Source organism: Natrinema saccharevitans (assembly GCF_001953745.1).
Classification (GTDB): domain Archaea; phylum Halobacteriota; class Halobacteria; order Halobacteriales; family Natrialbaceae; genus Natrinema; species Natrinema saccharevitans.
The window spans coordinates 2226506-2447765 of the sequence record NZ_LWLN01000001.1 but is presented as its reverse complement, the minus strand read 5'-3'; the positions used below and the strand labels follow the sequence as shown (position 1 = coordinate 2447765).

Here is a 221260-nt window from a genome sequence, read left to right as displayed (position 1 = left end):
CTCGATCCAGACGACCACCGACGGCGTCCCCTCGGTCCGAGCCGCGGAGACGCCCGAGGCAGATACGACGGTGACGCGAATCGCGATCGCCGAGAACGGGGCTGCACGCTGGTCGGTAACGGTTCGCACGCGGCTCGAAAACGACTCGGACGTCGATAATTACGAGGCCTTTCAGGGGCAGTTCCGAAGCGACCGGGACTCCTACGTCGAGGAGTTCGAGCGCCGCATGACTGGCGTCGTTTCCAGCGCGTCGGAGTCGACCGGTCGATCGATGAACGCGTCCGGGTTCCGGGCCGAGACCTCTATTCAGGAGGTCCCCCGACGGTGGGGAACGGTCACGTACTCGTTCCGGTGGTCAAACTTCGCCGCGGTCGACGGGAACGGGATGATCGTCGGAGACGTGTTCGAGGGCGGCCTCTATCTCGGCGAGGACGACCGGCTTCGAATCGTCCCACCGACTGGATACGCGCCGGTTGAAACCTCGCCACCGCCGGACGAGGTCGACGGCACGACCGTCGTCTGGGGAGGACCGAAGGAGTTCGCCGACCGACAGCCGACGGTCCGCTTCGACGGGTCCGACTCGGCGGCCGAGAGCGATACCGACGGAACGGCAGGGAGTCCTCGGCTTTCGTTCCTGCTCGGTGGAACACTCGTTATCCTCGCGATCCTCGGCGTCGTCGTGGCCGCGTTCGGCCGCGATGAGGTCACTCGAGCCCTCTCGTGGCCCCGGTTCGGGAGTGACTCGGTCTCCGAACCGACCGGATCGCCGGACGACGGTTCGGACGACACCACGAAACAGCCCGCCGCGAACGAGCCTCGAGCCGAGAGCGGGACATCTTCGGTATCATCGACCGCCGCGTCGTCAGTGCCCGCCGACCTCGCGACGGACGAGGATCGCGTCCGCGCGCTTCTCGAGCGAAACGGCGGTCGGATGCGCCAGGCCGCGATCGCCGAGGAACTCGAGTGGTCGGCCTCGAAGACGTCGCGAGTCGTCTCGGGCATGGCGGCGGAAAACGACGTCGAAAAGCTACGGATCGGCCGTGAGAACGTGATCGACCTGCTCGAGGACGCAACTGACGAGACGGGATAGCGACCGGCGCTGTCCGCCAGTCGTTACGCTTTACCCCCACCAGCCCGAATCGAGGCCTAATGACTGCCCAGACCGTCCAGCAGGGCGACCTCGTGACCGTCATCGGGCTCGAGGTCCACGTCCAGCTGGAGACCGACACGAAGATCTTCTGTGGCTGTTCGACCGAGCCGACCGACGAGCCCAACGAGAACGTCTGCCCGGTCTGTCTCGGCCTGCCGGGGTCGCTGCCGGTGCTGAACGAGGGCGCCGTCGAAGCCGCGGTCAAGATCGGAAAGGCGATCGACGCCGACATTCCCGAGGAGACCCGGTTCCACCGGAAGAACTACTACTACCCCGACCTCCCCAAGAACTTCCAGATTACCCAGTACGACGAGCCGATCTGTCAGGCGGGCGAACTCGAGATCGCCGTCGAGGGCCAGCGCCGGACCGTCGCGATCGAGCGCGCCCACCTGGAGGAGGACCCGGGCAGCCTCCAGCACGTCGGCGGCGGTGGCGGCATCGACTCCGCGGAGTACACCCTCGTCGACTACAACCGCGCCGGAACGCCGCTGATGGAGATCGTCACCGCGCCGGACTTTCGCAGCCCCGGCGAGGTCCGGGCGTTCCTCGCGGAACTCGAGGAAGTACTGGAGTACCTGGGCGTCTTCGACGCCGACCGCGACGGTAGCCTGCGGATCGACGCCAACCTCTCGATCATCCCCGCCGCGGAGATCGACGGCGACGACACCGACGAGATCGACACGGCGGTCCTCGAGTCGGCCAACCGTACCGAGGTCAAGAACATCTCGAGTCACAAGGGCGCGGAGAAGGCCCTGGCCTACGAGGAGACCCGCCAGAAAAACGCCATCCAGCGCGGTCGCGCGGTCGAGCAGGAGACCCGCCACTGGGACGAGAGTCGGGGCATCACGGTCTCGATGCGCTCGAAGGAAGAAGAGAAGGACTACCGCTACTTCGAGGAGTCCGACCTGCCGCCGCTGCGGGTCTCGGGCTGGAAAGACGAAATCGAGATTCCCGAACTCCCCTCGGCCCGCCGCGAGCGGTTCCAGGACGAGTACGGCCTGAGCGAGGAAGCGGCGTCCAAACTCACCTCCACGAAACAGGTCGCGGACTTCTACGAGGACGTCGCCGGCGAGTTCGATCCCGACCTCGCCGCGACGTGGGTCGCGGACAACCTGCTGGGCGAACTCAACTACCGCGACATCGAGATCACCGAGATCGAGGGCCGCCTCGAGGAGATCACGCGGCTGGTCGAACTCGTCGCCGAGGACGAGATCACGGCCAAAAACGCCCGCGAGACCGTCCTTCGATCGATGCTCGACGACGGGAACGCGCCCGACGAGATCGTCGAGGCGGAAGGACTGGGCAAGACCGGCGAGGACGAGGTCGAGCGGGCCGTCGTCGAGGCGATCGACGAGAATCCCGACGCCGTCGACGACTACGAGAGCGGCGACGAGGGCGCGATCAACTTCCTGGTCGGACAGGTGATGCAGAAGACGGGTGGGAGTGCGGATCCGGGCGACGTGAACCAGCTGCTGCGGGCGGAGTTGGACGGGTAATTACCGGCCGCGAGCGACGCACGGCGCATCGCGCCGCGGAGAGACGAACGGGCAGTGCCCGTGAGTCAGTGAGCGGTCGGCTTTTTGATCTCTTGCCGAGTGCAACGAGGCAAGGTCAGCGAGAGTACGACTCTCGTCGGACGGATTTTTCTCGAGCGGTTGCGAGCGGAGCGAAAAACTCGACGAGAAAAAGGCGGGCGAACTGACGGGTAGGCGTGCGGATCCGGGCGACGTGAACCAGTTACGTCGGGTCGAACTCGAGGGGAAGGTTCCGCGCTACTTCTCGTCGTCCGTTCCGCTACCGTCGGACTGGAGCCGCTTCGTCGTCTGGACGAGCGGATGTCGCGCGTAGTCGACGGCCTCGATGTCGTCGATCCGCTCTAGGTTCTCTTTCTCGGCCGTCCGTGCCATCCCCAGATCGATCTCGTGATCGATGACGATGACGTAGGCGTCCATCTCGTCGATTCCCAGTCGGTCGGCCGCCAGCACGCGGTGGTGGCCGTCGGCCAGCAAGAGCGTGCCGTCGTTGTCGATGACTACCAGCGGCTCGGCCAGCCCCCGCTCGAGTTCGTATCGGCGGCCTTCGAGTTCGTCGGCGTAGACCCGACCCTGCGTGGGGGTGAGGTCGGCGAGGGCGACGGTCCGGCGTTCCTCCGTGAGCTCGATCTCGTGGATCTGCTCGAGCGTGCGTTTGAGTTTGCCGACCTTCTCGGGGGTCGCCCGCTCGATCTGGCTGCGGATCACGTCGGCGTTGGAGATGATTCCGACGAGATTGCCCGCGTCGTCGACGACGGGGAGCTTCTGAATGCCCGACCGGAGGATGACCCGGGCGGCGTCGGTCACCTTCATGTCGGGATGGGCAACCAGCAGATCGGTCGCCATCACGGTAAAGATCGGATCGCTGTCGTCGGCCAGCAACAGGTCGCGGGCGCTGATGAAGCCCTCGACGCGGCGGCGCTCACAGACCGGAAAGCCGCTGTGTTCCTCGCTCTCCGCGATCCGGGTCGACACCTCGCCGACGGTTTCGTCCGGCGACACCGTCGCGACGTCGCGCGTCATGTAGTCTTTGACCTTGGGCTTCGTTCGGTCCGACACGACCTCCATACGCGAACGGACGGCGGCCGCGCGCAAAAGTACTGTCACTGACGCCCCGTCGCAGCCGCCCCCGTCACGCGCTCACGCCGACTCGCCGCCGTCCGGTTTGCCGCGCTTCGTGAACAGCCATTCGCTTGTCTGGGTGTAGGCCCCGACCGGGACCCCCGGCCGCGTCTCGATCGCCTCGAAGAAGCGGTTCGCGATCACCTCTTCGACGACGCTGACGATCGACTCGATCTCCGCTTCGTCGTCGGCGCTGCCCAGAATACCGATCTCGAGTTGTGCGCCGGCCATGTCGGCGTGGCCGCCGGCGCTGCCGATCCGGTCGAACGCGTCCCGAAGCGTCTCGCCGAGGTCGACGTCGGCGGCCCGCGACCGGGCCGAGACGTAGACCATCTCGTCGTTGAAGCCGAAGACGAGCGTCGTCTCGACGCCCTCCATCGCGAGCAGTTGGTCGGCGGCTTGGGGCAGCGCGTCCCGATCGCCGATCCGGCCGACGCTTGCCACCACGACCGAGTCGCGCTGGACCCGGTTCTTGATCGCCCGCGCGATCGTGTCGAGGGTGTCGCCCTCGAGCGACGGCTGTTCGATCTGGCGCAGGACCGACGCGTCCGCGTGGGGCGACAGCACCGACGCGGCCCGGAAGTCTGCGGGGGAGACTTCGCGGGTGAAGTCGTTCGTATCGACCCGGATGCCGTACAAAAGCGCCGTCGCAGTCGACGGGTCGAACTCGAGATCGAACCGCTCGACGTACTCGGTCAGGACGGTACTGGTCGCGCCCGCGCCCTGACGGAGGTCGACGAAATCGCCGGGAACCGGTCCGCGCGGCGGGTGGTGGTCGATGACGATGTCGACGTGCAACTCCGTCGGGAGCTGGTCGTTGACCCCCGGCCGGGAGTGGTCGACCAGCGCGAACGCGGCGTACTCCTCGAGCGACTCCGCCGACCCGAGGTTCCGCAGATCCAACTCGAGGAGGTTGACCATCGCGCGGTTCTCCTGGTGGGAGATGTCGCCGAAGTAGCAGGCGTCGGCCGGAACGCCGACGGACTCGGCGATGTCGACCAGCGCGGTCGCGCTGGCGATCGCGTCGGGATCGGGGTTGTCGTGGGCGATCACCGCGAGTCGGCCGTCGATCCCAGCGAGCCGGTCCCGGAGTTCGATCGCCGACTCGGCCGACCGGCTCGCCGTCTCCGCGAGGACCCGATCGGACAGTGCGCCCGCGGGGTCGACGACCGTGTCTGCGAGATCGTCGAAGCGCTCGCGGTCCGCGGCCGTCGCGTTGCCGCCCAGATAGGCCACGACCGCAGCCCCGGGGAACCGATCGCGCGCTGCCTCGAGTGCGGCCCGGTTGACGTCGGTGCGGTCGCTACCGACGAAGATCACGTCCGGCCGATCGACGCTCGCGACGGTCGCGGGATCGCTCGGATCGCCGTTGCGTGCCGGGACGCTCTCGTCACGCAGCGTCTCGACGATTCCCTCGTCGTCGGTGATGACGAGCAGTCGACCGTCGCGCTCGGAGAGGCGGTCGATGACCCCCCGACAGACGGAGCCGCAGCCGAGCACGAGCCGGAAACCCATTTGTCGCGGCTTGCGACCCCGTCGGGTAAAAGCTACCGGGTGCGGCTCAGCCGACGACCGTCGCGGCAGCCTCGGTCGCGACGTCGGTGATCGGACCGAAGGCCGCGAGGATGACCGCGGTCACGACGGCGGCGGCGACGATCGCCGCGTAGAGGCCGGTCGGTTTCGCGAGCGCGTCCCGCTCGCGGAGCGGCTCCTCGATCCACAGCGCCTTGACGAGCCGGGAGTAGTAGTACAGCGAGAGCGTGCTGTTGATCACGAGCGCCGCGGCGGCGGCGAGCAGCGCGGTGTTCTCGGCCGCCGCCTCGATCGTGTGAATGAACAGGAGGTACTTGCTCCCGAACCCGCCGAAGGGCGGGATACCCGCGAGGCTGAACATGAAGACGGCCATCGCGGCGCAGGCGACCGGTGCCTGGGTCGCGAGCCCGTTGTAGTCCTCGAAGGTGCGGCCGACGCCCCAGTGTTCGGCCAGCCCCACGAACAGGAACGCGCCCGTGTTCATGAAGCCGTAGACGAACAGGTGGATCATGGCCGCACCCATGACGAGGTCGCCCGACGGCGTCGAAAGCGCCGCCAGCCCGATCAGCACGTAGCCGGCGTGGCCGATCGAGGAGTAGGCGAGCATCCGCTTGACGTTCTCCTGGGTCGCCGCCGCGAAGTTGCCGAGCGTCATCGTGACGATCGCCAGGATGACGAACGCCCACGTCCAGTCGACGCCGATGACCGCCGTCGTCGCCTCGAGCGGGAACGCGGTCGTGAACACGCGAAACGCCAGCACGAAGCCGGCAGCCTTCGAGGCCGAGGAGAGGAACGCGGAGACCGGCGCGGGCGCACCCTCGTAGGCCTCCGGGGCCCAGAAGTGGAACGGGACGCTGGCGGTCTTGAACGCGACGCCGCCGATCAGCATCAGGATGCCCAGACCGAGTAGCCCGCCCAGTTCGCCGGCCGCGCCGAGGTTCGCCGCGATCGACTCGAGTTGCAGGGAGCCGGTTGCGCCGTAGACCAGGCTGACGCCGTAGACGAAGATCGCCGACGACAGCGCGCCGATCAGGAAGTACTTCAGGCCGGCCTCGACGCTGCCGCGGTTGTCCTTGAGGATCGCGACCAGCGCGTACGACGGCAGGCTCGTCAGCTCGAGTGCGATAAAGGCCGTCACGAGGCTGTTCGAGGCGGCCATCATCGACATTCCGGTCGCCGCGAGGACGATTAGCGAGTAGTACTCGGCCTGGTAGGCGTGGTCCCGTAGGTAGTCGTGGCTCGCGACCGCGACCAAGGCGGTGACGATCGCCACGACGATCATGAAGAACAGCGCCAGCTGGTCGACGACGAACTGGCCGCCCATGATGTCGATGACGCCGTAGTTCTCGATTCCCGTCGCGCCGACGCCGGCGGCGGCGTACCAGACGGCGACGGCCAGCGAGGCCAGCGCGCCGATCACGGTCGTCCCGGAGAGGACGGTCCGGTTCGTCGAGCCGGGGTTGATGCTATCGAACGCGAACAGGACGAGCGCCGTCACGGCGAGTATCAGCGCCGGTGCCAGCGCCAGCCACTGGGGCAGGTCGACGACCGCCATCAGAGGTCACCTCCCTGAACGATCGGATCGATTGCGTCGGTTATCATGTCGAAGATCAGGTCGGGGGCCACGCCCAGCAGGACGACGAGTCCGAGCAACACGATCAGCGACGCGACGTCGTGAGCCGGTGCGCGGCCGACCTCGTAGTCGGTTTCGAGTCGATACGGACCGAAGACGGTCCGCTGGAGCGCGAACAGGAGATAGCCCGCGACGATGACGATGCCGAACATCGCCAGCGATGTGAACAGCGCCGAGTACGACAGCATCTCCGAGCCGAAGGAGCCGAAGAAGATGAAGTACTCGGCGGCGAAGCCGCTCATCAGCGGCAGCCCCATGTAGCCGAACGCGCCGGCGATCAGCACGCCGACGGCGATCGGCATCCGGTCTGCCAGCCCGGACATGTCGGTGACCATCCGCGTGTGGGTCGCGTTGTAGATGACGCCGACGGCCATGAACATCAGCCCGGAGATCAGGCCGTGGGAGATCATCTGGAAGGTCGCCCCGCCGACCCCGAACTGGGTGTACGCGACCAGCCCGAGGATGACGTAGCCCATCGACGAGACCGACGAGTAGGCGACGATCCGCTTTAAGTCGGTCTGGGCAAGCGCCAGCATCGCGCCGTAGATGACGCTGATGACGGCGATCGCCGCGATCGGCACCGCGTAGGTCTCGACCTGGTCGGGAAACATCGTGAAGTTGAACCGCAGCAGGGCGTAGGTCCCCATCTTCAGCAGGACGCCGGCCAGCAGGATCGAGGCCGGCGTCGGGGCCTCGACGTGGGCGTCGGGCAGCCACGTGTGGAACGGGACGATCGGCACCTTCACCGCGAAGCCGAGGAACAGCCCGATGAACACGACCGACGCGAGGGTCGTCCCGCTGAGCCCGAAGAGGCCGTTGGGGCCGCCCTCCAGCATCGCGGTCGCGACCTCCGGTAGCGCGAAGGAGGTCACGTCGCCCAGCCCGAAGACCAGGGCGACGAACGAGCCGAACATCACCAGCGACGCCACGTTCGTATAGACGAAGAACTTGATCGCGGCGTACTTCCGGCGCGGGCCGCCCCAGATCCCGATCAGCAGGTACATCGGGATCAGGACCGCCTCCCAGAAGACGAACCAGAGGAAGAAATCCAGCGCCGAGAAGACGCCGATCAGCATCGCTTCGATGAAGAGGATCAGCCCGTAGAACTGCGACTGGCGCTCGTCGATCGGGGTCCAGGAGCTGACGATCGCGAGCGTACAGAGGATCGTCGTCAGGACCACCAGCGGGAGGCTGATCCCGTCGAGGCCGACGAACCACGAGATCGAGTAGTCGCCGATCTCGAGCCACGCCGCCTGCGATTCGAAGGCCAGTTCGCCGCTCCGGAGGGCGTTGCCGCTGCCGTCGAAGGCCGCGAACAGCCACAGCGACAGGGCCGCCGGCACGAGACTGATGGCGAAGGCGAGCTTGCCGGCGATGCGATTCGGCGCGACGAAGGTCACGAGCGCGCCGATCAGTGCGACCGCGATCAGTGCTTCGATCATCATGCGAACCACCCTCCGAGATAGCCGAGGACGAGCAGTAAGGCGATGAACCCGCCCACCAACAGCGCCGCGTAGTTAGTCACGATTCCCGTCTGGATCCGTTTCACCCAGTCGCTTCCGAACAGGCTGATCGTCGACGTGCCGTTGACCACCCCGTCGATGACGGTCTGGTCGAACCGGTCGGCCGCCCGCGCCAGCGGCAGCGTCAGGCCCTCCGCGAGCCAGACCTGGTACTCATCCTGGTAGTAGTTGCGCTTCAGGACGCCGTAGACGCCGCCGAGTTTCGTCGTGTGGCGGTCCGGGTCGGGCACGTTGTACAGCGTGTGCGCCGTGACCGCGCCGGCGAGCGCGAGCCCGAGAGAGAGACCCGCGCTCAGGAGCATCGTCGTCGTCTCGGAGCCGATGTAGCTCTCCTCGAAGGCCATCTCGGCGACCGTCTCGTGGTACGCGTGATAGGTCAGTCCCTCGACGGAGCCGTACTCGCCGTCGAGCCAGAACTCGAGGAACGTGATGTCGATCCCCGCGAGCTTCGCGATCGGGGCCATGTTCACGAGGCCGGCGACGGCGGCGAGGGTTCCGAGCGCGAGCAGCGGGAGCTTGACCGCCCACCCGACCGGGTGGGGGTCCTCGGCGGTGTCGGACCGGGGTTCACCGTGGAAAGTCAGGAAGACCATCCGGAACGTGTAGAAGCCGGTGAAGAACACGGCCCCCAGCCCCATCGCGTAGGCCGCGAGGATGACCGGCTCGGAGAGGCCGACCGCCAGCGCGTCGAACAGCACCTCGTCCTTCGACCAGAAGCCGGAGAAGGGGACGATCCCCGCGAGCGCGAGCGCGCCGGCAAGGAAGGTGTAGTAGACGACGGGCGCTTTGTCCTTCAGACCGCCCATCTTCCACATGTCCTGTTCGTGGTGCATGAGGATGATGACGGCACCGGCACCGAGGAACAGGAGGGCCTTGAAGAAGGCGTGGTTCATCAGGTGGAAGACGCCGGCGACGTAGCCGCCGACGCCCAGCCCGAGCATCATGTAGCCGTACTGGCTGATCGTTGAGTAGGCAAGCACCTGCTTGATGTCGTCTTTGACGACGGCCATCGTCGCCGCGAACAGGGCGGTGAAGCCGCCGACGAAGGCGATGATCGCGAGCGCGGTCGGCGAGAGAGCGTAGTAGCCGAACATCCGGGCGACCAGATAGACCCCGGCTGCGACCATCGTCGCCGCGTGAATGAGCGCGGAGACGGTGGTCGGCCCCTCCATGGCGTCGGGCAGCCACGTGTGGAAGGGGAACTGCGCGGACTTGCCGAGCACCCCGCCCAGCACGAGCAGTCCGGTGATCGTCACCCACGTCTGGGCGTCGAAGCCGAACAGCGTCGTCCCGTCCTCGATCGCCGTCTCGGCGGCCGTGACGAACGAGCCCTCGCCGGCGAAGCCGACAGTGCCGAACGTCGCCGCGATGGCGACGACCCCGATCAGGAAGAAGTAGTCACCGAAGCGGGTGACCAGAAACGCTTTCTTCGCGGCCGAGGGGGCCGATTCCGTGCGGAACCAGAACCCGATCAGCAGGTACGAACAGAGGCCGACGAGCTCGAAGAACATAAACGCCATCAGCAGGTTGTCCGCGAAGACGAACGCGAGCATGCTGAAGGTAAAGAGTCCGAGTTCGGCGTAGTATCGCGGCAGTCCGGTCTCGCCTTCGGCGTTCATGTAGCCGAGGCTGAACACGTGGACGAGCAGGGCGACCAGCGAGACGATCACCAGCATGAGCGCCGAGAGCGGATCGATCAGGATCCCGAACGTAAAGGCGACCGTCTCCGCGCCGGTTGCGCTCGCCGCTGCGCCGGCCGTCCACTCGTACAGCTGTGCGTGATGTTCGCCGCCGCCCGCGACGGCCGCTGCCATCACCAGCGAGACGACGAGCGACCCACCGGTCGCGATGATGCCCGGCAGCGCGCCCTTCTTCGGCAAGTGCCGACCGAACAGGAGCGTGATCACGAACGCCACGAGCGGGAACACTGCGATCGCCGGTGCGAATCCGAACGGATCTGATGCCATTGCCATCTTACCACCTCATCGTCGTCGGTACCGTGACGTCGACGTCACGGAAGTTGCGGTACAGCACCAGGATGATCCCGAGTCCGACGGCCACCTCGGCGGCCGCAAGCGCCATCGTAAACAGCGCGAACAGTTGGCCGGTGAGGTTGCCGTGATAGAACGCGAACGCGATCAGATTGATGTTGGCCGCGTTCAGCATCAACTCGACGGACATCAGGAACAACAGTGCGTTACGGCGCGTCAGGACGCCGAAGAGACCGATACAGAACACCGCCATCGACAACAGCACGTAGTACTGCACGTCGACGGTCATCGACCGTCACCTCCGGTCTCCGTGCCTCCGTCGGCGACGGCCGTCTCCGGCCCCTCGCTCGAGGCCTCGTCCGTACTCGAGAGGGCGGAAACGGGTTCGCCTCCGTCCTCGCGTTTCGCGAGGACGAGCGAGGCGTCGAGCGCGGCGTCTAACGCGACGGCGACGAGCAAGACGGCGGCGAGGAACGGTTCGGTCCCGCCGACCGTTTGCAGTTCGTCGTAGCCAAAGAGCGCGTAGCCGAGTTCGGCCGTGACCGAGATCCCCTCGGGGAACCCGGTCATACCGCCGAACGAGGCGTTGAAGGTGATCAACGCCATCACGGCGAACAGTCCGACGGCGAGCAGTCCCGGGACTAGCGTCTTGCCGAGTCGGAGTTTCGGGCCGGTCGTCATGCCTGTACCACCTCGTCCGTATCGGCGTCGTCGCGCTGGGTCAGCATGACGGCGAACGTGATGAGGACGAGGACCCCGCCGACGTAGACGAGGACCTGCATCATGGCGACGAACTCGGCCGCCAGCATCACGTAGTGGACCGCCACGCTGAGCAGCGCCACGCCCAGCAGGAGCGCCGAATGCCACGGGTCCTGCATGAGCACGACACCCACCGCGCTGGAAAGCGTCACGACGGCAAACAGCGCGAACGCGATCAGCTCGTAGTTCATGGTTGTGTTGATAGTGCCCGTTTACGGGACGGGCGGACCCGTTACTGGTAGTCGACCTCCCCCTCGCCTTCACCGACCCACGCGCCGCGATCGGGTTCGCGGGAGGCGAGCGGGTCGATGTCCTTGTACCACGGTACCGCTTTCAACTGCTCTTTGTTGTAGACGAAGTCGTGTTTCGTGTCCGCGGTGAACTCGAAGTTCTCCGTCAGGAGGATGGCGTCGACGGGACAGACCTCCTCGCACAATCGGCAGTAAATACACTGTCCGATGTGGAGGTTGTACTGTTCGCCGTTTCGCTGGTCGTCCATCACGATCTGAATCGTGTCGTTCGGACAGACGTTCTCACACTGGCGACACCAGATACACCGCTCCTGACTGAACTTGTGGACGCCCCTGAACCGGGGCGAGACGTCGGGTGCGGTCTCAGGATACTCCACGGTGAAGGTGGAGCCGTCCAGTGCGTGTTTCATCGTCGTTGCCATCGATTTGAGTATCCCGATCATGCTATCAGCCCCACGATCGCCGCGGTCAGCACGAGATTGGCGAAGGCCAACACGAGCAGGCCCTTCCAGCCGATCTCGATCAGTTGGTCGATTCGAACGCGTGGCACCGCCGAGCGCAGCCACTGGGTCGCGAAGAACACCGCCCAGATCTTGATGATGAACCAGACGATGCCCGGCAGGACGGGGCCGGCCGGGCCGCCGAGGAAGATCGTCGCGATGATCGCGCCGCCGAGGAAGATGTGGAGGAACTCCCCGAGGTAGATCAACACGAAGTAGACCGAGGAGTACTCGGTCTGATAGCCGGCGACGATCTCGGTCGGTGCCTCCGGCGTGTCGAAGGGGTTGCGACCGACCTCCGCGAAGTTCGCCACCAGAAAGAGGACGAACGCGAAGGGGTTAATCAGCGCGTACCACGTCGGGATGTCGATCCCGGCGATCGTCACGAGCGTGTCGTGTTGCTCGGCGACGATCGTTCCCATCTGCAGCGACCCCGAGAAAATCACGACCGACATTCCGGTGATGACCAGCGGGATCTCGTAGGCGATGTTCTGTGCCACCGCGCGGAGGCCGCCGAGCATCGAGTACTTGTTCGCCGAGGCGTAGCCGGCCATCACCAGACCCAGACTCGCGATCCCCGAGACCGCGAAGACGTACGCCAGCCCGACTTCGGGGTCCGCGAGGTGGATCCCGTTCCCCATCGGGATGACGGCAAAGCCCAAAAGCGCCGACGACGCGACGACGATCGGCGCGAGGTCGTAGGCCGGGCGGTCGGCGTTCTCCGGGATCACCAGCTCCTTCGACAGGAGCCGGACTGCGTCCGCGACGATGATGAAGAGGCCGGCCGGTCCGAGCCGGTTGACGGCGATCCGGTCCGTGAAAGCCGCGGTGATCTTTCGCTTCGCCCACGGCCCCGCGACGCCGGTCATCGCCAGCATCAGGTTCCCGATGAGGAAGGCCGCGAGGAAGGCCGCGAGCAACTCGCCGCCGAGCCCGAATCCGTCGAGGCCGGTCAGCTCGCCGATCCGCTCGGGGAGCAAGACCGTGTCCTGCAGCGGCAGCGCCGGCGTCGCGGTCGCTGTCTGTGCGCCGGACATACTAGCGGTCCACCTCCCCGAGAACGATGTCGAGGCTGCCAAGCGAGGCGATCAGGTCCGGGATGTACTCGCCTTCGGACATCTCGGGCAGTGCCGAGAGGTTGTGGAAACACGGGCTCCGGATCTTGAACCGACCCGGCTTGTCGGTGCCGTCCGAGCGGATGTAGATCCCGAGTTCGCCCTTCGCACCTTCGACGGCGCGATAGATCTCGGTGTCGGCGTCCGGCTTCAGCGTCCGCGGCACGTTGCTCTGGACGGTGCGTTCGTCCTCGGGCCAGTCCTCGAGCAGGTCGAGACACTGCTCGATGATCTTCGCGGACTCCTCGACTTCCTGCATGCGCACGAGGACCCGAGAGTAGTTGTCACAGCCGTCCTCGGTGACGACATCCCACTCGAGGTTGTCGTAGTAGCCGTAGGGGTCGTCACGACGGAGGTCGTAGTCGATGCCGGAACCGCGGGCGACGGGGCCGGTACAGCCGTACTGTTTGGCCACTTCCGGTTCCAGGATTCCGGTGTCGTGGGTCCGGATCTGGAAGATCTCGTTGCCGGTCAGCAGGTCGTGGTACTCGTCGACCTTGGCTGGCAGCCCGTCGAGGAAGTCGCGGGTCTTCTCGACGAACTCCTCGCGGGGCTCGGGCAGGTCCCAGGCGACCCCGCCCAGCCGGAAGTAGTTGAACATAAGTCGCTGGCCGGTCAGGTCCTCTAAGATGTCCTGGACGACCTCGCGGTCGCGCATGCCGTACTGGAAGATGGCGGTGAAGTCGCCGTAGACGTCCAGCGCGAAGGTCGCGAGTGCGAGCATGTGCGAGGCGATCCGGCACAGCTCCGCGCCCATCGTCCGGATGACCTGCGCGTACTCGGGGACTTCGATGTCCGCGAGGTCCTCGGCCGTGCGCGCGTAGGCCCACTCGTTGAGGAGGCCGGCCGAGACGTAGTCCCAGCGGTCGGGGTAGGGCATGATCTGGTGTCGGTAGGTCCCCTGCTGGCACATCTGCTCCTCACAGCGGTGCAGGTAGCCGATGTCGGGGTCGACGTCGACGACCGTCTCGCCGTCCAGGACCGTCTCGATGTGGAGGACGCCGTGGGTCGCCGGGTGGTGGGGACCGATGTTGAGAAACATCGTGTCCGACTCGTCGTCGTGGTGGTCCGGCTGGACCGGGTTGGCGTGTTCGCTCAGGGTCACCAACTGCGGCTTCTCCTGGTTGTAGTCCCGGGAGAGCGGATGGCCCTGCCACGTCTCGGGCAGGAGGATCCGTCGCGGATCGGGGTGGCCCTCGTAGTCGATCCCGACGAGGTCGAATGCCTCCCGCTCGTGCCAGTCGGCGGTGCGAAAGACCGGTTCGGCGGTCTGGCTGACCGGGTCGTCGGTGGTCGTCGGCACGACGACCGACACCTCCTGGGTCGGGTCGGCGTACTTCCGGAGGTGGTAGATCGACTCGTACCGGTCGGCGTACTGCTGTGCGGTGAGGTTCGCGAGGTGGTCGAAGCCGGCCTCGTCGCGCAGGTCCGAGAGGACCGATTGGACGTCGTCCGGCCGGACGACGAACCCCGGCGCGTTCAGATGATCGTCGCGCGCGAGCGCGCGATCACCGATCAGCGCCTCGAGGTCGTCTTCCGATACTTCGGTCGCCGGGTCGCGCTCGAGTCCCGTACTCATGGCGAATCAGCCCAGTTGTAGCGCATGACCAGATCTTCTTCGTCGATGTCGTCGGCGAGCTTCTGGACGAGTTCGTCCCGTGGCAGGTCGCCGAACTCCTCGAGTTCGTAGGGCTTGACCACGACGGGCGAGGACTCGCCGTTGCGGATCCGTTCCTGGAGCTTCGCGATGCCGTAGACGAGCGCCTCCGGCCGGGGCGGGCAGCCGGGGACGTGGATATCGATGGGGATGATCTCCTCGGCTCCCTTGACGACGTTGTACCCCTCCTGGAAGGGGCCGCCGGAGATGGTACACGAGCCCATGCCGACGACGAACTTGGGTTCGGGCATCTGGTCGTAGACCCGCTTCATTCGGGGGCCGAACTTCGAGACGATCGTCCCCGGAACGATCATCACGTCGGCCTGTCGGGGCGAGGCCCGCGGCACGCCGGCTCCGAAGCGGTCCAGGTCGTGTTTGATCGCGTAGGTGTGCATCATCTCGATGCTGCAACACGCGATCCCGAACTGGAGCATGAACATGGAGTTGCCCCGCACCCAGTTCATGAACTTGTCGAACTTCGTGAGGATAAAGGGCGTGGAGCCGAAGGCCTCCCGAAGCGTGGAGTTGAAGCGGTCGTCGGCACCCTCGCCGATCCGCGAGTCGCGGGTGTCCGTCGACGGTGCGGTGCTGTCGTAGATCGACTGGCGTGGTTGGTCGCTGCTCATTGTCTGTCAGCCTCCAGTTGGTCGGCCGTTCGGGCCCACTGTACTGCTCCTGTGCGCCACGCCCACGCGAGTCCGACCAGCAGGATACCGACGAACAACAGCATCGGCCCGAGCGCGCGGACGAGCGAGATCTCCGGCGACTCGAGGGCATCCTGGTAGGCGACCGCCCACGGGAACAACAGGACGGTCTCGATATCGAAGACGACGAACAGAAGCGCAACCATGTAGTACTGAATATTGAACCGGATGCGCGTGCCGCCGGTCGGAACCTCGCCACTCTCGTAGGTGGCGCGTTTGCTCGTTTCGGGCACGGTGGGTCGCAGGAGAGACGATACCGACATCATCCCGAGCGGTATCAGTACCCCGACGAGTGCCAGCGCCCCGATGGCGATCCAATCATTCATCTCCGTAACGTTCGGGGCTTCAAACCGCACGCACATAAGGGTTGATTCTTTGTTTTTCGGGGAAACACGGGCCGAGACGCGACTTCAGCGAACGCGGACCTTCGTGAATAATCACTGGATACTATATATAGCTCCTTGAACAGTGAACGGATCGGTAAGCATTCGTTACGGATGTCCCAAATCTGCCGATACACGGCGACAGCAGTGCGTACATTTCCCATCCGAACGTATTCGGCTGACCGAACGGTCACGGCGGTCGAGCGCGAACGTCCGGGCCGGAACCGACTGCTGTGTTTCGGGCAGTTACTCCTCTCGGTTCCGGAACGCCGGCGTTCCCCGATCGTGTAGCTCCTGCGAGACGTCGCCGACGCCCGCCCGCAGACCCTCGTGATAGTCGACGAGGCGGTCACGCACCGCCTCGTGCTGGCGGGCGAGGATCTGGGCGGCCGAGAGCGCGGCGTTGAACGACTTCCCGGCGTCGACCGCGACCAGCGGCGCGCCCGTCGGCATCCCGATGACGCTGTCGACGGACTTCTCCTGGACCGGAACGCCGATTACCGGCAGCGGATAGGCGATCGAGGCGGTCATGTTCGGCAGGTCCGCCGACTTCCCGCCGGCACCGGCGACGATCACCTCGAGCCCGCGCTCCTCGGCCGTCTCGGCGTAAGCCGTCATTAAGTCCGGCGTGCGGTGGGCCGAGGTGACGTAGGTCTCGAACGTAAACCGTTCCGCGGGCGGGTTCTCGAACTCGGTCTGCTCGGCGAAGCCGAGTTCTTCGACGAAGGCATCGTAGGCCCCGCGGCGCTTCCCGCCGGTCATCATCGTCTCGAGGTCGGAGTCACTGCCCATGACGATCCCGACGTCCGGGGTTTCGGCGGGCGGTCGGTCCCGTGTGGCCTCGTCGTGGAGCCGGTCGATCAGGTCGCTGACGCTGTCGCTCATGGAGGACGGTCGGCGGGGGAAGGACTTGAAACGATGGCAAACGGACCGAGGGGGTCGACGGACGCTACGAGCGGAACGTGACCGCGCTCTCTAACTCGCGCGCGGTCTCGAGCAGGTCCTCGACCGCGGCGTCTTCGTCGGCGGCCGACAGCGTCACGTGGCCCAGCTTTCGCAACGGCCGCGCGTCCCGTTTGCCGTACCAGTGCAGCGAGGCGGCGGGCGTCTCGAGGATGTCGTCGATGTCGCTCAGTTGCGCGGGCCGTTCCTCGCCCACGTCGCCGAGCAGATTCGTCATCACGGTCGGCGAGCGCAGGGTAGTCGAGCCCAGCGGCCAGCCCAGCACGGCCCGGACGTGTTGTTCGAACTGCGAGGTCTGTGCGCCCTCGATCGTCCAGTGGCCGGAGTTGTGCGGGCGCGGCGCGATCTCGTTGAGGAGTATCTCGCCCTCGATCGTCTCGAACAGTTCGATCCCGTAGACGCCCCGCCCGTCCATTACGTCAAGTACGTCGCGCGCGACCGCGTGGGCGCGCTCGGTGACGGCCTCGCTCGAGCGCGCCGGAACGACGGTCTCCCGCAGGATTTCGTCCTCGTGGATGTTTTCCCCGATCGGGAAGGTCGCGACCTCGTCGTCGCCTTTGACCGCGATGACCGAGACCTCGCGCTCGAAGTCGACGAACGACTCGACCATCGCGGGGCCGGCGACCGACTCGAGGGCGTCCTCGGCGTCGGCTTTCGACTCGACGGGGACGTTCCCCCGGCCGTCGTAGCCGCCGGTCCGTGCTTTGAGCATCACCGGTGCGCCGTAGTCGTCGATCGCGGCCCGAATATCGTCGGCGTCTTCGACCGCGCGAAACGGCGGGACCGGAATGCCGGCGGCCTCGAGTTCCCGCTTCTGGACGAGCTTGTCGTGGATCGTCTCGAGGGTCGCGGGATCGGGGTGGACCGGCGTTCCCGTCTCCTCGCTCACCCGGTCCAGCACGTTCTGGTCGGCCAGTTCGATTTCGAACGTGAGGACGTCGGCCCGCGTCGCGAGGTCGTGGATCGCCGCCTCGTCGTCGAACGCGGCGACGATCTGGTCGCGGGCCACGGGCGACGCCGGACAGTCCGGCGTCGGATCGAGGACGAGCACCTCGACGCCCAGCGGCGCGGCCGCCTCGGCGAGCATTCGTCCGAGCTGTCCCCCGCCGACTACGCCGATCGTCGGTCCCGGCGTCCGTAACGTCGTCATTGCGCGCCGGTTGTCCGCGCCCGCGCTTAAGAATTCGCAAACGCCCTCGCTCGAAGCGCCCGTTCTCCTATAAAAACTCTCGGGAAGGACACCCGGGTCGGAAACCCGAAGCGAGTATATATGGAGCTGGCAACGCACGAACACGAGTATGCAACGTCACGTCTCACGACGCCGGGTCCTCGCCGGGGGGAGCCTCGGCGCGCTCGCGTCGCTGGCGGGCTGTCTCGCGACCGGGAGGGGGGAAACGGAGACCGTCACCGAAACGTTCGATACCGAAGGGGTGAGCGAGTTCTCGCTCGCGGCTCGTAACGGCTCGGTCACCGTCGACGGGGGTACCGACGTGACCGCGATCGAGGTCCGCGGCCACAAGGCCGCCCCGACGGAGGCGTCCCTCGAATCGCTGACCCTCGAGACCGACCGGAGCGACGGCCGGCTCACGGTCGAAACCGACAGCGAGGACGTCCCGTTCCTGATCGGTCCCGACCCGAAACTGGACCTCGAGGCGACGGTACCGGCGGGAGTGGGCGCGATCCGCGGGGAGACGACCAACGGCGACGTCACCGTCCGGGACGCGAGCGGCGAGTTGCTCGCGGAGACGACCAACGGAGATATCGACGTCGCGGGGGTCGACGGCGATCTGACCGCCGAGAACACCAACGGCTCGATCACGGTGGCCGAGGTCAGCGGCGACGTTCGAACGGAGACGACTAACGGAAGCATCGACGCGACCCTCGCGGCGGACGGCGGGGACCTGACCGCCGACAACACCAACGGCTCGATCACCGTCCGTGTCCTGCCGACGATCGACGCGACCGTCACCGCATCGGTGGACAACGGCGAGGTCTCGTTCGAGGGGTTCGACGACGTGAGCGGCGACGGCGAGGACGACCCGACGGTGACGCTCGGCGACGGCAACCGGCGGATCCGCCTCGAGACGACGAACGGGAGCGTGACGGTACGACGCGAGCGCGAGGAGTAGTCGCGTCCGCCGCGTCGCGGCCGCTCCGTTCGCCGCCGGGCGGCCCCGTCGACCGCCGGAGAACGGTACCTCTTTTACCCGCCCTCCCTACCGCTCGCGTATGTCCACGCTCGGACTGGTGGTCGCGCAGTTCAACCGCCCGATCACCGAGCAGATGGAGCAGGAGGCCCTCGAGGCGGCTACCGCCGCCGGCGCAGAGGTGTACGAGACGGTCCAGGTCCCCGGCGCGTACGACGCGCCGCTTGCAGCCGACCGGCTCGCGCGCCGCGACGCCGTCGACGCCGTCGCCGTCGTCGGCACCGTCATCACCGGCGACACGGACCACGACCAGGTGATCACCGACGCCACCGCCCAGCGGCTCTCCGACGTGAGTCTCGAGCGTGACACGCCCGTGACCCTCGGCGTGACCGGCCCCGGCATGTCCGCCGCGGAGGCCCGCGAACGCGTCGAGAACGCGGCGAAAGCCGTCGAGGGGGCACTCGATCTCGTCGACGAACTGCCGGATCCCGATTCCCAACAATGACGATGGAATTCACCGATCGCGTCTCCCGAGTCGAACCGTCCGCAACGCTTGCCATCTCCGCGCTCGCGACCGAACTCGAGAACGAGGGCGAAGACGTCGTCGACCTCTCGGTCGGCGAACCCGACTTCCCCACGCCCGAGAACATCGTCGAGGCGGGCAAGGCGGCGATGGACGCCGGCCACACCGGCTACACCACCTCCGCCGGCATCCTCGAGTTGCGCGAAGCGATCGCCGACAAACTGGCCGACGACGGCCTCGAGCATACGACCGACGAGATCATCGTCACGCCCGGCGCGAAGCAGGCGCTGTACGAGATCGTCCAGGCGCTCGTCGAGGACGGCGACGAGGTCGTCCTGTTAGACCCCGCGTGGGTCTCCTACGAGGCCATGGTGAAGATGGCCGGCGGCGACCTGACCCGCGTCGACCTCGCCGCGACCGACTTCCAGCTCGAGCCCGCGCTCGAGGACCTCGAAGCCGCCGTCTCCGACGAGACCGAACTGCTCGTCGTCAACTCCCCCTCGAACCCCACCGGCGCGGTCTACTCCGACGCCGCGCTCGAGGGCGTCCGCGATCTGGCCGTCGAACACGATATCACCGTCATCTCCGACGAGATCTACAAGGAGATTACCTACGGCGTCGAGCCGACGAGTCTGGGCACCCTCGAGGGAATGGCCGACCGCACCGTCACCGTCAACGGCTTCTCGAAGGCTTACTCGATGACCGGCTGGCGGCTGGGCTACTTCGCCGGCCCCGAGGACCTGATCGACCAGGCCGGCAAACTCCACAGCCACTCGGTCTCCTCGGCCGTGAACTTCGTCCAGCACGCCGGCCTCGAGGCCCTCGAGACCGAGGAACCGGTCGCCGAGATGGTCGACGCCTTCGAGGATCGCCGGGACCTCGTCGTCGACCTGCTCGACGACCACGGCGTCGACGTCGCCGAACCCGAGGGCGCGTTCTACATGATGGTGCCGGTAGATGACGACGACCAGGCCTGGTGTGAGGGCGCGATCGAGGACGCCCACGTCGCGACCGTCCCCGGCAGCGCCTTCGGCACGCCCGGCTACGCGCGGATCTCGTATGCGGCGAGCGAGGAGCGACTCGAGGAGGGGATCGAGCGTCTGGCCGAGGAAGGCTACCTCTAGCGGCTTCTGGACCCGATACTACGACCGCCTTTTCTGTCAACCACGATTGGCCGCGGGTTTATATACGAAGCCGCGGCCACGCTCCGCATGGAGTGTCCGACGTGTGGGAAATCGCCGTCCACCGAACGAGGGATGCGCCAGCACCACACGAAGGTACACGGCGATCCGCTTCCGAACCGGACGTGTAGCGGCTGCGGGCTCGAGTTCTACGATCCAAAAGCGCGTCGCGAGTACTGCGACGACTGCGATCCGAACGTCGGCGAACACAACGGGAACTGGCGCGACGCGACGGAACGGACCGACTGCGAGCGCTGCGGGTCGACGGTCGAGTACTATCCGTCCGACAAGCCGGGCGTCTACTGTTCGGACTGCGTCGACGCCGCCGAGGGGCTGCTCCCGGACAACCCGTCGGTGAAAGGGGAGCGAGTAACGGTCTCCTGTCGGTCCTGTGGCGACGACCTCGAGGTGCGACCGGCGCGGATCGACGAGCAAGAGCGGGGGTTCTTCTGTACGCTCGCGTGCTACGGCGACTGGCTGTCGGCGAACGTCGTCGGCCCGGCCCACCACCAGTGGGAGGGCGGGCCGATCGAATACGGTCGGTCGTGGTGGCGGGTTCGACGACGGGCGCTCGAGCGAGACGACTACGAGTGCCAACACTGCGGCGTCGGGAGAGACGAACTCGAGCGAAATCCGGACGTCCATCACCTCGAGCCCGTCCGGTCGTTCGAGGACCCTGAGGACGCACACGTACTGGAGAACGTGGTGACGCTCTGTCGGAGCTGTCATCGACGCGCCGAGGAAGGTCAAATAGCCGTTTCGTCCGCCGACGAAAAGTAACACTATTGTGCGGCGGTTTCGTATGCGGGAGTGAAGTCCCGTGGTGGTGAGCAAATCCGATGGATTTGCGAACGACACGGGACGACGAGTGAAACGAGGAGTCCCGTGGTGTAGTGGCCAATCATATGGGCCTTTGGACGTGTTCGGTTCGTTCCGTCACGGAAGCAAGCCCATGACGGCAGTTCGAATCTGCCCGGGACTATATAATTTATTTTGTAATTTTAGGGAGGCCTCGACTCGAGCCCCGGTGGCCGAGTCGCCGGCACCGGTCGGCTGTCGCTACCCGGTGTCGACGTTCTCGTCCGATTCCTCGAGCGAGTCGTCGACGAGTTCGAAGTCGGCCGAGCCGCAGGAACAGCCCTCTTGCCCGATGATCTTGATTTCGCCGTCCGGCCACTGTCGCGCGGCGTAGACGGAGTCACAGGCGGTACACGCTGCGAGTGCCCGCGTTACGTCGTCTCTGTGTGCCATCCCCAGCGTGGGGTTGTTAGAACTCCTGAATTAACCTTTCTACTCGAGAAATAGCCCGACGACGGCGACCTGACGACGCGGTCGCGGCGGACGATATCGCCCCGCGTCTCGAGTGCCACGATCATGGCTCGGGGACCGGTATCATCGACTCGCTCGAGTCGTCGGACGGTCACGGCGAGTAACGCCTATTCGTTGAGGTGGGATCGATACCCTTTGGGTTCGAACCCGCGCCGGCAGATCACGCGCTTGCGACCGACGGTGATCGCGCTGATCTGGTCGTCGTCTTCCATCCGATCGATGACGTCCTCGAGGCGGTCCTGTGTCCACCCGGTCTCCTCGCGGACGGTCGATTGGTCGACGCGGCCGCCGCGTTTGACGAGCAGTCTGAGGATTTTGTCTTCGTCGGGGAGTTCTCCTTCGTCGACGCCGTACTCGATCTCTTCGGCGTAGCTCAACGTTTCGTCGTCGGGGTCGTCGTCCGGTTCCTCGGTCGCCGCTGCGGACTCGTCCGATTGGGCCTCGTCGGCCGAACCGCTCCAGAGAGAGGAGAGCCGCGTCCAGAGTGTATTGAATACCATGTGTTGATCACGCTCCGCTGGGACTACCACAGCTTGAACGCCCACCTACCTTGATTTTATGTTTTTTATGTGACATTGGTGTGTACGGTCGGTTACGGTATGACTATCGTGACGTGACCGTCGGCGAATAGCGACGGCCTTGCGACCCGCAAGTCAGTTATCACTTTCAGCGACCGACAGGCTCGCCGACTAACGCGAACGGATCCCGGACACGCCCCAGTCGGCTGAGGGGGAGTATAGTAACAACTGAAACGATTCACGAACCGATCGCACAGCCGTCGTGCGATCGGGTGTGCATTGACGTTCAGTGGCTACTATCGTTCGCCCTTTCACCGCGCCCTCGAGTCGGAAGCGGATTCGAAACCGCGGGACCGTTCTCAGTGGTCGGTCGAACCGACGGTCTCGAGGTACGTCTCGGCGAGCGCGTCGAGCGCCTCGTGGGCGTTCGTCGAGTGAGGTGCCGTCAGCGGCGAGACGCTGATGCGGCCCTCGACGACGGCCCGGCGGTCGGTCCCCTCGGGGTCCGGAAGCGACTCGGGGTTCATATTCTCCCAGACGCGGTCTTTGAGCGTCACGTGTGCGCCGTTTCGTTCGGCGTCCATCTCGTAGCGCTTCGAGGGGCGGGTGATCTCGAGGGGGGCGGGCTCGCCGTCGGCAACCGGAACGTTGACGTTGAGGTACGCGGCGTGATCGAAGACGCCGGCTCCGAGGGCGTGGTCGACCAGGTAGCTCGTCACGCGGGTCGCCTCGGCGTAATCGGCAGCGGTCAGGTCGGTGTCGGCCAGCGAGGTGCCGTCGGCGGGGACGTACATCGAGGTGGCGATCGCCGGGACGTCGAAGAACGCGGCCTCGACGGCGGCGCTGATGGTCCCCGATCGGCCGAGGACGTACTCGCCGAGGTTCGCGCCCTTGTTACAGCCCGCGACGACCAGATCGGGGAACGGACCGAGTTCGGCCAGCCCCGCGACGACGCAGTCGGCTGGCGTCCCGTGGACCGCATACCCTAACTCGCGCTCGTCGACCTCGACCTCGTGGGAGAGTGAGCGACCGCAGGCGCTGCGGTCGTCGGCCGGGGCGACGACGGTTACGTTGGCGCGTTCCGAGAGGGCATCGTACAACGCCCTGATGCCGGTGCTATCGATCCCGTCGTCGTTCGTCAACAGGATCTCGAGGTCGTCGCTCATATCGGCCTCGTCGGACGGCGACGCGAAAAGACCACCGCTTCTGCAATCGCCGATCGTGACCGATCAGGCAACCCGGTCGACGATCGTCTCCTCGTCGACGACCAGGTTGTACGCACCCTCGTCGTCGTTCCAGAGCGCGAGGGCACCCTCGAACGAGCAGATCTCGCCGTAGTCGGCCTCGAGCAGGTCCCGATTGAGGGCCGTCTCTCTGGTGACGACGGCGTAGTGGTCGGTGTCCTCGCTGCCGTCGCTGATCTTGAACAGGGGGTTCGACCGCCCGCCGCCGCGACCGGTCGCCCCCTCGTCCGACAGCGACCGGCTGAGTTTCGCCGCCATCAGATCGATCCGCTCGGTGACGTGGCGTTCCATCTCGGCCATCTTCGCCCACTTGCCGGTGTTTAACGCCATCTCGATCCGCCGGCGACCGTCGACGCGCAACAGCGAGTAGGAGAACTGGACGTCGACGTTCTCGAACTCGCCGGGGGCGTGGTCGGCGTCGTCGGCCGGCGTCGCCTCGTCGAGTCGGCGCTGGAACGACGGCGTCTCCAGGGCGGGGCGGACGTCGAACGACCAGCCGCGGTCCGACGGCGTCTCGCCGGGCCAGAGGCGAACGGTGGGACCGTAGACCGTCACCGCGCCGCGCCGGTATTTCGCCGGGTCGTCGTCGTTCTCGTCCTCGTCGTCCGTGTCCACTGGGACCTCGTCGCGATCCCACAGCCGCTCGCCCTCGAGGTCGCGTTCGACCTCGCGCAGACCGACGCTCGTGTTCTTATCCGCGGGGGCCATCGCGAGGAGAGTCCCCGCTGGCGCGAGCGTCTCGAGGGCCGATCGCGCGACTGCGACGGGGTCCTCGAGTTCGCTCAGGACGTTACAGGCCAGCACGAGGTCGAACCCGTCGTCGGGCGCGGTCGGGTCGAATCCGGCCGATCCCTCGCCGTCGGCGGCTTCCGCGGGGTCGAACGCCTCGGCGGTCGTCCGGTGGATCGTCGGGTGAACGTTCCGGCCGGTCTCCGCGAGCAGTTCCTCTAGAACGTCCGCGGCGGCGCTGGGTTCGACCGCGCGATAGTCGACCAGGGCGTCCTCGGGCAGGTAGTCACAGAGTCCGAGTGCGGGGCCGCCGACCCCCGCGCCAATGTCGAGGACGCGGAGGTCCCGCCCCAGCAGCCCCCGGTCGGCGAGGTCGTCGAGCGCGTACTGCACCGCCGCGTAGTAGGCCGGCAGGTGATAGATCGCGTAGCCGGCCGCCACGTCGTCGTCGTACTCGACCGACCGGCCCTCGAGGTAATCCGCCTTGAACCGCCGGATCGTCGACCGCAGCAGGTCGCCCGAGACCCCCTCGAACCAGTTCGGTCCGTAGCGGTCTGCCAACAGGTCCTCGAGGCGGCGCTCGTACTCGCTGGGAAATTGCTCGACCGGGCCGCGGCGGGGCCGGACGGGGTCGTCCTCGACCGGGACGAACGTGCCGTCGTCGCGCTCGACCAGCCCGAGGTCGGCGGCCTCCTCCCGGAGGAGTTGCCGGACCACCGCGGGATGTGGATTGCCCGCCACGTACTCGCAGATCTCCTCGGGGTCGATCGGTCGGACGTTGCGCAGGTACTTCGCGTTCGATCGGACGGCTTCGCGTTGGTCACTCATTCTCGGACTCGTTCCGGGTGTCGTGCTCTCCGTGCCAGTTCGCCGCCGCCTCCCGGTAGAGCGCGGCGAGTTCGTCGGCGTCGGCGTCGGCGACCGCGGCGGCGGCGTCGGCGACCGCGTCCGCGCCGTCGAACGTCGCCTGAATGTCGGCGTAGACCCGCGGCGTGCCCGCGGTCACCTGCCGGGCCAACGTCCCCAACTCCTCGTAGATGGGAGTCTCGAACCCGTCGGGAACCGACTCCGCCGCGAGCGCGAACGACAGTACCGCGGCGTGGGTCGCCGCCTGGACCGTCTCCATGGCCTCGTCGTGTTCCGTCGCCGTCGTCTCGACCAGGTCGTTGCCCCGCGTCTCGAGTTCGGCCAGCAACTCGTCGGTGACCGGCCCCGCCCGCTCGCGGACGACGGCGATCGAGCCGGGGGCGCGTTCGGGAGCGAAGAGGGGGTGCAGGCTCGCTCGCTCGAGATCGGCTGCGTACCGTCCCATCGCCTCGAGTGCGGGCGTCATCACGCCCGAAACGTCGACGATCGCCCGCTCGGCCCGGGCGGCCTGAGCCGCGATCGCGTCGGCGACCGCCGTCATCGGAACCGCGAGACAGACCGCCTCGTAGGTCCGGTTCCCCTCGAGGTCGGCGACCTCGCCCCCGACCGTCTCGGCCGCGGCCGCCGCGGCGTCGTCGTCGACGTCGGCGAACGCGATCCGGGCGTCGATCGCGTCCCCGAACCACGACCCCATCGACCCCGCGCCGACGATCAGTACGTCCATCGCCCGCTCCTACCTCCCGACGTTGCAAAAGCCGTTCGATCCGTTCGATCCCGAGATTGCCCGCGACTGGCGGTCTCCCTCGGAACGGACTCGCCGTGGCGAACCGACCCTGGCAGGCGGCGATCGACGGTGACAGGCGATCGGTCCGGTTGTCGTTGTTTGGGCAGGGCTACTTGAGGTAGCGCCACCGAGGAACGGGCATGAAACGGATCGGAATCGTCGGTGCAGGTGCCGGCACAGCGGCCGCGGCCTACGGGCTCGAGGAAACGGTGCCGGACGCCGACGTAACGGTACTCGAGAAGTCCCGCGGCGTCTGCGGACGGGCCGCGACCAGACGACGCGACGGCGCGGTCTACGACTACGGCGCGAACTACGTCAAGTCCGACGACGAGCGGGTCGTCGACCTGCTGACCGAAGTCCTCGACACCGACGGGCTGGTCGATATCGCGGAGCCGGTCTGGACCTTCGACGCCGACGGCGAGGTGTCGCCGGGCGAGGACCGCGACGAGTCCAAGTGGACCTACCGGCGGGGGCTGACCCAGATCGCGAAGCGGTTGTTCGCTCGCACCGACGCGACGGTCCACCGGGAGACGCGGGTCGAACGGGTGATTCGGGACGACGACGGCGGTATCGGAGGGGACGGCGAGCCGGCGGGGGTCTGGCACCTCGAGGATACCGACGGCCAGCGGTGGGGGCCGTTCGACGTCCTCCTGTTGAACCCGCCGGCACCACAGACCGCCGACCTGTTGCGCTCGGCCGACTGGGAGAGCGACGTTCGGGACCGCCTCGTCGACGCCGTCGACGCCGTCCCCTTCCGGACGATCTGGACCGGAATCCTCCACTACCCGTTCGAACTCGAGACGCCCTACTACGCGCTGGTCAACGCGGACAAGGCCCACGAGGTGGGCTGGATCGCTCGCGAGGAGTGCAAGCCCGGCCACGTCCCCGACGGCGAGTCGCTGCTGGTGGTTCAGGCCAACCACGAGTGGTCGGTCGACCGCTACGACGAGCCGCCCGCGGAGAACCTGACGGAACTGGCGGCCCTGACCGCCGACCTGCTCGACGACGAGCGCCTGCGAGAGCCCGACTGGACCGACCATCAGGGGTGGCGATACGCCCTCCCCGAGGACGGCGTCGCCCGCGACCCACTCCAGTTGGCCGAGGCCGACGGGCTCTACTGTCTCGGCGACTGGGTCGCCGGCGAGTCCCGACTCCACGCGGCGTTGCACAACGGCCTCGAGGTCGCCGAGCGCGTCACTGCTCGCCTGTAGCCATCACACCGCGTCCGTGACCGCGTCCAGTACGGCGGTGTCGACGAACAGGACCACGTGATCGCCGCCTTCGACGACCGTCTCTCCCCGAGGCGTGATCAACTCGCCCGCGCGGCTGATCGCGCCGACGACGACACCCTCGGGGAGGTCGGCCATTGCCGACTGAATCGAACGCTCGAAGAGCACGCTGTCGGCGTCGATTTCGATCTCGAGGACCTCCGCACGGTCGGATTCGAGCATGGCGACGTTTTCGGTCCGCCGTCTGCGCGTAAAGCGGGTGATCTCCTCGGCCGTGACCAGCCGGGGATTGACCGCGACATCGATCCCGACCGTCTCGAAGAGGTCGACGTACTCGCCGAACTCGACGACGCCGATCGTCCGCTCGACGCCGATCCGCTTGGCCAGCAGGGAGACGAGCAGGTTCTTCTCGTCGCTTTCCAGCGCGGCGATCACGATGTCCGACTCGGCGACGTGTTCCCGGACGAGGAAGTCGATGTCCGTCGCGTCGCTCTCCAGCACGAGCGTCCCCGGCAGGCGCTCGGCCAGTTCGCGCGCCCGTTCGTGGTCGCGTTCGATCAGTCGGGATTCGAACCCCTCGGCCTCGAGCAGTCGGGCGGTCTGGACGCCGATCTTCGTCCCGCCGACGATGACGACCTCGTTGGCGTCCTCGAGGGCCGGTGCCGGCGTCAGGGCGCTCGCGAACGCCCGGACGCTGGCTTCGGAGCCGATCACGACCGCCGCGTCGCCGGCCCTGATCACCGTCTCGCCCCGCGGCACGACGACCGCGTCCTCGCGCAACAGGGCCGCGAACGTCAGCGATTCGAACCGGTCGGCCGCCGAGACGGTCTCGCCGGCGATCGGACTCTCCGGCCCGATCTCGAACTCGGCCATCCGGACGAGACCGTCCGCGAACGTCTCGACGTCGTGTGCGCCCGGCAGTCCGGCGATCCGAACGATCGTCTCGGCGGTCTGGAGGTCCGTACAGACCATGAAGTCGACGCCGAAAGCCCCCGTCGATCTCTCCCAGGTCCGAAGCAGGGTCGTCTGCCTGACGCGGGCGATCGTGAACGGATCGCCGACCGCTTTGGCGGCCCCGCAGACGACGATGTTCGTCTCGTCGATGTCGGTGCTGGCGATGACCAGGTCCGCGTCCGCGATGTTCGCCTCCCGGAGCGTCCCGATCGCGGTCCCGTCGCCACGGATCGCCAACACGTCCCGGGAGTAGGTGAGCTCCTCGACCCGGTCGCCGTCCGTATCGACGACCGCGACGTGGTGGTCCGACTCGAGACTCGCCGCGATGTTCGAGCCCACTTCGCCCGCGCCGACGACGATCACGCGCACCGACGCCTCACCCCCCGCGGACTCGAGCCGGTGCTGCTGGCGCTCATGGTCGGGGCTGTCGCCGTCGAACGGGAAGACGGTTCGGCCTGCACCTCGCGGCGAGGCAGCGGTCGACGAGCGACTCGAGCGGGCGAAGTCGGCGGGTTGGCCGCTGCCGGCGGTCCGAACCCCTCACCGGATTCGTTCGGTTCAGGGCATTTCGTGGACGGTCAGTTCGACGTCCCGCCGTCGGCCCTCGATGTCCGCGACCAGCCGCTCGACGACCGTTCGTGCCTCCTCGAGCAGTTTCGGCTCGACCTTCCGGACGACCCAGTCCAGCGAGACGAGCCCGGGCAGCGAGATGGCGTCCGCGCTCGCCGAGTAGGGATCGTAGACGGCCTCGAAGTAGATCCGGCTGGCCGTCTCGGCGTCCGGCGGTGCCGACTCCGGCTCGGGTTCGACGCGCCACTCCCCGCGGGCGTCGAGGTGGTTGACGAGCCGCCACGTGAGCGACGTCGGGGCCGAGATGTCGGTCACCCGCGAGCGGGCCGTGTAGCTGAGCTTCCACCACGCCAACTCGAGTTCGTAGACGGAGCCGACGCCGCCGTCCCCGTCGACGCGGACCTCCTTCAGGTGGTCCGTGTACCGCGGGTAGTCGGTAAAGGAGCGGACGTACGGAAAGACCTCCTCGGGCGACCGATGAGCGAGCGTGCTGAGGAGAATTCGGTCCACGGCGGCCGTACGACGGGTTCGAAAGTAAGGATTGTCATCCGATCGACGGGGCGACGCGACCGTGCGGCCTGCCCTCAGCCACTCGATGCCGTCTCGCCCCCGCGGGCGTCGTCGATCGCATCGATCCCGTCACTGACCGCCTCGATTCGGTCCCCGATCGGCGGGTGATGGGTCGCCAGACTGTAGAACAGCCCCGCCTCGCGGCGCGTGTCGTTCGCGTCCGCGAGGCGTTCGAGGGCCGCGACCGTCGCCTCGCGGCCCGCCCGTCGGGCGGCGTAGGCGTCGGCCCGGAACTCCTGCCAGCGCGCCAGCCCGCCCAGCAGGACGACGTGGTAGACAGCGTAGAGCCCCATGAACGGCAGGAAAAAGCCGAGGAAGCCGACCGCCTCCTCGAGCGCGCCGAAGCCGACGAACTCGGCACCGACGATCCAGCCGCCGAAGACGGCGACGGTCAGGAGGCCGCGCTGCCAGAGGTGCCGGCCCGCGACGTGACCGAACTCGTGGGCGAGGATCGCGCGCAGTTCGTCGTCGTCGCACTCGGTGAGCAGGTAGTCGGTCAGGAAGACGTACCGCAGGCCGGGAACGGTGCCCGCGACGAGGGCGTTTGCGGTCTTGGTCGACTCGCCCTCGAGCAGGGAGAGCCCGCGGGGGCGATAGCCCAGGTCCGCACAGAGCCGTTCGACCCGTTCGCGGTGCCGGCCCTCGAGCGGGACCCGGTCCTGAAAGATCACGATCAGGTACGGCGAGAGGCCGAAGCCGACGAAGACGACGGCCCCGAGCCCCCCGATCAGGACCGGCAGCGACGATCCGAAGACCGACCGAATCGCGAAAAAGCCCGCCAGTGCGACCCCGACGGAGACGGCGGTGATCCCCATCACCGCGAGGACTCCCTTGACGACCCGCCACGGCGACGCCGACGTGTCCCGGAGCGAACGCACCGTCGGGTAGGAGCCGAGCGCCATCCCCACGAGCGGCAGCGTGACGATCCCGAACGAGACCAGCACGATCGCGCCGAACTCGAGGACGGCGAGGCCGCCGAGCTCGGGACCGCCCGTCCCGACCGCGGCGAGCGCTCGGTCGATCACCTCGAGCGTGTACAGCCCGATGATCGCCACGATCGGGAGGGCGAAGCCGCCGACCTGCTGGGCGCGGTTGAGGCGGTGGAGTCGGTCTTCGACCGGTTCGTCCAGCCCTTCGACCCGGACGGCGTACGCGCGAAAGCCGAGGAACGGAACGACCGCGAGCGCGATCACGAACGCGGTGGCGACGTACATACTCGATCGTTCACCGGTTCGATTCAAAATACTGTCGGGGAAGACACACTATCTGTCTCGGATTCCGGTGCCCCAATCCCGACGCGACTCGCGTCGAGGCGGGCTCGAGCGCGGTCCCGGCCGTCGCCGCGGTCGACGGAAACCTTCTATACACCGTCCGGTCAACGGACGGTCATGCGAGACGTCTGTATCGTCGGCGGGGGCGTCGCCGGCCTCGCCGCCTCGATCTTCACCGCCCGCGCGGGACTGGACACCCTCGTCATCGACGGGGGCGAATCCATTCTGGCGCGCAACGCCAGCCTCGAGAACTACCCCGGCTTCCCCGACGGGGTCGACGCCCGCCGCTACCTGCGACTGAGCCGCGAGCAGGCTCGCAACGCCGGTTCCGCGTTCGAACTCGGGCGTGTAACGCGCTCGGAACTAATCGATACGAACGATCTCGAGTCCGGGTTCCGCCTCGAGACCGAGGGCGGCGAGCCGCTCGAGGCCCGCCGGGTGATCGCCGCCTCGTGGTCGGACAGCGACTACCTCGTGCCGCTGGACGTGGGTCGCATCCAGCGGGGGAGCAAGCACTTCGTCAGCACCGACGCGGCCGGGCGAACGGCCGTCGACGGCGTCTACGCCGCGGGCCGACTGGCCGAGGAACCCCACCAGGCGATCGTCGCGGCCGGCCACGGCGCGAAGGTCGGCCTCGCCGTCGTCCACGATTCCGACGCGAACTTCTACCACGACTGGGTCGCCCCGGCGGGCTACTTCACCGGCCGCGGCCGCGACGTGCCGCCGGGCTGCGAGGAGATCGACGACAATGAACGGCACCGACGGGACGAACGGGCGCGGGCACAGCTGCTCGAGGCGTTCGACGAACCGTTAGACGAAGCGCCGACGATGCACCCGAGCGTCGAACGGGATTGATCTTCTCGGAGCGGCTTCAGCACCCGTTTACCGTGTTTGCGGTGATGTCGCCGTTGATCTCTGAATTATCCTTGCACTCAACCGTCTCCCCGGTGACGTCGCCCTTGATCACGCCACTATCGCCTTTGAGCGTCACGTCGTTGTCGTCAGCGTGGACATCACCATCGACAGTCGCGTCTTCGACCTCGACACTGCGGCCCGAACCTGTCAGGGAGATCTCTCCGTCAATGATGGCGTCTTGATCTATTAACACATCTTCGTCAGCAACGATCGACCCACTGACTTCGCTATCTTTGAACACGTCGACGCTTTTCGTCGCTTTGATAGTGCCATCGACGACGCTTCCGTCTTTGACATCGACGCCCTTCTGCGTAGTGATATCACCGGCGATCTCGTTTGTCCCGCTTGTCGTGAGTTCCACGGTTTTGGTGACGTTGACCTCGCCCATTAGCGTGGTTCCCTCGTCGATCTGTAGCCCGTTATCTAGTCGATCACCGCCGTCCGTCATTTCACAGGAGATCGAATCGCCGCTGTCAAGTTCGATCGTGGATCCGTCGTCGAAATCGTCGCTGTCGATTACTTCACACCCGTGATCGGCAAACCGCCCACGTAACTCGTAGGTATCGACCAGCGTCTCCGAGCCGATTATTTGTAACACGTCTCCTCTCTCGAGATCATCTGGACAGTCGTTCCCGTCGACAGTCGTCACGTCCCCCTTCTCGAGATTTCCACTCCCGTCCCACGTACCGCAACTTCCCTCGCCCTCGAGTTTGATCTCCGTGCCGTCGGCGGTCAGCCGCTGGACGTCGGTCAGACCGATCGCGACGGTGCCGCTACTGTCTTCCTGATACACCAGATCCGCTCGAGGGGGGCTGTCGACGAAGTCAGTACTCAGCACGGCCGCACCGAGAATTGCCATCGACATCGTGACCATCCCGACCAGGAGGACGGTCCCGATGACGACCGAGACGCCCCGGTCGTCACGAGACGATCGACGCAAATTCATTGGGTGGACTTACTATCACAGTCACTAACTGTTTTCGGTGGCGGCCGCCGGTTGGACCGACGCACGATCGCGGGACGACGGTACGCCTAAAGGGACCCCCTCCGAAGTACCCGGCATGCTCGAGGGAGTCAACGTCGCGCTCGGGGTGACGGGATCGATCGCGGCCGTCAAGACGGTCGAACTCGCCCACGAGTTGCGACGCCGGGGGGCGACGGTTCGCGGTGTGATGACCGACAGCGCGCGGGGGATCGTCCACCCCTGGGCCGTCGAGTTCGCCACCGAGAACGACGTCGTCACCGAGATCACGGGCGGCGTCGAACACGTCGACCTCTGTGGCTACGACGGCTGGGCAGACGTGTTCCTGATCGCGCCCGCCACCGCGAACACCGTCGGCAAGATCGCGGGGGCCGTCGACGACACTCCGGTTACGACCTGTGCGACGACCGCGCTCGGGGCCGACACGCCGGTCGTGATCGCGCCGGCGATGCACGAACCGATGTACGACCACCCCGGCGTCCTCGAGGCCATCGATACCGTCTCGGAGTGGGGCGTCGACTTCGTCGATCCGCGCCTCGAGGAGGGGAAGGCCAAGATCGCCAGCGAGGAGGCGATCGTCTGCGACGTCGCCCGCGCGGCCGGCGATCGCCCCCTCGAAGGCGAGTCGGTCGTCGTCACCAGCGGCGCGACCAGCGAGTCGATCGATCCCGTTCGGATCATCACGAACCGCTCGTCGGGCAAGATGGGGCGGGCGGTCGCGAGGGCCTGTTACGTTCGCGGCGCGGACGTGACGCTGGTGCAGGACGGGTCCGAGGTCCCGTACGCCGACGTCCGCGACGTCGAGAGCGCCCGGGAGATGCTCGCGGCGACGCGGACGGCCTGCGACGACGCCGACGCGCTGGTGTCGGCGGCCGCGATCGGGGACTACACCGTCGCGGAGAGCGCGGAGAAGATCCGTTCGGGCCAGGAGTTGACCCTCGATCTCGAGCCGACGCCGAAACTCATCGACGAGGTCCGCGCCGACTACCCGGACCTGCCGATCGTCGGCTTCAAAACGGAGACTTCCGGCGACGAGGACGCGATGATCGAGCAGGCCCGACAGACCTTAGAGCGGGCGGGACTGGCCTTCGTCGTCGCCAACGACGCGAGCGTGATGGGCGAGGACCGGACGAAGGCGCTGCTGGTTCACGCCGGCGACGCCGCCCGCTACGAGGGGACGAAGGCCGGACTGGGCGGCGAGATCGCCGACTCGATCGCGGCGGTCCTGGGCACGGACGCGACGTCGAAGTAATCGGACAGGTCGGTTCAGGAGAATTATATAGGTGCAGTTCATCGCCCGAACCGATGGGAATACGATCGGGTACGGAACCACACGCGCTGCCGGCCGGGGCCGGCAGCGCGAGGTGATCGCGGTGGCCCAACAACAGCGTCCGCCGGACGCCGACGAGGACGACGGCAGCGAGAGCGACGACAGTGACGAGGTCGACGACCGACTCACCAAGGGGGAGATCTTCGAAGTGCTGCGCAATCAACGGCGGCGGTACGTCCTCCAGTTTCTCAAGCAGGACGACCGCCCCGTTGAACTCGGCGACCTCGCCCAGCAGATCGCCGCCTGGGAGTACGAGACGACCCTCGAGGGCGTCACGCCCGAACAGCGAAAGCGGGTCTATACGACGCTTCAGCAGACGCACCTCCCGAAGATGGACACGTCGGGCATCCTCGAGTTCGACTCCGATCGGGGCGTCATCGAGCCGACCGAGCGAACGCGGGACATCAGCGTCTACCTCGAGATCGTTCCCGGCCGGGAGTTCGCCTGGCGGGAACTGTACCTCTCGCTCGGTGCGATCAGCTGTGCGCTGGTCGCCGCGCTGTGGCTGGAGATCTATCCGCTGACGACGGTCTCGAACCTCGGCTGGACGGCGATCATCGCGGTGACGGTGACGGTCACCGCCGTCGCACACATCTACCACGAACGCAACATGCGGCTCGGTCACGGCGAACAGCCGCCCGAACTCAGCTACGGCGAGCGGTAAGGGGGCCCGAGACCTGCGGAGACGGGGCAAGACGGGGAAGCGATCGGCGTCCGATGCCTGCGATCTCGTTCGCGCGTATCGTCAAGTTTTACTCCGCTACCGTCCCACCGACGACATGGATCAACTCAAGCAGTCCCTGCTCGAGGCCCCGATCATCGAGAAGAACGGCTATCACTACTTCGTCCATCCGATCAGTGACGGACTCCCCAAGCTCGACCCGACCTTGCTACGCGAGATCGTCATCCGGATCATCCGGAAGGCCCAGCTCGAGGAAGTCGACCGGATCGTCACCCCGGCGGCGATGGGCATTCACATCTCCACCGCGGTCTCGCTGATGACCGACATCCCGCTGACCGTAATTCGCAAGCGACAGTACGGCCTCGACGACGAGGTCGCGATTTCCCAGAAGACCGGTTACTCGGAGAACGAGATGTACATCAACGACGTCCGGGAGGGTGAGCGGGTGCTGGTTCTCGACGACGTTCTCTCGACTGGCGGGACCCTCGCGGCGGTGCTGGACGCCCTCGACGAGATCGGGGCGGAGGTCATCGACACGGTCGCGGTCATCAAGAAGGTCGGCGGCGAGAACAAGGTCGACGACGCGGGCTACGACGTCAAGACGCTAATCAACGTCGACGTCGTCGACGGCGAAGTCGTCATTATCGACGAAGAAGGCGACGACTGAGACGTCTCGATACGTCGCGTTAGCCTTACGAGAACCGGCCCGGACTCGAGTCGATGTACCGCCAAATTCCCGTTTTCACCTCTAGAACGATCTCTTCTGTGCATTTGTGTGTCGATCGGTCCGATAAACACCATTTCAACCCCTACTCGTTGTCGACAAGTTTATAATGATTGTATTGGTAACCCATGTTTATGTCCGACATACCGGATGTACCGAATGTAGATCGATCGCGACGGCAAATGCTTGCTCTGCTCGGCGGCAGCGCATCGGTCGGACTCGCTGGGTGTTCGGCCCTCCTCAGCGAGGACGAGGAAGAAGAAGAGGAAACTGACTTCGAGACGACTGAACACGCCGAGAAAGCACAGGACGCCTGGGAGCGTATCGTAGACAACCCGGGTCCCGACGCGGAAGACACGCGTACCGAGGCGTACATCGAGATCGAAGAAGCCGCCCGGGACGACATGGTCATGCTCCCGATGTACCACAGCAAGGGCGAGTTCTTCTGGTACGACAACGTCGACCTCCCCCGGGTCGGTGCCCTCGGTCGCCACCACGTCAAACACAACCGGACCGAAGTCGAGGGCGATTCGGAACTGAACCTGATCAGCGCTTCCTTCGACGAACTGGACCCGATCATGTCGACGGACACCGCGTCCGGCGAGGTCATCGTCCAGCTCTACGACACGCTGACCAACTATCCGGCCGGCGTCGCCGAGGTCGAGAACCAGCTGCTCGAGTCCTTCGAGACGTCCGACGACGGGCAGACGTGGACCTTCACGCTCAAAGACGGCATCCAGTTCCACGACGGGACGGACCTGACCGCCGACGACGTCAAGTACTCGTTCCGCCGGCTCGCCGAATCCGAATTCAGCGAACGGTCGAACTTCGTTACCAGTTCGACGAGCGGCCTCGGTATCGACCACGAGACGACCGACGACGGTGGTATCGTCCCCGACTCGTTGGCGATCGACGTCGTCGACGAGCTCACGGTCGAGATCACCCTTCAAGAGCCGAACCCGGCCGTCCTAGACGTTCTCACTCACACTGGATTCTCCATCGTTCCGGAGGGCATCGTCGGCGATGTCGAAGGGTACGACGGCGAGGTCAGTCACGACGAGTTCCGGACCGAGATGGCCAACGGGACCGGTCCGTTCGAGTACGACGAGTTCAGCCCCGGCGAAAGTGTACGGCTCGTCCGCAACGACGACTTCTACGGGACCGTCGCGAGCGTCGAATCCATCCACTGGGAGATCAACGAGGACCCCGAATCGAAGTTCACCTACGCGATGGAGAAGAACGCCGACTTCTTCGAGATTCCGACCTCGTACTACGACGCCGACCTCATCGACGCCGAGACCGACGACAACGGCCGGGAGTTCGGTACGTACGGGGAGTTCGAGAACGGCGAGACCACGAACTACCTCGCGGTCCCCGAACTCGGCACGTACTATTTCGCGTTCAACGTCACGAACGTCCCCGCACCAGTCCGTAAGGCCGTCGCGTACGTCACGAACCACGAGGAGTTCGTCAACGACATCCTCCAGAACCGCGGCTTCGAGGCATTTAGCTTCACGCCGCCGGCGATGTGGCCGACCGGACGGGACGGCTATCAGGACTGGGTCGACGAGTGGCCCTACGGCGTCAACGAGATGGACCGCGACGGAGCGACGGAGGTCCTCGAGGAGGCCGGCTTCACCGAGGACGACCCGTTCGAGATGGAAGCGACCGTCTACAAGACGAGTCCGGCGTTCCAGGACATGGCCGACGAACTCGCGCGCAGGCTCTCCGGGGTCGGCATCGAACTCGATACCACGACGACGGAGTTCTCGACGCTCCAGGACCGCGGTGAGGACGGCGACCTCGAGATGTACTCGCTCGGCTGGATCTGGAGTTGGCCGGACGTCGCGTACGGCCACTTCGGCTTCGAGCCGAAGAACACCGACACGTCGAAGATGCCGAACGAAGCGACCGGCTACTACCTCGACTGGCAGGCGAACCTGGAAGACGAGTCCTAACGGCGACTCGACCCCGCATCCGGCACCCGTTCTTAAAACAATGAGAAGCGAAATATTTAGATGCGTGTGGAAAAGTCAAATCGGTGTACACGTATGAAAAATTGTTCGAAAAACGACCACCGAACCGTTCGTGAGCGCTTATGAGTCGGTGGAGATACTTCTTCAAACGGCTGCTGCTCTCAGTGCCGGTCCTCTTTCTCGTAATGACGTTCATATTCGTCCTCCTACGGATGGGACCGGTCGACCCCGTGGCCGCTCGACTCGGTCCCGAGGCGTCGGGAGCCGAGGCCGAACGAATGCGCGAACGGCTCGGGCTCAACGACCCCCTCTGGGAACAGTACCTAGACTTCGTGACGAACTTCCTGACCCTCGATCTCGGCAAGTCATGGGTTATTTACGGCGACATGGAGGTGACCCGAGTCATCTCGTTTGCGGGCCCGCCGACGCTCTGGCTGGGATTTTGGGCGATCCTACTCCCGCTGTTTATTGGCATCCCGCTCGGGTTCTACGCCGGGCTGCGGCCCAACAGCGGGGGCGACTACATCGCCTCCGTGGGCGGTATCCTCTGGCAGGCGATGCCGAACTTCTGGCTGAGTATCATCCTCCTCGCCACCCTCCGCAAGACCAAAGGCGGCGGCTGGTTCGGGTTCGACTGGTACACGTTCGGACCGGACATCAGAAGCATCACGGGAACGCCCGAGCTGGCGTTCGTCACGGCTAACGGCATCGACTGGGGGACTCTCGCCAGCGACATCAAACTCATTCTCCCGCCGGCGCTGGTCCTCGGATCGGCCTCGATGGCCGCGGAACTTCGTATCGGACGGACCGCCATCCTCGAGACCATCAACTCGAACTACGTCGAGACGGCCAAAGCGAAGGGGCTGACGAACCGCGTCATCATCTGGAAACACGTCTTCAGAAACGCACTGATTCCGCTGGTGCCGGTCATCACGAACGAGGCGTTCCTGCTGATCGGTGGCTCGGTCATCGTCGAATATCTGTTCAACATCAACGGACTCGGGAAGATCTTCTTCCAGGCGACGGTCCAGGGAGACCTGCCGCTTGCCGGAGCGCTGCTGTTTATCTTCACGGTCGTCATTATCCTGTTGAACATCCTTCAGGACCTCCTGTACACGATTATCGATCCACGAGTGGGGTACGAACGATGAGTGTGAGTGAGTCATTCGAACCGAACGAGACGACAGACGAATCGAGGTCCCTCCGCGAACGCGTCGCCGACAATCCCGGGCCGGCGCGGTTCTGGCTGCTCGGTACCGTCGTATTGGTCGCCCTCGAGTTCGGCCGATACATGGGCTGGGCCCAGCAGCTCGTGGGGGCAATCAAGTACGTCATCGGTCTGGTAGGGTTGATACCCAGCTGGATCGGCGACTCGGTCGGCGAGGCGACCGTTCCGATACTCAGCTACTTCGTGAGCGACGCGATCACGCTGCTCTTGTTGTTCGGAATCTCCGTTCTCCTCACCAGATTCACGTCCCGGTCCGCCGCGGACCGGCTCGATGTCGGTTTGAGCGATCGTCTCGTCCGATTCCTCGAGCGGGCCGTCCTGACCGCCGTCCTGGCCACGATCGCGGTTCTGTTTGCGTTCACGCCGGTCGGCGGACTCGTCAACGGCGCGATCGACGGCGTGTTCAACACCCTGTCGTCGATTCCGACGCTCACGAGCCGCGAAGTCATCTCCAATCAGGGCCACAGAACGCCCGGCGGCGGCTGGGGCGGGACGTTCCTCGGCCTCTCGCCGGCAGTGGCGTGGGGGATTCGGACGTTGCTCGTCTACGCCTACGCTCTCACCGTGATCGTCTGGACCTGGAAAGGGTACACGCTCTTTCGGGATCACTACCGGCAGGCGGACTGGACGCCGCGCGACGACACGCTCCGTCGATTCCGAACCCACTACTGGGGACTGTTCGGGCTGATCGTCGTACTCATGTTCATCGTCACGGCGTTGTGGGCACCGGCCGTCAGCCCCACCACGGCGGACCAGAACATCGCCTCTCCCTACGAGTACGAGATCGAGTACCTCAACGACGACGGCGAAGTCGCGACGACCACGCCCGGGCAGGCGAACCTCAACAGCCAATCGAACGGGCAAAACACTATCGGTCCGATGAGTTACGACGACTACGACCGCTGGGCACCGTTGGGAACGACATCGTCCGGACAGAACCTGCTCACCCATATCGCCTACGGCGCGCAGACGTCGCTGGTGATCGGGCTGCTCGCGATCGGTCTCGGTGGACTGATCGCGGTCACGATGTCGATGCTGACCGCCTACTACAAGGGGATCGTCGACGTCCTGACAGTGATCACGAGCGACACGATCATCTCGATCCCGGCATTTCTGCTCGTGATGATGTTATCGGTCATCTTCAATCAGGGGAACCATCCGATCGCGGAACCGCTCAACGGCGGGCTTCTCCTCGGGCTGATCTTCGCGTTCGTCTACTGGCCGGGGATGTGGCGGACGATCCGCGGCCCGTCGTTACAGGTCGCCGAAGAGGAGTGGGTCGACGCCGCACGGAGCTACGGACAGTCACCGGTGAACACAATGCGTAAACACATGGCCCCGTACATTGCAGGGTATATAATGATCTACGGCTCTCTCCTGCTCGGTGGAATCATCATCTCCACGGCCGCGCTCTCGTTCCTCGGTCTGGGTATCGAAGGATCGACTCCCGAGTGGGGACGACTCATCAACGACGGGCGATCGTTCGTCGGCACGTCGTCGTGGCACGTCGCGACCATCCCGGGACTGATGATCGTCCTCGTGGTCACCGCGTTTAACGCGCTAGGTGACGGTCTCCGGGACGCGATCGATCCGGAGGCTGATACCGGCGGGACCGACGACACCGGTACCGCGGCCGCCGGAGGTGGTGGATAATGTCGGCGGAGACGTCGGCCGAACCCATCCTCGACGTTCGGAACCTCCAGACGGCGTTTTTCACCGACAAGGAGACGATCCGAGCGGTCGACGGGGTCTCGTTCGACATCCGACGGGGCGAAACCGTCGGCATCGTCGGCGAGAGCGGATCGGGCAAGAGCGTGACCGCCCGGTCGGTCATGGGTCTCGTCGACTCGCCGGGACGAACCCTCCAGGGCAGTAGCGTCCGCTTCAACCACCTCGAGACGGTTCGAGAGTACGCCTCGAAGTTCCCGGATCGTACCGTCGACCTCGAGGCGGTGGCGGCCGACTACGACCCGGTTGCCCTGTTCGACCGCGAGACGGTCGATATCACGCCGGCGGCGTTCGGCTACGAGAGCGCCGCTGACGTGCCGCTTGCGGACGTCGTCGCCGCCGGCTACGGCGACGAACTCGGTCTCGTCGACGAGGACGACTGCGTGTTCGTCACGGACGGAAATCCCGATACGCCGACGGAGATCGCCGACGGGTTCGTCGAGATCACGCGTCTCAGCGGCGAACCGCGGCGACTCATGCGCGGCGGACGGATCGCGATGGTGTTCCAGGACCCGCTGACGAGTCTCAATCCCGTCTACACGGTCGGCAACCAGATCAAGGAGTCGGTCCGGCTCCACCAGGGACTGCGGGGCGAGGCGGCGACGCAGGAAGCGATCGAGCTGCTCGAGGCCGTCGGCATCCCCGACGCTCGTCGCCGCATCAACGAGTATCCACACCAGTTCTCCGGCGGGATGCGTCAGCGAGCCGTGATCGCGATGGCACTGGCCTGCGAACCGGAGTTGCTGATCTGCGACGAGCCGACGACGGCACTCGACGTGACGATTCAGGCCCAGATCCTCGACCTGCTCGCCGAGCTACAGGCAGAGCGGGACCTCTCGATGATGTTTATCACCCACGACATGGGTGTGATCGCGGAGATCACCGATAGAGTAAACGTCATGTACGCCGGGGAAATCGTCGAAACGGCCGGCGTAAACGAACTGTTCGCGGATCCGAGGCATCCGTACACGCGTGGCCTGCTCCAGTCGATCCCGGGACAACAATCCGGTGACCGGCTCCAGACGATCGAAGGGAACGTCCCGACACCCAACGAACCGGCGACGTCCTGTCGGTTCGCACCGCGGTGTCCGAAGGCGTTCGACGAGTGCGACGCCGTTCATCCCGTCCCGGTTTCGGTCGAGGAGGGGACCGACGATCACACCGCGGCGTGTTTGCTCTGCCCCGGCGACCGCTCGACGAACGAGGCGGTCGACCAGCATCGACGACGAAACGCGAGACGGACCGGAGGCGATACCGAATGAGTCACGAACTGAGCCAGGAGCCGATAGCGACCGAGACCGACGTACCGACCGACAGCGACGGCGACGTGATGATCGAAGTCGAGGGGCTGAAGACCTACTACGAGGACGGCGGCCTCCTCGGTGGAACGCCGGTCAAGGCCGTCGACGGTGTCTCGTTCGATATCCACCGTGGCGAGACGCTCGGTCTCGTCGGTGAGTCCGGATGTGGCAAGACGACGCTGGGGCGAACGCTCCTCCAACTCGAGGACGCGACCGACGGCGAGATCCGGTTCGACGGCGTCGATATCACGACCCTCGAGGGCGACGATCTCCACGAGTGGCGGCGAAACGCCCAGATGGTGTTTCAGGACCCCGACTCGAGCCTCAACGACCGAATGACGATCGGCGAAATCGTCCGTGAGCCGCTGGACGTTCACGAGTGGGAGACGCCGCAAGCGCGTCGCCAGCGCGTCAAAGAGTTGCTCGATACCGTTGGCCTCCAGCGCGAACACTACTACCGCTATCCCCACCAGTTCTCCGGCGGCCAGCGCCAGCGGATCAGTATCGCCCGCACGCTGGCTCTCGAGCCGGATTTCGTCGTCCTCGACGAACCGGTCTCGGCGCTCGACGTCTCGGTGCAGGCCGAAATCATCAACCTGCTCGAGGATCTGCAAAACGAGTTCGGGCTGACCTACCTGTTTATCGCACACGACCTCTCCGTCGTTCGCCACCTCTGTGATCGGGTCGCGGTGATGTACCTCGGGAACATCATGGAGATCGGGCCGACCGAGGACCTGTTCACCGATCCGGCGAACCCGTATACGCACGCGCTGTTGTCGGCGATCCCGGAACCGGATCCGACCGTCGAGCGCGACCGTATCACGCTCCACGGAACGCCGCCGAATCCCCGATACCCGCCCGCCGGCTGTCCGTTCAGCACGCGCTGTCCGGCACGAATCCGCCCGGCGGAGTATCGCGACCTCGACGACGAACTCTGGAATCGGCTCAACACGCTCCGCGACCTGCTCAGCGAGCGCCAGCGCGCGGACCGCTCGGTTCGCGATCGACTCCGCGCGGCAGTCGGGAAAGACACGCGCTTCGGGACGGTCGAGGAGACCTACGACGAACTGTTCGGGGATCAGGAGGTGCCGGCACGCGTCCAGTCGGTTCTGGACGAAATCGCGACTCTCGCTCGAGACCACGACGAGGGAGAGGCGATCGCCGTCTTCAACGAGGCGTTCGGCAGCGTCTGTGACGACGAACCGCCGGCGTATCACGACACGAGCGACGGCGGGCACCAGAGCTACTGTCACCGCCATTCCGACGAGTATCGGTCCCCGGACGCCGTCATCGAGAACCGCCACGGGTGACGATGCCACCGACCGACGCAGTCCGTGACCGACTTCGAATGTTCGGGCGCGTCGGACTGGACGCGATTACGTACGCGATCACCGTCGCGGCACTCACTGGTATCGGTGCCCTGATTATCGGAATCGCGACCGGTGGGGGGATCGTCCGTGCGAAATCCCTGCTGTTCGTCGCCGGATGGCTCCTCCTCGCGTACGCGACGGTACGGTTGTGGCCGACGTCCCCCGACGACGTAGGACCGCCGTCGAACCGTGGCGTCACCGGATCGATACCCGCAGCCCACGATTCGACGCGGTTTCAGTCGTTCGTCCGGACGCTGCCGCCGCTGCGGTGGATCCAACTGCCGCCGTCCGAAAAGCGGCTCACGCCGCCGGGCAAACTCCTGCTCGGCAGCCTCCTGGTGCTGTTGTTGTCGTTTCTCATGGAGACCGCATTCGGGGTCGGCTGAGGTGCCACCTCCGGAAAGAGTTAACCGACTCCTTTGCTGACAGTGGTGTATGCACGACGATATCGGCGCTGCCGATCCCGGTTCGCTCCGACGTCGGGATCCGCAGGGTATCCAGACGGACGCTTGGAAGCAGACGCTCGAGGACGCGGAAGCGATCGCTCAGGAGCGTCGCGACGAGGGTTGGGAGGTCGTCACCATCGTGGCCGCACATACCGATACCGTAAGCCGCGATATGGGTGGCGACGATCGATTCGGGCTCGTCCACGTGATTCCGAACAACTACGTCGAGACCTTTACCGACGTCTTCGACAGCGACGAGTTCACCGAGTATCTGGTGTACGGGACCGAAATCGACGGGTTCATGTTCGTCGTTACGGAGCTGATCGACCCGGAGACCGAGCGATCGATTCTGATTCCCAGTCGATACGATCTCGCCCGCGCCGACGGTATGATCACGTCCGCCGAGGACGAAGATGCCCTCTACACTCACGTCAAGACGATCGACGGGACGATCCTCGGGTCGTTCGAACACGACGAGTACGAACTGTTCGTCGCCAGGAACGCGTAACCGTCGGGTCCGCCGTTCTCGTGGCACTCACCGTACGTACTCGAGGGGTGGAGCGACCGGATCGCTGCAGTCTTCGCTCCGGTCGCAGCCAGTTCGGAACTTTCGCGCTCGGGTCCGCGCGCGAGCGAATCGTTCTCAAAACGACGCGACACGGCGACTCCTTTCCCGTGTACCCTCTACTGACGGCCTGCTCGCTTCGGTTCCCCCGGCTCGGCCGCGACCGGCAGGAGGCCGTCTGAACCGGAACCGACACGATCACTGCCGAAATCCGGGCCGGTGACCGAACCCGCGTGGGTCACGAGGGCAGTTCGTTTCGTCTCTCGTCACGGATTCGCTTCTGATCCCGTGGGTGTCCGCTCGGACATAGTGGGTCAGTATCATACTACTCTATGTGGGTAGGGAACAACAGACATAGCATGGCACCGACCGAACTGGCCAGCGAGGAGTGGTGGAACGAGTACCGGGACGTCGTGAACGCGGACCCGGAGATGACCCAGCACGGTCGCGACGCCTTCGACGAGAACTTCGTCGTCGGCATCGGCGACGACCACTTTCTGCTGGAGATGCAAGACGGCGAGGTGCGAGACGTCCGGCCGCCGGGCCTGGACGACGCGTGGTCGTTCGGCGTCGTCGGGCCGCGCGAGGCGTGGGACGAGTTCGTCAGCGAGGTTCCGGCGGCCCACCACAACGAGGTGTTCGCCTCCTTCTACCGGACCGCGGTCAAGGGCGAAGAGGGATATTTCGACCTCGTCGGCAATCACAAGACGATCTTCCAGAACTTCCGGTCGGTCCAGCGCGCGCTCGAGTTGATGCGGACGACCCACAACGGCGGCGAACCACGCACCGAGGGGTCACATCGACCGCAGGAACCGACGGACGAGCCGATTACGGGTCAGTACGTCACCGTCGACCTCGACGGCGTCGACCACCGCATCTACTACGAGGCGGCCGGGCCGGAAGACGGCATTCCACTGCTCTGTCAGCATACGGCCGGCTGTAACAACCAGCAGTGGCGCCACGTGCTGACCGATTCGGAGATCACCGACCACTTCCGAGTGATCGCGTACGACTTGCCGCGCCACGGGAAGTCGGTCCCGCCGTCGAGCGAATCGTGGTGGGCCGACCAGTACGACCTCACCGCCGAGCGGTTCACCGACACCATCGTCACCATCGCCGACGCGCTGGAACTCGAGGAGCCCGTCTTCATCGGCTCGAGCATGGGCGGCACGGTCACGCTCGAACTCGCGGACTGGTACCCCGAGCGGTTCCGGGCGCTGATCGGCCTCGAGGTAGGCCTGATCACGCCCGGGTTCTACATCCAGTGGCTCGATCACCCACACGTCAACGCGAACGACGTCAACTCCCACGCGACGTGGGGGCTAATGGCTCCCCACGGCCCCGAGTGGGCGCGCCGTGAGACGCTCTACCTGTACGAACAGGGGGCCAACGGCGTCCTCAAAGGCGACCTTCACTACTACTCCATGGATCACGACTACAGCGAGTCCGCCGCCGAGATCGACGCCACGCAGGTCCGGCTGTACCTCATGAACGGCGAGTACGACTACCTGACCAACCCCGCCGACGCCCGCGAGGCCGCCGACGCCATCGGCGAGGGAGCGACCGCCCACGAGATGAAAGCGACCGGTCACTTCCCGATGAGCGAGCGCCCGGCGCTGTTCCGGGCCTACCTCAAGCCCGTTCTCGACGACATCCGCGGCGTCCGCGAGGAGCCCGTCCCCGAGGTCTTCACACCCGAGGACGCAGGCGTCGACGCCAACAGGTGAACGCATGACCGACCACGACTCCCCCTCCGGAATTCCCGAGGGAACGACCGTTTCGCCGCCACAGCTCATCAAGAACGCGCGGATGCTCATCGTCGGCTACGAGGCCGACCCCGAGGTCCTCGAGGCGGCGCTGCCGCCCGGCCTCGAGCCCCACCCGGACGGGCTCGTCCAGATGAACATGTATCGAGTGCCGTCGGCCGAACAGACCGCACACCTCGATCCGTACTCGCTGACCTATCTGACGGTGGAAGTCGCCGATCACGACAGTCACGCGGTCAGTGACGCGCAGGGCGAACTGCCGGTTCCCGGCCGGTTCTGGGTCGGGTACTGGACAGATTCGCCCCAGATGCAGGCGTATACCCGAGAGAACGCCGGTATACCGAGCCTTCCCGGCTCGTGTGCGTGGGCGGAAGACGACGGCGAACTCGTCTCGACGCTCTCGGTCGACGGCGATCCCGTCATCGAGGCCGAAGCGAGCGTCGGTGACGACCAAATCGACACGCTCACCGGCCACCTCCACTACTACGCCCACCGGCAGCTCCCGGACCCGACGGGGGGCCGCGCACAGATCGACGAACTCCTCGAGTTCCCGATTCCCTTCGTCAGCGAACTGTACGAGGCCGACGTCGACCGCATCGACTTCGATTTCCCCGCGGAGTCGGGGTTCCAGCGGTTCGCTCCCGTCGACCCCCTCTCGACGCCGTCGGTCCTCCACGGGACGGTCACGTTCACCTACCCGCAGGGTCGCCGGCTCCGCGATTACCTCGCCGAGGACTCGTAGATCCCGCCTCTCGACTGTCTCGAGCGGAGACGGGACATCGACCGCGGCCTCGAGCCGCCATCGCGGGAGCGGTTCGAACCGTGGTCGGACCGACGCTTTCGATGTCGAGCGCTCGTCCTGTGATTCCCGTCGCTCGCGGATTCGTTCACAGCAACATTTTCACGGGAGAGAATTCAACCACGCCAGCACGCTCGCTTTGCTCGAGTGCTGTCTGGTTCAAACTACCGCCGTGCTATACTCGACGCTCGCGGACTTGCTCGCGTCAGAATATAGCGGGAGGTAGATTTGAACTACGCGAAGACGTACTCGCTCACTTCGTTCGCTGCGTGCGTCTTCTCTTGTTCAAATCTACTCGTCGTATTGTCCGGGATTCAGGACTCACTCCTCGCCATGCTCGTCGTTCGTCGTTGAATCCCTGAAAAGTAGCGGGAGGTAGATTTGAACTACCGATCTGCGGGTTATGAGCCCGCCGGAATCTCCTGGCTATCCCATCCCGCTACCAGTTCATACCCGAGTGTGCTAGTTAAGGGTTGTGATTCGGTTGCCGTATGTGGGTTTCTACCGTCAGTCCTGATGGACCTGCCAGGTGTAGAGACTCTCACAGGTGTAGTTGACGAAGAAGCCGACGCCGATGCCGACCACGTTCGCCATGACGTACCAAATCGCGTAGCGACGGACTAAAAGCGTCAACACGGCGAGCGTCACGAGAAAGCCGCCAAAGCGGACGACGTTCGAGCGCAGGAACCGCCTCGCCAGCGGCCCCAGCCCGACCTCCCCGTACTCCGAGAAGGTCCATCGCTCGTTGATCGCGAAGATGACCGCGATCCCGAGTTCCCACGACAGCACCTTCGCGACGACCGGCCCGAGGAACGTGGCCTCGACCAGCAGGATCAGCACGACGTTGTCGACGGTCGCACCGACCGCCCCGACCCCGACGAACTGCCCGAACCGCGCGGTCGAGAGCAGGGCACGAGCCCGCGTTCGGACGGCCTCTGCGAGGGAATCACTCATCGTGGACTCTCGAGCGTACTCTCCAGTGGCGACGGCGACGGTTTCCCTTTTGCGATCGAGCCACAAAACTGACAGCCACCGGAGACAACTCGAGTGCACCCCGATTCCGTCGAACGGATCGACACGATCCGCGGACGCGTTCGTCCGATCCGATCAGACCGCCAGGTCGCTTTTCGCCCGGACCACCTCGACGTCGTCGGCGTCGACGTGGTCGACGTCGAGGAAATGCGGCGTGAAGTTTCGCTTCTCGTAGTCCTCGTACTCGTCCTCCTTGCCGACGGTACACCAGAGCTGGACCCGATCGGGACCGTGGTACTCGCCGTTGCGGTTGATCCCGAAACAGACCACCTCGGACTCCCCGTCGTCCCCCTCGTACCGAACGATGGCCCCGTTGCGAATGCCGGGATCGCCGTGGATGATGAGCTGTTTCATACGCGAGCGTTCACAGGAGAGACGATTAAACGCTTCGGAGCGGTGGTGTCGGCCCTGATCGAGGCCGTCCCGACGGCGACCGGCCGCGGAACCGCCGGCCGGCGACGACGGAGACGAACCAAACGGGTTTTAAACAGCGGTGTCTTAGCCCACGCCAAGTGAGATAACCATGCAGATGCCACGCCGCTTCAATACGTACTGTCCGCACTGCAACGAACACCACGAACACGAGGTCGAGAAGTCCCGAACCGGCCGTTCCTCGGGGATGAAATGGGACGCTCGCCGCACCCGGCGTAACTCCTCGTCGATCGGGAACTCCGGTCGCTTCTCGAAGGTGCCCGCCGGCGAAAAGCCCACGAAGAAAACCGACCTCAAGTACCGCTGCAGCGAGTGCGGCAAGGCCCACCTCCGCGAGGGATGGCGCGCGGGCCGACTCGAGTTCCAGGAGTGATACCAATGGCAGGAAATTTCTACAGCGTCCGATGCAGTGACTGCGAGAACGAACAGACCGTCTTCGGCAAGGCCTCCACGGAGGTCGCCTGTGCCGTCTGTGGCACGACGCTCGCCCGACCGACCGGCGGCAACGCCGAGATCGACCACGAGATCGTCGAGACAGTCGAGTCACGATGAAATACAGCGGCTGGCCCGACCCCGGCGAACTCGTCGTCGGCAAGATCGACGAGATCGAGGACTTTGGCGTCTTCGTCGATCTCGAGGAGTACGAGGAGAAACGCGGACTGATCCACATCTCCGAGGTCGCCAGCGGCTGGATCAAGAACGTCCGCGATCACGTCCGCGAGGGACAGATCGTCGTCTGTAAGGTCTTAGACGTCGACGAGGGCTCCCAGCAGATCGACCTCTCGCTGAAAGACGTCAACGATCACCAACGCTCCGATAAGATTCAGGAGTGGAAAAACGAGCAGAAGGCCGACAACTGGATGGAGCTGGCCTTCGGCGAGGAGATCGACGACGAGGTCTACACCGGGATCGCGAACGAACTGATCGCGGCCCACGGCGGCCTCTACGACGGCTTCAAACAGGCCGCCATCCACGGCGAGGAGGCCCTCGAGGACACCGACCTCGACGACGACGAGATCGAGGCGATCGTCGACACGGCTCGCGAGAACGTCTCGGTGCCGTACGTCAACGTTACCGGCTATGTCGACCTCGAGAACCCGTCGCCGTCCGGCGTCGACGGGATCCGCGAGGCGCTGGAGGCCGCCGAGGGCAACGGCGAGGTGCCCGAAGAGGTCGACCTCGAAGTGAGCTACGTCGGCGCGCCCGAGTACCGCATCGAGGTGCAAGCGCCCAACTACAAGACCGCCGAGTCCCAGCTCGAGGAGAGCGCTGACCGGGCGATCGCCGCGATCGAGGGCGAGGGCGGCGCGGGCGAGTACCACCGCGAACGACGCACCGAGGACGAATGAAATCGGACATCCGGGTGTGTTCGGCGTGGCAAGACGTCCACGATCGCCCGGTGTATACGCTTTCTGCGACCTGTCCGGAGTGCGGTGCCGACGCCGAAAACAGCGCGCCGGCACCGCTCGACCCTGCAGACCCCCATGGCGAGTACCGACGCTCTCTTAAACGTCGCAACCGCTGAGTAGGGTATGGACGAACTCGAGATCGACGCGGTCGCCGAGGTCGAACTGGACGACCCCGTTCTCGTCGAGGGGTTGCCCGGGGTCGGACACGTCGGCACGCTGGCTGTCGAACACGTACTCGAGGAACTCGAGGGCGAGAGTACGCTCGTCCGACGGATCTACTCCCGCGAGTTCCCGCCCCAGGTCAGCGTCGAGGACGGCGTCTCGGAACTGACCTGTGCCGAGATCCACGCCGTCGAGGTCCCCGACGGCCGTGATCTCCTGCTTCTAACCGGCGATCACCAGGCCCAGAGCAACGCGGGCCACTACACGCTGACCGACGCCTTCCTCGACGTCGCCGAGGCGTTCGGCGCGACCGAAGTCTACGCGTTAGGCGGCGTGCCGACCGGCGAACTCATCGAGGAGTACGCCGTCGTCGGGGCCGTCAGCGACGAGTCGTTGCTCGAGGCCCACGAGGACGCTGGCGTCGAGTTCCGCGACGACGAGCCGGCCGGGGGCATCGTCGGCGTCTCCGGACTCCTGCTCGGGCTGGGCGAACGTCGGGGCTTCGAGGCCACCTGTCTGATGGGCGAGACCAGCGGCTACCTCGTCGATCCCAAAAGCGCACGGGCGCTCCTCGAGGTCCTCGAGGACGTCCTCGGCTTCGAACTCGACTACGAGTCCCTGGACGAGCGGGCCGACGAGATGGAGGACGTTATCGGGAAGATCCAGGAAATGGAACAGCAACAGGGGATGGACGTGCCGACCGACGACGACCTGCGTTACATCGGCTAGGCGACTGCGACGCGTCCCGATCGATTTCTACGACTACTGGCGAACGGGCACCACCAGTCGGTACTGTCGATCGGCGTTCGCGAGTGCGTCGACCACGTCGGACGACTCCAGCCCGTTTGAGTATCCTCTCGCGAGACGGAACGTTACCGACCGCCGTTAGTGAGGGCGGAGACGGATCGGGAACGACTGTGGACGGCGACTATGCCTCGAGGACTTCGTAGGAGACGTCGGCGTCGCGAAGCGCGTCGGTGACTCGGCCGACCTCGTTGGTCGTGGCGACGGCGGTCACCTCGAGGCCGCGCTTGGCCCCGTCGGCGGCCACGGCACCGGCCGCGAACGTGACCGTCGGATCGGCCCCGGCCTCCCGAGAGGCGACGATCGCCTCGACCCCGGCGGCGACGACGAGGTCGGCGTCGGCACAGCGGTCGGCGACGATGTCGGACTCGATCGCGCGGCTCCCGCCGGCCCGGACGCCGGGCACCTGCAGGACGGTCACCGAACCGGGCTCTAGGTCCATGACGCCCTCGAAGCTGGTGACGCCGACGTCGGTGCCGGCCGCGGCGTCCGTGGTCGCGACGCCGGTCGCCGGCCCCTCGTCGCCGGGCGTCGCGTGGAGCAGGCCGTTCTCGACCGACAGCGAGACGGTGTCTCCCTCCTCGATGTCGTCGGTCGCGATGTAGGCGGCCTCGCTCATCGCCCCGAGGATGTCGCCGGTCACGTGGTCCGCGAACCGGCGGATGTCGTCGGCGGTCCGGAACAGCCAGTCGACGCCTTCGTTGGTGACGCGATACCGCGACCGGCCTTCCTTCTCGACGAGGCCGTCGTCGACGAGTTCGCGGATATACTCGCTGACGGCTTGACTCGTCACGCCGACTTCCCCGGCGATCTCCCCCTGACTGACCGCGGGCTGGCGTTCCGCGATCTGGACGAGGATCCGAAACCGCGTCGCGACTCGCTTGTTATCGAGGACGTCGACCATATGTCGATGCTTAGCGGGAGCGATGCAAAAAGGTACGCGGTCGCGCCGTCGGTCGGCCGCCGTGTCTCGCCCGAGTATGGTGTGATCGCGACCGCGAGGCGTCAAGTTGATAGCGGGAGAGTCCCTCGGGATTACGTGACTATGTCGGCCCTCTCAGTGACGACCGCGGCCCCCGGTGCGGTCGTCGACCCCCTGACGGGACCCGCGGCGTTACTCTCGATGAGTGTCGGGTCAGTACCCCTGTCGGACGCCCTCGCCTGGACCGCGATCGGCGCGTTCGTCGTCGCGGCGGTCCTCCAGTGGTCCGGTGCCGTCGACCCCGCTCGATACCTCGCCGCGGGTGCCTGGGTCGTCTTCGGCGTCTTCTGGCTGACGCTTGCCCCCCACTACTACCTCGAGGTCAAGAGCCCGATCGAGACGCTACTGGCGGTGGCGGCGCTGCCGCTGTGTGTCTATACCGGCTACCTGTTGGTTCGGGGTCGGGGGTCTCTACTCTTGCTCTCGAAGGCCGTCGCGTTCATGGGTCTGATCTACCTGCCCGTCGAGACGATTCCGGTCGTCAAGACGTGGCTCATCGAGACGACCGCTTCCCAGACCCACTTCGGGATGGAACTGCTCGGCCACAGCCCCGGTCTCGAGGAGGGAGCCAACGGCTATCAGAGCCGTTTCGCCTTCGATCCCGAGGAGACGGTAACCGGCCGGACGACCTACATCATCACGGCCTGTACGGGCATCGGGAGCATGGCCATCTTCGGTGGCCTCATCGCCGCCGTCAAAGCGCCGCTTCGCCGGAAGGTACCCGCCTTGGCGCTGGCGGTCGGGGTTATCTGGTTTCTCAACCTCGTCCGGAACGTCTTCATCGGGCTGGCCTCGCCGTGGGGCTGGTTCCAGCAGGATTTCTTCGTCACGATCGCGACGGAGTTCATGGGCGCACCCGCCGACCGCACCTCCTACATCGTGGCCCACAACTTCATCGCCCAGTCGCTGTCGATCGTCGCTTTGCTGGGTATCACGTACCTCGTCCTCCGCATCCTCCCCGAGGTCCTCGAGCCCCTGGAAGACGTCCTCTACATCCTGACCGGCACGGAGTACGATCTCGCGGACGCGCTCGGCCAGGAGCTGCGGGCCGACGGCGGTGAGCGCCGCTCCGACGGCGACCCGGACCGATGACCGCACCCGACGTCGAGATCGACGTTCCGTTCGCCGTCCACGATCGGGCGATCTTCCTCCCGGCGACTGCAACGCTCGTCCTCGCGGACGTCCATCTGGGAAAGGCCGCCGACTCGAGCGTCGACGCGCCGATCGACGACGGGGCCGACGTTCGCGACCGGCTCGCAACGGCACTCGAGACGACCGCGCCGGAGACGGTCGTCGTCGCGGGCGATCTCCTCCACTCGTTCTCGCGGCTGCCCCGCGGACTCGAGCGCGACCTCGGGGCGGTCGTCGAGACGGTCGCGGACGCCGGGGCGGAGCTGGTCGTCACGCCGGGCAACCACGACGCGATGCTCGGCGAGGTCTTCTCGGGGACGACGACCCCCGACTACCGGACCGCGGACGGCGAGACGGTGATCTGTCACGGCCACGAACGCCCCGAGGAAAGCGCCGAGCGGTACGTCGTCGGCCACGACCACCCCGCGCTGTCGGTCGAGGGGCGCAAGCTTCCCTGCGTCCTCTATGGACCGAACTGTTACGAGGGCGCGGACGTGATCGTCCTCCCGGCGTTTACCCGGCTCGCGGCCGGTGCGACCGTCAACGGAATGCGCGGTCGGGACTTTCAGTCGCCGCTGGTCCGGGACCCCGACGCCTTCCACCCCGCCGTCAGGGACGACGCGACGGACGAGGTGCTGTGGTTCCCGCCGCTCGGGCGGTGCCGACGACTCCTGTAGTCACCCCATTCGTTTCGAGACGGCCGCTCGAGTCGACCGGGCCGCGGGGACGACGACGGCCGCCTGAACGGTGACCACGAGGTTTCTGAAGAAGTCGCTAAACGCGATCAATAGCACGGCGGCCAGCACGATCAAGAGGAGAAAGCTAAAGAAGATGATCGCCGCCTGTCGTCCGGTGAGTTCGGCTCCCTCGAGGAGTTCGTCGATGGCCATGGATGCCTGTCGACGGAGACGACGCCGAGCGCCGTAGTCGTTGGGCCGTCGAGTGACTGTCCCCCGAGAGGACAGGCCGGACGGTCGGCGGGCGCTCGGCCGCGGTAGCTTCGCCGGCGCTCGAGTCGACCGACGGATCAACCCGACAGATCGTCGATGACTGCTTTGGCCGCCCGTCGACCACTCTCCATCGCGCCCTGAATCGAGGACCACTGCGTGTAGTCGCCGGCCAGATAGACCGGTCCCGCGGGGTCGCGAGCGTCGGGGAGTCGGTCGTGGATTCCCGGCGGCTGATCGAACTGCGCGAACGGGATCCGCTCGGTGTGCAGCGTCTCGAGATCGTCGAACCCGCGTGCGGGAGACCACGACTCGAGAGAGCGCCGGGTCCGTTCGGCCAGTTCGTCGTCGCTCGCCGTCTGCTCTCCGAGGTAGGTCGCGCTGATCAGCGTCGCGTCGTCGGGCGCGTACTCGGGGGCGACCGCGCTGTGAGGGACCACGTGGTTCGGCCCCCGACCGGTCGCGTTCAACAGGAGTCGCCGGTCGGTCCCCAGGTCGGTCCCCGCCGGCAGCGCGTAGTACTGGGTGACACAGCCCCGCGCCTCGACAGGGATCGACTCGACCCCCGTCAGTTCCCGCGCCGTCGGCGGATCGGTCGCGACGACGACCGCGTCGGCCTCGAGTGGTTCCGCGTCGGTTTCGACCGCGACGGAACTCGCGGGATCGCCAGCGTCTCCGCCGCCGGCCGCGACCGACTCGACCGTGACGTCCGTTCGGATCGTTCCGCCGGCCTCGCGGACCCGGGCGGCCAGTTGCGAGGGGATCGCTTCCATGCCGGCGGCCGGGACCACCGTCTCGCCCGCCGCGAGGGTCCGGAACGTGTACTCGAAGACGCGCCGCGAGGTCGAAAGCGAGCGGTCGAGCGTGATTCCGCCGTAGAACGGCGCGACGAAGCCCTCGATGAACCGCTCGGAGAACCCCCGACTACGGAGGAAGTCGTCGATCCGCTCGTCGTCTCGGTCGAAGATGTCGTCCGGATCGGTCCGCCGGAGCCGAAGCCAGAGTCGGGCCACCCGGAGCGCGTCGCCGACCGAGACGTACGGATTCGACAGCGTCGCCGGAATCGTCTTCGGTTCCCGGAGCGGGTCCGCGAGCGTCGACAGCCCGTCGGGGCCGGCGATCGTCGCTCCCGGCGCGAACCGACGGAGCGCCAGTTCCCCGCAATCGAGTTCGCGTCGGACGGCGGGATAGGCGGTAAAGCAGACCTGAAAGCCCCGGTCGAACCGAAAGCCGTCCCGCTCGAGGGTTCGGACGCGACCCCCGGTCGTCTCGCGGCGTTCGAACAGCGTCACGTCCGCGCCGGCGGCGGCGAGATGACGGGCGGCGACGAGCCCGGCCAGCCCACCGCCGGCGACGGCTACCTGCGGAGTCGAGCGCATGGCCGATACTCGATCGCCGATCAATAAAATAATCGACCCAACAGTGCAGGCGATCGGGCCGCCGGCGAGCGTCCAGCGCGCACCGCTTGTCACTTGTCCGTCAGCAATCGAAGCGCGAGCCCGATGGCGATGACGGCGACCCCGCCGAAGGCGCTGGCGATCGGCGGAATCGGGAAGACGAGCAGCACCGCGCCGGCGAGGACGACGAGCGTCGAGAGCTTGACCATGTGTCGGATACGGCGCCCCGACGGATAGGCAATCGGCACGCATTCACAGCGGGGCGCGAGCGGCCCTCGAGTCGGGTTCCGACCCCGGACGACGGTGTTCGTCACCGCTTCCCACACGAATATGAGTCGGGCGGTCGTGTCGTCGCCATGGTCGACGCGACGCTGACGCCGATCGATCGCGGGACAGTCACCAGCGATGTCAACAACGCTGTGGAGGGTTACGTCCGGGGGACCGCGAACGACCCCGATCCCGAGACGATGATGGGCGAGGGCCCGGTCTACAACGTCATTATCGAGCATCCCGAGGGGACGATCCTCTGGGACACCGGCTCCCATCCCGCGGCCGCCGACGGCCACTGGCCCGACGACCTCTATGCGACCTTCGAACACACCGGGCTGCGGCCGCTCGAGGACGACCTCGCCGACGCCGGCTACGCGGTCGACGACGTCGATTACGTGATCCAGACCCACCTCCATCTGGACCACGCCGGCGGCCTCTACGCCTTCGAGGGGACCGACACCCCGATCGTCGCTCACGAGGACGAACTGAAACACGCTTACTACAGCGTCACGACCGACGAGGGCGACGACGCCTACGTCCGCGGCGACTTCGATCGGGACCTCGCGTGGGAGATCGTCCACCGCGACCGGCGGCAGCTCTTCGACGGCCTCGAATTGCTCCACCTGCCGGGCCACACGCCCGGCCTCCTCGGAGTCAAACTCGACCTCGACGACACTGGCACGGTGATCCTCGCCGGCGATCAGGCCTACACGCGGGCCAACTACGAGTACGGACTCCCCATGGGCGGCTACCTCCTCTGGAGCAAGCGCGACTGGCTCGAGAGCCTGCGGACGCTCGAGGACCTCGAACGACGCCACGACGCGCGGATCGTCTGTGGCCACGCGGCCGAGGACCTCGAGGCGATGCGGGAGGGACTGTAACGGGCTCGCGATCCCCGCCTGTGGCACTTTGCCGTGGCCGGTACGGTTTTGCCCGTCGCGGCGGCGTTGCCGGTATGGGAGCAAACGACACGGAGACCGAAGAGCGAGCGGCGGACGGCCCCGCGTTCCAGTCGGTCTTCGAGAACCGCGTTCGGTTCGCCGAGACCGACCAGCAGGGAATCGTCTTCTACGGGGAGTACTTCACGTTTCAGGACGAGGCCGTCTCCGCGTTCTTCCGCGCGATCGACTACGGCTACGAGCAAATGCGTGCGGACGGCTGGCAGATCCACGTCGTCAACACCGAGTTGAACTACCGAGCCGGCGCGGAGTTCGAGGACGTCATCGTCAACGAACTCCGGGTCGCCGACATCGGGACCTCGAGTCTCGAGTACGAGTACCGGGCGAAACGGGAACGCGACGACGCGGTCCTGGTCGACGGCACCGTCACGCAGGTCGCCGTCGACACCGAGACCGAGGAGCCGACCCGGATCCCCGACGACTTTCGCGACGCCGTCGCGGCACTTCAGGGTGGCCTCGAGACCGACGGGCAGCGCTAGCGCTTTCCGTCGAGCCGGCTGAAAAATTCGAACCGAACCGCTCGGTCAGTGGATGCCGACGGACGCCTCGCGGACGTATCGTAGCCGCTGAACGTCATTGCACACCTGATCGCACGACAGCGTTGCGATCGGTGTGTGAATCGTTTCACCGGCTACTATACTCGTCGTTCAGGCCGGAGAGTTCGATCTCGCCGGATTCCAGGAGGTTGCGGTTACGTGAAACCGACCGAAGAGTTCGGATCAGACGATCGGTTCGGTGGCGTCCGGCTCCCGCTCGAGCCGGTACTTCCCGTCCTCGAACGCGACGATCCCCTCGTGGCGGAGGTGATCGAGGTGGGCGTAGGCCTCGCCGGGGCCGTGGAGGATGTGGATCCCCTCGAGGTCGCCGAACAGGTGAGAACTGACCGTCCAGGCGTCGGCCGGGCCGTGGTCGGCCAGGAACTCGACGATCGTCGCCGCCCGCTCGCGGTGGTGCTCGAGGATGGTCTCGGCGCGGGCGGTCGGGTCGTCGATGGGGTCGCGGTGGCCGGGCCAGGCCCGGTCGTAGTCGCGGTCGACGAGTCGTTCCAGCGTCCCGACGTACTTCTCGAGGGGGCGGTCGACCCGGACGTCCGCACCGCCGACGTTGGGTGTGTACACCGGCAGCAGGGCGTCGCCGACGAAGGCCTCGTCGCCGTCGTCGATCTCGAAACAGCACAGCCCCGCCGCGTGGCCCGGCGCGTGGACCGTCTCGAGGCGGTGGCCGCCGACCGCGAGGATGTCGCCGTCCTCGACGGGCGTCGTCTCGGCCGGCGGGCCCTCGATCTCGGCCGACTCGAAGAACGCGAGCAGTGCCCGCCGGGCGTCCTCGGGGACGCCCCACTCCGCGAGCAGTTCGCGGCGACGATCCTCGACGGCCGCGACGGCGTCTTCTTCACCGGCGACGAGTGGGGCGTCAGCCTCGTGGACGTAGACCGTGGCCCCGCTCTCGGCCTGAATCTCGCCGGCCAGGCCGGCGTGGTCGGCGTGGAAGTGCGTGAGGACGATGGCGTCGATGTCGGCGGTCTCGTAGCCGCGGTTGGCCAGCCCGTCGCGGAGGTCCGTCCGGACCGGATCGACCGCGATCCCGGTGTCGACGAGCGCGAGTTCGCCCGCGGCGTCGTCGGCGAGAACGTAGGCGTTGTTCCGACCCTCGAACTCGTCGTTGCCGAGCGAAATTCGATCCATGTCGGCTACCCACATGTTCCCAGTTAATAATTGACGCGATAGCGGACCGGGGGACCGCGACGGCGGTTCGACCGGCCGACCGACTCGATCCGACCGACGATCCCGACTGCGAGGTTCGCGACCTGTTCTCGCTGCCGAACGAGGCGACCGGCTGCGGTCGCGGCGTCTCCCGGCGTCTCGCACTCGGCGGAGACAGTCACGCCCGCCGACCGCTGCTGAGCGTTTTCCGTGTCGGTCCAGTAACTGACTCGATGACCGACTCACAGCCACTCGACCGCGTCCTCGTCGCCGGTGCCAGCGGGGCCACCGGCGAGGAACTGCTGTCCGTCCTCCGCCCGACCGATCTCACCGTCCGTGCGACCACGCGCTCCTACGGAAACGTCGACGCGCTCGGGCGCCACGGGGCCGACGAGGTGGTCGTCGCCGACTTTTTCGACTCGGGCGACGCCGTCGCGGCCGTCGAGGACTGTGACCTCGTCTGCTGTGCGCTCGGAACGCCGCCGAGCCTGCGCCACACGATCGGCACCAAACTGGTCGATCGGACCGGCGTCATCAACCTCGTCACCGCCGCCGTCGCCGCGGAGGTTTCGTACTTCGTCTTCGAGAGCGCGATCGGGGTCGGCGACTCGAAGGCGGGGTTGTCGCTCCCGGCCCGGCTCTTGCTCCGAGGGTCACTCCGGGCCAAACGGGACGCCGAGACCGCGTTGCGCCGATCGGGGCTTGGGTACACGATCGTGCGTCCGGGACGGCTCACGGACGACCCGCCGAGCGGCGACGTCATCGTCGGGCAGGGCGGGGACTCCGTCGCCGGTTCGATCCCCCGGGCGGACGTCGCACGGGTCATGGCGGCCGCACCGTTTACCCCCGACGCCCGGAACCGGACGTTCGAGATCGTCAGCCGCGACGGGCTCTCGGGAACGCCCCGTCACCGCGTCGACGTCGACTGGGCCGACGATATTCTCACTGCTCGACGCGATCATCGACACGCCTAATTTCGCCTCCGTGCCCGAACGGCGGCGTTCTCAGCGCGGTCCGTCGCCCCGAACCTTCATTGACGGTGGCGGCAAATATTACGAGCATGTACGACGACGAGGACCTCGAGGCGATCCGCGAGGCGGCCGACGAGTGGGAGCGGGAGACGCTCGCGCCCACCCTCGAGCGCCGCGGTGAGCGAAAGGAGCGGTTCGCGACGGTGTCGAATCACGAGGTCGATCGACTCTACACGCCCGACGACGTCTCGGATCTCGACTACCGCGAGGACCTGGGATTCCCGGGCGAGGAACCGTACACCCGCGGGCCGTATCCGACGATGTATCGCGGACGGACCTGGACGATGCGGCAGTTCGCCGGCTTCGGAACCGCCGAGGAGACCAACGAGCGGTTTCACTACCTGATCGACGAGGGCCAGACCGGCCTCTCGGTGGCGTTCGACATGCCCTCGCTGATGGGGCTGGACTCGGACGACCCCATGAGCGAGGGCGAGATCGGCAAGGAAGGCGTCGCCGTCGACACGCTGCGGGACATGGAGATCCTCTTCGAGGGGATCGATCTCGCGGCAATCTCGACTTCGTTCACGATCAACCCCTCCGCGCCGGTGATCTACGCGATGTACGTCGCGCTGGCCGACCGGCGCGGCGTCGACCGCCAGCAGCTGCGGGGCACCCTCCAGAACGACATGTTCAAGGAGTTCATCGCCCAGAAGGAGTGGGTGATCCCGCCCGAGCCGTCGCTCGATCTCGTCACCGACGTCGTCGAGTTCAGCACGGCCGAGACGCCGAAGTTCCACCCGATCTCGGTCTCGGGCTATCACATCCGCGAGGCGGGCTCGACGGCGGCCCAGGAGTTGGCCTTCACCCTCGCGGACGGCTTCGGCTACGTCGAGGACGCCGTCGAACGCGGCCTCGATGTCGACGAGTTCGCTCCACGACTGTCCTTTTTCTTCAACTGTCACAACTCCTTCTTCGAGGAGATTGCGAAGTTCCGGGCGGCGCGACGGATCTACGCCCGGGTGATGGACGACTGGTACGACGCCGCGGCCGACGAATCCAAGCGGCTGAAATTCCACACGCAGACGGCGGGCCAGTCGCTGACCGCCCAGCAGCCGCTGAACAACGTCGCCCGGGTGACGATTCAGGCGCTGGCCGGCGTCCTCGGGGGCACCCAGTCGCTGCATACCAACAGCTTCGACGAGGCGCTGGCCCTGCCCGGCGAGAAGGCCGTCCGGGTCGCCCTGCGAACCCAGCAGATCATCGCCGAGGAGTCCGGCGCGGCCGACATCGTCGACCCCATGGGCGGCTCCTTCGCCGTCGAGGCGCTCACCGACGAGATCGAGGCGACGGCGATGGCCTACATCGAGGAGATCCGCGAGATGGGCAACGGGTCGGTCCGGGACGGGATCCTCAACGGCATCGGGGACGGCTACTTCCTCCGGGAGATTCAGGAGGCCTCCTACGAGTACCAGGAACGCGTCGAGCGCGGCGGGGAGATCGTCGTCGGCGTCAACGAGTACACACTGGAGGAAGACACTAGCCCCGACATCCTACAGATCGACGAGGCGACCGCCGAGCGCCAACTCGAGCGCCTCGAGTCGGTCAAGGCAGACCGGGACGACGCGGCCGTCGAGGACGCGCTCGAGGCGCTCGACGAGGCCTGCGAGCGCGGCGAGAACACGATGCCGTACATCGTCGACGCGGTGAAGGCCTACGCGACGATGGGCGAGATCATGGCCGTCTTCGAGGAGCGGTACGGGGCCTACAGCGAGGAGATCGGGCTGGCCTGAGGGGCGCGAAATCGGGACCGACCACGACCGTGACGGTGGAGGCGATTACACCGGCCCGGGAAACGCTCTTTTGGGGCCGCGGTGTAGCCGCCGTGAGGATGGCTTCGGACGAGATCGACGACGGGACCGCTCGGGGCGCTCGAGGCCGACTCGCGGAGAAGGAACTGTTCTTACTCCTCTTGGTCGGCATCGCCGTCCTGATGGCGATCACCGGGTTCGTGTTGGTGATCAACTGACCGCCGGTCAGGAGTCGCCCGCGTCGTGGCGGGTCCGGTCGTCGGTTTCGATCGCCCGCGCGGCCAGATAGGTCGCGACCGCGAGCGCGCCCATCGTCGCGAACAGGATCGAAAACTGGAGCGCCGACTGGAGCGGGTCGACCCCCCACGGGTTGAACACGGCGAAGACGCCGACGAAAAACGCCATGATCAGGAACGGCAGCAGGTTCACCGCGAGATCGAGCGTGACTTCGGCGTCGAAGGCGCGTCTGCTCATTGTGTGTTCTCGAGTGAGTCAGTGTCTATCGGTCGGGACGCTCGTCCGCCGGTCGCCGCGTCCACAGCAGGCCAGCGCCGACGAGCGTCGCGATCCCGGCGACGAGCAGCGCAACGCCCCTGCTCGCGAGCCCCGTAAGGGGCTCGAGGAGGGCGATCGATACCGTTCCGGTCCCGTGGGCGGCCAGTATCGCGCCGACGGCCACGAACGCCGCGCCCGTTTTTGCCGCGAACGGAAGCGGCCGATCGACGTAGCCGGCGTCAACCAGGATTCCGGCGAGGCTGGCGGCAAAGACCACGAGGCCGGCGACGGCGACGGGACCGAGGCCGACGACGATGCCGACCTCGGAGCCGGCGAGGCCGAGGGCCACGAAGAGCGGCCACGGCTTCGTCCCGTCGCCCCGCTCGGGCTCGAGTCGCTGCGTGTGGTCGCTCACAGGCGACCGTCCACGTCGAGGGAGTAGTATCTGGCCCTACTCCTCGGCGGTCGTGACGGTCGCGAGAACCGATCGAACGGGACTTGGGGCCGTCGCCTACAGCGCCGAGAAGACGAGCCACGGTACGATGAACATGGCCAGCGTCAGTACGACGAGGATCAGCGCGTACCCGAGGCCGGTCCCCGCCACGGTGAGCCACGACGGATGATCGAATTGGCCGAGATCGACTGCCATACCGTTGGTATCCGGCGACGAACGCATAAACGTACCGGAACGCGCGACTCGCGGCGGCGCGTTTCCGCCGTGTGGAGTGGGCGGCCGACATCTCGATACCGTTCGCGGTACTCCCGCAGAGCGAGGCGGGTCCTGCAGACGAGAGGACTCGCGAGAGCGCGTTCCGGACCGCTTTTATCGGGTCGTCCGCTACGGACACCCAATGACGAAGATCGTCGTGGTGGACAACCACGGACAGTTCACCCACCTCGAGGGCCGGGCGCTTCGCGACCTCGGCGTCGACACGGAGATCGTAGACAACGACACGCCTCCCGAGGAGGTCGACGCCGACGGCGTCGTCCTCTCGGGCGGCCCCGATATGGACCGGATCGGGAAGTCCGCCGCGTATCTCGAGGCGGACGTGCCGGTACTCGGTATCTGTCTGGGGATGCAACTGATCGCCGCGGAACTGGGCGGCAGCGTCGGCAGCGGCGAGTACGGCGGCTACGCGGACGTGACGGTCGACATCGTCGACGACGACGACCCGCTGACCGGCTCCTTGCACCCCGAGACCCGCGTCTGGGCGAGCCACGCCGACGAGGTCACCGAACTGCCCGCGGGGTTCGAGCTGACCGCGCGAAGCGACGTCTGTGACGTCGAGGCGATGAGCGACACCGACCGCGACCTCTACGGCGTCCAGTGGCATCCCGAGGTCGCCCACACCGAGGAGGGCGAGGAGATCTTCGAGAACTTCCTGGCGATCTGCGAGTCGCGGTAGGCGTCGTCGACCCCGATCACCTCGTCTCGAGGCCGCGACCGGTTGGACCCGCTCCCTCGAGGGACCGTTCAAAAACCGCGTTCCGGCCGCTCGGACTCCCTTTTCAGGTCTGCCAGGCGATCGAGAGCGTCGTGTCGGATTCGAGCCAGGCCGCATCGTTTTCCGTATCGAAGATGCGAACGGTGCCATCGTCGGTTTCCTGTTCGGCGACTCCGTTGGAACCGCGCGTCTTGTCCGGCATAGCGGGTGTTACGTGAGAACTAGACACGGACAATAAAGCTCTTGCGTCTCACGCACCCGTCGATCGGTCCGCTCGAAAAGCCGAGACGGAGCCGCAACGCGATTCGATTGCCCGGAGAAGTGAGCCGCTAGTCGGTCTCCGTCTCCCGGGCCGGCCCCTTCTGGTGGAGTTCGATCCCGACGTCGTCGGGTTCGAGGACGTCCGGAAGCTCGTCGTCTCGGTCACCGGTGACGTCGGCGAGGACCTCGCGAACGTAGGCGTTGAACAGCTCCGGGTGTTCGCTCATCGGGAAGTGACCGATCTCGGCGAACTCGATCGCGGTCGCGCCCTCGCCGATCCCTTCGGCGGTCTGGCGGCCGTCCTCCGGCGTGGTCAGATAGTCGTACTCCCCGTTGGCGATGTAGAGGGGGCACTCGTCGGCGTTGACCTCTTCGAGCTTGTCGCGGTAGTCATGGTCGACGGAGTAGTAGTAGAGGTCGCCCTTGAACACGCCCGTCGCACCCTGCTCGTAGAGGTACATCGTCTCGCGTTTCGTTTGCTCGGGGCTCTGGGGAGCCATCAGCCCCCAGCAGGCGTAGGCGTTGACCTCCGTCGTGTTTACCTCGGGGTGATCGAGCCAATCGATGTAAAAGCCCGGGCTGTGGGCACCGCACTCGAGGCCGATCAGCGCCCGGAACCGCTCGGGATACCAGTCGGCCAACTCGAGCGCGATGTTGCCGCCCATGCTCGAGCCCATGTAGATCGGATCCTCGAGGTCGAGCGCGTCGGCAAGGTTGACGAGCGTCTCGGTGAACTTCTCGGCCGTCATCGTGTAGTCCTCGGTCCACCAGTCCTGGGTGGTCGGCGGAACCGATTTCCCGTGGTAGGGCAAGTCGTGGGCGATGACGCGGAACTCCTCGGTTATCTCGTCGTCGGTCAGGAGGTGGCGCCACTCCTGACAGTTATTGCCGGCGGTGTGCTGACAGAGCAGCGGAATCCCGTCTTCGGGGCCGTTCTCCTCGAAATAGATCCGGTGGTCGACGCCCTCCACTTCCACGTGGACGTACGAGCCGCTGATCGGTTCGACGTCGCCCGGCTGGTAGCTTCCCGCCATACTCAGCTCCCCCCGTCGTTGTGTGCGACTCGCATCAGATCGAGCGTCCGCTGGAACGCGCGGAGGTGCTGGAAGATCCTCTTGTTGTCGCCGGTCAACTGCAGGTGGCCATCTTCGTTACGGACCGCACTCCGGTAATGCGAGGCGATGATCTCGTGGTTGAACGCGGGCGGCGTCTCTTGAATGAACTCTTCCCACGCCTCTCGGTCGCCTTCGACGCCGAACGACCATTGATGGTTCATCGTCGGGTTCGGAACGAGGTTCTCGATCTCGCCACCGCTCATCTCGAGGAGCACGCGCTCGTCGCCGATCTCCACGTAGAAGTTCTCGGAAAACTCGTCGTGTCCCCTGACGTCCAGTTCCGGATCGCCGTTTACCGTCTCCTTGTACGACTCCCACCACTCGTGGGTGCCGAGTTGTGTATCACTCATGGGAACTACACCACACCTTTTCCGAACGGGTGGAAGTAGCTCACACAATGGAACTCGATAGATCGCGAGTAAATCCAACGGTACTGCGCTTGAACCGACGGCCCCGACAAATCGGACGACACCGGTCCGACCGTCACGCTCTTGCCGGTCCGCCCGGATGTGGGAACCAATGACAGTCGACACTGTCGGTCGGTTCGAACGCGCACTCGAGGGACTCGAGGTGGGACTCGAGCGCGTGTCGGCCGCCGACGCGGGCGAGCGGATCGAACGGACGATCGACGAACCGGCAGTCGGCGCGCCGCTGCCGTTCGAGGGCGTTTCGCTCCCCGAGGGCGTGACCACCGAGCCGACCGCGGGGGAACTCGAGGCGGCCCGGACCGGCGTCACGCCGGTCGGGTTCGCCGTCGCGGAGTACGGCACCGTCGCGATCGAGTCGACGCCAGACGGGGCGGAGCCGATCAGCCTCTATCCGGACCGCCACGTCGCGGTCGTCGCCGAGAGCGACGTCGTCCCGGATCTGAGCGCCGGCTTCGAGCGCCTCGCCGAGGGCTTCGACGCGGGCCGGGACAGCGTCGTCTTCGCGACCGGCCGAAGCGCGACCGCCGACATGGGTAACCTCGTCCACGGGGTCCACGGCCCCGGCGACGTCGACGTGATCGTACTGGAGGATCGATAACATGGCCCAACGATCGCGCGCGCAAACGGCCGATCACATCCGTCACCTGCTCGAGACGGAGGGCGAGGCCATCCACGAACACGCCAGCGCCTCGAACGAGCGCCGCGGCGCGACCTACGCGGCGACCGACGACATCGAGGCGCTGCGAACGGAGGCCAGAGCGATCAAAGAGGACGCCATCGACCGGCTGCCGGACCTGATCGAGACGGTCCGCGAGGCCGTCGAGGCGAACGGCGGCACGGTCTACGTCGCCGACGACGCCGCGGACGCGAACGCCTACGTGGCCGACGTGGTCGAGACCCGGACCGAGGAAAACGGGGTGGCCGGGGAGACCGACACGCCGTCGGTCGTCAAATCGAAGTCCATGACGACCGAGGAGATCGACCTCAACGACGCGCTCGCGGCCGAGGGGATCGACATCACGGAGACCGACCTCGGCGAGTGGGTGCTGCAGGTGGCCGACGACACGCCCTCGCACATCGTCGGCCCGGCGATGCACATCTCCCGCGCGGAGATCGCCGACCTGTTCAACGAGCGGTTCGACCCCGACGAGCCGTTCGAGACCGCCGAGGAACTCACGCAGTTCGCCCGGGACCACCTCGGCGAGCGCATCACAGAGGCCGATGTCGGGATCACCGGCGCGAACTTCGTCGTCGCCGACAGCGGGACGATCGCGCTCGTGACCAACGAGGGCAACGCCCGCAAGTGCGCGGTCACGCCCGACACCCACGTCGCGGTCGCCGGCGTCGAGAAACTGATTCCGACGCTGTCGGACCTCGAGCCGTTCGTCGACATCATCGCCAAGAGCGCGACCGGCCAGCCGATCTCCCAGTACGTGACGATGCTGTCGCCGCCGACGGACTCGCCGACGCTCGATTTCGACTCGCCCGAGGAACCGATCACGGGCGGCGACGGCGCGGAAACGACCGACGGGACCGGCGATCCGGACCGGGACTTCCACCTCGTCTTGCTGGACAACGGCCGGATGGACATGCGCGAGGACGATCAGCTCCGGGAGACGCTGTACTGCATCCGCTGTGGCGCGTGTTCGAACTCGTGTGCCAACTTCCAGTCCGTCGGGGGCCACGGCTTCGGCGGCGAGACCTACTCGGGCGGGATCGCAACCGGCTGGGAGGCCGGCGTCCACGGTCAGGACTCGGCGGCCGAGTTCAACGACCTCTGTACCGGCTGTACGAACTGCGTCGACGCCTGCCCGGTGAAGATCGACATCCCGTGGATCAACACCGTCGTCCGGGACCGCGTGAACCGCAGCAGCGAGCCCGAGTCTTACGACTTCCTCGTCGACGGCCTCACGCCCGACGCGGAGGAAGGCGGACTCGACCCCGGCAAGCGCTTCTTCGGCAACATCGGCACCGTCGCGAAAGCCGCCAGCGCGACCGCCCCCGTCTCGAACTGGCTCGCCGACGCCGGCCCCGTCCGCTCGGCGCTCGAGCGCACCCTCGGGATCGACCGCCGGCGCGACCTCCCGACGTTCCAGCGGGAGTCGCTCGTCGACTGGTTCGAGAAGCGAGGTGGCGTCGCCGCCTCGAGCCGGCGAACGGATCAGGCCGCGGCTCGGGGCAGCGGGGCCGACCTCGACCGCGAGGTCGTCTGCTACCCCGACGTCTACACGAACTACGTCGACGTCGACCGCGGGAAGGCGGCCGTCCGGACCCTCGAGGCGCTCGGCGTGCCGGTCCGCGTGCCGGACTTACCCGAGAGCGGGCGGGCCGCGCTCTCCCAGGGGATGATCGCGACGGCCGACGAGCAGGCCAGCGAACTCTACGCCGCCGTCGCCGAAGACCTCGATGCCGGCCGGGACGTGGTCGTGATCGAACCCTCCGATCTGGCGGCCATGCACCGCGAGTACGAACGCCTGCTGCCCGAAGCCTCGTTCGAGCGACTCCGCGAGAACAGCTACGAGATCTGCGAGTACGTCTACGGCCTGCTCGAGAACGGGGCCGACCCGTCGGCGCTGTCGACCGGCGACGGGGCGGAGCCGATCGCGTACCACTCCCACTGCCAGCAGCGGACCCTCGACCTCGAGGCCCCCACCGTGGCCGTCCTCGAGCAGTGCGGGTACGCGCCCGCGACCTCCGACGCCGAGTGCTGTGGCATGGCCGGCTCGTTCGGCTACAAGCGGGAGTACTACGAACTCAGTACGGACGTCGGCGAGCGACTGCAGACGCAGGTCGAGGACGCCGACACGGTCGTCGCGTCGGGGACCTCCTGTGGCGACCAGCTCGAGACGCTGCTCGAGCGGGACGTGCCACATCCCATCGAGTTGCTCGCGCCCGGCGGACGGCGACCGTAGCGGACGCTCGGGCCCGTCGACGACCGGGGCCCGGACGCGGCGACCGTCGGGTACCTCGAGTATCGACCGTCAAACCGGACGGTACGGTCGGAGAACGTATATGTCATGACGTATCATGGCACAGTTATGGCTTCCGTAGACAGGGACGTACTTCGGGACCGGATCGCGGACAGGCGCGAGGACCTCGTCGATCTCCTCGGGGAGCTCATCGCTCAGGAGTCCGTGACCGGCAACGAGAAACCCGCACAAGAGGTCGTCGTGTCGCGGCTGGAGTCGCTCGGCCTCGAGATCGACACGTGGGACCCCGACGTCGAGGAACTGCGGGACCACCCCGGATTCTTCGAGACGTCGTCGTACGCGGACTACGGGTACGAGGACCGCCCGAACGTCGCGGCGACGAGACCGGGGACCGGCGACGGACGGTCGCTGACGCTGAGCGGCCACGTCGACGTCGTACCGGTCAACGAGGGCGAGTGGCGCTACGACCCGTGGGACGCCACGATCGAGGACGGCCGCCTCTACGGCCGCGGCAGCAACGACATGCTCGGCGGCGTCGCGTCCATGCTCGTCGCCGTCGAGACGCTCGAGGACCTCGGCGTCGAACTGGCCGGCGACCTCACGGTTCAGACGACCGTCGAGGAAGAAGACGGCGGCCCCGGCGGCGTCCTCTCCGCGCTCGAGCGGGGCTACCAACCGGACGCGGCGATCATCACCGAACCCTCCGGCCTCCCGAACGTCGGGATGGCGAGCGCCGGCGTCATGTACTTCCGCGTTCGCGTGCCGGGGAAATCGGCCCACGCCGCGCAGGGATACGCCGGCGTCAACGCCATCGGGAAGGCGACGAAACTCTATCGGGCGCTCGACGACCTGGACCGCGAGCGGAAGGCCCGAATCTCGTACGAACCGGCCTTCCGAGAGAACCCGAAACTCGAGGGCCACGAGACCAACCTGAACGTCGGGACGATCGCGGGCGGCGACTGGCCCTCGACGGTGCCCTCCGAGGCGGTCCTCGAGGGGCGGATCGGCTGGCCGCCCGGGGAGACGCGCGAGGAGGTCCGGGCCGACGTCGAGGCGGCCGTGCGGGACGCCGCGGAGAGCGACGAGTGGCTGTCGGACCACCCGCCCGGGATCGAGTGGTTCGGCTGGAACGCCGCGCCCCACGAACTCGATACCGACGCGGAGATCGTCCGGCTCGCCCGGGCGAACGCGGAGGCGATCACCGGCGGCGAGACGACGTTCACCGGCGGGAGCGCCGGCAACGACGAGCGATTCTACAACCGCTACTACGACATCCCCTGTCCGTCGGTCGGCCCGCGCGGCGACAACATCCACGGCGCCGACGAGTACGTGGAGATCGATTCGCTGGTCGAGACGGCACAGACGCTCGCGCTGACGGCCGTCGACTGGTGTCGCACCGCGGAGTGACGCCGGCCGCTCGGCGGCCTCGATCCGCCCCGTTTACGTCGGCTCGGTAACTTCCCATCGGCAAATGGATTCGCTCTCGATGCGCGATCACGTCAGGCCGACCGACGGCGACTATCCGGGCGGGATCTACCGCGTCGTCGGCACGGGCGACGACACTGTCACCCTGCTTCGGGTCGGGGATGCCGACGGCCGCCGGGTCAACACCGGGGAGGTCGTGACCGTCGACGAGGACGATCTCGCGACGTTCGAACCGGCCGACAACCCGGACGAGAACCGGCCGCTCGGGCCGACCGTCGCCTCGGGCCTCGAGATGATCTACTGGCGGTTCCGGGCCTTCGGACAGCAACTGGCGGCACACCCGATCCCGGCCACCGTCGCAGGGGCGCTCGTCGCGGTCGGGTACGTCGGTGACTCCGTCGGCCCGCTCTCGGAGTCCGTCGCGAGCGTGGTGCTGTTCGTCGGCGCCATCGGACTCGCGTTCGTCGGCAGCGGCTCGCTGGACCGGTGAGCCGAGAGAAGGGACGCTTCCGACCGCTACGTTGAGCCGAGCCGCTACGCCTCGAACAGGTCGTCGACGGCCCGTCGCGCGGTGAGCGCGGCGTCGTCGGCGACCCGTTCGGGGTCGGGTTCGTCCTCGCCATCCGGCGCGTTGAGATAGACGTCGACTTCCAAGACGCCGTCCTCGAAGACGACGGTGACGTCGTAATCGCGCACGTCGGACTGTTTGTACTGTGAAAAGATGACGCCCTCTGCGGCGTCGGCGGCCGTCCGAACGACGGTCTCGTCGGACGGCTCGTCAGGTGACATTTACGCGCCGCCAGCGCCCGGGCCGCCGGGGCCGGCCGGACCGCCGCCCATGCCGCCGAGCATGTCCTCGAGTTCCTCCTGCAGGCTCTCGAACTGGTCCTGGACGCGCTCTTCTTGCTTCTCGAGGGTCTCGAGGCGGATCTCGAGCGAGTCGACTTTCTCGTCGAGGTCCTCCTCGGCCTGCTCGTAGTCGGTCTCGACGAGGAGTTCGCCGACGTTGCGGTACATCGTCGTTCCTTCGTCGATGTTCTCGAGCTCGTCGAGGGCGTTCTTGGCCTCGGTGAGGTTCGATTCGGCTTCCTGCTTCTGGACGGCGACTTCCTGTGCCGTCTCCTGCAGGTCCTGGAGCTGCTCGATTTTCTCCTGGGCTTCAGGAGGCAGATTTCCTTGCATGTCTCGACCGTCGCCCTCCGGACTGATAAAGGCCAGCTTTGTCTTCCGGTCCGATCGCAACCGGTCGACGCACGCCGGGTCGCGTTACTCTGGGCCACACCCGTCGGCCGGGGCCGGCGGGCCAGACGTGGTGGAGCCCGAGCAGTTGGTGGTCGACGAGGTTGAACGCGTCCCAGCCCATGATCGACGCGCCGAGCAGCGTTCGCCCGGACGCGGAGACCGACGGCAACCGCCACGCCCGAAACAGAAGGACCACGCCCGTGATGGTGAAGGTGTAGGTCGCGAGGTGGAAGATCCCGTCGGCCATCACGTTGAGTTCCAGATCGGTCGCGACGCTCGCGTCCGGATAGGACGAGAGCATGTTGTGGATCTGGTGGAGCTGGTGGAAGACGATCCCGTCGAAGAACCCGCCGAGTCCGACACCGAGCGCGAGGCCGGCGATCACAAGCGGCTTGGCGGCGGCGTCGAGCCCGAGCCGCGTTCCGTTCCGGTCGGCCATACGGCCGGTTCGAAACCGACGAGGAAGTCCCCGTTGCCTGCCGGTACAGGGGGACGGACCTACCGGGGCTCGAGGACTGCCTCGCCGACATCGGCGGTCCGTTCCGCGACGTCGATCAGCGAGAACCAGGTGTTCAACGCCGCGCGAAGGGCGACGACGTCGTCCGCGTCGATCTCGACGAGAACGCGCGAGTCCGTCCGTTCGAGGGTCGTCCGCGAGCGGTCGTCGTCGATCTCGCCGATCTCGCGGGCGACCGATTCGGCGACGAGGGCGGCCCGCGACGGCCGATCGTATTCGAACTCGAGGGTCGCCTCGTGGGCGGCCACGTTACTGAACGTCGACTTCCTTGACGTCGCGGCTGCGTTCCTTCAGGAGGACGCGGTGGCCGCAGTAGGGACAGCGGACGCCGCCGTACTCGTCGAGTTGGACGTCGCGTTTACAGCGGGAGCATTTGTAACTCATACTGAGTACCGAAAGGGGTTATTCGTCGTCGTCCTCTGCGAGGGCAGCGCGGATCGAGCGCTGGGCGGTGCGGCCGGCGGGGGTCTCGGGGCGGTACGCGCCGCCGGTAAAGACCTTGCCGGTCTCCTCGTTCTTCCAGATGCCGGTCCCGACGCGGGTGACGTCGTCACCGTCGACCTCGGCGTTTTCCATGTCGTCTTCGATCTCGCTGACGCGGCGTCGCGCGACGCGACCGTAGCGGGCACCGAAGCGGCCGGCGCTACCGACGCTTCCTTTCTTGGCCATAGTGGTCGTCTCTATCGGCAGCGGATTCTTAAACCTGTTGAGTCGCATCGGTCGCTGCGCCCGCCGTGTCGGCGATCACGAGCCGCCGACCCGTTCGGCGACCGGCCACGCGAGCAGCTCCAGAACGACGACGGCGAGCGCGGCGAGGTAGCCGGCTACGGCCAGCGGTGCAGTGACCAGCCCCGCCCCGACGGCCGGGGCCGCAAGCAGCGTCCGAATCCCGAGGCCGCCGACCGCGAGCAGGGGGATCAGCGTCAGGACCGCGTCCGGTCGCTCGAGCATTCTAATTATATCTAATTACCGCGACCCCGTTAAGGCCCCGACAACCAGCAGGAACTGACACCTCCATCGATCCGGGACAGAAATTGCCCCGAGAGGGTCACGGTCGGACGACCGACGGCGGGCCGGACCGGCGAGTTACCGAAACTCCGCGTCCGCGAGGACGTCGTTCAGATCATCGCGGATGCGCTCGCCCATCTCGCGGTCGCGGGCGGTCGTGACGACGCGGTTCTCCTGGACGCTCGAGCCGTCCCGGAGTAGCATGCGAACGTTGCCGCCGTCGTCGGCCCGGGTCACCTTCGCGCGCATGCCCGACTGGGAGCCCTTGCCGCCGGCGTCGATGGGGCCGGGAATCACCTTCTTGACGTGGGGGTGGCCGGCGACGGTCTGGATGGCGCTCATCCCCGTTCGGCCGCCGATCAGCGTCGAGTGGCTGCCGCCGATCTTCTCGGCCGGCGGGGTCTCGACGACGTCGAGCGCGCGATTGCCCCGACGCTCGAGGACCGCCTGCACCGGGTCGTCGTCGTCGACGCGGTAGAAGGGGTGGTGGACGTCCTCGCGAACGGCGCGGATCACCGCCCGCTCCCCGCCGGCGTAGACCTCTTCGGGGCGCTTGCGACGGATCTCGTCGCCGATCAGCCCCGCGAAGTTCCGGAGTTCGATCGGCTCGTTCTCGCCGTCTTCCGGCGTCGTCGTGATCGTCGTCTCGCCCAGCACCTGTTCCTCTCGGTCGCGGTCGGCCCCTCGCCCGCCCGGTTCGTCGGGTTCGCCGGCGAGCATCGTGATCGTCGCCCTGTCGCGCGCCGCCTCGAGGACGATCGCCTCCGTGTTCGCCTCCCGGCAGACCAGACAGAAGTCCCCGGGTTTCTCGAGGGGCGACGCGCAGTGACGACACTCCATATCGCCGTTTTGGAGACGAACCTAAAACAGGCTTGCGTTCGGCGGTCAGCCGCTGACGGTCCGCTCGTCGCTCGCGGCGTCCGAGTTGGCACCTTCCTCTAGCGCGTCGTCAGCGCCGGCGACAGTGTCGACGCCGCTCTCGAGGTCCGAGTCCGGGCCGACGCCGCTGGGCGGGCTCGCGAGGATTTCGCTTCGGTCCCCGGTCTCCTGTCGGGTGGTTGCCGTCCGGCATCGATGAACGGCGTCGCCCTCGTGACCGAACCACCTACCCCGTCACGGGCGATGAACGTCCGGCGACCGCGACCGTCACCGGCTACAGGATGTCGGCGAGGACGTTCCAAACCGGTTCCGTGTCGACGACCTCGTAGGGAACCCGCAGCGGCGAGACCGACACCTCGTTCTCGAGGACGGCGTGGCGGTCGGTGTCCTCGCCGTCGGGGATGTCCCGGTTTGCCATCTGCTGCCAGAGCCGGTTGGTCAGTTGGAACCGGCCGTTCTCGAAGGCGGCGTCCATCTCGTAGACTTCGGTCGGTCGGGTCAGCGCGTGGCCGTTGGGCTCCCGATCGGGGCGCGGGACGTTGACGTTCAGGTAATCCACGCGATCGAAGAGGCCGGTCCCGGGCGCGCCGGCCACGAGGTCGGCGGTGATCTCGCCCGCCCGCTCGAAGGCCGCCGGCTCGAGGTCGTCGTCGTAGCCGAGCGTGTCCAGCGAGACGGCGATCGACGGCGTCCCGAGGAACGCGGCTTCCATGGCGGCGCTGACGGTCCCCGACCGGGAGAAGACGTACGCGCCGAGGTTCGCCCCTTCGTTACAGCCCGAGACGACGATATCGGGGGCCGGATCGAGCCCCTTCGTACCGACGATGGCACAGTCACAGGGGGTGCCGTCGACGGCGTAGCCGAGTTCGTGATCGCTGTGGGGGACCAGCGAGGTGAAGGAGTCGGCCTCGAGGTCCAGCTCGAGGTCGCCGCCGCTCGAGGAGTCCGTTCGGCCGTAGGACAGCGACCGGCCGACGGCGCTCCGGTTCCGGTCCGGCGCGACGACGGTCACCTCGCCGACCGCCGAGAGCGCGTCGTGAAGCGCCCGGATGCCGGGCGCGTCGATCCCGTCGTCGTTCGTCAGGAGGATGTGCGGGTCCGAGTCCAGTTCCATTGGCTGGTGGATTGGGGGCGAGCTACGTAGCTGTTCGGTTCAGCGAAGCCGATCTCCGCGGGGCGGCCGCGAGCGAGCGACCGCTCGTCGGCGACTCGTGCGATCCAAAACGATACTAAAGTTATACTCTTCTGAAAGTGTACCAGATATGTCTGAATTCGACGGACCGACCCTTCCAGTCGTGGTGATCACGCAGGTCGATCCCGGGATCAACGTCGGGATCACCGATAATGTCCTCGCGAGTGCGATCGTGTCGCCCTGACGACGCTCGTCGTCGGCGTACTCCTCGTCGCGGTCGCGTCCGACTACACGGCCCGGATGATGGAAGACGTTCGCGCGGCCCCGTTCAAGACGTTCAGCTACGGCATCGCGTTGTTGCTCGGGATCGGCCTCTTGATCCTGATCCGTCTCGACACGACCGTCGGGGCCGTCGTGGCGATCCCGCTGTTCCTGCTGGCGTCTCTCGTCTGGGTGATCGGCGGCACGATCGCGTATCTCGCCATCGCCGATCGACTGGTCGGGCGCAACGACGGGTGGGCAAAGCGACTGGAGGTCGCCGCGGCGATCGGCGCCGCGTTCGCCGTCACCGGCATCGGGATCGTCCTCGCGATCTGCATCGGTGCCGCCGGCTTCGGCGCGGTACTGCGGAGCGCGCTCGAGTGAGGCGTCGTCTCCCGCTCAGTGCAGGCGCGTCCGCGCCCGCTCGAGGATGGGGCTCCCCGAGGCGCCGATCGATCGGTACAGCCAGCCCTGCACGAGGATCGAGACGAGGAGTCCGAGGGAGAGAAGCGTCGGATACCACGCCGTCGGGAGACCGTGCAGCCACACCCACGACGCGCTGGCGATGCCGGCAACGAGGAACACGACCGAACTGCCGAGATGCACGCTCGCGGCCGGTCGTGCGCGCGATCGCTGGTCGCCGGTGAGGACGCGCTGATCGGCCAGTCCCAGCAGGCCCTGCACGACGTACAGCGCCGAGGTAAACAGCGAGAACGGCTCGAGCATACGAACGACATTTAGTGACAGACTAATAACTCTTCTGTCGATCGACGCCGCCGGTGGCTCGAAGGCGGTCGAAACGGCCGGACTCGTCACCACGGCAGATAACGACGCAGCCGGTCGACCACCGATCGCTCGCGGCGGACCCGCAGCGTCGTGCCGTCGGCGTCGAAGGCGGCCTCGGTCGCGGGGATCCGTTCGCCGTCGGGCAGTTCGAAGTACTGCTCGCCGGCCGGGACCGTCCCGCCGCTGCCCGCGCCGAACAGCGTCTTCGAGCGGCCCGTCGGCTCCGGGACGGGCTCGCTGTACTCGATGACGTACACCGTCTGTCCGTCCTCGGTCGTCTTCTCCCAGTCGACGATCTCGCGGCGCTCGCTCGTGCCGATCACGCGCGGGGCTCACCTCGGTTCGATTCCTGCTCGAGTGCGGGGGCCATTCCCTCGAGTCTATTCGTGACTGCGTGCTAAAGGCTTCGCCGCGGTCAGTCGGCCGGTGCCGGCCGCCGCGAGCGGGCGGGCCCCTTCGAGCCGCCGTCACCCGAGGTCGAGCGGATCGACCTTCAGGTACTCCCGGGAGACGACGGTCGCGTACGACCCCTTCGGCAGCGCGAACTCGAGGGTCAGCGGGTCGCGGTCGAGACTCAGATCGGTCCGGAGGAGGATCGCCCGCCGGGTGCCGGTCGAGCCGAACTCGCCGGGCAGGTCGAAGTCCGCCGGCTCGAGGCCGAGGTCCGCGAGGATGGCGCGTTCGATCTCGCCCTGTTCGCCGTCGGCGAGTTCGGTCTCGGTGCCGACCAGCGGCGCGGTGACGAACGCCCGACCGCGCTCGCAGTGGCGGGTCACCGAGTCGACCCGGCGCTCGTCGACCCGCTGGAGCCGGTCGGTGTCGGGCAGTGCGAGCCCGTCGGGCGCGTCGGTGTCCGAAAAGCAGACCACGTCGCCCTCGACCGGCCGGTCGAAGGGCAGCCCGCGCTCGAGCCGCTTCGAGAGCATCAGGTTGAACGCGTAGGACTGGGCCGCGTGGACGAACAGCCGCTGGAGGTTCGAAGGCACCCGCTCGAGGGCGTCCCTGTACTGGTCGGGCCCGGGCTCGCCCTCGCACTCGGCGAGCGCGTGGATCATCGAGCGCTCGTAGCGCAACCGGTGCGGAACGCGTTCGAGGGCCGCCTGCCAGTCCCGCGTTTCCTCGACGAACGCTCGGGCCTCCTGCGTTCCCTCCAGTTCGGCGTCGGTCGGGTTCCCGAGGTAGGCCATCACCGCGCCCTCCCAGTCGCCGCGGGCGATCGCGAGGCCGACCTCGTGGGTGACCGGCCGCCGACTGCCGAATCGCTGCTGGCCGAAGAAGTTGGGGACGCCGATCGAGGTCCCCACCTCGCTCGAGTCCTGCTGGTCGGTCTCGAGTCCGCCGAACTCGGCCAACGCCGCCGTGATCGCGTCGGCACTGTCCGGTCGGTCGGGATCGGTGACGACGAGTTCGAACGCGTTGCCCGCCAGATCGCCGAACTCGAGGTTCCGTCCGGCCCGCCCCAGGACCTCGATCTCGACGCCGTCGATTTCCGGTAGCTCCTCGGGGTCGGCACCGTAGACCGAGAACAGCTGGGTGGTCACGGCGTACTTGTCCTTCGTGCCGGCCCAGTTGACCCGCTCGCGGGAGATACCGAGCGCGTCCGAGAGCCGCGCGGCGAAGTCGTTGGTGTCCCACCCTCGCAGCGTCGCCCGGAAGACGAGGTGGGGGTAGGCGTCGGTCGGCGCGTCGGCGGGTTCGGTGTCGAACCGCTCGAGTTCGCGGACCCGGAAGTCGGCGTCGTCCGCGCGGAGGCGGCCGCCGACGCCATCGGTGTCGCTGACGTAGTACTCCATCCCGACGGTCGCCTCTCTGGGGTGGCTCGAGCGCATGTCGGCCGGCGGTTCGAGCGCCGCGCGTAAATCGGTTCGTTCTCGCGGCGAACGGCGGGTCGGGGGTTCGCCCGTTCGGCCCCGTCTCAGTCCGTCCGTGGGATCGACCGCGCGCCCAGCGCGAACGCGAGGGCCGCGAGGACCGCGAGGATCCCGAGGTTCGCGAGCGCGGGATCGACGCCGGCGACGGCCGCCGTCTCCGCGCCCGAGTAGGTCGCCGCCCGCACGCCCCGCGCGAAGTACGTCAGCGGCGAGAGGTTCACCAGCGGGCCGAACCAACCGGGGAGGAGGTCGGGCGAGACGAACGTCTCCGAGAGGAAAAGCAGGGGGAGCCCGATTCCATTGCTGGCGGCGACCGCGCCGTCCTGGGAGTCGGTGTAGCTGCCCAGCATCGCGCCGACGCCACAGAAGCAGACGACACCGACGAGGACGTAGGGGACCAAAAGCGGCGAGAACGCGATGTCCGCGCCGGTCAGGACGACGACCAGTCCGAGGATGAGCAGGCTCGCCAGCCCGATGATCGCGGCGTTGACCGCAGTCTGGGCGAACAGCCACTCAGCGCGCGTGAGAGGCGTCGTCGCGAGCTTCTCGAAGCGACTCCCCTCGCGGTGGCGGGCCACCTCGCTGCCCATCCGCGACAGCGGGGTAAAGAGGACGACGACGGCCAGATAGCCGGGGACGTAGTAGGCCGGCGGCTCCGTGAACAGCCCGCCGCCCGCGGGGTCGGTGCGGACGAGCGCCCCGAAGATGACGATCAGGATCACCGGGAAAAAGAACGTGAAAAAGACTGCCGTCCGCCGGCGGACGAACGACCGCCAGCCGGCGCTGGTCTCGGCCCCGACCCGTCCCAGCCGGCTCATGCGGTCTCACCCGCCTGCGCGAGGTCGGAGTCGTCTGCCGCGGCGTCCCCGCTCTCGCCTCCCCCCTCGAGCCGGCGCGTCCGCTCCCGTTCCGTGGGTTCGGCCAGCGAGAGGTAGACGTCCTCGAGGTCGGGTTCGGCCCACGAGAGCCCGGTGTAGGCGATGTCGCGGTCCTCGAGGTAGTCGACCACGCCCTCGATCGCGGCGGGGTCTATCTCCCGGACGACGACCGCTTCCTCGGGAGTACGGTTACGGCCCCGCTGCGGGCGTTCGACGGGGTACTCGAGGTCCGCGAAGGAATCGGGGTCGGCGGTCGTCTCGACGGTCAGCCGGCTCGAGCCGCCGTACTCGCGGACGAGGTCGGCGGGCGGGCCCTGCGCGACGAGCGAGCCGTCGGCGAGCAGGCCGACGCGGTCGGCGAGGTGTTCGGCCTCGGCCATGTCGTGGGTGGTCAGGACGACGGTCGTTCCGGCGTCGGCGAGGTCCTCGATCAGCCGCCAGACGGTGCGGCGGCCGGCGGGGTCGATACCGGTCGTCGGCTCGTCGAGAAAGAGCAGGTCGGGGTCGTTGACCAGCGCGGAGCCGACACAGACTCGCCGTCGCTGGCCGCCAGAGAGGTTCTCGTACCAGGTGTCGCCGGCGTCGACGAGGCCGACGTCGGCGAGGACGTCGGCGGGGTCGCGCGGGTCGTCGTAGAGCCCGGCGTAGTACGCGAGCAGTTCGCGGGCGCTGAGTCGTGCCGGCGGCGAGAACTCCTGCGGGAGGACGCCGAGGCGGTCGCGGTCGACGGCCGACGGCGACGCGCCGAGAATCGTCGCGGTCCCGCCGTCGGGTTCGACCGTTCCCGTCAGGGCCCGGACGAGCGTCGTTTTCCCGGCCCCGTTCGGGCCGATCAGCGCGAACACCTCCCCCTGCGCGACCGACAGCGAGGCCCCCGACAGGGCGACGGTCTCGCCGTAGGTCTTCTCGAGGTCCGTCGCGTCGACTACGGCTTCCATACGGGCCGGTTCCGGCCCGTCGGGGGTAAGGAGTTCGGTTTTCGTATCTTTGCCGCGGTTTCCGCTCTGCTCGCGTGTCGATTCCTGCTGGCGTCGCGCTCACGGCGCTTCGCGCCGTTCGCATCGCGGTTCTCGCTCGCTCCGAACCGCGTTGCCCTCGCAGGTGCAACCGTTACCCGCCGGTCCGTGGTAGCGGGCCGGGAATGACGCAACTCGGGTACACCCTCTCGAGCGAGGAGTTCGGGCCGACGGAACTGGTCGACATCGCGCGTCGGGCGGAGGAAGCCGGCTTCGACTTTCTCTCCATATCGGACCACTTCCACCCGTGGGTGTCGGCACAGGGCGAGTCGCCGTTCGTCTGGTCGACGCTGGGGGCGATCGCGGAGGCGACCGACAAGATCGAGGTCGGCGTCGGCGTCACCTGTCCGACGATCCGGATTCACCCGGTCAACGTCGCCCACGCCGTCGCGACGGTCGACGAGTTGCTCGGCGACCGCTTTACCTTCGGCGTCGGCACCGGCGAGAACCTCAACGAACACGTCACCGGGGAGCGCTGGCCCGAACACGACGTTCGCCTCGAGATGGTGGACGAAGCGCTCGCGGTGATGCGTTCGCTGTGGACCGGCGAGACGACGAGCCACCACGGCGAGTACTACGCGGTCGAAAACGCGCGCCTCTACACCTGTCCCGACGAGCAGCCGACGACGATCGGGAGCGCGTTCGGCCCCCGGACCGCGCAGTGGGTGGCCGAGAACGCGGACGGGCTCTGGTGTTCCGGGCCGAAATCCGAGCCTGTCCAGGCCTACGAGGACGCCGGCGGCGACGGTCCCAAGTACACCCAACTGCACGGCTGCTACGCCGACACCGAGGCGGAGGCGATCGAGACGATCCACGAACAGTGGCCCAACGGCTCGCTCCCGGGCGAACTGGGCCAGGAGCTCCCGACGCCGGCCCACTTCGAGCAGGCGGTCGAGATGGTCGGGAAAGAGGATATCGCCGAGGCCGGAACCACGACCGAACCCGACGCGGAGGCCCACATCGACAGCATCGAGGCGGCGATCGACGCGGGCTACGACCACGTCTACTACCACCAGATCGGGCCGGAACAGGAGCGGGCCATCGAGTTCTACGAGGCCGAAGTCCTGCCGTCGTTCGAGTGAGTCTTCGACGGGGAGTCGAGGCGATCGTCCGTCTCGGCACGCGAACGAGACGAACCGATCGACCGCTTCGTCGCTCCGCGCTTGACACCGCTCCACGGAGGATTTTTGTACTTTGTGTACGTACACGTACACGGAAATGGGGACGAAAACCATCTCACTGGCAGACGACGCCTACGAGCGCCTCCGTGCCGAAAAGCGCGAGAACGAGAGTTTCAGTGACGTCGTTCGACGACTGACCGACGGCGTGTCGCTCGAGGAGTACTACGGCGCGTTGAGCGATGACACGGCCGACGAACTCGAGGAAATCGTCTCACGTCGACGAGAAGAGCGGACGAACGAGCACCGGAAGCGAGTCGAGCGGATCGCGGACGCGTTCGAATGATCCTCGATACCTCCTTTCTCGTGGACGTATTGCGCGGTGAGAGTACGGTCGAAGAAGCGGTTCGAACGGTCGACGAGACCGGCACAGCATACGCGAGTTCGGTGACAGTGATGGAACTCTGGGAGGGAATTCGTCTCGCGGACTCGTCCGACCGTGAACGAACGGTGACGGAAAACCTGCTCACCGACGTGCGGGAACTCCCGTTCGATCGGGACTGTGCGACGACGGCCGGAGAGATCAACGCGACACTGCACCGAGACGGGACACCGATCGAAACCGCCGACGTGATGATCGCTGCGACCGCTCTCGTCCACGACGTTCCGGTCGTGACGGACAACACGGACCACTTCGGACGGATCGACGACCTGGAGATCCTTACGTACTGATCGAGGCGACCGCTCGCCGCTTCCCAATCCGTTTTGCACGCCCGCGGTGAAGCGGGCCCATGGAGTACACCACGCTCGGCGACACGGGCACCACGGTATCGCGACTCTGCTTTGGCACCTGGCGCTTCGGGAAGGAGAGCGACGGCACCGTCGAAACGGACCGCGAGGAGGCCCACGAGTTGCTCGACGCCTGCTGGGACCACGGGATCAACTTCGTCGATACGGCCAACGTCTACGGCGACCCCAACGGGACGAGCGAACGCTGGATCGGCGAGTGGCTCGCGGACCGCGAGGACATCGACCGCGAGGACCTCGTGATCGCCTCGAAGGTCTACTTCCCCTTCGACGGCCGGGGCGAACCGGGGCCGAACGACTCCGGCCTCGGACGCAAACACATCCGGGCCCAGATCGAGGGCACCCTCGAGCGACTGGGGACCGACTACCTCGACCTGTACTACATCCACCGCTGGGACGACGACACCCCGATCGAGGAGACGATGCGGACCCTGACCGAACTCGTCCGCGAGGGCAAGGTCCACTACCTGGGGGCCTCGAGCATGGCCGCCTGGAAGCTCACGAAGGCGCTGTGGACGAGCGACGCCGGGGGGCTCGAGCGGTTCGACGTGACCCAGCCGATGTTCAACGCCGCCGACACGGACGACGTGGGCGACTATCTCGACGTCTGTGCGGACCAGAACCTCGCGGTCTGTCCGTACTCGCCGCTGGCCGGCGGCTTCCTCACCGGAAAGTACGAGCGGGCCGACGACGGCACCGTGATCGCGCCCGACGGCGCTCGCGGGAGCCTGACGGACCTGTTCGAGGATCGGTATACGAGCGAGACCGCGTGGGCGGTCCTCGAGGCCGTCGAGGCCGTCGCCGACGAGACCGACGCCACGCCGGCACAGGTGTCGCTGCGCTGGCTGATGGAACAGGACCGCTTTTCCTGCGTCCCGATCGTCGGCGCGCGGACGCCCGCCCAACTCGCGGAGAACGTCGGCGCGGTCGACATCGAACTGTCCGACGCGCAGTTCGAGCGGATCGCCGCGGCTCGCGGACCCGAGGACGACGGCTATCGCTGAGTTCGGAGGCCGTCGGACGGCAACATTCCCAGTTGACCGGATTCTCCAAGACACTTATTGCTGCTGCGTACCAAATTTCTTTGATGACACGAGATGGGGCTATGTCCCGGCGGCGGATGCTCGGGCTGACAGGTGTCGCAGCATCGACGGCGTTTATCGCCGGCTGTGGTGGCAACGGCAACGGTAACGGCAACGGTAACGGCGGCGGGGGTGGCGGTATCGAGATCGATCCCGGCGCACAGATCGAGTTCGACGGGCAGACGCCCGGCTGGGTCGGCATCGCCCCCGACGCGATCGCGGACGAGGAGAACCCGACGCTGATCCTTCAGGAGGGGGAAACCTACGAGATGGGATGGACGACCGGCGACGGCGCCGAACACAACATCGCGATCTACGACGAGAACGACGAGGTCGTCGACGACCTCGTGACCGAGCGGGTCACCGAACCCGGTGACGGTCAGTGGCTGGAGTTCGAGGCCAGCAGCGAGATGGTCACGTACATCTGCGAGGTCCACCCGACGACGATGGTCGCCGACATTCAGGTCGAATAGCAGTAAGGCGACGACGCGGTCGAATACCACCCGCGATTCGGAGTCACTCATTTTTGTCGACGAAGACGCTCCCGTACTCGCCGGTGTCCGTCGATCACCGACCGTCGGTCCCGCGCTCTCGCTCGCGACTGCCGGCCTCCGTGCGACATCGCCGGACCGCTCGGGGGGCTCTCGATCCTCCGTGCGACGTCACTCCCGGATGTCGGCCGTCGGCTCGAGCCCGATCCGATACTCCGTCAGGTTCTCGTAGCCGTCAGCGGTGACGACGACGAGGTCCTCGATGCGGACGCCGCCGACAGCGGGGTCGTAGATCCCGGGTTCGATCGAGATCACGTGGCCGGGCTCGAGGTCGCCGCCCGAGGGCGAGACGCTCGGCTGTTCGTGGATGTCCAGCCCGACGCCGTGGCCGGTGCTGTGGATGAAGCCGGTGTCGGTGTTGGGGTCGCTGCGCAGCGTCTCGTAGCCGGCGTCCTCGATCACGTCGCAGGCCGCCCCGTGGACGTCGGCTCCCGTCACACCGGCTTCGACGGCCTCGAGGGCGGCCTCGTAGGCCTCGCGGGTGACCTCGTAGCGCCGGCGAGCCTCCTCGCCGGGCTCGCCGCGGGCGAAGGTGCGGGTCATGTCCGCGAAGTAGCCCGTCTCCTTGTCCCGGGGGAAGATGTCGATCACGATCAACTCGTCGGCCCCGAGCGGGCCGCTGCCCCGGTCGTGGGGATCCGCGCCGTCTGCCCCGCAGGCGACGATCGTCTCGTCGAGGGCACAGCCGTGGCGCAACAGGGTGATCTCGATCTCCTCCGTGACTCGCTCGCTGGTCAGGGGTTCGCCGTCGTGGACGAGCGTCCCGTCCTCGACGTCGGCGGTGGCGATCAGCTCCTCGGCTCGCGCCATCGCGGCCTCGTTGGCCCGCTGGCTCGCCCGGATCTGCTCGACCTCCCACTCCGTCTTCGTCGCGCGGATCCCCGTCACGATCCCCTCGGGTTCGACGGTCACCGCGATCCCCCGCTCGCGCAGGCCGTCCGCGGTCCCCGTGGGGAAGTTTCGGGGGACCGCGAGGGAGTCGACGCCGTGGTCCTCGAGGAAGGCGGCGAGCGTCCGCAGCGTGCCCTCGTACTGGCCGTGTTCGGCCACCAGCCGCTGGTAGTCGTAGGCGGCGCGGCGACTGACCGAGTCCGCGCTCGCCTCGGCGGCGGCGCGTCCGTACTCGAGCCCGGAGACGAGCAGGTGGACGCCGTCGGTGGTGACGAGCGTCTGGTAGGGATCCGGGGCGGTAAAGCCCGAGACGTACCGCTGGTCAGCGTCCGATGCGTCGTCGTCTATCAGGTAGCCGTCGGCTCCTTCGGCGGCGAGGTACTCGCGCAGCGGGGCGAGATTGACGTCGACGTTCATGGCCGAACATGTGACAGCGGGGCACATAATCCCGCGGATCGGGATCGGAGAGCGTTTCGAATCCGCAAACTTATGCCTAAACGTGGTAATTCCCCGCGTATGAACCGCCGTCGGATCCTGGCGGCAGGGGCCGGGATTGCACTCGCCGGCTGTATCAGCTATCCGAGCAGCGACGCGTCCCCGTCCGGCGCGGAAATCGTTCGGGACGCGATCGACGCGCGTCGCCACATGTCGACTCTCCGGGCCCGTCGGTCGGTGACGATCGAGACGCCGGACGAAACCGACACGCGGACGGAACGGTTCGCCAGCGAACCGCCGGCCAAACAGCGCATCGAGGTCCTCGAGTCGACCGACGACGACGTGCCCGCCGGCTCGGTCAGCGTGACCAACCGGGCGCAGACCTGGGAGTACAACCCGTCGACGGGGATCGTGGAACTCCAGTTTCACGGGACCAAGACCGACACCGATCGGACGCTACAGGTGTTCGAAGCTCTGCTCGAGAAATATCGACTCGGCTACGCCGGGACGGAAACGGTCGGCGGGCGGGAGGCACACGTCATCGAGACGCGACCGCCACTCGAGGACGAGGGGACCGCCATCGACCTCGTCGTCGGGGACACGACCTACAGCGTTCCGTTGAGCGCCGACAAACTCGAGGAGTTGGACGTTTCTCGGACGCTCTTGATCGACGACGAGACGCGGCACCCGATCAGGGAACGCAACGAGGTCAGCGACGACGGCGAGACGCTGTACGCCCAGACGGTCACGTACGAGGACCTCGCGATCGACGACGGCGTCGACCCGGAGACGTTCACCTACCAGCCCCCGGACGACGCCGAGGTCGTCAGCGACGGCGCGAAACCGGCGGGAATCTTCCGCTCCCGCGACGCGGCCGCCGACACCGTTCCCTACGATCTTCCCGATCCCGATCTCCCGGGGTCGTACGTGCTGGATCGGATCACGGTCGTCGAACGGAAAGAACGGTACGGCGGCGTCACGACGACGCTGTGGTACGACGATCCGAACGTCGTCGCCCGCGAACTCTTCGTCGTCGTCCGCGAGCAAGGGCGGTTCGATCCGACGCTCGACAGCCTCGAGCCAATCGACGTCGACGGGCAGACGACCTACTACCGGGACGGCGGAGTGAAGAGTTTCTTCTGGAACTGCGACGACGTGAGCTACGAGGTCTCGAGTTTGGTCACGGACGACCCGCTGCGCGAAATTACGGCCTCGATCGGCTGTTCGTGAGATCGGTATCGGTAAGACGGGGCCACGCCACAGGGTGACCATGAACGTCACAATCTCTCCCTCGAGCGTCTCCGGCACGGCGCGGGCACCGCCCTCGAAGAGCTACACCCACCGGGCGATCCTCGCGGCGGGGTACGCCGACGGCGCGACCGTCCGCAACGCGCTCTGGAGCGCCGACACGCGGGCGACCGCCCGCGCGGTCGGTCTGTTCGGCGGCGACGTAGAACGGGGCGACGACGGCCGTCTCGAGATCGACGGCTTCGACGGTCGTCCCGACGTGCCGGCCGACGTCGTCGACTGCGCGAACAGCGGGACGACGATGCGACTCGTCACCGCGGCCGCGGCGCTGGCCGACGGAACGACGGTCCTGACCGGCGACGACTCGCTTCGGTCGCGGCCTCAGGGGCCGCTGCTCGAGGGGCTGGCCGATCTCGGCGCGACGGCCGACAGTACCCGCGGGAACGGGCAGGCCCCGCTGGTCGTCACCGGCCCGCTATCGGGCGGCGACGTGTCGATCCCGGGCGACGTCTCCTCGCAGTACATCACCGCCTTACTGATGGCCGGCGCGGTCACCGACGAGGGGATCGCGATCGACCTCGAGACGGAACTGAAGTCCGCGCCGTACGTCGACATCACGCTCGAGGTCCTCGACGACTTCGGGGTCGATGCCCACCACACCGAGGCCGGGTTCGCCGTCGACGGCGGCCAGTCCTACGCGCCGACGGGCGGGGAGTACGCCGTCCCCGGCGACTTCTCGTCGATCTCGTACCCGCTGGCCGCGGGCGCGATCGCCGCCGACGGCGAGGGGATCCGCATCGAGGGCGCACACCCCAGCGCCCAGGGCGACACCGCAATCGTGGAGATCGTCGAGCGGATGGGTGCCGACGTGGACTGGGACCGCGAGTCGGGGACGATCGACGTCGCCGCGGCCCCCCTGTCCGGGATCGAGGTCGACGTCGAAGACACGCCCGACCTCCTGCCGACGATCGCGACGCTGGGAGCGGTCGCGGACGGCGACACGAAGATTACGAACGCCGAACACGTCCGCTACAAGGAGACCGATCGCGTGAGCGCGATGGCCGAGGAACTGGGCAAGCTGGGCGTCGAAACCTCCGAGGAGCGGGACTCGCTGACGATCCACGGCTTCGAGTCGACGCTCTCGGGGGCGACCGTCTCGGGCCGCGACGACCACCGGATCATCATGGCGCTGGCACTGGCCGGCCTCGCGGCCGACGGCGAGACCACCGTCGAGGGTGCCGACCACGTCGACGTCTCGTTCCCCGGGTTCTTCGAGTTGCTCGAGGATCTGGGCGTCGCGCTCGAGCGACGGTCGTAACCGACGACGGCTCGAGACCCACGTTATCTTCCGCCAAGGGTAGCTATTTATCCCCGGCAAAAATGATGGTATACAATGTCAGGCAATACACCGGTAATCGTTAGCGCTGTTAGGACCGCACAGGGGAAAGAAGACGGGGCCCTCGCCGACATTCGCAGCGAGGACCTCTCGATTCCGCTAGTCGACGAGATGCTCGCCGAGACCGGCATCGAGAGCGACGACGTCGACGATCTGATGTGGGGCTGCGCCCAGCAACGTTCCGAGCAGCGGACGAACATCGCGCGCCAGATCGCACTGTTTTCCGAGCTTGGCGAGTCGGTCCCGGCGACGACGGTCGACCGCCAGTGTGCCTCCTCGGCGCAGGCAATCATCAGCGCCGCGGACTCGATCGCTGCGGGCCGCCATCAGGCGGTCATCGCCGGCGGCGTCGAGAGCATGAGCCGCGTGAAGATGGGCGCGGCCGACAGCGGCGACATGTATCCGAAACTCGACGAGGAGTACGGGATGCGGAACCTCCAGATGGGGATGACCGCCGAGAAGGTCGCCGAGGAGTTCGACATCAGCCGCGAGGAACAGGACGAGTACGGCGCGCGCAGCCAGCAACGCGCGGTCGAAGCGACCGAGGAAGGCAAGTTCGACGACGAGATCGTCCCCATCGAGACCGAGGACGGCGTCCACGACGAGGACGAGGGACTCCGCCCCGGCACGACCCCGGAAACGCTCGCCGAACTGCCCACGGTGTTCAAAGAGGACGGCACGGTAACGCCCGGTAACGCCTCCCAGATCGCCGACGGCGCGGCCGGCGTCATGCTGACCAGCCGGGACTTCGCCGACGAGAACGACCTCGAGGTCCTCGCCGAAGTCGGCACCAGCTACGTCGCCGGCGTCGACCCGACGATCATGGGCGTCGGCCCGGTCCCCGCGACGGAGGGGCTGCTCGAGCGCGCGGGTCGCGAGATCGACGACTACGGACTGGTCGAGATCAACGAGGCCTTCGCCAGCCAGACGCTCTACTCCGCGCGCGAACTCGGGATTCCCATGGACCGGCTCAACGTCAACGGCGGCGCGATCGCCATCGGCCATCCGCTTGGCTGTTCCGGCGCGCGCCTACCGGTGACGCTGATTCACGAGATGAACCGCGAAGGCGTCGACCGCGGCATCGCGACGGAGTGTGTCGGCTTCGGTCAGGGCGCGGCGATCGAGTTCGAACTGCCCTGAGACGTTCGAACTAGCCTTTTTGATACGGGTTTCGCGAGCGAGAACTGCGAGACGCGACGGGAGGAACGACCGTGAGCGCGAGCGACGACCGAGACGAACGATGGGCGCGTCAGTAGCCGAGTCCGAACGCCCAGTTCACGGCCAGCGCGAGGAACGTGGCCGAGAACAGGCCGCCGAGAACGAGAAACGCCGTGCCCCAACCGAACAGATCGGCCAGGAGGCCGACGCCGACCGAGCCGGCGGAGCCGACGACGGTGTAGCACGTCCGGACGAGCCCGAAGCCGGCGCCACGTTCGGTGTCGCCGAACTGGTCGAGAAACCGGGGATCGATCGCCGCGAAGAAACTCGAGCCGAGGCCGGCCGCGAGGACGGCGAGACGGACGGTGACGCGAGAGCCGGCGGCGACCAGTCCGAAGAGGCCGACGGCCCCCGAGAACAGCGACACGCCGATCACGAGGTCGCGGCCGTACCGGTCGGAGAGGTCGCCGACGGCGAACTGGCCGACGGTCCGAACGAGGAAGAAGGCCGAGAAGGCGGTTCCGGCGAGCGTCGCCGAGTAACCGTGGTGTTCGACGAGAAACGTCGGGAGGAACGTGAGCAGTCCCTGGACGATGAAGGTGCCGAGCATGGCGATCGCGAGGGTGAAGGCGACCGCCGGCCGCGAGATCAGATCGAACAGGGCGGCGAGTTCGAACCGCTCGCGCATCGGCTGGTCCGGCCGGCGGGGCTCCGTCGGACGGATCCGCCACGCGAACAGCGCGAAGACCGGAACGCCGACGACGAGAGTGAGCCCGAGCGCTGACCGCCAGCCGTACCGGACGGCGACCCACGCCGCCGCGACGGGTGCGACGAGCCCGGCCAGCGGGCCGCCGATCGAGTGGATCCCGACCGCGCGGCCGAGTTCGTCGTAGGTCCGCGAGAGCAGCGTCGTCGCGACGGCGTAGTGCAGCCCGGCGACCGAGCCGAGGAGAACGGCGACGACGACGAAGGCAGCGAAGACCGGCGAGAACGCCAGCAGAACGCTCGCGATTACGGTCCCGCCGACGGCGACGAGGATCACCGGCTTCTCCCCGTAGCGGTCGCTGAGGACGCCGCTGGGAAACTGCGAGAGGCCGTAGGCGAGCCACATCCCCGTCAGCGCGACCCCGATCGCCGTGTTCGAGACGGCGAAGTCCTCGACGATGAACGGGACGACCGGGCTGATCGCCATCCGGGCGAAGTACGTGACGAAAAACGCGAGCAGACAGAGCGCGAGGACGGTCGTCCGATACTGCCAGCGCATGTACCCTATCGCCGACTTTCGCGCTGCGCTGTATAAGCGTGGTGACATCGGCTGCTCGAGAGTCAAGACGGCCGCAGTCCGGTACTACTGCCGGACCCTTCCGGTTACATATCCGAGCGCTTTCATACCGGGTCCGGCCCGAAACGGAACGTTTTCGACGGCGGACGGGCGGCTACACCGCCGCGATCGCGCTCACTCTCGCCGCGACGCTCGTCTCGGTGCGGGCGACGGTCGCCGGCACGACCGGTCGTTGACCACCGCTTCGTTTTCGCTCGAGGCGGTCGTCGGCAAATCCTGCAGGGCTAAGTGGCCCGGTCCCCGAAGACGTGGTAATGAACGGCAACCGCTTCGGTCGCCTCTTTCAGGTGACCACGTTCGGCGAGAGTCACGGGGAAGCGATGGGCTGTACCGTCTCGGGCTGTCCCGCCGGCCTCGAGCTTTCCGAGGAGGACATTCAGGCGGACCTCGATCGGCGCAAGCCGGGCCAATCGATGATCACGACGTCTCGGGGCGAACCCGACGACGTCTCGATCAAGTCCGGGATTCAGGACGGCTACACGACGGGGACGCCGATCGGGCTGGTCATCCAGAACAAGGACGCCCGCTCGGGCAAGTACGAGCCCTTCATCACCGCGCCCCGTCCCTCTCACGGCGACTTCACCTACTCGGCCAAGTTCGGGACGCGCAACTGGGGCGGCGGCGGTCGCTCGTCGGCCCGCGAAACGGTCAACTGGGTCGCCGCGGGTGCCATCGCGAAGAAACTGCTCGCCCGCGAAGGGATCGAACTCAAGGCCCACGTCAACCAGATCGACGACATCGAAGCGCCCGAGGTGAGCTTCGACCAGATCAAGGCCCACAGCGAGGAAAACGACGTCCGCTGTGCCCACCCCGAGACCGCCGAGCGGATGCAAGAGCGGATCGCGGAGTACCAGGAGGAAGGCGACTCGATCGGCGGCAGCATCTACTTCGAAGCACGTGGCGTCCCGGTCGGGCTGGGTGCGCCGCGGTTCGACTCGCTGTCCGCGCGACTCGGTCAGGCCATGATGGCGGTGCCCGCCACGACCGCCTTCGAGTTCGGCCTCGGACGCGAGGCCCGCGAGTGGACCGGCAAGGAGCGCAACGACGACTGGGAGTTCGACGGCGAGAGCAACCCCACGCCCGTCGAGAACGACCACGGCGGGATTCAGGGAGGTATCTCGAGCGGCGAGCCGATCTACGGCGAGGTCACGCTACACGCGCCGACCTCGATCCCGAAGTCCCAGCAGACCGCCGACTGGGAGACCGGCGAACTCAAAGAGGAGCAGGTCATCGGCCGCCACGATCCCGTCCTCCCGCCGCGTGGGGTCCCCGTCGTCGAGGCGATGCTCGCGCTGACGTTGGTCGACTTCATGCTGCTGTCGGGACGGCTCAATCCCGACCGCGTCGACGACCGACCGGGAGAGTACGACACCGACTACCATCCGAGTAACCCGAACAACGAGTAGGTCGGCACGCAGTCTCACACCAACCGTTCACGGCCGAATACGGTATAGAGAGCGGTTCGAAGGGATACCCGATACCTCCAGAATTTTTCGAGCGTCCCCGTCTGTGAACGAGACGGTGGGCGCGAGGGCGCCGAAGCAACCGACGGTCGTCGCGGCGCTGTCAACCGTTACGGCGCTCGCGCGACGCGACCCCGATGGGGCCGACTGTAACCCGACGAACTCGAGGCCGAGATCGCGTGCTAACTGAACGCTCAGTCAGCGCATCTGTGCCGTTCACACATCGGTCCAGCCCTATCGTTACCGGTCGCGTGGATCTCGATAGGGAAGGCCCGTTGCTCGGACAGCGACTGTGGTCGCTGTTCTCCGCTCCGATCCGCGCCGTCGCTGTGCTGTCCGAGACGCACTACCGACAAACTCCGTTGCTAACGGCGAAATCCGTCCGTCCAGATCGCGACGAAGTAACTAACTGATTAGTAACTCTTATCAGTATCGAAGCCGGTGATTCGGCTGTCGGCAGCTCTGCTTTTGGTTACAGACGTAGTTATGTAAACTACGGGACGAGGCCCCGTTCCGATGCAATCGCGAGGCGTCGAGTCCGCGCTGTGTTCCCCTCGAGACGCAGACGGCGGAATCGAACGCGGTCGCTCCGTCTTCCGCCGAGAGCCGGGTCACTCACTACCGGTTCGATCAGGGTTCCGAGAGTACGACAACGGCAGCGCGTCGGAGGAAACGCTCCGTCCTATCCGCTCGAGTCGAAGTCGTGGATGCCGAAGCCAAAAAGCGATGGCGGGAGTTCTCCGACCGGGTCCCGTATTCTGCGCGTTGGCCTCGCGTACGTGCGAGACTCCCCAGTTCGCTGTCGACGGACGAGACGCGGCTCGCAGCCGAGTGCCGTTCCCGAGCCGGTTTACTGCGGGCTCGGATTCGAGCCGCTCGCGGAGCTGACGGCCTCCTGTTCGAACGCGGTGCCGGTGATCGACCTGAGGCGATCGACCAGCGAGTCCTTCCTGGGTTCGCCCATCAGGGCGACGTCGAGGACTTCGCTGATGTTCGAGCAGGGGACGATCTCGATCATCTCCTCGTACTCGTCTTCGATCATCACGTCCTGTTCGTTCGCTTCGGGGATGATGACCGTCGTACAGCCGGCCTTGGCGGCGGCCTCGATCTTGTGGGTGACGCCGCCGACCGGCAACACGTCACCGCGGACCGACAGCGAGCCGGTCATCGCGACCGACTGGTCGACCGGGATGTCCTCGAGCGCCGAGATAACGGCGGTCGCCACGGTGATCGAGGCGGAGTCGCCGTCCACGCCGCCTTCGCCGGCCTGGACGAACTGAATGTGGACGTCTTTCTCCGAGAGGTCGACGTCGGAGAACTTCTTGATGATCGCGGAGACGTTCTGAACCGATTCCTCGGCCATCTCCTTGAGCTGGCCGGTAGCGATCACTCGGCCCCCGCCCTGCGTGGGGGCGATCTCGGCCATGACCGGGAGCATGATGCCCGAGTCCTCGCCCATGACGGCGAGACCGTTGACCCGACCGGCCACGCCGTCCTCGGTGACCTGTAGCTCGTAGTCCTTGCGCCGTTCGATGTAGTCGTCGGCGAGCTGTTGCTCGATCGACCGGGAGCGGTCCTTGGCCCGAAGCACGTCCTCGCGAGTCGTGCGGTCGCGGTCCTCGGCGCGGGCGATGTCGCCGGCGACCCGCACGAGACCGCCGAGGGTACGGAAGTGCAGCGTGAGGTGGTTCTTGCGGCCCGAGCGGCGCTTGGCCTCGAGGATGAGTTCCTCGACGGCGTCGTCGGTGAAGTGGGGGAGGCGGCCGTCGCGTTCGACCTCCTGGGCGATGAAGCGGGCGTACTTGCGCCGCATCTCGGGGGTATCCTCGATGGTGTCGTCCATGTAGACCTCGTAGCCGTACCCTTTGATGCGGTTGCGGAGCGCGGGGTGCATGTTCTCCATGGCGTCGAGGTTCCCGGCGGCGACCATGATGAAGTCACAGGGGACGGGCTCGGTCTGGACCATCGCGCCCGAGGAGCGCTCGGACTGACCCGTGATCGAGAACTCGCCTTCCTGGATGGCCGTCATCAGCTTCTGCTGGGTTTGGATGTCGAGCGTGTTGATCTCGTCGAGGAACAGCACGCCCTTGTTGGACTGATGGATCGACCCGGGTTCGACCCGCTCGTGGCTCGGCGTCCCCATGCCGCCGGACTGGAAGGGGTCGTGGCGGACGTCGCCCAGCAGCGCACCGGCGTGGGCACCCGTCGCGTCCTCGAAGGGGGCGACGCGCTGATCGCCGTTGTTGACCAGCAGGTTCGGTACCATCGCGTCCGAGCCCTGCCCCAGCGTCCGGAAGATGAACCAGATAACGCCCGCCGCGAGGAGGCCGAGCAGGAGCGAGGATCCCGACAGAATCGTGTAGGCGAGGATCGCCGCGATAACGACCCACATCAGGATCGAGCGCATCCGGTTGCGCTTGCTGGCTTCCTCCTTGTGGGCGTCGACGATCTGATCGCCCTTGCCGGCGGGAACGGTTCGGACCTTCGGCTCGTTTTCGTCGTCGGGGTTGGGATAGACCAGGACGTCCTGGAGGTCCTCCTTGGGGAGCAGCTGGCTCATCGCCTTGGCCAGCATCGACTTGCCGGTCCCGGGCGAGCCGATCATCATGACGTGGCGGCGCTGTTTGGCCGCCTTGATGATGATGTCGCGTGCTTCGTCCTGGCCGATGACCTGATCGACGAGCCGATCGGGGACCTCGATGTCCTCGGTCGAGTCGATCTGTAGCCCGCCCAGGAGGTCGTCCTCGGCGATCTCCTCGTCGACCTCGACGCCCGGATCGACCTCGACCGTGCTGCCGAGGTCCTCGACCGTCTCGAGGTCGTCCTCGTCGGACGACGGCTCGAAGTCGTCGATCGGGTCGTCGACGTCGTCGCCGCGGTCGCCCTCGTCCTCGGGCGACGATCGATCTCCCCGACGCTCGGGGGACTCCTCGGGTCGCTCGTCGGCCGGAGCGGTCCCGGGGGCGTCTTCGGGAGGATCGCCGCCGTTCGTATTGTCACTCATAAAACTCCGTTCAGTATCCGACTCGAGGGGACTGCGACTGATATACTTTCTCCACGTGATAGCTGCGGGCGACCCTCTCGAGAGGCCGATACGACGCCTATTGACGGCGATTGCGCCGGAAGAGATTCCGTTCCGTGCGGACGCCGGAGGGGTACCTTTCCCGAGCAATGTCTGCGAACGGGTCCGACCGAGCGGACATGAACCGGGTACCGATACGAGCTGGCTCCGACGACGGCACAGCGGGGACGGCAGCGCAGCGGCGTCCGATCGCGTGCGGACGTGCTGCTAACCGAACCGTTATGTCCCGTACTCTCCGAGGGCCGGTATGAAACTCTCCGCCGTAGATCTCTCTCCGGTCCCCGACGACGGTACCGCGACCGACGCTTACGCAAACACCGTCGAGGCCGCCCGACAGGCCGAGCGACTCGGCTACTCGCGGTTCTGGGTCGCCGAGCACCACGGCATGGCGACCAGGATCGCGGGCACCGCACCCGAGGTGTTGCTCGGCCACCTCGCCGCGGAGACCGACGCGATCCGCCTCGGCTCCGGGGCGGTCCTGCTCAACCACTACAGCCCGTTCAAGGTCGCCGAACAGTTCGGCGCGCTGGACGCGCTCGCGCCGGGCCGCATCGACGCGGGCCTCGGGCGGGCGAACGGCTCGCCGGCCGCCGACCGCGCTCTCGGCACGGAGCGACGCGTCCAGAACCCCGACGACAACCACGCCGAGAAGATCGAGGCCGTCGTCAACCACCTCTACGACGAGTATCCCGACGGACACGCCTACGGCGACCTCGAGATCCCGCGCTCGGGCGACGACGAGCCGGTCCCGTGGGTCCTCGGCTCGAGTCCGTCCAGTGCGGCCATCGCGGGCGAACTCGGCCTCCGATACTGTTTCGCGGCGTTCATTCGGCCACAGCTGGCCGCGCGCTCGTTCGAGGCCTACCGCGACCACTTCCGATCGTCCGGGCTGGCCGACGGACTCGACGAGCCACGGGGGATGCTCGCAGTGAACGCGGTCTGTGCCGAGACCGACGAGGCGGCGGCACGGGTACGAGCGGTCGCCGAGGCGACGTACAAGCGGATGCGACGCGGCGAAATCGGGACGAGACCGTCCGTCGAGGACGCCATCGACGAACTCGGCGGCGTCCCGCGGCCGACGCCCGAGACGCTCGATACCGACGAGTGGCCGCGTGCGATCTCCGGGAGTCCGGACACGCTCGCGGGCCTCCTGGAGCAACTCGCCGATCGCGTCGGCGTCGACGAGGTGATGATCCAGCACGTCGTTCCCGATCACGACGTCGCGCTCCGTTCGCACGAACTCCTGGCCGACGGCGTCGGCCTCACGGCTCGTTGAGGGCCCGTTCCGAACGGCCGTCGGACCTCCCTCTCGAGCGGAGCCGCAGTTCGGCGGAAACGAAGACTTATGAGATACTGACCGGTTAGTAAGGGTATGCCCAAGTCGATCTCGCAGAAGCGGCCGTGGCTCGCGGCACTGCTCGCGGCGCTCGCCACCGGGCTCGGGCACCTGTACCTCCGACGACTGCGTCGCGCGCTCGGCTGGATCGTCGTTTCGTTCGGCGCGTCCGTCGCGTTCGTCGATCCGGCAGCCGTCGATGCGTTGCTGGCCGGGAACGGAACGCCGGAAACGCTGCTGGCAGTCGCACCGATGCTCCTCGTCGTGGGGCTCAGTACCGTCGACGCGTACCTGCTCGCTTACACGCAGGGGACGAGTACGTCCACATCAACGCCGTCCGAGACAGTGACGACCGACTGCCCCCACTGCGGACACGAACTCGATCCGGACCTCGAGTTCTGTCACTGGTGTACGAGAGCGGTCGAGAACGCCGATCGAGAATCGACGACCGACGATACCTGATCGCAGCGAAGACCGACGCGTTCAGTCCTCTCGAAGAACGCGCGTCACGTACTCGTCGGCCGTCCGTCTCGCCGTCGTGAGCGCGCAGTCTTCGTCCAGTACGACCGCTCGAGTTCGGGCCCCGTCGACGATCATCATGAGCGCGCGTGCGACGTGTTCGGTGTCGACGTCGGCGAAGACACCGTCCTGAATCCCCTGGTCGATCACCGTCCGAAGCAGGTACCGCACGTACTCGTCGTTCTGCCGAAACCGGTCGCTGAACCGGTCCTTGTACGGTGCCTGACTCCGCATCTCCAGGATCGCGACGAGTAGGTCCTGGTGGTCTTCGGGCTCGACGAGCAGTTTGTCGAGCAGTTTGTCGAGTCGCCGTTCCGGATCCGTCGTTTCGACCTCGTGGACGGTGTCTTTGAACCGATCGAGGACGTAGTCCAGAAACGCCGCGAGCAGGTCTTCTTTCGTGTCGTAGTGGTAGTGGATCGCGGCCGTCGACTTCCCGTACTCGTCGGCGATCCGTTGGATCGTGAGATCGGCGTACCCGTGTTCGCGAAGCGCACGATAGGTCGCACGCATGATCTCCTCGTTCGGGTCGGAGACCGGCTCAGTTGGCGACTCTGCCATTGTTCGGTTGTCGGCTGGACGGCGGATAACAGTTATGACCTGCTCGTTAGCCTATCGCAGTGCGTTTCGACTGTCCCACGTGAGTTCGCCGGACACCGAATCCGGAACGCCCCTCTCGAGCCGATAGCGTTCCCGAACGCTTTTGACTAACTGGTTAGTACACGCCGACACTGAACGATATGGTTCCCGATGCAGTAGCCGAGGTTTCGTGCAGTACGCATCGAACGCGGGACGGTTCCCGGTGGCAGTCGGTCCCGCCGACTCGAGCGAGCGCCGGCGCGGCGGCGTTGCCGTCCGGAACGGACGTCGGTGTTCTCGCGACGGCCGCGACCACGACCCGGTCGAAGACCGGCCGCCGATGACCCGTGAACTCTCGCTCACCGAACGCCGGGATGCGATCGACGACCGGCTCGAGGCGGCGCTCGAAACCGCGCGTGGCGATTTCCTGTTACCCGCACGGACGACCGTCGTCGACCGGAACGATCGGTGGTACGGGCAGCTCGTCGCGCTCGTCGCGAACTCGGCCGCGGACGCGCCGGATTCGCCGTCGATACTCCGGGCTGCGACCGCGATGGAACTGTTCCGGGGCTACTCGCTCCTTCGGGAGCGGTTGCTGGTCCGGCTCGACACTCCGGGAACCGAAGCAGTGGCGTGGGAGTCGAACGCGGCGTTGCTCGCCGCCGACTACCTCCAGACGGCGGCGTATTCGACGCTCGGGTCGCTCACCGACGGACGGACGTGTATCGAGCGCCTCGCAACCGTCTCGGAGCGGCTCGTCGAAACGCTCGCCGACGCGGATTTCGCGTCGCAGCCCACGCCGGCGGCGTACCGGTCGTTCGTCGACGGAACGGCGGGAGCGCTCGGCGCCGGTGCGGCCGGGATCGGTGCGACGCTCGCGAGTGTCGACGAGCAGCAGCGGGGTCGCTTCGAAACGGTCGGACGCGGCGGGAGCATCGAACGGCGTATCCGAAGCGACTTCGCAACCGATACGGGGCCGTCCCGTTCCGGCCACCGAGTCCGTGACGACCGGCAACTGCGCCGGTACGCACGAGCGCAACGCGCTGCTGCGACTCGAGCGCTCCGGACCCTCTCCTCGACCGCGGACGTCGACCCCCTTCGCGAATTTCTCGGCCGAACCGTCCCGAACGACCCCGAACTCCGCTGACTGCTACCGTTTCTCGCCATCTCGGGAAATATCTGGCAAACTATAGCAGTCACTGAAACGATTTGCACACTGATCGTGACGACATCGCGCGATCAGGTGTGCAATATCTTTCAGTAGCTACTATAGACGACGCGTAGCTCCCTTGAAACCGTACGCTACGACAGGCGGGTCCGAACGCTCGATGGCCGCCGGTCGCCGTTCGATTATTCCGACTCCGAGAGTAGCTCCGCAGTGTACTGATCCTCCCACTCCCGTCGCGCCTCGAGTTCGCGCCGCCCTCGAGCCGTGATCGTGTAGTAGTTCGTCCGCTGGTCCAGTTCGCCCTTCTCGACGAGACCCTTCTCGACGACGTCGTCGAGGTTCGGATAGAGCCGCCCGTGATGGATCTCCTTCTCGTAATAGGTCTCGAGTTCCTCCTTGATCGCGAGGCCGTGCGGTTCGTCCTGTCCGGCGATCACGTACAGCAGGTCACGCTGAAAGCCCGTGAGATCGTACATGTCCGGGCTTTGGTCGGGTTGCGTATAAGAACCGCGGAACGAGATACGGTGTGTCACGTTGGTACCGACCCGCAACCGACGGGGCGGGCCGCTCGCGCGACCGGCCGACCGAGCGGGCGGTGTTCGTACGGCACTTCTCACCGTGGTGGGACGAACCACACCGCTTAATCGGGAGAACTACCAACGGCACGTATGGTTCGCCGAAGCGTTCTGTTCGCCCCGGGAGACGAACCCGAGATCATGCGGAAAGCGGCTGCGAGCGAGGCTGACGTCGTCGTCTTCGACCTCGAGGACGCGGTCGCACCGGCCGACAAGGCGGCCGCGCGCGAGGCCGTTCGCGACGTCCTCGACGACGCCGCGGCCGAGCCCGAACGCTGCGTCCGCGTGAATCCGGTCGGCACGTCGGCCGCGACCGATCTCGAGTCGATCCTCGAGGGACCGCAACCTGACAGCGTGATGCTCCCGAAAACGGAGTCGGCGGCCGACGTCCGAACGGTCGAACGCCTCCTCGACGAATCCGACGCCGACCTCCCGGTCCTGTCGCTGATCGAGTCCGCCCCGGGCGTCCTCCGAGCCGACGAGATCGCCGCGGCCGCAGCGACGGACGCGCTCCTGTTCGGTGCCGAGGACCTCGCGGCGGACGTCGGCGCGACGCGGACGAGCGAGGGGACGGAGGTGTTGTACGCTCGAGAGCGGACCGTCCTCGCGGCCAGCGCCGCCGGTGTCGACGCCATCGACACCGTCTATACCGACTTCACGGATACGGACGGGCTCCGCGACGAAACGGCCTTCGCCGCAGGCCTCGGGTACGACGGGAAGATCGCGATCCATCCCGCGCAGGTTCCGGTCATCAACGACGCCTTCACGCCGAGCGACGACGACGTCGAGTGGGCGACCCGCGTTCTCGACGCCCGGGACCGGACGGATGCGGGCGTGTTCGAAGTCGACGGCGAGATGATCGACGCGCCGCTTATCGCACAGGCCGAACGCATCCTCGAGCGCGCCGAGCGGGCGGAGTGAGCGGTCGACCGATAGGAATACGTACTCCGCCGACGGCCGTTGCGACGTATGAAGGCCGTCGTCCGGACGAACTTCGACGACAGCGTTTCCGCGTACGACGCCTACGAGCAACGCACCGGCCGGTTTACCGCACTCGCGAAGCTGTTGGCCGCCGAACTGGCGGCTCGAGCGGACGGTCCCGTCGACGCCGTCCTCGACGCCGGCGCCGGCACGGGCGTGAGTACGCGCGTCTTCGCCGAGCGGGCACGGCGCACGGTCGCGCTGGACATCAGTCGCGAGATGCTGCGCGAACTCGAGGGCGCGCCACGGATCGAGGGGGACTTCGATCACCTCCCAGTCCTCGAGGACTCGTTCGACGCCGTCGCGTTCACCGCGTCGCTCTTTCTGGTCCCGGATCCCGCGGTCGCGACGCGGGAAGCGGCCCGCGTCCTGCGGCCAGGCGGGGTCGTCGGTGCCGTCGCGCCGCTCGGCTGGGTCGACGCCGACGGACGGGACGTCTTCGCGGACCTCGAGCGGGAGTCGCGGTCGCCGACGGGTGCCGACGCGGTCGAGGCGGCCCTCGCCGACGAGTTCACCGTCACGACGGGGACGTGGCGGTTCGCGACGACGGCGGCGGACGTGCGGCGCTTTCACGCGATTCCGGCGATGGCGGCGCGGCTCTATCCGACCCTCGACGCCGACGAGCGCGTCGCGCGGGCCCGCGAGTTGCTCGCGGATCTCGAGGGGACCGTCGAACAGCGGTGGCGATGGATCGTCGGCGTCGTCGACTGATGGTTCCCCGACGTTCACGCCGAGGGGACGTCAGTCGTCGCACTCGCGTTTCAGCGAGAGCGCGGTCCGGTCGAACTCACAGACCGGCGGTTCCTCGGGAGCGTTCACTTTGCACGGCTCCGTGTTCCCGGTTACATTCCATAAATCAGAAAATATTTGTATTTTAATGTAGCAGCTCTAATACGATGGCGACGATAGAAACGACCGACCTCACGAAGGAGTATCCGGGCGGCGTTCTCGCCGTCGATAGCCTCGACCTGCGGGTCGAAGAGGGTGAGATATTCGGCTTTCTCGGCCCGAACGGTGCCGGAAAGTCGACGACGATCAACATGCTCCTCGGGTACGTCTCCCCGACCGACGGACGCGCGACCGTTCTCGGGGACGACGTTCGAGAGGACTTCGCCACGACCCGAAGCCGGATCGGCGTCCTTCCGGACGGCTATAGTCTGTACGACCGCTTGACGGCCCGCGAACACCTCGAGTGGGTCATCCGCACGAAGGACGCGGACGATGACCCCGACGCGATCCTCGAGCAAGTCGGCATCGCGGACGCAGCCGACCGGCGCACCGGCGGGTTCTCGAAGGGGATGAGCCAGCGGCTCGCGTTCGGCATGGCCCTTGTGGGCGATCCGGACCTCCTCGTACTGGACGAACCCTCCTCCGGACTCGACCCGACCGGCAAACAGGAAATGCGCGCGACGATCCGCGAGATAGCCAAGGCCGGGACGACTGTGTTTTTCTCGAGTCACATCCTCCCCGAGGTCGAAGCCGTATGTGACCGCGTCGGCATCATGTCCGACGGGAACCCAGTCGCCGTCGACAGCATCGACGCGCTTCGTGAGGGACTCGACGGGGTGGCACACATCGACCTGACGCTCGAGTCGGTGCCGGACGACCTCGGTCTCGAGCGGCTGAACGGCGTCGAGGGCGTTTCGATCGATGGGACCAAGGTCAGCGTCGACTGTCGGCACACCGCCGTCAAGGCCGACGTGGTGCGACACGTCGACGAACGGGCGACGATCACCGATCTCGTTTCGGAAGACGCCTCGCTTGAGGACCTGTTCAACAGTTACACGGGCGAGACGTCGGACGACGAACGACAGGCCGCGGAGGTGATGGCATGAGTACGATGGACGTGGCTCGGAAGGATTTCCTAGATACCCGTCGCTCGAGAGTCGTCTGGCTCGTCATTTTCATCTACACTGGATTTGTGGGACTGCTCATGTTCATTCAACGGGATCAGTTGGAGTTTCACGATACGCTTCGGGAGGGTGTTATCTCGAATCTCCGTCTCGTCGTCGTTGTCGGCGCACCTTTGGTCCCGATCGTTGCGCTCGTCGCAGCCTATCTCGCCATCGCCGGCGAGCGCGAGACCGGCAGCGCCAAGTTCCTTCTCGGACTACCGAATACGCGTAGGGACATCATCGTCGGGAAATTCCTTAGCAGGAGTCTCGTGATCGCACTCGGTATTACGTGTGCATATCTCGTCGCCGCCGGACTGCTCGTGGCTGTTTATCCCCTCTTTCCGGTTACCCCGTTCGTCGTGATGTTCGGCATGATGTTCCTCTATGCTATCACTTACGTCGCAATCGCGATTGCCATCTCAGCGTCGGTAGCTAACAAGGCACGAGCCGCGGCCGTCGGGTTCGGCCTGTACTTCGTCTTGAACGTACTCCCCCTTTTCATGCTTCCCGGCGACATCGTTCGGAAGTTCCACACCGACGTACTCGGAGCCTCCGAATCACCTGTTATCTATCACTTCGTCTCACAGCTCGTGCCGGTTCAGGCGCTCACCCGCGGGATTCGCCCGGTCACCAACTATGCCATGCCGGGTAGTTCCGTACCGGAAGACGCCCCGTTATACGTCCAGCCCGAGTTCATGCCCATCGTCCTCTGTGTCTGGATCGTCGTTCCGCTCGTGATCGGTTACTATCGCTTTCGATCTGCCGACGTAAGCTGACCGAGATTGGGTGCAGAATTCGCGATTTTCATACCTCTATCTCCGCCAGTGAGTTGGTTTGAGATCGGTTCGGAGAGGTGATACGCATAGGCTACTCGAATCAGTTGAGATCGTGCGACTGATTTGAACACCGGTTCCGTCGTGCCCGGCTACGATTATGATCCGTTAACGATTCGGAATGATCAGTGCCACTCGTTATCATACTAGACAGACCAATGGTAAAATAAATCGAGTGCAGTGTGATGGGAGGTCTCGCTCTTTGGGACGTCACTTACTCCGTCGATGCGGGTGCGCTTTTAGACAGGACCTCGTGGTTTCCGTTGTTGTCCCCTTTCGTGATGATCGTCGCTTCCTTCCTTCGTTCCCCGCCCGGCGGATCGAACGCGTATTCCGCGGACAGTTCGGCCGTGAAGGACGTAGCATCCCTGTCGATATCGTCCGTCGTCGTTCCTTTGTACGCCGCGGCGGGACCGGGGAGCTTATAATCGAGTTCCTGAGAGACGTTTCTGTAGTCGCTTCCGTTGTAATCCCAGGTGAGGATCTGTTTGTGAACGTAGACGGTGCCGATAAGTGGAACCGACCCCTTCGCTTCGGTAACTTCGGTCGCCGTGACCCAATTGTCGGACGGTTGCGTAGCGTTTTGCCCGTAGCTACGGAACTGCCAGTTGACCTCCCCGTACAGGTCTTCCATTGCCTGCATCTGCTCGTCCGTAATCTGGGATGTATACCGTCGTTGCTGTTTTTCGCTCTCGAGTTCGCCGAGGGCGAGAATGAACTCAGCAACCTCTTCCCGACGGTCGGGATCGAAGTCGACATCGGGGTTCTCGTCGGATTGGGCTGTTACCGTCCCAACGGTAGCGGCACCTACCGCAGACGCAAGTGAAAGACCACCGAGTTTAAGTATAGTTCGTCGACTGTTCGTCGATAGTCGTCCGCTTGTGCCATTTATCTGGTCGTCCATCTGCATCACCTGTGTTTAGTTACTCACTAAACACATTATTTGTTTCCATTATATCTATAATATATTTTTCTATTTATCCTGTGCTATAATTTATTATATTCTCTGAATATATAAGAAACAATTCTATACGCTCTTGGATAGCACATTGTTGATGGGGCCCTCTTGCGATTGTACGCTGATTGCAATAAACTGAGTCCTGATCAGGAACCGCTCTACGCATAGAACTCAATCAAGCAGACGAGCAACGCAACTGGATCAACAATCTCCTACGGAAGAGCGAACCCCATATCTGCTGTCGCGGACGAGATCGGGTCCTTGTTCCGGAGCAAACGATTGAACGCTCTCGACCGACTCGTTGGGTGCTTAGCCCTCGGCGTACTCGCGTTTCAGCGAGAGCGCCGTGCGGTCGAACTCACAGACCAGCGGCTCCTCCGAGTCGTTTAGCTTGAACACTTCGACGTGCATGGTGACGATGCCGCGCTCGCCGTCGCTGGTCTCGCGCTTGTCGGTGACCGTCGACTGGACCCGGATCGTGTCGCCGTGATAGACCGGGTTCGGATGCTCGACGTTGTCGTACGAGAGGTTCGCGACGATCGTGCCGTCGGTGGTGTCGGGGATGGTGAGCCCGACGGCTAGGCTCATCGTGTAGAGCCCGTTGACCAGCCGGCCGTCGAACTGCGTCGCCGACGCGAACTCGGCGTCGAGATGCAGCGGCTGCTGGTTCATCGTCATGTCGCAGAACTGCTGGTTGTCGCGCTCGCTGATCGTCCGTCGCTTCTCGTGTTCGATGGTCTCGCCGACCTCGAACTCCTCGTAGTAGCGTCCTGTCATGGGTGGGTGTGAAACGTTCGGCGGGCGGTCAGAGGACGGTTCCGTGTTTCTTGTCGGGCAGGTCCTTCTCGACGGTCTCGTAGAAGGCAAAGCGGGCCTCGAGTTCCTCCCGCAAGTCGCTCGGCGGGACGATTTCGTCGATGACGACCTCGCTGGCCATCCGGTGGACGTCGATGTCCTCGCGGTACTCCTCGCGGAGGTCCCGCTCCATCCGTTCGCGTTCGTCCTCGTCGTCGATCTCGGCGAGCTTGCGGGCGTAGACGGCGTTGATCGCCGCCTCGGGGCCCATGATCGCGATCTCGCCGGAGGGGAGGCCGATGACGCTCTCGGGGTCGTAGGCGGGGCCGGACATCGCGTAGATGCCCGCGCCGTAGGCCTTGCGGACGACCACCGACTGTTTCGGCACCGTCGCCGAGGAGGTCGCGTAGATCATTTTCTTGCCTTGCTCCAAGATTCCGTCTTTCTCGACCTGCGATCCGGCCATGAAGCCGGGCGTGTCACAGAGATAGAGCAAGGGGATGTCGTAGGCGTCACAGGTCCAGACGAACTCGGCGGCCTTCTCGGCGGCGTCGGGGAAGATCGCGCCCGCCCGGTGGGCCGGCTGGTTGGCGACGATCCCGATCGGCCGGCCGTCGATCCGGGCGAAGGCGGTAATGATCTCCGGCCCGTACTCGGAGCGCAACTCGAGCGTCGACCCCGCGTCGACGATCCGGTCGATGACGTCGAACATGTCGTAGCCCTTGTTGGGCTCCTGGGGCACGACGGCGTCGATCCCCTCGGGCGAGGCGGCGGGTGGCCGTCCGTCCGTTCGGGGCGGGCTCTCGTCGCTGTTGTTCGGGAGGTAGCCGATGAGTCTCGCGACCAGTTTCCGGGCGTGTTCCTCGTCGTCGGCGATGAGGTCCGCGCTCCCGGAGTGTTCGGCGTGGACGTCCGGCCCGCCCAGTTCCTGCAGATCGATCTGCTCGCCGGTGACCATCTCGACCATGCGCGGGCTGGCGATGGCCATCGCGCTCACGTCCCGGACCATGACCGTGAAGTCCGCGAAGACGGGGGTGTAGGCCGCGCCGGCGATACAGGGGCCATAGAGGACACAGATCTGCGGGACCCGACCCGAGAGCATCGAGTGGTTGTAGTAGTACTTCCCGATGCCCTCGCGGTTGGCGAAGAAGCCGGTTTGCTGGTCGATCCGCCCGCCCGAGGAGTCCATCAGGTACAACACCGGCTTCCCGGTTTTCAGGGCCCGCTGTTGCATCCGGAGGAACTTCTCGACGCCTTTCGCGGCCATGCTCCCGCGTTTGACCGTGTAGTCGTTGGCCATGAAGTGGACGTCCCGCCCCTCGAACTCGGCGGCGCCGGTGATCAGGCCGTCGGCCGGCAGTCGGTCGTCGTCGTCCGCGTCGGTGTTCGCACCGTCCGGATGCCAGTCGTCGAACGCCGCGAACTGCCCGTCCTCGAAGAGGAAGTCGTCGCCGAACCAGAGGTCGATCCGGTCGCGGACGAACAGCTTCCCCTGATCGGGCAACTGGTCTTTGTACTTCTCGGGGCCGCCCGCGCGGATGTCGTCGACCTCCGCCAGCAGCGCCTCCTCGCGGGCCGTCGGTCCGAGTTCCGGTTCCGGCTCGGGGTCGGCCGGTTCGTCGGTCCCGCCGTCGGCGGACGCGCTGGCGAGTTCCGCACCGCCGTCGTCGACGACGGTGACGTCCTCCCGGTACTTCGACGCCATCGCTTCGGCGATCGCCCGCGCCTGCGCTTCGGTCGTGTCGCTTGTGATTTTGACTCGCATCGGTATCACTCCAGTGTCACGAGGGTGTCGCCCATGTCGACGGAGTCACCCGCCGAGATCGGTACCGAGCGAACCGTCCCGCCGGTGCTGGCGACCACGTCGTTTTCCATCTTCATCGCCTCGAGGACACAGAGGACGTCGCCGGGCGCGACCTCGTCGCCTTTCTCGACGGCGACCGAGAGGATGGTCCCCTGCATTTCGGCGGTAACGGCGCCGGCGGTGGCGAGTTCGGCGTCGTCGGTTCCCGTCGTCCCGCCGCCGGCAACGGTTTTCGTCTCGGTGCGGTCGGCCGTCGCCCGCGACGCGCCGTCCTCGATGACGACGTCGAACCGTCGGCCGTCGACCTCGACGGTGACCTCGGTCGTCGCCGCCGTGGGCCCGTTACCGTCGGTCGTCGTCGCGGGCCCCCAGCGATCGACGGCCGCCGCGAGCGCGTCGTCCTCGAGTTCCCGATCGAGGTACGTCGTCGTGTGATCGCCGGCGTCGAAGGTCTCGTCGTCGAGCAGCAGCCGGTGGAACGGGATCGTCGTGTGGACGCCGTCGACGGCGAAGTGCTCGAGCGCGCGTTTCGAGCGCTCGAGGCAGTGGTCGCGGTCGTCGCCGCTGACGATCAGTTTCCCGATCATCGAGTCGTAGTCGCCGCCGATCTCGTCGCCCTGTGCGACCGCGTGGTCGAGGCGGACGCCGATGCTCGCCGGCGGCCTGTAGGTCGTCAGCTTCCCGGGAGTCGGCGCGAAGTCTGCGGCCGGATTCTCGGCGTTGATGCGGTACTCGACCGCGTGGCCGTCGATCTCGACGGCGTCCTGGTCGAAGGCGAGTGCCTCGCCGGCGGCGACCCGGAGCTGCCACCGGACGATATCGATGCCGGTCACTTCCTCGGTAACGGTGTGTTCGACCTGGATGCGCGTGTTCACCTCCATGAAGTAGAACTCGCCGTTCTCGACGAGGAACTCGACCGTCCCGGCGTTCGTGTAGCCGGCCTCGCGGACGCCCCGTCGGGCGGCCTCGCCGATCGCGTCGCGTAACTCGGCGTCGAGCGCCGGGCTCGGGGCCTCCTCGATGACCTTCTGGTGGCGTCGCTGCAGCGAGCAGTCGCGCTCGCCCAGATGCCGGACGTTGCCGTGCTGGTCTGCGAGCACCTGGACTTCGATGTGTTTGGGCGCGTCGAGGTACTTCTCGACGTAGACCGAGTCGTTGCCGAAGTACGCCTCGCCCTCGCGCCGGGCGCTCTCGAGGGCGTCGTCGACCTCGGCCTCGCTGCGGACGATCTTCATGCCGCGGCCGCCGCCGCCGCCTTCGGCCTTGATCGCGATGGGGTAGCCGTACTCCTCGCCCAGCGCCCGGACTTCGTCGGCGTCGTCGACGGGCTCGGTCGTTCCGGGGACGACCGGGACGCCGGCCGCCTGCATGACGGTTCGGGCCTTCGTCTTTTCACCGAGCGTCTCCATCGCGTCGCTCGGCGGGCCGACCCACGTGATCCCGTCCGTCGCTTCGACGCGGCGGGCGAAGTCGGCGTTCTCCGCGAGGAAGCCGTAGCCGGGGTGGATCGCGTCCGCGCCGGCCCGTTCGGCGACGTCGATAATCGCCTCCTGATCGAGGTACGACTCGCTGGCCGGTGCCGGGCCGACGTTGTACGCCTCGTCGGCGTACTCCACGTGGCCGGCGTCGCGGTCGGCGTCGCTGTAGACGGCGACCGTCCCGATGCCGAGTTCTTCGCACGCTGCCATCACGCGAACCGCGATCTCGCCGCGATTGGCGACGAGGACGTTCTCGAACATGATCAGTAGGACTTGGGGAAGCCGAGCTGCTGGCCGATGTGGTTGTACGCCATCTGCTGGGAGACCGGCGCGAGCCTGGTGAGGTTGATCTCGCGCCACCAGCGTTCGACGTCGTACTCTTTCGCGTAGCCCCAGCCGCCGAAGGCCTGCATCGACTGCTTGACGGCTTCGATCCCGGCGCTGACGGCCGTCGCCTTCGCGACGTTGGTCTCGTAGCCACACTCCTCGCCCTGATCGTAGAGCCAGGCTGCTTTCTCGCGCATGAGCGCGGCCGTCTCCATCCGCGCGTAGGCCTTCGTGATGGGGAACGAGACCGCCTGGTGGCTGCCGACCGGGGCACCGAACACCTCGCGGTCGGTGGCGTACTCGATGGCGGTGTCGGCGGCCAGTTTTCCGATCCCCGTCCCGGCCGCGGCGAAGCCGAGGCGCTCGGGGTTCAGCATGTCGACGAGCGCCCACCAGCCCTCGTCTTCCGCGCCGAGCAGGTTCTCCTCGGGGACGCGAACGTCCTCGATGAACACCTCGCAGGAATTCGAGTAGTTGATGCCGTGTTTGGGAATCGGCGAGACGTCGATCCCGGGGTCGTCCATGTCGACGACGAAGAGGCTGATGCCGTCGGTGCCGCGGTCGACGTCCGCCCGCGGGGTCGTCCGGGTGACGAGGATCATGTCGTCCGCCCGGTCGGCGAAGGTGATCCACGCCTTGTTCCCGTCGAGGACGTATTCGCTGCCGTCTTTCTCCGCGCGCGTGGCGACGTTCAGCGTGTTCGTCCCCGCTTCGGGTTCGGTGATCCCGATCGAGAAGTTCCGCTCGCCGGCCGCGATGTCGGGCAGGTACCGCTCCTTCTGGGCCTCGGTCCCGTTCTCGCGGATGCCGACGGCGGCCATGCCCGCGGTAAGGACCAGATACCAGGTGCCGGCCATGCCACAGCCCTCGGCACAGAGCGTCTCCATCGCCAGCCCCATCTCCTGCATGCCCATGCCGGCACCGTCGTACTCCTCCGGGACCAACAGGCCGTGGAACCCGGCCTCCGCGAGTTCGTCCCAGAACGCCTGAGCGAACTCGCCGTCCGCCTCTTTCTCTCGCCAGTACTCCGGTCCGTATTCGGCCGCGACCGCCTCCGCGGTCGATCGGATCATCGCGCGTTCGTCGGTAGATTCGAAATTCATGTCGTTGGAGAGACTATTTGTGGTCGGGACGTCTCGAGGACGGGTCGCTTACGGCGACGCCTCGGACTCTTCTTCCGCGTCGTCTTGCAGTTCGGTTCGGCGGATCTTCCCCGTGACCGTCTTCGGCAGTTCCTCGCGGAACTCGATCTCGCGGGGGTACTCGTGGGCCGATAGCTCGTCGCGCACGTGGGTCCTGATGTCCTCTTTGAGGCCCTCGGACGGCGTCGTCCCCTCGCTGGGCACGACGTAGGCCTTCACGATGTTGCCCCGCTCCGTGTGGGGCTTGGGGACGACGGCCGCCTCGGCGACGGCCGCGTGTTCGCCCAGCGAACTCTCGACCTCGAACGGGCCGATCCGGTAGCCCGACGAGAGAATGACGTCGTCGGCCCGCCCCTCGAACCAGAAGTAGCCGTCCTCGTCCTTGTGTGCGAGGTCCCCCGAGAGGTACCACTCACCGCCAGACGTTTCGTCTGGCGAGGATCGCATCGCTTCGCTCTGCTCACCCCCCTCGGGACCGTCGACGAAACACGACGCGGTCTTCTCCGGTTTGTTCCAGTACTCGTCGAAGAAACAGGGGTAGTCCCCCCGCTGGGCGATCTCGCCGGTCTCGCCGGGCTCGAGGACGGCCCCGGTGTCGGGGTCGACGATGTCGGCCTCGATGCCGGGGAGGGGCTTGCCCATCGAGCCGGGCCGCAACTCCATCGTCGGGTAGTTGTTGATGATCATGTTGCCCGTCTCCGTCTGGCCGTACGTGTCGAGGATGGTGACGCCGAGTTCGTCCTCGCCCCACTCGACGACGCCGGCGCTGAGCGGCTCGCCGATCGAGAGCGCGTGTCGTAAGTCGAGGTCGATATCCTCCAGTACCTCCGCTTTTTCGCGGAGCATCCGGTAGGCCGTCGGGACCGAGAACAGGACGGTGATCGGGTACTCGTCGAGCAGTTCGGCCCACTCCGCCGGGTCGAACTCGCCCTCGTAGGTGAAAAGCGACGCGCCCCAGAACCAGGCCCCGAGCGTGTTGATCACGCCGGTCAGCCAGCCCAGATCGCCGGTGCTCCAGTAGAGGTCGCCGGGCTGGAGGTCGACGGCGTACTTCTGGGTCGCCGCCACGCCGGCCACCCAGCGCTGTTTGTGTCGGACGCCCTTGGCCAGCCCGGTCGTCCCCGACGTGTAGTACAGCAAGGCGTCGTCCTCGCCGCCGGTGTCGGCGGGCTCGTAGTCCGTACTCGCGCCGTCGAGCGCCGGGTCGAACACGACGTCGGCGGCGGGCGCGCCGCCGCCGCGGTCGACGGTGATGACGCGCTCGACCGACGGTACGTCCTCGAGGGCGTCCGCGACCGTCTCGCGGTTGTCGGTCGTCGTCACGAGGACTTTCGCGTCGCAATCGTCGAGCCGGTAGGAAATCCCGTCCGGCCCGAAGCGTTCGTTGACGCTCCCCCAGACGGCTCCCCGTTTCAGCGTGCCGACCATCGCCACGTAGTGTTCCGGAATCCGCGGCATGTACGAGAACACGCGGTCGCCGCGCTCGACGCCGAGTTCCTCGAGGAGGTTCGCGAACTGGCTCGAGCGGTCGGCCAGTTCCCAGAAGGTCAGCTTCGTGAGTTCGCCGTCGGTGTCGACCTGATAGAGCGCGACCGTCTCGCGGTCGGTGGCGTGTCGGTCGACGGTCTCGTGTGCGATGTTCAGGTCCGTCGGTGCGTCCCAGTCGGCCGCCGCGTAGATCTCGTCCCACGAGAACCGCTCCCGTTCGACCTCGTAGTCCGAGAGGTTGTGGCTGGACACCATACACCGCCCCGGATCCCGTTTCCCGATATAATAGTATCGGTAAATTCTGCGTCTCCAACGAACATATTCTATAGGAAACTATCGCTATCCCGTGAGTTTTATCGGTTTCGTACTGCGTAAACGGTTTCGTTTTCGTATCATCGGATGGAATATGTTTTCTATCCGACTAAAATCGCTCTCGTCCTACGCGTCGTCGCGGACCCCGTCGTCGGGCCCGCCGTGACGCGTCTCCCACAGTCGCCGGGCGTCGTCGCGAACGGACGCCGGGAACGACCGCTCGAACGCGACTCGCGGCGCGATATACGCGTCTTCCCACCGCGGGTCCCACGCCGCATTCACGTACAGTCGGGAGCCGGTCTCCCCGTCCCGACGATACCGGGGGCGGTCCGCCATCGGTGCCGACGGTTCGCTGAAGATCCAGTCTCGAGACGGATGTGCTTTGAGCCAGATATCGCCGAGGACGCGGCCGAGGTCCCGCGGCGAGACGTCGTCATCGACGACGACGACCGTATCGAACAGCGACGAGAAGGCAAAGAGGATGTTGGCGAGTTGCCACTCGAAGCCGGCATAGAGGACGTTCGTCGCGACGACGCAGATCCCGAGTTCGGCCGCCGCCGGGACCTGCACCCACTCGACTGGCGAGATCCCCCAGTAGTCGTCGACGCGGTCGTACAGCGTCGCCGCCGTCACTAGCCCCGTCAGCTGCAGGTCGTCCGAAAGCGGTCGCTCGAGCGGCGAGAACGGAAGTACCGGCTCCTCGGTCGCGAGTATCCGTTCGATCGACAGCGCCATCGACGTACTCTCCGTGCCGTACTCCCACGCTTCGCGCCGGTCCGACCGGGAGTCGGGGTTGCGATCGTCGACCGTCGCCTCGATCACGACCTCGGTCGCGCTCGGGACGAGCCCGCCGTTCGTCGGGACGAGCGGCACGCGCTCCGCGACGCCACAGGCCTGTATCGGGACCTCGATGCGGTCCCTGACGGCGAGTAAGTAGGCCGCCGTCACGGTCGCCGGCGGGACGCCGAGGGCGACCGAGATCGTCCCGCCGTCCAGCAGCGACGACAGGGCCGTGGGCGTCCGGACCCGGAGCGTATCGTCGCCGATGACGGCACCGTGAACCGGTGCCCAGTGGGTCCCCGCCGCCGTCGCTACCGACGCGACGCCCAGCGTCAGGGCGGGCCAGACGTCGTCGGCGTCACGCGGCAGCGCCAGTTGCCGTATCCCGTCGACGGTTCGTGCGGCCGCCTGCCTGTCGGCGGTCGGCTCCGGCCGATCGTCGGTCGGACCCAGTTGCGTGATCGTCTCGAGGACGGCGACGAACGACGCCTCGGGGTCCAGTCCGAGGCCAAGCGCCAGCCGCGACCACGGGGCCGACTCGCGACGCTGCAGTTGGTCGGGACCGCTGAACGCACCGCTGGTGAGATCGGCACCGTCGGTCCGTTCGTACCGGAGCGCCGGGCCGTTCGCACGGAGTGCCTCCGCCGCGATGACGGGCGGCGGCACGTCGAACGGTCCCTCGAGGGACAGTAGTTCGTCGTTGCTCGCCAGCCCCTGGACGTACTGTGCGAACGGGATCATCGCTGCTTCCCTTCCCCGTCGAGGAGATCGAACCGCGCCGCCGACATGCCGGCGGTGACGAGTCGCTTCTGGGCTCGTTTCCGACGGTCGTCGGCCGTCCCGTCCGTTCGATCCCCGTCGCCGGTCGCGTCGATGTACGCCTTCGCGGTCTTGGCTTTCGAGGTCCCCACGTCGGCGCTGCCTTTCTCCTCGGGCGTCTGGTAGATGTTGAGCGGGACTTTGGGCATCCGTTCGACGCCGAACTGGTGGAAGTCGGCGTCCGGGTCGGCGTCCAGCGCGATCGCCGTCAGCACCGCCCGCGGGTCGAACGGGTCGACGTCGGCGTCGACGAACACGAAGAAATCGATGTGGAGCATCCCCCAGGTCGTGAACACGAAGTTGGCCAGTCGATGGAGATACCCCGGGTAGGGACGATCCGTCGCGATGACCCAGACGGTCCGGGAGGTAAAGCGCCACGGAACCGCCGCCTCGACGTCGAAGCCGGCGGCCTGCAGTCCGAGGGTCGCATCCGGGCCGGCCGCGGCGAGCTGGAGCGTGCTGCCGGAGTTTCGCCCGTATCCGACGCCGGTCCCTTCGACGCAAAACGGGACTCGCGGCTCCGTCCGGCGGGTTACGGCGTCGATCGCGAACGCGGGCATCGATCGCCGCGGCCCGTTCATGTACCCGAAGTAGTCGCCGAACGGCCCCTCGTCGAGCCGTTCGTTCGGGAGGACGCGGCCCTCGAGGACGACCTCCGCCGTCGCCGGGACGTACAGGTCGTTCGTCTCGCACGGGACGAGGTCGACGGGTCGGTCTTTCATGCCGCCCGCGAAGGTGGCCTCGCTCCGCCCCGCCGGGATCCACATCTCGGTCGTACACTGGACGACCGGTTCGGCACCGACGACGACCGCCACCGGCATCGGCTCGTCCCGCGGTTCGTAGTCGTAGTAATACCGGTTCGGGACCTGCTCGCCCGCCAGGAACAGCAGGCTGGCGAACGGCCCGTCGTGGATCATCATCCGGTGGCTCGACCAGCGGCCCCACCGCGTCTCCGGATCCGGTGCGACGACGGTGTGGAGGTTCGAGTACCGCCCGCCGTCGCCGCGGTGGATGTACGGCCACGGGAGCGACAGGAGATCGACGTCGTCCCCGGTCCGAACGATGTCCTTGCAGGGCGCTGCGTCGCGCTCGAGGACCCGCGGCTCCCGGGGCGATCGAAGCCGGTCGATGAGCCGCTCGTAGTACGCCGCGCCGGACAGGCCGGTCGGCAGCCCGATCGCCCGGGCGAGGTGATCCCACGGCCGACGTCGGGGCCCCCGGTACGGATCGCCGACGAGCGACGCGTCGACGGCCGTCTCCGCGATCGACTCGAACACCGGCACGTCGCCGTCGGACCGGTTGGCAAGCGCCGTGACCGCGCTCGCCTCGAGGTCCCACGAGACGGGGTCGTCGAACGAGACGAGGGCGTCCGCCTCGTCGAGACGCCGGAGGAACGCCCGGAACGAGTCCACCGTCATGGCTCGTTCTCCGAGCGGGCGCGGCGGAGCGGATCGTCCTCGAACTCGGTCCGGACGGCCTCGTAGGCGTCCAGTAACGCGGGGCGGTTCGCCGCGAGATGCTGAAACGCGATCTCGCGAAGCGCCTCGGCGGTCGAGTCGTACTGGCCGGATTCGACGAGATACCGGAGGATGACGTTGAGGTCGTCGGACCGGGTGTTGACGACGTTCGAGGTCGACTCCTGGTCCGCCGCGAGCCGGCGCAGGAGGTCCTCGTTGATCCCCGCCGCGTCGATCTCGTCGATGAGTTCGACGTACCGCTCCTCGCTGACGCTCTCGTGTGGTCCGGCGACGACGGTCAGCGGCTGCGGATCGGTGAGTTCGTCGGGATCGTTCGCGATCCGGACCCGCGCCTCGAAGATCCGCTTCGTCTCCGCGTCGGTTATCTGGAGTGTCGTTTCCGTCCGCTCCTCGTCGGGCAGGTGTTGCGCTGCCGTGATGTACTGGTTCGACATGGCCTCCCGGTGCGTATCGTTTCCGCGACCCACGTTCGTGGGGTCACGGGCCAGTGGGCCTTATGCTCTTTCTCGTCCGGAGGGTCGTTCGGCGGGCGAGAACGGGGTTCGAAACGAGAGGTATCGCCTGCCCGAGGACGCGGCCAGAGCGGTGCGGAACTGTACGGACTTTTCGAGCGGGCCCCTAGTAGCCCAGTTGCTCGCGGACGAGGACGACGGTCGTCCGACCGTCCTCGAGTTCCCGTCGGAAGATGAGCTGCTTGGCGATGGCGGACTCGACGCCGTAGGCCTCCTGTGCGCGTTCGTTCTCGAGGGGATAGGCCACCGACTCGAGGCGGTCGAGCGCGTCCTCGAGCGTCGGCACGATCTTGTTCGCGCCGCTGACGATCACGACGTTGCTCGCGGCGAAGGGGTACGCGCCGATCCGACTGCCCGAACGGTCGGCCGCGACGAGTTCGCCGGTCTGGGCGATCGCGTTGATCCCGCCGAGGAAGTAGTCGGCGGTCTGGGACTCGCGACGGGCGGCCTGCCGTTTCGCGTCGTCGTCGATGCTCCAGATCTCGTCGGCCAGGCTCTCCCACCCGTGGTCGCCCTCCGAGAGGTAGTCGGCGAAGCCGATCTCCTCGAGCGTCGTGGAGTGGCCGTTCATGACCGACGCGCCGGCGGGAATCTGCGACTGGACCGCTTCGAGGGCCTCCGCGGCCGAGTCGGCGACGACGACCTCGAAGCCGTTCGCCTCGAGGTTCTCGACGGTCGCCTCGATGGCCTCGTCGGCCGGCAGTTCGTCGAGCGTCGCGTCGATCTCGGCGTCGTCTACGTAGTCGGATTTCTGCTGGGACATTCCGTGCGTTCGTCTGGGGCCGAGATCGCCGTAAGGGTTCGCGGATACCGGTGTTAGCTGATTACGTCGGTGTTACTTCGTCGTTCGCCGAGCCCCGATCGACCCGCGTTCCGCGAGCCAAACGACTAACACGTCGTCCGTGGTCGACGACGTATGCGGGACTTTCACGTCCACTCGAACTACTCGGACGGCGAGTTCCTCCGGTCGATGGTCCGAGCGGCCGAGGCGGCCGGCCTCGAGGGTGTCGGCTTCGCCGACCACTGCAACGTGGCCTCGCGCGAGCGGCCCGAATCGATGCGGGGGGTCTACGGCTTCAACCTCGATCTCACCTACGAGCGCCGCCGTCGGGGGATCGAGCGGCTGCGCGAGGCGTTCGACCTCGAGATCTACGACGCCGTCGAGATGGACTACGATCCGCGCGACGAGGCGGCCATCGACGCCTTCCTCTCGGAGGCGGGCTTCGAGTACGCGATCGGTAGCGTCCACGACGTCGCCGGCAACAACGTCCAGGTCGCGTCCCACTTCGCGTCGATGTCCGACGCCGAACGCGACGCGGTCGTCGACGAGTACTTCGATCGGCTGGTCGCGCTCGTCGAGTCGGAACTGTTCGATATCGCGGCCCACGTCGACCTGCTCGAGCGGACGCCGCCGCTGCGGGGGCGGGCGACCGAGGACCACTACCGGCGCGTGGCGCGGGCGCTCGCCGACTCGCGGACGGTGCCGGAGGTAAACGCCGGCCGGGCGCTTTCCGACGCCGGCGTCGTTCACCCGGCCGAGCGGTTCCTCGAGGTCCTTCGCGACCACGACGTGGCCGTCACCGTCGGCACCGACTCCCACCGCCCCGACGAACTCCCCGACCGGGCCGCCTTCCTCGAGGACTTCCTCGACGAGTGGGGACTCGAGACGGTCGAGCCGGACGGACTCGCGGCCGAGCCGTGAACGGACGGGAGCCGTCCCGTTCGATTCAACTCCGAGAAACGATACACTCGTTCCCGGTCGAATGTGACGAACGGAGACGGGTTCTCCGGCTACCGTAATGATCGTTCACACATATTCTTCAATGTACGTCCATTCTTCACGAAAGATCCTTGGTAATCTATAGCAAAGTCTTTAGGTCGCGTGGAGCGAACTCGAGGGTACGGTCGACCATCGGCCACTGATCCACTATGAGCGACGACGAACTCATCTGGCGAATCGCGGGCGGTTCCGGCGACGGGATCGACTCGACGAGCCAGAACTTCGCCAAGGCGCTGATGCGCTCGGGGCTCGACGTATTTACCCATCGGCACTATCCGTCGCGGATTCGCGGCGGCCACACCTACGTCGAGATCCGGGCCGCGGACCGCGAGGTACAGTCACGCGGGGACGGCTACAACTTCCTGCTCTCGCTGGGCGATTCCTTCGCCCGCAATCCACAGGAGGAGGCCTACTACGGCAACGAGGAGATCAAGCCGCTCTCGGAGAACTTAGACGACCTCCGCGAGGGCGGGATCATCGTCTACGACGAGGGCCTCATCAGCGAGGAGGACGTCGAAGCGATCGATCTCCACGATCGCGCCGAGGAAAACGACTGGCACGTCTTCCCGATGGACCTGCGCGGACTCGCGCGGGAACACGGCCGCGAGGTCATGCGCAACACCGCCGGCGTCGGCGTCACCGCCGCCCTGCTGGACATGGACCTCGAGCACATCGAGGATCTGATGTCCGACGCGATGGGCGGCGACGTCCTCGAGGCGAACCTCGAGATCCTCCACGAGGCCTACGAGACGACGCGCGAGGAGTACGAGTTCGAACACGACCTGCGGGCCCCCGAGGGCTCTCACGACGCCGAGCAGGCGCTGCTGTCGGGTTCGAACGCGATCGCCTACGGCGCGATCGACGCGGGCTGTCGGTTCATCGCCGGCTATCCGATGACGCCGTGGACGGACGTGTTCACGATCCTCACGCAAAACTTCCCCGACATGGGCGGGGTCTCCGAGCAGGTCGAGGACGAGATCGCCGCGGCCGCGCTGGCCGTCGGCGCGAGCCACGCCGGCGTCAAGGCCATGTCCGGCTCCTCCGGCGGCGGCTTCGCGCTGATGAGCGAACCGCTCGGGCTCGCCGAGATGACCGAGACGCCGGTCGTCCTCGTCGAGTCGATGCGGGCCGGCCCCTCGACCGGGATGCCGACCAAGCCCGAACAGGCCGACCTCGAACACGTCCTCTACACGAGTCAGGGCGACTCCCAGCGGGTCGTCTTCGCGCCCGGTACCATCGAGGAGGCCTACGAGCAGACGCGGCTGGCCTTCGACATCGCCTGGGACTACCAGATCCCGGCGATCGTCATCTACGACCAGAAGCTCTCCGGCGAGAACACCAACGTCGACGTCGACTTCTTCGACCGCGAGGTCTCGCCTGACCTGGGCTCGACGCTGACCGAGGACGAACTCCGGGAGGCCGCCCACGACAACTCCGGAAAGTTCAAGCGATTCAACTACGACGACGCCGAGAACGGCGTCGCGCCGCGCTCGATCCCCGGCCAGAAGGGGGGGCGTTTCCTCGCGACCGGCAACGAACACAGTCCGGTCGGCCACATCAGCGAGGACCCCGACAACCGCGTCGCCCAGATGGACCGCCGCCTCGAGAAACTCGAGTCCATCCGCCGAGAACTCGACGAGGAACGCGAGTCCACCCAGACCTACTTCGGCGACGAGACGGCCGACTACGGCGTCATCACGTGGGGCTCGAGTCAGGGCGCGGTCGCGGAGGCCATCGAGCGGCTCAACGAGAACGGCCACTCCGTGCGGGGCCTCAGCGTCTCCGACATGACGCCGTTCCCCGAGAAAGAGGTGACCGAGTTCCTCGAGAGCGTCGACGAGGCGATGGTCGTCGAGATGAACGCCACGGCGCAGTTCCGGGGCCTGCTCCAGAAGGAACTGGGCCGGTTCGGCGAGAAGCTCACGAGCCTGCTGAAGTACAACGGCAACCCCTTCGAGCCCGCCGAAATCGTCGAGGGCTACCAGGTCAACCTCGCCGAGGAGGACCGCGAACCGACCGCACAGGTACGAATCGAACCCGCTGCAGGTGACTGACAATGAGCGCATTCAACGCAATCGGTGAGGAGCGAGAGATCGACCGGGACGAGTTCACCCCCGGCGTCGAACCGCAGCCGACCTGGTGTCCGGGCTGTGGCGACTTCGGCGTCCTGAAATCCCTGAAACAGGCGCTGCCGGAGGTCGGTAAGACCCCCGAAGAGGTGCTGACCGTCACCGGAATCGGCTGTTCGGGCAAGCTGAACAGCTACCTCGACACGTACGGCTTCCACACCATCCACGGCCGCTCGCTGCCGGTCGCCCGCGCGGCCAAGCTGGCGAATCCGGACCTCGAGGTCGTCGCCGCGGGCGGGGACGGCGACGGCTACGGGATCGGCGGCAACCACTTCATCCACACGGCCCGGGAGAACCACGACATGACCTACATCGTGTTCAACAACGAGATCTTCGGGCTGACGAAGGGCCAGACCTCGCCGACGAGCCCGAAGGGCCACAAGTCGAAAACGCAGCCCTCGGGCAGCGCGAAGACGCCGATCCGGCCGCTCTCGCAGTCGCTGACCGCCGGCGCGAGCTACATCGCCCGCACCGCCGCGGTCAACCCCAACCAGGCCAAGGAGATCATCGCCGAGGCCATCGAACACGACGGCTTCGCCCACGTCGACTTCCTGACCCAGTGTCCGACCTGGAACAAGGACGCCCGACAGTACGTTCCGTACATCGACGTCCAGGAGTCCGACGACTACGAGTTCGACGTCACCGACCGCGCGGAAGCCGCCGAGATGATGCGCGAGACCGAGGACGTCCTCAACGAGGGGACCGTCCTCACGGGCCGGTATTACGTCGACGAGGACCGGCCGTCCTACACCGAAGAGAAGGCCGCCGTCGGCGAACTCCCGGACGAACCGCTGGCGGAACGGTACTTCGACGACGACGCCGAGTGGGAGCGCAGCTACGACCTCCTCGAGCGTCACACGTAGTCCTGCTCGCCGAAGCGTGGCCGACCTTTTTTCGACCGTCGAGCCCCGAGCGATGCGGTCAGTCGCCGGCACCGAACCCGCCGGCGAACAGCTTCGAGACGTAGCTCAGGACCAGCAAGGTGACGACGAGACCGGCGAGCAGGCGCGAATCGAACTCGTACAGCGCCTCGCGGACGCCGTAGGCGACGACTATAGTAGCTCTTGAAAGTCAATGCACACCCGATCGAAGGACACCGTTGTGATCGGTGTGTAAATCGTTTCAAGAGCTACTATAGCGCCCCCATCAGCAGCGCCGTTCCGCCGGCCCGCCGCGAGGCGTACGCGGGATCGACCGACTCGTCGTAGTTGGCGTGGAGGTCCGCCCGCCCGCGAACGGCGATGAGCCACGCCAGTCCGAGGATCGCGAGCCCACAGCCGATCCAGACGACGCCGCTGATGAGAGTCGGAGCGACCACGATAGTTGCCCTGGGCTCAGCGCGAGGATAAATCACGCGATTTCGGGCCCGAGATGGGTGTTCTCCGGCGTCTTCCGTTCGGATACACGTCGTTTTCGTATACAAAAGATATTTTTCCGCCGGAGCAAAACGTACGCTCATGAGTACGCAGGCGACGGAAGACCGCATCCTCGAGGTCCTCGAGGAGGACGCCCAGGCGTCCTACGCCGAGATCGCCGATCGGGCGAACGTCTCGAAGCCCACGGTACGAAAGTACATCAACCAGCTCGAGGAGGAGGGGGTGATCGTCGGCTACTCGGCCGACATCGATCCGAAGAAGCTCTCGAGCCAGACGATCGCGATGGTCGGACTCGACGTGGCGAGCGAGCGGTACGTCGAGGCGACGAAAGCGATCAAGGATCTCGAGGAGGTCGAGGCGCTGTACAGTTCCAGCGGCGACCACATGTTGATGGCCGAAGTGCGCGCCGAGGACGGCGACGCCCTGGGCGAGATCATCTCCGCGGACCTCCTCGAGATCGACGGCGTGACCGCGGCCCATCCCTCGTTCCTCCAGGAGCGTCTCAAGTAACGCGCCTCGCCGTTCGTCGCCGGTCGTTGGGACCGACGTTTTCCCCGTGGCCGCCGTAGCCGTCACCGAGCGATGCCTACCTACGAACGCGAGACGACCGTTCGATCGCCCTTCGAGGACGTCTGGGCCTTCCACTCGCAGATCTCCGGCCTCGAGGGGCTGACGCCCGACTGGATGAACCTGCGCGTCGAGCGCGTGATCGGGCCCGACGGGGAGCCGGATCCGAACGTCCTCGAGCCCGGCTCCGAGATCGCGCTCTCGATGCGGCCCTTCGGCGTCGGGCCGCGCCAGCACTGGACGTCGGTGATCACGGCGCGCGAACGCGAGGACGGCTCGGCGTATTTCCGGGACGAGATGGTCCACGGCCCGTTCGACCGCTGGGAACACACCCACTCGTTCTACGCCGACGGCCGACGGACCCGGCTCCGGGATCGAGTCACCTACGAACTCCCGCTCGGCGGTCTCGGGGACGCGATCGGCCCGCTCTCGAATCTGGGGTTCGAGGCCATGTTCCGGGCGCGCCACCGGCTGGCGAAGGCCCGCCTCGAGTGACCGAGCCGCGGTCGGATTCGACACCCGAACCAGTCCCGTTTTGCCCATCGCCGACGTATCGAGGTGTATGACCGACGAGGGGATCGATCGGCGGCGGTTCATCGGCGCGCTCGCGGCGGGAGCAGGCGCGGGCATCGCCGGCTGTCTCGGCGAGGACGGATCCGAGGACGGTTCCTCCGCGCAGGTGTACGAACCCTCGCTCGAGGGCATCGAGGACGGGCCGTTCGAGTACCCCGAGGGGATGACCTGTGCGGTCTGTGGGATGACCGCCGCGGACTTTCCCGAATCGAGCCAGCTCCGTCACGAGAACGGGCAGGCTGCCGTGTTCGAGTCGCCGGGCTGTCTGTTCGCGTACGTGGTCTCGTCGACGCCGGACTCGCCGATCGACGGCGCGTGGACGGTCGATCGCAAAACCGGCGAGCAGATCGACGCGACCGAGGCCCACTACGTCCTCATCACCGACGAGACGGCGGTCGACGATCCGATGGGAATCGATCCCAAAGCGTTCGCCGACCGCGAGGACGCCCTGAGCTACCTCGAGGCGTGGGAGGCCGAGGACCTCTCGCCCGAGGACGACATCATCACCGGACTCGAGCCGGTCGACCTCGAGATCGCGGCGATCTACCGCCCGCACCGGGTGCCCGACGAGTAGTTCGGGTTCGGTCGGTTTCGGAAGCCGTTTGTGGGATCGCACGGGAGCGATGGACGTGCGCGTCGACCGCGAGCCGGCACCGCTGCTCGCCCTCGGGGTCGCGGTGGCCGCGGCGAGTACCAGCGCCGTCCTCGTCCGCTGGAGTGCGGCCCCGAGTTCGGTCGCGGCGTTCTACCGCGTTCTCTTCACGACGGTACTGGTCGCGCCAGTCGCCGCGACCCGCCACCGCGGGGCCTTCACACGGCTCTCCGTCCGGGACCTCGCGGGCGCGGTCGTCGCCGGCGTCGCGCTGGCGGTCCACTTCGCCGCGTGGTTCGAGAGTCTCGCACACACCAGCGTCGCCGCCAGCGTCACGCTCGTCCAGAGCCAGCCGGTCTTCGTCGCGCTGGGGGCGTGGCTGGTCCTCGGCGAGCGACTCACGCGAGCGACCGCCGCCGGGATCGCCGTCGCGCTCGCGGGGGCGACGGCGATGTCGCTCGGCGACGCTGGCGGTTCGGCCCTCGCCGGGACGACGACGTACGGCAACGCCCTCGCCCTGCTCGGCGCGGTGACCGTCGCCGGCTACGTGCTGGCCGGCCGCTCGATCCGCCAGCGGGTCCCGCTCTTTCCCTACGTCACCGTCGTCTACGGTGCCTGCGCGGTCGCGCTCTTCGCCCTCGTGGGCCTGCAGGGCCACGCCTACGTCGGCTATCCGCCCCGCGAGTGGGCGCTCTTTCTCGCGCTGGCGGTCGGCCCCGGCCTCCTCGGCCACACGGTGAGCAACTGGGCGCTCGCTCACCTCGAGTCGGTCGTCGTCAGCGTCGCCTGGCTCGGCGAACCGGTCGGCGCGACGCTGCTCGCGCTCGCCCTGCTGGGGGAGGTCCCGACCCCGGTCACGATCGCCGGCGGCCTCGTCGTAATCGCCGGCGTCGCGGTGACGACGCTCGAGCGGGACCGGCGCGCCGACGCGGCGGGCTGAAGCTGGAGTGAGTTCGAACCCGCCAGCGCCGCGACCACTGCTGTCGGCGGCCCCGCGTCGCGATTCGAGCAGTCTGCGAGGACTGTGACCGACCGCTCGTCGAATTGGCCGTCGGCGAGTCGGCGACCGACCCGTGGCTCGAGGTGGCCGGCGTCGCCCTCGCGGACGAATCGCCGTCCGAGCCCCGAGACGGCTCAGTCGTCGGCCGCGGGATCGGCGGTCTCGCCGAGCGGCTCGATGTCGACGTCGATCTCCGCGGCCGCGGCCTTGTACTCGGGGATCTTCGCGCGCTCATCGAGGACGTGGTTCGTCAGCTTGTTCGCCGACGCGGCGGCGAAATGCGGCGTCGTCCAGACGACGCCCTCCGTCGTGTCCTCGGTGACGTGGGCCTCGAGTGTGATCTCGCCCCGCCGCGAGCGCAGGCGGACGTACTCGCCGTCCTCGATCCCGTACCGCTCTGCGTCCGCGGGATGCACGTCCACGAAGTTCTCCGGGGTCTGCTTGTTCAGCGTCGGCGAGCGGGTACTCATCGTCCCGGTGTTGTAGTGTTCCTCGAGGCGGGCGGTCGTGAGGATCAGCGGGTACTCGTCGTCGGGGGTCTCCGCGGGCGGGGTGTGTTCGACCCCCTCGATGTGGCCCAGACCGCTCTCGGTCTCGAACTCGTCCTCGTAGAGGAACGGATCACCCTCGTCGCCGGGCTCGTAGCAGGGCCAGTGCAGCCCCTCCTCGCCGAGCAGGTCGTAAGTCATCCCGTGGTAGCTGGGACAGACCTGCCGGAGTTCCTCGAAGATCTCCTCGGGGTCCGCGAAGTCGAACCCCTTATCGAACAGCCGCGTCCCGATCTCGGTCAGGATCTCCCGGTCGTGTCTCGTGTTCTCGTGGACTTTTCCGACGCCGCGCATCCGCTGGACCCGCCGGTCGGTATTGGTGACGGTGCCGCCCCGTTCGGCCCACGTCGTCGCCGGCAGGATCACGTCGGCGTAGTCCGCGGTCTCCGTGTGGAAGATGTCCTGCACGACGGTGAACTCGAGGTCCGCGAGCCGCTCGGCGACGGCGTTGGCGTCGGGTTCGCTCATGACGGGGTTCTCGCCCATGACGTAGAGGCCCTTGATCGAGTCGCCCGCCTCGTAGGAAATCTCGACGTTCGTCAGCCCGGGCTCGTCGGGGATCTCGAAGCCCCACACGTCTTCGACCGATTCGCGGGCCTCGTCGTCGTCGACCAGCTGGTAGCCCGGCAGGACGTTCGGCATCGCGCCGACGTCACAGGTCCCCTGGACGTTGTTCTGGCCCCGCAGTGGGTTGACGCCGGTGCCGGGCCGCCCGAGGTTGCCGGTGATCAGCGCGAGGTTGATCTCGTTTTGCACGTTGTCGACGCCGCAGGCGTGCTGGCTCATCCCCATCCCGGTGAAGATGGCCGCGTTGTCGGCCGTCGCGTACTGCTTCGCGGCCAGTTCGATCGCCTCGAGCGGGACGCCACACTCCTCGGCCGCGGCTTCTTTGTCGAAGTCCTCGAGCGTCGCTTTCAGGTCCTCGAACCCTTCGGTGCGCTCCGCGACGAAGGCCTCGTCGATCCAGCCGTCCTCGGGGTTCTCCTCGTGGTGCTCGAGGATCGTCTTGAGGACGATGTTCAGCAGCGGGATGTCGGTGCCCGGATTCAGTTGCAGGTGCTGGTGGGGGTCGGTGTCGTCGATCTCGAACGACCGCGTCGTCTTGTTCGCGTGGGGGTCGACCTGGATGACGGTCGCGCCCTCCAGCACCGCCTGCCGGAAGTACTGGCTGTTCGCGATGGGGTGTTGCTCGCCCGGGTTCGCGCCCTGAATCCAGAACAGGTCCGCCTCTTCGCGGAGGTCGCGCATACTGTTGGTCATCGCTCCCGCGCCGAGACTCGTCCGCAGCGCCCAGACCGTGGAGGCGTGGCACATCCGCGTGCAGTTGTCGACGTTGTTGGTGCCGTACCGGCGGGCCAGCTTCTGGAGGAGGTAGTTCTCCTCGTTCATCACTTTCGAGGAGCCGAAAAAGCCCATCGCGTCCGGGCCGTACTCCTCGCGGATCCGCTCGAGTTCGTCGGCGACGTACTCGTAGGCCTCCTCCCAGGAGGCCTCGCGGAACTCGCCGTCCTCCTTGATCCGCGGCTCGGTGAGCCGGTCCTCGTGGTCGACCACCTCCGTCGCCGCGCCGCCTTTGATGCAGATCCGGCCCTCGTTGACCGGGGCTTCGCCCCACGGCATGAACCGGACGTCGCCGGACTCCTCGCCCGGTTGTACTTTGATCCCGCAGCCGACCCCGCAGTACGGACAGATCGTCTTGACTGGCTCCTGTTGATCGCTGGACATCGAGGTTGCACCCGTTGCCCGACCGGTCCACACCCACGTGCATGATGTTTTCTACCATGATGGTGGTATGTGGCGCTCGATTGACAGTCGCAAGGTTTCTTTACAGGCTGTCGAGGCGAATGCCACGGGGCTTGACCCCGAGGTGGTTCACGCTGGCCCACGGGTGATGCTCGCGTTATCGTAGCCACTGACAGTCATTGCACACCTGATCGCACGATAGCGTTGCGATCAGTGTGTGGATCGTTTCAGTGGCTACGATAGTGCAACCGGGCTCGTCGACGGATGAAACAGTAGTTGCCCTACGTCAGCTCCGGCGGAAGATCGTCGACACCACACGCCTGGAGTACTTGGCGAACGTGGAAATCCTTCTCCGACGGATCATCGTTCTGTAACGCTTCCTCTAAATGTTGTCTCGATTCAGTACTTAGCTCCCCCATTTCGTTCCACAGTATGCTCGGTAGACGATTTAAATTGTTTGATGCCTTTTCTGATTTCCTGTGGACAGTTCTCCTCCGCGGTCCTCGGGCACATCGGTCCCGGATCGAGGTCACCGGGACAACACCTACGGACCACTGTGCCAAACGGCCCCACGATGGAACTCTCCGCCTCACTCGTCGCTTCGAAGGCCCGCGAGTACCGCGAGCGGGAGCCGCTGTACGCCGTCGAGGCCGAACAGCTCGAGACGCTGCCGGCCGCCTTCGCGGCCGGCGAGTACGGCCGCCGGGACGCCGTCTGGGTCGTCCGGTGGTACTACCGGCGCTTCCTCGGCGATTACCCCGACGACGAGCGCCGCGCGGCCGAGGACCGCTTCCGGAACAACGACTTCGACGCCGTCCGCGACGCCATCGCCGAGGCCGTCGGGGCGGGCGACGCCACGGAGGCAGTCGACGCGCTGACTCGCCTCGAGGCCGTCGACGTCCCCGTCGCCGCGGCGTTTTGCATGTTCCTCGATCCCGACGAGTACGTCGTCGTTGGCCCACGGGAGTGGGCTGTGCTTCGCGAGGCCGACGAACTCGAGCGGCCCTACCCCGATCCGCCGTCGGCGTCGGGCTACGAACGCTACCTCGAGCGCTGCCGGGCCCTCACCGACCGGTTCGATTGCGACTGCTGGACGCTGTACCGGGCGCTCTGGCGGCTCGCCGACTGATACGGATGCCGTCCCGATGTCCCGGCGCAACCGCCGCTCGGGTCGCGGTTGCGCCGGCAATGGCTGACAGTGGTCCGTCCGAGTACTGACTCCGCCTCGACTGTCCGCCCCCAGCCGCCGTCACCGGGGCGTTCCCGTCGGCGGGACGCTTTTGGGACCGCTGGACGAACGCTTGGCTATGTCCCTCGAGTCCGACCGGTCCGCCGTCGTCCTCGCGGGGGGCCACTCGACCCGCTTTGGCGACGCGGACAAGGCCGTCGCCGACCTCGCGGGTACGCCGATGCTCCGCCGGGTCGTCGACCGCCTCGATTCGATCGTCGACGAGGTCGTCGTCAACTGCCGAGAGGACCAGGTACCGGCGATCGAGGACGCGCTCGCGGGCGGCCCAGCGGCGACGTTCGCCGTCGATCCGGTCCCGGACCGCGGACCGATGGCGGGCATCATGACCGGTCTCCGGGCCGCGACCGGGGAGTACGCCGCCGTCGTCGCCTGCGACATGCCCTTCGTCGACCCGGCACTGATCGCCCACTGCTTCGAGCGGGCCGCCGGCCGCGAGGCCGCGGTGCCCCGCGTCGACGACCAGTGGTTCCAGACCACGCAGGCCGTCTACCGAACCGACCCGATGATCGCGGCCTGCGAGCGCGCCTTGAAGCGGGGCGACCGCCGGATCGTCGAACCGCTGTCGGACCTCGACTACGCCGTCGTCGACGAGGACGAGGTCCGCGAATACGCGTCGCTCGAGACCTTCGAGAACGTAAACACCCGCGAGGAGTTCGCGGCGGCGGCCGAGCGGCTCGCGACCGACTCCTGATCAGCGCTCGAGGACCTCGACGATCGGCTCGTCGTCGATCATCCGCGCCAGGACGACCCGTGAGACGGCCGGCGCTCGCTCGAGCAGCTCCCGGCCGATCGCCGCGGCGGTCTCGCGCAGTTCCGGTCCGTCGACCTTGTTGAGTAGCGGGACGACCGTCGCGCCCTCGGGGACCCCTCCCAGCCCGCCGCGGTCGCTCGCGAGGACCCGGGCCACGTCGACGGGGCGGATCGCGTCGCCGCGATCGAGGCCGGTGATCGCCGCCACCCGCTCGGGCCGGTGGACCGTCTCGGCCGCGAGCGGTTCCCCGACGGCCCGGACGCTCGCGATCGGAATGACGGTGTCGACGCTCGTGGGGAGTTGTGGCTCGCGGTCGTTCGGGGCCTTGAACTCCCGGGTCCGCGCCCCGTCGGCCTTGACGAGGACGAGGTCGGCGGCGTCCGCGAGGCCGTCGACGACCGCGGGATCGTAGCCCGCGTAGCGGTCCTCGCCGTCCCGTTCGGGGACGATCCCGATCGGCCACGATTCGGCGCGCTCGAGCGCCGCCGCGGGGTCGTCCGTGACGGCGACGCGATCGACGCGGCGGTCGAAGATGGGGATCCGGACCGTCGCGGTCACGGCCGCTCGGAGCGACCGCTCGCGGGCGGCTCGGGCCGCCAGCGCGTACAGCGTCGTCTTCTTCCCGCCCGCGCCGACGACTGCGACGAGGCCGGACTCGACCCGGAGCGCCTCGAGGGGGTCCATACCGGTGCTACGACGGACGCCGGCTAATCCTTTGGGCCGGATGGTTGCCGATACGCGGGACTCTACGACTCCTTTATCGGAGACAGTCGCGTAGGGAGACCGACTGACAATGAGTTCGATTCTCGTCTGTTACGGCACCGGAGAGGGACAGACCGCGACGGTCGCCGACCGAATCGTCGACGTCCTCGCCGACCGCGGCCACGACGCCACCGCGCTCGACGCCGCCGATCTCCCGCCCGCGTTCGATCTCGAGGCGTTCGACGCCGTCCTCGTCGGGGCGTCGATCCACGTGGGGAAACACCAGCCGGCCGTTCGGGAGTTCGTCAGCGCCAACCGCGACGCGCTGGCCGCGCGGCCGACCGGGTTCTTTCAGCTGTCCCTGTCCTCCGCCGTGACCGACGAGGCCCGGCGGGCGGACGCGGCCGGCTACGTCGACGCGTTCCTCGAGGAGACGGGCTGGCGTCCCGACCGGATCGCCCGCTTCGGCGGCGCGCTCCGGTACTCGAAGTACGGCTTTCTCAAGCGGGTCGTGATGAAACGGATCGCCCGGGAGGCGACCGGCGACACGGACGCGTCCCGCGACTACGAGTACACGGACTGGCACGAGGTCGAGGCGTTCGCCGCAGACTTCGCCGCGTTCGTCGAGGGTCGTCTCGGCGCGCGGTCGCCCGAACCGGACGGCCGGCGGTGACTCGACCGTCCGTGACTCGGCCCGTCCTTCCCCGGTCGTCCGTTCTCGCATCGGTGGCGACGGTCGTACTGACGAGTACCGCGACGACGGTGGGGCTGTTCGTTCCCGGCTTCTATCGCGACGCGCCGGTCCTCCTGCCGCAGGTGTACGGACAGGACCTGCTGACGCTCGTCGTCGCCGTCCCCGCGCTGGTCGCGTCGCTGTTCTTCGCGGTCCGGGGCTCGCTCAGGGCGTACGTCGCCTGGCTCGGCGTAACCGGCTACCTGCTGTACACGTACGCCTCCTACGCCTTCATGACCGCGTTCAACGAACTGTATCTCGTCTACGTCGCGTTGCTCTGGCTGACGCTGTTCGCGTTCGTCGACGGGATGGCCCGTCTCGATCCCGCCGCACTGAAACGGCGGATCGGCGAGTCCTCGGTCCGGTCGTACGTGGCCTTTCAACTCCTGTTGGTCGGACTGGTCTCGGCTCTCTGGCTGTCGGCGGTCCTCCCGGCGATCCTCGCGGGGACTACACCGCCGAGCATCGCCGATGCCGGGCTCCCGACGTCCGTCATCTACTCGCTCGACCTCGGGATCGTCGTTCCGGCGTTCGCGCTGTCGGCGCACTGGCTTCGGAACCGCCGGCCGTGGGGGTACGCGTTCACCGCGGTCCTGCTCGTCAAGATCGCAACCCTCGGCGGGGCCGTGCTGGCGATGACGCTGTTTATGATCCGCGACGGTCAGTCGGTGCCGGCCCCGCAAATCGTCATCTTCGGTGCGTTGACGCTCGTCGGCGCAGTCCTGACGGGTCGGTTCTTGTATTCCATCGGTCCGGAGACGGGGCCCGTCGTCGACTGATCGGCGTCTATAGTCCGAGTATCTCCCGTGCCTGCGCCGGGTCGCGGCCCCCCCCCCCCCCCCGCGAGCGGATCGCCGCTGCTCGCGCTTTTAACACCGGCCAGTTCGTATGGGTGTCCATGACACCGTCCGACGCGAGCGGCCGCGACCCGGCGTTCCGATTCGACTACCAGCCACCGACGATCCGGTTCGGGACCGGCTGCGTCGACGACCTCGCGGCCGAACTCGAGGCGCTGGGCCTCGAGCGGGCGCTGGTCGTCTGTGGCTCGACCGTCGGGAGTACGCCCGCGGTCGTCGACTCCGTCACGGAGGGGTTGGGCGACCGGCTGGCCGGCGTCTTCGCCGGGACGACGCCGAGAAAGCGGCTCGCGACGGCGATCGAGGGACGCGAACGCCTGCAGGCCGCGGACGCGGACGCGCTCGTGGCCCTGGGCGGCGGCAGCAGCCTCGACGTGGCGACGGCTATCAGCGTCCTCGCGGCGGACGATCGCACTCACGAAGACGTCGCCGCCGAGTTCGCAGAAACGGGGACGATCGCGGTGCCCGACGAGGGGCTGGTGCCGATCGTCACGGTTCCGACGACGTTGGCCGGGGCCGACCTCTCGATGGTCGCGGGCGTCACCGCCGCGCCCGACTCGAGCCCGGTCGACGAGGAGAGCGGCGGCGGCATCTCGGGTCCCGACCTGATGCCCGCGGCGGCGGTCTACGACCCGGAACTGGTCGCGACCACGCCCGACTCGATACTGGCGGGCTCGGCCATGAACGGCTTCGACAAGGGGATCGAGACGCTCTACGCGAGCAACGCCACGCCGGTGACCGACGCGACGGCGAGACGCGGCCTCGAGACGCTCGCGGACGGCCTCCGGACGTTCGGCGACGGCGACCGCTCGATCGAGACGTTCGAGACGATCCTCGAGGGGATCGTCCTCGTGCAGTACGGCATCTCCCGGCCCGGCGAGACGACGGCCTCGATCGCTCACGCCTTCGGCCACGCCCTCACCCGGACCCACGCGGTCCAGCAGGGCGCGGCTCACGCCGTCGTCGTCCCGCACGTCCTCGCGTATCTCTTCGAGCGGGAGGGTGTCGACGCGCGAGCCGGCGCGCTCGCGGACGCGCTCGGCGTCGACGACGCGGCGGACCGCGAGGCCGCGGTCGTCGAGGCGGTCACCGAGATCCGGGACGCGCTCGAGGTGCCCGCGCGGCTCCGGGACGTCGACGGCCCCGAGCCCGAGGAGTTCACGGCGGTCGCCGAGGCGGTCCTCGCGGATCCGTTCATGACCAACGCGCCGCCGGGGCTCGAGCCGACCGTCGACGAAATCGAGGGGGTTCTCGAGGCGGCGTGGTAGAGGGGTTTCAGCGGTCGGTACCGATCCGCGACTCTCCGACGGCCGTCGGCGGTTCGACGCCGCGGTGGAACGGCGAGACTAGTCTGACGAGATAGATCGACAGGACCGTTCCGCAGGCGGTCAGGAGGAAGCAGACGGTCGGATTCCCGAGGTCGATCAACCGCAGGAGACTGAGGCCGACCCCGCCGATCACGAACGAGAGCACCTGCTCGACGCCGGCCCAGTCCGGGAGCTGATCGGCGAGGCCCTCTCGGTAGTACGCGACGTACCAGAAGCCACCGCACGCGCCGAGTACCACTGCAGGCCAGTACTCGCGGGGAGCCGGAAGCCCGGCGTCGAAGTGGACGATCGAGGCGTACAGCGGGAGTCCGACGAGCAACGCCACGAACTCGCCGCGACGCCCGTCCGGAACCTGCCAGCTCCCGTCGTCCCGGAACCACTCGCGGAGCCGTTGCCGCCGTGCCATCGGCCGTTCGATTCATCGCAATCGACTGTGAATCGTTCCATCACGCCTCGTCGGCGTAGGACGGCCGCTCGGCGTACTCGATCGGGTCGCGAACGCCGACGTTTCGGAACGCCTGCAGCCGGAACGCGCAGGCGTCGCAGGTGCCACAGGCGGGTTCGTTCTCCCGGTAACAGCTCCAGGTGTGTTCGTAGGGCACCTCGAGTTCGACGCCGCGCTCGGCGATGTCGGTCTTCGAGTGCTCGACGAACGGCGCTTCGACCGAGATCTCGGTCTCGGGTTTGGTCCCGACGTCAACCACATCCTCGAACGCCTCGAAGAACGCGGGGCGACAGTCGGGATACCCCGAAAAGTCCTCGCTGTGGGCCCCGATGAAGACCGCCTCGCAGTCATTGGCCTCGGCGTAGGAGACGGCCATCGCCAGCAGATTGGCGTTCCGGAAGGGAACGTAGGAGGTCGGAATCTCGTCGCTCTCCATGTCCGCGTCGGCGACCGCAATCTCGTCGTCGGTCAGACTCGAGGCCCCGATCGCCGAGAGGTGGTCGGTCTCGAGCCGCAGGAAGTCGGCCGCGTCGAACTCGTCGGCCAGCCGGCGGGCACACTCGAGTTCCCGGTCCTCGGTGCGCTGGCCGTAGGAGGTATGGAGGGCGTAGATCTCGTAGCCCCGGTCGCGGGCGACGGCGGCGGCGGTGGCGCTGTCCATTCCGCCGGAGAGGAGGACGACGGCGCGTTTGGCGGACGATTCGTCGGTCGGAGAGTTACTGGTGGCAGTCATGGTCGGATCGATGAGTGTTACGTCTCGGGGGCGTCGTTCCAGAGGTCGACGTGCAGGCGTGGCGTGTACCGGAAGCCATGCTCCATCGCGAGGTCGGCGACTCGGGTCCGCGTCTCCGCGAGGCGCTCGCGGGTCGCGCCCTCGGGCATCAGGAGGACGTCGTCGTCGCGGATCGGGACCGCGGCGGCGTCGCGGAGATCGTCGAGCAATTCCAGGATCTCCGGCATGTCGTCGCCGTCGGTCACGACGAACTTCAGCTGGACGTCGTAGGTCTCGACCAGCCGGGCGAGCGTGTCCACGTCGATCCGGTCGCGCTCGTGGCGCGTTTCCCACTCGCCCGCGTCGGCGTCCGCCGGCGCGCGCTCCGGCGTCGGCGTGCTGCTCTCGAGCTTCGGGCTGATCGAGGCGAGGTCGATCGGCGCGTCCCGGTAGATCGTCCCGTTGGTTTCGACGGTGGTGTGATACCCCCGCTCGTCGAGAGCCTCGAGCAGGTCGACACTCTCCTGGTGGAGCAGCGGTTCGCCGCCGGTCAGGACGACGTGGTCGGCGTCGCGGGTCCCGATCTCGGCGAGGATCTCCTCGAGACCGAGCCACGCGTGGGTGGGCTCCCAGGAGGTGTGATAGGAGTCACAGAACCAACACCGGAGGTTACAGCCGCTCGTGCGGACGAACGTCGACGGAACGCCGGCGAGGGTTCCCTCCCCCTGCAGGGAGTGAAACAACTCGTTGATCGGCAGGCCGTCCGGCGTCTCCTCGCCGCCGGTTTCCGTGCCGGACTCGCGATCGACGGAGTCGGAAACCGGCATCTCAGAACCCGCTCCCCCCGCAGAGTTCGCTCGTCTCGCTGACCTGTACGGCGACGTCGGTGACCGTCTCGGGCAGGGCCGCGGCGAGCTTTCGCTCCAGGACGACGCTCATCACCTCCGCAGTCGGCGGGTTCTCGAGGACGACGACGCCGTCCCCGTCGCCGGCCGCCTCGAAGGCCTCGATCAGTGGGTCGCCGACCTCGAGCAGGAACCGGTGGTCCCACTCGGATATTACGTCTGTAATATCGCCTTTGTCGGCGATCCATCCGTCCTCGGTGAGTCGACCCGTCACGGTGACGGCGATCTCGTAGTTGTGGCCGTGGGGGCGGGCACACTTGCCGTCGTGGTGTCGTATCCGGTGGCCGGTACTGATCCGGATCGGTCGGTCGCGGCCGACGTGGAGGGTGCGGCGCGCGCCGACGATCGCGTCGTCGGTCGCTGCATCGGTGCCGCGTTCGCGGGGATCGGCGGAATCTATCATACCACGATATTCTCGCGAGAATACTTAAGGATGACCGAACGGTCGCCGCGCTGGGGCTGGATTCGCCCGTCGCAGCGAATGGAACGCGGGTCGTCCCGCCTGCCGGCTCGAGGCGTCAGTCCTCGAGTTTGTCCTGAAGCCTGTTTTTGGCCTCGGTCCGGCGCTTCCGGGAGAACTCGGGGCCGTCGCTCGAGAAGTCGATCTCGATCTCGTCGAGCGTCCGGCGATAGATGTTGGTCCGTCGCCCCTCGTCGGAGAGCTGTCGACCTTCGCAGGTCAACAGCCCGGCGTCGACGAGTTCTTCGATTCGGCGATAACAGGTCGCGATGGGGATCTCGATGTCCTCGCTGAGCGCCTGCGCTGATTTCGGCGTACCGGCCGCACAGAGGATCTCCGCGCTGTATTTGCTCCCCAGCGCGGACAGCACTGCGGCCGAGTCCGCCTCCGTTCGTTCCGTCCGACTCCGAGACATAGTACCCTCCTTACTAAGTATCAGGATTGAATCTTGTGGTTACCGTGAGTACTACTTTATCCGACATATAGGGGGCCCGCGGGCGGCGATCGGTCGAGGGCGAGACGCATTTGGGGATTCGGCCCGAACGACGGGGTATGAACGTCGCGGTCGTAACGGTCGGGGACGAACTGCTCGCCGGACGAACGACGGACACGAACGCCACGTGGCTCTGTTCGGAACTCGACGACCGCGGCGTCACCGTCGGCCGGGTGACCACGGTCCCCGATCGCGTGGCCGACATCGCCCGCGTGGTAAACGAGTACCGGGCGGAGTACGACGCCGTCATCGTCACCGGGGGGCTGGGCCCGACCCACGACGATCTCACCATGGACGGGGTCGCGGCGGCTCTCGGGCGCGAAGTCGAGGAACACGACGCCGCACTGGCCTGGCTCGAGGAGGACGGCTACACGCGGGACGATCTCGCGGCGGGAACGGCCGACTTACCCGCCGGCGCGCGGGCCCTGCACAACGACGCGGGGGTCGCTCCGGGTGCGGCCCTCGAAGGGGTCTACGTCCTCCCGGGCGTCCCGGCGGAGATGAAGGCGATGTTCGAGTCGATCGCCGACGAGTTCGCGGGGACCCAGACCTACCGCGAGACGGTCGTCGCCGCCGAGGCCGAGAGCGCCCTGCTCGATCGGATCGCCGACGTCCGCGAGCGGTTCGATGTTTCGGTGGGTAGCTACCCCGGCGAGTCGGTCAGACTCGAACTGACCGGGACCGACGAGGCGACGGTCGCCGACGCCGCCGGCTGGCTCCGCGAACGGGTCGACTCGCCCTGAGACGGTCCGTCGTACCGGAAACGACGGCCGATCTCCGTCCGAACTCAGCGGTAGAGAGAGACCACCCAGGCGACCGTCACCAGGAGGCCGAGTGCGAGCGCGCCCCAGCCGACGATCTCCATCGGCAGTTCCGGTTCCGTTTCCGTCGCGAGAACAGCGGCCTCGATCAGTGTTGACATAGTCGGCGATCGGTACCCGTCCCCCTTAATTGTTCAGAAAGCGAGCGGGTCGGCTACGCCGCCCAAAGCCGGTCGAGCCCGAAGTTTCGACGCGCTCCGATCTCGCGAGTCGCCAGTGGAGGATTCGATCGTCTCGTCCCCGAACGCCGCCCGCAGGACACGACATGGCTTTCCGGCTGGCTTCCCCAGGGACCCGTATGGAGGCCATCGGCGTCGTCGTCAACCCGATCGCGGGGATGGGCGGTCGGGTCGGACTGAAGGGGACCGACGGGAAACTCGCGGAGGCGCGCCGCCGCGGTGCCGAGCCACGTGCGCCGGATCGGGCCCGCGAGGCGTTGCGGTCGCTCCATCGCCGCGCCCCCGACCTCGCGGTCTACACGGCCGCGGGCGTCATGGGCGAACGCGCGGCCCGGGACGCCGGCTACGAACCCGAGATCGTCTACGACCCGGCCGACGCCGCCGACGCGACCGACGGCCCGGCGCGGGTCGCCGATCCCGAGACGGCCGAGACGTCGGCCGACGACACGCGCGCGGCCGTCCGAGCGCTCCTCGCGGCCGACGTCGATCTCGTCCTGTTCGTCGGCGGCGACGGCACCGCCGTCGACGTCGCCGAGACGCTCGCGGAAGCGGACGGGGAGACGCCGATGCTTGGCGTGCCGGCCGGGGTCAAGATCTACTCGTCGGTCTTCGGCGTGACGCCGGCCGACGCCGGCCGGATCGCCGCCGAGTTCGACCGCGTCGAGCGCCGCGAGGTCAACGACATCGACGAGGACGCCTACCGCGAGGGGGAGGTCCGCACGGAACTCAAAGCGATCGTCCCGGTCCCCGTCGCGCCGGCGGTCCAGTCGGGCAAACAGGTCTCGAGCGGGAGCGTCGACTCGCTGGCGGCGGGGTTCGCCCGCGAGGTCGATCCCGGGCGGACCTACGTCTTCGGTCCCGGTAGCACCGTCGGCGCGATCGAGACGGAATTGGGGATCGATCCCTCGCCGCTGGGCGTCGACGTCTGGCGTGCCGGGTCCGAAGAGGGCGACGGGATGCCACGAGGCGAGTTGCTGGCCCGCGACGCCGGCGAATCGGAGATCCTCGAGGCGCTGGCGACGCCGGTCACGATCGTCGTCTCGCCGATCGGCGGCCAGGGCTTCGTTTTCGGTCGCGGCAACCACCAGATCTCGCCGGCCGTGATCCGACGCGCCGAGGAGATCGAGGTCGTCGCCTCCGACGAGAAACTCGACGAACTCGACTCGCTGCGCGTCGACACCGACGACGAGGAGATCGACGAGTGGCTCCGCGGGTGGGTACAGGTCCGGACCGGCCGGTTCACGACGCGGCTGATCAGCGTCGTCTAGCGCTCCCCGCACGAATTATATAAGGTCGTACTCGATCCGTTCGGTGAAATCAACCATATAACGATGCATCTCTATATAATGACCATATAGTCAAGATTAAGGTCAAGTCCCGCCTAGGGGCCCGTATGGAAACGCGGAAAGTTCAACGACTCGGTCCGTCGACGCTGGCGATGACGCTCCCGGCCGAGTGGGCGTCCGAACACGGCGTCGAGAAAGGCGACGAGGTCTCGCTGCGTACGAGCGGCAAGGGAACGCTGACCGTAATGCCCGAGTCGGCGAGTTCGGAGGAGACGGAGGCGATCATCCACACCGACGATCTCGACGCCGACGCCGTCGAGCGCGCGATCGTCGCGCAGTACGTCCTCGGCCGCCGCATCATCCGCATCGAGCGCGAGGACGGCGCGCTCGAGTCCGACCACATCAACGCGGTCTATCAGGCTGAGACCCAGCTGATGGGGCTGGGCGTCATCGAGGAGACCCCCGAGAGCATCTCGATCCGCTGTTCGGTCGACCCCGAGGACTTCACGCTCGACAACCTCCTCGAGCGCCTCGAGCGAACGGGACAGACGATGCGCGGTGAGGGGATCAAGGCGCTGGCACACGGCAATCCCGACCTCGCCCAGCGCGCCCTGAACCGGGAGCGACAGGCCAACAAGATCTTCGTCCTGCTGCTGCGACTGATCTTTACGGCCTACCAGAACCCCAACCTCGCGCGGGCGGTCGGCCTGAACACCGGGTTCCCGCTGATCGGCTACCGCTCGATCGCGAAGAACCTCGAGCTGACCGCCGACAACGGCGAGGACATCGCCGACATCGTCATCGAGACGGAGGGCCACACGCTGAACGTCGAGAGCGACGTGATGCGCGAGATCCGGGAACTGAACGAGCTGGTCGACGAGATCACGACCAAGTCGGTCGAGGCGGCCGTCGAGCGCGACTACGACAAGTCCAACGAAGTCCGCGGGCTCTTCCACGAGATCTCCGCCCGCGAGGACGAGATCCTCTCGGGGCTGCCCGAGATGGACAACGAGGATCTGCTTCGGGTGCGGGAGGTCCTCGTCAGCCTCGAGCAGACCGCCCAGTACGCGGCCCGAAATGGGGAGATCGCGGCCAACCTCGCGCTCAACGAGGAATCCGAACACACGACGATCAAGTGACGCCGTCGTCGCGCCGGCGACGTCCCGACGCGAAGCCGTTCGGTCGGTTTTTCCGCGCATCGATCGCCGAGCGACCGGTGTCGGTTCGCTCGGGAATGGGTGAAGTTAAGGGACCCCACACGCAACCCCCGAGCATGGCTACGGAATCCGAAACGACGGACAAAGGCGTTGGACTGGCGCTCGCACTGGGTGCGCTCGCGGTGATCGGCGCGTTGCTGATGCTCGTCGGCGCACCGGAGATAACGGCGGCCTGGGGCTTCGCCGCGGCCGTTCTCTTTAGTTCGCTGGCGGTCGTCGGGATCCACCTCTTCTCCTACTGAGGCCGTCGGGCCCCGGTCGCACGCCCGCAGTGTCGCCCGCTCGCTTTGTCTCGCGGGCCGTTGCCGTTAACAGTTAAGAGCGCTGCCCCCCTAGCGGGGCGTACGGACGATGACGGACTACTCCGACGAAGAGCAACGGATCCTCTCGTATCTCCGCGAGAGCGCGGCCCGCGGCGAACAGTACTTCCGGGCGAAGAACATCGCGGACGCGATCGGACTCTCGTCGAAACAGGTCGGCGCTCGGCTCCCGCACCTCGCGGAGAAAGCCGACGAAGTCGACATCGAGAAGTGGGGTCGTGCCCGGTCGACGACCTGGCGAGTCACCACCAGTTGACCGGCGGCTCCGGACCGCAGCGACGGTGCCCGACTCGAGTCGGGTCGGGCCGCCGCCGGCCGGTCCACGGCCTTTTTATCCGACAATCGCGGAGATACGGACATGACTGTACGTGTCGACCGGTCGTTCGACGTGCCCGCGTCGCCCGAGCGGGTCTGGGAGTTCATCGCCGACCCGTCGAACCGCGCCCGGGCGATCAGCGTCGTCGAGGAGTACACCGTCGACGGCGCGGACGGCCGACGGGTGACCTGGCAGGTGTCGCTGCCCATTCCGCTCGTGCGCAAGACCGTGACGGTCAACACCGAAGACGTCACCCGGCGACCGCCCGAGTACGTCGAGTTCGCCGGCAAATCGAAAGTGATGGACGTCACCGGCGAACACGAGATCGTCGAGACCGACGACGGGACGCGCCTCGAGAACCACTTCGTCGTCGACGGCAAACTCCCCGGCGTCGAGAAGTTCTTCAAGCGCAACCTCGACTCGGAACTGCGGAACCTCCAGCGAGCCCTCGAGCGGGACTTGCAGACGACACAGTAACGGTGGTGGGGCCGCCACGGTCGAGGTATGTGTATCGAGACGGACGCCGATCGCGACGGCGGTGAGTCCGAGGACTCGCTGTCGATCGCGCTCGCACAGATTCGCGTCGAGGCGGGCGAGGTCGAAGCCAACGTCGACCGCGCGCTGGCGGCGATCGCTCGCGCCGCCGACCGCGGCGCGGACCTCGTGGCCCTGCCGGAACTGTTCAACGTGGGCTACTTCGCGTTCGATCTCTACGCGCGCAACGCCGAGCCGTTCGCGGGCGAGACGTTCGGCCGGCTCCGCGAGGCTGCAGCCGACCACGACGTCGCCGTCCTCGCGGGGACCATCGTCGAGGACCTCGCCGCGACCGAGAGCGTCCCCACGCCGGCCGACGACGGCCTCGCGAACACCGCCGCCCTGTTCGATTCCGACGGGGAGTTGCAGCTCGTCTACCGAAAACACCACCTCTTCGGCTACGAGTCCGCGGAGTCCGAACTGCTGGTTCCCGGCCAGCGCCTCGGGACGGCGACGATCGGCGGCCTGACCGTCGGCGTGACGACCTGTTACGACCTGCGGTTCCCGGAACTCTACCGGCGGCTGGTCGACGACGGCGTCGAGTTGGTGTTGGTCCCCAGCGCGTGGCCCTACCCCCGCATCGAACACTGGCAGACGCTCTCGCGGGCCCGTGCCATCGAGAATCAGGCCTACGTCGCGACGATCAACGGGGCCGGCGAGTTCGACGATGCGACCCTGCTGGGTCGCTCGAGCGTCTACGACCCCTGGGGCGTGTCGCTGGCCTCGAGCGGGGACCAGCCGGCGCTGGTCACGGCCGAGGTCGATCCGGCGACGGTCGCGTCGGTCCGCGAGGAGTTCCCCGCGTTGCGGGACCGACGGCTGTGACGGGGGCGGACCGGCGGCCGTAACGGGCGCGGGTCGGCGGCCGTGACCGCGGGACGGTCACGGGTTCGCCGACCGCTGACTTTTTACTTTCCCGCGCCGTTTGTTCGGCTGCCGGCACAGACGCTTTTCACGTCTACCCGGCATTGCGCGTCGCTCCGGCCCGTCGCGCGCTCGGGTCCCGGGGCCCGAGCACTACACCGCGCCCGCCTCCTCGTCCACCCTTTCGCCTCTCGCTTTCAGCCCGATCGCTTGGAAGCAACGTCTCGAGGCCAAATGCCATACTCACGAGAGGGTCGTGAATTATTGGAGTTGAATCGCCCGACAGGAACAGAGCGTCATGCTACCGTGGCAGCAGTGAGTAGCCACGCCCTCCCCAGCCGATTCGTTCGTTCCTTCCGGTCACTCACTCGTCCCTCGCGCAGCGTCGTCGGCCGCCCTCGCTAGCGCTCGCCCGGCCGACAGCGCGCGCCACCGCAGAGTGAACGGCCCGTTCGAAACGAGCAGGTGCGACGCTACCGGTTCAGAACGGGAAGCCGCCGTAGCGCAGGTACACCATATCGAGGATGAGAAGCAACTGGAAGACACCTTGCACGCCGCCGAGCATCGCGTTCTGCTTGCCGATCGCGGCGATGATCGACGGATCGGGATCGGCCGAGCGCATCTCGCGGTACATCCGGATCTCGCCGGGCAACAGGAAGCCAAAGCCCTGCACCGAAAGGACCGTGACGAGGGCAAGCGCCACCGCGACGGTCGGTTCGGTCATCGCGAAGCCGTCGATCGTCAGCGCGACCCAGGCAAGCGAGCCGACCGTCGCGACGGCGAATGGGGCCTGCCAGCGGCGGTCGTCCCAGGCGTCCAGTCGCCAGCCCAGCAGGAGCAGGATCGGAATCAGGTTCACCGCGGTAAACAGCGCCAACCACGCGTCGGCGTGGGGAAAGAGCCCGATCCGCTGGGCCAGCGTGATCCCGCCCGCGATGGTGACGAACGCCAGCGACGGGAGCAGAAACGCCGTCTTCGGCGTGAGTCGCTGGAACACCGCCGAACTCTCCTCGTCGTCCAAGCCGCCGATGACCGGGCCGAGGACGGCACCCATGAAGACGTCGATCCCCGTCCAGAGGACTCCCGCCATCACGTGAACGTAGGTGTGTTGCTGGACCGTCGCGACCGTCACCGCATAGCCCAGTGCGGCCAGCGGGATCAGTATTACCGCGACCGCGAAGGCCGGATTCGCTCGCTGCCCCATCCCCCCGATCGTGCCGCGAATCGTCGCCGTCGACATGTGTGGGACCAATCACCAATCCCACATAAACGATGTTGTCGACGCAACGCTGTCCGAAGCGCGATCGCCGCGTCGCCGCGCGACTCGAGCGCGCCGCCGGACTATCGATCCCGCTCGACTGCTTCGCCGGGCCGCGTGGTCGCGCCGCCCTCGAGTCTCAGCCCCGGCGTGAGGCTCGTGTTGATGCCGGTCTTGACGCCGTCGCCGGCGACGACGCCGAACTTCCGGCGGCCGGTCGAGACGCGCTCGCCCTTGACGGTGAACCGGATGTCGGCGTCGTCGTGTCGGAGATTGGCGACGTTCGTCCCCGCGCCGACGTTGACGTTCCGACCGAGGACGCTGTCGCCGACGTAGGAGAGGTGGCTTACCGAGGTGCCCCGCGAGACGACGCTGTTTTTCACTTCGACCGAGTGCCCGATCTCGGCGTCCCGGCCGATCAGCGTCGCGCCGCGGACGTAGGCGTTGGGCCCGACTTCAGCACTCTCGCGGATCAGTGCCGGCCCCTCGATCACGACGCCGGGCTCGACGGTCGCGCCTTCCTCGACGACGACCCGTCCCTCGAGGTGGGCGTCGTCGTTCACGTCGCCGTCGATCCGGCGCTCGAGGGCGGCGAGCTTCCACTCGTTCGCTTCGAGCAGTTCCCAGGGGCGGCCGACGTCGAGCCACCGCTCCAAGGTGATCGGCGTCACGTCGAACTCCTCGATCACCCGCGCGACGACGTCGGTGATCTCGTGTTCGCCGCGCTCACTGGCGGGGACCTCGAGCCACTCCCGAGCCGCGGCGGGGAAGGCGTAGGCCCCGGCGTTGGCGAGGTTCGTCGGCGGCTCGGCGGGCTTCTCGACGATCTCGGTGACGCGACCGTCGTGGCCGGGCTCGGTACTCAGGACGCCGTAGTTGGACGGTTTCGCGACCTCGATGGCACAGACGGCCGGACAGGCGTCGAACAGCCGGTCGATCGCCGCCGGATCGTAGAGGTTGTCGCCGTTGAGGACGGCGAAGGGGCCCTCGAGGTGGTCGCGGGCGGCGTTGACGGCGTCGGCGGTCCCGGCCTGTCGCTCCTGAACGGCGTAGGAGACGGGGACGCCGCGGTACTCGGGGCCGAAGTAGTCCCGGACGGTCTCGCCCTCGTAGCCGATCACGAGGACGATCTCGTCGGCCCCAGCCTCGATCGCCGCGTCGACGGTGTGTGCCGCGAGCGGGCGGTCCGCGACCGGCAGCATCGGCTTCGGCACCGATTCCGACAGCGGTCGCATTCGGGTTCCCTGGCCCGCCGCGAGAACGACTGCCTTCATGCCCGGCCCTTCCACGAATGACCGGATAAGCGATTCGTTCCCGAGCAGAATCTGTGACGCAAGCCGGTCGTTGATAGGGCGGGGAGTCGGAACGGGGGTCCCCCCGGCCGCACCGGGGACTCGTTACAGCGGACCGTTTCAGTCCTCGGAAGTCTTGATATCGGCCGATAGCCCCTGTGCCATCTCGATCTCGTCGGCGTTGTTCATCGTCCAGGCGGTGCGTTCGGTGACGGCCTCGATCGCCTCGCGGGCGCTGGGATAGCCGTTCCCGGATTTCTTGACGCCGCCGAACGGCAGTTGGACCTCCGCGCCGATACACGGCAGGTTCGCGTACGCGAGCCCCACGTCGGCGCGGTCCCGGAAGTAGTTGAGTTGGCGGTAATCCTCCGAGATGATCGCCCCCGCCAGCCCGTAGGGCGTGTCGTTGTGGATCTCGACGGCGTCCTCGATCGTCCCCGAGTACTCGAGGAGGGCGACGTGGGGGCCGAAACACTCCTCGTTCAGACAGCGCAGGTCGGACTCGTAGTCGATCTCGTAGACGAACGGGCCGACCCAGTGGCCCTCCGCGTGGCCCTCGGGAATCTCCTCGGCCTCGAGTTCGAATCGATCGACCAGCACGTTCGCGCCCTCCTCGCGCGCGAGTTCGTTGTGCCGGCGGATCTTCTCGACGTGGTCGGCCTCGATCGCCGGCCCCATGAACGTCGACTCCTCGAGCGGGTCGCCGACGGCGACGTCTTCGGCGATATCGACGAACCGTTCTTTGAACTCGTCGTAGACATCGGTGTGGACGATCAGGCGCTCGGAGGAGACACAGCGCTGGCCGGTCGTCTTGAAGCTGGACATGACCGCCGCGTGGACGGCAATGTCGAGATCAGCTTCCTCGGTGACGACGATCCCGTTCTTGCCGCCCATCTCGCAGGCCGCGAGCTTACCGGGCTCGCCGCCGACTTTGTCGGCGATCTCGTGACCGACTTCGGCCGAGCCGGTAAAGAGGACGGTGTCGACGCGCTCGTCGTCGGTGATCGCCGCACCGGCGTCGCCGAAGCCCTGAACCATGTTGAAGACGCCGTCGGGAATCCCGCTGTCCTCGAACATCTCGGCGATGATCTGGGCACACCACGGGGTCTGTTCGGCGGGCTTCCAGACGACCGTGTTGCCCTCCACCAGCGCGATGGCCATGTGCCAGAACGGGATCGCGACCGGGAAGTTCCAGGGCGTGATACAGCCGACGACGCCCCGGGGCTTGCGGCGCATGTACGCGTCCTTGCTCCCGATCTCGGAGGGGACCACGTCGCCGTGTGGGTGTCGGGCGTTGCCCGCCGCCCACTCGACCATGTGCCAGGCCTCGGTCACGTCCGCTTTCCCTTCCGAAATCTCCTTGCCACACTCCCTCGAGACGATCTCGCCGAGTTCCTCGTGGCGCTCGCGCAGCTCGTGGTAAATCTCCCAGAGGTACTCCGCCCGGTCGATGTAAGACAGCGCGCGCCACTCGTCGAACGCCGCGTCCGCGGCCTCGAGGGCCCGATCGACCTCGGCTTCCGTCCCGCGACGGAACGTCGCCAGCGTCTCGCCGGTCGCGGGGTTCTCGCTCGCGAAGGTGTCGCCCGAGCCGTCGTCGTCGGACTCCGTCCGACTGCTCGCGGGACTCCGTCCCGCGTCGGTCCACTCGCCGCCGATGTAGTGGCCGTGTACTTGCTCAGTGACTTGCTGGCTCATACGACCGGCTACGATCGGCGCGGTGAAAATCCTGCTGGTCGTTCACATGTCGCGAACTAATCGTGAGGTTTGCGAGCTGAAGCCGTGGATTCTATCGACTCGAGTGCGGTGCTTACCGACGAAATCGTCTATCGGTCCTCCTCCTCGCCGCGTTCCTCGGTGACGGTCCGTTCACCCTCCGTCGGCGCGTCCGCCATGCTCGGGTGGCGCTCGTCGCCTACCTCCGTCATCCCTTCGTCCGCGGGCTCGAGCCCCTCGCCGGTCCACCCTTCCGCGCTCGCGGCGAGTTCGTCGGGGGTCCCCGACGGCGGCCCCATCGTCCGCTGCTCGTCGGCGTCGTCCCGCCCGGCAGTGTTCTCGTCGCGCTCGATGACCGGCCCCGTCCCGCCCGCCTCGGCCGGCGACGACCGCCCCGCCTCGAGCCGGATCGCGGTCCCGGTGACCTCGCCGACGGCCCCGTCGTCTATCGGAGCGGCGTTCGACTCGCTCTCCCACTCGAGGATCGCCCTGAGCGTGCGCCGGGCGTCGTCGTTCACGTCGACGTAGGCCGTCTCGGGTTCGGTCAGTTCGACGGTGCCGAGGACGTCGCCGCCGGCCGTTTCGACCCGCTTGCCGACGTCCTCGTCGGTAACCGTCGCGCACATGGACGGGAACGGTGACTGCAGCCGCCTGTGTGGTGTCTGTCGCCGCGTCGGGGCGGGGACCGGCTCTCGCCGTCAGGCCCCGCCCAGCTCGGCCGCCTTCTCGAGTTCGCTGCGCAGCGTCGTCGAGTCGAACTCGTGGTCGGGCCGGAGCCGGACGAAGTCGAGGAACTCCCGTGCGGCGAGCAAGGCGTCGGGCCCGTAGGCCGTCGCGGCGGCGTCGACGGCCGCTCGAGGCCCGATCCGGGGCTCGAGGACCGCGAGCGCACAGGCCAGATCGTAGGCGGTCGTCTCGTCGACGCGGTCGTCGTGAACGTTGGTCGCGTCGATGAAGTAGAATTCGCCGTCACACAGCAGGATGTTCTCGGCCCGCAGATCGCCGTGGGCCAGCCCGTGGTCGTGCAGCGTCGCGAGCATGCCGAACAGCTCCGGCGCGCGCTCGGCGACGGCGTCGTCGTCGACGGCATCGAGCGACCGGAACTCCGGGAGGTACTCGAGAACGAGGACGCCCAGCCCGTTGACCTCGAAGGCATCGATCGGCCGGGGGGCGTTGACGCCGATTTCGCGCATCCGGAGGGTGGCCTCGTACTCGTGTTCGACCATCTCCCGGGGGGTGTCGAACCGATCGAAGAAGCCCTCGGTGCCCGAGGAGAAGGCACCGACGTTCCGGCCGGTCGTCAACACGGCGTGTACCAGGGCGTTCTGCCGGGAGACGATCTTGACGAACCACTCGTCGTCGATCACGCAGGGCGTCGACAGCCAGTTGTCAGCCTCGAGGAACTCGACGCGGACCGACTCGCGGTCGTAGCGATCCGCCAGCGTGCGGACGACACGTTCGATGCGGCCCCACTCGACGGTCCCTCGTGCGAGCCGGCGGATGTCCATACCGCCAGTCAGGAGCGGCGGCGTTAAATGCGTCTCGAAGTGTTACCGGCGGAAGGTGTCTTCGACGACCGGGAGCGGACGTCTGCGGCGGCAGCGGACAGTCGTTGGAGCGCTAACACTATCTGTCGGGACGTTCTACTCGTAGCCAATGTATGCCATCGACGACCTGAGCGACGCGATCGACGTGACCCGCGAGTTCCTGACGCCGATCCGCCCCTGGATGTGGCTCAAGCTCGCCTTGCTACTCTTTTTCATCGGCGGCGTCGGGTTCGGTAACCCCGTCTTTTCCGGCGGCGGTGGCGGTGTCAGCGACGAGGGGACGGCGGTTGATCCGGGCACCGTCGACGTCGGCGAGTGGCTCCCCATACTCATCGTCGTCGCCGTTGCCGTCCTCCTCGTCGGACTCGCGTTCTTGCTGCTCGGATCGATCTTCGAGTTCACGTTCCTCGAGTCGCTGCGCTCCGGGGAGGTACACGTCCGTCGGTACACGAAGCGCAACGTCGGGCACGGCGTTCAACTGTTCGGATTTCGGGTCGTCCTCGGGCTGATCGCGACCGCAGCGATCGGGCTCCCGGTGGCCGCAGTTTTCCTCTCGGGGTCGGACGCCGTCTCGCTGGCGATGATCGTCGTTGTGATCCTCGTCGCGTTCCCCGTCGGTCTGGCCTACGCCGTCATCAGCCGGTTCACGACGGTCTTTATCGCGCCGACGATGCTGCAGGAGGACCTCGGCGTCGTCGCCGCCTGGAGGCGGTTCTGGCCGACGCTGTCGGGCAACTGGGCGGAGTATCTCGTCTACCTCCTGCTGGTCTGGCTCCTGCAGTTGGTCTTCGCCTTCGCGATCGGTATCGCGCTGTTCATCCTGGCGATTCCGATCGTGATCGTCCTCTTCGTTCTCCTGTTCATTCCGTTTCTGAACCTGCTCGTTCTGCTGGTCGCGATTCCGCTGCTCGTGGTACTCGTCCTGTTGGTCCAGGTGCCGGTCGTCGTCTACCTGCGCTACTACGCCTTGCTCATGCTTGGCGATACCGACCCGGGCCTCGATCTGATCCCCGACCGACGGGCGACGATTCGCGGTGGCGGCCCGGGTACCGGCGACTCCTGGGAGACGCCCGACGATCGAGGCGACGGCGAACCTCGGGACGAACGCGACGACCGCGGGCCCGCCGACGACGACCTGTGGGACGATGACTCGGAATCGTTCGACAGTCGCTGGGACGAGTCGGATTCCGACGACTCGAGCGGTTGGGGCGACCGAAACGGGTCGGACGGCGGTGACGGAGACGAATCCGACGACGACGGCGACGACTGGGGCGACTCGAGCGGATCGGACGAGGACGACGATCGAGACGACCGGGGCGGCTGGTAACGGCGGTCCTCTTGGCCGCCCCCAACGGGCGGCGGTGCGTTTATTCCGTCTGCCGGCAAGTATTGCGCATGGCCGCCGATCTGCCCGACGAACACCGGATGATCCGGAAGACCGTCAGGGACTTCTGCGAAAGCGAGATCGAGCCGATCGCCCAGGAGATCGAGGACGAGCACCGGTTCCCGACCGAGGTCTTCGACCAGTTGGCCGCGCTCGATATGATGGGGGTGCCGATCGACGAGGACTACGGGGGGCTCGGTGGCGACACGCTGATGTACGCGCTGGTCGCGGAGGAACTGGGACGGGTCTCCGGGGCCGTCGGCCTTTCTTACGTGGCGCACACGTCGCTGGCCTCGAAGCCCATCGAGCAGTTCGGGACCGAGGCACAGAAGGAGCGCTGGCTGCGGCCGCTGGCCGAGGGCGAGTCCCTCGGCGGGTGGGCGCTGACCGAACCCGAGAGCGGTTCGGACGCGTCGGACATGGACACCCGGGCCCGGAAAGAGGGAGATGAATGGGTGCTGAACGGGACCAAGCAGTTCATCACGAACGCCTCCGAGGCAGGTGCGATCCTCGTCAAGGCCGTCACGGATCCCGACGCGGGCTACGACGGCATCTCGACGTTCATCGTCGACCCCGACGACGACGGCTTCGAGGTGACGACCGTCTGGGAGAAGCTGGGACTCAACGCCTCGCCGACCTGCGAGATCGCGTTCGACGACGTTCGCCTCCCCGCGGACCGGCTGCTCGGTGAGGAAGGCGACGGCTGGGACCAGACCAAGACGACCTTGGACGGCGGCCGCATCTCGATCGCCGCGCTCTCGACCGGGCTCGCACAGGGTGCCTACGAACACGCGAAGGCCTACAGCCAGGAGCGCGAGCAGTTCGGGCAGCCGATCTGTGAGTTCGACGCGATCCGGGACACGATCGTGGACATGCACCGCAAGACCGAGCGGGCGCGGCTCCTGACCCGACAGGCTGCCCGGACGTACGACCGAGGCGAGCCCGTCACCAGGGAATCGGCCCTCGCGAAACTCGAGGCCAGCGAGGCCGCTCGAGAGGTCGCCGAGGACGCCGTGCAGGTGCTTGGCGGCTACGGCTACACGACCGACTTCGCTCCCCAGCGGTTCTACCGCGACGCGAAGCTGATGGAGATCGGAGAGGGAACCAGCGAGATTCAGCACCTGGTGATCGGGCGCGAACTCGGGCTGTAGCGACGCAGTCGGTCCCTCGGCTCGAGGTCGGCGGAACGGCCGCTTGCGAGCCCCGTCCGATCAGCCGAGGACGCCGTCGTCGCTCTCCGAATCGTCGCCGGAACCCGACTCGTTGTCGGACCCGGATTCGTTGTCGTCACCGGAGTCGCCGCTCGAGGCGTCCTCGTCGACGTCGGTGGTCACCGCCTCGGTGAGCGTCACCACGTTCGGTGCTTCCTGCCCTTGGAGGGGCTCGGGATAGACTCCGATCGTCACGAGCAGGTCGTCGCCGGCCTCGACGGCCTCGGTGACGTGAACGTCGACCGCGACGTCTCGGCCGTCGAACTCCGCGTCGGCGGTGTACCGCGACTTGGTCGTCGACCGCTCGAGGATCGTGACCTCGGCGTCCTCGTCGTGGGAGACGTTGTCGATGCCGTCGTAGTTCTCCCGGACGAGATCGACGAGTTCCTCGGTCGACATCTCCTCGACGGGGTTGAGCTCCCGGCCGAGGATGCTGACCTGCGGGGTCGTCAACACGTTGAAGACGGCGGCGCGGCGCTCGCCGAGCCCCTCAATTCCGACTCGCTTCTCGTGTTTGGTCATGTAGTTCGTGACGGTGACGGTTTCGTTCGTGGGGCCGACCTCGCGCTCGATCTCGAGCGACTCGATGGCCGTCTGTTCGTAGTCGGTCTCCGCGCGGGCCTCGCTCGTGACGCCCGCGGGCGACGATTCGTGTTCGGCCATGCCGAGCAGTCCCAGACAGCCCGACAGACCGGCCAGTCCCGCCGCGCCGACTCCCGCGATGACGGTTCGTCGATTCATTTCCCTGCAAATGGCAATCCGGGTGGTAAGTGTTTACTGCAATCTGAACAGTGTGTCAGTAGCGAAACGACGTCCGGCCGAAGTGCGGTCCGGCCGGGACGAACGACCGCCGGTCAGGGCCAGCTGCCGGCTTCCTCGAAGGCGTCGGCGACCCGCTGGACCGCGACGACGTAGGCCGCGGTTCGGGGGTTCTCGAGGTCGTGTTCCTCGTAGCTCTCGACCAGTGCATCGAACGCGTCGACGATGATTCCCTCGAGTTCCTCGTTGACCCGCTGCTCGGACCAGTAGAAGCGCTGGCGGTTTTGAACCCACTCGAAGTAGGAGACGGTGACGCCGCCCGCGTTCGCGAGGATATCGGGGATGACGAACACGTCCTTGTCCTCGAGGACTTCGTCGGCCGCGGGCGTCAGCGGCCCGTTTGCGGCCTCCGAGATGACGTCGGCCTCGACGGCTTCCGCGAGGTCGGCGTCGATCGCGTTCTCGAGGGCCGCGGGGATCAGCAGATCGACGTCGAGGGTGAGGACGTCGTCGTTGGTGATCTCCTCCTCCCCGCCCTCGAAGCCGACGACGCTTCCGGTCTCGTTTTTGTGATCCTTCGCCGCGACCGGATCGAAGCCGTCGGGGTTGTAGATCCCGCCGCTCGAGTCGCTGGCGGCGACGACGGTCGCGCCCATCTCGTCGATCAGTCGAGCGGCGATCCAACCGGCGTTCCCGTAGCCCTGCACCGCGACGGTCGCGCCCTCGAGGTCCTTATCGAGGTAGTCGAAGGCCTCGCGGGCGGCGATGACGGTCGAGCGCCCGGTCGCGTCGACCCGGCCCTCGCTGCCGCCGGAGTCGAGCGCCTTTCCCGTCACGACGCCCGGTTCCGACGTGTTCTCGAGAGTCTCGTAGGTGTCTTTGATCCAGTTCATCTCCCGCTGACCCGTGTTCACGTCGGGCGCGGGCACGTCGCGGTCCTCGCCGACCATGGGCCGGAGTTCCTTCGCGAACGAGCGGGTGAGTCGCTCGAGTTCGCTCTCGGAGTAGTCGTCCGGATCGACGATGATGCCGCCTTTCCCGCCGCCGAGGGGGATATCGACGATCGCGGTCTTGTACGTCATCCAGCCCGACAGGGCCTTGACCTCGTCGCGGGAGACGCCCGGGTGATAACGGATACCGCCCTTGTACGGGCCGCGGTCGCCGTTGAACTGCGAACGGAAGGCCTTGAACCGTTCCAGATCGCCGTCGTCGCGTTCGATCGTGAGGTTCGTCTCGAGGACCCGTTCGGGGTGTTTGAGGCGCTCGATCACGTCGTCGCCGACGTCGAGGTGCGCTGCAGCGTCGTCGATCTGTGACTGCAGGCTTTCGAACGGATTGGCTTCGTCAGACATTGCCAGTAGGTTCCGAGGAAACCGAAATAAACGTGACGGAGATCCCTCATAGGCCCTAATTTACAATATAAGGAATTCAATGGAATAGGTATGTTACTGGGGCGTCAACACCGGTTCGATCGGTCCAGCGGACGCTTTCGGGGCAGTGTCACTCGATTGTTGCCCGTCTGTGGGAACGGATCGTCTACGAGAACGGATTCGCTGGCCGCGTACGGAGACGATAGTTCGCACGCGCAGCGCCACTCGTCTCTATAGTAGCTCTTGAAAGTCAATGCACACCCGATCGTAGGACAGCGTTGTGATCGGTGTGTGAATCGTTTCAAGAGCTACTATAGTCCCCTCGGCTCGAATCGATGTCCGGAAGCGGTTCGCCGCGCCACCCACTTCCGTGTCGCTCGCTGGAGCGGCCGCGGTCGCCGGCACTGCATTGCCCGCAACGTCGACGGATTGGCTCGAGACTGGGATAACGAACCGGTGACGGACACCCCTCGTTCAGAGTGAACAAGCGGGCGATAAGTCGGGCATTTCGGATTCATCGCGCCGATCGATGGACGTTGGCCCGTGCAGTGTCACGCCCCTCGTTCAGAGTGTAAATACCGTCCGATTTGCGAACTCGCTTCAGTCTGAACGAGGGGGGTCGACGGCGATCGATCGCACGAATCGAGAACGCGGAGACCCACACCCCCAATTCAGAGTGAAACGCGTCGAACGTGAGTGGGGTGGTGGTCGGGGCGAGGGGACGGTCGCGGTGGAGGGGCGATCACGACGGAGAGACGGTCGCGGAGAAGTATCCTACTGGTAACGCGAACTGACCGTACGACTGATAACTCGAACGGACTGCGTTCGGCAGCCGAAAGGTAGCGTCGTTCCCGACGTTCACGCGCAGAAGTCGATAAGAGCGACACGTTCTGGGCGGCTACCGTAAGCAATTACTACCTGTACCAAAAAATACAATTATACTAGAGGGGCGACAGCGGTTCCTCGAGGCAAAGAACCGATTCAATCGCTGTCGTCCGGAAACGCGAGCATTGTTGAGTTGTCGACTGTCGTTGTCGTCCGAACTCTCGTTATCGTCCGAAGCGTCGTTGCAATAGTCGTCGGCCGAGACCGTATTCAGTCTGAACGAGGTGTGGGTAGATTGCAGACGCATATCAAGTGTCGGTATTCGGTGGGTGTCTGTGTATTTGGAGGGTGTCTGTGCAACGGCGGTCGGGAGGCGGTATAGTTCAGTCTGCATCCGGCGGAGACCGAAATTACCCCAACGTCGGGTAAAACGGCCATCAAACGCCTTCTATCTCGACGTTATCAGTCTGAACGAGCTTCCATAGCTTTATAATGACTGTCTCCAGAACTGAACTATGGCCGAGCAGACCGGTGGGGACCCGCTCTTCGAATCTCACGATCCCATCTTCGATCGGAAGGAACTCCTCCACGTCGGTCACGTTCCCGACGAGGACCGCATCGTCGGGCGCGACGACGAGATCCAGTCCGTCGCCGCCGAAGTCGGTGCGATCACGCGCGGCGATCCACCGAACAACGTGATGATATACGGCAAAACGGGAACCGGGAAAAGTCTAATCTCCCGACACGTCTCGACGCGAGCACAGGACGCCGCCCGCGGCAACGACATCGACTGTGCCGTTCTCTACGTCGACTGCTCCGAAGCGAACACCGAGACCCGTACGACCCGACAGCTGGCGCTCAGCCTCAAAGACCAGACCGACTACCGCCAGAACATCCCGCTTCGCGGCGTGGGAACGATGGAGTACTACCAGCACATCTGGGGCATTCTCGAGGACTGTTTCGACGCCGTTATCGTCATCTTAGACGAGATCGACAAACTGGACAACAGCAACATTCTGATGCAGCTCTCGCGCGCTCGAGAGGCCCGAAAGACCGACGCCTATATCGGCGTGATCGGGATCAGCAACAAGGTCCAGTACCGGGAGACCCTCGACGAGCGGATCGACAGCAGCTTCGGCCACCGGGAGCTGTTCTTCCATCCGTACGACGCTTCCCAGCTCCGCGAGATCATGCGCAATCGCGAGGACGCCTTCCAGCCCGACGTCCTCGAGGACGGGACGATCGAACTCTGTGCCGCCCTCGCGGCCAAGAAACACGGCGACGCGCGGAAGGCGATCGAGATTCTCAAGGAAGCCGGTGAACTCGCCCGCCGCACCGACAGCGAGACGGTCTCGGAGACCCACATTCAGCAGGCCCAGGAGGTCGCCGAAATCAACCGTATCGAGGAGCTCACGAGCGGCGCGACCGTTCACGCGAAACTCGCTCTCTATGCCCTCGCCAGCTGTATCATCACGGGCGAGCGGGAGACGTACAAGACCCGGGAGGTGTACGAGCGCTACGTCGGGATCTGTGAACTGGTCGCGACCGATCCGATCACCGAGAACGGCCTCTATCGCCAACTCAAAGAGCAGGCGTTCCTCGGCGTCATCGAGTCCGAAAAAACCGGCGGCGGTCGGTCTCAGGGGAGTTACCTCCTGCATCGGCTTGTCACCGATCCCAAACACATCGTCAAGGCGGTCCGTCGCGACGCCTCGCTCGAGGACCTGCCGACGTACGATCGGCTTCGGGAGACGGGGCCGTCGACGGGGAATCGCGACGCCGATCTCGAGTCCTTTTCCTGACTCGTCGGAACCGACCGGTCGCTCGCGTCCGACGCCCACCCCTTCGAACACCGTTTCACTCTGAACGAGGGGTGTGGGACCGTTCCCCGATCCCGCGGTATAGTAGCCGCTGAACGTCATTGCAACCTGATCGTACGACAGTTTGCGATCAGCGTGTGATCGTTTCAGCGGCTACTATAAGCCGCGGCGTCGCAATCGCCGGTCGACGACCCAGCCACAATCGACGCAGACGAGCAGTCGCTCGGCGCCGGCCGTCACCGTCTCCCAGTCCCCGGTGACCGGACTCTCGTAGCCGCAGTCCGGACAGAACAGGACGGTCTTTCGTTCTTCGGGCGGCGGTTCGGGATCGTCGTGGGACGTATCGGCTGACATAGCCGTTCGTACGAATTCGACGGGCATAGGGGTTGTGTGGAACGAACGACCGTGACGGACCGACTCACCATTGGTTGGCAACTCCGCGTACTAAGCGATTCGTCGTGGTCGACCACCACATGTCAATCGAACGTCCGAACCCGGCGACGGGCGACGTGGTCGACAGTTTCGAGGCGACCTCCGACGAGGAACGCGAGGCCCGACTCGAGCGGGCCACCGAGACCTTCGCGGAGTGGTCGGAGACGCCGATCGAGACCCGCCAGCGGTTGCTCGCGCGGGCGGCCGACGTCCTCCGGGAGAACGCCGACGAGTACGCCGAACTGATGACCGATGAAATGGGGAGGACCTCCGCGAGCAGGTCGAAACAACGGTCGAGCAGGGAGGGGAACTCGAGGTGGGCGGCGAGCCGATGGACTGCGAGGGGGAGTTACCCGCCGACGGTGATCACGGACGTTCCCGAGAACGCCCCGCCGCTCGGGAGGAACTGTTCGGCCCCGTCGCCAGCGTGTTCCGGGTCCCCGACGAGGACGCCGCCGTCGAGACGGCAAACGACACCAGCTTCGGACTGGGCGCGAGCGTCTGGACCGACGACCTCGAGCGCGGCGAGCGGGTCGCCCGGCGGTTCGAGTCCGGGCTCGCCTTCGTCAACGCACTCGTCAAGTCCGATCCCGGCTGCCGTTCGGCGGCGTGAAGGACTCGGGCTACGGTCGCGAACGAACACGGCATCAAGGAGTTCGTCAACGCGAAGACGATCTGGGTACAGCAGGACGCCGGCGACGAGGCCGATAGGGTCGAGTGATCGGTCGAAGCCGCCGTTCGTCACTCGATGTCGACCGACCACTCGCCGTCGGACTTGATTTCGACGTAGCCGACGCCGTCGAACTCGAACTCGGTCGGGTTCTCGATACTGTCCTCGTGAAACACGAACTGGGTGGCCTCCCGCGTCGTCGAGAGGATGGTGACGTTGATCTCCGTTCCGTCGTAGTCGCCGGACGGCTGGTGCGCCCCGTCGAACTCGAACGGACCGTGGACTTCGTTTCCGGTTCCCTCGAGGGACACCGGCGGGGTTTCGCCAGTGGTCTCACGCGGCTCGCGGACGGTCACCGTCCAATCGCCGCCGGCGACGACGCTGAGTTGGTAGGTCCCGCCCTCCATATGCCACGCGGTCTGTCCTTCGTACCCGCCCGACGAATCGGCAAACAGCGTTCCAGTTGATTCCGGCTCGCTTGCGTCTTCCGCGTCGTCCTCGCTACCCTCGCCTCCGCCGGGAATCAATCGAACTTGGAACTCGCCGTCACCCTCGTGGGTAGCGTCGACGACGGTGAGCCCGCCCTCGACACCGATGTCCTCGAGCGCCTCCGATCCAGTCCCGGAGAACTCCCGTTCGTTCGATTCGTCGGCGGAACCGTCTTCCTCGGCGGAACCGTCTTCGTCGTCAGTGTCCTCACCGGCATCGTCGTTCTCGTCACCGCCGTCGGCCGCCTCGTTTGAACAACCGGCAAGCGGGACTGCGACACCGCCCAGTACGACCAACCGTGCGACTTGTCTCCGTTTCATCCGAGGGCGTGCGTACGACGAACCGCCGTTTAGGAAATGGGCGGCATTGCAGAATCTGAAACCGCCCGACTCTCTCGTTCGCCCGTCTCGAGGTCGACGACGACCTCGGTTTCGTCGTCGGTTCCGCTCCCCTCCGACGGTCACACGACCGTCGAGATGGTATAGACGTTGAGAACTGCGGCGGCCAGCCACGGCACTGCGAGCCCCGCCGGCACGATCGGCCGGTACGCCCGCTCGAGGAGGGGACGGCAGGCGAGCGCGACGCCGACCGCGAACGCCTTCAGTCCGAGCATGCCGACGACGCCGTAGCTCTCGATCGCGCCGCGAGCCGCGGGGTTGGACTCGGCCAACCCGACGTTGAGCCCGACGAACGTCGTGACGACGTCGGCGACCAGCGAGAGCGCGACCAGCGCCCAGAGCAACCGCTCGAGGTCGACGGGGGTCACGTCGCCCGGCAGCCACTGGTCGGCGGTCGCGCGCTCGGAACTCATAGGCTCCCGGCCGGAATCGAACCGGCCGTTGCCGTCGGGAGTACGACCCCGTACCAGCACGCGGGGTATTGTTATGGCAGGCGTAGGGGAACCGGCGTCGCTGGTAATCGCTTACAACCGACGGCAAACGGTTCGGCGACGGGGACCGTTCGTGCGCTTTCGCCTTTCGGGGACTGGCCGAGGGCAGCGCGCTCGGCCGATCGTCGGCGTTTCTCGTCCGGCGGCGACGGTTCAGGGACGTAACCGGGCCGTAATCGGGGACGTCCCATCCATCGAACGGGATCGCCTGATGCGAAGAGTCCGTCACGCTGATGACCGCGTCGACGACCGAATTCCGGTGTGACCGTCGGCACTGGTTCGGACGGTCGGACGAACCGGACGGCAGCGGAGAAGGGGAGACGGGGTCGCGCCGGCGGATCGCCACTGATCGTGTGGAGTTCGTCGCGGGGGGACGGCTCGAACGTGGCGCGACCCGCTCGAGCGTGCGTTTTGCCTCCGTGGTCACCAACACGGAGACAACGTACGCTGTCGGGTCCGATGATACGAACGCTCGCGTTCAGTAATCCACGCGTTATGTGGGAGGTCGAAAGGGCGCGATCGACCGGCGGGTACACCACGGCCGCTGCCGACTCCCCCGGTCCGTCCGCGAGAAAGACGTTCGGCAGCAATTGCAGGCAGCACGGCTTTGGGTCGAATGGCCGTTCGTTTCGACGGTTAGTGATCCGTTCCGGTCGTGCGGAGCGGGGTAGATAGCGATATGTCGGAGGCACACACCGAACGTTCGGGGAAACGGGGAGCGACGCTTCGCGATCGGATCGACCGAGGGTTGGATCGGCGCGCGTTCCTGCGGACCGTCGCCGGCGGCGGCTACGCCCTCGGGCTGGCCCACTGGCTCGACGTCGACGACTTCCTCGCGGCCGACGACGGCGAAGTCCCCGTCGTCACCGCCCTCGTCAGGGACGACCCGGCCGACCCGTGGTCGATCCGGGAGCGAACGGAACGCGTCCCCGCGGCGTGGTACGCCGCCGTCGAGAAGGCCTTCGAGATCAACGACCTCCTGGCGCGGGTCGGCTTTACCGGCTACCTCGGCAGCGCCGTCGTCCCCGGCGACCTCGAGAGCGGGACCGCCACCGTCTCGGTCGGCGTCTCGAGCGAGGGGCATTCGGTGAACGAACTGCTCGGAGAACTCGCCGAGGGCGTCGAGATCGACGTGGAGACGTTCATCGACGTCGACGACATCGGGGACGATTCCGAGGCGAGCGAACCCCGGCTGGGCTACCCCGGCGCGGACGGTCACGTCCCCAGCGGCGTCGCCTGCGAGACGCCGACGAGCCTGGCGACGCTCGGCCCGGCGCTGTATCACCCCGACGGGGAACGGCGGTTCTTCGTGACGGCCGACCACGCCTTCGACGGGGCCGAGGGGACGACCGACGAGTCCCTGTCGCTGCCTCTCGGAGGCGACGACGCGGCCGAACTGGGGACCGTCGCACGACGCCACCCGGTCGCCGACGTCGCGGCCGTTCGGCCGACCGGCGAAATCGAACCGACGAGCAGGATCGACGCCCCCTCGAGCCCGCGGGTGCGGGGTCAGTTCACCAGGTTCGGCCTCGCGACGCTCGTCGCACGCGACGCCGAACTCGAGAAGGTCGGTGCCATGACCGGGCACACGGTGGGAAAGGTACAGGGAATCGACGCTGTAACCTGTTTCACGGACGATTTCTGCCGGCGCGGGCAGCTCCGCTGGGGTGGCGAGATGGACCTCACGGACGGCGATAGCGGCTCCGTGAGCTACCACCGCGATCCCGAGGGCGAGGACGGTGACGTCCTCGTCGCCGGCTTCAACAACGCCCGGACCTGGTGGCCCGGCCAGAGCTACGTCTGGGGCGTGGGAGCTTATCGACTGACCGAAACACATGGCTACCACTTCTGAGCGGCGACCGCCGCGGAGCCGAGTCGCCGACCCACCCGTGCCGCGAGGGCCGAATCGACGGCCGACTTTGGCCAGGGGGTCGAACCGCGATGAGTAACGATACCGGGCGGTCAGAGAGTGCCGCGTCCGGGCCCGTCAGAACGGCCGTCCGCACACTTGGCCGCGTACTGGGCGATCTGGTCGCCCTCTCGCTGTGGGTGCTGTTTCTCACCCTGCTGTTCCTCGAGACCGGTTGGCCCCGCTGGGCGTTCTACGCGCTGTTGCTCGTCGGTGTCGGCGTCTACGTGGCCGGAACGGCCGCCTGGACCGACTGACGATACCGAACAGCGAAAAACGGATCGGCGGGTTACTCGAGGGTCGCCTCGAGGCGCTCGATCAGTTCGTCGTTGCCGACGTGGACCGGCGTCCGGTCGTGGAGCGCGTCGGGCTCGACGGCGAGCAGCGAGCGGTCCCCGTTCGAGGAGCGCCCGCCGGCCCGCTCGACGACGTAGCCGATCGGGTTCCCCTCGAACTGGAGGCGGAGTTTGCCCTCGGGCCGGGACTCGAGGGCGGGGTAGCCGAAGGTTCCGCCGTAGGTCAGTACCTGATTAACGTCGCCGATCAGCGCGCCGCCGTAGCGGAGTTTGAGTTCGTCCTCGATCTCACGGGCGTACTCGCGGAAGTCCGCGGGCCAGTCGGGGACGCGGCCGCCGAAGCCGTAGACGACCGGCTCGTCGGGCAGGGTCACGTCGCGGTCGACGATCGTGCGCTCGCCGCCGGAGAGTTCGTACTCGGTGACGGTCTCCTCGGTGGCGATCAGCATCGTCGTGATCGGCCCGTAGAGGACGAAGCCGGCGGCCACGAGCGTCTCGCCGCGGGCGGGCAGGGCGGCGTCGTAGACGCCGAAGATCGTCCCCATCGTGTTGTTGGACTTGAGGTTCGAGGAGCCGTCGAGCGGGTCGACCGCGACCGCGTACGCGTCGCTGTCGGCTGGATCCGCACCGCAGTCGACGACGTCGGCGCGTTCCTCGCTGGCGTACTGGCCGACGCCGTCGATCCCGGCGAGCCGGTCGCCGAGCAACTCGTCGGCCCAGACGTCCGCTTCGGCCTGGGTCTCGCCGCTGGGATTTTCCCCGTCGACCGTGCCGCGACGACCGATCAGCCCCTGCCGGATCTCGGTCGCCGAGCGACCGATCGTCGCCACGACGTCCTCGACGACCGGGTCTGACACCGTCATCTATTCGGTGGCCTCGAGCGCGGCGTCGGCCGTCTCCTCCTCGTAGATGACCTTCTCGAGGGCGTCGAGCAGCCGCGTCGGGTCCTCGCGCTGCCAGACGTTGCGGCCGACGGCCAGTCCCTTCGCGCCGGCGTCGATGACCGCCTCGACCTGCGAGAGGAACTCGTAGTCGGAGGTCTTGGACCCGCCCGACATGATGACCTTCATGTCGCCGGCACAGTCGACGGCGTGGGCCATCGCGTCCGGGCTCCCGGGGTACTTGACCTTCGCGATGTCGGCGCCCAGCTCGAGGGCCAGCCGCGTCGCGTAGGAGATGGTGCTGGGCTTGGTGTCGTTTTTCAGCCCCTGGCCCCGCGGATACGACCACATGACCATGGGGAGGTCGTACTCGCGCCCGTTCTCTTGAGCGTCGCGGAACTCCTCGACCATCTCGATCTCGTGGTTCGAGCCGCCGTAGACGGTAAAGCCGAGGGCGTCGGCACCCAGTTCGGCGGCGTAGTCGACCGAGCAGTTGACCGCCGAGTCGGGCTCGCCCATCCAGAGGTTCGACGTACCGTTTAGCTTCAACAGGAGATTGACGTCGTCCTCGTAGCTAGGGTAGTAGCCCTCGGCGATCCCCTTCTGGACGGCCATCGCGGTGACGGCGTCGTGAGTCGCCGTCTCGAAGACCGTCGACGGATCGAGCTTCTCAGGGACGTCCTCGAAGTCGACGGGTCCGTGTTCTAAGCCGTGGTCCATCGCAAGAATCAGTGATTTGCCATCGCGAACGATCGGGGAATCGTCGATCGGAATCATCTGTTAGACGGTCCAACAGTGCGCTATAAATCTTTGATGGTCCTGATTATCGAAATTGAGTACTTGTGTAGTAATTCATCCGACTTGGGCCGCGCGACGTGACAGCGATCCGACTCGCCGGGCGCTCGGGACGGGATCGAAATCGGCTCCATCACTCGAGCAATTCGCGGGCGCTGTGTCGCCACGTGCGGACGTGCAAAACGTTCAGATCGAGCGCCTTGGCGACGGTCATCGCGTCGACCGTCGCCAGCCGCTCGGCCGACTGGACCCCAGCCTCGGCCAGTCGGTCGGCGTCGTCGGGGCCGACCCCGGTGACGGCGGCCACCGGCGTCGGCTTCGGGTACGGCCGCTCGTCGGGCCGGTTCCGTCCGACCGACACGCCTTCTTCGTCGTACTCGAAGGCCTGCCAGTCCTCGTCGTCGCTGACCGCGATCCACTCGCGTTCGGCTGCGCCCAGCCCGCGGACCTCGCTCGAGCGCCGCTGTAAGTCGCCGTCGGATTCGAACGACCACGGCAGCGAAAAGCGCCTGCGCAGGGCGGCCGCGACGTCCTCGTCGACCCCGTCCTCGAGCAACAGCCGATAGGAGTACTCCTTGTCGACGACCGCGTCGGGGTCGACGCCGGCGTCCGCGAGCGCCTCGCGCTCGGCCGGGTCGATCGCCGCGTCCGGCGCCGAACCCGCGGGTGCTTCGTCGTCGGTGTCCGTGGTCGCGTCGTCGGCCGCTGCGAGCAGTTCGTCCTCGTCGAAGGCGAGTTCGACGGGGTCAGAACCGACGGCGGCCGCGTCGTCGCCGACGTCGACGGTGATGCCGATGTCGACGACGGTCGCGTCCCCGCCTTCCCCGTCGCTCGCCGGGGCGGTTCCCGTCTCCGCGTCGCTGGCGACCTCTTCCTTGCTCACGCGATTCACCGGTCGTCCGTAGCTCACACTGTCTCGTCTTGAAAGTTGCCCTCGTGACCGACACGGCCCTCCGGCCGACCAGCACGCTTACGGCTTCGTCTGCGGAAAAGGCCGGTATGGTTCGCGAGCAACTCGACCGAATCGGCGTCGTCGGCGCGGGGACGATGGGCAGCGGCATCGCACAGGTCGCCGCCACGAACGGCTGCGAGGTCGTCATGCGCGACATCGAATCGGAGTACGTCGAGAACGGTTTCGACACGATCGACGACAGCCTCGGGCGCCTCGAGAGCCGGGGCGACCTCGAGGAAGATCCGGCAACGATCCGCGACCGGATCGAGGGGACCACGCTCCTCGGCGATCTCGGCGACTGCGATCTGGTCGTCGAGGCCGCCCTCGAGGAACTCGCAGTCAAGCAGGAAATCTTCGCCGATCTCGAGCGAGTGTGTGACGAGGACGTCGTCCTCGCGACGAACACGAGTACGCTCTCGATCACCTCGATCGCAGGCGACCTCGAGCGCCCGGAGCGCGTGATCGGGCTGCACTTCATGAACCCGGTGCCGATCATGGAGGGCGTCGAGGTCGTCGTCGGCGAGAAGACGACCGACGCGGTGACCGACCTGGCCCACGACTTCGCCGAAGACCTCGAGAAGACGACGTGGGAGGCCGACGACAAGCCCGGCTTCGTCACCAACCGCATCCTGATGCCCTGGATCAACGAGGGGATCCGGGCCTACGACGAGGGCGTCGCCTCGAAGGAAGACATCGACGCAGGGATGGAACTCGGGACCAACGTCCCGATGGGGCCGCTGACGCTGGCCGACCACATCGGGCTCGACGTCTGTCTCCACGCTTCCGAGACGCTCCACGGGGAACTGGGCGACCGGTACAAGCCCGCCTACCTCCTCAAGCGAAAGGTGGAGGCCGGCGACCTCGGCAAGAAGACGGGGCGTGGGTTCTACGAGTACGAGTGAGCTGACGGCGTTCCTTTCACCTTCGCGTAATTTATTTGGTGCTGATACGCGTTCGCGAAGACGATGCGCCCCGCCCGCTTCGCCGCCCTTTCCCTCTGTTGTAGCCTCGTCGCGCTGGCTGGCCTCACCGCGGTCGTCGCGGCGCCGCCCCCGGCACCGGTCTGTGGCGTCTGCGGGTCCAGCGTCGAAAACGTCAGCATCTCCGGTTCGGACGGTCCCGGAACGCTCGACATCTACGTCGACGAAACCGGCGACTCGCTGTGGCACGCCCGCGTTCCTGTCACCGAGTCGGCCGCCGAGCGATACCGGGCCAACGCGACCGCCCTCGAGGCCGCGGTCGACGACGCCTGGCCGCGCTATCACGTCGCCGAGGGGGACGTTCGAACCGTCGAGACGGCGCTCGGGAATCGAACCGTCGTCGTCAACTACACCGTCGACGACGTCGCCCGACGCGGCGTCGGCGACTCCTGGCTCCTCGAGTACTTCCACGAGAAGGGGCCGACGACCAATTACGACCAGCAGGCCCGGCGGGTGACGATACACGCGCCCGACGGAACGGTCATCACGAACCGGCCGGCCGACGCCAGCGTCGCGGGGAACGCCGCGACGTGGAGGTCCGACGATACGGACTCGACCGGGAGCGACTTCGACGAAGCCGTGTACGTCACCTACGGCGAGGGCGGCCTCCTCGGGGCCGCGAGCGGCTACGCGACGATCGGGATCGCGATCGGGCCGCCGGCGCTCGCTCGCGGGCTGGCTATCGGGGCCGTCCCCGGCGCGTTGATCGGTCTCTTCGGGGTCGCGATCGGACGCTACGGCCGCGGTTCCACCGCGTTCGAGCGGGCGGCGAACTGCCTCGGCCGCGAGCGACCGACGATCGATGCGGCGACGCTCGAGCGGCTGCTCGTCGCCGTCGGCGTCGGCGGGGCGGTCGGCGTCCTCGCCTACGGTGCGGTGGCGACCGGGCGGGCGTTTCCGCCGGCCGCCGTCGTGCTGTCGTCGCTGGGGGTCGGCTACGCGCTGCTCGGGTCGGCCGCCGCGCGAATCGGTTCCCGTCTCGAGACGCGCGGGCTGTTCGTCCTCGCCGCCCTCGCGACGGTCGTCGCCGCCGGCTACACGCGAGCGCTCGCCGGCGGAATCGCGTTTCTCCTGCCGTTCTCGTTCGGGTTCGCCACCGCACTCTTCCTGCCGATCGGCCACGCGTTCGAGCGCGGCCGGACGCCGGCAGCGCTACTCGGAGCCGTCACGCTCGTTCCGAGCGCCGTCATCGCGATCGTCTATCCGATGCGTTCGATCAGCGTCTGGACCGTCCTCGTCGGAACGGTACTCTTCCTGCCGTGGGTTGCCGTCGTCGCTCTCTTCGGCTACCCGCTCGCGCTGCTCGGCCGCACGCTCGCGGCCGAGGACGGCTGACCGCGCGTCCGCCGCTCGAGAGACCGCGCCTCACGCCGCAGTCTTCGGCCTCGATCAGCACGAGCGCTCGACGACCGTCGTCGTCTCCGGCGGCGGGGCCTCGCCCCCGAGCGCGATCCGCCGTTCGGTGTAGGTCACGGTGACGCTCTCTACGGGGCCACCGCTCGTCGCGCTCGCCCGTTCGCACACGTAGCCCGCGAACCGATCGGCGCGGGCGTCGTCCTCGAGCAGCGAATAGAGATACTTCCGCCAGCGGAAGTCGGGTCCCGCGTCGACCGCGGGCGGGTGACCGGTCCGAGCGGCGGTGCTGCGGAAAACGTCGACGTCGGCCCCCTCGTCGACGTGGCCGACCGCCGCGAACCCGCCGTCGGTCGTACTCGGGTCGGGTGCGAACATCGTCCACTGGTAGTCGTCCGGGACCCTCGAGTCGGCCGGCTCGAGGTCGGCCGTCGCCCCGAGCAACAGTCCACTCCAGAGGAGGACGACCGCCAGGACGCCGACGAGTGCGACCGATCGATACCGACCGATCCGATCTCGGACCGCCGACGGCAGCGGCGAACCGACGGAACGCGGGGGCGTCACGCGATCGATTCCGGACCGGCAGGTCGTCGGGGCGCGCTCGAGGGAGGGTGGCGCGACTCGATCGACCGCGCCGGCGGCGACGCGCTCGAGGGCGTCCCAGACGCCCGGCGGGAGAAAGAGGAGGACGGCGGCGAACAGGACGGCCGGGAAGAGGCCGACGGCCAGCGAGACCGCCATCCCGGAGACCGCGGCGAGAACGGCCGCGGCGTAGGCGGTTCGGAGACGACCGGTGAGCAGGAGCAACAGGGGTGCGCCGGTCACGAGCCCCGCCCAGGCGTACGTGCCGGCGGTGAGCGCGAGCGGGTAGTTCGCCAGGGCCTCGCCGAGCGGGAGCGTCAGTCCGTCCTGCCGGAGCGCGTAGCCGAGGGCGTCGCCGCCGTACCAAGTACTCCCCTCGGTCTTGAGGACGGCGTTGCTGACGAACAGGACGACGACGTGGACGAGGATCGCTGCAGTCGCCGGCGTCGCGATCAGCGCGTCACAACCGGCTCGCGCCGCGGCGTCGTTTCGGTCCGCTCGGTCCGCCCTCCCTCGAGCGTCGACCGCCCAGCGATCGCCGAGCGGGAGGAAGACGGCCAGCACAAGCAGTTCGCGCAGGAGCCTGTCGGCCCCGTTCAGGACGAACGGGTTGCGAAAGTGCAGCGAGAAGAGCAAGAGCGCGGACAGCGCCGTCGCGGTTCTCGTCCGGTAGCCGACCAGCAGCGCGATCGCGAGGATCGCCGAACAGCCGAAGAGGACGATCTGGGCCCACGGCTCGCCCGACAGCGCGTGAACCGAGTAGCGACCGAGCGGGTACTGCTCGAGGAGGTGCGCCCGTGGCAAGACGCCGTCGTCGGTGTAGAATGCGGCGAGAGAGCGCGCGCGGTGGCAGAGATCGAACAGGAGGAGGGCGCCGAGCGCGATGCGAAACGCCGCCAGCGCGCGCTCGTCGATGCCGACGCGGCGCTCGAGGGCGGGACGGATCATCGATGTCGAACTCGTCAGGACGGTCGCATACGTCTTGTGTCTCCCTCCCGGGCCGATCGACTACGCCGTCGGTTCGATCGGCGACTCGAGAACCGCTCCCGTCTGCGGGTCGGGCGGGCCAGTCGGGCGCAGCGGTGGCCGTCTACTGGTGGAGCGGCTGGTTGGCCATCTGCTCGCGCAGTTCGGACAGTCGCGAGCGGGAGACGCCGTCCTCGAACTGCTGGAGGAGGGCGAAAACCTCCGCTCGGGAGACTTTCACGTCGCCCTCGCGGACCACGTCCTCGGGCCGTTCGCGGAGTTCGCGGAGCGTGCCGACCGCCAGCAGATAGGGGATCGCCCACGCCGAGAGGCGGTTGCCGTTGTGTTCGGGGACGACTTCGAGGTATCGCTGGGCGTCGTCGAGGTAGCGCTCGGCGCGGCCTGTCACCCGCTTGATGACGTTCGTGACGCCACCGTGGTGGGCCTCGTCGGTGACTGCCTCGACGTCGACGTCCTCCGCGGCGAGCCACTCGGCGGGGAGGTAGACGTTGTTCTCCTCGCGGTAGTCGTCGTTGACGTCTTTCGCGATGTTGACCAGCTGTAGGAGGAGGGCAAACGAGCGGGCGTTCTCCCGCATCTCGTCGGCCCGGTCCTGTGAGGTGCCGCGGGCGACCAGCCCGGTGATAAGGGTGCCGACGGTGCCGGCGGCGTACCAGCAGTACTCCTCGAGTTCCTCGATGGTCTGTAAGCGCAGGCCGCCCTCGTCGGCGTACCGGTCGGTGAACATCGCCATCCCGTCGACGAGTTCCCGGACGGGATCGCGCATGATCTCGCGGGGCTCTTCGTCGAGGGATTCGAACGTCCGCAGGACGCGGGGGGTCTGGGCGACGACCTCCCAGTCGTCGTTTCTGTCCTCGGGAATCCAGGGCTCGACGTCGGCCATGAACTCCCCGATCGGTTCCCTCGCGTCGGGGTCGAGCAACCGGTCGTACCGCGTGAGCAGTTCCGTCTGTCGCTCCGGTGGGATGTGACCGGCGTCCTCGATCGTATCAGCGATGCGACAGAGGAGATAGCCGAGACAGATGTGTCTCGCCATCGGCTCTTCGAGCCGATCGATCGTGATCGAAAAAGTCCGCGAAACGCCGTGAACCGCATCGTAACACCACTCGAGGTCGTCCTCGAGGTCGGCGTCTGGTTTGGATTCGGGCTGGCCCGTGGTCATCTACTCGAGTTTGTTTAGGTACCACCCCGGAAAAACACCGCGGTCGCGGCGTGATCTTCCGCCCGGCTCGACGCGCGGGTCGGCCCGACCGATCGGGGCCGGCGACTTCCGCCGAAACCGGTATGGGTGCCAGCGGCGAAGTCGGCCCATGAGTAAGTCGATACTCGTCGCCGGCTCCCACGGCGGCGTCGGGCAGCACGTCACGGCACGCCTGGCCGAGAGCGGGGATACGCCGCGAGCGATGATCCGATCCGAGTCACAGGTCGCGGAGCTAGCGGCACTGGGCGGAGACCCGGTCGTCGCGGACCTGACCGAGCCGTCCTCCCTCGAGCGCGCGCTCGAGGGCTGTGACGCCGTCGTGTTCGCGGCCGGCTCCGGCGGCGAGGACGTCTACGGCGTCGACCGCGACGGCGCGATCAATCTGATCGACGCCGCGAGCGAGGCGGGCGTCGACCGGTTCGTCATGCTCAGTTCGATGGGGGCCGACGACCCGGACGCGGGACCGGAGCCGCTGCGGGACTACCTGATCGCGAAGGCCGAGGCCGACGAGTACCTCCGCCACAGCGGGCTCGCGTCCACGATCGTGCGGCCGGGCGAGCTGACGGACGAGCCCGGCACCGGCGAGATCCGGGCCGCCGAGGGGCTCGAGCTGGGCGAGGGAGACATTCCGCGCGAGGACGTCGCCGCGACGCTCGTGGCCGCGATCGACTGCGAGCCCGTCGTCGGCGAGACATTCGAGATCCTCTCGGGCGAAAACCCGATTCCGGACGCGATCGAGGCCGTCGGCTCGAGCTAGCCCCGTCGTAGAACGGCCTGCACGGACGATACCTGCCCGTTCTACGGTCGTCTCCGCTCCGTTTTCGATCGCGGATCGGCGTCCGGACGAGAGACGCGAATGCCAGGTCGATCTATGAAAAGAATAATACAGCATTTGCCCCTCTATAGGAGACGACATGCCAGCAGGTACCGATCAAACGCTGCGACCGTTCTTGTGGCGGGCGAGCAAGCTGTACTCCGAGACGGAGATCGTCTCCCGGAACCACGACGGGATGCAGCGATACACCTACGGAGAGTACGAGGACCGAACGAGCCAACTCGCGAACGCGCTCGACGAGTACGGAATCGAGGAGGGCGACCGGGTCGGAACCTTCTGTTGGAACCACTCCCGGCACTTCGAGACGTATTTCGCCGTGCCGTCGATCGGCGCACAGCTCCACACGATCAACCCGCTGCTCCCCGACGCACACGTTCAGTACATCGTCGACAACGCCGACGACGAACTGATCTTCGTCGACCAGTCGCTCGCGCCGAAGCTCGCGGGCGCGGTTGCCGACGCCGACGACGAGTTCGACGGCGTCGACTTCGTCGTCATGGGTAGCGAGGAATCCGACGATCTCGAGGCGACGCCCTACGAGTCGTTCATCGACGGCCACGAGACCGACTACGACTGGCCCGACGTCGACGAGGAACAGCCCGCGGGGATGTGTTACACCTCGGGGACGACCGGTAACCCGAAAGGCGTCGAATACACCCAGCAGATGCTCTGGAGCCACACGATGGCCTCCCAGACGCCACAGGGGATCCCGATGGCCGACGACGACGTCGTCATGCCCGTGGTGCCGATGTTCCACGTCAACGCCTGGGGGATGCCGTTTACGGCGACCGCCGGCGGGGCCAAACAGGTCTTCCCCGGTCCCTCTCCCGAGCCCGAAGACCTCGCGAGCCTCATCGAAAACGAGGGCGTGACGATCAGCGCGGGCGTCCCGACCGTCTGGCTGGGGCTGATGGAGTACTGCTCGGAGAACGACGTCGACCTCTCGACGCTGGATACCGTCATCGTCGGCGGCTCGGCGGCACCGAAATCGATGATCGAGTGGTTCGACACGCAGGGCGTCGAGGTGCTTCACGCCTGGGGGATGACCGAGATGGCGCCGATCGGCGCGGTCTCTCACCTCAAGTCCGACCTGCGGAACGCGGACTACGACACGCAGGTCGAAAAGCGCGGCAAGCAAGGGCTGGTCGTTCCCGGCCTCGAGTTCAAGGTCATCGACGACGACGGCGAGGAGATCGAGTGGAACGGACAGGAGTTCGGCGAACTGTGGATCCGCGGGCCGTGGGTGACGACGGAGTACTTCAAGCGCCCCGAGGCCAACGAGGAGGACTTCGAGGACGGCTGGCTCAAGACCGGCGACGTCGTCACCGTCGACGAGGACGGCTACATCAAGATCGTCGACCGCGAGAAGGACGTGATCAAGTCCGGCGGCGAGTGGATCTCCTCGGTCGAACTCGAGAACGCGATCATGGCCCACGACGGCGTCGCCGAGGCGGCCGTCGTCGGCGTGCCCCACGAGCGCTGGCAGGAACGACCGGTCGCGTTCGTCGTTCCTGCCGAGGGTGCCGACCGGGACGCCCTCGTCTCCGAAGTCAACGAGATGCTCGCCGACGAGTACCCCAAGTGGTGGCTCCCGGACGAGATCGAGTTCATCAAGGAAGTGCCCAAGACGGCGACGGGCAAGTTCTCGAAGAAGGACATCCGCGAGGAGTACGCCGACCAGTCCCTCGTCGAGGGGCAGGTTCCGGAAGACGCCGCGCCGGACGAGAACTGAGGCGATCGGCTGCCGATTTTTTGCGCTCCGTGCTCGTACCGGGAGCGAGTACGGTTCGTCGTCGACCACTGCTGGCTGAGACGCTCCTTCATAACGTGTCCTATCGTGGTACAAAGGGACACGATAGCGCGAAGAGAGAACAGTAAAGAATCACGATTCCTAATATCGGGTATGGACTTTGCACTCTCGGCTGAGCAGCAACAGATCCGGGACATGGTGTCGGAGTTCGTCGACGAGGAGGTCGTCCCCGTCGCCGAGGAGATCGACCACGACGACGAGTTCCCACAGGACCTCGTCGACCAGATGGCCGAACTGGGGCTGATGGGGATGCCCTTCCCCGAGGAGTACGGCGGTGCCGGCCTGGACTATCACTCCTACGCGATCGGGCTCGAGGAGATCTCGCGCGGCTCTGGGGGGCTCGGAACGATCGTCGCCGCCCACACCTCGCTGGCGGGCAACATGCTCTACGAGTTCGGCGACGAGTCCCAGAAGGAGGAGTACCTGACCCCCGTCGCGGCGGGCGAGGACATCGGGGCGTTCGCGCTCTCGGAGGCCGGCGCGGGCAGCGACGTGCCGGCCATGGAGACGACCGCCGAGAAAGACGGCGACGAGTACGTCATCAACGGCGGCAAGCTCTGGATCTCGAACGGCTCCGTGGCGGACACGGTCACGCTCTTTGCGAAGACCGATCCCGACGCGGGCAACAAGGGCATCTCCTCCTTTATCGTCCGCCCCGAGGAGGACGACGGCTTCATCGTCGAGGGCACCGAGGACAAACTCGGCGACAAGGGCTGTCCGACCGCCGAACTCCGGTTCGACGACCTCCGGATCCCGGAATCGCGCCGGCTCGGCGAGGAAGGTGACGGCTTCGTCCACGCGCTGAAGACGCTCAACGGCGGTCGGATCACGATCGCCGCCCGCGGCGTCGGTATCGCCCGCGCGGCCTTCGAGGAGGCACGGGACTACGCCACCGAGCGCGAGCAGTTCGGCCAGCCGATCGGCGAGTTCCAGTCGATCAAGCACAAGCTGGCGGACATGGACACCAAGATCCAGGCCGCGAAGATGCTCATGCACAAGGCCGCCGACAAGAAGATCCGCGGCGAGGACTACATCAAAGACGCCTCCCAGGCCAAGCTCTACGCCTCCGAAGTCAGCCGCGAGGTCGCCAACGAGGGCATCCAGATCCACGGCGGCTACGGCTACACCAAGGACTTCGCCGCCCAGCGGTTCTACCGCGACGCCAAACTCAACGAGATCTACGAGGGCACCAGCGAAGTGCTGCGCAACACGATCGGCGACCAACTGCTTGAGGAGTAGCGGCCGGCCGTCGCCGACTTCGCCTCGTCACTCGTTTTCGAGACAGTCTCCGACCCAGTCGTAGTGGTCCCGCACTCGCTGCTCCCCGCCATCTGTCAGCGCGTAGACGTCGTGCAGTCCCTCGGTTCGCTTCTCGACGACGCCCGCGTCGACCAGCGCCGACAGCGAGCCGTAGAACGACTTGGGCTCGAGCCGGTCGTCGTAGTGGGACTCGAGGCGCGTTTTCAGCTGCTGACCGCGCAGTTCGCCGTCCGCGGCCGCGGTGAGCAGGAAACAGATGTCCCGGCGGCGGCCGCTGTGGAGCCACTTGGTCATGGCGTGGTCTGGGTCGGGAACGGGCTCGAGCGTTACGGTTCGGGGACTCACTCGCCGCCGCGCTCGAGGCGTCGCCACAGCGTCGCCACGACAGTCCACGCCAGTCCGCCGAGGGCCGCCGTCCCGAGCATGGCTCGATCGCCGATCTCGAGGAGGGCGCTCCCGTCGGGGCGGCGGTCGTGGCGGACGAGCAGCCAGCCCCGGTCGGGGTCGCCGAGGACGACGTCGCCGGAGCCGAAGGCCAGCGAGAGCAAGACGGCCACCAGCGCGTAGGTCACGACCGCGGCGAGGGTCCCGACGCTCCCGGTCACAAAGCGCGAGAGGAGGCGCGCGCCGGGCAGCCGGTCGCTCGCGCCCACGTCCGTCCCGTAGATGCCGAAGCCCTGCACGCCGCCGGGCGGATCGCCGACGCGGACGTCGGCGGGGTACTGACAGAGGACCGCGGCCATCCAGAGGTCGCCGATCGAGCCGGCCGCGTTCGCCGCTAGCGGGACGACCAGCAGCGGTGACGGGTAGACGACCATCGCGGCGAGGCCGACGGCGGTGATCACGGTAAACGGCGCGAGCAGGGCGACCAGCAACTGGTTGCGGGTGTAGCTCGAGCCGTCGGTCTCGGCGTAGGCGTAGGGGAGGACGAAGTGGGAGACGCCGACGCCGTAGCGCGGCGAACCGCCGTAGCGGGCCAGAAAGAGGCCGTGCAGCAGCTCGTGGGGGACGACCACGACGACGAGCAGGCCGACGGAGACGGCCAGCCAGACGAGGATCGTCGGCGGCGACGACGGCGCGATCACGATCGGCTCGAGGGCGATCCCGCGGAGTCGGGCGAGGACGCGGGCGAACGCGTAGACCGCGCCGAAAAACCCCGCTGCGGAGACGACGAGCCACTGGAGGGCGACCGCCCGAGTGAGTCGAAACGTCGCGAGCGGGCGACGGGCCGTGGCGGCATCCGCTCGGTTCACGGCCCGTATCTCGAAGGCGACCGAAAAATCGGTATCGATGTTCGGCCCTCCCGGCGGGGTCGTCCGGAACCGACAGCTTCCCGGTGATCGATTCCCCACTGTCGCCCATGACCGACCAACGGACCGCCGAAGCCAACGGGATCGCGGCGACCTACGACGAGACCGAGACCGAACGGATCCTGTCGTTCGAGCGCGAGGCCGGGGCCGACTCGAGCGCCACGGCGGCGATCGCACAGAACGTCGAGGGCTACGCCATGTTGAAGGTTCGGCCGACGGCCGACGGCGACGAACTCGAGCGCTACTACGGGTTCGACATGGCGCTGGATCACGCCGGCGAACTGCTCGGCGTTTCGCCCCACGACCTGCCGGTCCCCGAGGCCGCCGAGGATATGGGAATGTGAACGGACCGGCAACGGGGCCGGGAGTAGACGGCGAACGCCGGATCAGACGACGAACGCCGCAACGATCAGCAGGCCGAAGTAAATGACGACGACCGCGCCGACGGCGTACAGCCGGACGCGCCGCATCGCGTTGCCTTCCTCGCGGCGGGCCCGCTCGAGGACCGCCCGCTCCCGGTCCGAAAGCCGCTCGGAGTGGGCGCGACCGCGGTGGAGTCGCTCGTAGCGGACCCGCTGAAACGGCCGCCCGCAGTACGGACAGCGCGCGGGCAGGTCGCCGTCGCTCGCGACGTCCTCGGGCGCGTCGACTGCGGGTTCGGTGACCGCCGTTGCACCGCTGGTGGCGCTCTCGCCCGTCGGCGTGCGATCGCTCGAGTCGCCCGACACGGCGGTGGCTACGACGACCCGTGGTATGCGTTTTCGGTCGATTCTCACGGACTGTCCGGTCGACTGACGTAACCGGTACCGGTATCCTACCACGGGAAAAAGCGGGAGCCCTAAATACGCGGAGTCGAACGGTGTAGACGAGAATAGCCGTGGCAACAGAGTCGTTTCCCCGCCCCGTCGGCACGCGACGCCGCTTTTCCGCACTGCTCGCAGCGACCGCGCTGGGCGTGTACCTCCTCCTCATCGTCGGCGCGACGACGTCGCTGACGAACGCCGCCGCGTCGTGTTCGACGTGGCCGACCTGTCACGCGCCGGTCGACCCGCTGAGCCAGACCGAACTTGCGATCGCGTGGACCCACCGACTCGCGGCCGTCGTCGTCGGCCTGCTCGTGGCCGGAACGGCCGTCGCCGCCGTCTTCGGTGACGCCTCGAGCCGCGTCCGAACGACGCTCACCGTCGCAGCCCTCCTCTACGTCGTTCAGGTCGGCGTCGGTGCCGTCACCGCGACGATCGGCCCCGCCGCGATCGTCCCCGGCCTCCACCTCGGACTCGGACTCGTCATCTTCTCGGCGGTCGTCCTCGCGCTCGCCTGGGACTTAGAGATCGCGACCGGGAGCGAGGACGAGGACGGCATCGACTCGCCCGAACCGCTCGAGGAGTCGATCCCGACAGCGAGCGAGCGCACGCTCCCCTCGAGTCGCCTGGCCCGCGCCCGACTGACCGCCTTCGCATACTTCCAGATGATGAAGCCGCGCCTGATGTGGCTGCTCTGTCTGGTCGCCGCCGCCGGGATGGCCCTGGCCGCCGGCCCCGGCCTCGAGACGGACACGATCGTCGCGACGCTCGGTGGCGGCGTCCTCGCGATCGGTGCCAGCGGGACGTTCAACCACGTCCTCGAGCGCGACGTCGACCAGAAGATGTCCCGGACCGCCGAGCGACCGCTCGCGGTGGACCTGATTCCGGTCCGGAACGCGCTGGCCTTCGGACTCGCGCTGACCGGGCTGTCGCTGGCGGCCTTCCTGACGATCAACCGGCTGGCAGCGGCGCTCGGTCTGGCCGCGATCCTGTTTTACAGCGTCGTCTACACGCTACTGCTCAAGCCGAACACCGTCCAGAACACTGTCATCGGCGGCGCTGCGGGGGCACTGCCCGCGCTGATCGGCTGGGCCGCCGTGACCAACGAGATCGGCTGGCCCGGCCTCGCGCTCGCGGCGGTCATCTTCCTGTGGACGCCGGCGCACTTCTACAACCTCGCGCTGGCTTACAAGGACGACTACGCTCGCGGCGGCTTCCCGATGATGCCGGTCGTCCGCGGCGAGACGGAGACCCGAAAGCAGATCATCTACTACATCGCCGCGACGCTCGTGAGTACGATCGCCCTGGCCTGGATCACCGACCTCGGCGCGCTGTATGCCGGGACAGTCGTCGTCTTCGGTGGCCTCTTCCTCTGGGCCGCCGTGCGGCTCCACTTCGAGCAGACCGAGGCCGCCGCGTTCCGATCGTTCCACGCCTCGAACGCCTTCCTCGGGGCCGTGCTGGTCGCGATCCTCGTAGACGCGCTCGCGTTCTGACATCGCGCGGGACGGCTCGCGGGAGTTTCGCGTGGTCGTCGACACTCGCTCCGTCCGCAGACTGCTCCAACTCATGCGGTCGACTGTACGTCGTTGTCGGTAGGACCGCGACCCGCCCTGGGTCCCACTGGGACATCGGTACAGCAGACCGTATCGGGGCAGTATCGCGGTCACGACTCGAGCGACCGAGAGTCGTTTCACCGGTCGTCCGACTGCTGTCGAGACAGCGCAGTGAGTTCCCGAGGAGTCAAGACCACGGTACGTACCGGACGACAGTGGATTGTCGGGGAGCGCTGTCAGGTCAGTCGCGGTAGTGTCACGTCCCCCAGATGGAGGAGTTACCGACGCAGTAGAACAACCCTACCCAACCGAGAAAGAGTCCCGCGATCACTACCAGAAAGTCGGCCAAACAAGTTCCAACGACGACGCAGTATCCGATACCGATCGTGAGTAGTACCAGTGAACTGCCGATCAACACGTGACACCGGCGTTCGACGCTGGGTTCCATACGCCGTCGTATCACAATCGGGCGTATATACCTATATCAAATAAAAAAGATATTCGTGGCCTCATGGTACTACTTGCTCGGTCCGTCCCTGCCGTGACCCGATTTCCGGATTGGGTTGCGAGCGTATTTCCGGAAACGCACCCGTGTTACGGGCTACTAACAGATCGAGAGCCCACCGCGAACGCCTCGAGAGCTTCGATCCCACACGACGACGAGACGCCCCGATATCGAATCACTTGCCCTCGAGGCGGGTCACCAGAGCAGGTGCGGCCAGACGAAGGTAAACAGGAACCAGATCATGGCCGTCAGCACGACCGTCATGATCGCGTTCAGGACCAGCCCCGCCCGGAGCATGTGGCGCTGCTTGACGTACCCGCTGCCGAAGACGATGGCGTTGGGCGGCGTCGCGACCGGCAGCGCGAAAGCGAAGCTCGCGGCGATCGCGCCGGCGACCGAGAGGAAAAGCGCGGTCGAGAAGTCGGTCAGCCCGAGCGTCGCCGAGAAGACGCTCCCGAGGCTGATCAGAATGGGGACGATGATACTGGTCGTCGCGGAGTTCGAGGTCATTTCGGTGAGGAAGATGACTACCAGCACGACCGCGCCGATGACGAGGACGATGGGAGCGCCGACGAGTCCGCCGAACACGGTGTCGGCGATCCACTCCGTCGCGCCCGTGTCCGCCAGCGCGTTCGCGAGGGAGATCCCGCCGCCGAACAGCAACAGCGTCCCCCAGTCGATGTCGACCAATTCCTCCCACTCCATCGTGTCGGCCAGCACGAGCGCGGGGACCGCCGCGACGCCGACCATGACGTAGTAGAGCAGTCCCTGATGGCCCTCGACGCCGAAGACCGTCATGCCATCGCCGCCGAACACGGTCGTCATCCAGACGGCCGGGAGGTACGGCTCGAAGAGGTCGCCGAGTCCGCCGAGCATCCAGAGCCCCGCCGTCACGGCGAAAATCGCCGCCACCCGTTTCCCGCGGGGGTCGAGTTCGCCTTCGGCCTCGAGTTGCTCCCGGGCGGTAGCTCGCGCCCGCTCGACGTCCGGCACCTCGGGCGGGTACAGCACGTACGTCAGGAGGAACCAGATCAGCGGCAGCGTCACGACGACGATCGGGAATCCGACGAGGAACCAGTCGGCGAATCCGACTTCGTAGTCCAGAATGGCGTCGAGCTGGCCGACGAGGATAGCGTTCGGCGGCGTCCCGATGATCGTCCCGACGCCGCCGACGCTCGCGGCGTAGGCGGTCCCGAGCAGCATCGAGATCTGGAGGTTGGTAAACGCGGCCGTCGACTCGAGGTCCCCGCCGTCGGCGACCGTTTCGGCTGCGTCGCTCTCCCGGCTCCGTTCGTCCGAGGATGCGAGATCGTCCCGATCGAGGACCTGGCTGAGGACGCCGACCGCGATCGGCATCATCATCGCGGCCGTCGCGGTGTTTGACACCCACATCGACAACACGGCGGTCACGACCATGATCGCGAAGATCAGCCGCCGCGGCGAACTGCCCATTTTGGCGATGGAATACAGCGCGATCCGCCGGTCGATGTCGTACTTCTGGATCCCGTTGGCCAGCATGAATCCGGCCAGAAACAGGAAGATGATGTGATCGGCGAACCCGACGAGCGCCGCGTCCATCGAGTCGTAGACGCCGGTCCCCGTGAGCAAGACGGGGATCGTCAGCGCGGTGACCGCGAGCGGGAGCGCGCCGGTGACCCAGAGGAACCCGGCGAAGAACATGGTCGCGAGCGCGTACTGGCCCGTCATCGAGAGTCCCGACGGCGACGGCGCGGCCGCGATTGCTACCGTTCCGATCCCCGCGAGGGCGAATAGGGATATCCGGCGGTTTAAACCACCCAAGAGTCGGTGTATCATTGATACACACAGGAATTATCATTACGATTCTTAAGCGCTTCTATTCGCGAGCGTCCCTAGAAATGATCGACGATCGCCCGCACCTGCTCGGCGGTGAGTTCCGCGCCGTAGAGTTCCAGCAGCGTCTTCCGGCGCGCTCGAGAGAGCGATCGACTCCCGCTCTCGAGCATCGAGAGGTGTGCCTGCATGAGATCGTCTATCTCCCGTTCGACCGCCCGCTGTTCGTATCCGGCCGCGACGCGGAGGAGCCGCCACGCCAGCGGGGAGATGCCCTCGGGATCGGGGAGGTCGGAAGCGTCCATGAGCGTCAGTTACGGGAGACATACCAAGGTGGCTTGAAATGCGTTCCGTCCGGCGGCGGTGGAACGTCGGTTCGGGCCTGCGATCGCCACGACTGTCGCGACGGGGTGTCCGTGGGATCATAGTCGAATTTTTCACCGATCGGACCGCATGTCGGTGCATGGAGCAACAACGCCGTCGGTTCCTCGAGGAATTACTTACCACAGCGACGCCGTCCGGGTTCGAGACACCGGGTCAACGCCGCTGGGTAGAGTACGTCGAGGAGTTTGCCGACGAGGTGCGGACCGACAGTTACGGAAACGCCGTCGCCGTGCTGGAGGGAAACGAGACGTCGATCGCTCTCACTGGACACAGCGACGAAATCGGCTTCATGGTGCGAGATATCGAGGAAAGCGGCATACTCCGAATGACTCCTGTCGGGGGGTCGGACCGGACCGTCTCGAAGGGCCAACACGTCCGTATCCATACCGATGCCGGGCCAGTTCCGGGAGTGATCGGTCAGACGGCGATTCATCTCCGTGATCACGAAGACGAATCGCTCACCGATATCGACCAGCAGTATATCGATATCGGCGCCGACGATGCGGCCGAAGCCGAGGAATTAGTCGAACGCGGCGATCCGATTACGTTCGATCAAACGGTCTCCGAACTGGAGCACGGACGGATCGCAGCACGCGGGCTGGACAATCGCATCGGTATCTGGGCCGCGGCGGAAGCCCTCCGGCGGGCAGCCGAACGCGACCACGAGGCGACGATCTATGCCGTCTCTACGGTTCAAGAGGAAGTCGGGTTACAGGGCGCGAAAATGGTCGGCTTCGATCTCGCACCCGATGCAGTAGTCGCGATCGACGTGACTCACGCGACGGACACGCCGGATCTTCCGTCGGGTCAAAAAACCGGTGTCGAACTCGGTGACGGCCCGGTCGTCGTACGCGGAAGCGCAAACCATCCGCGACTCGTCGATGCAGTTCGGCAGACTGCCTCCGAGGCCGATATCGATATCCAGTTACAGGCATCGGGAACGAACACCGGGACGGATGCCGATGCCTTCTATACTTCCCGCGGGGGGATTCCGTCGGTGAACGTCGGCGTCCCGAACCGCTATATGCACACGCCCGTCGAGGTCGTGGATCTGGCGGATCTCGAGACGGTCGCCGAACTTCTGAGCGCCGTCCCAGCTACTGTCGCTGACTGTGACCTTTCCACGAGCATCGAATAGCAGGAGCTGTCCCTCGTAGCGCACGCCGTTCGTCGCGGAGAACGGTGCTACCGATCGACCCACTGCACCTATCATCGAACTGGTACGCGCAGTCGTAACCGCTGAGTATTAATCGATCCGTCCACTACGCGTGTGTACATGAGTGACGTACGTGTTGCAGGGACAGGGCTAACGCCGTTCGGGAACAGTCCCGAACGGACCAGCCGTGACCTCTTCGCGGAGGCGAGTATCGCGGCCTTCGAGGACAGCGGCGTTCCCCGCGAGGACGTCGAGGGCGTCCTCTACGGCAACTTCATGGGCGAACTCTCCGAGCATCAGGGCCATCAGGGGCCGCTGATGGCGGAAGCGGCCGGCGTCCAGGCCCCCGCGACCCGCTACGAATCTGCGTGTGCCTCGAGCGGCGCTGCCGTCCGCGAGGCCGTCAAACGAATCCGTACCGGCGAGGACGACGTCCTGCTGGTCGGCGGTGCGGAACGAATGACCAACCTCGGGACCGCGGGCGCGACCGAGGCGCTGGCGATCGCCGCCGACGACCTCTGGGAGGTCCGGGCCGGGGTGACCTTCCCCGGTGCGTACGCACTGATGGCCCGGGCTTACTTCGACGAGTTCGGCGGCGAACACGAGGATCTCGCCCACATCGCGGTCAAGAACCACGAAAACGCCCTCTCGAACGAGAAGGCCCAGTACCAGAGCGCGATCGAGGTCTCCGACGCGCTCGAGGCCCCGCCGGTCTCGGAACCGCTCGGGCTCTACGACGCCTGTCCGATCTCGGACGGCGCGTCGGCGCTGGTCCTCACGAGCGAGTCCTACGCCGAGGAACACGACCTCGAGGCCCCGGTCGCGATCACGGGCACCGGACAGGGCGGCGACCGGATGGCGCTCCACGACCGCGAGTACCTCGCCCGCTCGCCCGCGGCCCGCGAAGCCGGCGACGAAGCCTACGCCGACGCCGGCGTCTCGGCCGGCGACGTCGACCTCGCGGAGGTCCACGACTGCTTTACCATCGCCGAAGTGCTGGCGCTCGAGGCGCTCGATCTCGAGCCGATCGGCGAGGGGATCACGGCCGCCCGCGACGGGCGGACGACCGCGGACGGCGAGACGCCGATCAACCTCTCGGGCGGGCTGAAGGCCAAGGGCCACCCGGTCGGTGCGACGGGGGCTTCTCAGATCGCCGAAGTGACCGACCTGCTGGCCGGCGACCATCCGAACAGCGACCACGTCGCGGACGCGACGACCGGCGTCGCCCACAACGCGGGTGGCACGGTCGCGAGCGCGACCGTTCACGTTCTGGAGGTGCTAGAGTAATGAGCGATGCCGACGACACCGTCGCCGACGCCGGCTTCGACGACTGGCTCGACGCCGCCGAGGACGGCGCTGCCTACTACCTCGAGTGCCCCGAGGATCACACGTCCCTGCCGCCGCGCCGGGTCTGTCCCGACTGCGGTTCGACCGACCTCGAGGAACTCGCCCTCCCGGACACCGGCGAGGTACGGACGTTCACCGTCACGCACGTGCCGACGCCGGCCTTCGAGGAGGACGCCCCCTACGCGACGGCCGTCGTCGACTTCGGCCCCGTCAGCCTGACCGGTCAGGTCGTCGGGATCGACGTCGGGGACGTCGAGACCGGCCTCACGGTCGAACTCGAGATTTCGGTTTCGGAAACGACCGGCGAGCGAGTGATCGGTCTGCGACCAGCGTAAGCCGCCGAACGGGGCGGCCGTTGCGGGGCCGCCCGCCGATGGCTATTTCACTCGCGAGACGTCACGGCCGCTATGAACGTCTGGGATACCGTCAGGCGGAGTTTCGTCGCCGGACTCATTCTGGTCGCGCCGCTGGTCGTCACGCTGTACGTCCTCAGGTTTCTCGTCAACTGGTCCTTACAGTTCGTGGATCCGCTCGTACGCGCCGCGGGATTGGCCCAGTACACCGGCAACGTGACGGTCGTCGCCCAGGCGTTCGCCGTGGTCCTGATCGCTGTCGCGGTCGTCGTCCTCGGGTTTCTCGCCCAGTTGAGCGTCGGCCGGCACCTGTTCGGGAACGTCGGGCGACTCGTCAATGTGGTCCCGCTGGTCAGCACGATCTACGGCAGCGTCCGGCAGGTCGCCGACTCGCTCGTCGAGCGCAAGACCGGGTACGAGAGCGTCGTGTTGGTCGAGTACCCCGCGAGGGCGTCTACATGATCGGCCTCGTCACCGGCGAGGGACCGCGGGAGGCCGAGGCGATAGCCGGCGGCGACGTCTACAACGTCTTCCTACCCAACAGCCCGAACCCGACCGCCGGCCGGCTCGTCTTGCTCCCCGAGGATCAGGTCCACGAAACCGACATGAGCGTCCGCCGCGGGATGCGCCTGATCGTGACGACCGGAATGGGCGACGACCGCGGGTCGGTGCCGCCGGCGCTCGAGACCGTCCCGGAAACCTAGTCCTCGATGTCGGCCCGCGGAAGCTCCGCAGACAGGTACTCGACGAATTTGTCCGGATGTTCGGCGTGGGGTAGTTGGGTCGCGTAGTCGATAACAACCAGATCGAGATCCGCGGCCGCCGCCAGGTCCCGCCCGTCCCGAAGCGGGACCAGTTCGGCGTCGCGGCCCCAGACGAGCGTCGTCGGCGTCTCGAGCGCGGCCAGTTCCGTCTCGAGGTCGAAGTCGGGATCGAGGGTGCCGGCGGCGAAGGAGGCGGGCGCGTAGCGCGCGCCGGGCTGGTGGGCGCTCTCCCAGGCGTACCGGACCGTTGCGGGATCTATTCGGTCGGAATCGTAGTAGCCGTCCCGATCGTAGAAAGAGCGGATCGAGGGCTTGCTCGCGAGCAGGTTGTACAGCGTCGTGCCGACGATCGGCGTCCGCAGGAGGGTGCGGACCCACGGCCGTTCGTCCGCCGTCTCGCCGGTCGGACAGATCAACACGAGGCATTCGAAGTCGGTCTCGTCGGCGGCCTCGACGGCGAACGTGCCCGACAACGAGGAGGCGACGACGATCGGCGCGTCGGTCACCTCGCTCGCGAAGTCGCGGACGAACTCGGCGTACAGCGTTGCGGAGTAGACCAGCGGCGGTCGCTCCGAGCGGCCGAAGCCGGGCAGATCGACCGCGTAGACGTGGTAGTTCTCCGCCAGCCGGTCGACGAGCGACTCGAACTCGTGGCTGCTCGCACCCGCGTAGACCCCGTGAAGGAGCAGCATGTCGGGGTCGTTGGGGTCGCCGGCGACCGTATACTGCGTCTCGATCCCGCGCCAGCGATACGTCCGTTCGATACCGACCAGCGGGGTCTCGAGGTCGCCCGCCCGCCGCTTCAGGAGGCGGTTCCCGAGGACGGCTCCACCGACGGTTCCGAGGGCTGCGCCGAGGACTGTTCGGGCTTTCATACGTCTCCGTACGCTGCCAACGGACTTAGGCCTCCGGTTCGGGGAGGCCCCGGCTTCACTCGCGGGTGTCGGTCTCGAGATTCTCGAGACAGGCCTCGACGGGCTCGAGCACGTCGGTCGCGATCGAGTAGGGATCGGTCTCACCCTGCCGAACGGCTTCGGCGAGGTCGTCGATCCCGCCGGCGGCGGCGAGTTCGTCCTCGAGCATGGTGTGGACGTCCTCGCGCAAGAGGGTGCGGATCTCCTCGGCGTAACGCGTACGCACCTGTTCGGCGTGTTCGCCGGAGTCGACGAGGTAGTGCCGATGGGCCGCGAGTTCGTCGATGAACGCGTCGACGCCGGTGCCGTGGATGGCGACGGTCTCGACGATCGGCGGCGTCCAGCCCTCGTCGGTCTCGTCGGCGTCGGCGGACTCGCCGTCCCAGTCGTCGTGTGCGTCGATGATCTCCTGGCTGTGGTGGCCGCCGCCACCGTCGAACCCGCTCTCGTCGCCGAGTTGGACCATGTCACGCAGTTCCTGTACCGTCCGGTCCGCGCCGTCGCGGTCGGCCTTGTTGACGACGAAGACGTCGCCGATCTCGAGGATGCCGGCTTTCAGCGTCTGGATGTCGTCGCCCGAGCCTGGCGGGACGAGGACGGCGACGGTGTCGGCGGTCCGGACGATGTCGATCTCGTTTTGCCCGGCACCGACGGTCTCGATGATGATCTTGTCCTTTCCGAAGGCGTCCATCGCCTTGACCGCGTCCGCGGTCGCGGTCGAGAGCCCGCCCAGCGTCCCGCGGGCGCTCATCGACCGGACGAAAACGTCCATGTCGCCCACCGTGGAGGCCATCCGGATGCGGTCGCCGAGTACCGCCCCGCCGGTAAAGGGCGAGGAGGGGTCGATTGCGATGACGCCGACCGTCTCGCCCCGGTCGCGGTAGGTCTCGGCGAGTTTGTCGACCAGCGTCGACTTGCCCGCGCCCGGCGAGCCGGTGATCCCGATCACGTCCGCGTTCCCGGTGTGGGCGTACAGCTCCGAAACGAGATCGCGATAGCCCGGCGCGCGGTTCTCGATTTTCGAGATCACGCGGGCCAGCGCGCGGTGTTCCCCCGCGAGCAGGTCCTCAAGGAGCGACCGGTCGTCGGCGTCCATGCTCATCGCTGGGGCGCGTTCTCGCGGACGAACTCGATGGTCTCTTCGACGGAGGTACCGGGACCGAAGATGGCTGCGACGCCCTGTTCTCTGAGTTCGTCGCGGTCCTCCTCGGGAATGACGCCGCCGGCCAGCACGAGCGTGTCCTCGGCCGCACCGTACTCCTCGAGCCCGTCCATGATCTTCGGGACCAGCGTGTCGTGGGCCCCCGAGAGGATGGAGATGCCGAGGACGTCGACGTCCTCTTGGACCGCGGCTTGGACGATTTCGTCGGGCGCTTTGTGGAGCCCGGAGTAGATGACCTCGAAGCCGGCATCCCGGAACGCGCGCGCGATGACGTGCGCGCCGCGATCGTGACCGTCGAGGCCGACTTTGGCGACGAGACACCGAATCGACTCCGCTTCCTGTTCGCTGCTCATACCCCCTACTTCCCGAGCCCACTGTTTGACTTTAACGGAAGATAGTGGGAGTCCCCGGCGGAGCGTCGGGATTTCGTCGGGCCGTGTTCGTCGGTGTCGCGGCCGTCGGTCGGGGACGCTCTTTGGCTCGTGACTATCACGAGCGGGCGAAACCGTCACGAACCAAAGGCTAAAGAGCGAAACGACCGAACATTCAGTCAATGACTATCGTTCGTCTACTGCGGAGGGATCTATCGTGGGCGTCGAAATAAAGGAGGCGCGGGTGTCAGACGCCGAACTCGAGGAGATGAAAGGATTCGTCTTCGAGTATCTCGCGGCCAGCGTCGAGAAGGAAGAGGAGGGCGGCCGCATGCGCTGGTACCCGTGGCACTCCGCCGAGTACCGACACAACCACATCCTCAACGTGGTCGATCTCGCGACCGAGATCGCCGAGGAGGAAGGCGCCGACGTCGACGTCACGCGCGTCGCCGCCCTCTTTCACGACGTGGCCAAACTCGAGACCGATCAGGAACTCCACGCCGAGGCCGGGGCCCGGGTCGCCCGGGAGTACCTCGAGTCCCGCGCGGACTACCCCGAGTCGTTCATCCAGCAGGTGTGTCGCGCCATCGAACACCACTCCTATCAGGGCGACCTGACGGACCTCGATCTGGAGACGCAGTGTCTCATCGAGGCCGACCTGCTCGACAAGGTCGGCGCGAACGGGACGGCGTTGATGCTGTTGCGGATGGGCTACGAGGCCCGCACGCACATGGACTGCGACGAGATGGTCGAGCGCGTCTTGGAGCGGGGCTACGACGCCGCCTCGCGCGTCCGGAGCGACACCGCGGAAGGCATCGCCCACCAGCGCCTGAAACGCGTCAGGTGGTTCAGCGAGTGGCTCGAGGACGAGATCGCCGCGCTGGGCGAGTGAGTCGGCGGCGCTCGCGTCGATTCTCGTCGGCCGACGGCGTGTCGGTCCCGACACGATAGCAACGTGTTGAACGGGAGACCAGTCGGCCAGTGGGTTCTTACAGACATAGTCGCGAGACCGTAGGTAATGGGACGCCCCTCTCGATCGACGGCTATCGCAGCCCTTACCGTCGGCTGTATCGCGCTTCTCGCCGCTGCCCCCGCCGCGGCGACCGCGGGGCAATCGACTCCGACGCTCCAGACCGCCGGCGAGGCGGACGGCCAGCCGGTATCGACCTGTTTCACCGGCGAGGGGTCCGAGTTCACGATCGGTTCGGACGACGGCGCGGAGATCTGGGTTCGGCTTCACGCGGGACCGCTGACGGGATCGGGCTGGTCGATCGGGCCGAGATGATCGGTTCGCTCGAGGATCGGTCGATCGTCGAGGTCGTCGCCGGAATCGAATGCGTCGGCGATGGATTCTTCGACCTCTTCGATAGCCCCGGCGAGGCGTTCGACCTCGTTAGCGGCTTCGGCTTCCAGTTGCCGATGCTCGAGAACGCGACGACGGGCCTCGGGAACGCGTCGTCCGGGGCTAACGCCGAACGACCGACGGGTCGGCATCGGAGCGTGAGGGACGCGAGACGGCCGGCAACGACGGCCGGTTCGAACTGCTCAGGTGGTAGCCCGCGAGGCGGCCGGTAACCCAAACCGTCTCCCGTAGCGTCCGCGGCTCAGACGAACTGCACCGCTCCCAGCCCCAGGAAGGCGAGCCCGAACCCCGCGAGGACGACGGCACTGCCCGCCGCGACGAGGGGGGCGAACGCGTCGACGCGTCGCCCGGCCCCGACCAGCGCCGCCGGGTAGCCCACGATCCAGCAGCCGATCCCGCCGAAGAAGCCGAGCAACAGCGCGGGCGAGCCGGTTCGGACGACGAGGACCCCCTCGAGTAGCTCCCCGACGGCCGGCGCGTACGCCAGCACGTCGAGCGTCCCGGGCTCGAGCAGGCCGACGCCGACGGTGAGCCAGAAGCCGATCTGGTAGGGGTTGGTCAGCGAGAGGACGAACGTCTTGCGAAACCCCCGCGAGACGCCCCGGTCGGCGTCGGTAAACGAACTCGCAGTCCGGGCCTCCCGGACCGCACCGACCGCGAAGTACAGCATGAGGACACCGCCGGCGAGATAGAGCGCGGGTCGGACGACAGAAACGCGGTCGATCACGGCGACGAACCCCGCGAGCGTGAGGCCGAAAAAGACCGCGTCGGCCAGCATGGCACCGAGTCCGGCCCGGAAGCCGGCGGGCCAGCCGCGAACGACGCTCTCCTCGGCGATGATGGCGTTCATCGGTCCCGGCGGGGCCGCGAGCGCGAGCCCGAAGACCACGCCGGCCAGTCCCGTCACGACGAGTTCGATCACGGCTGTCGGTTTCGGATGGGAACCACGGCGTGAAAAACACGACGAACCGGTCGCGCTGGCGGCGGTCCGATGGCCGCTGTACGGTCGGGGACACGACCGGCGACGAAGTCGCCGCCGGACCTGTCGCGATCAGTGACTCTTTGCGCGGGGCGTCCATACGAGCGGTATGGAAGGAATGGGAAATTGTAGCATGGGGGCGATCGGCGGCGCTCGTGTCGGACGGACGGTCGTCCGGCATCGGTGCGACGGAGGGACGGGATCGCGATGAAACGCCGACACCTGCTCGCGACGGCGGCCGCGACGACGGCGCTGGTCGGCTGTCTCAGCGGGCCCGACGAGGGGAACGGTGAGTCGGACGACGCGCCGGTCGAGCCCCCCTTCGAAATCGCCACCCTCGACGCGACGGGTAGCGAGGCCGGAACGGTCACGATCCCCGACTCGAGTCGGCCGCTCCTCTGTAACTTCACCCGGACCGAGTGTCCGACCAGCCGGGGGTTTCTCTCGACGCTCGCCGAGGCCGCGTCCCGGCTCGAGGGCGGGGGGTACGCCGTCGGCGGGGCGGATCCGGACGTGCGATTCCTCTCCGTGACCGACGGGACCAGCGGCCCCTCGCCGACCGACGACGAACTGGCCACCTGGTTCGAGGCGAACGGGGGGAACTGGTGGCTGGGCCGTGACGTGCCCGGGACCTGCTACGACTACTACGGCATCGACGGCTATCCGACGACGATCCTCGTCGGCAGTGCGGGGACGGTCCACTGGCGCAATCGCGGCAGGAGTTCACCCGGCACCGTCACCGCGACCGTCCGTGACATCCTCGAAGCGGACGCCGGCGGCTCGGACGAGGGCAACGAAAGCGCGGGCAACCGGACCGACGGCTGATCGCCGCTCGGTCGGACTCCCGTCGGTCGCGCCGACCCACTCGAGCGGTCGATTTCCTGGTTACGGCTCGAGCGCGTCGTCCGGGACGAACGGATACGACTGCGTCCCGCCGCTCGAGCGTCTGGCGAGCAGCGTCGCGACCGCGACCGGCTCCCCGTCGTCGGTCGGCCGCCGTCGCTCCGTGTACGAGAGGACCGTCAGGTCGAGACACGCCCGGAGCAGGTCGTTCGAGCGATATCGATGACGGTCGGTCGATGGACCCGCGACCGGGTCGCGCGAGCGGAGATGGTGTTCGTAGGCGAGGACACCCCCGGGCGCGAGCGCCTCCTTGAGCGCCGGCAGGTGCTCGAGGCCGGAGAAGTAGCTCACGACGATCAGGTCGTACCGGCCCGGTTCCGGTTCGAACTCGGCCACGTCGGCTCGGGTCCAGTCGACCTCGAGGCCGCGTTCGGCGGCCCGCTCGCGCGCCGTCGCGATGGCCTCGTCGGAGACGTCGACCGCGTCGACGTCGTAGCCGTGGTCGGCCAGAAAGAGCGCGTTCCGGCCGGTTCCGGTCGCCACGTCCAGCGCGCGGCCGTCGGGAAGCGTTTCGATCCGGCGCTCGAGGATCGGTATGGGATCGTCACGCGGCTCGCGATCCCCGTCTTCGTACCGCTCGTTCCAGCGCTCGCGGTCGTCGTTCACGGGTGTCCCGACGACCGGAGTCCCCTTAGTCCGTGTCCCCGCCGCCGGTGCGTTCGACGTGCGGACCAGTGTCCTTTTTTCCTCTTCGGCCCGTATTATAGCGTATGAGTGACGCTCGGACCCGACCGGCCGGTATCATCGGCTCCCCAGTCCACATCGCGGTGGTGAACCAGCGATGAGACGGCGAGAGTTGCTCGCTGGCGCCGGTAGCGTCGGCATTCTCGCGGCCGGGACCGGGATCGTTCTCGGCGGACTTCCGTCGTTCGGCGAGGAACCGGCGGCCGACACGGACGACGACGACGAGGGCTCCGAGTGGCCGATCGAAGTCGAGACGATCGACGCTCGCGGTAGCGACGGCGGAACGGTGACGGTTCCCAACGACGGGATCACGCTCGTCGAGTTCTTCGCAACGGGCTGTGGCAAGTGCCAGGCACAGATGCCGCGCCTCGCCGAGGCCCGCTCACGGCTCGTCGACGACTACGGGGACGATCTCACGGTCCTCTCGGTCACCTACCAGTCGGCGGATACCATGCCGGACGACGAACTCCGGACCTGGTGGCGAAACCACGACGGGAACTGGTACGTCGGCCGCGACACCACGTCGTCGCTGGCGGCGCACTACGGTATCTTCGGCTATCCGGTGACGATCATTGTCGACGAAACGGGCGAGAAACGCTGGGAGAAGAGCGGGCTCGGATCCAGCGACGACATCGTTCGGGCGGTCGAGGACGCGTTCGAGTCGTTCGACGGGAGCGACGACGGGGCCGAGACCAACGAATCCGCGACGGCCTGATCGGCCGCCGCCGGGTCGAACGTGACTATTCTCACGCCGGCCGACTCGTTCTCGCCGCCTCGCCCCGGATTCGAGATGCCGAACCGGCGCGGGACCGCCGCCGACGAGACCGACCCACCGGGAGACTCGTCGTGACGGCCGGTCAGGCCTTCGCCTGCCAGCTGCGGATGCGATCGGCGCTGACGCCCTCGACGTCGTCCGCGACCGCGTCGGGGTCGGCGTCGGTCAGGTCCTCGAGGTCTTCGATCCCCGCGGCGGCGAGCTTTTCGACGGTCTTGGCTCCGACGCCGTCCAGTGCCTCGAGATCGGAGCCGGAATCGCTTTCGCGGGCCTGAAACTCCTGATAGTTACAGATCGGACAGCCCAGTTCCCAGGGCTCGTCGCCGCTGTGGACGACGAGTTCTGGCAGGTCGTGGTCGTCGCAGTACTCGTCGGTGACCTCGATCTCGCCGCGGCGGGGCAGCGGCAGCGAGTACTCGCAGTCGGGATAGCGGGTACAGCCGACGAGTCGGGAGCCGTTCTGGAGCGTCTTGATCGCGAGTTCGCCCCCGTGTTCCTCGCCGCACTCGGGACAGTCACCCAGTATCGGCCCCTCGCCGGCGTCCTCGGCCTTGCAGAGCGGGCAGCCGTGGACGAACGTCTGTCGGCCCGCGAGCATCTTGACTTCGTTCAGGCCGTGTTCCTCGCACTCCTCCTCGAGGATGAGCGGCTTGCCCGTCGACGGCAGCGGCAGCGTGTTCTCGCAGTCTGGATACCCGTCACAGCCGATGAAGTACGAGCCGTGGCGGCTCCGCCGGACGAGCAGGTCCTCGCCGCACTCGGGACAGGGGCCGAGTCGCTTGTCGTCTTTCAGCGACTTCCGGAGGTGGTCGCCGATCTCCTCGCGCGACTCGGCGAGGTTCTCGAAGATCTCCTCGAGCATCTCGCGCGATTCGTCGGTCACGTCGTCGAGCGTCGCCTCGCCGTTCGCGATGGCGTCCATGTCTGCCTCGAGCTGGGCCGTCATCTCCTCGCTGACGACGCGGTCGGCGTAGTTCTCGGCCGCGTCGACGACGGCCATCGCGAGCTTGGTCGGGCGCGGCGGATCGCTCTCGATGTAGCCCCGGTCGTAAAGTTTCTCTAACGTGTTATGTCTGGTCGATTTGGTCCCGATTCCCATATCCTCCATGGTCTCGATGAGCCGCGACTGGCCGTATCGACGCGGCGGCTGGGTCTGTTTGGCCTCGAGTTCGACGTCGGAGAGCGCCAGTTCCTCGCCCTCGTCGACGTCGGGGACGAAGTTCTCCGTCGTGGAGAAGTAGGGGTAGACGTCGTGGTAGCCGGGCTCGACCAGCCGCTTGCCGTTTGCCTTCAGGCGGTAGTCGTCGACTGCGACGACGACCTTGAGGTGTTCCCACTTCGCGGCGTCGGCGACCGTCGCGTAGAACCGCCGAACGACGAGTTCGAAGACCTCCCACTCGTCGTCGGAGACGTCGCCGCGGGCGGGGATCTCGCCCGTCGGGTGGATCGGCGGGTGGTCGGTCGTCTCCTCGTCGCCTTCCGTCGGGGTGATCTCGTCGGCCTCGAGCAGCGATTCGGCGGCGTCGCCGAGCGTCGAGTGCCCGGTGAACTCGTCTAACAGTTCCTCGGGATCGAGGTCGTCGGGGTAGACGGTGTTGTCGGTCCGCGGGTACGTAATGTAGCCGGCGGTGTAGAGGTCCTCGGCGATCGACATCGCGCGCTTGGCCGAGTAGCCGATGGCGCCCGCGGCGCGGATGAACTGGGTGGTGTTGAACGGCTCCGGGGGCGTGTCGGTGCGGGTCCGGCGGTTGACGTCGACGACGGTCGCGCTCTCGCGATCGGCGAGCGTCTCGTAGACCTCGTCCGCGGCGTCTTCCTCCCAGACGCGTTCGGCCTCGTTGCCGTCCTCGTCGCGGTAGAAGTACTGTGACTCGAAACTGGTCTCGTCGTCTCGCGGTTCCTCACCGCTCGACGTCTCCGAGGCGCGTTGCGCCTCGCTCTTTTGCAGGTCCGCGAACAGCTCCCAGTAGTCCTCGGGATCGAACGCCTCGATCTCGCGCTCGCGGTCGACGATCAGCTTCAGCGTCGGCGACTGGACGCGGCCGACGGAGATGAAGTCGTCGCCCAGTTGGCCCGCAGAGAGGGAGAGAAAGCGCGTGAGCGCGGCCCCCCAGATCAGGTCGATGATCTGGCGGGCCTCGCCGGCGGCCGCGAGGTCGAAGTCGAGGTCGTCTGGCTCGTCGAACGCCTGTTGAACCTCGTTTTCGGTGATCGAGGAGAACCGCACCCGGCGAATGGGAACGTCCTCGTCGACCTCCCGGACGATGTCGTGGGCCTCCTTGCCGATCAGTTCGCCCTCGCGGTCGTAGTCGGTCGCGATCGTCACGCGCTCCGCACGGCGGGTCAGCAAGCGCAGCGTCGCGACGATGTTCTCCTTCGTCGCCGTCTTCTCGACGTCGGCGTCGATCAGTTCGACCGGCTCGACGTCGCGCCAGTCCGAGTACTCCGACGGGAAGTCGACGCCGACGACGTGGCCCGACAGCCCCACGCAGCGCTTGCCGCCCCACTCGTAGACGTTGACGCCGTTCTCCCGGCTCGAGTCGTAGGTCCCGCCGGAAAGGATGTCGGCGATCCGGCGGGCCGCGTTGTCCTTCTCGGTGATTATCAGCTCCACCGCGGCTCACCTCCGGCTCGGCCGTCCGGTCGCGCTCGTCGCGGACGAGTGTCGGTCATCGTCGCTCGGTACGACTGAGGATCTGATAACGCTTTCGCCGAAAACCGGGAGACAGCGCGGGTGTGCGTGCGGTCGGGCGTCGCGCAGGCGCGTGAGGGGATTCGAAATAAATGCGCGGCGCACCGGCAGTGAGGACGGCTCGCTCGAGCGCGCGAGCGAATGTCATGAGGCGTGCTACCGGATGTGTTATACCCGCTCGAGCCGTAGAGGGGATCGCGTATCCTCACACGGAGAACAACGAAATGGAACAACCCCTCAGTAAATTCGGATACACTTGGCGCTTCGTCGGCAGCGCACTCGTCGCGTTCGTCTTCATCGCCTCGTTCGTCGGTCTCGTCTCGATCGGAGTCGCCCTTGCCGTGGTTCTGATCGTCGCCATTCCGGTGGCCCTCTCGACCGGTACCCGTCGGCGGCGCGTCGTCAGCCGGTTGTCGGGGATCGCCGCCCTGCCGCGGCGACCCGGCGGAGGCAGATTAGACTGACGACGTCTCGATAGAACGGCCGAACGAACCGATCGACTGGGTCGCCGATCCGCGAACGGCGCGGGATCATCACCAGCAGCGGACGAGTGCCGTCGGCACCGGAACCGGCAACGGCCCCCACGAGCCGATTCCTTTTATTGTGCTTGGCTGGGATTTACACGCGAGACCTCGTGGCAGCGACGGATCCCGAGCGAAAGCGCGTCGACATGACGACGGGGGCGATTTCCCCGAAGCTCCTCCGACTCGCGTGGCCGCTGGTCCTGGGAAACCTCCTCCAGACCGTCTACAACCTGGCCGATATGTTCTGGGTCGGCCGCGTGAGCAGCGACGCCGTCGCCGCCGTCTCGCTGATGTTTCCCCTCTCGTGGCTGTTCGTCTCGACCGCGATGGGGATCACCGCCGCGACCATCGCGCTGGTCTCCCAGCACGTCGGCGCGGGCGACGATCGGATGGCCGACCGCGTCGTCGCCCAGACGATTCTGCTCACGCTTTCCGTCTCGGCGGTCCTCGCCGGTCTCGGGTTCGCCGCCCGGCGACCGCTGCTCTCCCTGATCGGCGCTCGAGGGCCGGTGTTCGTCGAGGCGCTCGCGTATATCGAGGTGATCTTTCTGGCACTGCCGTTTACGTTCCTCTTCTTCGCCTTTCGGGCCTCGCTGCAGGGGGCGGGCGACACCAGGACGGCGATGTGGCTCGTCTTCGTCTCGGCCGGGCTCAATGTCGTCTTCGATCCGTTCCTGGTCCTCGGCTGGGGGCCGTTCCCGGCGATGGGGACGCGAGGTGCGGCCATCGCGACCTTCGTCTCCCGCGGGCTCGCCACCGCCGCCGGGATCGCCGTCCTGCTGGACGGTCGGTTCGGCGTTCGACTCCGACTCGGCGATCTCGCGCCCGACGTCGCCCTCCTGAAACGGCTGGTCGACGTCGGGTATCCGGCCACGCTCGACGGCTGGGCCCGGAGCTTCGCGGCGGTCGCGTTGGCCGGGTTCGTCGCCCGATTCGGGGCCGCGCCCACGGCGGCGTTCGGTATCGGCGTTCGACTCATGTCGGTGACGTGGGCCGTCGCCGGGGCCGTCGGGCAGGCGACCGCGACCGGCGTCGGACAGAATCTTGGCTCGGAGTCAGCCGAGCGGGCCCGCTCGGTCACGCGGACGGCCACCGCTGCGACGACGGTCTGTATTTTCGCCGTCGCGGCCGCACTGTTCGCGTTTCCGTCGACTGCGATGAGGGCCTTCGTCGCCGATTCCGCCGTGATCGCCGAGGGCGTGGTCTTCCTGCGGATCACCGCCCTCTTCTGGGCCCCTTACGCCGGTGTCATGGTCATTCAGGGCGCGTTCCGCGGGGCCGGTGACACCCGCACGGCGATGGTCCTCTCGATCCTCTCGCGGTGGGTCCTCCGGTTCCCGCTGGTGGTCGTCCTCGCGTTCGCCTGGTCCGTGACGATTCCCGGAACCGGCCTCGAGATCGCCGGACTGGGCTGGGGTCCCGAGGGGATCTGGTGGGCGATGGTCGCCGGGATGGCCGGTTCGTTCGTCGTAGCCGTGGTCTGGTTCCGTCGGGGGACCTGGACCGAGGGCGTCATCGACGACGACCGTCCCGAACGGAGTCGGCCGCCGGACGGCCGGCCGACCGGCGACGAGGACGACGCCGAGTTCGTCGACGACTGAGTTCGCGCCGGCCGTTCGGACGCGGGACTCGAGGACGGTACCGCGTTCGACCGTGCCGACGGACATCGTGCGAACGAATTCGTCAGCGAGACCGTCACGAACGTCGGTTACGTCCGGACCCCGGCTGCGACAGACTTTTCACTACTGGATCATACCACCTAGTTGTATGAGCGAATTCGAGCAGTTCAGTCAGGTCGGCGAAGCCGACGTCACCCGCGCGATCGGACAGGAGTGGACCGAGGAGTTCATGGACTTTTCCGACTCGGACGTCATCATCGTCGGCGGCGGTCCCTCGGGGCTGACCGCGGCGAAGGAACTCTCCGAGCGCGGCGTCCAGACGATGGTCGTCGAGAAGAACAACTACCTCGGCGGCGGGTTCTGGCTCGGCGGCTTCCTGATGAACAAGGTCACCGTCCGCGACCCCGCACAGGAGATCCTCGAGGACTTAGACGTCGACTTCAAGGAATCCCAGGACAGCGAGGGACTGTACGTCGCGAACGGCCCCGAGGCCTGTTCGGGCCTGATCAAGGCCGCCTGCGACGCCGGCGCGAAGATGCAGAACATGACGGAGTTTACGGACATCGTCATCCGCGAGGACCACCGCGTCGGCGGCATCGTCATGAACTGGACGCCGGTCCACGCGCTGCCCCGCGAGATCACCTGCGTCGACCCGATCGCCGTCGAGGCCGATCTGGTCATCGACGCGACCGGCCACGACGCGATGGCGGTCAAGAAACTCGACGAACGGGGCGTCCTCGACGCGCCGGGCATCGGCGACGCCGAGGCGTCGGCGACGGGCATGGACCAGACCGGCGACGACTCCTACGGCGCGCCCGGCCACGACTCGCCCGGTCACGACTCCATGTGGGTCGGCAAGAGCGAGGACGCCGTCGTCGAACACACCGGCCTCGTCCACGACGGCCTCATCGCGACGGGCATGGCCACCGCGACGACCTACGGTCTCCCGCGGATGGGCCCGACCTTCGGCGCCATGCTCGTCTCCGGGAAGCGGGCCGCCCAGGAAGCGCTCGACGAACTCGAGGTCGACGCCGACCCCGTCGAACTGACCTCGCGTGTGACTCCCGCGGACGACTGACCGCGGACTCCCGCATGGTCGAGCGCATCATCTGCTACCGAGCGCCCTCGACGGTGGCCGACGTCGACGCGGTCGTCGACTGGCTGGCCGCGCGGGTCGACGCCGACGTGACCGTCCGGGATCGTTTTCTCGAGGTCCACCGCACGGACGACCTCGCGGAGCGGTTCGCCGAGGCGCGAGTCCCCTCGCCGTACGAGCGCGAGACGGGCAACACGATGCTGGGGACGATCCGTTACGAGGAACGGGCCCTCGAGAACCCCGAGCGCGAGGGCGGGGTCCTCTACGACGGCGTGCAGGTCCAGCGCGCGCTCAACGCCGCGCTGCCCGCGGACGAGCGCGGCCTCGAGACGCTGCACGTGCCGGTCCTCGATCGGGCGGTCGGGACCTGGGGCGACCACGACGGCCGCTGGCACAAGCGCGTGACCGTCCTCGGCCAGCCGGCGCTGGTCTCGGTTCCCGGCCTCTACGAGGCCCCCGCCAAGCCCGAGTCCTACTACGAGGAACAGCAACGCCACGCCCTGCTCTCGGGCGATACGCCGCCCAGAGAGGTCCTCGAGAACCGGGTCGACGGCGACTTCCTGATCGCGGACGATCCCCGGACCACCGAGGTGCTGAAGGGGACGGTGTTACAGGGGTATCACTACCTCGGGACCGGCGAGGCGTTTTGCGACCGCGAGGGCTGTCGGCTGTTCAACGCCCACTATCAGGCGGCCCTGCTCGCGGCCCAACTGCGCGAGCCGGCGTTCTGTGACGACCACGCGCGACTGTACGGGGAGTGAAATCGGCCGACTGCGTCGCCGTCTCGAGGTCGGACGGAGCCGTAACCGGTACGTATTTTTGTTCCAGTCGGCTTCGGCAACGTACAATGAGTGCGGAGTTCACCGTCGACGTTCCCGTTCGCTATCGCGACCTCGATCCGCTGAACCACGTCAACCACGCCGTCTACGCCAGCTACCTCGAGGCGGCCCGGACCGACTACCTCGGGAACGTCGCCGAACTGCGCTCCGAGGACATCTCCTTCGTCATCGCGAACCTCGAGATCTCCTACGAGCGGCCGATCCGGAAGGGCGACGAGCCGACGGTCGCGCTGTCGGTCTCGCACCTGGGCGACGCCAGTTGTACGATGCGCTACGAGATCCGGGTCGACGGCGACGTCGCGGCGACCGCCGAGACGACCATCGTTCACGTCGATCCCGAGACGGAGCGGCCGAGCCCCATCCCCGACCGGATCGCCGACCGCATCCGGGCGTACGAGGGGCTCGAGGCCCCGGCGTAACCGGCGAGTCGGAGTGGCGCTCGCGTTCGCCGCGGATGTCGGTCCGAACGAAGCGAGTCGGCGGCCGGAACTCGCATACGGTTTACTGTAAATCAGTTCCGGCGCAACCGCTCCCGGTCCGGTTGTGCCGGGAAATCGTCACAGCGATCCGTATCAGGGGTTGCAATCGCACGGTTACGGTTTTCCGTCAGGGTGTGGCCGAGTCGATACGGGTTCGATGACGCGAATCGCCGATCACCGCTACTCGCGGCAGGACCGCGACGGAACCGCGACGGACGAGCCGCGTCCGACTCGAGGAGGGCCGAACCGTGGGTGACAGGTCGCAGTCGCGCGGTCGCGTCCGATCGGGGGTCGCCCGCGTTCGAGCGGGGATCACGCGGACCCGACTCCGCGCCCTCTTCGCCGTGTTGCTCCTCGCCTCGGCTGCCGTCGTCGCCGGCGCGGCGTGGGGAAGCCTCTCGACGGCGTCCGCCGACGCCGTCCCGGAGGCCCCGCCGACGGAGAACCACACGGTCGTCACCGAGTCGGGACGGGCGGGGACGATCACCGCCTACGCGCCCGACGGCGAGGTCGTCTACTACAACAATTCGCGGACGAAGTACTTCGACGTCGACCCCGTCGCGGGCGATCCCCTGACGGTCGAGTACACCGCGACCGACACGATTCACACGGCCGGGCCGACCTGCGGCGACCCACCCTGTGCCCGCAACGTTATCGAGCGCGCGAACCTCGCCACCGGCGAGGTCGAGGTCGTCTACGAACGCTACGACCACAAGGAAAACGCCGGCGAGTGGCACGACGCCGACCGCATCGACGAGGATCACGTCGTCGTCGCCGACATCATCGCGGATCAGGTCTTCGTCGTCGACACGGAGACGGAGGTCGTCGAGTGGCTCTGGGACGCCCAGAGCGCGTTCGACCTCGAGAGCGGCCACGCCTACCCCACCGACTGGACCCACATCAACGACGTCGAGTACATCGAGAGCGGCGAGATGGAGGGGCGGATCATGGTCAGCGTCCGCAACCAGGATCAGGTCGTCTTCCTCGATCGGGAGGAGGGCCTGCTCGAGGACTGGACGCTGGGCAGCGAGAACGACTACGACGTCCTTCACGAGCAGCACAACCCCGACTACATCCCCGAGAGCCGCGGCGGGCCCGCGGTCGTCGTCGCCGACTCCGAGAACGGCGTGATCGAGGAGTTCCAGCGCGAAGACGGCGAGTGGACCCAGACGTGGCAGTGGGAGGACGATCGGATCCAGTGGCCCCGCGACGCCGACCGACTGCCCAACGGCAACACGCTGATCTCCGACACCCACGGCAACCGCGTCATCGAGGTCAACGAATCGGGGGCGATCGTCTGGCAGGTCGAATCGACGCTGGCCTACGACGCCGAACGCCTCGAGACGGGCGACGAGAGCGCGGGCGGCCACAGCGCCCGGTCGCTCGGCCTCGAGTCGCGGACGGTCGCTACCGGCGGTAACGAGGGGGTCGGGTTCCGGCCGATCGAGTTCGTCGGCGGCGTGGTCGAGTCGGTTCTCCCCCATCGAGTCTACAACGCCGCGATCTTCGTCGCCCCGGTCTGGGTCGGCAAGACCGAGGCCGTCGCCATCGCCGGCGGCGTCCTGACGGGGTCGTGCTGGGCCGTCCTCGAGGCCCGGTGGCGACTCCGCGACGCCGGGATCGGATTCAGATGTCCCATCGTTCGCGACCGCGAGTGACCGTCGCGGCTATCAGCGGCGGCCGTCGCCGTCGGCCCGACTCGCGCGCCCGACCTCGGATCGGCTCTCGACGCCGCTCGAGCGCGAGACGCCGCGCCGGAGCGGCAGTCGCGTCCAGAGGACGCGGCCGGTGATCGCACAGACGGCGGTGGCGACCAGCAGCGAGCAGAAGTACCACGGCTTGGACTGGACCACCGCGAGCCCCCGCGTCGATGCGGGAACGACGCCGATCGCAAGCAGGTAGAACCCGGTGAGGGCGGCCAGCGACGACCGGTGGTGGCCGTGCCAGTAGAGCAAGCCGACGAGAACCCCCGAAAGCAGCCCGAGTTGTCCCGAATGCAGTTCCGGGATCGTGCTGAAGATCGACGAGAGGACGTTCTCAACGGTCGCCATAGGTGACCGTTCTCGAGCGGGGGGCTATGCGTTTGCCTGCACGTCGACAGTCTCTATGAAGCACCCCCGCTCGCGGCTCGCCTACGCCACCCGGCCGCCGGTCAGCCGAACGACGCCGAACAGGTGAGTTTCGTCCGCGACGGCGACCGCCCGCTCCCGGAGTCGCTCGTGGGCGGCGTCGATCTTCGCGTCGAGGCGCAGGTGCGGCGAGTCGTCGTAGCGGAGTCGCGTCGTCGGCGGCGTCGAGAGGACGACGATCGCCCGGAAGACGGCGTTGACCGGCGGCGCGTACCACTCGTCGCTCCGGGCGGCGTTCGCGAGGACGACGTGGCCACCGGGACCGACGAGGTCGCACCAGTCGTCGACCGCGCCCGCGGGGTCCGCGAGCATCCCGACGACGAACGTGGCGAGGACGGCGTCGATACTGCTCGTGGCCGACCGCGCCGCCTCGAGCCCGACCGGCGGCTCCGTCGCGTCCCCCTGCAGGACGTGGACGTTGTCGTACTCGGCGGTGGCGGCCCGCGCCCGTTCGAGGACAGGCCGGGTGAAGTCGATCCCGACGACGGTCCCCTCGGGGCCCACCTGGTCGCGCAGATACGGGAGGTTCGCGCCGGTGCCACAGCCCATCTCGACGACGGTGTCGCCGGGCTCGAGGCGGCAGGCGGCGGCCGCCCGTCGCCGGAGCCGGGCGACTCCAGGCGTCTCGCGCGCGATCAGGTCGTAGAGGCGGGCCCAGCGGCCGTAGAACTCCTGTGCGGATTCGGTCATCGGGACGCTCAGACCAGCGACCGGATCGCGTCCGCGACCGACTCCGCGTCGGTCCCGAGGACGTAGATCAGCGGCTCGATCCCCATGCCGCCGGTCTGGTAGAGGACGGTCGCTTCGGGTTCCTCCTCGATCGCCGCGCCGACGCTCGAGGCGACGTCGCCAGATTCGTCGAATTCGGCGGCGACGTGGCCCCGCTGGGCCAGTTCGTCGATCAGTTCCGGCTCGTAGGTGACGTTGATCCCGGCGGCGACGTCGGCCCCGTGGCGGCGGGCGGCCAGCAGCACGCGCGCGACGTGTTCTGAGACGCCGAACTCGGGATCGGCGGGGACGGTCGCCCGCCCCTTCACGTCGAAGATCCGGCCCGGGACGCCGGCCACGTCGTCGACACCCTCGGCGTCGGGCGTGCAGGCGACGAGGTTCGAGCCGACCGCGGGGATCAACCCCGTGAACCCGCTCGCGGTCTCGAGGACCCGCAGTCCCCGGCGCAGCGAGGAGAGGACCCGCTCGCTCGAGCGGGGGTCGCTCTCGGGGTCGTGGACCCGAAAGCTCGAGCCGTGGTCGGCCAGTTCCGGGACGGCCTCCTCGTGGAGCTGCGCGAGGAGGTCGCCGCCGCCTTCGAGATCGCGGATCAGGACCTCGAGTTCGATCAGGGCCTGGACCGGCGAGATCTCGCCGCCGGCCAGTCCGCTGCCGAGTTCGTCCACGAGGTCCCGGACGCGCTCGTCGTCTGCGATACGGTCGTTGACGGTCACGTCGCCGTGGGCGTACTTCGAGACGGCGCTCTGGCTGATGCCGAGGACCTCGGCCACCTCGCTCTGGGTGAGCCCGCGGTCGCGGAGGTCGCCGGCCAGCAGCGAGCGGACGGTGGGAAGGAACTCGTCCACGACGATTTCTTCGACGAATTGCATTCGTTGCTCGAGGGTAGGACGGGCGCGGGGATAACTTGTGGGTCCTGCGGGACGGTAGTCCCGTCGGTCAGAACAGCGCCGGGACGAGCATCGCCGCGAACTCGTAGTCGAAGGCGTGGTTGAGCAGGACGTAGGTGACGACCCCGAGGAACAGACTCAGAATCCACGCGGCGGCGGCGATCCGTCCGATCCGGGCGTGGGCCGTCCGACGGAGTTCCGCGGGCGTGTGGGTCAGCCCGAGGATCAGTGCGTAGAGGACCACGGGGACGGAAACGATCGAGAGGACGATGTGGATCGCGAGCATGATGAGGTAGGCGTAGTAGACGGGGTCGGGACCGACGAACTCCTTGGTGCCGCCGCCGCCGACCTTGAGCAGGTAGACGACCAGAAAGCCCAGGATCAGGACGAATCCCGAGACCATCGCCAGCCGGTGTTTCTCGACCTCGCCGTTGCGGATCCAGTACCAGCCGAGCGTCAACACGATCGTCGCGGTGGTGTTGATGCCCGCGATGAGATGCGAGAGCAGGTTGACCTGCTCGTTCGTCAGGTCGGGGTAGATCGGCACGTCCAGCAGGAAGGTGCCGAGTACCAGCGCGTAGCCGACGATGGTCAGGACGATCGTCGCGCCCTTCGGCCGCTCCCGGAGTCGCCGTCTCGCGTCAGCGGTTGCCATTGCCGGACGTTAGGAACACCACCCTTTGACCCTTGCTGTTCCAGCACGCTGTGTTCGGAAAGCAACGCCGATCGCTCGAGCCGGCCGAGCCCGCACCGGGCTCAGTCTCGCTCGAACGGCAGCCGGTTGAGCCGCTCGCGGACCAGCGGCCGCAGTTCGAAGAGGTACCGCTCGGTGTCACCGGTCCCGTCGCCGTCCGCGTCGGGGGCGCGCTGGGTGTAGACGACCTGCTCGACGGCGACGTCGTCCGGAATCTCGCCGGCGATGACGACGCCGTCGACCGCTCGGCCCGGCTCGAGAGTGACGTCGACCCCGGTCCAGCGGCCCGGCAAGTCGGTGGCGTGGGGGGCGACGATGCTCGAGCCCTCGTAGAGGAATCCATCGCTGCCGATAAAGGAGGTGTTCGCCCGCCCCCGCCACTCGAGCGGCCGGGAGCCGGTGTTGTGGGCGCGGAGAAAGGCAACGGTTCGGGTCGCTGCGGCGGTCACGGGGCCGTCGACCAGCGACGCGATATCGACGCCGTCGACGAGACCGGCCAGCGAGAGCGAGAGGTACTCGCCGCTGACGGTCAGTTCGTGACGGTCCCGCTCCGCGTCGGGATCGGGCGCGTAGGTCACTCGATAGCGGGCCGCTCCCTCCGCGATCGCACCGCCGTCACGGTCGGTCGCCCGTCGTTCTCCGAGAAGCCGCTCGTAGGCGTCCGTGATCTCGAGGAACCGTTCCCGAGAGCCGCCCTGATCCGGATGGTGGTCCGTGAGAAGCGATCGGTAGGCCTCGCGGACGGCCTGCTCGTCGGCGTCCGGGGACAGACCGAGGACCTCGTGGGGACGCTCCATCGTGGCGGTAGTCGCGGCTTCGTCGAAAAGAGTCTTTCCGTGTCTTCCGTCGGGGCCGATCGGTTCCGAGACACCGGCACGGGCCCCGACGGCTGTTCAGTCTGCCGGCTCGATCGACTCCTCGAGCGTGACCCGTCCGTCCCCATCGACGGTCACGTCGTAGCTACAGAAGCGAAACGAGACGGTGCCGCCCGGTCGGTCCGCGCCCTCCGATCGGGCCGCGAAGAGCGCGTCGAGCGCGTCGGGGTCGACAACGGCGTGCAGCGGTTCGTACGCCGGCGGGGCGAGGTCCTCCGGCGGGACGCCTTCGGCCTCGGCGACGGCTTCGATCACCGCCTGACTCGGCGGCCGGTTCGACGGATCGACAACGGTATCGCCACCCTCCACCATCGTATCCGGACCTACCGATGCCGATGGAATAAAACTACCTTTCCGACCGTCCACTGCAGCCAAGGCACCGATGGGCCGCTCTCACCGCCGCCCTCGTCACTCGATGCGGATCGCGGGTTTGCCCGGCCGGGCCTTGGCCGCGAGGTCGTCGTCGGCGTCGGCCTGGCGGACGGCGACGGTCGCGTCGAACTCGTCGGTGACGAGCCAGTCGGCGCGTTCGAGGACGGCCAGTTCGCGGTCGGCCGGCAGCACGTCCTCGCCGTCACCACCGTCGCGGCCGGTGAGTCGACCGACGAACGCGGCGACTCGCTCGCGATCGGCGGTGACCTCGAGCGCGCCGTGGTCGAAGAGCCGGTCGACGATTCCGTCGACGTCGATCCCGTCGTCGCCGCCGGCGGCATCGGCGACCAGTTCGGCCGCCCGGTACTTCCAGTCGGCGGCGACGACGAGGTCGATCCGCTCGGGTTCGTCGATGTCGGCGACGTCGACGATGTCCCGGACGTCCTCGAGGGTGCGATCGACGAGCCGGCGCTCGCGCTGGTAGGCCGCGACGTCGCCGTCCGGCTCGGGCCAGTCGGCCTCGACGACCAGCCCCTCGCCGCGGAGCTTGTTCCAGCACTCCTCGCCGAGGTGAGGGGCCATCGGCGCGATCAGCGCGGCCAGCGTTAGCAGGCCGCGCCGGTAGACCTCGCCGTGGGGCCGGTCGTACTCGCGGTACCGGCGCAGCAGTCGGGCGAGTTCCCGGATCTCGGTCGCCGCGCGGTGAAAGCGAAAGCGCTCGTACTCCTCGGTGGCCGCCGCGATGGTGCGGTCGATCTCCCGGGCCACGTAGTCGTCGTGGCCCCGGCGCTCGAGGCGGGCGTCGCCCTCGTCGACGAACTCCGTCGCCATCCCGTAGAGGGTCTGCTGGAGGTCGTAGGCCCCGCGGACGTTGTTGGCGGTCCACTCGAAGTCCTGTTCGGGGTGGGCCGCCGAGAGGACGAACAGCCGGGTCGTCTCCGCGCCGTACTCCTCGGGCGTGACGACGTTGCCCTTCGAACTGGACATCTTCTCGCCGTCGTACAGCACCGTCCCCTGGCTCTTGAGTTCCCGGATCGGCTCCCGTTCCTCGAGCAGCCCGAGATCGGCCAGCGCCTTCGTGAAGAATCGGGTATAGAGCAGGTGCAAGGCGGCGTGTTCGTCGCCGCCGACGTAGACGTCGACCGGCATCCAGTCGTCGGCGCGGTCGGTGTCGAACGGCGCGTCCGCGAGGTCGGGCGAGAGGAATCGCAGGTAGTACCACGAGGAGTCGACGAAGGTGTCCATCGTGTCCGTCTCGCGCTCGGCCGGCGCACCGCAGTCCGGACACGTCGTCGCTTTCCACTCCTCGGCGGCGTCCAGCGGGTTGCCGGTCGTCCGGACGAACTCGGGGAGCTCGACCGGCAGCTCGTCCTCGGGGACGGGGACCGCCCCGCAGTCGTCGCAGTGGACGATCGGGATCGGCGTCCCCCAGTAGCGCTGCCGGGAGATCAGCCAGTCCCGCAGCCGGTAGGTGACGTCGTCCTCGAGGGCGTCGTTCTCCGCGACGATCCGCTCGCGGGCCCGCTGGCTCTCCGTGCCGTCGTACTCGCCGCTTTCCTCGAGACTGCCCTCGCCGGTGTAGGCCTCGGTTTCGACGTCGATCTCGGCGTCGTCGTCGGGTCGGATCACGCGCTCGATCGGCAGGTCGTGTTCGCCGGCGAAGGCGTGGTCGCGCTCGTTGTGGGCGGGGACGCCCATCACGGCCCCGGTCCCGACGTCCGCTAAGACGTAGCCGGCGACGTAGACCGGCAGTTCCGCGCCGGTCAGGGGGTGGACGGCGGTCGCGTCGGTCTCGACGCCGTCGAACCCGACCTCGTCGGGGTCCCGGTCGCGGACGGTCTCGACGTAGTCGGCGACGGCGTCGTCGTCTTCGGCCAGTTCCCGGGCGAGGTCGTGGCCGGGCGAGACCGCGAGGTAGGTCGCGCCGTGGACCGTCTCGGGACGGGTGCTGAACACGTCGACGGTGCCGGCGTCACTGTCGTCCCCGCGGTCGTCGTCGCCGTCCCGGTCGCGGGACACGTCGAACGTGATCCGGGCCCCTTCCTGTCGGCCGATCCAGTTGCGCTGGATCTCGCGGACGCCCTCGGGCCACCCCTCGAGGTCGTCGAGCCCCTCGTACAACTCCTCGGCGTAGTCGGTGATCGCGAAGAACCACTGGTCGAGTTCCCGCCGCCCGACGGGCGTCTCACAGCGCCAGCAGACGCGGTCGCCGTCGGTTTCGCTGACCTGCGCGTCGGCCAGCACCGTCTCGCAGTCCGGACACCAGTTGACCGTCGCCGCCTCGTACTCGACGAGACCCGCCTCGTGGAAGCGTTCGAACAGCCACTGGTTCCACCGGTAGTAGTCGGGGTCGCAGGTGGTAATCTCGCGCGACCAGTCGTAGCCAAACCCCATCGTCTCGAGTTCCTCGCGCATCCGTCGGATGCAGGCCTCGGTCCACGAGCGCGGATCGGTCTTGCGCTCGAAGGCGGCGTTCTCCGCGGGGAGACCGAACGCGTCCCACCCCATCGGGTGGAGGACGTCGTCGCCGCACATTCGACGGTAGCGGGCGTAGGCGTCCGTGATCGCGTAGTTGCGGACGTGGCCCATGTGAAGCGTCCCCGACGTGTAGGGGAACATCCCGAGGACGTACGTCGGGTCGACGGCGTCGTCGTCGAGTTCGTAGACGTCGTCGCGCTCCCAGACGTACTGCCAGAACTCCTGCACCTGCGCGTGATCGTAATGACTCGTCATGATCGACGGGATCCGTTGGCTGTCACTGGGCGGGCCGGCCATATCATTGTTCGGACGGGCTCGAGCGAGGCGGCGACGACGGCGGATGCGAGTCCGAGTGGGGGTCGGTTCGAGAGCGAATCCGACGGCGGGCTCGCTCGAACTGAACGGACCGTTTATCAGTATTTATGATATGTTCCGGGCCATGACAGCGGGGGAGCAGGCGGAGCGGCGGAGCCGATCGGAACTACCGCGGTTCGACAGGCGAACCGTCCTGCGGACGGCCGGCGACCGAGTGTCGCCCGGAGCGCTGGCCCGTCTCGCCCGCTCCCGACCGGACCCGTCCACAGCCGTGACGGTCCGCGCGACCGACCGACGCGGAGCCCCTTCTGTCGGGCCGTCGTATGCGCTCGCATGCCATCGACCGCACTCGTGACCGGCTGTTCGTCCGGGATCGGCTACGAAACCGCCCGCGCGCTGCTCGAAGAGGGGTGGCGCGTCTACGCGACCGCCCGCGATCGGGACCGACCGGGCCTCGAGCGACTGGCCGACCGCGGGGCCGACCTCGCGGCGCTCGACCTGACCGAGCCCGGCGATATCGACCGCGTCGTCGCCCGGATCCGCGGGGAGGCCGGCGGCGTCGACTGTCTGGTCAACAACGCGGGCTACGGGCAGTTCGGGCCCGTCGAGGACGTGCCGGCGCGTCTGCTCGAGCGCCAGTTCGCGGTCCACTGTTTCGGACCCCACCGCCTGCTCCGTGCGGTGCTGCCGGGGATGCGCGAGCGCGGCCGCGGCCGGATCGTGAACGTGACCAGCGCCGCGGACCGACTCGCGCTGGCCGGCATCGGCGGCTACACGGCCTCGAAGTGGGCGCTGGCGAGCCTCAGCGACGCGCTTCGACAGGAGTTGTCGGAGACCGAGATCGCGGTCGTCGTCGTCCAGCCGGGGATCGTCGCGACGCCGTTCTACGACCGCGCGCTGGCGGCCGTCGAGGATGCAGCCGCGAGCGCGGAGTCGCCGCGACCCGGTGTCGACGGGACGACCGCCGATCGCGACCCCACGACCGCGGCGCGCAGGAACGTGACCGTCGTCGGATCGGACGGCAACACCGATCTCTATCGGGTCCTCGAGCGGGTCCGGGCCGTCGAAGGCGGCGGCCCGCTCGTCAACGAGCCCGAGCGGGTCGCCGAGACGGTTCGGGAGGCCGCGACCGCTCGAACTCCCGACACGCACTACCGCGTCGGGCCGGTCCCGCTGCTGGGATCGCTGTACGGCACCCTCGTCCCCGCGACGGTCCGAGACCGGCTCACTCGACTCGGGATCCGCCTCGCCGCGAGCGAACCCGTGCTGGACTTGCTCGAGCGCCGGACACCCGCCGCCGCGCCGGATCGGTATCCGCGCGGTGATCGATGACGCGGCCGGGTCGCCGTCTCGAATCGTCGGAGGCTGAGGAAAACCTATGTGTTGCGGGCCTGACTTGGGAAGGGACACAGCACTGAGGCCGCCCGATCGCTACCGGCTCCTCGCGTCCCGCTGGCCCGGCCGGCCCGCGACCCGTCCACACACCCATGCAGTCGCCACACGTTCGCTCCGTTCACGGGCCGTTCTCGAGCGCGTTCCTCGAGCGGCGGCTTCCGGAAACCGACGAGTGGGACGCGATCGACGAGGCCGACTGCCGCGAGACGTTCGACGAACTGCGCCGTCGCTGGGAGCGGGTCCGTGAGTCGACGGCGACCGACGCCATCGAGGAACGATTCGTTCGTCCGGCGTTCCGAACCCTCGGACTGTCGGCCGTCCCGGTCGAGTCGACCGGGCCACCGCGGAGTCGGCCGGACTACGCGCTTCTGGCGGGCGACGACGGGGTCGAGCGTACGGCTCGAGCAGCTGGGCAGATTCGGGACGATTCGGACGCGGTCGCGAGCGCCGTCCCGGATACGGCCGCCGCGATCGCCGATGTCAGGTCGTGGGACCGAGACCTCGACGGGCGCGGGGCCGCCGGGGACGATCGGCCCGCCGAGAACCCCAGTCACAGGCTACACGTCGCCGTACAGGAAAACGACGTTCGCTGGGGCATGCTGACGAACGGCCGGCGGTGGCGGCTCTACGACGCCTCGACAAGCGGCCGGCTGGATTCGTACTACGAGGTCGACCTCCCCGCGATCCTCGAGGCCGACGATCGTGAGGCCTTCAGGTACGTCTACTACTTCTTTCGCGGCGTCGCCTTTCGGCCGGACGCCGACGGCGACTGCGTCCTCGATCGCGCCGCCGACCGGTCGGCCGCCCACGCGCAGACGCTCCGCAACGACCTCCGGGAGACCGTCGCCGAGGCCGTCGCCGTCGTCGCCGAGGGCTTTCTCGCGTCGCCCGACACCGCCCTCGAGCGGGACGATCTCGACGAGGCCGACCGCGAACTGCTCTTCGAGGCTTCTCTCACCGCCGTCTATCGGTCCCTGATCGGCGTCGTCCTCGAACGGGAGCGGGCGCGCTCGCGCGCGACCGAGCGAACCGACGGCGGCGGACTACGGTCGTGCATGCGCTCGATCGCGCTCGGCTCCGGCGCGTCGGCGCGGTCCGACGAGTCACCCGACTCTGGCGACGGCGACGGGACCGACGCCTGGGCGCGCCTCGAGGATCGGCTCGAACGGTCTGCCGGCGTCTCCAGCAGTCGGTCCGTAGACGAACGCTCGAGCCCCTCATCGTGCTTTCTCGCCGCACACGGTGTCCGCGACGATACCCTGTCGCACGCGCTCGACCTGCTCGCCCGACGGGACGGGGACGAACGCGAGCCGTTCGTCCCCGCGTCGCTCGACGTCCGCGACCTCGGACGCGTCTACGAACGGCTGCTCGAGGCGCGCCTCGAAATCGCCGACGAACCGCTCGCGCTGGCCGACGGCGAGTACGTCCCAGCCGACGGGGCCGCCGTCGCCGTCGACCGGGGGGAGCCGTATCTCACCGCCGACGGAAGCCACCGGAAGACCTCGGGCTCGTACTACACGCCGCCGTCCATCGTCGAGTACGTCGTCGACCGGACCGTCGGGCCGCTCCTGTCGGAAATCCGCGCCGATCTCGCCGACCACGATCCCGGGACGGACGCGCCGTTCGCGGATCGGGTCGCCGACCGCGTGTTCGATCTCGCCGTCCTCGACCCCGCGATGGGCAGCGGCCGCTTCCTGACCGCGGTCGTCGACGCGCTCACCCGGGAACTCGTCGCCGCACGGGAACGACAGGCCCGCGAGCGGGGACTCGAGTCGCTCGCCCCCGAGCGCGGCGTCGACTGGGCCCGCCGACGGGTCGCCCAGCACTGCGTCTACGGCGTCGACCGCCGTCCGCTCGCGGTGGAACTGGCGACCGCGTCGCTCCGACTCCGGACGCTGACCGCCGACCGGCCCCCCGTGACCCTCGAGGGCCACCTCCGGGCCGGGAACGCGCTGGTCGGCAGCGACCGCGATCCGTTCGGGACGGGGGCCCCGGGACGGGACGACCCGGTCGACTGGACCGACGCGACCGTCGATCTCTCCGCGCCCGTTCGGGATCGCATCGCCCTCGAGGCCGACCCGCCCGCCGCTCCCGCGGAACTGGCGGCCGGCGTCCGCTCGTTCGAGCGTGATCCGTGCTGTCGGCGACTCGAGGCGATCGCGAACGTCCGGACCGCCCGCGCGTTCGGCCTCGAGTGCGTCCCCGACGACGCGGTCGACCGGTTGCTGGCCGCGCTCGACGGCGACGGCGACGGGGCGTGGGATCGACTCGCGCAGACCGACTGGTTCAGCGCCGCACAGCGGGCCGCCGCGGCCGACGGCTTCCTCCACTGGCGGCTGGCGTTTCCGGAGCAGTTCGCCGATCCATCCGGCCGCCCGCTCGCGGACCCCGGCTTCGACGCGGTCGTCGGCAACCCGCCCTGGGTGGCGACCGCGGGCCGGGCCGACATCAGCGCGTCGCTCGAATCCGCGCTTCGCTCGTACCTCGCGGACGCGTTCGTCACGACCGAGAACCAGTTCGACCTCTACGTCGCCTGCTACGAACGGGCGGTCCGCCTGTCGAAAGACGGGCGCGTCGGGTTCGTCGTCCCCGACTCGATCCTCACCCGCGAGGGCAACGCGCCCATCAGGGAGTTCCTCCTGACGAACGCCCCGCCGTCGACGATCGTTCGCCTCGGCGCGGCGTTCGACGGCGTCGAAACGGGCGCGGCGCTCGTCGTCAGCGGCGGCGATAGATCAGGCGACGCTACGGTCCGCTGTGCCGACGCGACCGACGGGGGCGACCTCGACGCGCTGTCCTACGAGTCGATCCCCGTCTCGGTCTTCGAGTCACAGGACGCCGCCCGGTTTCGCATCTATCTGGACGCCGAGACGCGACGCGTCCTCTCGTCGCTCGAGGAACGGCCGGCGCTGGAGTCGTTCATCGAGATCTCCCGCGGCGAGGAGATCGGCAAACGGGCTGATTCCCTCGCCGACAGCCCGGGGACGGACCGCCGCCCGATCGCGCCCGGCGCTGCGATCCGGCGGTACGGACTCGACGCGGACGAACTCCGATACATCGATCCGGCCGACGTGGCGAAAGCGCAGCGGCAATACGCGAGTCCCAAACTCCTCCTTCGACAGACCGGCGACGCCCTCGTCGCCGCCTACGACGCCGACGACCTCGCCACGATCAAGTCGGTATACAACGTCCGACTCGAGTCGGGATCCGCGGCCGAACTGAAACACCTGCTCGGGGTCCTGCACTCGTCGGTACTCGCTTTCTATCACCACTACAAACACGCGGCCTATCGCGCCGTCTTCCCCCAACTCAACCAGTCCACCGTCGAATCGCTACCCGTCCCGATGGCCGACGCCCCCGATCCGGCACTCGTCGCGGCCGTCGACGAACGGCGTTCGCTGACCGCCGAGCGATCCGCTCTCCCGCTGGCGCTTCCCGACTACCTCGACGAGTACCGGGCCGGCCCGTCGGTCGGCGACCTCTCCATCGTCCGTCGAGCCGACGGCGTGGCAGCGACGGACCTCGCGGCGACGACGACCGATCGTCCGACCCTGAAACTCGGCTCCGTTGTCGTCGACGACGGCGCGACGCTCCAACTCTCGGCGACCGTCCGGTACAAGCCCGACGACGACGCCGTCGACACCGATCGCTGGGGGTACACCGAAACCGATCCCATCCCCGCCCTCGAGGTCACCGATCCCAACGACGACTGGGCGGCGCTGCTCGCGGCGTTCGTCCCTCACGCGATCTCGACGAACCACGGGACTGCCGGGTGCAGACGCGACGCGACGAAGACGATCTCCCCGCTCGACCGCCTCGAATCGCTGTCCCTGCCCCGACTCGAGGACGTCGCCGACGAGCTCGCGGCCTATCGCGAGGCCCGGGAGCGTGCGGCGGCGTTAGACGCGCGACTCGAGACCCTCGACCGGCGGATCGACGAGCGAGTCGAGACGTTGTACGGCCTCTCGGAGGCGGAGCGCGAGATCGTCCGACGCGAGTTCGGCAGCGAGTAAACCGCCTCGGAGTCAAGTGATTCGAGAGAGCAAAACTCTCTCGTCATCACGGAAGATCGGAGATCTTCCGAACGACCCCGGGGTTTCGCGTGGACTCCCGTTCTATGCCTCAACCGAGGCAGGGGTACGCACTCCCCGCTCACGTTCAGCGTCCCGCGAGTTCGTCGACGCCGCCCTCGATTCCCTGCTCACGGTAGCGGTCGGCCCACGTCTCTTTGGTCTCCTGCCACTCTTCCGCCGTCTGGTCGGCATACTGGGCGGCTTCCGCGGCGAAACCTCTTAGCTTCTGCATACACGATGCATACATATGAGTACGTCCATCCGCGTCTCGGACGAGACGAAAGCAAAACTCGATCGCCTCAAGCGCGACGACGAGAGTTTCGACGAGTTGCTCGAGCGACTGGCGAGCGACGAAGAGCCGATCACCGTCGGTGCATGGGATTCGGACACCGCCGACCGGGCCCGCGACGCTATCGATCGCTCCCGTGAGAGTTTCGAGCGATGACGTTTCTCGATTCGTCGGTCATCATCGACATGCTCGAGAGCGTCGATGAAACCGTCGCGTTCGTCGAATCTCAAGACGAACCGTACCTCACGTCAGCGATCTGTGTCTACGAGGTCCTCGCCGGAACGCTCGGCAGCGGCGACACCGATCTCCGGGCGCAGCGCCAGCACTTCGGCGGCGTCCATTCGCTCGAGTTCAACGATGAGATCGCGCTCGAGGCAACTCGGCTGCAAGACGAACTCCTCGCCGATGGCGACCGGATGGCCGTTCGCGATTTGATGATCGCGGCGACCGCCCGTTCGACCGGCGATCAACTCGTCGTCGCGGATTCGGACTTTCAGACGGCCGCCCTCGAGTCCAAAATGCAAGTGACGAATCTTCGGCGCGAGTGACCCTGTCCGCGAACCCACTCTTCGCGGACAATTCACCCCGAGATCGGGGTCGATTCCCGTACTGATAACCCCATTCTTCATGGTTTGTTGGGCTAAAACTGAGCATCGAGGACAGCGATGAGACTGAAGCCCTACCCGCAACGCGAAGGGAAGCGCGTGTGGTTGAGTGAAGACGAACTGCAGGCCGTGATCGACGAGGCGGAGGACAACCGCCAGATGATTGCGTTCCTGCTTGCCGGTCGATGCGGACTGCGTCGCTGCGAGATCGTCCAAGTAACGCCCGCCGATGTCGTCGAGACGCCGACCGGGACACACTTGCGCGTCTGGGAGGACGTTGCGAAGCAGGAACACTACCGCGAGCCGCCGGTTCCCGATCAACTGGCGACGTACATCGCCGCCCACACCGACGCCGCCGGGATCGCACCGGATGAGTCGATCGTCGACGTGACCGCCAAGACGGTCTACCGCTGGGTGCAGCGAGCTGCCGAACGGCTCCACGCCGAGAGCGGAGATCGCGGCTGGTCGTTCCTCGACGTCCACGACTTGCGGCGAACCTGGGGGACGAACCTGCTCGAGCAGGGCGTCCTACCATCGGTCGTGATGGACTGGGGCGGCTGGGAGGACTGGGAGACGTTCAGACGGCACTACCTCGGCGAGTTCTCGCCGGAAGCGATTCGGCGGGAGCGGGGGAAGGTGAATTACCTTGAGAACAATACCTCAAAAGGAACTGGCCGAGTAAACCCTATAGCAGAGTCAATAAGTGTAAATTCCGACAGGATGAGTTAATTGACTCCACTAACGATCGGTGTCTAAAATCTCGGGGAGACGGTCACCGAAGAAATCCTTGTAAGATATCACACCTTCGATCTCAGAGAATTGTTTGTCTTTCACTTCCTCAAATACTATTAGTGTAAACCCTTCTTCTGTTACTTCACGGACCTTTTTGATAGTGACATCGTCTGCGGCTGAGGCCGTAATCAGAGTTGTACCAGATGCAGTCGCGATGAACCGACGTTGATTCTCTTCACTAAGAACTTCTGATGTGTCAGACAGTGTTTGTCGGAATCGATCTCTCATTGTTGTGAGGCATGAGATATACACATTAACGGTCTCCACATCATCTGGTTCATTTTTCTTTTTCACCTTATAGATATGGCCGTTGCCAGCCGAAATCACATTTTCAACGCTAAAGTTTGCTCTATCGAAAAGGTTCAGTAAGTGACTCTGGAGGCTTGATCCTGCGCGGATCCGTCGGGACTGTTGAGCAGAAACACTAATTGAGTCCATCATGGGATAGAGTTTCGGTAGGATCTTTTCGAAAGTGGATACAAACCCATCTGTTGATTCATAATCTTCCTCGATCGATGTGAAAATACTTTGGAGAGTTGGATAGTCAGCATACTCCATATCGTCATCGTCATCTTCAAACGAGGACAATGCTGTTTGACCAACGTCATAGTGATTTTTGAGAAAATAGACTAATGCCTGACTGTAGACTTGTGATTGGTAGTGGTTATACAGATCTTGTTCTCTCTTTAGAAGAGAATGAAGCAAATGATCAGCATTTTCTTCAACGCTATCAGGTGTAATTTCGTAGTTTTCATCCTCCCACTTATTAATCGCTTCCTCAGACATCGTGTTCGAATTAGGCATATACTCTTCACGGACCTCATCAAGGAATCCATCTCCTTGAATTTCATTTTGAACAGCATCGAGATCAATGTCGTCGAGATTCATTGCAGAAACCTTGATCAAGACCACTCTAAATCTTGTTGACTTCTTCTGAACGGATCGGCAGTATCTTGCTTTGGGGTGAAAAACGACCACGTATGAGCGATGGACCCACCTGTGTAGATCTCTTCTCTGGTGCTGGTGGATTCAGTCTTGGCTTTGAAAATGCTGGATTCGATATCCTTGTTGCATCAGATTATCATGAAACTGCCGGTAAAACTCATCAAGCAAATTTTGATCATCCATTCCTTCAGGCAGATATCACCAACTTAGCAGATGATGTTCAGCCTCTATTGGATAAAGGAGGATTTGATACTGGTGATGTAGATGTCTTAGTTGGTGGACCGCCGTGTAAGGGGTTCAGCATTACCGGCGCTCAAAACGAGGATGACGCTCGTAATACTCTTCTCCTGAGGTATATCGATGTACTCGAGGCTCTGGAACCAGATGCAATTATAATAGAGAATGTCCCTGGTGTGAAATCGATAAAAGATGGTGCGTATGTAGATGACATCATTTCACGCACACGTGATTTAGGGTACAACACTCGAATGCTGGAACTCAACAGTGCTAATTACGGAGTGCCACAGCGTCGAGAACGCGTATTCTTTATTGGTTACAAAGGGTCTCACCCGGTTTCCCGTCCACGACGGACTCATGTTACCGATGTTGGTCAGCAGCGATTAGGGTCGGTATCTAAAACACGCAACTGTCAAACAGTCAAGGAGGCAATAAGCGATTTATCATTTCTTGGTATCGGAGAAAGTAGTTCCGAATATATGGATATCCCGCACAGTGACTATCAGCGATTGATGCGCAAAGACCACGACGGTCCACTCTACAACCATACAGCTCCTAATCATGGTTCCCGCGTTCAGGAGCGATTTGGAGCAATGGAGCCTGGGGACCGTATGGACGATCTGCCGGAGAAGTTACAAACGAGTAAATACACCCTTCATCGGTTACATCCAGACCAGCCTTCGCCAACGATAACAACCCTACCAGAAGATTTGGTACACTATTCGCGTAATCGAATACCCACTGTTCGAGAAATGGCGCGCCTACAGTCTTTCCCTGACGGTTTCAAATTTGAAGGGCCACGGACGACTGGTGGAAATCGAAGAGAAGAATCACTACCACAGTATTCGCAAGTAGGGAACGCCGTACCACCAATTATGGCGGAAGCTCTCGCACGACACGTAAAAGCGACACTCGAAGGCGAAGATCCAGTTGAAGCAGCTGAAAATCTACTTAATCGTATGGGTTTAAGTTAGGGAAATTTATATATTATAGGTGATCTGCTGCTCTATATGACATCTAAACCGAGATAACTCGAAAGTAATTAGTATATCTTGATGTAGTTTCAGTCATGGCAACCATTTCAGATTATATTCAGGACTTGAACTACCGTATCTTTTTACCAGGACTACAACGCGAATTTGTTTGGTCCGAAGAACAAACGGAGAACTTGTTTGACTCTCTTATCAGAGAGTACCCTGTTGGGCTTATAACTCAGTGGGACGTGGCCCACTCTAATGCGGATTATTATCCTTATGAGTTTATACGTAATTATGCTGATGACGATCGAGCTATTCCAGATTCGATCAATGAGGAGGGTTTTTGGAAATATAATGAGGAAGCGAATGAAGAGGAAGTTGATCTAAGTTACCTCGTAATTGACGGACAGCAGCGTCTGACTTCGCTCTTTATCGGACTCTTCGGAAAGCGACTCAAGTATACTGCTGGAAGGGGTGGAAGACGAACAGACATCAACGATTGGTCCTCCTACGAACTCTGTATCAATCTCCTCGGTCACCCTGATTTTGATGGTGAATATTTGGCTGGAGACTATGAGTTTGAGTTCCGCAGAACAGATGATTACGATGATGATCACGAGTTTGGATATGCTGAATCATCTGATGGAGTTCAACGATACTGGTTCCCTCTCCCCAAGATGATGAATGAAAATCGAGAGGTGAGAAACGCGCGAGAACTCCGAGAAATCACGGAAGAAACCCTTAATGGCGTTGATTTGACTGAAGACCGTCGAAAAGAACTGTTAGCTATTCGGTCAGAAGTCATTCCGAAAGTCGAATCCAGAATTCTTGACGCATCTCTTCCGAGTAAAGACGTTAAAAAGTCCTCTACCGAGATCAAAGAGATTTTCCAGCGCATCAATGTTGAAGGGGAAGATCCGGATCCCCATCAACTTCTGATGTCACGAATGATGAGTACCTGGCCCTTTACTGAGCCAGAAGAGAAGCAAATCAATCCCAGAAAGAAGACGAAGGAGTGGGTTCAGAGTTATCAGGAATCCTTCCCGGAGTATGATAAAAAGATTAGCAGAGAACTCTTCATGCGGTATTCAGTCTACCTGATAGATGATGTACTGAAAACACAACCTGTGAGTGATTTATCTGATAATGAACTGCTCACAATCCGTGACAAGTGGTTAAAAGATGGGGAAGGCATTTCGACGCACGATACTGGCGACTGTCAGTGGTTCTGTTATAGCCTTGATGCTGCTCTCGAGTCTGTCACGACATTAGGCTTTACTCGCAAGACGATGTCGACAATGCCTATGATCGCGGCATTAGCTAAATTCTATTATTATAACCCAGATGCGGACCCGACTGATACAGATAATCTCCAGAGCATCTATAGATTCTTGTCGAAACTCCTCCTCTTGAAATCCTCTAAGGGATCACTTGGGCGTGTTGAAGCTACTCGCCTTTCTAAATTCCTTCACGAGAATATCGACCGAGATTACTCAGAGTTCCCAGAGAAGGAGGCATTCGAATATATCTTCGATTACCTCGATATCGAGATCGGAGAAGATACAGTGAGAAATATTGTAGAAAATGCGGAATATAATACTGGCACACGTGGCCAAAGTAGTCTTTTCACAAGTTGGGACGTTGCTGCGGTTCTCAATCTCGCCACTCCTATCTATGAGTTTGCAGGTGTCGACGATCTCGAAGTCGATCATATCTTCCCTGCCTCTAAATCTGATTCTATCAAAAGGGAAGTCGGTCTAGATGATGATGAGGAATTCAATATCCATCGGATTGGAAACCTTCAACTGCTCCCCAAGGGTGTGAATCGGCAAAAAGGCGACAAACTACCTCGAGAGTGGTTAGACTCCCTTAGAGCTGCAGAAAAAGAAAAATACAAACGTGTGAATAGTTATCCTGATGAATTCCCCGTTCCAGATAACTATCAGAAGTTCGCCAGTGAGCGGGAAGAAGAATTAATTGAAAAAGTGACGGAAGAGATTAAGTCGTAACTCGCTTGGTTTTCAGATGGCTCTTCACTGCTTCCCCAACTGATTTTGCTAGTTCCGGTGGGACCGCATTTCCTACTTGCGTATATTGGGGAACAGTGTTTCGCCGACGTTTACCCCCTGTCGTCCGAGGTCCTTTGAATTCAAATGTGTCTGGGAAAGACTGAATTCTAGCAAGTTCTCGAACAGTAGGTATCCGCGGTTGAGAATAATGTATGAAGTCCTCTGGGAGTGTAGTAACTGTTGGTGCAGGCTTGTTAGGATCCCAACGCTTCATCGAATGTTTCTTCGTTTGGTGTTCTTTGTCGAGATCACCCATTTCATCACCTGGCTCAAACCGACGAAATCGTCTACGTACGGTTTCGCCATGGTTAGTTGCTTTATGATTGGGAATCCCTTCTGCGTTATTTCGCATCTCTTTTTGATATTTACTATTCGCGTCTAATTCGTACTCTATAGATTTCTCACCATATTCAAGATAGGATAGATCATCAATAGCCTCTTCAACAGTGATATATTCCTCTAAATCGCTAGATTTGGCAGAAGAATCGTCGTTAGGTCCATAATGGGTCGGTGAAGGGGGATCGATCTTACCTTCCTTTGAGGCAAAGAAAAATACCCGGTCGCGGAGTTGGGGTACACCGTAATGAGCAGCTCGAAGAGTCGGTGGTTGATCATCAATTTTGTAACCAGCATCTCGAAGCGCGTGTATTATCCGCCTCTTGTATTCTCCATCCTCCATATGCAGAATTCCCGTTACATTCTCCATTACTACTGCATCTGGGTCGAAATACTCGACGATATTGATGTAATTAGCTACAAGTGAGTTTCGTGGGTCATCCGGATCCATCTTCCCTGCTACTGAGAACCCTTTACACGGTGGGCCACCGATGACAACATCTACATCTTTTGGGTTAACCTCTACCGTTTCAGCCAGTTCTTTAGGGGTAATTCTATCAAGATGTACGTCTGCAGTAGTCACCCCATCTATATTATGCTCATATGTCTTTAGGGCAGCTTCGCTCTTATCTGCAGCAGCAATTATATCAAAACCAGCCTCTTGAAACCCGAGTGAAAAACCACCGGCGCCAGCGAAGAGATCAATACAGGTTGGCGTACCCATGACTATCTGACTTATTAAAAGATACATGTATAACCGTTTCGCTAACAGAATATATTTGATAGATGGTCAACAACCAGATGGCGATTTTAACGGACGCTCTATGGCTATATTTGACTATAGTAACTTGTGTATTGAAGGAGACGGTCGATTTTCGACATCAAGTTCACCTTTGAGATATTCCTGTCCTTCAAATGTGATTTCGTACATATGACTATCCTCGAAGAGCGGAGCAACCAGTCCTACCTGAGAAAGAAGTTGACAACGCTCCTCAACCCGCCCACGCGATGCTGTAAGATTGACTGCTCGAGATATATGCCGCGGTGTCGACCACGGATCCTCCGAAAGATGCTCTAGAATCCGTTCATCAAGCGTACACATCCAGCGGGCGGGTTTTCGGCTCATTAGGATTGAGTGGTTCCACTGGCGCTCGGTCCGTCTCTCGAGTCGCCGCCGTTGAGGTAGGTCTCGTTTTCGGCGTCGTACTCCTCATCGAGGTATGCTTCGCCCCGCTCGGTGATCGTGTAGACTCCGTTTCCAAGGGGGGTAAGAAGGCCATGTTCTGCAAGTTTCTTGCATCGTCGGGATACTGAGGACGGAGAGATACGAATGGCGTCTCTGTCGGTGAGATCCCCAACCCGCCCAGCATCTTCGTCACGAATGATCTCGAGGATCCGATCATCCCAGATCGTCATCCATGTCCCAGATTGTCTCATCACGTTCTCAAACGGCACAGTGACACCTAACTCTCCGCAATTTACTGATTAGACCAAAGTTTGACTGTAATACCCGACCGGTGCATTTATGCAATACCACTCTAATTGTGCAGGTGAGGAGCTACCAACTCGGCTGAAGATGACTCTTGTTGGTATGTGAGACCGGGCGGCGCTGCAACGCCGCCCAGAAGGTAGCTCCGGTGATCCGAATGAATCTCGGAACTTCCGTGGGGAATGTACCCCACGTACGGCAAGAGGCATCGCCATCCAAAAGGTCTGACGCTCGGTGCGCCTGCGGCGCTCGAGCGGACGGCTACGACGCGGGCAGCAACGAATCGGTTTGCCGCTCCTGCGCGCCCTTCCGAGCTGACGGCGGCCCGACTGCAGGATCACCCGAGGCGCGACGCCAAGCGGACGCGACGACAGTCGCCGACAAGCTGCCGACGCCCGAGGATCCCGGTGCGATCCAACTCCCGCACTCGTTCTTGGTCACAGCGTCGGGCCCGGTAACTCGTGTCTCCGAGCGAAGCGACGCCACAGTCGAGAAGCGACCGGTCACGGTCTCGATCGAGCGCCGTCTCGAGACGCTGGCGGAGTTCGTCGGCTTCTGGAAACTCCGCGATTACCAGCGCTGGAAAGACGCTGCGGTCGAGACGCTGCTCGGAAACGAAGACTGCGAGACGAGCTACGAACTCACTCGGAGCCACATCGAGGACTGGGATGTCGTCGCCGACGGCCGCGTCGAGGCGTTCGTCGGTCTCGGTCAGTTGATGGTCGACTACGACGGGGATCCAGAAGACACCGGCCTCCCGAAGACCATCATCGATCGGCTCTATCTCGCTGGCGAAGATGACCGCGGTGTCGACGGGATTGTGATCGAGTTCGCTCAAGATCTCCGCTCGTCGGATCTCTGGGGAACTGGCGTCGACCTGGCGTACATCAACGCGAAACACGCCCAGCACGAGGCCATCGAGGACGACCTCGAGCGCGTTCTCGAGGACCTGCAGGAGGGATCGGCATGACGGTCGCACCCGAGACGACCTCTTGTGCGACCTGTGGTGAGACTGCCCAGCGAGCAGCCTGGGGACGGACGGACGCGGTCTGCTACCGTTGTACCGAGTGTCATGCCGGCGGGCATATCGTTCACACCGACGACGGCAGAGAACTCCGACGAGGCGGTGTCTTCCGCCGGCTCAGCAACTTCGCCACACGGAGGGTCAACGCATGAGCGAGGACGACGCGATCTCGATCACGACTGAACTCACGCGCGGGACGTCGACCGACGATCGCGACAAGATCCGCGCGGAAGTGAGCGCCGAGTCCGTCGACGAACTCGAGGGCAAACTCGAGCGAGTTCGCCGGCAGCTCGAGGACTGGGCCGACGAGGTCCGGAACATCCAGCCGGAGAACTCTCGAGGCCGTCGTCAACTCGCCGATGATCAGTCTGAACTCGGGGAGGTCGAAGCATGAGCAACGACGCGATCTCGAGCGAAACTGACCACGAGCGGGGAAACCATGTCGCCCTGATCTCTGGCGGGATGGACTCGGCGGTCGCCGCGCACATCGCCATCGAGGACGGACCGGCGGACCTACTCGTCTATCTCGATACGCGAACGGGACTCGACGAGAACCGCGAGTATATCGAAGAGTATGCGGATGCACTCGGCGTTCAGCTATGGACGCTCCGTACACCCGAATCCTACGAGGACCGCGTCATAGAGGACGGCTTCCCAGGGCCGAGCCGCCATAGCATCATGTACCGGTCGTTGAAGGAACGCCAAATCGGACGGCTCGCGACGATGTCTGCTGGGCGCGGTCGGGCGTCTGACCTCCACATGTGGACCGGCGTCCGATCGGCAGAGTCCCAGCGTCGGATGGAACACGTCGAACCGGAGAGTGACGGCCCACGCTGGGTCTGGCACGCGCCGATCCACGACTGGACCAAAGAGGACTGTCGTGAGTACCTCGAGAAGTACGATATCCCCCGAAACCCACTATGGGAGACACTCGGGCGGTCGGGTGACTGCTTCTGTGGCTGCTTCGGATCGCCGGAAGAGAAGCTCGACCTTCGCGCTGCTGGGTGCGAGTATCAAGCCGAGTGGATCGAGGAACTTGAGGACCGCGTCGACGTAGACGATCCCGCGAAGGAACGCGAGACGTGGGCCTGGGGAGCGTTTGATGACGACGAGCGCCGGAGCGAGCGCGTCGAGAACGACGACGCGCAGATGACCCTCTGTTCGACATGTTCGCCTCATCCTGACAGCAGTCAGAACGACCGGTCACTGCAGACGGTCTCTGATCAGGGAGGTGAACGATGAGCGACGACCTCGAGCCGATCTCACCACGCGAAGCGGTCGACCTCTACGTCTCGCACCGCGAACTCGAGGTGAGCGAGAAGACGCTCCAGAACCACAAGTACCGGCTCGACGCTTTCGTCGAGTGGTGTGCGAAGGTCGGCATCGACAACCTCAACGATCTCACCGGCCGGCATCTCCACCAATACCGGGTGTGGCGACAGGAGGACGTGAACATCGTCACACTCCGCGGACAGCTCGCCACGCTCCGCGTCTTCCTCGAGTTCTGCGCGTCGATCGACGCCGTCGAACCGGGGATGCGCGAGCGGGTGAAACTGCCGGATGTCGACCGCGGTGAGGAGGCCCGCGACGAGATGCTCGACGCCGATCGCGCCCACAAGATCATCGGCTACCTCGAGCGGTACAAGCGCGCGAGCCGGGACCACGTCATCATGGCGATCCTCTGGCACACGGGGATCCGCCTTGGGAGCCTTCGCGCGGTCGACCTCGAGGACTACGAACCCGACGAGCAGTGCTTCTGGTTGCGCCACCGGCCCGATACGGGCACGCCGCTCAAGAATCAGGAGCCGGCCGAGCGGGCGATCGCGCTCGACGACTACTACTGCGATGTCCTCGATGAGTACCTCCGCTTCCACCGCCACGATGTCGTGGACGAACACGGGCGCGAACCGCTCGTGACGAGCGACCAAGGCCGGTTGAGTTCCGGCCAGATCCGGTCGGAGGTGTACCGGCTCACGCAACCCTGCATGATCGAGGAGTGTCCGCACGACCGTGATCCGGCGGACTGCGAAGCCACGGGGTACGGGCACTACTACGACTGCCCGAGCAGCCTCTCGCCGCACACGATCAGGCGCGGGGCGATCACCCATCAGCTCCGCGAGGACATTCCCGAGAAGATCGTCAGCGATCGGTGTGACGTGTCCTCGGAAGTCCTCGATCGCCACTACGACCGCCGTACAGACCGTGAGAAGATGGAACAGCGACGCGACTTCATCGAAGACCTATAACAGGACCATGACTCTCGAGCAAGCAGCTGTCAGCACTGTCGTATCGATAGCCGTCAGAACACCCTTAGGGAACGGAATTCGGCAGTCAGAAGGCCTGAAACGCCAAATTTCGAGTGGACTCGCCGGGATTTGAACCCGGGGCCTCTCCCATGCCAAGGGAGTGATCTACCCCTGATCTACGAGCCCTCGAGCGCATTCTCCAGTTCCCGTCGGGAATAGATAAACCCCTCGAATTCGTCGAGCCCCGTCACGGAGACACATTCGTCCGGGCGACACGGGGCCACCCGCACTGCGGCTCGCGGTGGCGAACGCTTTTTGCCCGTTCCGGGACGAAAGCCAACGGATGGCCGGGAACCGGGATCGAACGCAGCGTCGGGACGAAAGTGAGGTGAAACGCGGCGATGTCCGCGAGACGTACGACCGGATTGCGACCCACTTCGCGTCCACGCGCGAGTACGCGTGGCCGGAAGTCGAATCATTCGTCGCGTCCCACGCGACTGATCGGGGTCCCGATGCAGTCGGCCTCGACCTTGGGTGTGGCAACTGCCGCCACGCCGAACTGCTCGCGGCAGACTGCGGGTCCGTCGTGGGCCTCGACGTGAGCCGTGGCCTGCTCGAGACGGGTCGGGAACGCGCCCTCGAGCGGGCGTTCGAGGTCGAGTTGATCCAGGGGGACGCGGCCGCGCTTCCGCTCACTGACGACGGCGTTGACGTGGCGGTCTACGTCGCGACGCTGCATCACCTGCCGACGCGCGCGGCTCGGGTGACGAGTCTCGACGAGCTCGCCCGCGTGTTGTCCCCGGACGGCCGTGCGCTGGTCAGTGCGTGGTCGACCGCTCACGACCGGTTCGACGTGACCGAGGGGTTCGATACGACCGTCGAGTGGACCCTACCCAGTGGCGAGGCGGTCGAGCGCTTCTATCACATTTACGCGCCTGAGGAGTTCGAGGCCGACCTCGTCGCCAGCGACCTCGCGCTCCGGGAGTGGGAACTCTCGAGCGGGAACTGCTATGCCACGGTCGCGGGCGCGAATCAGTCTGGATAGCGCGACCGTGCCCGGAGTTCGGTTTCGATAGCGATCGTTCGGGTGGGGGTGTCCGGTTGCTATGAGTGAATTTTACCTGTGATAGTAGTGTTCACATGAAATCCAGCTCGCTATCTTAAGTCGGTTGAATCCGTGGATATCGGACCCAGCCCCACTCGATAAAAATGTTTGGAAATCGGGTAAAAGGTCCGAAATAGACGGTTCCGATCTGAAGAATAGCCGGCTGTTATGATCGTCTCGCCACCCAGACCAGGATGCGCTATGACGCGCTTGACTCGACGTTCGACGCTGAGGGTCGCAGGCGCATCGCTTGCTGCAGCTACCGTCCCCGCGACGGCTGCCACCGCAGAGAGCGACGACGGGTGGATCGCCGTCGAGATGCCGGTCGACAGCGCCCTCCGCGATGTCGCCTGCACGGCCACCAACCCGCATGCGGTCGCGGGCGGTGGACTGATGATCGAACGCACAGCCGACGGCTGGGAAGTCGTCCTTCAGGGCGGGCCCACCGGCAACGGGAACGACCTCTACGGGGTCGACACTACCGACGACGGCGAGCGGCTCTGGATCGTCGGCTCGAGCGGATCGATCGGCGAGTACGACGTGACGACCGGGAACCTGATCGATTGCTCGACCTCAACGATTTCACGGCGAACTTCAACGACGTCGCCGTCATCGGTCCCGCCGGTGAGGCCGACATCTACGTGGCTGACGACTTCGGCTCGATCCACTACAGCTTCGACAACGGTAAAGAAGGCACCTGGAACTACGAGGTGCCGGGCAGCGGCTCCGGGCTGAACGCGATCGAGTTCGATGACACCCGCTCGGGCCAGTCATCGACACCAACGGGACGGTCTTCGCCACCGACGACGGCGTCACCTAAAACCCGATCGGTATCGAGGACGCCGATGTCACCTCCTACGGACTCGACAGCGACGGCGAAGACGATGTCTCCGTCAGCGGCGACAACGCATCCGGCTTCGTCTACGACGGCAGCCGCTGAGTCCCCGAGAGCCTCGTCGAGTCGCCCTCTTCGACAGCGAAACCGAGGCCAGCACGGGCTACACCGTCGGCAGCGGCGGCGCAGTGTTGGTACTCGAGAACGGCAGTTTTTCGTCCCGGCGATCCCGTGATCGCGAGCGGGCGGCGACACAGAACAGGAAGAGCCTTAAGCGTGGACCGAAAAACCGGTGATGAGCGCGGATGGTCTAGTGGTAGGACCTGAGCCTTCCAAGCTCATGGCCCGGGTTCAAATCCCGGTCCGCGCACTCCACACGCCTTCTCTCGTTGGTTTTCCGGGTTTCCAGAAATGACCCGACCATGCCATTCGAAGCTTACAACGTGGGTTGGTGTATCGCACCCCGGAGCCGTCCGCGGGTTTTAAGAAGTTTCAGGCTTACTAGAACTAGAGTTAGCGGTTCCCCTGTTTTCGCGGAGTCGGATGAGGGCTTATGCAGGATGAACGTGACAAGGTCGACGGCATCGTTGTAGTTCCCGAGCAGTCGGAGAAATATTTGAACCAGCGGCAGTTCGAGGACATCTTCGGTGAGCCGGTCGGTCACGAGCCGACTTCGGTAGGCCAGGCGAACCTCGATGCAGCCCGGATCGACCAAGAGAAGGCTCTCGAAGAGTACCGCACGCAGGTCCTCGATCACGTCACTGAGATGTACGAAGAGAAGGCGGATACCGAAATCGACGTCGAGGCTGCCATCGCCAACGTCGAGGAGGAATTGGAGTCACGCTGCGCCGAGGAGATGGCGGCCCTCGAGAAGTTCGTCAGCTATTTCCAGAAAGACGGCTACGACGTGGTGGTCTTCGACACTGCGCCGACCGGTCACACGCTCCGCCTGCTGGAACTGCCCTCCGAGTGGAAGGGATTCATGGACCTGGGATCGCTGACGAAGGGAGCTGCCCCCGCGAAAGGCGACCAGTACGACGAGGTCATCGAGACGATGCAGGACCCCGATCGGAGTTCCTTCGCGTTCGTCATGTATCCGGAGTACACGCCGATGATGGAGGCGTACCGCGCGGCCGAGGACCTCAAAGACCAGGTCGGGATCGAGACCGCGTTCGTTGTCGCGAACTACCTGCTTCCAGAGGAGTACGGCGACAACGCCTTCTTCGCGAATCGACGGGCACAGCAGGAGAAGTACCTCGGCGAGATCAAGGATCGCTTCGAGACGCCGATGATGCTCGCGCCGCTGCGTCAGGAGGAACCGGTCGGACTCGAGGAACTGAGCGCGTTCAGCGACGAGGTCACGGGCCTTTCAGCTATTCCCGAAAAGCAGACGGAGGTAACGATCTCATGAGCGAAGCTCATTCGGACGAAGAGTCAGTTGAATCGCCGTTTCAAACGTTTGTCGAGACACTTACAGACTCGGAGACCTATCAGGAGTTCACAGCGGCTAGCCGTGCCCTCGAAAACGACCCGGCGGCGATGGAACTGCTGCAAGAGTTCCGGGAGAAACAGCGACGGATGCAATGCGAGGGGTTCGACCAATCGCTTCTGAGCGAGTTGCGAGACCTCAAATCGGAGATATCGGACAACGAGATAATTCAGCGATACCAAGACGCACAGGAAGCGCTCGTCGATCTCCTCCAGGAGACGAACGACGTGATCAGCGAGCAGATCGATCGGGAGTTCGCCCAGTCAACCGGAGGTGGCTGCTGTTGAGCGCGACCGACGAGGAAGTGCTGGCCGCTGCCGAAGCGTTCGGTGAGGAACTGGCCGACAACCAGTCTGATGCGGCACCATCCGAGTTAGAGGCGATGCTACTGGAATACAACGAAGCGATTAGCGAAGCGATCGGCCTGGAGTACGGGAGCGTCTGTGGTGCAGACGACTGCTGCTGACCGTCCCCACGCATAGACCGGGACTCCTGCGCTCGGTACGATCCTGACACGGCGTTTCGGGATTCGACGGCAGCAGCGTCGTAGATTTTTGGTGACGGTCCGTATCGCGTCTCCCGATGAATCGGAGCGGTCGCTCACGGATCACAAAATCGTCCGTTGGAGAGACGCTCGACTAGTCGTTCTATCTGTCTCGCCATCCGAATTCGATCATATATAGTATTACTTGCGTTCGTCGCACAACAATCACGCCCGATTTTGATCCGCAATCAGATTGCCATTAAAACAGCACTGTATTGAACAGTTAATTAGTGGTACATCTTAGAAGAAGTTAGCATCAATACTCAGATATTGACAGTCAACTATATTAAAGAGATTGTGATTGTTGCGGCCGGGGGAAGTGAATGGGAACCAATAAGAATGCGCGAGAGACTGGCACCACGTCGAGAGGGACAGAGGATCGAGAAGTAATCGAAGAACTCCTGACGGAGACGTCGCAAGTCGTCGGTCCCGATGCAGAACTGTATTACTTTCAGATTCAATTCACCGATGACACCCAGCGAATCGATCATCGAAAGAAGATCCTTTCTGAACTCGACAACGCGCTCGATATCTGGACTACGCGGCCGGAGATCGAGGAGATTGGATCGTCTGATCTCGGAATAGGGCTACTGATCGAAACGCGGATAGACCCGAAAACGATCGGCGAAGCGCTCGACAATGACTGTCTCGACGCTGTTGATTACTGGACAATCGACCCAGATGCGTTCGAACTCGATGTCGCTACTACCCCGAAGTCCGAGAGCGAGGCCGTTACAGCCGAGTTCGACCAACTCCGCCAGCGGTATGCAGACGGGTCCGGGGGGAACGCAGACAATCTCGGGAGCGAATCGTTCGAGTTCACAGAGCCGCAATCCGTCCGCTTTTCTGAAGACGAGATCGGGTTTGAGGAATTATTAGATGAGACCAACGATAAGAACGGTACCACGTCCGAGGCCCCAGCGCAACACCACCCTCCTGAGTCACTCGTCGGGGCACTCGTCGCCGAACTTGAGGACGGCGTCGCGGCCGACGATAACGCGGCGAGACTCTGTGAACTGCTTGCCCAGAAGCAGACATCTAACAGCGTTGCAGTACGACTGGAACACGTCCAATCGCGGATGGACACCCTCACCGCATATATCGACTCGCTCGAAGAATTTCTCGACGAAGAGGGGACGGCACAGCAACTCCTCGAAGAGTTGCGAGCGGATATCGATGGCCTCCGTGACGAACTCCAGACGGCGGCCGACGAACGGGAGGAACTCCGGAGACGAGTCGCGGACCTGGAAACGAATACCCCTTCGACTGACGAAGTTGAAACGGAGTTCGCCCAAGTCAAGCGCGACGTGGAGACTGCGTCGACTACGTTGCAACAGGAAATCGATGATCTCGATGCGCGTGTGAA

General features: G+C 66.2%; 224 protein-coding genes, 4 tRNA genes and 8 pseudogenes (2 of these 236 cut by a window edge). 120 read left to right on the top strand and 116 right to left on the bottom strand.

What is annotated here, in order from left to right; translation table 11 throughout:
- Both A6E15_RS12460 and gatB read left to right on the top strand, forming a co-directional pair.
- On the top strand, positions 1–1090 hold the 3' portion of the coding sequence (locus tag A6E15_RS12460) for a DUF7345 domain-containing protein (protein WP_084177364.1). The gene continues 95 nt to the left of window position 1, outside the view; the window shows 1090 of its 1185 coding nt (coding positions 96–1185); its start codon lies beyond the left edge, outside the window; it ends in the stop codon at positions 1088–1090.
- A gap of 59 nt (positions 1091–1149) precedes the next feature.
- The gene (gene gatB, locus A6E15_RS12455) at positions 1150–2646 is read left to right on the top strand and encodes an Asp-tRNA(Asn)/Glu-tRNA(Gln) amidotransferase subunit GatB (protein ID WP_076146641.1); all 1497 of its coding nucleotides are present in this window, start codon (positions 1150–1152) and stop codon (positions 2644–2646) included.
- A gap of 276 nt (positions 2647–2922) precedes the next feature.
- On the opposite strand, the gene A6E15_RS12450 is transcribed toward gatB, so the two are convergent.
- From A6E15_RS12450 to A6E15_RS12380, 15 genes are all read right to left on the bottom strand, one after another.
- Positions 2923–3750 carry a CBS domain-containing protein gene (locus A6E15_RS12450; protein WP_076146640.1) on the bottom strand — a complete coding sequence of 276 codons (828 nt, stop codon included), beginning with the start codon at positions 3748–3750 and terminating at the stop codon, positions 2923–2925.
- A gap of 72 nt (positions 3751–3822) precedes the next feature.
- Complete coding sequence (locus tag A6E15_RS12445) at positions 3823–5319, bottom strand: DHH family phosphoesterase (protein ID WP_076146638.1); 1497 nt, start codon at positions 5317–5319, stop codon at positions 3823–3825.
- A 46-nt stretch (positions 5320–5365) separates the two neighbouring features.
- Positions 5366–6892: an NADH-quinone oxidoreductase subunit N gene (locus tag A6E15_RS12440; RefSeq protein WP_076146636.1), complete on the bottom strand. Its 1527-nt coding sequence runs from the start codon at positions 6890–6892 to the stop codon at positions 5366–5368.
- Complete coding sequence (locus A6E15_RS12435) at positions 6892–8415, bottom strand: complex I subunit 4 family protein (RefSeq protein ID WP_076146635.1); 1524 nt, start codon at positions 8413–8415, stop codon at positions 6892–6894. Before A6E15_RS12435 ends, A6E15_RS12440 begins: the two co-directional genes overlap by 1 nt.
- Complete coding sequence (gene nuoL, locus A6E15_RS12430) at positions 8412–10466, bottom strand: NADH-quinone oxidoreductase subunit L (protein WP_076146633.1); 2055 nt, start codon at positions 10464–10466, stop codon at positions 8412–8414. Before nuoL ends, A6E15_RS12435 begins: the two co-directional genes overlap by 4 nt.
- A 1-nt stretch (position 10467) precedes the next feature.
- Entirely contained in the window at positions 10468–10773 is a 306-nt protein-coding gene (gene nuoK, locus A6E15_RS12425) for an NADH-quinone oxidoreductase subunit NuoK (protein ID WP_006181260.1), read from the bottom strand.
- Positions 10770–11165 (bottom strand): hypothetical protein, encoded by a 396-nt coding sequence (locus tag A6E15_RS12420; protein WP_076146631.1) that lies wholly within the window; start codon positions 11163–11165, stop codon positions 10770–10772. The genes nuoK and A6E15_RS12420 overlap by 4 nt, the downstream gene beginning before the upstream one ends.
- On the bottom strand, positions 11162–11434 hold the full coding sequence (locus A6E15_RS12415) for an NADH-quinone oxidoreductase subunit J (RefSeq protein ID WP_076146629.1): 273 nt from the start codon (positions 11432–11434) through the stop codon (positions 11162–11164). The genes A6E15_RS12420 and A6E15_RS12415 overlap by 4 nt, the downstream gene beginning before the upstream one ends.
- A gap of 41 nt (positions 11435–11475) precedes the next feature.
- Positions 11476–11937 (bottom strand): NuoI/complex I 23 kDa subunit family protein, encoded by a 462-nt coding sequence (locus tag A6E15_RS12410; protein WP_066300884.1) that lies wholly within the window; start codon positions 11935–11937, stop codon positions 11476–11478.
- Positions 11934–13031, bottom strand: coding sequence for a complex I subunit 1/NuoH family protein (locus A6E15_RS12405; protein ID WP_076146628.1), 1098 nt, complete (start codon positions 13029–13031; stop codon positions 11934–11936). The genes A6E15_RS12410 and A6E15_RS12405 overlap by 4 nt, the downstream gene beginning before the upstream one ends.
- Position 13032: 1 nt before the next feature.
- Positions 13033–14688: an NADH-quinone oxidoreductase subunit D gene (locus A6E15_RS12400; RefSeq protein WP_076146626.1), complete on the bottom strand. Its 1656-nt coding sequence runs from the start codon at positions 14686–14688 to the stop codon at positions 13033–13035.
- On the bottom strand, positions 14685–15392 hold the full coding sequence (locus A6E15_RS12395) for an NADH-quinone oxidoreductase subunit B (RefSeq protein ID WP_076146624.1): 708 nt from the start codon (positions 15390–15392) through the stop codon (positions 14685–14687). Before A6E15_RS12395 ends, A6E15_RS12400 begins: the two co-directional genes overlap by 4 nt.
- The gene (locus A6E15_RS12390; protein ID WP_076146622.1) at positions 15389–15796 is read right to left on the bottom strand and encodes an NADH-quinone oxidoreductase subunit A; all 408 of its coding nucleotides are present in this window, start codon (positions 15794–15796) and stop codon (positions 15389–15391) included. Before A6E15_RS12390 ends, A6E15_RS12395 begins: the two co-directional genes overlap by 4 nt.
- 303 nt (positions 15797–16099) lie before the next feature.
- Positions 16100–16738: an AIR carboxylase family protein gene (locus A6E15_RS12385; protein ID WP_076146620.1), complete on the bottom strand. Its 639-nt coding sequence runs from the start codon at positions 16736–16738 to the stop codon at positions 16100–16102.
- Between the two features lie 64 nt (positions 16739–16802).
- A complete protein-coding gene (locus tag A6E15_RS12380; protein WP_076146618.1) occupies positions 16803–17966 on the bottom strand; it encodes a 5-(carboxyamino)imidazole ribonucleotide synthase in 1164 nt (387 codons plus the stop codon).
- A 148-nt stretch (positions 17967–18114) separates the two neighbouring features.
- Between A6E15_RS12380 and A6E15_RS12375 the strand changes: the two genes are divergently transcribed.
- The 5 genes from A6E15_RS12375 (at position 18115) to A6E15_RS12355 (ending at position 21649) form a co-directional block, all read left to right on the top strand.
- Positions 18115–18945 carry a DUF4097 family beta strand repeat-containing protein gene (locus tag A6E15_RS12375; RefSeq protein ID WP_076146616.1) on the top strand — a complete coding sequence of 277 codons (831 nt, stop codon included), beginning with the start codon at positions 18115–18117 and terminating at the stop codon, positions 18943–18945.
- Between the two features lie 100 nt (positions 18946–19045).
- On the top strand, positions 19046–19468 hold the full coding sequence (gene ribH, locus A6E15_RS12370; RefSeq protein WP_076146615.1) for a 6,7-dimethyl-8-ribityllumazine synthase: 423 nt from the start codon (positions 19046–19048) through the stop codon (positions 19466–19468).
- Positions 19465–20610, top strand: a complete 1146-nt coding sequence (locus A6E15_RS12365) for a pyridoxal phosphate-dependent aminotransferase (RefSeq protein WP_076146613.1) — start codon at positions 19465–19467, stop codon at positions 20608–20610. The genes ribH and A6E15_RS12365 overlap by 4 nt, the downstream gene beginning before the upstream one ends.
- Positions 20611–20697: 87 nt before the next feature.
- Entirely contained in the window at positions 20698–21447 is a 750-nt protein-coding gene (locus tag A6E15_RS12360; RefSeq protein ID WP_076146611.1) for an HNH endonuclease, read from the top strand.
- A gap of 99 nt (positions 21448–21546) precedes the next feature.
- A tRNA-Gln gene (locus A6E15_RS12355) sits at positions 21547–21649 on the top strand.
- 77 nt (positions 21650–21726) lie between these two features.
- Here A6E15_RS12355 and A6E15_RS12350 read toward each other — a convergent pair.
- The 5 genes from A6E15_RS12350 to A6E15_RS12330 form a co-directional block, all read right to left on the bottom strand.
- Entirely contained in the window at positions 21727–21918 is a 192-nt protein-coding gene (locus A6E15_RS12350) for a hypothetical protein (protein WP_076146609.1), read from the bottom strand.
- Positions 21919–22103: 185 nt separating this feature from the next.
- Positions 22104–22496 (bottom strand): helix-turn-helix transcriptional regulator, encoded by a 393-nt coding sequence (locus A6E15_RS12345; protein ID WP_076146608.1) that lies wholly within the window; start codon positions 22494–22496, stop codon positions 22104–22106.
- 377 nt (positions 22497–22873) lie between these two features.
- Complete coding sequence (surE, locus tag A6E15_RS12340; protein WP_076146606.1) at positions 22874–23680, bottom strand: 5'/3'-nucleotidase SurE; 807 nt, start codon at positions 23678–23680, stop codon at positions 22874–22876.
- Positions 23681–23743: 63 nt separating this feature from the next.
- Entirely contained in the window at positions 23744–25315 is a 1572-nt protein-coding gene (locus tag A6E15_RS12335; RefSeq protein WP_076146604.1) for a small ribosomal subunit Rsm22 family protein, read from the bottom strand.
- Positions 25308–26078, bottom strand: a complete 771-nt coding sequence (locus tag A6E15_RS12330) for a prephenate dehydrogenase (RefSeq protein ID WP_076146603.1) — start codon at positions 26076–26078, stop codon at positions 25308–25310. Before A6E15_RS12330 ends, A6E15_RS12335 begins: the two co-directional genes overlap by 8 nt.
- 200 nt (positions 26079–26278) lie before the next feature.
- On the opposite strand from A6E15_RS12330, the gene A6E15_RS12325 reads away from it, so the two are divergent.
- A complete protein-coding gene (locus tag A6E15_RS12325) occupies positions 26279–27349 on the top strand; it encodes an NAD(P)/FAD-dependent oxidoreductase (RefSeq protein ID WP_076146601.1) in 1071 nt (356 codons plus the stop codon).
- Positions 27350–27352: 3 nt separating this feature from the next.
- Here the strand turns inward: A6E15_RS12325 and trkA are convergent, their stop codons facing one another.
- The 3 genes from trkA to A6E15_RS12310 all read right to left on the bottom strand — a co-directional run bounded on the left by trkA (position 27353) and on the right by A6E15_RS12310 (position 30675).
- Positions 27353–28690 carry a Trk system potassium transporter TrkA gene (trkA, locus tag A6E15_RS12320; protein WP_076146599.1) on the bottom strand — a complete coding sequence of 446 codons (1338 nt, stop codon included), beginning with the start codon at positions 28688–28690 and terminating at the stop codon, positions 27353–27355.
- A gap of 189 nt (positions 28691–28879) precedes the next feature.
- On the bottom strand, positions 28880–29401 hold the full coding sequence (locus A6E15_RS12315) for an SRPBCC family protein (RefSeq protein WP_076146597.1): 522 nt from the start codon (positions 29399–29401) through the stop codon (positions 28880–28882).
- Between the two features lie 74 nt (positions 29402–29475).
- Complete coding sequence (locus tag A6E15_RS12310; RefSeq protein ID WP_076146595.1) at positions 29476–30675, bottom strand: M48 family metalloprotease; 1200 nt, start codon at positions 30673–30675, stop codon at positions 29476–29478.
- Between the two features lie 174 nt (positions 30676–30849).
- On the opposite strand from A6E15_RS12310, the gene A6E15_RS12305 reads away from it, so the two are divergent.
- Positions 30850–31587 (top strand): NAD(P)/FAD-dependent oxidoreductase, encoded by a 738-nt coding sequence (locus A6E15_RS12305; RefSeq protein WP_076146593.1) that lies wholly within the window; start codon positions 30850–30852, stop codon positions 31585–31587.
- 16 nt (positions 31588–31603) lie between these two features.
- Here the strand turns inward: A6E15_RS12305 and A6E15_RS12300 are convergent, their stop codons facing one another.
- Both A6E15_RS12300 and A6E15_RS21700 read right to left on the bottom strand, forming a co-directional pair.
- The gene (locus tag A6E15_RS12300; RefSeq protein ID WP_245800604.1) at positions 31604–32296 is read right to left on the bottom strand and encodes a bactofilin family protein; all 693 of its coding nucleotides are present in this window, start codon (positions 32294–32296) and stop codon (positions 31604–31606) included.
- A 123-nt stretch (positions 32297–32419) separates the two neighbouring features.
- Positions 32420–32593: pseudogene (locus A6E15_RS21700) on the bottom strand (type IV pilin); the annotation flags it as partial.
- A gap of 115 nt (positions 32594–32708) precedes the next feature.
- On the opposite strand from A6E15_RS21700, the gene coaBC reads away from it, so the two are divergent.
- From coaBC to A6E15_RS12235, 12 genes are all read left to right on the top strand, one after another.
- A complete protein-coding gene (gene coaBC, locus A6E15_RS12295; protein ID WP_076146590.1) occupies positions 32709–33881 on the top strand; it encodes a bifunctional phosphopantothenoylcysteine decarboxylase/phosphopantothenate--cysteine ligase CoaBC in 1173 nt (390 codons plus the stop codon).
- A 112-nt stretch (positions 33882–33993) separates the two neighbouring features.
- The gene (locus tag A6E15_RS12290) at positions 33994–34623 is read left to right on the top strand and encodes a DUF7344 domain-containing protein (protein WP_076148327.1); all 630 of its coding nucleotides are present in this window, start codon (positions 33994–33996) and stop codon (positions 34621–34623) included.
- Between the two features lie 115 nt (positions 34624–34738).
- Complete coding sequence (hpt, locus tag A6E15_RS12285; RefSeq protein WP_076146589.1) at positions 34739–35308, top strand: hypoxanthine/guanine phosphoribosyltransferase; 570 nt, start codon at positions 34739–34741, stop codon at positions 35306–35308.
- Positions 35309–35547: 239 nt separating this feature from the next.
- On the top strand, positions 35548–37323 hold the full coding sequence (locus tag A6E15_RS12280; RefSeq protein ID WP_076146587.1) for an ABC transporter substrate-binding protein: 1776 nt from the start codon (positions 35548–35550) through the stop codon (positions 37321–37323).
- Positions 37324–37463: 140 nt separating this feature from the next.
- Complete coding sequence (locus A6E15_RS12275) at positions 37464–38492, top strand: ABC transporter permease (RefSeq protein ID WP_076146585.1); 1029 nt, start codon at positions 37464–37466, stop codon at positions 38490–38492.
- On the top strand, positions 38489–40222 hold the full coding sequence (locus A6E15_RS12270) for an ABC transporter permease (protein ID WP_076146583.1): 1734 nt from the start codon (positions 38489–38491) through the stop codon (positions 40220–40222). The genes A6E15_RS12275 and A6E15_RS12270 overlap by 4 nt, the downstream gene beginning before the upstream one ends.
- Positions 40222–41559: an ABC transporter ATP-binding protein gene (locus A6E15_RS12265; RefSeq protein ID WP_076146582.1), complete on the top strand. Its 1338-nt coding sequence runs from the start codon at positions 40222–40224 to the stop codon at positions 41557–41559. Before A6E15_RS12270 ends, A6E15_RS12265 begins: the two co-directional genes overlap by 1 nt.
- Positions 41556–42908, top strand: coding sequence for an ABC transporter ATP-binding protein (locus A6E15_RS12260; protein ID WP_076146580.1), 1353 nt, complete (start codon positions 41556–41558; stop codon positions 42906–42908). Before A6E15_RS12265 ends, A6E15_RS12260 begins: the two co-directional genes overlap by 4 nt.
- Before the next feature lie 2 nt (positions 42909–42910).
- Complete coding sequence (locus A6E15_RS12255) at positions 42911–43354, top strand: DUF7555 family protein (RefSeq protein ID WP_076146578.1); 444 nt, start codon at positions 42911–42913, stop codon at positions 43352–43354.
- Positions 43355–43403: 49 nt separating this feature from the next.
- Positions 43404–43922: a DUF7529 family protein gene (locus A6E15_RS12250; RefSeq protein WP_076146576.1), complete on the top strand. Its 519-nt coding sequence runs from the start codon at positions 43404–43406 to the stop codon at positions 43920–43922.
- A gap of 416 nt (positions 43923–44338) precedes the next feature.
- The gene (locus tag A6E15_RS12240; protein WP_076146572.1) at positions 44339–45706 is read left to right on the top strand and encodes an alpha/beta fold hydrolase; all 1368 of its coding nucleotides are present in this window, start codon (positions 44339–44341) and stop codon (positions 45704–45706) included.
- A 4-nt stretch (positions 45707–45710) separates the two neighbouring features.
- Positions 45711–46487: an acetoacetate decarboxylase family protein gene (locus A6E15_RS12235; RefSeq protein ID WP_076146570.1), complete on the top strand. Its 777-nt coding sequence runs from the start codon at positions 45711–45713 to the stop codon at positions 46485–46487.
- Positions 46488–46910: 423 nt separating this feature from the next.
- On the opposite strand, the gene A6E15_RS12230 is transcribed toward A6E15_RS12235, so the two are convergent.
- The 3 genes from A6E15_RS12230 to A6E15_RS12220 form a co-directional block, all read right to left on the bottom strand.
- A tRNA-Met gene (locus tag A6E15_RS12230) sits at positions 46911–46985 on the bottom strand.
- A 66-nt stretch (positions 46986–47051) separates the two neighbouring features.
- Complete coding sequence (locus tag A6E15_RS12225) at positions 47052–47498, bottom strand: GtrA family protein (protein ID WP_076146568.1); 447 nt, start codon at positions 47496–47498, stop codon at positions 47052–47054.
- A 153-nt stretch (positions 47499–47651) separates the two neighbouring features.
- A complete protein-coding gene (locus A6E15_RS12220; protein WP_076146566.1) occupies positions 47652–47930 on the bottom strand; it encodes an HAH_0734 family protein in 279 nt (92 codons plus the stop codon).
- 169 nt (positions 47931–48099) lie between these two features.
- Here A6E15_RS12220 and A6E15_RS12215 point away from each other — a divergent pair, with 169 nt between their 5' ends.
- Genes A6E15_RS12215 through A6E15_RS12195 form a run of 5 tightly spaced genes read left to right on the top strand, consistent with a single transcriptional unit; the run spans position 48100 to position 50308 of the window.
- The gene (locus A6E15_RS12215; RefSeq protein WP_066300984.1) at positions 48100–48381 is read left to right on the top strand and encodes a 50S ribosomal protein L44e; all 282 of its coding nucleotides are present in this window, start codon (positions 48100–48102) and stop codon (positions 48379–48381) included.
- Positions 48382–48386: 5 nt separating this feature from the next.
- A complete protein-coding gene (locus tag A6E15_RS12210; protein ID WP_006181191.1) occupies positions 48387–48560 on the top strand; it encodes a 30S ribosomal protein S27e in 174 nt (57 codons plus the stop codon).
- Positions 48557–49357: a translation initiation factor IF-2 subunit alpha gene (locus A6E15_RS12205; RefSeq protein ID WP_076146564.1), complete on the top strand. Its 801-nt coding sequence runs from the start codon at positions 48557–48559 to the stop codon at positions 49355–49357. The genes A6E15_RS12210 and A6E15_RS12205 overlap by 4 nt, the downstream gene beginning before the upstream one ends.
- Positions 49354–49533 (top strand): RNA-protein complex protein Nop10, encoded by a 180-nt coding sequence (locus tag A6E15_RS12200; RefSeq protein ID WP_006649430.1) that lies wholly within the window; start codon positions 49354–49356, stop codon positions 49531–49533. The genes A6E15_RS12205 and A6E15_RS12200 overlap by 4 nt, the downstream gene beginning before the upstream one ends.
- 7 nt (positions 49534–49540) lie before the next feature.
- The gene (locus A6E15_RS12195; RefSeq protein ID WP_076146562.1) at positions 49541–50308 is read left to right on the top strand and encodes a proteasome assembly chaperone family protein; all 768 of its coding nucleotides are present in this window, start codon (positions 49541–49543) and stop codon (positions 50306–50308) included.
- 199 nt (positions 50309–50507) lie between these two features.
- On the opposite strand, the gene A6E15_RS12190 is transcribed toward A6E15_RS12195, so the two are convergent.
- On the bottom strand, positions 50508–51287 hold the full coding sequence (locus A6E15_RS12190; RefSeq protein WP_076146560.1) for a DUF7839 domain-containing protein: 780 nt from the start codon (positions 51285–51287) through the stop codon (positions 50508–50510).
- Positions 51288–51428: 141 nt separating this feature from the next.
- Here A6E15_RS12190 and artA point away from each other — a divergent pair, with 141 nt between their 5' ends.
- Both artA and A6E15_RS12180 read left to right on the top strand, forming a co-directional pair.
- On the top strand, positions 51429–52457 hold the full coding sequence (artA, locus tag A6E15_RS12185; RefSeq protein ID WP_076146558.1) for an archaeosortase A: 1029 nt from the start codon (positions 51429–51431) through the stop codon (positions 52455–52457).
- Positions 52454–53173: a metallophosphoesterase gene (locus tag A6E15_RS12180; RefSeq protein WP_076146556.1), complete on the top strand. Its 720-nt coding sequence runs from the start codon at positions 52454–52456 to the stop codon at positions 53171–53173. The genes artA and A6E15_RS12180 overlap by 4 nt, the downstream gene beginning before the upstream one ends.
- Here A6E15_RS12180 and A6E15_RS12175 read toward each other — a convergent pair whose 3' ends face one another.
- The 3 genes from A6E15_RS12175 to A6E15_RS12165 all read right to left on the bottom strand — a co-directional run bounded on the left by A6E15_RS12175 (position 53174) and on the right by A6E15_RS12165 (position 55049).
- Positions 53174–53386 carry a hypothetical protein gene (locus A6E15_RS12175; protein WP_076146554.1) on the bottom strand — a complete coding sequence of 71 codons (213 nt, stop codon included), beginning with the start codon at positions 53384–53386 and terminating at the stop codon, positions 53174–53176.
- Between the two features lie 137 nt (positions 53387–53523).
- On the bottom strand, positions 53524–54822 hold the full coding sequence (locus A6E15_RS12170; protein WP_076146552.1) for an NAD(P)/FAD-dependent oxidoreductase: 1299 nt from the start codon (positions 54820–54822) through the stop codon (positions 53524–53526).
- Positions 54823–54911: 89 nt separating this feature from the next.
- Positions 54912–55049 (bottom strand): transporter, encoded by a 138-nt coding sequence (locus tag A6E15_RS12165; protein ID WP_076146550.1) that lies wholly within the window; start codon positions 55047–55049, stop codon positions 54912–54914.
- A gap of 147 nt (positions 55050–55196) precedes the next feature.
- Between A6E15_RS12165 and A6E15_RS12160 the strand changes: the two genes are divergently transcribed.
- Together A6E15_RS12160 and A6E15_RS12155 are read left to right on the top strand one after the other, a co-directional pair.
- Positions 55197–55991 carry an N-acyl homoserine lactonase family protein gene (locus A6E15_RS12160; protein ID WP_076146548.1) on the top strand — a complete coding sequence of 265 codons (795 nt, stop codon included), beginning with the start codon at positions 55197–55199 and terminating at the stop codon, positions 55989–55991.
- A gap of 74 nt (positions 55992–56065) precedes the next feature.
- On the top strand, positions 56066–56548 hold the full coding sequence (locus A6E15_RS12155) for an acyl-CoA thioesterase (protein WP_076146546.1): 483 nt from the start codon (positions 56066–56068) through the stop codon (positions 56546–56548).
- A gap of 240 nt (positions 56549–56788) precedes the next feature.
- Here A6E15_RS12155 and A6E15_RS12150 read toward each other — a convergent pair whose 3' ends face one another.
- On the bottom strand, positions 56789–57754 hold the full coding sequence (locus tag A6E15_RS12150) for an MBL fold metallo-hydrolase (RefSeq protein WP_076146544.1): 966 nt from the start codon (positions 57752–57754) through the stop codon (positions 56789–56791).
- 251 nt (positions 57755–58005) lie between these two features.
- Between A6E15_RS12150 and A6E15_RS12145 the strand changes: the two genes are divergently transcribed.
- From A6E15_RS12145 to A6E15_RS21005, 3 genes are all read left to right on the top strand, one after another.
- Positions 58006–58746 (top strand): SDR family oxidoreductase, encoded by a 741-nt coding sequence (locus tag A6E15_RS12145; protein ID WP_076146542.1) that lies wholly within the window; start codon positions 58006–58008, stop codon positions 58744–58746.
- Positions 58747–58832: 86 nt separating this feature from the next.
- Complete coding sequence (locus tag A6E15_RS12140; RefSeq protein ID WP_076146541.1) at positions 58833–60533, top strand: methylmalonyl-CoA mutase family protein; 1701 nt, start codon at positions 58833–58835, stop codon at positions 60531–60533.
- A 98-nt stretch (positions 60534–60631) separates the two neighbouring features.
- On the top strand, positions 60632–60769 hold the full coding sequence (locus tag A6E15_RS21005; protein WP_175607252.1) for a hypothetical protein: 138 nt from the start codon (positions 60632–60634) through the stop codon (positions 60767–60769).
- Between the two features lie 7 nt (positions 60770–60776).
- Here the strand turns inward: A6E15_RS21005 and A6E15_RS12135 are convergent, their stop codons facing one another.
- The 3 genes from A6E15_RS12135 to A6E15_RS21000 form a co-directional block, all read right to left on the bottom strand.
- The gene (locus A6E15_RS12135; protein WP_076146539.1) at positions 60777–61025 is read right to left on the bottom strand and encodes a DUF6684 family protein; all 249 of its coding nucleotides are present in this window, start codon (positions 61023–61025) and stop codon (positions 60777–60779) included.
- A 25-nt stretch (positions 61026–61050) separates the two neighbouring features.
- Positions 61051–61461, bottom strand: a complete 411-nt coding sequence (locus A6E15_RS12130; RefSeq protein WP_076146537.1) for a DUF7541 family protein — start codon at positions 61459–61461, stop codon at positions 61051–61053.
- Positions 61462–61557: 96 nt separating this feature from the next.
- Positions 61558–61695, bottom strand: coding sequence for a hypothetical protein (locus A6E15_RS21000; protein ID WP_175607251.1), 138 nt, complete (start codon positions 61693–61695; stop codon positions 61558–61560).
- Between the two features lie 202 nt (positions 61696–61897).
- Here A6E15_RS21000 and A6E15_RS12125 point away from each other — a divergent pair, with 202 nt between their 5' ends.
- Complete coding sequence (locus A6E15_RS12125; protein ID WP_076146535.1) at positions 61898–62452, top strand: GMP synthase subunit A; 555 nt, start codon at positions 61898–61900, stop codon at positions 62450–62452.
- 103 nt (positions 62453–62555) lie between these two features.
- Here the strand turns inward: A6E15_RS12125 and A6E15_RS20995 are convergent, their stop codons facing one another.
- From A6E15_RS20995 to A6E15_RS21425, 3 genes are all read right to left on the bottom strand, one after another.
- Positions 62556–62693, bottom strand: coding sequence for a DUF7331 family protein (locus tag A6E15_RS20995; RefSeq protein WP_175607250.1), 138 nt, complete (start codon positions 62691–62693; stop codon positions 62556–62558).
- A 127-nt stretch (positions 62694–62820) separates the two neighbouring features.
- On the bottom strand, positions 62821–63786 hold the full coding sequence (locus A6E15_RS12120) for an alpha/beta fold hydrolase (protein ID WP_076146534.1): 966 nt from the start codon (positions 63784–63786) through the stop codon (positions 62821–62823).
- Positions 63787–63788: 2 nt separating this feature from the next.
- Positions 63789–64217, bottom strand: coding sequence for a hypothetical protein (locus tag A6E15_RS21425; RefSeq protein WP_076146532.1), 429 nt, complete (start codon positions 64215–64217; stop codon positions 63789–63791).
- Between the two features lie 169 nt (positions 64218–64386).
- Between A6E15_RS21425 and A6E15_RS12110 the strand changes: the two genes are divergently transcribed.
- The 4 genes from A6E15_RS12110 to A6E15_RS12095 all read left to right on the top strand — a co-directional run bounded on the left by A6E15_RS12110 (position 64387) and on the right by A6E15_RS12095 (position 69140).
- On the top strand, positions 64387–64893 hold the full coding sequence (locus A6E15_RS12110) for an LUD domain-containing protein (RefSeq protein ID WP_076146530.1): 507 nt from the start codon (positions 64387–64389) through the stop codon (positions 64891–64893).
- A 1-nt stretch (position 64894) separates the two neighbouring features.
- On the top strand, positions 64895–67207 hold the full coding sequence (locus tag A6E15_RS12105; protein ID WP_076146529.1) for an LUD domain-containing protein: 2313 nt from the start codon (positions 64895–64897) through the stop codon (positions 67205–67207).
- A gap of 126 nt (positions 67208–67333) precedes the next feature.
- Positions 67334–68632 (top strand): ArgE/DapE family deacylase, encoded by a 1299-nt coding sequence (locus A6E15_RS12100; protein ID WP_076146527.1) that lies wholly within the window; start codon positions 67334–67336, stop codon positions 68630–68632.
- Positions 68633–68696: 64 nt separating this feature from the next.
- Positions 68697–69140 (top strand): hypothetical protein, encoded by a 444-nt coding sequence (locus A6E15_RS12095; protein ID WP_076146525.1) that lies wholly within the window; start codon positions 68697–68699, stop codon positions 69138–69140.
- 44 nt (positions 69141–69184) lie between these two features.
- Here the strand turns inward: A6E15_RS12095 and A6E15_RS12090 are convergent, their stop codons facing one another.
- From A6E15_RS12090 to surE (A6E15_RS12050), 9 genes are all read right to left on the bottom strand, one after another.
- On the bottom strand, positions 69185–69439 hold the full coding sequence (locus tag A6E15_RS12090) for a DUF3194 domain-containing protein (protein ID WP_076146523.1): 255 nt from the start codon (positions 69437–69439) through the stop codon (positions 69185–69187).
- Positions 69440–69832, bottom strand: coding sequence for a prefoldin subunit beta (locus tag A6E15_RS12085; protein WP_015299147.1), 393 nt, complete (start codon positions 69830–69832; stop codon positions 69440–69442).
- Positions 69810–70331 (bottom strand): DUF2243 domain-containing protein, encoded by a 522-nt coding sequence (locus A6E15_RS12080; RefSeq protein ID WP_245800572.1) that lies wholly within the window; start codon positions 70329–70331, stop codon positions 69810–69812. Before A6E15_RS12080 ends, A6E15_RS12085 begins: the two co-directional genes overlap by 23 nt.
- 59 nt (positions 70332–70390) lie before the next feature.
- Entirely contained in the window at positions 70391–70657 is a 267-nt protein-coding gene (locus tag A6E15_RS12075) for a KEOPS complex subunit Pcc1 (RefSeq protein ID WP_076146521.1), read from the bottom strand.
- Position 70658: 1 nt separating this feature from the next.
- On the bottom strand, positions 70659–70793 hold the full coding sequence (locus A6E15_RS12070; RefSeq protein ID WP_006181151.1) for a DNA-directed RNA polymerase subunit P: 135 nt from the start codon (positions 70791–70793) through the stop codon (positions 70659–70661).
- A gap of 18 nt (positions 70794–70811) precedes the next feature.
- A complete protein-coding gene (locus tag A6E15_RS12065) occupies positions 70812–71078 on the bottom strand; it encodes an eL43 family ribosomal protein (RefSeq protein WP_006181150.1) in 267 nt (88 codons plus the stop codon).
- Between the two features lie 75 nt (positions 71079–71153).
- Positions 71154–71360, bottom strand: a complete 207-nt coding sequence (locus tag A6E15_RS12060) for a hypothetical protein (protein WP_076146519.1) — start codon at positions 71358–71360, stop codon at positions 71154–71156.
- A gap of 135 nt (positions 71361–71495) precedes the next feature.
- A complete protein-coding gene (locus A6E15_RS12055; RefSeq protein WP_076146517.1) occupies positions 71496–72257 on the bottom strand; it encodes a DUF2103 domain-containing protein in 762 nt (253 codons plus the stop codon).
- Between the two features lie 313 nt (positions 72258–72570).
- Positions 72571–73410 (bottom strand): 5'/3'-nucleotidase SurE, encoded by an 840-nt coding sequence (gene surE / locus A6E15_RS12050; protein WP_076146515.1) that lies wholly within the window; start codon positions 73408–73410, stop codon positions 72571–72573.
- Positions 73411–73731: 321 nt separating this feature from the next.
- Here surE (A6E15_RS12050) and A6E15_RS12045 point away from each other — a divergent pair, with 321 nt between their 5' ends.
- Positions 73732–74073, top strand: coding sequence for a hypothetical protein (locus tag A6E15_RS12045; RefSeq protein ID WP_245800571.1), 342 nt, complete (start codon positions 73732–73734; stop codon positions 74071–74073).
- A gap of 15 nt (positions 74074–74088) precedes the next feature.
- On the opposite strand, the gene A6E15_RS12040 is transcribed toward A6E15_RS12045, so the two are convergent.
- From A6E15_RS12040 to A6E15_RS12020, 5 genes are all read right to left on the bottom strand, one after another.
- On the bottom strand, positions 74089–74415 hold the full coding sequence (locus A6E15_RS12040) for a hypothetical protein (protein WP_076146514.1): 327 nt from the start codon (positions 74413–74415) through the stop codon (positions 74089–74091).
- A gap of 86 nt (positions 74416–74501) precedes the next feature.
- Positions 74502–74798 carry a hypothetical protein gene (locus A6E15_RS12035; RefSeq protein WP_076146512.1) on the bottom strand — a complete coding sequence of 99 codons (297 nt, stop codon included), beginning with the start codon at positions 74796–74798 and terminating at the stop codon, positions 74502–74504.
- 144 nt (positions 74799–74942) lie between these two features.
- The gene (gene truD, locus A6E15_RS12030; protein WP_076146510.1) at positions 74943–76304 is read right to left on the bottom strand and encodes a tRNA pseudouridine(13) synthase TruD; all 1362 of its coding nucleotides are present in this window, start codon (positions 76302–76304) and stop codon (positions 74943–74945) included.
- A gap of 86 nt (positions 76305–76390) precedes the next feature.
- On the bottom strand, positions 76391–77164 hold the full coding sequence (locus A6E15_RS12025; protein ID WP_076146507.1) for an ABC transporter permease: 774 nt from the start codon (positions 77162–77164) through the stop codon (positions 76391–76393).
- Positions 77161–78162 (bottom strand): ABC transporter ATP-binding protein, encoded by a 1002-nt coding sequence (locus A6E15_RS12020; protein ID WP_076146505.1) that lies wholly within the window; start codon positions 78160–78162, stop codon positions 77161–77163. The genes A6E15_RS12025 and A6E15_RS12020 overlap by 4 nt, the downstream gene beginning before the upstream one ends.
- Before the next feature lie 203 nt (positions 78163–78365).
- Between A6E15_RS12020 and A6E15_RS12015 the strand changes: the two genes are divergently transcribed.
- From A6E15_RS12015 to A6E15_RS11995, 5 genes are all read left to right on the top strand, one after another.
- Positions 78366–79322 (top strand): TIGR03557 family F420-dependent LLM class oxidoreductase, encoded by a 957-nt coding sequence (locus A6E15_RS12015; protein ID WP_076146503.1) that lies wholly within the window; start codon positions 78366–78368, stop codon positions 79320–79322.
- Between the two features lie 136 nt (positions 79323–79458).
- Positions 79459–79704: an antitoxin VapB family protein gene (locus tag A6E15_RS12010; RefSeq protein WP_076146501.1), complete on the top strand. Its 246-nt coding sequence runs from the start codon at positions 79459–79461 to the stop codon at positions 79702–79704.
- Complete coding sequence (locus A6E15_RS12005; RefSeq protein ID WP_076146499.1) at positions 79701–80090, top strand: PIN domain-containing protein; 390 nt, start codon at positions 79701–79703, stop codon at positions 80088–80090. Before A6E15_RS12010 ends, A6E15_RS12005 begins: the two co-directional genes overlap by 4 nt.
- A gap of 59 nt (positions 80091–80149) precedes the next feature.
- Positions 80150–81169 carry an aldo/keto reductase gene (locus A6E15_RS12000; protein ID WP_076146497.1) on the top strand — a complete coding sequence of 340 codons (1020 nt, stop codon included), beginning with the start codon at positions 80150–80152 and terminating at the stop codon, positions 81167–81169.
- 101 nt (positions 81170–81270) lie between these two features.
- Positions 81271–81720 carry a cupredoxin domain-containing protein gene (locus A6E15_RS11995; RefSeq protein WP_394329274.1) on the top strand — a complete coding sequence of 150 codons (450 nt, stop codon included), beginning with the start codon at positions 81271–81273 and terminating at the stop codon, positions 81718–81720.
- Between the two features lie 189 nt (positions 81721–81909).
- Here the strand turns inward: A6E15_RS11995 and A6E15_RS11990 are convergent, their stop codons facing one another.
- Positions 81910–83106, bottom strand: coding sequence for a M24 family metallopeptidase (locus A6E15_RS11990; RefSeq protein ID WP_076146495.1), 1197 nt, complete (start codon positions 83104–83106; stop codon positions 81910–81912).
- A 99-nt stretch (positions 83107–83205) separates the two neighbouring features.
- Between A6E15_RS11990 and A6E15_RS11985 the strand changes: the two genes are divergently transcribed.
- From A6E15_RS11985 to A6E15_RS11975, 3 genes are all read left to right on the top strand, one after another.
- Entirely contained in the window at positions 83206–84354 is a 1149-nt protein-coding gene (locus tag A6E15_RS11985) for a LolA family protein (RefSeq protein WP_076146494.1), read from the top strand.
- A gap of 40 nt (positions 84355–84394) precedes the next feature.
- Positions 84395–85690: a 3-phosphoshikimate 1-carboxyvinyltransferase gene (gene aroA, locus A6E15_RS11980; RefSeq protein ID WP_076146492.1), complete on the top strand. Its 1296-nt coding sequence runs from the start codon at positions 84395–84397 to the stop codon at positions 85688–85690.
- A gap of 75 nt (positions 85691–85765) precedes the next feature.
- Positions 85766–86908 carry a thiolase family protein gene (locus tag A6E15_RS11975; protein WP_076146490.1) on the top strand — a complete coding sequence of 381 codons (1143 nt, stop codon included), beginning with the start codon at positions 85766–85768 and terminating at the stop codon, positions 86906–86908.
- 109 nt (positions 86909–87017) lie between these two features.
- Here the strand turns inward: A6E15_RS11975 and A6E15_RS11970 are convergent, their stop codons facing one another.
- Positions 87018–88190, bottom strand: coding sequence for an MFS transporter (locus A6E15_RS11970; RefSeq protein ID WP_076146488.1), 1173 nt, complete (start codon positions 88188–88190; stop codon positions 87018–87020).
- Between the two features lie 332 nt (positions 88191–88522).
- Between A6E15_RS11970 and aroC the strand changes: the two genes are divergently transcribed.
- On the top strand, positions 88523–89674 hold the full coding sequence (gene aroC / locus A6E15_RS11965) for a chorismate synthase (RefSeq protein WP_076146486.1): 1152 nt from the start codon (positions 88523–88525) through the stop codon (positions 89672–89674).
- Between the two features lie 907 nt (positions 89675–90581).
- On the opposite strand, the gene lonB is transcribed toward aroC, so the two are convergent.
- A complete protein-coding gene (gene lonB / locus A6E15_RS11960; protein WP_076146484.1) occupies positions 90582–92735 on the bottom strand; it encodes an ATP-dependent protease LonB in 2154 nt (717 codons plus the stop codon).
- A gap of 325 nt (positions 92736–93060) precedes the next feature.
- On the opposite strand from lonB, the gene A6E15_RS11955 reads away from it, so the two are divergent.
- Positions 93061–94089: an LLM class flavin-dependent oxidoreductase gene (locus A6E15_RS11955; RefSeq protein ID WP_076146482.1), complete on the top strand. Its 1029-nt coding sequence runs from the start codon at positions 93061–93063 to the stop codon at positions 94087–94089.
- Between the two features lie 96 nt (positions 94090–94185).
- Complete coding sequence (locus tag A6E15_RS11950; protein ID WP_076146480.1) at positions 94186–94611, top strand: zinc ribbon domain-containing protein; 426 nt, start codon at positions 94186–94188, stop codon at positions 94609–94611.
- Between the two features lie 21 nt (positions 94612–94632).
- Here A6E15_RS11950 and A6E15_RS11945 read toward each other — a convergent pair whose 3' ends face one another.
- Positions 94633–95229, bottom strand: coding sequence for a TetR/AcrR family transcriptional regulator (locus tag A6E15_RS11945; protein ID WP_076146478.1), 597 nt, complete (start codon positions 95227–95229; stop codon positions 94633–94635).
- Positions 95230–95437: 208 nt separating this feature from the next.
- Between A6E15_RS11945 and A6E15_RS11940 the strand changes: the two genes are divergently transcribed.
- Positions 95438–96394, top strand: a complete 957-nt coding sequence (locus tag A6E15_RS11940) for a polyprenyl synthetase (protein ID WP_245800570.1) — start codon at positions 95438–95440, stop codon at positions 96392–96394.
- 203 nt (positions 96395–96597) lie between these two features.
- Here A6E15_RS11940 and A6E15_RS11935 read toward each other — a convergent pair whose 3' ends face one another.
- Positions 96598–96891: a PadR family transcriptional regulator gene (locus A6E15_RS11935; protein ID WP_076146476.1), complete on the bottom strand. Its 294-nt coding sequence runs from the start codon at positions 96889–96891 to the stop codon at positions 96598–96600.
- A gap of 192 nt (positions 96892–97083) precedes the next feature.
- Here A6E15_RS11935 and A6E15_RS11930 point away from each other — a divergent pair, with 192 nt between their 5' ends.
- From A6E15_RS11930 to A6E15_RS11915, 4 genes are all read left to right on the top strand, one after another.
- Positions 97084–97911 (top strand): HpcH/HpaI aldolase/citrate lyase family protein, encoded by an 828-nt coding sequence (locus tag A6E15_RS11930; protein ID WP_076146474.1) that lies wholly within the window; start codon positions 97084–97086, stop codon positions 97909–97911.
- Positions 97912–97959: 48 nt separating this feature from the next.
- On the top strand, positions 97960–98682 hold the full coding sequence (locus tag A6E15_RS11925; protein ID WP_076146472.1) for a class I SAM-dependent methyltransferase: 723 nt from the start codon (positions 97960–97962) through the stop codon (positions 98680–98682).
- 185 nt (positions 98683–98867) lie between these two features.
- Positions 98868–99806: an ABC transporter ATP-binding protein gene (locus A6E15_RS11920; protein ID WP_076146470.1), complete on the top strand. Its 939-nt coding sequence runs from the start codon at positions 98868–98870 to the stop codon at positions 99804–99806.
- Positions 99803–100642, top strand: a complete 840-nt coding sequence (locus A6E15_RS11915; protein WP_076146468.1) for an ABC transporter permease — start codon at positions 99803–99805, stop codon at positions 100640–100642. Before A6E15_RS11920 ends, A6E15_RS11915 begins: the two co-directional genes overlap by 4 nt.
- Before the next feature lie 271 nt (positions 100643–100913).
- Here A6E15_RS11915 and A6E15_RS21205 read toward each other — a convergent pair whose 3' ends face one another.
- From A6E15_RS21205 to A6E15_RS11865, 10 genes are all read right to left on the bottom strand, one after another.
- Positions 100914–101609, bottom strand: coding sequence for a hypothetical protein (locus A6E15_RS21205; RefSeq protein ID WP_217693445.1), 696 nt, complete (start codon positions 101607–101609; stop codon positions 100914–100916).
- Positions 101610–101966: 357 nt separating this feature from the next.
- Positions 101967–102434 carry a MaoC family dehydratase gene (locus A6E15_RS11905; RefSeq protein WP_076146466.1) on the bottom strand — a complete coding sequence of 156 codons (468 nt, stop codon included), beginning with the start codon at positions 102432–102434 and terminating at the stop codon, positions 101967–101969.
- A gap of 28 nt (positions 102435–102462) precedes the next feature.
- The gene (locus A6E15_RS11900; RefSeq protein ID WP_076146464.1) at positions 102463–104217 is read right to left on the bottom strand and encodes an acyl-CoA carboxylase subunit beta; all 1755 of its coding nucleotides are present in this window, start codon (positions 104215–104217) and stop codon (positions 102463–102465) included.
- A gap of 5 nt (positions 104218–104222) precedes the next feature.
- Positions 104223–105995: an acetyl-CoA carboxylase biotin carboxylase subunit gene (locus tag A6E15_RS11895; protein ID WP_076146462.1), complete on the bottom strand. Its 1773-nt coding sequence runs from the start codon at positions 105993–105995 to the stop codon at positions 104223–104225.
- A 2-nt stretch (positions 105996–105997) separates the two neighbouring features.
- Positions 105998–107164, bottom strand: a complete 1167-nt coding sequence (locus A6E15_RS11890) for an acyl-CoA dehydrogenase family protein (RefSeq protein WP_076146460.1) — start codon at positions 107162–107164, stop codon at positions 105998–106000.
- A gap of 48 nt (positions 107165–107212) precedes the next feature.
- Positions 107213–108946 (bottom strand): acyl-CoA synthetase, encoded by a 1734-nt coding sequence (locus A6E15_RS11885; RefSeq protein ID WP_076146458.1) that lies wholly within the window; start codon positions 108944–108946, stop codon positions 107213–107215.
- A 183-nt stretch (positions 108947–109129) separates the two neighbouring features.
- Positions 109130–110524, bottom strand: coding sequence for a UbiD family decarboxylase domain-containing protein (locus A6E15_RS11880; RefSeq protein ID WP_076146456.1), 1395 nt, complete (start codon positions 110522–110524; stop codon positions 109130–109132).
- Complete coding sequence (locus tag A6E15_RS11875) at positions 110521–112020, bottom strand: UbiD family decarboxylase (RefSeq protein ID WP_076146454.1); 1500 nt, start codon at positions 112018–112020, stop codon at positions 110521–110523. The genes A6E15_RS11880 and A6E15_RS11875 overlap by 4 nt, the downstream gene beginning before the upstream one ends.
- Positions 112017–112514, bottom strand: a complete 498-nt coding sequence (locus A6E15_RS11870; RefSeq protein ID WP_076146452.1) for a ubiD operon protein — start codon at positions 112512–112514, stop codon at positions 112017–112019. The genes A6E15_RS11875 and A6E15_RS11870 overlap by 4 nt, the downstream gene beginning before the upstream one ends.
- Before the next feature lie 184 nt (positions 112515–112698).
- Complete coding sequence (locus A6E15_RS11865) at positions 112699–113355, bottom strand: lactate utilization protein (RefSeq protein ID WP_076146450.1); 657 nt, start codon at positions 113353–113355, stop codon at positions 112699–112701.
- 153 nt (positions 113356–113508) lie between these two features.
- On the opposite strand from A6E15_RS11865, the gene A6E15_RS11860 reads away from it, so the two are divergent.
- The 3 genes from A6E15_RS11860 to A6E15_RS11850 all read left to right on the top strand — a co-directional run bounded on the left by A6E15_RS11860 (position 113509) and on the right by A6E15_RS11850 (position 117364).
- Positions 113509–114294 (top strand): PHP domain-containing protein, encoded by a 786-nt coding sequence (locus A6E15_RS11860; protein WP_076146448.1) that lies wholly within the window; start codon positions 113509–113511, stop codon positions 114292–114294.
- A gap of 227 nt (positions 114295–114521) precedes the next feature.
- Positions 114522–116426 carry a 2-oxoacid:acceptor oxidoreductase subunit alpha gene (locus A6E15_RS11855; protein ID WP_076146446.1) on the top strand — a complete coding sequence of 635 codons (1905 nt, stop codon included), beginning with the start codon at positions 114522–114524 and terminating at the stop codon, positions 116424–116426.
- Positions 116427–116428: 2 nt separating this feature from the next.
- Positions 116429–117364, top strand: a complete 936-nt coding sequence (locus A6E15_RS11850) for a thiamine pyrophosphate-dependent enzyme (protein WP_076146444.1) — start codon at positions 116429–116431, stop codon at positions 117362–117364.
- A gap of 58 nt (positions 117365–117422) precedes the next feature.
- Here the strand turns inward: A6E15_RS11850 and A6E15_RS11845 are convergent.
- A pseudogene (locus A6E15_RS11845) lies at positions 117423–117819 on the bottom strand (hypothetical protein).
- Positions 117820–117958: 139 nt separating this feature from the next.
- On the opposite strand from A6E15_RS11845, the gene lrpA1 reads away from it, so the two are divergent.
- The 4 genes from lrpA1 to A6E15_RS11825 all read left to right on the top strand — a co-directional run bounded on the left by lrpA1 (position 117959) and on the right by A6E15_RS11825 (position 120549).
- The gene (lrpA1, locus tag A6E15_RS11840; RefSeq protein ID WP_076146442.1) at positions 117959–118387 is read left to right on the top strand and encodes an HTH-type transcriptional regulator LrpA1; all 429 of its coding nucleotides are present in this window, start codon (positions 117959–117961) and stop codon (positions 118385–118387) included.
- Between the two features lie 72 nt (positions 118388–118459).
- Positions 118460–118939 carry an SRPBCC family protein gene (locus A6E15_RS11835; RefSeq protein WP_076146440.1) on the top strand — a complete coding sequence of 160 codons (480 nt, stop codon included), beginning with the start codon at positions 118460–118462 and terminating at the stop codon, positions 118937–118939.
- A 67-nt stretch (positions 118940–119006) separates the two neighbouring features.
- A complete protein-coding gene (locus tag A6E15_RS11830) occupies positions 119007–119591 on the top strand; it encodes a nitrous oxide reductase accessory protein NosL (protein WP_076146438.1) in 585 nt (194 codons plus the stop codon).
- A 49-nt stretch (positions 119592–119640) separates the two neighbouring features.
- Positions 119641–120549 (top strand): DMT family transporter, encoded by a 909-nt coding sequence (locus tag A6E15_RS11825; RefSeq protein WP_076146437.1) that lies wholly within the window; start codon positions 119641–119643, stop codon positions 120547–120549.
- Positions 120550–120743: 194 nt separating this feature from the next.
- On the opposite strand, the gene fdhF is transcribed toward A6E15_RS11825, so the two are convergent.
- Entirely contained in the window at positions 120744–122882 is a 2139-nt protein-coding gene (gene fdhF, locus A6E15_RS11820; RefSeq protein WP_076146435.1) for a formate dehydrogenase subunit alpha, read from the bottom strand.
- A 592-nt stretch (positions 122883–123474) separates the two neighbouring features.
- On the opposite strand from fdhF, the gene A6E15_RS11815 reads away from it, so the two are divergent.
- Positions 123475–124029, top strand: a complete 555-nt coding sequence (locus A6E15_RS11815) for a hypothetical protein (RefSeq protein ID WP_076146433.1) — start codon at positions 123475–123477, stop codon at positions 124027–124029.
- A 178-nt stretch (positions 124030–124207) separates the two neighbouring features.
- Entirely contained in the window at positions 124208–124840 is a 633-nt protein-coding gene (locus A6E15_RS11810; protein ID WP_076146431.1) for a molybdenum cofactor guanylyltransferase, read from the top strand.
- Here the strand turns inward: A6E15_RS11810 and yqeC are convergent, their stop codons facing one another.
- Positions 124841–125584, bottom strand: coding sequence for a selenium cofactor biosynthesis protein YqeC (gene yqeC / locus A6E15_RS11805; RefSeq protein WP_076146429.1), 744 nt, complete (start codon positions 125582–125584; stop codon positions 124841–124843). It lies immediately after the preceding gene.
- Positions 125585–125693: 109 nt separating this feature from the next.
- On the opposite strand from yqeC, the gene A6E15_RS11800 reads away from it, so the two are divergent.
- From A6E15_RS11800 to A6E15_RS11790, 3 genes are all read left to right on the top strand, one after another.
- Positions 125694–126275, top strand: coding sequence for a flavodoxin domain-containing protein (locus tag A6E15_RS11800; RefSeq protein WP_076146427.1), 582 nt, complete (start codon positions 125694–125696; stop codon positions 126273–126275).
- A 53-nt stretch (positions 126276–126328) separates the two neighbouring features.
- Positions 126329–127114, top strand: a complete 786-nt coding sequence (locus A6E15_RS11795) for a hypothetical protein (protein ID WP_245800569.1) — start codon at positions 126329–126331, stop codon at positions 127112–127114.
- A gap of 119 nt (positions 127115–127233) precedes the next feature.
- Positions 127234–128460 (top strand): iron-containing alcohol dehydrogenase family protein, encoded by a 1227-nt coding sequence (locus A6E15_RS11790; RefSeq protein ID WP_076146413.1) that lies wholly within the window; start codon positions 127234–127236, stop codon positions 128458–128460.
- Positions 128461–128467: 7 nt separating this feature from the next.
- Here the strand turns inward: A6E15_RS11790 and A6E15_RS11785 are convergent, their stop codons facing one another.
- From A6E15_RS11785 to A6E15_RS11765, 5 genes are all read right to left on the bottom strand, one after another.
- Positions 128468–128926, bottom strand: a complete 459-nt coding sequence (locus A6E15_RS11785; protein WP_076146411.1) for a hypothetical protein — start codon at positions 128924–128926, stop codon at positions 128468–128470.
- A gap of 40 nt (positions 128927–128966) precedes the next feature.
- Entirely contained in the window at positions 128967–129698 is a 732-nt protein-coding gene (gene queC, locus A6E15_RS11780; RefSeq protein WP_076146409.1) for a 7-cyano-7-deazaguanine synthase QueC, read from the bottom strand.
- Positions 129699–129715: 17 nt separating this feature from the next.
- Positions 129716–130504, bottom strand: a complete 789-nt coding sequence (locus tag A6E15_RS11775) for a 7-carboxy-7-deazaguanine synthase QueE (RefSeq protein ID WP_076146407.1) — start codon at positions 130502–130504, stop codon at positions 129716–129718.
- A 1-nt stretch (position 130505) separates the two neighbouring features.
- Positions 130506–130985 (bottom strand): 6-pyruvoyl trahydropterin synthase family protein, encoded by a 480-nt coding sequence (locus A6E15_RS11770; protein ID WP_076146405.1) that lies wholly within the window; start codon positions 130983–130985, stop codon positions 130506–130508.
- 115 nt (positions 130986–131100) lie between these two features.
- Positions 131101–131457: a winged helix-turn-helix domain-containing protein gene (locus A6E15_RS11765; protein WP_066302345.1), complete on the bottom strand. Its 357-nt coding sequence runs from the start codon at positions 131455–131457 to the stop codon at positions 131101–131103.
- 137 nt (positions 131458–131594) lie between these two features.
- On the opposite strand from A6E15_RS11765, the gene A6E15_RS11760 reads away from it, so the two are divergent.
- On the top strand, positions 131595–132278 hold the full coding sequence (locus A6E15_RS11760; protein WP_076146403.1) for a competence/damage-inducible protein A: 684 nt from the start codon (positions 131595–131597) through the stop codon (positions 132276–132278).
- Between the two features lie 44 nt (positions 132279–132322).
- Here the strand turns inward: A6E15_RS11760 and A6E15_RS21695 are convergent, their stop codons facing one another.
- Positions 132323–132457: a hypothetical protein gene (locus A6E15_RS21695; RefSeq protein WP_277612927.1), complete on the bottom strand. Its 135-nt coding sequence runs from the start codon at positions 132455–132457 to the stop codon at positions 132323–132325.
- Between the two features lie 197 nt (positions 132458–132654).
- Here A6E15_RS21695 and A6E15_RS11755 point away from each other — a divergent pair, with 197 nt between their 5' ends.
- The 6 genes from A6E15_RS11755 to A6E15_RS11730 all read left to right on the top strand — a co-directional run bounded on the left by A6E15_RS11755 (position 132655) and on the right by A6E15_RS11730 (position 137033).
- On the top strand, positions 132655–133803 hold the full coding sequence (locus A6E15_RS11755) for an ATP-NAD kinase family protein (protein ID WP_076146401.1): 1149 nt from the start codon (positions 132655–132657) through the stop codon (positions 133801–133803).
- 125 nt (positions 133804–133928) lie between these two features.
- Positions 133929–134960 carry a phosphate signaling complex PhoU family protein gene (locus tag A6E15_RS11750; protein WP_076146399.1) on the top strand — a complete coding sequence of 344 codons (1032 nt, stop codon included), beginning with the start codon at positions 133929–133931 and terminating at the stop codon, positions 134958–134960.
- Positions 134961–135094: 134 nt separating this feature from the next.
- Positions 135095–135280 carry a DUF7525 family protein gene (locus A6E15_RS11745; protein WP_006182063.1) on the top strand — a complete coding sequence of 62 codons (186 nt, stop codon included), beginning with the start codon at positions 135095–135097 and terminating at the stop codon, positions 135278–135280.
- A 109-nt stretch (positions 135281–135389) separates the two neighbouring features.
- On the top strand, positions 135390–135614 hold the full coding sequence (locus A6E15_RS11740; protein ID WP_006182062.1) for a DUF7123 family protein: 225 nt from the start codon (positions 135390–135392) through the stop codon (positions 135612–135614).
- A gap of 102 nt (positions 135615–135716) precedes the next feature.
- Positions 135717–136151: an SRPBCC family protein gene (locus tag A6E15_RS11735; protein WP_076146397.1), complete on the top strand. Its 435-nt coding sequence runs from the start codon at positions 135717–135719 to the stop codon at positions 136149–136151.
- A 27-nt stretch (positions 136152–136178) separates the two neighbouring features.
- Entirely contained in the window at positions 136179–137033 is an 855-nt protein-coding gene (locus A6E15_RS11730; RefSeq protein ID WP_076146395.1) for a carbon-nitrogen family hydrolase, read from the top strand.
- A 520-nt stretch (positions 137034–137553) separates the two neighbouring features.
- Here the strand turns inward: A6E15_RS11730 and A6E15_RS11725 are convergent.
- The 5 genes from A6E15_RS11725 to A6E15_RS11705 all read right to left on the bottom strand — a co-directional run bounded on the left by A6E15_RS11725 (position 137554) and on the right by A6E15_RS11705 (position 142846).
- Positions 137554–138276 (bottom strand): hypothetical protein, encoded by a 723-nt coding sequence (locus A6E15_RS11725; protein WP_076148321.1) that lies wholly within the window; start codon positions 138274–138276, stop codon positions 137554–137556.
- 137 nt (positions 138277–138413) lie between these two features.
- Positions 138414–139604 (bottom strand): bifunctional sugar-1-phosphate nucleotidylyltransferase/acetyltransferase, encoded by a 1191-nt coding sequence (gene glmU, locus A6E15_RS11720; RefSeq protein WP_076146394.1) that lies wholly within the window; start codon positions 139602–139604, stop codon positions 138414–138416.
- Between the two features lie 138 nt (positions 139605–139742).
- Positions 139743–141320 (bottom strand): aldehyde dehydrogenase family protein, encoded by a 1578-nt coding sequence (locus tag A6E15_RS11715; protein ID WP_076146392.1) that lies wholly within the window; start codon positions 141318–141320, stop codon positions 139743–139745.
- A gap of 128 nt (positions 141321–141448) precedes the next feature.
- Positions 141449–141964, bottom strand: coding sequence for a hypothetical protein (locus A6E15_RS11710; RefSeq protein ID WP_076146390.1), 516 nt, complete (start codon positions 141962–141964; stop codon positions 141449–141451).
- 72 nt (positions 141965–142036) lie between these two features.
- Positions 142037–142846, bottom strand: a complete 810-nt coding sequence (locus tag A6E15_RS11705; protein ID WP_076146389.1) for an RIO1 family regulatory kinase/ATPase domain-containing protein — start codon at positions 142844–142846, stop codon at positions 142037–142039.
- Between the two features lie 148 nt (positions 142847–142994).
- On the opposite strand from A6E15_RS11705, the gene A6E15_RS11700 reads away from it, so the two are divergent.
- Together A6E15_RS11700 and A6E15_RS11695 are read left to right on the top strand one after the other, a co-directional pair.
- A complete protein-coding gene (locus tag A6E15_RS11700) occupies positions 142995–144212 on the top strand; it encodes a DUF7544 domain-containing protein (protein WP_076146387.1) in 1218 nt (405 codons plus the stop codon).
- 68 nt (positions 144213–144280) lie between these two features.
- Complete coding sequence (locus A6E15_RS11695; protein ID WP_076146386.1) at positions 144281–145420, top strand: acyl-CoA dehydrogenase family protein; 1140 nt, start codon at positions 144281–144283, stop codon at positions 145418–145420.
- 60 nt (positions 145421–145480) lie between these two features.
- Here A6E15_RS11695 and A6E15_RS11690 read toward each other — a convergent pair whose 3' ends face one another.
- Both A6E15_RS11690 and A6E15_RS11685 read right to left on the bottom strand, forming a co-directional pair.
- Positions 145481–146221, bottom strand: coding sequence for a DUF6517 family protein (locus A6E15_RS11690; RefSeq protein WP_076146384.1), 741 nt, complete (start codon positions 146219–146221; stop codon positions 145481–145483).
- 113 nt (positions 146222–146334) lie between these two features.
- Entirely contained in the window at positions 146335–147591 is a 1257-nt protein-coding gene (locus A6E15_RS11685) for a Glu/Leu/Phe/Val family dehydrogenase (RefSeq protein ID WP_076146382.1), read from the bottom strand.
- 1358 nt (positions 147592–148949) lie between these two features.
- Here A6E15_RS11685 and A6E15_RS11680 point away from each other — a divergent pair.
- Positions 148950–150236 (top strand): Cdc6/Cdc18 family protein, encoded by a 1287-nt coding sequence (locus A6E15_RS11680; RefSeq protein ID WP_076146381.1) that lies wholly within the window; start codon positions 148950–148952, stop codon positions 150234–150236.
- Positions 150237–150410: 174 nt separating this feature from the next.
- Here A6E15_RS11680 and A6E15_RS11675 read toward each other — a convergent pair whose 3' ends face one another.
- Positions 150411–150608 carry a hypothetical protein gene (locus A6E15_RS11675; RefSeq protein WP_076146379.1) on the bottom strand — a complete coding sequence of 66 codons (198 nt, stop codon included), beginning with the start codon at positions 150606–150608 and terminating at the stop codon, positions 150411–150413.
- 119 nt (positions 150609–150727) lie between these two features.
- Between A6E15_RS11675 and A6E15_RS21905 the strand changes: the two are divergent.
- Both A6E15_RS21905 and A6E15_RS20105 read left to right on the top strand, forming a co-directional pair.
- A pseudogene (locus A6E15_RS21905) lies at positions 150728–150946 on the top strand (aldehyde dehydrogenase family protein); the annotation flags it as partial.
- A 2-nt stretch (positions 150947–150948) separates the two neighbouring features.
- A pseudogene (locus tag A6E15_RS20105) lies at positions 150949–151407 on the top strand (aldehyde dehydrogenase family protein); the annotation flags it as partial.
- Between the two features lie 20 nt (positions 151408–151427).
- On the opposite strand, the gene A6E15_RS11660 reads toward A6E15_RS20105, so the two are convergent.
- Entirely contained in the window at positions 151428–152165 is a 738-nt protein-coding gene (locus A6E15_RS11660; protein WP_076146376.1) for a hypothetical protein, read from the bottom strand.
- Between the two features lie 140 nt (positions 152166–152305).
- Positions 152306–152656, bottom strand: coding sequence for a DUF5658 family protein (locus A6E15_RS11655; RefSeq protein WP_076146375.1), 351 nt, complete (start codon positions 152654–152656; stop codon positions 152306–152308).
- Between the two features lie 757 nt (positions 152657–153413).
- Here A6E15_RS11655 and A6E15_RS11645 point away from each other — a divergent pair.
- Positions 153414–154586 (top strand): hypothetical protein, encoded by a 1173-nt coding sequence (locus tag A6E15_RS11645; protein WP_076146371.1) that lies wholly within the window; start codon positions 153414–153416, stop codon positions 154584–154586.
- A gap of 89 nt (positions 154587–154675) precedes the next feature.
- Positions 154676–154900, top strand: a complete 225-nt coding sequence (locus tag A6E15_RS11640) for a hypothetical protein (protein ID WP_076146370.1) — start codon at positions 154676–154678, stop codon at positions 154898–154900.
- A 32-nt stretch (positions 154901–154932) separates the two neighbouring features.
- On the opposite strand, the gene A6E15_RS11635 is transcribed toward A6E15_RS11640, so the two are convergent.
- The 3 genes from A6E15_RS11635 to A6E15_RS11625 all read right to left on the bottom strand — a co-directional run bounded on the left by A6E15_RS11635 (position 154933) and on the right by A6E15_RS11625 (position 157498).
- Positions 154933–155802, bottom strand: a complete 870-nt coding sequence (locus A6E15_RS11635; RefSeq protein ID WP_076146368.1) for a class 1 fructose-bisphosphatase — start codon at positions 155800–155802, stop codon at positions 154933–154935.
- The gene (locus A6E15_RS11630) at positions 155803–156597 is read right to left on the bottom strand and encodes a class I fructose-bisphosphate aldolase (RefSeq protein WP_076146367.1); all 795 of its coding nucleotides are present in this window, start codon (positions 156595–156597) and stop codon (positions 155803–155805) included.
- Positions 156598–156748: 151 nt separating this feature from the next.
- Entirely contained in the window at positions 156749–157498 is a 750-nt protein-coding gene (locus A6E15_RS11625) for a DUF7409 domain-containing protein (RefSeq protein ID WP_076146365.1), read from the bottom strand.
- A gap of 116 nt (positions 157499–157614) precedes the next feature.
- Between A6E15_RS11625 and A6E15_RS11620 the strand changes: the two genes are divergently transcribed.
- Together A6E15_RS11620 and A6E15_RS11615 are read left to right on the top strand one after the other, a co-directional pair.
- Positions 157615–158469, top strand: coding sequence for a 3-hydroxyacyl-CoA dehydrogenase family protein (locus tag A6E15_RS11620; RefSeq protein WP_076146364.1), 855 nt, complete (start codon positions 157615–157617; stop codon positions 158467–158469).
- 63 nt (positions 158470–158532) lie between these two features.
- Positions 158533–159882, top strand: a complete 1350-nt coding sequence (locus tag A6E15_RS11615; RefSeq protein ID WP_076146362.1) for a hypothetical protein — start codon at positions 158533–158535, stop codon at positions 159880–159882.
- A gap of 54 nt (positions 159883–159936) precedes the next feature.
- Here A6E15_RS11615 and A6E15_RS11610 read toward each other — a convergent pair whose 3' ends face one another.
- Both A6E15_RS11610 and A6E15_RS11605 read right to left on the bottom strand, forming a co-directional pair.
- Positions 159937–161430, bottom strand: a complete 1494-nt coding sequence (locus A6E15_RS11610; RefSeq protein ID WP_076146360.1) for a hypothetical protein — start codon at positions 161428–161430, stop codon at positions 159937–159939.
- A 142-nt stretch (positions 161431–161572) separates the two neighbouring features.
- Positions 161573–162631 carry a phytoene/squalene synthase family protein gene (locus A6E15_RS11605; protein ID WP_076146359.1) on the bottom strand — a complete coding sequence of 353 codons (1059 nt, stop codon included), beginning with the start codon at positions 162629–162631 and terminating at the stop codon, positions 161573–161575.
- 148 nt (positions 162632–162779) lie between these two features.
- Between A6E15_RS11605 and A6E15_RS11600 the strand changes: the two genes are divergently transcribed.
- From A6E15_RS11600 to A6E15_RS11590, 3 genes are all read left to right on the top strand, one after another.
- Positions 162780–163427, top strand: a complete 648-nt coding sequence (locus A6E15_RS11600; RefSeq protein WP_076146357.1) for an SDR family oxidoreductase — start codon at positions 162780–162782, stop codon at positions 163425–163427.
- Positions 163428–163584: 157 nt separating this feature from the next.
- Positions 163585–165237, top strand: a complete 1653-nt coding sequence (locus A6E15_RS11595) for a long-chain fatty acid--CoA ligase (RefSeq protein ID WP_076146355.1) — start codon at positions 163585–163587, stop codon at positions 165235–165237.
- Positions 165238–165408: 171 nt separating this feature from the next.
- Positions 165409–166554: an acyl-CoA dehydrogenase gene (locus A6E15_RS11590; protein ID WP_076146354.1), complete on the top strand. Its 1146-nt coding sequence runs from the start codon at positions 165409–165411 to the stop codon at positions 166552–166554.
- 27 nt (positions 166555–166581) lie between these two features.
- Here the strand turns inward: A6E15_RS11590 and A6E15_RS11585 are convergent, their stop codons facing one another.
- Positions 166582–166869, bottom strand: coding sequence for a PadR family transcriptional regulator (locus A6E15_RS11585; protein ID WP_076146352.1), 288 nt, complete (start codon positions 166867–166869; stop codon positions 166582–166584).
- Between the two features lie 47 nt (positions 166870–166916).
- On the bottom strand, positions 166917–167828 hold the full coding sequence (locus A6E15_RS11580) for a DUF3267 domain-containing protein (RefSeq protein ID WP_076146350.1): 912 nt from the start codon (positions 167826–167828) through the stop codon (positions 166917–166919).
- A gap of 107 nt (positions 167829–167935) precedes the next feature.
- Between A6E15_RS11580 and A6E15_RS11575 the strand changes: the two genes are divergently transcribed.
- Positions 167936–168229, top strand: coding sequence for a DUF7111 family protein (locus tag A6E15_RS11575; RefSeq protein WP_076146349.1), 294 nt, complete (start codon positions 167936–167938; stop codon positions 168227–168229).
- Positions 168230–168271: 42 nt separating this feature from the next.
- On the opposite strand, the gene A6E15_RS11570 is transcribed toward A6E15_RS11575, so the two are convergent.
- Positions 168272–168613 carry a DUF7410 domain-containing protein gene (locus tag A6E15_RS11570; protein ID WP_076146347.1) on the bottom strand — a complete coding sequence of 114 codons (342 nt, stop codon included), beginning with the start codon at positions 168611–168613 and terminating at the stop codon, positions 168272–168274.
- Between the two features lie 149 nt (positions 168614–168762).
- Here A6E15_RS11570 and A6E15_RS11565 point away from each other — a divergent pair, with 149 nt between their 5' ends.
- On the top strand, positions 168763–170184 hold the full coding sequence (locus tag A6E15_RS11565) for a heme o synthase (RefSeq protein WP_076146345.1): 1422 nt from the start codon (positions 168763–168765) through the stop codon (positions 170182–170184).
- Positions 170185–170500: 316 nt separating this feature from the next.
- Here the strand turns inward: A6E15_RS11565 and A6E15_RS21900 are convergent, their stop codons facing one another.
- From A6E15_RS21900 to A6E15_RS11550, 3 genes are all read right to left on the bottom strand, one after another.
- A complete protein-coding gene (locus A6E15_RS21900; protein ID WP_076146343.1) occupies positions 170501–170692 on the bottom strand; it encodes a hypothetical protein in 192 nt (63 codons plus the stop codon).
- 252 nt (positions 170693–170944) lie between these two features.
- Positions 170945–172456 (bottom strand): SLC13 family permease, encoded by a 1512-nt coding sequence (locus A6E15_RS11555; protein ID WP_245800567.1) that lies wholly within the window; start codon positions 172454–172456, stop codon positions 170945–170947.
- Between the two features lie 164 nt (positions 172457–172620).
- Entirely contained in the window at positions 172621–172866 is a 246-nt protein-coding gene (locus A6E15_RS11550; protein WP_076146341.1) for a hypothetical protein, read from the bottom strand.
- Between the two features lie 158 nt (positions 172867–173024).
- Here A6E15_RS11550 and A6E15_RS11545 point away from each other — a divergent pair, with 158 nt between their 5' ends.
- The 4 genes and pseudogenes from A6E15_RS11545 to A6E15_RS21895 all read left to right on the top strand — a co-directional run bounded on the left by A6E15_RS11545 (position 173025) and on the right by A6E15_RS21895 (position 176505).
- Positions 173025–174083 carry a M20/M25/M40 family metallo-hydrolase gene (locus A6E15_RS11545; protein WP_076146339.1) on the top strand — a complete coding sequence of 353 codons (1059 nt, stop codon included), beginning with the start codon at positions 173025–173027 and terminating at the stop codon, positions 174081–174083.
- Positions 174084–174221: 138 nt separating this feature from the next.
- The gene (locus A6E15_RS11540; protein WP_076146337.1) at positions 174222–175388 is read left to right on the top strand and encodes a thiolase C-terminal domain-containing protein; all 1167 of its coding nucleotides are present in this window, start codon (positions 174222–174224) and stop codon (positions 175386–175388) included.
- A complete protein-coding gene (locus A6E15_RS11535; protein ID WP_076146336.1) occupies positions 175388–175783 on the top strand; it encodes a Zn-ribbon domain-containing OB-fold protein in 396 nt (131 codons plus the stop codon). The genes A6E15_RS11540 and A6E15_RS11535 overlap by 1 nt, the downstream gene beginning before the upstream one ends.
- A 72-nt stretch (positions 175784–175855) precedes the next feature.
- Positions 175856–176505 (top strand): annotated as a pseudogene (locus A6E15_RS21895) (DUF502 domain-containing protein).
- Here the strand turns inward: A6E15_RS21895 and A6E15_RS11525 are convergent.
- Genes A6E15_RS11525 through A6E15_RS11515 form a run of 3 tightly spaced genes read right to left on the bottom strand, consistent with a single transcriptional unit; the run spans position 176502 to position 178994 of the window.
- On the bottom strand, positions 176502–177440 hold the full coding sequence (locus A6E15_RS11525; protein WP_076146334.1) for an alpha/beta fold hydrolase: 939 nt from the start codon (positions 177438–177440) through the stop codon (positions 176502–176504). The pseudogene A6E15_RS21895 and the gene A6E15_RS11525 sit on opposite strands and share 4 nt — an antisense overlap.
- A 55-nt stretch (positions 177441–177495) precedes the next feature.
- Positions 177496–178581 carry a methylmalonyl Co-A mutase-associated GTPase MeaB gene (gene meaB / locus A6E15_RS11520; RefSeq protein WP_076146332.1) on the bottom strand — a complete coding sequence of 362 codons (1086 nt, stop codon included), beginning with the start codon at positions 178579–178581 and terminating at the stop codon, positions 177496–177498.
- On the bottom strand, positions 178578–178994 hold the full coding sequence (locus A6E15_RS11515; RefSeq protein WP_006182017.1) for a cobalamin B12-binding domain-containing protein: 417 nt from the start codon (positions 178992–178994) through the stop codon (positions 178578–178580). Before A6E15_RS11515 ends, meaB begins: the two co-directional genes overlap by 4 nt.
- A gap of 235 nt (positions 178995–179229) precedes the next feature.
- On the opposite strand from A6E15_RS11515, the gene A6E15_RS11510 reads away from it, so the two are divergent.
- Positions 179230–179904 carry an HD domain-containing protein gene (locus A6E15_RS11510; RefSeq protein WP_076146331.1) on the top strand — a complete coding sequence of 225 codons (675 nt, stop codon included), beginning with the start codon at positions 179230–179232 and terminating at the stop codon, positions 179902–179904.
- A gap of 126 nt (positions 179905–180030) precedes the next feature.
- A pseudogene (locus A6E15_RS22040) lies at positions 180031–180587 on the top strand (DUF7332 family protein).
- A 29-nt stretch (positions 180588–180616) separates the two neighbouring features.
- On the opposite strand, the gene A6E15_RS11495 reads toward A6E15_RS22040, so the two are convergent.
- Positions 180617–181297 (bottom strand): LysE family translocator, encoded by a 681-nt coding sequence (locus tag A6E15_RS11495; protein WP_084177359.1) that lies wholly within the window; start codon positions 181295–181297, stop codon positions 180617–180619.
- Between the two features lie 264 nt (positions 181298–181561).
- Between A6E15_RS11495 and A6E15_RS11490 the strand changes: the two genes are divergently transcribed.
- A complete protein-coding gene (locus tag A6E15_RS11490) occupies positions 181562–182179 on the top strand; it encodes a TlpA family protein disulfide reductase (RefSeq protein WP_076146326.1) in 618 nt (205 codons plus the stop codon).
- 60 nt (positions 182180–182239) lie between these two features.
- Here the strand turns inward: A6E15_RS11490 and A6E15_RS11485 are convergent, their stop codons facing one another.
- Positions 182240–182863, bottom strand: a complete 624-nt coding sequence (locus A6E15_RS11485) for a class I SAM-dependent methyltransferase (RefSeq protein WP_076146324.1) — start codon at positions 182861–182863, stop codon at positions 182240–182242.
- Between the two features lie 175 nt (positions 182864–183038).
- Here A6E15_RS11485 and A6E15_RS11480 point away from each other — a divergent pair, with 175 nt between their 5' ends.
- A complete protein-coding gene (locus tag A6E15_RS11480) occupies positions 183039–183656 on the top strand; it encodes a TlpA family protein disulfide reductase (RefSeq protein ID WP_076146322.1) in 618 nt (205 codons plus the stop codon).
- A gap of 142 nt (positions 183657–183798) precedes the next feature.
- Here the strand turns inward: A6E15_RS11480 and A6E15_RS11475 are convergent, their stop codons facing one another.
- Positions 183799–186330, bottom strand: a complete 2532-nt coding sequence (locus A6E15_RS11475) for a DNA topoisomerase I (protein WP_076146320.1) — start codon at positions 186328–186330, stop codon at positions 183799–183801.
- Positions 186331–186632: 302 nt separating this feature from the next.
- Between A6E15_RS11475 and A6E15_RS11470 the strand changes: the two genes are divergently transcribed.
- From A6E15_RS11470 to A6E15_RS11445, 6 genes are all read left to right on the top strand, one after another.
- Complete coding sequence (locus tag A6E15_RS11470) at positions 186633–186872, top strand: hypothetical protein (RefSeq protein ID WP_076146319.1); 240 nt, start codon at positions 186633–186635, stop codon at positions 186870–186872.
- Positions 186873–187042: 170 nt separating this feature from the next.
- Positions 187043–188533, top strand: coding sequence for an MATE family efflux transporter (locus A6E15_RS11465; RefSeq protein WP_076148318.1), 1491 nt, complete (start codon positions 187043–187045; stop codon positions 188531–188533).
- Positions 188534–188699: 166 nt separating this feature from the next.
- Positions 188700–189629, top strand: coding sequence for a sulfide-dependent adenosine diphosphate thiazole synthase (locus A6E15_RS11460; protein WP_076146317.1), 930 nt, complete (start codon positions 188700–188702; stop codon positions 189627–189629).
- Positions 189630–189643: 14 nt separating this feature from the next.
- The gene (locus tag A6E15_RS11455; protein ID WP_076146316.1) at positions 189644–190408 is read left to right on the top strand and encodes a DUF7001 family protein; all 765 of its coding nucleotides are present in this window, start codon (positions 189644–189646) and stop codon (positions 190406–190408) included.
- A gap of 86 nt (positions 190409–190494) precedes the next feature.
- Complete coding sequence (locus A6E15_RS11450) at positions 190495–190905, top strand: acyl-CoA thioesterase (protein ID WP_076146314.1); 411 nt, start codon at positions 190495–190497, stop codon at positions 190903–190905.
- A 308-nt stretch (positions 190906–191213) separates the two neighbouring features.
- Positions 191214–192623 (top strand): aryl-sulfate sulfotransferase, encoded by a 1410-nt coding sequence (locus A6E15_RS11445; protein ID WP_076146313.1) that lies wholly within the window; start codon positions 191214–191216, stop codon positions 192621–192623.
- 12 nt (positions 192624–192635) lie between these two features.
- Here the strand turns inward: A6E15_RS11445 and A6E15_RS11440 are convergent, their stop codons facing one another.
- From A6E15_RS11440 to leuS, 7 genes are all read right to left on the bottom strand, one after another.
- A complete protein-coding gene (locus tag A6E15_RS11440) occupies positions 192636–193016 on the bottom strand; it encodes a hypothetical protein (RefSeq protein WP_076146311.1) in 381 nt (126 codons plus the stop codon).
- A gap of 81 nt (positions 193017–193097) precedes the next feature.
- A complete protein-coding gene (locus A6E15_RS11435; RefSeq protein WP_076146310.1) occupies positions 193098–193784 on the bottom strand; it encodes a class I SAM-dependent methyltransferase in 687 nt (228 codons plus the stop codon).
- A gap of 8 nt (positions 193785–193792) precedes the next feature.
- Entirely contained in the window at positions 193793–194692 is a 900-nt protein-coding gene (locus tag A6E15_RS11430; RefSeq protein ID WP_076146308.1) for a thiamine-phosphate synthase family protein, read from the bottom strand.
- A 67-nt stretch (positions 194693–194759) separates the two neighbouring features.
- The gene (locus tag A6E15_RS11425) at positions 194760–195365 is read right to left on the bottom strand and encodes a DUF420 domain-containing protein (protein WP_076146306.1); all 606 of its coding nucleotides are present in this window, start codon (positions 195363–195365) and stop codon (positions 194760–194762) included.
- A gap of 101 nt (positions 195366–195466) precedes the next feature.
- The gene (locus A6E15_RS11420; RefSeq protein WP_076146305.1) at positions 195467–196201 is read right to left on the bottom strand and encodes a J domain-containing protein; all 735 of its coding nucleotides are present in this window, start codon (positions 196199–196201) and stop codon (positions 195467–195469) included.
- Positions 196202–196297: 96 nt separating this feature from the next.
- Positions 196298–196591, bottom strand: coding sequence for a HalOD1 output domain-containing protein (locus A6E15_RS11415; RefSeq protein WP_076146303.1), 294 nt, complete (start codon positions 196589–196591; stop codon positions 196298–196300).
- Positions 196592–196687: 96 nt separating this feature from the next.
- Positions 196688–199384, bottom strand: a complete 2697-nt coding sequence (leuS, locus tag A6E15_RS11410) for a leucine--tRNA ligase (protein WP_076148316.1) — start codon at positions 199382–199384, stop codon at positions 196688–196690.
- A 393-nt stretch (positions 199385–199777) separates the two neighbouring features.
- Here leuS and A6E15_RS11405 point away from each other — a divergent pair, with 393 nt between their 5' ends.
- Together A6E15_RS11405 and A6E15_RS11400 are read left to right on the top strand one after the other, a co-directional pair.
- Entirely contained in the window at positions 199778–200776 is a 999-nt protein-coding gene (locus A6E15_RS11405) for an SDR family oxidoreductase (protein ID WP_076146302.1), read from the top strand.
- Positions 200777–200931: 155 nt separating this feature from the next.
- Positions 200932–204852, top strand: a complete 3921-nt coding sequence (locus A6E15_RS11400) for an Eco57I restriction-modification methylase domain-containing protein (protein ID WP_076146300.1) — start codon at positions 200932–200934, stop codon at positions 204850–204852.
- 145 nt (positions 204853–204997) lie between these two features.
- On the opposite strand, the gene A6E15_RS20980 is transcribed toward A6E15_RS11400, so the two are convergent.
- A complete protein-coding gene (locus A6E15_RS20980; protein ID WP_175607177.1) occupies positions 204998–205159 on the bottom strand; it encodes a hypothetical protein in 162 nt (53 codons plus the stop codon).
- On the opposite strand from A6E15_RS20980, the gene A6E15_RS11395 reads away from it, so the two are divergent.
- The 3 genes from A6E15_RS11395 to A6E15_RS11385 all read left to right on the top strand — a co-directional run bounded on the left by A6E15_RS11395 (position 205160) and on the right by A6E15_RS11385 (position 206535).
- Entirely contained in the window at positions 205160–205357 is a 198-nt protein-coding gene (locus A6E15_RS11395) for a DUF7557 family protein (RefSeq protein WP_076146299.1), read from the top strand.
- Positions 205354–205749, top strand: coding sequence for a PIN domain-containing protein (locus tag A6E15_RS11390; protein ID WP_076146297.1), 396 nt, complete (start codon positions 205354–205356; stop codon positions 205747–205749). Before A6E15_RS11395 ends, A6E15_RS11390 begins: the two co-directional genes overlap by 4 nt.
- 117 nt (positions 205750–205866) lie before the next feature.
- The gene (locus A6E15_RS11385; protein WP_076146295.1) at positions 205867–206535 is read left to right on the top strand and encodes a site-specific integrase; all 669 of its coding nucleotides are present in this window, start codon (positions 205867–205869) and stop codon (positions 206533–206535) included.
- Positions 206536–206544: 9 nt separating this feature from the next.
- Here A6E15_RS11385 and A6E15_RS20375 read toward each other — a convergent pair whose 3' ends face one another.
- On the bottom strand, positions 206545–207486 hold the full coding sequence (locus tag A6E15_RS20375) for a PDDEXK family nuclease (RefSeq protein ID WP_139326590.1): 942 nt from the start codon (positions 207484–207486) through the stop codon (positions 206545–206547).
- 92 nt (positions 207487–207578) lie between these two features.
- On the opposite strand from A6E15_RS20375, the gene A6E15_RS11375 reads away from it, so the two are divergent.
- Positions 207579–208754, top strand: coding sequence for a DNA cytosine methyltransferase (locus A6E15_RS11375; RefSeq protein WP_076146291.1), 1176 nt, complete (start codon positions 207579–207581; stop codon positions 208752–208754).
- Positions 208755–208849: 95 nt separating this feature from the next.
- Entirely contained in the window at positions 208850–210766 is a 1917-nt protein-coding gene (locus tag A6E15_RS11370; protein WP_076146290.1) for a DUF262 domain-containing protein, read from the top strand.
- Here A6E15_RS11370 and A6E15_RS11365 read toward each other — a convergent pair.
- Both A6E15_RS11365 and A6E15_RS11355 read right to left on the bottom strand, forming a co-directional pair.
- Positions 210756–211886 carry a DNA cytosine methyltransferase gene (locus A6E15_RS11365; RefSeq protein ID WP_175607249.1) on the bottom strand — a complete coding sequence of 377 codons (1131 nt, stop codon included), beginning with the start codon at positions 211884–211886 and terminating at the stop codon, positions 210756–210758. The genes A6E15_RS11370 and A6E15_RS11365 overlap by 11 nt on opposite strands.
- A 401-nt stretch (positions 211887–212287) precedes the next feature.
- Positions 212288–212599 (bottom strand): helix-turn-helix domain-containing protein, encoded by a 312-nt coding sequence (locus A6E15_RS11355; protein ID WP_076146284.1) that lies wholly within the window; start codon positions 212597–212599, stop codon positions 212288–212290.
- A 485-nt stretch (positions 212600–213084) separates the two neighbouring features.
- Between A6E15_RS11355 and A6E15_RS20975 the strand changes: the two genes are divergently transcribed.
- From A6E15_RS20975 to A6E15_RS11330, 4 genes are all read left to right on the top strand, one after another.
- Positions 213085–213621 (top strand): hypothetical protein, encoded by a 537-nt coding sequence (locus A6E15_RS20975; protein ID WP_175607248.1) that lies wholly within the window; start codon positions 213085–213087, stop codon positions 213619–213621.
- A 202-nt stretch (positions 213622–213823) separates the two neighbouring features.
- Complete coding sequence (locus A6E15_RS11340; protein ID WP_076146281.1) at positions 213824–214069, top strand: DUF7389 domain-containing protein; 246 nt, start codon at positions 213824–213826, stop codon at positions 214067–214069.
- Complete coding sequence (locus A6E15_RS11335; RefSeq protein ID WP_076146279.1) at positions 214066–214917, top strand: phosphoadenosine phosphosulfate reductase family protein; 852 nt, start codon at positions 214066–214068, stop codon at positions 214915–214917. Before A6E15_RS11340 ends, A6E15_RS11335 begins: the two co-directional genes overlap by 4 nt.
- On the top strand, positions 214914–215921 hold the full coding sequence (locus tag A6E15_RS11330; RefSeq protein WP_066302526.1) for a tyrosine-type recombinase/integrase: 1008 nt from the start codon (positions 214914–214916) through the stop codon (positions 215919–215921). Before A6E15_RS11335 ends, A6E15_RS11330 begins: the two co-directional genes overlap by 4 nt.
- Positions 215922–216035: 114 nt before the next feature.
- Here A6E15_RS11330 and A6E15_RS11325 read toward each other — a convergent pair.
- Positions 216036–216107, bottom strand: a tRNA-Ala gene (locus A6E15_RS11325).
- A gap of 157 nt (positions 216108–216264) precedes the next feature.
- Here A6E15_RS11325 and A6E15_RS11320 point away from each other — a divergent pair.
- The 7 genes and pseudogenes from A6E15_RS11320 to A6E15_RS11290 form a co-directional block, all read left to right on the top strand.
- Entirely contained in the window at positions 216265–216966 is a 702-nt protein-coding gene (locus A6E15_RS11320; protein ID WP_076146277.1) for a class I SAM-dependent methyltransferase, read from the top strand.
- Between the two features lie 261 nt (positions 216967–217227).
- A pseudogene (locus A6E15_RS11315) lies at positions 217228–218079 on the top strand (hypothetical protein); the annotation flags it as partial.
- Between the two features lie 81 nt (positions 218080–218160).
- Positions 218161–218231, top strand: a tRNA-Gly gene (locus A6E15_RS11310).
- 264 nt (positions 218232–218495) lie between these two features.
- Positions 218496–219272, top strand: a pseudogene (locus A6E15_RS11305) (ArsA-related P-loop ATPase); the annotation flags it as partial.
- Complete coding sequence (hcsL, locus tag A6E15_RS11300) at positions 219269–219637, top strand: halo-CC-star protein HcsL (protein ID WP_076146275.1); 369 nt, start codon at positions 219269–219271, stop codon at positions 219635–219637. The pseudogene A6E15_RS11305 and the gene hcsL, both read left to right, overlap by 4 nt.
- Positions 219628–219816 (top strand): halo-CC-star protein HcsS, encoded by a 189-nt coding sequence (gene hcsS / locus A6E15_RS11295; protein WP_076148313.1) that lies wholly within the window; start codon positions 219628–219630, stop codon positions 219814–219816. Before hcsL ends, hcsS begins: the two co-directional genes overlap by 10 nt.
- 401 nt (positions 219817–220217) lie before the next feature.
- On the top strand, positions 220218–221260 hold the 5' portion of the coding sequence (locus A6E15_RS11290) for a hypothetical protein (protein WP_076146274.1). 103 nt of this gene lie beyond the right edge of the window; 1043 of the gene's 1146 nt are visible here — the first part of the coding sequence; it begins with the start codon at positions 220218–220220; its stop codon lies off the right edge, out of view.

Bases quoted from the DNA above. Each gene is read 5' to 3' on its own strand.
- gatB (WP_076146641.1), top strand. From the start codon at position 1,150: ATGACTGCCCAGACCGTCCAGCAGGGCGACCTCGTGACCGTCATCGGG.
- A6E15_RS12450 (WP_076146640.1), bottom strand. From the start codon at position 3,750: ATGGAGGTCGTGTCGGACCGAACGAAGCCCAAGGTCAAAGACTACATG.
- A6E15_RS12445 (WP_076146638.1), bottom strand. From the start codon at position 5,319: ATGGGTTTCCGGCTCGTGCTCGGCTGCGGCTCCGTCTGTCGGGGGGTC.
- A6E15_RS12440 (WP_076146636.1), bottom strand. From the start codon at position 6,892: ATGGCGGTCGTCGACCTGCCCCAGTGGCTGGCGCTGGCACCGGCGCTG.
- A6E15_RS12435 (WP_076146635.1), bottom strand. From the start codon at position 8,415: ATGATGATCGAAGCACTGATCGCGGTCGCACTGATCGGCGCGCTCGTG.
- nuoL (WP_076146633.1), bottom strand. From the start codon at position 10,466: ATGGCAATGGCATCAGATCCGTTCGGATTCGCACCGGCGATCGCAGTG.
- nuoK (WP_006181260.1), bottom strand. From the start codon at position 10,773: ATGACCGTCGACGTGCAGTACTACGTGCTGTTGTCGATGGCGGTGTTC.
- A6E15_RS12420 (WP_076146631.1), bottom strand. From the start codon at position 11,165: ATGACGACCGGCCCGAAACTCCGACTCGGCAAGACGCTAGTCCCGGGA.
- A6E15_RS12415 (WP_076146629.1), bottom strand. From the start codon at position 11,434: ATGAACTACGAGCTGATCGCGTTCGCGCTGTTTGCCGTCGTGACGCTT.
- A6E15_RS12410 (WP_066300884.1), bottom strand. From the start codon at position 11,937: ATGATCGGGATACTCAAATCGATGGCAACGACGATGAAACACGCACTG.
- A6E15_RS12405 (WP_076146628.1), bottom strand. From the start codon at position 13,031: ATGTCCGGCGCACAGACAGCGACCGCGACGCCGGCGCTGCCGCTGCAG.
- A6E15_RS12400 (WP_076146626.1), bottom strand. From the start codon at position 14,688: ATGAGTACGGGACTCGAGCGCGACCCGGCGACCGAAGTATCGGAAGAC.
- A6E15_RS12395 (WP_076146624.1), bottom strand. From the start codon at position 15,392: ATGAGCAGCGACCAACCACGCCAGTCGATCTACGACAGCACCGCACCG.
- A6E15_RS12390 (WP_076146622.1), bottom strand. From the start codon at position 15,796: ATGAATGATTGGATCGCCATCGGGGCGCTGGCACTCGTCGGGGTACTG.
- A6E15_RS12385 (WP_076146620.1), bottom strand. From the start codon at position 16,738: ATGAGCGACAGCGTCAGCGACCTGATCGACCGGCTCCACGACGAGGCC.
- A6E15_RS12380 (WP_076146618.1), bottom strand. From the start codon at position 17,966: ATGACGACGTTACGGACGCCGGGACCGACGATCGGCGTAGTCGGCGGG.
- A6E15_RS12375 (WP_076146616.1), top strand. From the start codon at position 18,115: ATGCAACGTCACGTCTCACGACGCCGGGTCCTCGCCGGGGGGAGCCTC.
- ribH (WP_076146615.1), top strand. From the start codon at position 19,046: ATGTCCACGCTCGGACTGGTGGTCGCGCAGTTCAACCGCCCGATCACC.
- A6E15_RS12365 (WP_076146613.1), top strand. From the start codon at position 19,465: ATGACGATGGAATTCACCGATCGCGTCTCCCGAGTCGAACCGTCCGCA.
- A6E15_RS12360 (WP_076146611.1), top strand. From the start codon at position 20,698: ATGGAGTGTCCGACGTGTGGGAAATCGCCGTCCACCGAACGAGGGATG.
- A6E15_RS12350 (WP_076146609.1), bottom strand. From the start codon at position 21,918: ATGGCACACAGAGACGACGTAACGCGGGCACTCGCAGCGTGTACCGCC.
- A6E15_RS12345 (WP_076146608.1), bottom strand. From the start codon at position 22,496: ATGGTATTCAATACACTCTGGACGCGGCTCTCCTCTCTCTGGAGCGGT.
- surE (WP_076146606.1), bottom strand. From the start codon at position 23,680: ATGAGCGACGACCTCGAGATCCTGTTGACGAACGACGACGGGATCGAT.
- A6E15_RS12335 (WP_076146604.1), bottom strand. From the start codon at position 25,315: ATGAGTGACCAACGCGAAGCCGTCCGATCGAACGCGAAGTACCTGCGC.
- A6E15_RS12330 (WP_076146603.1), bottom strand. From the start codon at position 26,078: ATGGACGTACTGATCGTCGGCGCGGGGTCGATGGGGTCGTGGTTCGGG.
- A6E15_RS12325 (WP_076146601.1), top strand. From the start codon at position 26,279: ATGAAACGGATCGGAATCGTCGGTGCAGGTGCCGGCACAGCGGCCGCG.
- A6E15_RS12310 (WP_076146595.1), bottom strand. From the start codon at position 30,675: ATGTACGTCGCCACCGCGTTCGTGATCGCGCTCGCGGTCGTTCCGTTC.
- A6E15_RS12305 (WP_076146593.1), top strand. From the start codon at position 30,850: ATGCGAGACGTCTGTATCGTCGGCGGGGGCGTCGCCGGCCTCGCCGCC.
- coaBC (WP_076146590.1), top strand. From the start codon at position 32,709: ATGCTCGAGGGAGTCAACGTCGCGCTCGGGGTGACGGGATCGATCGCG.
- hpt (WP_076146589.1), top strand. From the start codon at position 34,739: ATGGATCAACTCAAGCAGTCCCTGCTCGAGGCCCCGATCATCGAGAAG.
- A6E15_RS12280 (WP_076146587.1), top strand. From the start codon at position 35,548: ATGCTTGCTCTGCTCGGCGGCAGCGCATCGGTCGGACTCGCTGGGTGT.
- A6E15_RS12275 (WP_076146585.1), top strand. From the start codon at position 37,464: ATGAGTCGGTGGAGATACTTCTTCAAACGGCTGCTGCTCTCAGTGCCG.
- A6E15_RS12270 (WP_076146583.1), top strand. From the start codon at position 38,489: ATGAGTGTGAGTGAGTCATTCGAACCGAACGAGACGACAGACGAATCG.
- A6E15_RS12265 (WP_076146582.1), top strand. From the start codon at position 40,222: ATGTCGGCGGAGACGTCGGCCGAACCCATCCTCGACGTTCGGAACCTC.
- A6E15_RS12260 (WP_076146580.1), top strand. From the start codon at position 41,556: ATGAGTCACGAACTGAGCCAGGAGCCGATAGCGACCGAGACCGACGTA.
- A6E15_RS12255 (WP_076146578.1), top strand. From the start codon at position 42,911: ATGCCACCGACCGACGCAGTCCGTGACCGACTTCGAATGTTCGGGCGC.
- A6E15_RS12250 (WP_076146576.1), top strand. From the start codon at position 43,404: ATGCACGACGATATCGGCGCTGCCGATCCCGGTTCGCTCCGACGTCGG.
- A6E15_RS12240 (WP_076146572.1), top strand. From the start codon at position 44,339: ATGGCACCGACCGAACTGGCCAGCGAGGAGTGGTGGAACGAGTACCGG.
- A6E15_RS12235 (WP_076146570.1), top strand. From the start codon at position 45,711: ATGACCGACCACGACTCCCCCTCCGGAATTCCCGAGGGAACGACCGTT.
- A6E15_RS12225 (WP_076146568.1), bottom strand. From the start codon at position 47,498: ATGAGTGATTCCCTCGCAGAGGCCGTCCGAACGCGGGCTCGTGCCCTG.
- A6E15_RS12220 (WP_076146566.1), bottom strand. From the start codon at position 47,930: ATGAAACAGCTCATCATCCACGGCGATCCCGGCATTCGCAACGGGGCC.
- A6E15_RS12215 (WP_066300984.1), top strand. From the start codon at position 48,100: ATGCAGATGCCACGCCGCTTCAATACGTACTGTCCGCACTGCAACGAA.
- A6E15_RS12210 (WP_006181191.1), top strand. From the start codon at position 48,387: ATGGCAGGAAATTTCTACAGCGTCCGATGCAGTGACTGCGAGAACGAA.
- A6E15_RS12205 (WP_076146564.1), top strand. From the start codon at position 48,557: ATGAAATACAGCGGCTGGCCCGACCCCGGCGAACTCGTCGTCGGCAAG.
- A6E15_RS12200 (WP_006649430.1), top strand. From the start codon at position 49,354: ATGAAATCGGACATCCGGGTGTGTTCGGCGTGGCAAGACGTCCACGAT.
- A6E15_RS12195 (WP_076146562.1), top strand. From the start codon at position 49,541: ATGGACGAACTCGAGATCGACGCGGTCGCCGAGGTCGAACTGGACGAC.
- A6E15_RS12190 (WP_076146560.1), bottom strand. From the start codon at position 51,287: ATGGTCGACGTCCTCGATAACAAGCGAGTCGCGACGCGGTTTCGGATC.
- artA (WP_076146558.1), top strand. From the start codon at position 51,429: ATGTCGGCCCTCTCAGTGACGACCGCGGCCCCCGGTGCGGTCGTCGAC.
- A6E15_RS12180 (WP_076146556.1), top strand. From the start codon at position 52,454: ATGACCGCACCCGACGTCGAGATCGACGTTCCGTTCGCCGTCCACGAT.
- A6E15_RS12175 (WP_076146554.1), bottom strand. From the start codon at position 53,386: ATGGCCATCGACGAACTCCTCGAGGGAGCCGAACTCACCGGACGACAG.
- A6E15_RS12170 (WP_076146552.1), bottom strand. From the start codon at position 54,822: ATGCGCTCGACTCCGCAGGTAGCCGTCGCCGGCGGTGGGCTGGCCGGG.
- A6E15_RS12165 (WP_076146550.1), bottom strand. From the start codon at position 55,049: ATGGTCAAGCTCTCGACGCTCGTCGTCCTCGCCGGCGCGGTGCTGCTC.
- A6E15_RS12160 (WP_076146548.1), top strand. From the start codon at position 55,197: ATGGTCGACGCGACGCTGACGCCGATCGATCGCGGGACAGTCACCAGC.
- A6E15_RS12155 (WP_076146546.1), top strand. From the start codon at position 56,066: ATGGGAGCAAACGACACGGAGACCGAAGAGCGAGCGGCGGACGGCCCC.
- A6E15_RS12150 (WP_076146544.1), bottom strand. From the start codon at position 57,754: ATGGATCGAATTTCGCTCGGCAACGACGAGTTCGAGGGTCGGAACAAC.
- A6E15_RS12145 (WP_076146542.1), top strand. From the start codon at position 58,006: ATGACCGACTCACAGCCACTCGACCGCGTCCTCGTCGCCGGTGCCAGC.
- A6E15_RS12140 (WP_076146541.1), top strand. From the start codon at position 58,833: ATGTACGACGACGAGGACCTCGAGGCGATCCGCGAGGCGGCCGACGAG.
- A6E15_RS21005 (WP_175607252.1), top strand. From the start codon at position 60,632: ATGGCTTCGGACGAGATCGACGACGGGACCGCTCGGGGCGCTCGAGGC.
- A6E15_RS12135 (WP_076146539.1), bottom strand. From the start codon at position 61,025: ATGAGCAGACGCGCCTTCGACGCCGAAGTCACGCTCGATCTCGCGGTG.
- A6E15_RS21000 (WP_175607251.1), bottom strand. From the start codon at position 61,695: ATGGCAGTCGATCTCGGCCAATTCGATCATCCGTCGTGGCTCACCGTG.
- A6E15_RS12125 (WP_076146535.1), top strand. From the start codon at position 61,898: ATGACGAAGATCGTCGTGGTGGACAACCACGGACAGTTCACCCACCTC.
- A6E15_RS20995 (WP_175607250.1), bottom strand. From the start codon at position 62,693: ATGCCGGACAAGACGCGCGGTTCCAACGGAGTCGCCGAACAGGAAACC.
- A6E15_RS12120 (WP_076146534.1), bottom strand. From the start codon at position 63,786: ATGGCGGGAAGCTACCAGCCGGGCGACGTCGAACCGATCAGCGGCTCG.
- A6E15_RS21425 (WP_076146532.1), bottom strand. From the start codon at position 64,217: ATGAGTGATACACAACTCGGCACCCACGAGTGGTGGGAGTCGTACAAG.
- A6E15_RS12110 (WP_076146530.1), top strand. From the start codon at position 64,387: ATGACAGTCGACACTGTCGGTCGGTTCGAACGCGCACTCGAGGGACTC.
- A6E15_RS12105 (WP_076146529.1), top strand. From the start codon at position 64,895: ATGGCCCAACGATCGCGCGCGCAAACGGCCGATCACATCCGTCACCTG.
- A6E15_RS12100 (WP_076146527.1), top strand. From the start codon at position 67,334: ATGGCTTCCGTAGACAGGGACGTACTTCGGGACCGGATCGCGGACAGG.
- A6E15_RS12095 (WP_076146525.1), top strand. From the start codon at position 68,697: ATGGATTCGCTCTCGATGCGCGATCACGTCAGGCCGACCGACGGCGAC.
- A6E15_RS12090 (WP_076146523.1), bottom strand. From the start codon at position 69,439: ATGTCACCTGACGAGCCGTCCGACGAGACCGTCGTTCGGACGGCCGCC.
- A6E15_RS12085 (WP_015299147.1), bottom strand. From the start codon at position 69,832: ATGCAAGGAAATCTGCCTCCTGAAGCCCAGGAGAAAATCGAGCAGCTC.
- A6E15_RS12080 (WP_245800572.1), bottom strand. From the start codon at position 70,331: ATGGCCGACCGGAACGGAACGCGGCTCGGGCTCGACGCCGCCGCCAAG.
- A6E15_RS12070 (WP_006181151.1), bottom strand. From the start codon at position 70,793: ATGAGTTACAAATGCTCCCGCTGTAAACGCGACGTCCAACTCGACGAG.
- A6E15_RS12065 (WP_006181150.1), bottom strand. From the start codon at position 71,078: ATGGCCAAGAAAGGAAGCGTCGGTAGCGCCGGCCGCTTCGGTGCCCGC.
- A6E15_RS12060 (WP_076146519.1), bottom strand. From the start codon at position 71,360: ATGCTCGAGCGACCGGACGCGGTCCTGACGCTGATCCCCCTGCTCGCG.
- A6E15_RS12055 (WP_076146517.1), bottom strand. From the start codon at position 72,257: ATGGAGTGTCGTCACTGCGCGTCGCCCCTCGAGAAACCCGGGGACTTC.
- surE (WP_076146515.1), bottom strand. From the start codon at position 73,410: ATGGAACTGGACTCGGACCCGCACATCCTCCTGACGAACGACGACGGG.
- A6E15_RS12045 (WP_245800571.1), top strand. From the start codon at position 73,732: ATGGAAGACGTTCGCGCGGCCCCGTTCAAGACGTTCAGCTACGGCATC.
- A6E15_RS12040 (WP_076146514.1), bottom strand. From the start codon at position 74,415: ATGCTCGAGCCGTTCTCGCTGTTTACCTCGGCGCTGTACGTCGTGCAG.
- truD (WP_076146510.1), bottom strand. From the start codon at position 76,304: ATGCGCTCGAGCCACCCCAGAGAGGCGACCGTCGGGATGGAGTACTAC.
- A6E15_RS12025 (WP_076146507.1), bottom strand. From the start codon at position 77,164: ATGAGCCGGCTGGGACGGGTCGGGGCCGAGACCAGCGCCGGCTGGCGG.
- A6E15_RS12020 (WP_076146505.1), bottom strand. From the start codon at position 78,162: ATGGAAGCCGTAGTCGACGCGACGGACCTCGAGAAGACCTACGGCGAG.
- A6E15_RS12015 (WP_076146503.1), top strand. From the start codon at position 78,366: ATGACGCAACTCGGGTACACCCTCTCGAGCGAGGAGTTCGGGCCGACG.
- A6E15_RS12010 (WP_076146501.1), top strand. From the start codon at position 79,459: ATGGGGACGAAAACCATCTCACTGGCAGACGACGCCTACGAGCGCCTC.
- A6E15_RS12005 (WP_076146499.1), top strand. From the start codon at position 79,701: ATGATCCTCGATACCTCCTTTCTCGTGGACGTATTGCGCGGTGAGAGT.
- A6E15_RS12000 (WP_076146497.1), top strand. From the start codon at position 80,150: ATGGAGTACACCACGCTCGGCGACACGGGCACCACGGTATCGCGACTC.
- A6E15_RS11995 (WP_394329274.1), top strand. From the start codon at position 81,271: ATGTCCCGGCGGCGGATGCTCGGGCTGACAGGTGTCGCAGCATCGACG.
- A6E15_RS11990 (WP_076146495.1), bottom strand. From the start codon at position 83,106: ATGAACGTCGACGTCAATCTCGCCCCGCTGCGCGAGTACCTCGCCGCC.
- A6E15_RS11985 (WP_076146494.1), top strand. From the start codon at position 83,206: ATGAACCGCCGTCGGATCCTGGCGGCAGGGGCCGGGATTGCACTCGCC.
- aroA (WP_076146492.1), top strand. From the start codon at position 84,395: ATGAACGTCACAATCTCTCCCTCGAGCGTCTCCGGCACGGCGCGGGCA.
- A6E15_RS11975 (WP_076146490.1), top strand. From the start codon at position 85,766: ATGTCAGGCAATACACCGGTAATCGTTAGCGCTGTTAGGACCGCACAG.
- A6E15_RS11970 (WP_076146488.1), bottom strand. From the start codon at position 88,190: ATGCGCTGGCAGTATCGGACGACCGTCCTCGCGCTCTGTCTGCTCGCG.
- aroC (WP_076146486.1), top strand. From the start codon at position 88,523: ATGAACGGCAACCGCTTCGGTCGCCTCTTTCAGGTGACCACGTTCGGC.
- lonB (WP_076146484.1), bottom strand. From the start codon at position 92,735: ATGAGTGACAATACGAACGGCGGCGATCCTCCCGAAGACGCCCCCGGG.
- A6E15_RS11955 (WP_076146482.1), top strand. From the start codon at position 93,061: ATGAAACTCTCCGCCGTAGATCTCTCTCCGGTCCCCGACGACGGTACC.
- A6E15_RS11950 (WP_076146480.1), top strand. From the start codon at position 94,186: ATGCCCAAGTCGATCTCGCAGAAGCGGCCGTGGCTCGCGGCACTGCTC.
- A6E15_RS11945 (WP_076146478.1), bottom strand. From the start codon at position 95,229: ATGGCAGAGTCGCCAACTGAGCCGGTCTCCGACCCGAACGAGGAGATC.
- A6E15_RS11935 (WP_076146476.1), bottom strand. From the start codon at position 96,891: ATGTACGATCTCACGGGCTTTCAGCGTGACCTGCTGTACGTGATCGCC.
- A6E15_RS11930 (WP_076146474.1), top strand. From the start codon at position 97,084: ATGGTTCGCCGAAGCGTTCTGTTCGCCCCGGGAGACGAACCCGAGATC.
- A6E15_RS11925 (WP_076146472.1), top strand. From the start codon at position 97,960: ATGAAGGCCGTCGTCCGGACGAACTTCGACGACAGCGTTTCCGCGTAC.
- A6E15_RS11920 (WP_076146470.1), top strand. From the start codon at position 98,868: ATGGCGACGATAGAAACGACCGACCTCACGAAGGAGTATCCGGGCGGC.
- A6E15_RS11915 (WP_076146468.1), top strand. From the start codon at position 99,803: ATGAGTACGATGGACGTGGCTCGGAAGGATTTCCTAGATACCCGTCGC.
- A6E15_RS21205 (WP_217693445.1), bottom strand. From the start codon at position 101,609: ATGCAGATGGACGACCAGATAAATGGCACAAGCGGACGACTATCGACG.
- A6E15_RS11905 (WP_076146466.1), bottom strand. From the start codon at position 102,434: ATGACAGGACGCTACTACGAGGAGTTCGAGGTCGGCGAGACCATCGAA.
- A6E15_RS11900 (WP_076146464.1), bottom strand. From the start codon at position 104,217: ATGCGAGTCAAAATCACAAGCGACACGACCGAAGCGCAGGCGCGGGCG.
- A6E15_RS11895 (WP_076146462.1), bottom strand. From the start codon at position 105,995: ATGTTCGAGAACGTCCTCGTCGCCAATCGCGGCGAGATCGCGGTTCGC.
- A6E15_RS11890 (WP_076146460.1), bottom strand. From the start codon at position 107,164: ATGAATTTCGAATCTACCGACGAACGCGCGATGATCCGATCGACCGCG.
- A6E15_RS11885 (WP_076146458.1), bottom strand. From the start codon at position 108,946: ATGGTGTCCAGCCACAACCTCTCGGACTACGAGGTCGAACGGGAGCGG.
- A6E15_RS11880 (WP_076146456.1), bottom strand. From the start codon at position 110,524: ATGATCCCGTTCGCACAGTACGTCCAGGGGCTGGCGAGCAACGACGAA.
- A6E15_RS11875 (WP_076146454.1), bottom strand. From the start codon at position 112,020: ATGACGGTGGACTCGTTCCGGGCGTTCCTCCGGCGTCTCGACGAGGCG.
- A6E15_RS11870 (WP_076146452.1), bottom strand. From the start codon at position 112,514: ATGTCGAACCAGTACATCACGGCAGCGCAACACCTGCCCGACGAGGAG.
- A6E15_RS11865 (WP_076146450.1), bottom strand. From the start codon at position 113,355: ATGTCCCAGCAGAAATCCGACTACGTAGACGACGCCGAGATCGACGCG.
- A6E15_RS11860 (WP_076146448.1), top strand. From the start codon at position 113,509: ATGCGGGACTTTCACGTCCACTCGAACTACTCGGACGGCGAGTTCCTC.
- A6E15_RS11855 (WP_076146446.1), top strand. From the start codon at position 114,522: ATGAGCGACGACGAACTCATCTGGCGAATCGCGGGCGGTTCCGGCGAC.
- A6E15_RS11850 (WP_076146444.1), top strand. From the start codon at position 116,429: ATGAGCGCATTCAACGCAATCGGTGAGGAGCGAGAGATCGACCGGGAC.
- lrpA1 (WP_076146442.1), top strand. From the start codon at position 117,959: ATGAGTACGCAGGCGACGGAAGACCGCATCCTCGAGGTCCTCGAGGAG.
- A6E15_RS11835 (WP_076146440.1), top strand. From the start codon at position 118,460: ATGCCTACCTACGAACGCGAGACGACCGTTCGATCGCCCTTCGAGGAC.
- A6E15_RS11830 (WP_076146438.1), top strand. From the start codon at position 119,007: ATGACCGACGAGGGGATCGATCGGCGGCGGTTCATCGGCGCGCTCGCG.
- A6E15_RS11825 (WP_076146437.1), top strand. From the start codon at position 119,641: ATGGACGTGCGCGTCGACCGCGAGCCGGCACCGCTGCTCGCCCTCGGG.
- fdhF (WP_076146435.1), bottom strand. From the start codon at position 122,882: ATGTCCAGCGATCAACAGGAGCCAGTCAAGACGATCTGTCCGTACTGC.
- A6E15_RS11815 (WP_076146433.1), top strand. From the start codon at position 123,475: ATGGAACTCTCCGCCTCACTCGTCGCTTCGAAGGCCCGCGAGTACCGC.
- A6E15_RS11810 (WP_076146431.1), top strand. From the start codon at position 124,208: ATGTCCCTCGAGTCCGACCGGTCCGCCGTCGTCCTCGCGGGGGGCCAC.
- yqeC (WP_076146429.1), bottom strand. From the start codon at position 125,584: ATGGACCCCCTCGAGGCGCTCCGGGTCGAGTCCGGCCTCGTCGCAGTC.
- A6E15_RS11800 (WP_076146427.1), top strand. From the start codon at position 125,694: ATGAGTTCGATTCTCGTCTGTTACGGCACCGGAGAGGGACAGACCGCG.
- A6E15_RS11790 (WP_076146413.1), top strand. From the start codon at position 127,234: ATGACACCGTCCGACGCGAGCGGCCGCGACCCGGCGTTCCGATTCGAC.
- A6E15_RS11785 (WP_076146411.1), bottom strand. From the start codon at position 128,926: ATGGCACGGCGGCAACGGCTCCGCGAGTGGTTCCGGGACGACGGGAGC.
- queC (WP_076146409.1), bottom strand. From the start codon at position 129,698: ATGACTGCCACCAGTAACTCTCCGACCGACGAATCGTCCGCCAAACGC.
- A6E15_RS11775 (WP_076146407.1), bottom strand. From the start codon at position 130,504: ATGCCGGTTTCCGACTCCGTCGATCGCGAGTCCGGCACGGAAACCGGC.
- A6E15_RS11770 (WP_076146405.1), bottom strand. From the start codon at position 130,985: ATGATAGATTCCGCCGATCCCCGCGAACGCGGCACCGATGCAGCGACC.
- A6E15_RS11765 (WP_066302345.1), bottom strand. From the start codon at position 131,457: ATGTCTCGGAGTCGGACGGAACGAACGGAGGCGGACTCGGCCGCAGTG.
- A6E15_RS11760 (WP_076146403.1), top strand. From the start codon at position 131,595: ATGAACGTCGCGGTCGTAACGGTCGGGGACGAACTGCTCGCCGGACGA.
- A6E15_RS21695 (WP_277612927.1), bottom strand. From the start codon at position 132,457: ATGTCAACACTGATCGAGGCCGCTGTTCTCGCGACGGAAACGGAACCG.
- A6E15_RS11755 (WP_076146401.1), top strand. From the start codon at position 132,655: ATGGAGGCCATCGGCGTCGTCGTCAACCCGATCGCGGGGATGGGCGGT.
- A6E15_RS11750 (WP_076146399.1), top strand. From the start codon at position 133,929: ATGGAAACGCGGAAAGTTCAACGACTCGGTCCGTCGACGCTGGCGATG.
- A6E15_RS11745 (WP_006182063.1), top strand. From the start codon at position 135,095: ATGGCTACGGAATCCGAAACGACGGACAAAGGCGTTGGACTGGCGCTC.
- A6E15_RS11740 (WP_006182062.1), top strand. From the start codon at position 135,390: ATGACGGACTACTCCGACGAAGAGCAACGGATCCTCTCGTATCTCCGC.
- A6E15_RS11735 (WP_076146397.1), top strand. From the start codon at position 135,717: ATGACTGTACGTGTCGACCGGTCGTTCGACGTGCCCGCGTCGCCCGAG.
- A6E15_RS11730 (WP_076146395.1), top strand. From the start codon at position 136,179: ATGTGTATCGAGACGGACGCCGATCGCGACGGCGGTGAGTCCGAGGAC.
- A6E15_RS11725 (WP_076148321.1), bottom strand. From the start codon at position 138,276: ATGGGGCAGCGAGCGAATCCGGCCTTCGCGGTCGCGGTAATACTGATC.
- glmU (WP_076146394.1), bottom strand. From the start codon at position 139,604: ATGAAGGCAGTCGTTCTCGCGGCGGGCCAGGGAACCCGAATGCGACCG.
- A6E15_RS11715 (WP_076146392.1), bottom strand. From the start codon at position 141,320: ATGAGCCAGCAAGTCACTGAGCAAGTACACGGCCACTACATCGGCGGC.
- A6E15_RS11710 (WP_076146390.1), bottom strand. From the start codon at position 141,964: ATGTGCGCGACGGTTACCGACGAGGACGTCGGCAAGCGGGTCGAAACG.
- A6E15_RS11705 (WP_076146389.1), bottom strand. From the start codon at position 142,846: ATGGACATCCGCCGGCTCGCACGAGGGACCGTCGAGTGGGGCCGCATC.
- A6E15_RS11700 (WP_076146387.1), top strand. From the start codon at position 142,995: ATGTATGCCATCGACGACCTGAGCGACGCGATCGACGTGACCCGCGAG.
- A6E15_RS11695 (WP_076146386.1), top strand. From the start codon at position 144,281: ATGGCCGCCGATCTGCCCGACGAACACCGGATGATCCGGAAGACCGTC.
- A6E15_RS11690 (WP_076146384.1), bottom strand. From the start codon at position 146,221: ATGAATCGACGAACCGTCATCGCGGGAGTCGGCGCGGCGGGACTGGCC.
- A6E15_RS11685 (WP_076146382.1), bottom strand. From the start codon at position 147,591: ATGTCTGACGAAGCCAATCCGTTCGAAAGCCTGCAGTCACAGATCGAC.
- A6E15_RS11680 (WP_076146381.1), top strand. From the start codon at position 148,950: ATGGCCGAGCAGACCGGTGGGGACCCGCTCTTCGAATCTCACGATCCC.
- A6E15_RS11675 (WP_076146379.1), bottom strand. From the start codon at position 150,608: ATGTCAGCCGATACGTCCCACGACGATCCCGAACCGCCGCCCGAAGAA.
- A6E15_RS11660 (WP_076146376.1), bottom strand. From the start codon at position 152,165: ATGAAACGGAGACAAGTCGCACGGTTGGTCGTACTGGGCGGTGTCGCA.
- A6E15_RS11655 (WP_076146375.1), bottom strand. From the start codon at position 152,656: ATGAGTTCCGAGCGCGCGACCGCCGACCAGTGGCTGCCGGGCGACGTG.
- A6E15_RS11645 (WP_076146371.1), top strand. From the start codon at position 153,414: ATGTCGGAGGCACACACCGAACGTTCGGGGAAACGGGGAGCGACGCTT.
- A6E15_RS11640 (WP_076146370.1), top strand. From the start codon at position 154,676: ATGAGTAACGATACCGGGCGGTCAGAGAGTGCCGCGTCCGGGCCCGTC.
- A6E15_RS11635 (WP_076146368.1), bottom strand. From the start codon at position 155,802: ATGACGGTGTCAGACCCGGTCGTCGAGGACGTCGTGGCGACGATCGGT.
- A6E15_RS11630 (WP_076146367.1), bottom strand. From the start codon at position 156,597: ATGATTCCGATCGACGATTCCCCGATCGTTCGCGATGGCAAATCACTG.
- A6E15_RS11620 (WP_076146364.1), top strand. From the start codon at position 157,615: ATGGTTCGCGAGCAACTCGACCGAATCGGCGTCGTCGGCGCGGGGACG.
- A6E15_RS11615 (WP_076146362.1), top strand. From the start codon at position 158,533: ATGCGCCCCGCCCGCTTCGCCGCCCTTTCCCTCTGTTGTAGCCTCGTC.
- A6E15_RS11610 (WP_076146360.1), bottom strand. From the start codon at position 161,430: ATGATCCGTCCCGCCCTCGAGCGCCGCGTCGGCATCGACGAGCGCGCG.
- A6E15_RS11605 (WP_076146359.1), bottom strand. From the start codon at position 162,631: ATGACCACGGGCCAGCCCGAATCCAAACCAGACGCCGACCTCGAGGAC.
- A6E15_RS11600 (WP_076146357.1), top strand. From the start codon at position 162,780: ATGAGTAAGTCGATACTCGTCGCCGGCTCCCACGGCGGCGTCGGGCAG.
- A6E15_RS11595 (WP_076146355.1), top strand. From the start codon at position 163,585: ATGCCAGCAGGTACCGATCAAACGCTGCGACCGTTCTTGTGGCGGGCG.
- A6E15_RS11590 (WP_076146354.1), top strand. From the start codon at position 165,409: ATGGACTTTGCACTCTCGGCTGAGCAGCAACAGATCCGGGACATGGTG.
- A6E15_RS11585 (WP_076146352.1), bottom strand. From the start codon at position 166,869: ATGACCAAGTGGCTCCACAGCGGCCGCCGCCGGGACATCTGTTTCCTG.
- A6E15_RS11575 (WP_076146349.1), top strand. From the start codon at position 167,936: ATGACCGACCAACGGACCGCCGAAGCCAACGGGATCGCGGCGACCTAC.
- A6E15_RS21900 (WP_076146343.1), bottom strand. From the start codon at position 170,692: ATGGAACCCAGCGTCGAACGCCGGTGTCACGTGTTGATCGGCAGTTCA.
- A6E15_RS11555 (WP_245800567.1), bottom strand. From the start codon at position 172,456: ATGACGGGCCAGTACGCGCTCGCGACCATGTTCTTCGCCGGGTTCCTC.
- A6E15_RS11550 (WP_076146341.1), bottom strand. From the start codon at position 172,866: ATGGACGCTTCCGACCTCCCCGATCCCGAGGGCATCTCCCCGCTGGCG.
- A6E15_RS11545 (WP_076146339.1), top strand. From the start codon at position 173,025: ATGGAGCAACAACGCCGTCGGTTCCTCGAGGAATTACTTACCACAGCG.
- A6E15_RS11540 (WP_076146337.1), top strand. From the start codon at position 174,222: ATGAGTGACGTACGTGTTGCAGGGACAGGGCTAACGCCGTTCGGGAAC.
- A6E15_RS11535 (WP_076146336.1), top strand. From the start codon at position 175,388: ATGAGCGATGCCGACGACACCGTCGCCGACGCCGGCTTCGACGACTGG.
- A6E15_RS11525 (WP_076146334.1), bottom strand. From the start codon at position 177,440: ATGAAAGCCCGAACAGTCCTCGGCGCAGCCCTCGGAACCGTCGGTGGA.
- meaB (WP_076146332.1), bottom strand. From the start codon at position 178,581: ATGAGCATGGACGCCGACGACCGGTCGCTCCTTGAGGACCTGCTCGCG.
- A6E15_RS11515 (WP_006182017.1), bottom strand. From the start codon at position 178,994: ATGAGCAGCGAACAGGAAGCGGAGTCGATTCGGTGTCTCGTCGCCAAA.
- A6E15_RS11490 (WP_076146326.1), top strand. From the start codon at position 181,562: ATGAAACGCCGACACCTGCTCGCGACGGCGGCCGCGACGACGGCGCTG.
- A6E15_RS11480 (WP_076146322.1), top strand. From the start codon at position 183,039: ATGAGACGGCGAGAGTTGCTCGCTGGCGCCGGTAGCGTCGGCATTCTC.
- A6E15_RS11470 (WP_076146319.1), top strand. From the start codon at position 186,633: ATGGAACAACCCCTCAGTAAATTCGGATACACTTGGCGCTTCGTCGGC.
- A6E15_RS11460 (WP_076146317.1), top strand. From the start codon at position 188,700: ATGAGCGAATTCGAGCAGTTCAGTCAGGTCGGCGAAGCCGACGTCACC.
- A6E15_RS11455 (WP_076146316.1), top strand. From the start codon at position 189,644: ATGGTCGAGCGCATCATCTGCTACCGAGCGCCCTCGACGGTGGCCGAC.
- A6E15_RS11450 (WP_076146314.1), top strand. From the start codon at position 190,495: ATGAGTGCGGAGTTCACCGTCGACGTTCCCGTTCGCTATCGCGACCTC.
- A6E15_RS11440 (WP_076146311.1), bottom strand. From the start codon at position 193,016: ATGGCGACCGTTGAGAACGTCCTCTCGTCGATCTTCAGCACGATCCCG.
- A6E15_RS11435 (WP_076146310.1), bottom strand. From the start codon at position 193,784: ATGACCGAATCCGCACAGGAGTTCTACGGCCGCTGGGCCCGCCTCTAC.
- A6E15_RS11430 (WP_076146308.1), bottom strand. From the start codon at position 194,692: ATGCAATTCGTCGAAGAAATCGTCGTGGACGAGTTCCTTCCCACCGTC.
- A6E15_RS11425 (WP_076146306.1), bottom strand. From the start codon at position 195,365: ATGGCAACCGCTGACGCGAGACGGCGACTCCGGGAGCGGCCGAAGGGC.
- A6E15_RS11420 (WP_076146305.1), bottom strand. From the start codon at position 196,201: ATGGAGCGTCCCCACGAGGTCCTCGGTCTGTCCCCGGACGCCGACGAG.
- A6E15_RS11415 (WP_076146303.1), bottom strand. From the start codon at position 196,591: ATGGTGGAGGGTGGCGATACCGTTGTCGATCCGTCGAACCGGCCGCCG.
- leuS (WP_076148316.1), bottom strand. From the start codon at position 199,384: ATGACGAGTCATTACGATCACGCGCAGGTGCAGGAGTTCTGGCAGTAC.
- A6E15_RS11405 (WP_076146302.1), top strand. From the start codon at position 199,778: ATGCCATCGACCGCACTCGTGACCGGCTGTTCGTCCGGGATCGGCTAC.
- A6E15_RS11400 (WP_076146300.1), top strand. From the start codon at position 200,932: ATGCAGTCGCCACACGTTCGCTCCGTTCACGGGCCGTTCTCGAGCGCG.
- A6E15_RS20980 (WP_175607177.1), bottom strand. From the start codon at position 205,159: ATGTATGCATCGTGTATGCAGAAGCTAAGAGGTTTCGCCGCGGAAGCC.
- A6E15_RS11395 (WP_076146299.1), top strand. From the start codon at position 205,160: ATGAGTACGTCCATCCGCGTCTCGGACGAGACGAAAGCAAAACTCGAT.
- A6E15_RS11390 (WP_076146297.1), top strand. From the start codon at position 205,354: ATGACGTTTCTCGATTCGTCGGTCATCATCGACATGCTCGAGAGCGTC.
- A6E15_RS11385 (WP_076146295.1), top strand. From the start codon at position 205,867: ATGAGACTGAAGCCCTACCCGCAACGCGAAGGGAAGCGCGTGTGGTTG.
- A6E15_RS20375 (WP_139326590.1), bottom strand. From the start codon at position 207,486: ATGAATCTCGACGACATTGATCTCGATGCTGTTCAAAATGAAATTCAA.
- A6E15_RS11375 (WP_076146291.1), top strand. From the start codon at position 207,579: ATGAGCGATGGACCCACCTGTGTAGATCTCTTCTCTGGTGCTGGTGGA.
- A6E15_RS11370 (WP_076146290.1), top strand. From the start codon at position 208,850: ATGGCAACCATTTCAGATTATATTCAGGACTTGAACTACCGTATCTTT.
- A6E15_RS11365 (WP_175607249.1), bottom strand. From the start codon at position 211,886: ATGGGTACGCCAACCTGTATTGATCTCTTCGCTGGCGCCGGTGGTTTT.
- A6E15_RS11355 (WP_076146284.1), bottom strand. From the start codon at position 212,599: ATGAGACAATCTGGGACATGGATGACGATCTGGGATGATCGGATCCTC.
- A6E15_RS11340 (WP_076146281.1), top strand. From the start codon at position 213,824: ATGAGCGAGGACGACGCGATCTCGATCACGACTGAACTCACGCGCGGG.
- A6E15_RS11335 (WP_076146279.1), top strand. From the start codon at position 214,066: ATGAGCAACGACGCGATCTCGAGCGAAACTGACCACGAGCGGGGAAAC.
- A6E15_RS11330 (WP_066302526.1), top strand. From the start codon at position 214,914: ATGAGCGACGACCTCGAGCCGATCTCACCACGCGAAGCGGTCGACCTC.
- A6E15_RS11320 (WP_076146277.1), top strand. From the start codon at position 216,265: ATGGCCGGGAACCGGGATCGAACGCAGCGTCGGGACGAAAGTGAGGTG.
- hcsL (WP_076146275.1), top strand. From the start codon at position 219,269: ATGAGCGAAGCTCATTCGGACGAAGAGTCAGTTGAATCGCCGTTTCAA.